Source organism: Streptomyces rishiriensis (assembly GCF_030815485.1).
Classification (GTDB): Bacteria; Actinomycetota; Actinomycetes; order Streptomycetales; family Streptomycetaceae; genus Streptomyces; species Streptomyces rishiriensis_A.
Genome location: NZ_JAUSWV010000002.1, coordinates 6885813 through 7116498, shown reverse-complemented (window position 1 = coordinate 7116498; position 230686 = coordinate 6885813). Strand labels below are relative to the sequence as shown.

The 230686-nt window shown below is 71.3% G+C and carries 180 protein-coding genes, 4 tRNA genes and 9 pseudogenes (2 of these 193 only partly in view); 87 read left to right on the top strand and 106 right to left on the bottom strand.

From position 1 onward, the window contains the following. Nucleotides 1–912 carry the 3' portion of a saccharopine dehydrogenase family protein gene (locus QF030_RS33990; protein ID WP_307166385.1) on the top strand. The gene continues 261 nt to the left of window position 1, outside the view, so the window shows 912 of its 1173 coding nt (coding positions 262–1173); its start codon lies beyond the left edge, outside the window; its stop codon occupies nucleotides 910–912. A gap of 25 nt (nucleotides 913–937) precedes the next feature. Here the strand turns inward: QF030_RS33990 and mmpA are convergent, their stop codons facing one another. The 4 genes from mmpA to QF030_RS33970 form a co-directional block, all read right to left on the bottom strand. Next, entirely contained in the window at nucleotides 938–1084 is a 147-nt protein-coding gene (gene mmpA / locus QF030_RS33985) for a morphogenic membrane protein MmpA (protein WP_307166384.1), read from the bottom strand. Nucleotides 1085–1280: 196 nt separating this feature from the next. Beyond that, complete coding sequence (locus QF030_RS33980; protein WP_307166383.1) at nucleotides 1281–1976, bottom strand: endonuclease V; 696 nt, start codon at nucleotides 1974–1976, stop codon at nucleotides 1281–1283. 61 nt (nucleotides 1977–2037) lie between these two features. Continuing rightward, nucleotides 2038–2367, bottom strand: a complete 330-nt coding sequence (locus QF030_RS33975) for a plasmid stabilization protein (RefSeq protein ID WP_307166382.1) — start codon at nucleotides 2365–2367, stop codon at nucleotides 2038–2040. A 50-nt stretch (nucleotides 2368–2417) separates the two neighbouring features. After that, nucleotides 2418–3527 carry a WD40/YVTN/BNR-like repeat-containing protein gene (locus tag QF030_RS33970; RefSeq protein WP_307166381.1) on the bottom strand — a complete coding sequence of 370 codons (1110 nt, stop codon included), beginning with the start codon at nucleotides 3525–3527 and terminating at the stop codon, nucleotides 2418–2420. A gap of 224 nt (nucleotides 3528–3751) precedes the next feature. Here QF030_RS33970 and QF030_RS33965 point away from each other — a divergent pair, with 224 nt between their 5' ends. The 4 genes from QF030_RS33965 (at nucleotide 3752) to QF030_RS33950 (ending at nucleotide 8368) form a co-directional block, all read left to right on the top strand. Then, a complete protein-coding gene (locus QF030_RS33965) occupies nucleotides 3752–4168 on the top strand; it encodes an SsgA family sporulation/cell division regulator (protein WP_307166380.1) in 417 nt (138 codons plus the stop codon). Between the two features lie 266 nt (nucleotides 4169–4434). Further along, the gene (locus tag QF030_RS33960) at nucleotides 4435–6057 is read left to right on the top strand and encodes an ABC-F family ATP-binding cassette domain-containing protein (RefSeq protein ID WP_307166379.1); all 1623 of its coding nucleotides are present in this window, start codon (nucleotides 4435–4437) and stop codon (nucleotides 6055–6057) included. A gap of 343 nt (nucleotides 6058–6400) precedes the next feature. Next, the gene (gene ddaH / locus QF030_RS33955; RefSeq protein WP_307166378.1) at nucleotides 6401–7177 is read left to right on the top strand and encodes a dimethylargininase; all 777 of its coding nucleotides are present in this window, start codon (nucleotides 6401–6403) and stop codon (nucleotides 7175–7177) included. 216 nt (nucleotides 7178–7393) lie between these two features. Continuing rightward, a complete protein-coding gene (locus QF030_RS33950; RefSeq protein WP_307166377.1) occupies nucleotides 7394–8368 on the top strand; it encodes an acyl-ACP desaturase in 975 nt (324 codons plus the stop codon). 297 nt (nucleotides 8369–8665) lie between these two features. Here QF030_RS33950 and QF030_RS33945 read toward each other — a convergent pair. The 6 genes from QF030_RS33945 to QF030_RS33920 all read right to left on the bottom strand — a co-directional run bounded on the left by QF030_RS33945 (nucleotide 8666) and on the right by QF030_RS33920 (nucleotide 12056). Beyond that, nucleotides 8666–8741: transfer RNA gene (locus tag QF030_RS33945), tRNA-Trp, on the bottom strand. Nucleotides 8742–8974: 233 nt separating this feature from the next. After that, nucleotides 8975–10180 (bottom strand): ribonuclease inhibitor, encoded by a 1206-nt coding sequence (locus QF030_RS33940; protein ID WP_307166376.1) that lies wholly within the window; start codon nucleotides 10178–10180, stop codon nucleotides 8975–8977. Beyond that, the gene (locus QF030_RS33935; protein ID WP_307166375.1) at nucleotides 10177–11541 is read right to left on the bottom strand and encodes an SDR family NAD(P)-dependent oxidoreductase; all 1365 of its coding nucleotides are present in this window, start codon (nucleotides 11539–11541) and stop codon (nucleotides 10177–10179) included. The genes QF030_RS33940 and QF030_RS33935 overlap by 4 nt, the downstream gene beginning before the upstream one ends. 44 nt (nucleotides 11542–11585) lie before the next feature. Next, nucleotides 11586–11657, bottom strand: a tRNA-Glu gene (locus QF030_RS33930). Between the two features lie 9 nt (nucleotides 11658–11666). After that, nucleotides 11667–11739 (bottom strand) — tRNA-Ser (locus QF030_RS33925). A gap of 71 nt (nucleotides 11740–11810) precedes the next feature. Then, on the bottom strand, nucleotides 11811–12056 hold the full coding sequence (locus tag QF030_RS33920) for a WhiB family transcriptional regulator (RefSeq protein WP_373428934.1): 246 nt from the start codon (nucleotides 12054–12056) through the stop codon (nucleotides 11811–11813). A 308-nt stretch (nucleotides 12057–12364) separates the two neighbouring features. On the opposite strand from QF030_RS33920, the gene QF030_RS33915 reads away from it, so the two are divergent. Beyond that, a complete protein-coding gene (locus QF030_RS33915; RefSeq protein ID WP_307166374.1) occupies nucleotides 12365–13156 on the top strand; it encodes a VOC family protein in 792 nt (263 codons plus the stop codon). An 80-nt stretch (nucleotides 13157–13236) separates the two neighbouring features. On the opposite strand, the gene QF030_RS33910 is transcribed toward QF030_RS33915, so the two are convergent. Then, on the bottom strand, nucleotides 13237–14262 hold the full coding sequence (locus QF030_RS33910; protein WP_307166373.1) for a LacI family DNA-binding transcriptional regulator: 1026 nt from the start codon (nucleotides 14260–14262) through the stop codon (nucleotides 13237–13239). Between the two features lie 83 nt (nucleotides 14263–14345). Continuing rightward, nucleotides 14346–15371: a multicopper oxidase domain-containing protein gene (locus QF030_RS33905; RefSeq protein ID WP_307166372.1), complete on the bottom strand. Its 1026-nt coding sequence runs from the start codon at nucleotides 15369–15371 to the stop codon at nucleotides 14346–14348. Nucleotides 15372–15570: 199 nt separating this feature from the next. On the opposite strand from QF030_RS33905, the gene QF030_RS33900 reads away from it, so the two are divergent. Together QF030_RS33900 and QF030_RS33895 are read left to right on the top strand one after the other, a co-directional pair. Continuing rightward, nucleotides 15571–18048: a ThuA domain-containing protein gene (locus QF030_RS33900; RefSeq protein ID WP_307166371.1), complete on the top strand. Its 2478-nt coding sequence runs from the start codon at nucleotides 15571–15573 to the stop codon at nucleotides 18046–18048. Nucleotides 18049–18182: 134 nt separating this feature from the next. Next, on the top strand, nucleotides 18183–20330 hold the full coding sequence (locus QF030_RS33895; RefSeq protein ID WP_307167786.1) for an OmpL47-type beta-barrel domain-containing protein: 2148 nt from the start codon (nucleotides 18183–18185) through the stop codon (nucleotides 20328–20330). A 52-nt stretch (nucleotides 20331–20382) separates the two neighbouring features. Here the strand turns inward: QF030_RS33895 and ligD are convergent, their stop codons facing one another. Continuing rightward, a complete protein-coding gene (gene ligD, locus QF030_RS33890; RefSeq protein WP_307166370.1) occupies nucleotides 20383–21420 on the bottom strand; it encodes a non-homologous end-joining DNA ligase in 1038 nt (345 codons plus the stop codon). Between the two features lie 176 nt (nucleotides 21421–21596). On the opposite strand from ligD, the gene QF030_RS33885 reads away from it, so the two are divergent. Next, nucleotides 21597–22685: an ATP-dependent DNA ligase gene (locus QF030_RS33885; protein ID WP_307166369.1), complete on the top strand. Its 1089-nt coding sequence runs from the start codon at nucleotides 21597–21599 to the stop codon at nucleotides 22683–22685. A gap of 496 nt (nucleotides 22686–23181) precedes the next feature. Here the strand turns inward: QF030_RS33885 and QF030_RS33880 are convergent, their stop codons facing one another. Beyond that, nucleotides 23182–24372: a zinc-dependent alcohol dehydrogenase gene (locus QF030_RS33880; RefSeq protein ID WP_307166368.1), complete on the bottom strand. Its 1191-nt coding sequence runs from the start codon at nucleotides 24370–24372 to the stop codon at nucleotides 23182–23184. A gap of 503 nt (nucleotides 24373–24875) precedes the next feature. Here QF030_RS33880 and QF030_RS33875 point away from each other — a divergent pair. Continuing rightward, on the top strand, nucleotides 24876–25850 hold the full coding sequence (locus tag QF030_RS33875; protein ID WP_307166367.1) for a DUF3048 domain-containing protein: 975 nt from the start codon (nucleotides 24876–24878) through the stop codon (nucleotides 25848–25850). A gap of 160 nt (nucleotides 25851–26010) precedes the next feature. Here QF030_RS33875 and QF030_RS33870 read toward each other — a convergent pair whose 3' ends face one another. Then, nucleotides 26011–26475 carry a MarR family winged helix-turn-helix transcriptional regulator gene (locus QF030_RS33870; RefSeq protein ID WP_307166366.1) on the bottom strand — a complete coding sequence of 155 codons (465 nt, stop codon included), beginning with the start codon at nucleotides 26473–26475 and terminating at the stop codon, nucleotides 26011–26013. Between the two features lie 214 nt (nucleotides 26476–26689). On the opposite strand from QF030_RS33870, the gene QF030_RS33865 reads away from it, so the two are divergent. The 7 genes from QF030_RS33865 to pcaDC are packed head-to-tail and all read left to right on the top strand — an operon-like array spanning nucleotide 26690 to nucleotide 33182. After that, complete coding sequence (locus QF030_RS33865; protein WP_307166365.1) at nucleotides 26690–27472, top strand: CoA transferase subunit A; 783 nt, start codon at nucleotides 26690–26692, stop codon at nucleotides 27470–27472. Then, the gene (locus QF030_RS33860; RefSeq protein ID WP_307166364.1) at nucleotides 27472–28119 is read left to right on the top strand and encodes a CoA transferase subunit B; all 648 of its coding nucleotides are present in this window, start codon (nucleotides 27472–27474) and stop codon (nucleotides 28117–28119) included. The genes QF030_RS33865 and QF030_RS33860 overlap by 1 nt, the downstream gene beginning before the upstream one ends. Further along, nucleotides 28116–29330 carry a thiolase family protein gene (locus QF030_RS33855; RefSeq protein ID WP_307166363.1) on the top strand — a complete coding sequence of 405 codons (1215 nt, stop codon included), beginning with the start codon at nucleotides 28116–28118 and terminating at the stop codon, nucleotides 29328–29330. Before QF030_RS33860 ends, QF030_RS33855 begins: the two co-directional genes overlap by 4 nt. Before the next feature lie 17 nt (nucleotides 29331–29347). After that, nucleotides 29348–30121, top strand: a complete 774-nt coding sequence (gene pcaH / locus QF030_RS33850) for a protocatechuate 3,4-dioxygenase subunit beta (protein WP_307166362.1) — start codon at nucleotides 29348–29350, stop codon at nucleotides 30119–30121. A 6-nt stretch (nucleotides 30122–30127) separates the two neighbouring features. After that, entirely contained in the window at nucleotides 30128–30733 is a 606-nt protein-coding gene (gene pcaG, locus QF030_RS33845; RefSeq protein WP_307166361.1) for a protocatechuate 3,4-dioxygenase subunit alpha, read from the top strand. Continuing rightward, complete coding sequence (pcaB, locus tag QF030_RS33840) at nucleotides 30730–32061, top strand: 3-carboxy-cis,cis-muconate cycloisomerase (protein WP_307166360.1); 1332 nt, start codon at nucleotides 30730–30732, stop codon at nucleotides 32059–32061. The genes pcaG and pcaB overlap by 4 nt, the downstream gene beginning before the upstream one ends. Next, nucleotides 32058–33182 (top strand): bifunctional 3-oxoadipate enol-lactonase/4-carboxymuconolactone decarboxylase PcaDC, encoded by a 1125-nt coding sequence (gene pcaDC / locus QF030_RS33835; RefSeq protein WP_307166359.1) that lies wholly within the window; start codon nucleotides 32058–32060, stop codon nucleotides 33180–33182. The genes pcaB and pcaDC overlap by 4 nt, the downstream gene beginning before the upstream one ends. A 113-nt stretch (nucleotides 33183–33295) precedes the next feature. On the opposite strand, the gene QF030_RS33830 is transcribed toward pcaDC, so the two are convergent. Then, nucleotides 33296–36010, bottom strand: a complete 2715-nt coding sequence (locus tag QF030_RS33830) for an ATP-binding protein (protein ID WP_307166358.1) — start codon at nucleotides 36008–36010, stop codon at nucleotides 33296–33298. Between the two features lie 287 nt (nucleotides 36011–36297). Between QF030_RS33830 and QF030_RS33825 the strand changes: the two genes are divergently transcribed. Then, complete coding sequence (locus tag QF030_RS33825) at nucleotides 36298–37329, top strand: DUF2510 domain-containing protein (RefSeq protein ID WP_307166357.1); 1032 nt, start codon at nucleotides 36298–36300, stop codon at nucleotides 37327–37329. Nucleotides 37330–37518: 189 nt separating this feature from the next. Here the strand turns inward: QF030_RS33825 and QF030_RS33820 are convergent, their stop codons facing one another. Further along, complete coding sequence (locus QF030_RS33820) at nucleotides 37519–38133, bottom strand: TetR/AcrR family transcriptional regulator (RefSeq protein WP_307166356.1); 615 nt, start codon at nucleotides 38131–38133, stop codon at nucleotides 37519–37521. 221 nt (nucleotides 38134–38354) lie between these two features. On the opposite strand from QF030_RS33820, the gene QF030_RS33815 reads away from it, so the two are divergent. Both QF030_RS33815 and QF030_RS33810 read left to right on the top strand, forming a co-directional pair. After that, on the top strand, nucleotides 38355–39152 hold the full coding sequence (locus QF030_RS33815) for a phosphatase PAP2 family protein (RefSeq protein WP_307166355.1): 798 nt from the start codon (nucleotides 38355–38357) through the stop codon (nucleotides 39150–39152). Beyond that, a complete protein-coding gene (locus QF030_RS33810) occupies nucleotides 39149–40096 on the top strand; it encodes a hypothetical protein (protein WP_307166354.1) in 948 nt (315 codons plus the stop codon). Before QF030_RS33815 ends, QF030_RS33810 begins: the two co-directional genes overlap by 4 nt. Nucleotides 40097–40149: 53 nt before the next feature. Here QF030_RS33810 and QF030_RS33805 read toward each other — a convergent pair whose 3' ends face one another. The 8 genes from QF030_RS33805 to QF030_RS33770 all read right to left on the bottom strand — a co-directional run bounded on the left by QF030_RS33805 (nucleotide 40150) and on the right by QF030_RS33770 (nucleotide 49495). After that, a complete protein-coding gene (locus tag QF030_RS33805) occupies nucleotides 40150–40968 on the bottom strand; it encodes a phospholipid scramblase-related protein (RefSeq protein ID WP_307166353.1) in 819 nt (272 codons plus the stop codon). 91 nt (nucleotides 40969–41059) lie between these two features. Further along, the gene (locus QF030_RS33800; protein WP_307166352.1) at nucleotides 41060–43114 is read right to left on the bottom strand and encodes a phosphocholine-specific phospholipase C; all 2055 of its coding nucleotides are present in this window, start codon (nucleotides 43112–43114) and stop codon (nucleotides 41060–41062) included. Nucleotides 43115–43423: 309 nt separating this feature from the next. Then, nucleotides 43424–43834, bottom strand: a complete 411-nt coding sequence (locus QF030_RS33795; protein WP_307166351.1) for a nuclear transport factor 2 family protein — start codon at nucleotides 43832–43834, stop codon at nucleotides 43424–43426. Nucleotides 43835–43836: 2 nt separating this feature from the next. Continuing rightward, nucleotides 43837–44643 carry an MBL fold metallo-hydrolase gene (locus QF030_RS33790; protein WP_307166350.1) on the bottom strand — a complete coding sequence of 269 codons (807 nt, stop codon included), beginning with the start codon at nucleotides 44641–44643 and terminating at the stop codon, nucleotides 43837–43839. A gap of 44 nt (nucleotides 44644–44687) precedes the next feature. Next, nucleotides 44688–45296, bottom strand: coding sequence for a DsbA family protein (locus QF030_RS33785; protein ID WP_307166349.1), 609 nt, complete (start codon nucleotides 45294–45296; stop codon nucleotides 44688–44690). Between the two features lie 156 nt (nucleotides 45297–45452). Continuing rightward, nucleotides 45453–45947: a MarR family winged helix-turn-helix transcriptional regulator gene (locus QF030_RS33780; protein ID WP_307166348.1), complete on the bottom strand. Its 495-nt coding sequence runs from the start codon at nucleotides 45945–45947 to the stop codon at nucleotides 45453–45455. Nucleotides 45948–46176: 229 nt separating this feature from the next. Beyond that, on the bottom strand, nucleotides 46177–48231 hold the full coding sequence (locus QF030_RS33775; RefSeq protein ID WP_307166347.1) for an RICIN domain-containing protein: 2055 nt from the start codon (nucleotides 48229–48231) through the stop codon (nucleotides 46177–46179). Between the two features lie 226 nt (nucleotides 48232–48457). Beyond that, complete coding sequence (locus tag QF030_RS33770) at nucleotides 48458–49495, bottom strand: LacI family DNA-binding transcriptional regulator (RefSeq protein WP_307166346.1); 1038 nt, start codon at nucleotides 49493–49495, stop codon at nucleotides 48458–48460. A gap of 544 nt (nucleotides 49496–50039) precedes the next feature. Here QF030_RS33770 and QF030_RS33765 point away from each other — a divergent pair. The 7 genes from QF030_RS33765 to QF030_RS33735 all read left to right on the top strand — a co-directional run bounded on the left by QF030_RS33765 (nucleotide 50040) and on the right by QF030_RS33735 (nucleotide 57706). Further along, nucleotides 50040–51323, top strand: a complete 1284-nt coding sequence (locus tag QF030_RS33765; protein WP_307166345.1) for an ABC transporter substrate-binding protein — start codon at nucleotides 50040–50042, stop codon at nucleotides 51321–51323. 38 nt (nucleotides 51324–51361) lie between these two features. Continuing rightward, on the top strand, nucleotides 51362–52342 hold the full coding sequence (locus tag QF030_RS33760) for a carbohydrate ABC transporter permease (RefSeq protein ID WP_307166344.1): 981 nt from the start codon (nucleotides 51362–51364) through the stop codon (nucleotides 52340–52342). Then, a complete protein-coding gene (locus QF030_RS33755; RefSeq protein ID WP_307166343.1) occupies nucleotides 52339–53223 on the top strand; it encodes a carbohydrate ABC transporter permease in 885 nt (294 codons plus the stop codon). The genes QF030_RS33760 and QF030_RS33755 overlap by 4 nt, the downstream gene beginning before the upstream one ends. A gap of 47 nt (nucleotides 53224–53270) precedes the next feature. After that, nucleotides 53271–55286 (top strand): beta-galactosidase, encoded by a 2016-nt coding sequence (locus tag QF030_RS33750; protein WP_307166342.1) that lies wholly within the window; start codon nucleotides 53271–53273, stop codon nucleotides 55284–55286. 250 nt (nucleotides 55287–55536) lie between these two features. Beyond that, a complete protein-coding gene (locus tag QF030_RS33745; protein WP_307166341.1) occupies nucleotides 55537–56604 on the top strand; it encodes an aromatic ring-hydroxylating dioxygenase subunit alpha in 1068 nt (355 codons plus the stop codon). Then, on the top strand, nucleotides 56601–56774 hold the full coding sequence (locus tag QF030_RS33740; protein ID WP_307166340.1) for a hypothetical protein: 174 nt from the start codon (nucleotides 56601–56603) through the stop codon (nucleotides 56772–56774). Before QF030_RS33745 ends, QF030_RS33740 begins: the two co-directional genes overlap by 4 nt. Next, nucleotides 56771–57706: a PDR/VanB family oxidoreductase gene (locus QF030_RS33735; RefSeq protein WP_307166339.1), complete on the top strand. Its 936-nt coding sequence runs from the start codon at nucleotides 56771–56773 to the stop codon at nucleotides 57704–57706. The genes QF030_RS33740 and QF030_RS33735 overlap by 4 nt, the downstream gene beginning before the upstream one ends. On the opposite strand, the gene QF030_RS33730 is transcribed toward QF030_RS33735, so the two are convergent. Continuing rightward, nucleotides 57621–58520: an IclR family transcriptional regulator domain-containing protein gene (locus QF030_RS33730; RefSeq protein WP_307166338.1), complete on the bottom strand. Its 900-nt coding sequence runs from the start codon at nucleotides 58518–58520 to the stop codon at nucleotides 57621–57623. The two genes, QF030_RS33735 and QF030_RS33730, sit on opposite strands and share 86 nt — an antisense overlap. 148 nt (nucleotides 58521–58668) lie before the next feature. Here QF030_RS33730 and QF030_RS33725 point away from each other — a divergent pair, with 148 nt between their 5' ends. The 4 genes from QF030_RS33725 to QF030_RS33710 are packed head-to-tail and all read left to right on the top strand — an operon-like array spanning nucleotide 58669 to nucleotide 62067. Continuing rightward, the gene (locus QF030_RS33725; RefSeq protein ID WP_307166337.1) at nucleotides 58669–59640 is read left to right on the top strand and encodes an ABC transporter substrate-binding protein; all 972 of its coding nucleotides are present in this window, start codon (nucleotides 58669–58671) and stop codon (nucleotides 59638–59640) included. Then, entirely contained in the window at nucleotides 59637–60410 is a 774-nt protein-coding gene (locus QF030_RS33720; protein WP_307166336.1) for an ABC transporter permease, read from the top strand. The genes QF030_RS33725 and QF030_RS33720 overlap by 4 nt, the downstream gene beginning before the upstream one ends. Then, nucleotides 60407–61225, top strand: a complete 819-nt coding sequence (locus QF030_RS33715; RefSeq protein WP_307166335.1) for an ABC transporter permease — start codon at nucleotides 60407–60409, stop codon at nucleotides 61223–61225. The genes QF030_RS33720 and QF030_RS33715 overlap by 4 nt, the downstream gene beginning before the upstream one ends. Before the next feature lie 20 nt (nucleotides 61226–61245). Beyond that, entirely contained in the window at nucleotides 61246–62067 is an 822-nt protein-coding gene (locus QF030_RS33710; protein ID WP_307166334.1) for an ABC transporter ATP-binding protein, read from the top strand. 57 nt (nucleotides 62068–62124) lie between these two features. Here QF030_RS33710 and QF030_RS33705 read toward each other — a convergent pair whose 3' ends face one another. Continuing rightward, on the bottom strand, nucleotides 62125–62793 hold the full coding sequence (locus tag QF030_RS33705) for an MmyB family transcriptional regulator (RefSeq protein ID WP_307166333.1): 669 nt from the start codon (nucleotides 62791–62793) through the stop codon (nucleotides 62125–62127). 291 nt (nucleotides 62794–63084) lie between these two features. Between QF030_RS33705 and QF030_RS33700 the strand changes: the two genes are divergently transcribed. Next, nucleotides 63085–63690, top strand: coding sequence for a helix-turn-helix domain-containing protein (locus tag QF030_RS33700; RefSeq protein ID WP_373428933.1), 606 nt, complete (start codon nucleotides 63085–63087; stop codon nucleotides 63688–63690). A 32-nt stretch (nucleotides 63691–63722) separates the two neighbouring features. Next, on the top strand, nucleotides 63723–64247 hold the full coding sequence (locus QF030_RS33695) for a toxin-antitoxin system, toxin component (protein ID WP_307167784.1): 525 nt from the start codon (nucleotides 63723–63725) through the stop codon (nucleotides 64245–64247). Between the two features lie 99 nt (nucleotides 64248–64346). Here the strand turns inward: QF030_RS33695 and QF030_RS33690 are convergent, their stop codons facing one another. Next, the gene (locus QF030_RS33690; protein ID WP_307166332.1) at nucleotides 64347–65378 is read right to left on the bottom strand and encodes an alpha/beta fold hydrolase; all 1032 of its coding nucleotides are present in this window, start codon (nucleotides 65376–65378) and stop codon (nucleotides 64347–64349) included. 240 nt (nucleotides 65379–65618) lie between these two features. Between QF030_RS33690 and QF030_RS33685 the strand changes: the two genes are divergently transcribed. After that, entirely contained in the window at nucleotides 65619–65879 is a 261-nt protein-coding gene (locus QF030_RS33685) for a hypothetical protein (RefSeq protein WP_307166331.1), read from the top strand. A 107-nt stretch (nucleotides 65880–65986) separates the two neighbouring features. On the opposite strand, the gene QF030_RS33680 is transcribed toward QF030_RS33685, so the two are convergent. Both QF030_RS33680 and QF030_RS33675 read right to left on the bottom strand, forming a co-directional pair. After that, nucleotides 65987–66700, bottom strand: coding sequence for a 4'-phosphopantetheinyl transferase family protein (locus tag QF030_RS33680; protein WP_307166330.1), 714 nt, complete (start codon nucleotides 66698–66700; stop codon nucleotides 65987–65989). Further along, nucleotides 66697–67557: a metallophosphoesterase family protein gene (locus tag QF030_RS33675; RefSeq protein WP_307167783.1), complete on the bottom strand. Its 861-nt coding sequence runs from the start codon at nucleotides 67555–67557 to the stop codon at nucleotides 66697–66699. Before QF030_RS33675 ends, QF030_RS33680 begins: the two co-directional genes overlap by 4 nt. A gap of 349 nt (nucleotides 67558–67906) precedes the next feature. On the opposite strand from QF030_RS33675, the gene QF030_RS33670 reads away from it, so the two are divergent. Together QF030_RS33670 and QF030_RS33665 are read left to right on the top strand one after the other, a co-directional pair. Beyond that, nucleotides 67907–69058, top strand: coding sequence for an ATP-grasp domain-containing protein (locus tag QF030_RS33670; RefSeq protein WP_307166329.1), 1152 nt, complete (start codon nucleotides 67907–67909; stop codon nucleotides 69056–69058). A 193-nt stretch (nucleotides 69059–69251) separates the two neighbouring features. Next, on the top strand, nucleotides 69252–70940 hold the full coding sequence (locus QF030_RS33665; protein WP_307166328.1) for a fibronectin type III domain-containing protein: 1689 nt from the start codon (nucleotides 69252–69254) through the stop codon (nucleotides 70938–70940). Nucleotides 70941–71400: 460 nt separating this feature from the next. Here the strand turns inward: QF030_RS33665 and QF030_RS33660 are convergent, their stop codons facing one another. The 3 genes from QF030_RS33660 to QF030_RS33650 all read right to left on the bottom strand — a co-directional run bounded on the left by QF030_RS33660 (nucleotide 71401) and on the right by QF030_RS33650 (nucleotide 76690). Further along, the gene (locus QF030_RS33660) at nucleotides 71401–74490 is read right to left on the bottom strand and encodes an alpha-mannosidase (protein ID WP_307166327.1); all 3090 of its coding nucleotides are present in this window, start codon (nucleotides 74488–74490) and stop codon (nucleotides 71401–71403) included. Nucleotides 74491–74591: 101 nt separating this feature from the next. Next, on the bottom strand, nucleotides 74592–75929 hold the full coding sequence (locus QF030_RS33655) for a 6-phospho-beta-glucosidase (protein WP_307166326.1): 1338 nt from the start codon (nucleotides 75927–75929) through the stop codon (nucleotides 74592–74594). Continuing rightward, nucleotides 75926–76690, bottom strand: coding sequence for a DeoR/GlpR family DNA-binding transcription regulator (locus QF030_RS33650; RefSeq protein WP_307166325.1), 765 nt, complete (start codon nucleotides 76688–76690; stop codon nucleotides 75926–75928). The genes QF030_RS33655 and QF030_RS33650 overlap by 4 nt, the downstream gene beginning before the upstream one ends. Before the next feature lie 159 nt (nucleotides 76691–76849). Between QF030_RS33650 and QF030_RS33645 the strand changes: the two genes are divergently transcribed. The 7 genes and pseudogenes from QF030_RS33645 to QF030_RS33615 all read left to right on the top strand — a co-directional run bounded on the left by QF030_RS33645 (nucleotide 76850) and on the right by QF030_RS33615 (nucleotide 87597). Further along, nucleotides 76850–77869, top strand: a complete 1020-nt coding sequence (locus tag QF030_RS33645) for a carbohydrate kinase family protein (RefSeq protein ID WP_307167782.1) — start codon at nucleotides 76850–76852, stop codon at nucleotides 77867–77869. 92 nt (nucleotides 77870–77961) lie between these two features. Beyond that, nucleotides 77962–79248 (top strand): ABC transporter substrate-binding protein, encoded by a 1287-nt coding sequence (locus QF030_RS33640; protein ID WP_307166324.1) that lies wholly within the window; start codon nucleotides 77962–77964, stop codon nucleotides 79246–79248. Next, nucleotides 79248–80209 (top strand): annotated as a pseudogene (locus QF030_RS33635) (carbohydrate ABC transporter permease). The gene QF030_RS33640 and the pseudogene QF030_RS33635 overlap by 1 nt, the downstream one beginning before the upstream one ends. A gap of 13 nt (nucleotides 80210–80222) precedes the next feature. Next, nucleotides 80223–81086, top strand: a complete 864-nt coding sequence (locus QF030_RS33630; protein ID WP_307166323.1) for a carbohydrate ABC transporter permease — start codon at nucleotides 80223–80225, stop codon at nucleotides 81084–81086. Then, nucleotides 81083–84031, top strand: coding sequence for a glycoside hydrolase family 2 TIM barrel-domain containing protein (locus QF030_RS33625; RefSeq protein WP_307166322.1), 2949 nt, complete (start codon nucleotides 81083–81085; stop codon nucleotides 84029–84031). Before QF030_RS33630 ends, QF030_RS33625 begins: the two co-directional genes overlap by 4 nt. A 39-nt stretch (nucleotides 84032–84070) precedes the next feature. Continuing rightward, nucleotides 84071–85909: a LamG-like jellyroll fold domain-containing protein gene (locus QF030_RS33620; RefSeq protein ID WP_307166321.1), complete on the top strand. Its 1839-nt coding sequence runs from the start codon at nucleotides 84071–84073 to the stop codon at nucleotides 85907–85909. Nucleotides 85910–85929: 20 nt separating this feature from the next. Continuing rightward, complete coding sequence (locus tag QF030_RS33615; RefSeq protein WP_307166320.1) at nucleotides 85930–87597, top strand: histidinol-phosphatase; 1668 nt, start codon at nucleotides 85930–85932, stop codon at nucleotides 87595–87597. A 93-nt stretch (nucleotides 87598–87690) separates the two neighbouring features. Here the strand turns inward: QF030_RS33615 and QF030_RS33610 are convergent, their stop codons facing one another. From QF030_RS33610 to QF030_RS33595, 4 genes are all read right to left on the bottom strand, one after another. Then, nucleotides 87691–88146, bottom strand: coding sequence for a MaoC family dehydratase (locus tag QF030_RS33610; RefSeq protein WP_307166319.1), 456 nt, complete (start codon nucleotides 88144–88146; stop codon nucleotides 87691–87693). Nucleotides 88147–88208: 62 nt separating this feature from the next. After that, a complete protein-coding gene (locus tag QF030_RS33605; RefSeq protein WP_307166318.1) occupies nucleotides 88209–89714 on the bottom strand; it encodes an acyl-CoA synthetase in 1506 nt (501 codons plus the stop codon). A 12-nt stretch (nucleotides 89715–89726) separates the two neighbouring features. Next, entirely contained in the window at nucleotides 89727–90602 is an 876-nt protein-coding gene (locus QF030_RS33600) for an amidohydrolase family protein (protein WP_307167781.1), read from the bottom strand. Between the two features lie 35 nt (nucleotides 90603–90637). Further along, nucleotides 90638–91555 carry an SDR family NAD(P)-dependent oxidoreductase gene (locus QF030_RS33595; protein WP_307166317.1) on the bottom strand — a complete coding sequence of 306 codons (918 nt, stop codon included), beginning with the start codon at nucleotides 91553–91555 and terminating at the stop codon, nucleotides 90638–90640. A 220-nt stretch (nucleotides 91556–91775) separates the two neighbouring features. Between QF030_RS33595 and QF030_RS33590 the strand changes: the two genes are divergently transcribed. The 4 genes and pseudogenes from QF030_RS33590 to QF030_RS33575 all read left to right on the top strand — a co-directional run bounded on the left by QF030_RS33590 (nucleotide 91776) and on the right by QF030_RS33575 (nucleotide 96230). Further along, on the top strand, nucleotides 91776–92201 hold the full coding sequence (locus QF030_RS33590) for a MarR family winged helix-turn-helix transcriptional regulator (protein ID WP_307166316.1): 426 nt from the start codon (nucleotides 91776–91778) through the stop codon (nucleotides 92199–92201). A gap of 18 nt (nucleotides 92202–92219) precedes the next feature. After that, the gene (locus QF030_RS33585) at nucleotides 92220–92999 is read left to right on the top strand and encodes an IclR family transcriptional regulator (RefSeq protein ID WP_307166315.1); all 780 of its coding nucleotides are present in this window, start codon (nucleotides 92220–92222) and stop codon (nucleotides 92997–92999) included. Nucleotides 93000–93407: 408 nt separating this feature from the next. Beyond that, a pseudogene (locus QF030_RS33580) lies at nucleotides 93408–94664 on the top strand (L,D-transpeptidase); the annotation flags it as partial. Between the two features lie 175 nt (nucleotides 94665–94839). Next, nucleotides 94840–96230 (top strand): annotated as a pseudogene (locus QF030_RS33575) (glycoside hydrolase family 16 protein). Nucleotides 96231–96334: 104 nt separating this feature from the next. On the opposite strand, the gene QF030_RS33570 reads toward QF030_RS33575, so the two are convergent. Then, complete coding sequence (locus QF030_RS33570) at nucleotides 96335–97237, bottom strand: helix-turn-helix domain-containing protein (RefSeq protein WP_307166314.1); 903 nt, start codon at nucleotides 97235–97237, stop codon at nucleotides 96335–96337. 167 nt (nucleotides 97238–97404) lie between these two features. Between QF030_RS33570 and tkt the strand changes: the two genes are divergently transcribed. The 8 genes from tkt to QF030_RS33530 are packed head-to-tail and all read left to right on the top strand — an operon-like array spanning nucleotide 97405 to nucleotide 107738. After that, entirely contained in the window at nucleotides 97405–99480 is a 2076-nt protein-coding gene (gene tkt, locus QF030_RS33565) for a transketolase (RefSeq protein WP_307166313.1), read from the top strand. Nucleotides 99481–99499: 19 nt separating this feature from the next. Continuing rightward, nucleotides 99500–100645, top strand: coding sequence for a transaldolase (gene tal, locus QF030_RS33560; protein WP_307166312.1), 1146 nt, complete (start codon nucleotides 99500–99502; stop codon nucleotides 100643–100645). Next, nucleotides 100642–102186 (top strand): glucose-6-phosphate dehydrogenase, encoded by a 1545-nt coding sequence (gene zwf / locus QF030_RS33555; RefSeq protein ID WP_307166311.1) that lies wholly within the window; start codon nucleotides 100642–100644, stop codon nucleotides 102184–102186. Before tal ends, zwf begins: the two co-directional genes overlap by 4 nt. Next, nucleotides 102183–103118 carry a glucose-6-phosphate dehydrogenase assembly protein OpcA gene (gene opcA / locus QF030_RS33550; protein ID WP_307166310.1) on the top strand — a complete coding sequence of 312 codons (936 nt, stop codon included), beginning with the start codon at nucleotides 102183–102185 and terminating at the stop codon, nucleotides 103116–103118. The genes zwf and opcA overlap by 4 nt, the downstream gene beginning before the upstream one ends. Beyond that, nucleotides 103111–104751, top strand: coding sequence for a glucose-6-phosphate isomerase (gene pgi, locus QF030_RS33545; RefSeq protein ID WP_307166309.1), 1641 nt, complete (start codon nucleotides 103111–103113; stop codon nucleotides 104749–104751). Before opcA ends, pgi begins: the two co-directional genes overlap by 8 nt. Nucleotides 104752–104769: 18 nt before the next feature. Further along, nucleotides 104770–105651, top strand: coding sequence for a phosphogluconate dehydrogenase (NAD(+)-dependent, decarboxylating) (gene gnd / locus QF030_RS33540; protein ID WP_307167780.1), 882 nt, complete (start codon nucleotides 104770–104772; stop codon nucleotides 105649–105651). 8 nt (nucleotides 105652–105659) lie between these two features. After that, nucleotides 105660–106253 carry a histidine phosphatase family protein gene (locus tag QF030_RS33535; protein ID WP_307166308.1) on the top strand — a complete coding sequence of 198 codons (594 nt, stop codon included), beginning with the start codon at nucleotides 105660–105662 and terminating at the stop codon, nucleotides 106251–106253. 42 nt (nucleotides 106254–106295) lie between these two features. Further along, nucleotides 106296–107738: a membrane-associated oxidoreductase gene (locus tag QF030_RS33530; RefSeq protein ID WP_307166307.1), complete on the top strand. Its 1443-nt coding sequence runs from the start codon at nucleotides 106296–106298 to the stop codon at nucleotides 107736–107738. A gap of 1 nt (nucleotide 107739) precedes the next feature. Here the strand turns inward: QF030_RS33530 and QF030_RS33525 are convergent, their stop codons facing one another. After that, nucleotides 107740–109566: a bifunctional sugar phosphate isomerase/epimerase/4-hydroxyphenylpyruvate dioxygenase family protein gene (locus QF030_RS33525; protein WP_307166306.1), complete on the bottom strand. Its 1827-nt coding sequence runs from the start codon at nucleotides 109564–109566 to the stop codon at nucleotides 107740–107742. A 262-nt stretch (nucleotides 109567–109828) separates the two neighbouring features. Next, the gene (locus tag QF030_RS33520; protein ID WP_307166305.1) at nucleotides 109829–110725 is read right to left on the bottom strand and encodes a shikimate dehydrogenase; all 897 of its coding nucleotides are present in this window, start codon (nucleotides 110723–110725) and stop codon (nucleotides 109829–109831) included. A gap of 150 nt (nucleotides 110726–110875) precedes the next feature. Between QF030_RS33520 and QF030_RS33515 the strand changes: the two genes are divergently transcribed. Together QF030_RS33515 and QF030_RS33510 are read left to right on the top strand one after the other, a co-directional pair. Then, nucleotides 110876–111547 carry a TetR/AcrR family transcriptional regulator gene (locus QF030_RS33515; RefSeq protein ID WP_307166304.1) on the top strand — a complete coding sequence of 224 codons (672 nt, stop codon included), beginning with the start codon at nucleotides 110876–110878 and terminating at the stop codon, nucleotides 111545–111547. 485 nt (nucleotides 111548–112032) lie between these two features. Further along, nucleotides 112033–113373 (top strand): MFS transporter, encoded by a 1341-nt coding sequence (locus QF030_RS33510; protein WP_307166303.1) that lies wholly within the window; start codon nucleotides 112033–112035, stop codon nucleotides 113371–113373. Between the two features lie 63 nt (nucleotides 113374–113436). On the opposite strand, the gene QF030_RS33505 is transcribed toward QF030_RS33510, so the two are convergent. Further along, complete coding sequence (locus QF030_RS33505) at nucleotides 113437–114051, bottom strand: TetR/AcrR family transcriptional regulator (protein WP_307166302.1); 615 nt, start codon at nucleotides 114049–114051, stop codon at nucleotides 113437–113439. Between QF030_RS33505 and QF030_RS33500 the strand changes: the two genes are divergently transcribed. Continuing rightward, nucleotides 113944–115119 (top strand): NAD(P)-dependent oxidoreductase, encoded by a 1176-nt coding sequence (locus tag QF030_RS33500; protein ID WP_307166301.1) that lies wholly within the window; start codon nucleotides 113944–113946, stop codon nucleotides 115117–115119. The genes QF030_RS33505 and QF030_RS33500 overlap by 108 nt on opposite strands. On the opposite strand, the gene QF030_RS33495 is transcribed toward QF030_RS33500, so the two are convergent. Continuing rightward, the gene (locus tag QF030_RS33495) at nucleotides 115116–115565 is read right to left on the bottom strand and encodes a TIGR03618 family F420-dependent PPOX class oxidoreductase (RefSeq protein ID WP_307166300.1); all 450 of its coding nucleotides are present in this window, start codon (nucleotides 115563–115565) and stop codon (nucleotides 115116–115118) included. The two genes, QF030_RS33500 and QF030_RS33495, sit on opposite strands and share 4 nt — an antisense overlap. A gap of 110 nt (nucleotides 115566–115675) precedes the next feature. On the opposite strand from QF030_RS33495, the gene QF030_RS33490 reads away from it, so the two are divergent. Genes QF030_RS33490 through QF030_RS33480 form a run of 3 tightly spaced genes read left to right on the top strand, consistent with a single transcriptional unit; the run spans nucleotide 115676 to nucleotide 119039 of the window. Continuing rightward, nucleotides 115676–116311 (top strand): TetR/AcrR family transcriptional regulator, encoded by a 636-nt coding sequence (locus tag QF030_RS33490; RefSeq protein WP_307166299.1) that lies wholly within the window; start codon nucleotides 115676–115678, stop codon nucleotides 116309–116311. A 47-nt stretch (nucleotides 116312–116358) separates the two neighbouring features. Continuing rightward, nucleotides 116359–117750 carry an MFS transporter gene (locus QF030_RS33485; protein WP_307167779.1) on the top strand — a complete coding sequence of 464 codons (1392 nt, stop codon included), beginning with the start codon at nucleotides 116359–116361 and terminating at the stop codon, nucleotides 117748–117750. Nucleotides 117751–117809: 59 nt separating this feature from the next. Next, a complete protein-coding gene (locus tag QF030_RS33480) occupies nucleotides 117810–119039 on the top strand; it encodes a serine hydrolase domain-containing protein (RefSeq protein WP_307166298.1) in 1230 nt (409 codons plus the stop codon). A 7-nt stretch (nucleotides 119040–119046) separates the two neighbouring features. Here QF030_RS33480 and QF030_RS33475 read toward each other — a convergent pair whose 3' ends face one another. The 4 genes from QF030_RS33475 to ribA all read right to left on the bottom strand — a co-directional run bounded on the left by QF030_RS33475 (nucleotide 119047) and on the right by ribA (nucleotide 123219). Beyond that, nucleotides 119047–120255, bottom strand: coding sequence for a saccharopine dehydrogenase family protein (locus QF030_RS33475; protein WP_307166297.1), 1209 nt, complete (start codon nucleotides 120253–120255; stop codon nucleotides 119047–119049). Then, entirely contained in the window at nucleotides 120248–121309 is a 1062-nt protein-coding gene (locus QF030_RS33470; protein ID WP_307166296.1) for a saccharopine dehydrogenase, read from the bottom strand. Before QF030_RS33470 ends, QF030_RS33475 begins: the two co-directional genes overlap by 8 nt. Continuing rightward, entirely contained in the window at nucleotides 121306–122451 is a 1146-nt protein-coding gene (locus QF030_RS33465) for an NAD(P)/FAD-dependent oxidoreductase (RefSeq protein ID WP_307166295.1), read from the bottom strand. The genes QF030_RS33470 and QF030_RS33465 overlap by 4 nt, the downstream gene beginning before the upstream one ends. A 108-nt stretch (nucleotides 122452–122559) precedes the next feature. Further along, a complete protein-coding gene (ribA, locus tag QF030_RS33460) occupies nucleotides 122560–123219 on the bottom strand; it encodes a GTP cyclohydrolase II (RefSeq protein WP_307166294.1) in 660 nt (219 codons plus the stop codon). 38 nt (nucleotides 123220–123257) lie between these two features. Here ribA and QF030_RS33455 point away from each other — a divergent pair, with 38 nt between their 5' ends. Then, nucleotides 123258–124103: a creatininase family protein gene (locus tag QF030_RS33455; RefSeq protein WP_307166293.1), complete on the top strand. Its 846-nt coding sequence runs from the start codon at nucleotides 123258–123260 to the stop codon at nucleotides 124101–124103. A gap of 143 nt (nucleotides 124104–124246) precedes the next feature. Here the strand turns inward: QF030_RS33455 and QF030_RS33450 are convergent. The 5 genes and pseudogenes from QF030_RS33450 to QF030_RS33430 all read right to left on the bottom strand — a co-directional run. Next, nucleotides 124247–125263: pseudogene (locus tag QF030_RS33450) on the bottom strand (lysylphosphatidylglycerol synthase transmembrane domain-containing protein); the annotation flags it as partial. Beyond that, nucleotides 125263–126522: a trans-aconitate methyltransferase gene (locus QF030_RS33445; protein ID WP_307166292.1), complete on the bottom strand. Its 1260-nt coding sequence runs from the start codon at nucleotides 126520–126522 to the stop codon at nucleotides 125263–125265. The pseudogene QF030_RS33450 and the gene QF030_RS33445, both read right to left, overlap by 1 nt. Then, the gene (locus QF030_RS33440) at nucleotides 126519–127715 is read right to left on the bottom strand and encodes a glycosyltransferase family 4 protein (RefSeq protein WP_307166291.1); all 1197 of its coding nucleotides are present in this window, start codon (nucleotides 127713–127715) and stop codon (nucleotides 126519–126521) included. The genes QF030_RS33445 and QF030_RS33440 overlap by 4 nt, the downstream gene beginning before the upstream one ends. Next, nucleotides 127712–128110 (bottom strand): 6-pyruvoyl trahydropterin synthase family protein, encoded by a 399-nt coding sequence (locus QF030_RS33435; protein WP_020125703.1) that lies wholly within the window; start codon nucleotides 128108–128110, stop codon nucleotides 127712–127714. Before QF030_RS33435 ends, QF030_RS33440 begins: the two co-directional genes overlap by 4 nt. Before the next feature lie 113 nt (nucleotides 128111–128223). After that, nucleotides 128224–129213, bottom strand: a complete 990-nt coding sequence (locus tag QF030_RS33430; protein WP_307166290.1) for a zinc-dependent alcohol dehydrogenase — start codon at nucleotides 129211–129213, stop codon at nucleotides 128224–128226. Between the two features lie 108 nt (nucleotides 129214–129321). Here QF030_RS33430 and QF030_RS33425 point away from each other — a divergent pair, with 108 nt between their 5' ends. Beyond that, entirely contained in the window at nucleotides 129322–130077 is a 756-nt protein-coding gene (locus QF030_RS33425; protein WP_307166289.1) for a CDP-alcohol phosphatidyltransferase family protein, read from the top strand. A gap of 359 nt (nucleotides 130078–130436) precedes the next feature. Here QF030_RS33425 and QF030_RS33420 read toward each other — a convergent pair whose 3' ends face one another. From QF030_RS33420 to QF030_RS33405, 4 genes are all read right to left on the bottom strand, one after another. After that, complete coding sequence (locus tag QF030_RS33420; protein WP_307166288.1) at nucleotides 130437–131681, bottom strand: MFS transporter; 1245 nt, start codon at nucleotides 131679–131681, stop codon at nucleotides 130437–130439. Next, complete coding sequence (locus QF030_RS33415) at nucleotides 131678–133471, bottom strand: ABC transporter permease subunit (RefSeq protein ID WP_307166287.1); 1794 nt, start codon at nucleotides 133469–133471, stop codon at nucleotides 131678–131680. The genes QF030_RS33420 and QF030_RS33415 overlap by 4 nt, the downstream gene beginning before the upstream one ends. 4 nt (nucleotides 133472–133475) lie before the next feature. Next, nucleotides 133476–134996 carry an ABC transporter substrate-binding protein gene (locus QF030_RS33410; RefSeq protein ID WP_307166286.1) on the bottom strand — a complete coding sequence of 507 codons (1521 nt, stop codon included), beginning with the start codon at nucleotides 134994–134996 and terminating at the stop codon, nucleotides 133476–133478. A gap of 127 nt (nucleotides 134997–135123) precedes the next feature. After that, nucleotides 135124–135669 (bottom strand): GNAT family N-acetyltransferase, encoded by a 546-nt coding sequence (locus tag QF030_RS33405; protein ID WP_307166285.1) that lies wholly within the window; start codon nucleotides 135667–135669, stop codon nucleotides 135124–135126. Between the two features lie 126 nt (nucleotides 135670–135795). Here QF030_RS33405 and QF030_RS33400 point away from each other — a divergent pair, with 126 nt between their 5' ends. After that, on the top strand, nucleotides 135796–136749 hold the full coding sequence (locus QF030_RS33400) for an ATP-binding protein (protein ID WP_307166284.1): 954 nt from the start codon (nucleotides 135796–135798) through the stop codon (nucleotides 136747–136749). Between the two features lie 38 nt (nucleotides 136750–136787). On the opposite strand, the gene QF030_RS33395 is transcribed toward QF030_RS33400, so the two are convergent. Beyond that, nucleotides 136788–137645 carry an alpha/beta fold hydrolase gene (locus tag QF030_RS33395; protein ID WP_307166283.1) on the bottom strand — a complete coding sequence of 286 codons (858 nt, stop codon included), beginning with the start codon at nucleotides 137643–137645 and terminating at the stop codon, nucleotides 136788–136790. 95 nt (nucleotides 137646–137740) lie between these two features. Between QF030_RS33395 and QF030_RS33390 the strand changes: the two genes are divergently transcribed. Further along, nucleotides 137741–138082, top strand: coding sequence for a hypothetical protein (locus QF030_RS33390; protein WP_307166282.1), 342 nt, complete (start codon nucleotides 137741–137743; stop codon nucleotides 138080–138082). A 56-nt stretch (nucleotides 138083–138138) separates the two neighbouring features. Here QF030_RS33390 and QF030_RS33385 read toward each other — a convergent pair whose 3' ends face one another. The 5 genes from QF030_RS33385 to QF030_RS33365 form a co-directional block, all read right to left on the bottom strand. Next, nucleotides 138139–140028 (bottom strand): discoidin domain-containing protein, encoded by a 1890-nt coding sequence (locus QF030_RS33385; protein ID WP_307166281.1) that lies wholly within the window; start codon nucleotides 140026–140028, stop codon nucleotides 138139–138141. Between the two features lie 117 nt (nucleotides 140029–140145). After that, nucleotides 140146–141504, bottom strand: a complete 1359-nt coding sequence (locus tag QF030_RS33380) for a GH1 family beta-glucosidase (RefSeq protein ID WP_307166280.1) — start codon at nucleotides 141502–141504, stop codon at nucleotides 140146–140148. Between the two features lie 29 nt (nucleotides 141505–141533). Further along, entirely contained in the window at nucleotides 141534–142373 is an 840-nt protein-coding gene (locus tag QF030_RS33375; protein WP_307167778.1) for a carbohydrate ABC transporter permease, read from the bottom strand. A 7-nt stretch (nucleotides 142374–142380) separates the two neighbouring features. Then, a complete protein-coding gene (locus tag QF030_RS33370) occupies nucleotides 142381–143367 on the bottom strand; it encodes a carbohydrate ABC transporter permease (RefSeq protein WP_307166279.1) in 987 nt (328 codons plus the stop codon). A 5-nt stretch (nucleotides 143368–143372) separates the two neighbouring features. After that, nucleotides 143373–144692: an ABC transporter substrate-binding protein gene (locus QF030_RS33365; RefSeq protein ID WP_307166278.1), complete on the bottom strand. Its 1320-nt coding sequence runs from the start codon at nucleotides 144690–144692 to the stop codon at nucleotides 143373–143375. 232 nt (nucleotides 144693–144924) lie between these two features. Between QF030_RS33365 and QF030_RS33360 the strand changes: the two genes are divergently transcribed. Beyond that, a complete protein-coding gene (locus QF030_RS33360; protein WP_307166277.1) occupies nucleotides 144925–146718 on the top strand; it encodes a coagulation factor 5/8 type domain-containing protein in 1794 nt (597 codons plus the stop codon). 207 nt (nucleotides 146719–146925) lie between these two features. Here QF030_RS33360 and fusA read toward each other — a convergent pair whose 3' ends face one another. After that, nucleotides 146926–149070, bottom strand: a complete 2145-nt coding sequence (gene fusA, locus QF030_RS33355; protein ID WP_307166276.1) for an elongation factor G — start codon at nucleotides 149068–149070, stop codon at nucleotides 146926–146928. A gap of 421 nt (nucleotides 149071–149491) precedes the next feature. Beyond that, nucleotides 149492–150196, bottom strand: a complete 705-nt coding sequence (locus QF030_RS33350) for a nucleotidyltransferase domain-containing protein (RefSeq protein ID WP_307166275.1) — start codon at nucleotides 150194–150196, stop codon at nucleotides 149492–149494. A 461-nt stretch (nucleotides 150197–150657) separates the two neighbouring features. On the opposite strand from QF030_RS33350, the gene QF030_RS33345 reads away from it, so the two are divergent. The 3 genes and pseudogenes from QF030_RS33345 (at nucleotide 150658) to QF030_RS33335 (ending at nucleotide 153289) form a co-directional block, all read left to right on the top strand. After that, nucleotides 150658–151455: a hypothetical protein gene (locus QF030_RS33345; protein ID WP_307167777.1), complete on the top strand. Its 798-nt coding sequence runs from the start codon at nucleotides 150658–150660 to the stop codon at nucleotides 151453–151455. A gap of 56 nt (nucleotides 151456–151511) precedes the next feature. Next, nucleotides 151512–151802 (top strand): annotated as a pseudogene (locus QF030_RS33340) (FCD domain-containing protein); the annotation flags it as partial. Nucleotides 151803–152002: 200 nt separating this feature from the next. Beyond that, nucleotides 152003–153289, top strand: a complete 1287-nt coding sequence (locus QF030_RS33335) for a flavin-containing monooxygenase (protein WP_307167776.1) — start codon at nucleotides 152003–152005, stop codon at nucleotides 153287–153289. A 288-nt stretch (nucleotides 153290–153577) separates the two neighbouring features. Here the strand turns inward: QF030_RS33335 and QF030_RS33330 are convergent, their stop codons facing one another. The 11 genes from QF030_RS33330 to sucC all read right to left on the bottom strand — a co-directional run bounded on the left by QF030_RS33330 (nucleotide 153578) and on the right by sucC (nucleotide 164046). Further along, entirely contained in the window at nucleotides 153578–154915 is a 1338-nt protein-coding gene (locus QF030_RS33330) for a tryptophan dimethylallyltransferase family protein (RefSeq protein WP_307166274.1), read from the bottom strand. Nucleotides 154916–155137: 222 nt separating this feature from the next. Next, nucleotides 155138–156481 carry a cytochrome P450 gene (locus QF030_RS33325; protein ID WP_307166273.1) on the bottom strand — a complete coding sequence of 448 codons (1344 nt, stop codon included), beginning with the start codon at nucleotides 156479–156481 and terminating at the stop codon, nucleotides 155138–155140. Nucleotides 156482–156488: 7 nt separating this feature from the next. Then, nucleotides 156489–157082, bottom strand: a complete 594-nt coding sequence (locus tag QF030_RS33320) for a GTP-binding protein (protein ID WP_307166272.1) — start codon at nucleotides 157080–157082, stop codon at nucleotides 156489–156491. After that, entirely contained in the window at nucleotides 157057–157434 is a 378-nt protein-coding gene (locus QF030_RS33315; protein ID WP_307166271.1) for a DUF742 domain-containing protein, read from the bottom strand. The genes QF030_RS33320 and QF030_RS33315 overlap by 26 nt, the downstream gene beginning before the upstream one ends. Continuing rightward, nucleotides 157431–157832 (bottom strand): roadblock/LC7 domain-containing protein, encoded by a 402-nt coding sequence (locus QF030_RS33310; protein ID WP_062644100.1) that lies wholly within the window; start codon nucleotides 157830–157832, stop codon nucleotides 157431–157433. The genes QF030_RS33315 and QF030_RS33310 overlap by 4 nt, the downstream gene beginning before the upstream one ends. After that, complete coding sequence (locus tag QF030_RS33305) at nucleotides 157829–158992, bottom strand: ATP-binding protein (RefSeq protein WP_307167775.1); 1164 nt, start codon at nucleotides 158990–158992, stop codon at nucleotides 157829–157831. Before QF030_RS33305 ends, QF030_RS33310 begins: the two co-directional genes overlap by 4 nt. Nucleotides 158993–159435: 443 nt before the next feature. Further along, a tRNA-Leu gene (locus QF030_RS33300) sits at nucleotides 159436–159520 on the bottom strand. A gap of 143 nt (nucleotides 159521–159663) precedes the next feature. Continuing rightward, a complete protein-coding gene (locus QF030_RS33295) occupies nucleotides 159664–159972 on the bottom strand; it encodes a MarR family winged helix-turn-helix transcriptional regulator (RefSeq protein ID WP_307166270.1) in 309 nt (102 codons plus the stop codon). A 353-nt stretch (nucleotides 159973–160325) separates the two neighbouring features. Next, a complete protein-coding gene (locus QF030_RS33290; RefSeq protein WP_307166269.1) occupies nucleotides 160326–161867 on the bottom strand; it encodes an aldehyde dehydrogenase family protein in 1542 nt (513 codons plus the stop codon). Nucleotides 161868–161985: 118 nt separating this feature from the next. Further along, on the bottom strand, nucleotides 161986–162903 hold the full coding sequence (gene sucD, locus QF030_RS33285) for a succinate--CoA ligase subunit alpha (protein ID WP_307166268.1): 918 nt from the start codon (nucleotides 162901–162903) through the stop codon (nucleotides 161986–161988). A gap of 12 nt (nucleotides 162904–162915) precedes the next feature. Then, nucleotides 162916–164046, bottom strand: coding sequence for an ADP-forming succinate--CoA ligase subunit beta (gene sucC / locus QF030_RS33280; protein ID WP_307166267.1), 1131 nt, complete (start codon nucleotides 164044–164046; stop codon nucleotides 162916–162918). Between the two features lie 199 nt (nucleotides 164047–164245). On the opposite strand from sucC, the pseudogene QF030_RS33275 reads away from it, so the two are divergent. The 4 genes and pseudogenes from QF030_RS33275 (at nucleotide 164246) to QF030_RS33260 (ending at nucleotide 170848) form a co-directional block, all read left to right on the top strand. Then, a pseudogene (locus tag QF030_RS33275) lies at nucleotides 164246–165929 on the top strand (thiamine pyrophosphate-binding protein). Between the two features lie 14 nt (nucleotides 165930–165943). Continuing rightward, nucleotides 165944–167185, top strand: a complete 1242-nt coding sequence (gene frc / locus QF030_RS33270) for a formyl-CoA transferase (protein ID WP_307166266.1) — start codon at nucleotides 165944–165946, stop codon at nucleotides 167183–167185. 4 nt (nucleotides 167186–167189) lie between these two features. After that, nucleotides 167190–169334: an acetate--CoA ligase family protein gene (locus tag QF030_RS33265; protein ID WP_307166265.1), complete on the top strand. Its 2145-nt coding sequence runs from the start codon at nucleotides 167190–167192 to the stop codon at nucleotides 169332–169334. Between the two features lie 122 nt (nucleotides 169335–169456). Then, nucleotides 169457–170848, top strand: a complete 1392-nt coding sequence (locus QF030_RS33260; RefSeq protein ID WP_307166264.1) for an OFA family MFS transporter — start codon at nucleotides 169457–169459, stop codon at nucleotides 170846–170848. Nucleotides 170849–171038: 190 nt separating this feature from the next. Here the strand turns inward: QF030_RS33260 and QF030_RS33255 are convergent, their stop codons facing one another. The 20 genes and pseudogenes from QF030_RS33255 to QF030_RS33160 all read right to left on the bottom strand — a co-directional run bounded on the left by QF030_RS33255 (nucleotide 171039) and on the right by QF030_RS33160 (nucleotide 196227). Continuing rightward, nucleotides 171039–172085, bottom strand: a complete 1047-nt coding sequence (locus QF030_RS33255; RefSeq protein ID WP_307166263.1) for a sugar phosphate isomerase/epimerase family protein — start codon at nucleotides 172083–172085, stop codon at nucleotides 171039–171041. 71 nt (nucleotides 172086–172156) lie between these two features. Beyond that, entirely contained in the window at nucleotides 172157–173605 is a 1449-nt protein-coding gene (locus tag QF030_RS33250) for a nucleotide pyrophosphatase/phosphodiesterase family protein (protein ID WP_307166262.1), read from the bottom strand. Beyond that, nucleotides 173602–174771, bottom strand: coding sequence for a metabolite traffic protein EboE (gene eboE, locus QF030_RS33245; RefSeq protein WP_307166261.1), 1170 nt, complete (start codon nucleotides 174769–174771; stop codon nucleotides 173602–173604). The genes QF030_RS33250 and eboE overlap by 4 nt, the downstream gene beginning before the upstream one ends. Before the next feature lie 3 nt (nucleotides 174772–174774). Next, nucleotides 174775–175623, bottom strand: coding sequence for a TatD family hydrolase (locus QF030_RS33240; RefSeq protein ID WP_307166260.1), 849 nt, complete (start codon nucleotides 175621–175623; stop codon nucleotides 174775–174777). After that, nucleotides 175623–176399: an EboA domain-containing protein gene (locus tag QF030_RS33235; RefSeq protein WP_307166259.1), complete on the bottom strand. Its 777-nt coding sequence runs from the start codon at nucleotides 176397–176399 to the stop codon at nucleotides 175623–175625. The genes QF030_RS33240 and QF030_RS33235 overlap by 1 nt, the downstream gene beginning before the upstream one ends. Before the next feature lie 293 nt (nucleotides 176400–176692). Then, nucleotides 176693–177583: pseudogene (locus QF030_RS33230) on the bottom strand (sugar phosphate isomerase/epimerase family protein); the annotation flags it as partial. 122 nt (nucleotides 177584–177705) lie between these two features. After that, nucleotides 177706–178683 carry an SCO3242 family prenyltransferase gene (locus tag QF030_RS33225; protein WP_307166258.1) on the bottom strand — a complete coding sequence of 326 codons (978 nt, stop codon included), beginning with the start codon at nucleotides 178681–178683 and terminating at the stop codon, nucleotides 177706–177708. Between the two features lie 347 nt (nucleotides 178684–179030). After that, nucleotides 179031–180236 carry an inositol-3-phosphate synthase gene (locus tag QF030_RS33220; protein ID WP_307166257.1) on the bottom strand — a complete coding sequence of 402 codons (1206 nt, stop codon included), beginning with the start codon at nucleotides 180234–180236 and terminating at the stop codon, nucleotides 179031–179033. Nucleotides 180237–180388: 152 nt separating this feature from the next. Then, nucleotides 180389–181861 carry a ThuA domain-containing protein gene (locus QF030_RS33215; RefSeq protein ID WP_307167774.1) on the bottom strand — a complete coding sequence of 491 codons (1473 nt, stop codon included), beginning with the start codon at nucleotides 181859–181861 and terminating at the stop codon, nucleotides 180389–180391. A gap of 14 nt (nucleotides 181862–181875) precedes the next feature. Beyond that, the gene (locus QF030_RS33210) at nucleotides 181876–184371 is read right to left on the bottom strand and encodes a carbohydrate-binding protein (RefSeq protein ID WP_307166256.1); all 2496 of its coding nucleotides are present in this window, start codon (nucleotides 184369–184371) and stop codon (nucleotides 181876–181878) included. Between the two features lie 304 nt (nucleotides 184372–184675). Continuing rightward, nucleotides 184676–185683 carry a sugar phosphate isomerase/epimerase family protein gene (locus tag QF030_RS33205; RefSeq protein ID WP_307166255.1) on the bottom strand — a complete coding sequence of 336 codons (1008 nt, stop codon included), beginning with the start codon at nucleotides 185681–185683 and terminating at the stop codon, nucleotides 184676–184678. Between the two features lie 21 nt (nucleotides 185684–185704). Further along, the gene (locus QF030_RS33200) at nucleotides 185705–186913 is read right to left on the bottom strand and encodes a Gfo/Idh/MocA family protein (protein WP_307166254.1); all 1209 of its coding nucleotides are present in this window, start codon (nucleotides 186911–186913) and stop codon (nucleotides 185705–185707) included. A 651-nt stretch (nucleotides 186914–187564) separates the two neighbouring features. Beyond that, nucleotides 187565–188626, bottom strand: coding sequence for a substrate-binding domain-containing protein (locus QF030_RS33195; protein WP_307166253.1), 1062 nt, complete (start codon nucleotides 188624–188626; stop codon nucleotides 187565–187567). 17 nt (nucleotides 188627–188643) lie between these two features. Beyond that, a complete protein-coding gene (locus tag QF030_RS33190) occupies nucleotides 188644–189660 on the bottom strand; it encodes an ABC transporter permease (RefSeq protein ID WP_307166252.1) in 1017 nt (338 codons plus the stop codon). Beyond that, nucleotides 189657–191222 carry a sugar ABC transporter ATP-binding protein gene (locus QF030_RS33185; protein ID WP_307166251.1) on the bottom strand — a complete coding sequence of 522 codons (1566 nt, stop codon included), beginning with the start codon at nucleotides 191220–191222 and terminating at the stop codon, nucleotides 189657–189659. Before QF030_RS33185 ends, QF030_RS33190 begins: the two co-directional genes overlap by 4 nt. A 143-nt stretch (nucleotides 191223–191365) precedes the next feature. Further along, a complete protein-coding gene (locus QF030_RS33180) occupies nucleotides 191366–192547 on the bottom strand; it encodes an ROK family transcriptional regulator (protein WP_307167773.1) in 1182 nt (393 codons plus the stop codon). 195 nt (nucleotides 192548–192742) lie between these two features. Then, nucleotides 192743–193420, bottom strand: a complete 678-nt coding sequence (locus QF030_RS33175; RefSeq protein ID WP_307166250.1) for a GntR family transcriptional regulator — start codon at nucleotides 193418–193420, stop codon at nucleotides 192743–192745. A gap of 228 nt (nucleotides 193421–193648) precedes the next feature. Next, nucleotides 193649–194596, bottom strand: coding sequence for a beta-ketoacyl-ACP synthase III (locus QF030_RS33170; protein WP_307166249.1), 948 nt, complete (start codon nucleotides 194594–194596; stop codon nucleotides 193649–193651). Between the two features lie 190 nt (nucleotides 194597–194786). Next, nucleotides 194787–194924, bottom strand: coding sequence for an MFS transporter small subunit (locus QF030_RS33165; protein ID WP_307166248.1), 138 nt, complete (start codon nucleotides 194922–194924; stop codon nucleotides 194787–194789). Then, on the bottom strand, nucleotides 194890–196227 hold the full coding sequence (locus QF030_RS33160; protein WP_307166247.1) for an OFA family MFS transporter: 1338 nt from the start codon (nucleotides 196225–196227) through the stop codon (nucleotides 194890–194892). Before QF030_RS33160 ends, QF030_RS33165 begins: the two co-directional genes overlap by 35 nt. Nucleotides 196228–196551: 324 nt before the next feature. Between QF030_RS33160 and QF030_RS33155 the strand changes: the two are divergent. The 5 genes and pseudogenes from QF030_RS33155 to fdhD all read left to right on the top strand — a co-directional run bounded on the left by QF030_RS33155 (nucleotide 196552) and on the right by fdhD (nucleotide 203049). Then, a pseudogene (locus QF030_RS33155) lies at nucleotides 196552–197531 on the top strand (2-dehydropantoate 2-reductase). A gap of 16 nt (nucleotides 197532–197547) precedes the next feature. Further along, nucleotides 197548–199473, top strand: coding sequence for a molybdopterin oxidoreductase family protein (locus QF030_RS33150; RefSeq protein ID WP_307166246.1), 1926 nt, complete (start codon nucleotides 197548–197550; stop codon nucleotides 199471–199473). 4 nt (nucleotides 199474–199477) lie between these two features. Beyond that, nucleotides 199478–201301 carry an NAD(P)H-dependent oxidoreductase subunit E gene (locus QF030_RS33145; RefSeq protein WP_307166245.1) on the top strand — a complete coding sequence of 608 codons (1824 nt, stop codon included), beginning with the start codon at nucleotides 199478–199480 and terminating at the stop codon, nucleotides 201299–201301. A 28-nt stretch (nucleotides 201302–201329) separates the two neighbouring features. Next, the gene (locus QF030_RS33140; protein WP_307166244.1) at nucleotides 201330–202190 is read left to right on the top strand and encodes a 2Fe-2S iron-sulfur cluster-binding protein; all 861 of its coding nucleotides are present in this window, start codon (nucleotides 201330–201332) and stop codon (nucleotides 202188–202190) included. Nucleotides 202191–202197: 7 nt separating this feature from the next. Continuing rightward, a complete protein-coding gene (gene fdhD / locus QF030_RS33135; RefSeq protein WP_307166243.1) occupies nucleotides 202198–203049 on the top strand; it encodes a formate dehydrogenase accessory sulfurtransferase FdhD in 852 nt (283 codons plus the stop codon). 72 nt (nucleotides 203050–203121) lie between these two features. Here the strand turns inward: fdhD and QF030_RS33130 are convergent, their stop codons facing one another. Further along, nucleotides 203122–203649, bottom strand: a complete 528-nt coding sequence (locus tag QF030_RS33130; protein ID WP_307166242.1) for an isochorismatase family protein — start codon at nucleotides 203647–203649, stop codon at nucleotides 203122–203124. A gap of 230 nt (nucleotides 203650–203879) precedes the next feature. Continuing rightward, entirely contained in the window at nucleotides 203880–204869 is a 990-nt protein-coding gene (locus tag QF030_RS33125; protein WP_307167772.1) for a bile acid:sodium symporter family protein, read from the bottom strand. Nucleotides 204870–205049: 180 nt separating this feature from the next. Between QF030_RS33125 and QF030_RS33120 the strand changes: the two genes are divergently transcribed. Beyond that, entirely contained in the window at nucleotides 205050–205961 is a 912-nt protein-coding gene (locus QF030_RS33120; protein ID WP_307166241.1) for a LysR substrate-binding domain-containing protein, read from the top strand. Nucleotides 205962–206092: 131 nt separating this feature from the next. Here the strand turns inward: QF030_RS33120 and QF030_RS33115 are convergent, their stop codons facing one another. Then, nucleotides 206093–207082 (bottom strand): Lrp/AsnC family transcriptional regulator, encoded by a 990-nt coding sequence (locus QF030_RS33115; RefSeq protein WP_307167771.1) that lies wholly within the window; start codon nucleotides 207080–207082, stop codon nucleotides 206093–206095. Between the two features lie 125 nt (nucleotides 207083–207207). Here QF030_RS33115 and QF030_RS33110 point away from each other — a divergent pair, with 125 nt between their 5' ends. From QF030_RS33110 to QF030_RS33100, 3 genes are all read left to right on the top strand, one after another. Continuing rightward, nucleotides 207208–208707 carry an MFS transporter gene (locus tag QF030_RS33110; protein WP_307166240.1) on the top strand — a complete coding sequence of 500 codons (1500 nt, stop codon included), beginning with the start codon at nucleotides 207208–207210 and terminating at the stop codon, nucleotides 208705–208707. Nucleotides 208708–208994: 287 nt separating this feature from the next. Continuing rightward, a complete protein-coding gene (locus QF030_RS33105) occupies nucleotides 208995–210821 on the top strand; it encodes an AMP-dependent synthetase/ligase (protein WP_307166239.1) in 1827 nt (608 codons plus the stop codon). A 193-nt stretch (nucleotides 210822–211014) separates the two neighbouring features. Further along, entirely contained in the window at nucleotides 211015–211851 is an 837-nt protein-coding gene (locus QF030_RS33100) for an aldo/keto reductase (protein WP_307166238.1), read from the top strand. Nucleotides 211852–211917: 66 nt separating this feature from the next. Here the strand turns inward: QF030_RS33100 and QF030_RS33095 are convergent, their stop codons facing one another. The 4 genes from QF030_RS33095 to QF030_RS33080 form a co-directional block, all read right to left on the bottom strand. Next, nucleotides 211918–212637: an SDR family oxidoreductase gene (locus QF030_RS33095; protein WP_307166237.1), complete on the bottom strand. Its 720-nt coding sequence runs from the start codon at nucleotides 212635–212637 to the stop codon at nucleotides 211918–211920. Nucleotides 212638–212790: 153 nt separating this feature from the next. After that, nucleotides 212791–213750 carry a class I SAM-dependent methyltransferase gene (locus QF030_RS33090; RefSeq protein ID WP_307166236.1) on the bottom strand — a complete coding sequence of 320 codons (960 nt, stop codon included), beginning with the start codon at nucleotides 213748–213750 and terminating at the stop codon, nucleotides 212791–212793. Nucleotides 213751–214059: 309 nt separating this feature from the next. Continuing rightward, a complete protein-coding gene (locus tag QF030_RS33085; protein ID WP_307166235.1) occupies nucleotides 214060–215796 on the bottom strand; it encodes a glycoside hydrolase family 6 protein in 1737 nt (578 codons plus the stop codon). Nucleotides 215797–215988: 192 nt separating this feature from the next. Continuing rightward, on the bottom strand, nucleotides 215989–217482 hold the full coding sequence (locus tag QF030_RS33080) for a cellulase family glycosylhydrolase (protein ID WP_307166234.1): 1494 nt from the start codon (nucleotides 217480–217482) through the stop codon (nucleotides 215989–215991). Between the two features lie 265 nt (nucleotides 217483–217747). Here QF030_RS33080 and QF030_RS33075 point away from each other — a divergent pair, with 265 nt between their 5' ends. Continuing rightward, nucleotides 217748–220663 (top strand): glycoside hydrolase family 48 protein, encoded by a 2916-nt coding sequence (locus QF030_RS33075; protein WP_307166233.1) that lies wholly within the window; start codon nucleotides 217748–217750, stop codon nucleotides 220661–220663. 278 nt (nucleotides 220664–220941) lie between these two features. Further along, complete coding sequence (locus QF030_RS33070; protein WP_307166232.1) at nucleotides 220942–223614, top strand: cellulose binding domain-containing protein; 2673 nt, start codon at nucleotides 220942–220944, stop codon at nucleotides 223612–223614. Between the two features lie 51 nt (nucleotides 223615–223665). Here the strand turns inward: QF030_RS33070 and QF030_RS33065 are convergent, their stop codons facing one another. Both QF030_RS33065 and QF030_RS33060 read right to left on the bottom strand, forming a co-directional pair. After that, nucleotides 223666–225591, bottom strand: coding sequence for a rhamnogalacturonan lyase (locus QF030_RS33065; protein WP_307166231.1), 1926 nt, complete (start codon nucleotides 225589–225591; stop codon nucleotides 223666–223668). A gap of 39 nt (nucleotides 225592–225630) precedes the next feature. After that, entirely contained in the window at nucleotides 225631–226770 is a 1140-nt protein-coding gene (locus QF030_RS33060; protein ID WP_307166230.1) for a helix-turn-helix transcriptional regulator, read from the bottom strand. 40 nt (nucleotides 226771–226810) lie between these two features. Here QF030_RS33060 and QF030_RS33055 point away from each other — a divergent pair, with 40 nt between their 5' ends. Together QF030_RS33055 and QF030_RS33050 are read left to right on the top strand one after the other, a co-directional pair. Beyond that, nucleotides 226811–227395, top strand: a complete 585-nt coding sequence (locus QF030_RS33055) for a hypothetical protein (RefSeq protein ID WP_307166229.1) — start codon at nucleotides 226811–226813, stop codon at nucleotides 227393–227395. Further along, the gene (locus tag QF030_RS33050) at nucleotides 227392–227916 is read left to right on the top strand and encodes a hypothetical protein (RefSeq protein ID WP_307166228.1); all 525 of its coding nucleotides are present in this window, start codon (nucleotides 227392–227394) and stop codon (nucleotides 227914–227916) included. Before QF030_RS33055 ends, QF030_RS33050 begins: the two co-directional genes overlap by 4 nt. Here the strand turns inward: QF030_RS33050 and QF030_RS33045 are convergent. The 3 genes and pseudogenes from QF030_RS33045 to QF030_RS33035 form a co-directional block, all read right to left on the bottom strand. Further along, the gene (locus QF030_RS33045; protein WP_307166227.1) at nucleotides 227864–228628 is read right to left on the bottom strand and encodes a class I SAM-dependent methyltransferase; all 765 of its coding nucleotides are present in this window, start codon (nucleotides 228626–228628) and stop codon (nucleotides 227864–227866) included. The genes QF030_RS33050 and QF030_RS33045 overlap by 53 nt on opposite strands. A 109-nt stretch (nucleotides 228629–228737) precedes the next feature. Further along, nucleotides 228738–229043 carry a 4a-hydroxytetrahydrobiopterin dehydratase gene (locus QF030_RS33040; protein WP_307166226.1) on the bottom strand — a complete coding sequence of 102 codons (306 nt, stop codon included), beginning with the start codon at nucleotides 229041–229043 and terminating at the stop codon, nucleotides 228738–228740. Between the two features lie 87 nt (nucleotides 229044–229130). After that, a pseudogene (locus tag QF030_RS33035) lies at nucleotides 229131–230202 on the bottom strand (ADP-ribosylglycohydrolase family protein). Between the two features lie 29 nt (nucleotides 230203–230231). Between QF030_RS33035 and QF030_RS33030 the strand changes: the two are divergent. After that, nucleotides 230232–230686 carry the 5' portion of a helix-turn-helix domain-containing protein gene (locus QF030_RS33030; RefSeq protein ID WP_307166225.1) on the top strand. It continues 394 nt past the right edge of the window, so the window shows 455 of its 849 coding nt (coding positions 1–455); the start codon lies at nucleotides 230232–230234; its stop codon lies off the right edge, out of view.

The following is a 230686-nucleotide window of genomic DNA, read 5'->3' as shown; positions in this document are numbered from 1 at the left end:
GTTGGTCCGTACGTGTCGTACGGCGAGGAACTGGTGGCGGCCTGCGCGGACACCGGCGCCGACTATCTCGACCTCACCGGCGAGCCGGAGTTCGTGGACCTGATGTACGTACGGCACGACGCACGCGCGCGTGAGACGGGCGCCCGGCTGCTCCACGCCTGCGGCTTCGACTCCGTCCCGCACGACCTCGGCGCGTACTTCACCGTCCGGCAGCTTCCGGAGGGCGTGCCCCTGACCGTCGACGGCTTCGTGTCGGTGGACGCGGCCTTCTCGGGCGGCACCTTCGCCTCCGCGCTGGGACAGTTCGCGCGCGGACGGCAGTTGCTGGCCGCCGCACGGGAGCGCGGCCGCCACGAACCCCGCTTGGTGGGCCGCCGGGCCGCCGCGCCGGTGGGCGCGCCCCGCTTCGCCCCGGAGGTCGGCGCCTGGGCGCTGCCGCTGCCGACCATCGACCCGCAGATCGTGCTGCGGTCGGCGAGGGCGCTGCCGCGCTACGGGCCGGACTTCCGCTACCGGCACTACGCGGCCGTACGGCGGCTGCCCGTCGCCGTGGGCGGGGTCGCGGCGGTCGGCACGCTCGCCGCGGCGGCCCAGTTTCCCCCGGCCCGGCGCTGGCTGTCCGACCGGCTCAGGCCCGGGGAGGGACCCAGCGCGCAGAAGCGGGCGCGAAGCTGGTTCTCGGTGCGGTTCGTCGGCGAGGGCGGCGGCCGGCGGGTGTACACCGAGGTGGCGGGCGGCGACCCCGGCTACGACGAGACGGCGAAGATGTTCGCCGAGGCGGCGCTGGCGCTGGCCTGCGACGACCTCCCGCCCACCGCCGGGCAGGTGACGACGGCGGTGGCGATGGGCGAGGCACTGACCGGGCGGTTGACCCGGGCGGGTGTCCGCTTCCGCGTCGCGGCCCGCCGCTGACCGCTGCCCTGTCCTCTCTCCGGCCTCAGACCGGCCACCGCACCAGCGTGTAGATCATGCCGACGATCCAGCCGACACCCGCCAGGGCGCCGAGGATCAGCGCGGCGTTCACGGCACGCTCGACGGGCCGGTCGGGGTCGGCGAGGGGCTTCGGGGCACGGTGCGTGGTCATGGGCCCAGCCTGCCGAGCGACGGCGGGACGCACATCCGTACGAGTACTCAGTCGACGTACTCAGTCGACGTACTCAGCAGGCGTACTCGGGCGACCTGCTCGGGCGCACCGCCGAGCCCCGGCTCGGGCGACCCGCGCGGGCTGGTCGCCGGCAACAGGCGGCGACCAGCGCTTCCGCCGCCTGCCAGGAGGCCGGTCAGTGGCAGGCGGTCGCCTCCTGGAGGGCGCGCCGGCACAGTGAGTCCGCCCTCCGGGTCGTTTCCGGAAGGCGGAAGCGAGGGGTGAGGGCGAGCGTGTGGGCGCAGGCGTCGTCCAGGGTGACACGGTGGCCGACGGACACGAAGACCGGCTTCACCCCGGCCCGGGTGCGCAGCGCCCGCCCCACCTCCTCGTCCCCCGCCAGCAGCGGGGACGCCGAGCCACGCGGGGCGTCGGGGTCGTCGTAGGCGAAGGTGAACGGGTTCTTGGCGACGCCGATCGTGGGCAGGCCCGTGAGGACGCCCAGGTGGCTGGCGAGACCGAACCGACGCGGGTGGGCCAGCCCGTAGCCGTCGCAGACGACGAGGCCGGGCGGCCGGGACAGCGCGTCCAGGGCGGCGAGCACGGTGGGGATCTCGCGGAAGGCGAGCAGCCCGGGCACGTACGGGAAGGAGATCCGCCCCACGGCGGTGGCCTCGGCGACGACTTCCAGGCTCGCCGCGTCCAGCACGACGGCCGCCGCCGCGACCACGTCCCGCTCGTCGTCGTAGGCGACGTCGACGCCCGTCACGCAGCCCGTCCCGGGCGGCGGCCCCACCTGGTCGGTCACCACCCGGACCCGCAGCTCGTCCTGGACGGCGCGGGCCGCTTCCTCGGTCGCGGGCCAGCCCGCCGGAATGTCTACGGTCGTCATGGTGGGGACGAGCGTACGACTGCCGGGGACCGGCCCGCGATCGTGTTCCTCCGCCTACGCGTCAGCTCTTGCCGCCGAGCGCACGCTGGAGCTGGCTCTTGTTCATGTCCGAACGGCCCTTGACGCCCCGCCGCTTGGCCTCCTCGTAGAGCTGGTCGTACGTGGGCCCCTGCGAGCCCTTGCCGGAGCGCTGGCCGCCCCGTTTGCCGGACGACATGTCCTGGGTGGAGGTGCGGCTGGCGGTCTTGGACTCGCCGGACCGGGCGCGTTCCTTGTTGACCGTACGGGCGGCGATCTCCTTCGCGCGTCCGGCGCTCTCACCCCGGTCCTGCGCGCTCTCCTTGATGTGCTCGTACTGGCGCTCCCGCTTGGGGCTGGAACCGCGTGGCATGGGCGCTCACTCCTTTCACGTTCGCGCCCATCGGGTACCCCGAAACCGGCTCAGCTCTCCAGGCGTGCCACCCGCCCTTGTTCGCCGGCGGCCCAGCAGCCGAGGTCGGGGGTGCAGTCCACGGTGTCGTAGGAGCCCGTGTCGAGGGTGCGCCAGGTGCGGCCCGCGTCGGTGGTCAGGTCGGTGCCGGTGGGGCCGACGGCGAGGGCGGCGGAGCGGCTGTGCGGGAGCCAGGCGACGCCGGAGCGGTAGGCGGGCGGCGGCGTGGCGGCCGGCCGCCAGGTGCGGCCCGCGTCGCCGGTCGCGGCGGCCGCACGCGGGGAGGGCTTGTCGGCGCGGTAGTCGCCGCCGACGGCGAGGCCGTGGGTGCGATCGCGGAAGGCCACGGCGAAGACCCCGCGCGCGGGGTCCCCCGCGGGAACAGGGGTGTCGGCGGCCGTCCACGTCAGTCCGCGGTCGGAGGAGTGCAGCACACGCGCGCGTGCCGCTCCGCCGGTGGCCAGCCAGACGTCCTTCGCCCCGGAGGCGACCAGGCACTGCCCACTGGCCGCGAAGCCCGCCTCGCCGTCCAGGGCGGCCGGCATGCCGTCGTTCGGCAGCACCTTCCAGGAGCGGCCGCCGTCAGCGGTCGACAGGATGCGGAACCTGCCGTCCACCGGGTCGCTCATGGCGAGGCCGTGACGGCGGTCGAAGAAGGTCAGGCAGTCGTAGAAGGCGTGCGTGTCGGTGTTGCGGAAGGACTCCGTCCAGGTCGTGCCGCCGTCCTCGGTGCGGTACACGCGGGAGGCCTCGCCCTCGCCGATGGCGAGCACCACGGCGCGGCGCGCGTCGAACGCCTCGATGTCCCGGAACTGGAGGTCGGCGGCGCCGGGCGGCGAGACGTCCCGCCAGCTCTCGCCGCCGTCGGTGGTGCGCAGGACGGTGCCCTCGGTGCCGGACACCCAGGCGGTGTGCCGGTCGACCGCGGCGAGGCCCCGGAACCGTACGGCGGTCGTGCCGGTGTCCTTGAGGTCCCAGTGCGGCGCCCCGGGCCCCCGGCCGTGCGCCTCGGCGGGCAGAGCGGTCAGCAGGGCCAGCGCCGCCCCGCAGGCCGCCGCCACCACCCGGCCGCTCGCGCGTGCTGTCCGGACCGTGCGTCGCGTCTTCCCCAAGCGCCTCATGGCGGGCGAAGCTAGCCCACGGCTTTCGGTGGCGTCCAGATGCCGGCGATCACCTCAACCGCCCTACGAAGCACGGCAGGAGAGGTGAGTCACTCGCGTGCATGAAAGACGGTGACCGAGGTCACTCGGAAAGGGTGTGCACGGATCGGCCGGTTCCGGCGTCTCTTCCAGTGTCCGGACGCACCGCCCGGAAGATCGTCCCGCCGTCACGAGGGAGCAAGGCGTTGTCCACCGTCATAGAGCAGCCCGTAGAGGCACGTCTGGTCGCCGCCGCGCCCCGGATGCAGAACATCCCCGCCACCTTGTCCTACGACCGGCAGGACCCCTTCGCGGTCCGCATGACCTTCCCGGCTCCGGCCACCCTGGAGGGCGTCGAGGTCTGCTGGACCTTCGCCCGCGACCTGCTCTCCGCCGGCCTGCGCGACGCCGAGGGCCACGGCGACGTCCGGGTGCGGCCCTACGGGTACGGCCGCACGGTGCTGGAGTTCCACGCACCCGAGGGCACCGCCGTCGTGCACGTCCACACGGAGGAGATCCTCGGCTTCCTGCGGGCCACGAGCGAACTGGTGCCCGTCGGCACGGAGTGCCGGCAGCTCGACCTCGACCACGAACTGGCGGAGCTGATGCGGGACGCCTGTTAATGCGTTGACAGCCCTTCCGGGCCTTCCTACCGTGGAGAACGGTTCTGTTGCCGTCGATCGGAGAAGGACGTTGCTCGTCTGAGGTCTTGAGACACCGCGCCACACCTCCGGGGTGTGTGCGCCGCGTGCGACCTCGGCCTTGAGCCGTCCTGGCGGAGCAGTGCCTGCTGCATGTCTCCGCGCTCCCCCGCTGTCGCGGTGGTCGCCGCCTTCCGGTGTCTCGACACGTGTCGCCCCTTTCCGCACACGCACCCACGAGGCCCGCTGTGACTCACTCCATCACCTGTACCTCCCTCGCCTTCTCCTGGCCCGACGGCACCCCCGTCTTCGACGGGCTCGACGTCTCCTTCGGCCCCGGCCGGACCGGACTGGTCGGCGTCAACGGCTCCGGCAAGTCGACCCTGCTGAAGCTCATCGCCGGAGAACTCGCCCCCGCCGACGGCGCGGTGCGCCTCGCCGGCGAGGTCGGACACCTCCCGCAGAACGTCACCCTCGACACCACGCTGAAGGTCGACGCGGCGCTCGGCATCGCCGCGCAGCGGGCCGCACTGCACGCCATCGAGGCCGGCGACCCCTCCGAGCGGCACTTCGAGACCGTCGGCGACGACTGGGACGTCGAGGAGCGCGCGCTGGCCACCCTCGGCGAGCTCGGGCTCGGCCACATCGACCTCGACCGCGCCATCGGCGAGGTGTCGGGCGGCGAGTCGGTCCTGCTGCGGCTGGCGGCGCTGCTGCTGCGCCGACCGGACGTCCTGCTGCTCGACGAGCCGACCAACAACCTCGACCTGTACGCCCGGCGACGGCTGTACGCGGCGGTCACGTCCTGGCCGGGCGTCCTGGTCGTGGTCAGCCACGACCGGGAACTGCTCGACCTCGTCGACCAGATCGCCGACCTGCGCGCCGGGGAGGTCACCTGGTACGGCGGCAACTTCTCCGCCTACGAGGAGGCCCTGGCCACCGAGCAGGAGGCCGCCGAGCGCATGGTGCGCGTCGCGGAGGCCGATCTGCGCAAGCAGAAGCGCGAGCTGACCGACGCCCAGGTGAAACTGGCCCGCCGCAAGCGGTACGGGCAGAAGATGTGGGACAGCAAACGCGAGCCGAAGATCGTCATGGGCGCGCGCAAGCGCGCGGCGCAGGAGTCGGCGGGCAAGCACCGGATCATGCACGAGGAGAAGCTCGCCGAGGCCAAGGACCGGCTCGACGACGCGGTGGAGGCCGTACGCGACGACGACGAGATCCGCGTCGATCTGCCGCACACGGCCGTGCCACCGGGGCGGGAGGTGCTGCTGCTGCAGGACCTCCGGCTCGCGTACGGCGCGCGCGTGGACGGTGGTCTCGACCTGCGCGGTCCCGAGCGGGTCGCCCTCGTCGGCCGCAACGGCTCGGGCAAGACGACGCTGCTGCGCACCATCGCGGGTGAGCTGACGCCGGAGGCGGGCGAGGCGCACGCGCACGTGCCGCTGCGTTTCCTGCCCCAGCGCCTCGACATCCTCGACGGCGAGCGCACGGTCGCCGAGAACGTGGCCCGGTTCGCGCCCGGCGCCACCAACAACCGGATCCGGGCCCGGCTGGCCCGGTTCCTCTTCCGCGGCGGCCGTGCCGACCAGAAGGCCTCGACGCTGTCCGGCGGGGAACGCTTCCGGGCGAGCCTGGCGGCGCTGATGCTGGCCGAGCCGGCCCCCCAGCTGCTCATGCTGGACGAGCCGACCAACAACCTCGACATGGCGAGCGTGCGCCAGCTGACCACCGCCCTGGAGTCCTACGAGGGCGCGCTGATCGTGGCCAGCCACGACCTGCCGTTCCTGGAGTCCATCGGCATCACCCGGTGGCTGCTGCTGGACGGGCGGCTGCGCGAGACGACGGCGGAGGAACTGGCGGATCCGGCGTAGCCGCCGTGCCCGCGAGGTGCCGCGGGCTGCCCGAGGGCGGCGGCCGCGGCGGCCTTGCGGCTCATCGCACGGCGCAGGGGCGCCCGCCCACCGAGCTGCAGGAGGGGGCGGTCCCTACGACGCGGCCGGGGCACCTACCCGGGGAGGAAAGGGCGCGCCGGGCGCCGCCGGGCGGGCGGGGCGGGACCCCGCGGACCCGGTCCGGCGCGGCGGGTCGTCGCATGGTCTCAGGAGGGGCACATTGTTACCGAGGGGTTTTGTCCTGGTGGCCGGGCCCTGCATGATGACTGACCGGCGCCGCGTTCGAGGCGCCGGTTGCGCCACCCGATTCGGAGACCTGGACGTGCCCAGCAAGAAGGCCCTCATCCGCCGCCCCAGCCCGCGCCTCGCCGAAGGCCTGGTGACGCACGTCGAGCGGGAGAAGGTCGACGTGGAGCTCGCCCTGGAGCAGTGGGAGGCGTACGCCGAGGCCCTGCGGGCGCACGGCTGGGAGACCGTCGAGGTCGACCCGGCCGACGACTGCCCCGACTCCGTGTTCGTCGAGGACACGGTGGTGATGTACAAGAACGTCGCCCTGATCGCGCGCTCCGGCGCCGAGTCCCGGCGCGACGAGACCCTGGGCGTCGAGGAGGCCGTGGCCCGCCTGGGCTGCTCGGTGAACTGGATCTGGGAGCCGGGCACCCTGGACGGCGGTGACGTGCTCAAGGTCGGCGACACGATCTACGTCGGCCGGGGCGGCCGTACCAACGCGGTCGGCGTCCAGCAGGTGCGCGCCGCCTTCGAACCGCTGGGCGCGCGGGTCGTGGCCGTGCCGGTGAGCAAGGTGCTGCACCTGAAGTCGGCCGTCACGGCGCTGCCCGACGGCACGGTGATCGGTCACATCCCCAAGGTGGACCGGCCGTCGCTGTTCCCGCGCTTCCTGTCGGTGCCCGAGGAGGCCGGCTCGCACGTGGTGCTGCTCGGCGGCCCGAAGGTGCTCCTCTCGGCCGCCGCGCCGCAGACGGCGGACCTGCTCGCCGATCTCGGTCACGAACCCGTCGTCGTGGACATCGGCGAATTCGAGAAACTCGAGGGATGTGTGACATGCCTCTCGGTGCGACTGCGTGAGTTGTACGCCTGAGCGGCGGATCCTCTCACCCGTTCAGCCCTGGGACCTGCGGTTCCCGGGGCCGTTCGACATGCCCGGAACGACCCTGCGCAACACGCCTGATCAGCGATCTTTACACGGTCCTTAACCTACGACTTCGTAACCTACGGATACGTAGCCTACGATCCCGTAAGTTCCGGCTTCGCGCGCCGGATTGTTCCACTCCGTTTCACGTCCCCTGGAGTATTCGTGTCGATCACCACCCCTCACCTCGGCAGCCCCGCCGTCTGGACCGACGCCAAGCTGCTGTACGCGCTCGAGGAAGTGGTCGAGCAGGAACTCAACCGGCACCTGAAGGTGACCAAGGACTGGATGCCCCACGAGTACGTGCCGTGGAGCGACGGCCGCAACTTCCCCGGCCTCTTCGAGGACGGCGAGGCCTGGGAGAAGGGCCAGTCCAAGGTCACCGAGATCGGCCGGATCGCGCTCGTCGTGAACCTGCTCACCGAGGACAACCTGCCCAGCTACCACCACGAGATCGCCTCGCTCTTCGGCCGGGACGGCGCCTGGGGCACCTGGGTGCACCGCTGGACGGCCGAGGAGGGCCGGCACGGCATCGTGATGCGCGACTACCTGCTCGCCTCGCGCGCGGTGGACCCGGACAAGCTGGAGCAGTTCCGGATGGCCCACATGAGCGAGGGCTTCGAGTCGGACAACCGGCATTCGATGCTGCACTCGGTCGCCTACGTCGCCTTCCAGGAGCTGGCGACCCGCGTCTCGCACCGCAACACCGGCCACCAGTCCGGCGACCCGGTCTGCGACCGCATGCTGGCGCGCATCGCGACCGACGAGAACCTCCACATGGTCTTCTACCGCAACCTCCTGAAGGCCGCCTTCGAGCTGGCCCCCGACCTCACCATGCAGGCCGTGCGGGACGTCCTCGTCAACTTCCGCATGCCCGGCCACGGCATGCCCGGCTTCGAGCGCTTCGCCGCGCAGATGGCGATCGGCGAGGTCTACAACCTGCGCATCCACCACGACGACGTCATCCAGCCCGTGCTGCGCTTCCTGAAGGTCATGGAGGTCGACGGCCTCGGCCCCGAGGGCCAGAAGGCGCAGGAGGAGATCGGCCTGTACATGGGCGGCCTCGACTCGGAGGCCTCGAAGTTCGACGAGAAGCTGGCGACGCGCAAGGCCCGGATGGCGGCGCGGGCGGCCGGCTGACCTGCCCCCGCCTCTCGCTTCGACGGCTCGCACGGGGAATCGATCTCCCGGTGCGGGCCGTTCGCGCCTGCGGCCATGCCGCCACGGCTGACGGCGACACGGTCCGGCAGGCGGTCGGCATCCTGGTCGGTCCGGCCGACGAGGACACCGCCGACCGGGCCCGGGCGCGGATCGCACTGCACCCGGCGTCCGACGGGACCGCGGCCACGCTCCGGCGCAGGCCGAACCGCGCGGGAACCCGGCCCGCCCTGCCGCCTCGGTGGGGCGATGCAGCCCGGGGCGCCGGGTGTCGAAGGGGGCGGGGCGGCTGGATTCGAACCAGCGTGATCCGGTTTTGGAGACCGGTGCGACTGCCTCTGCGCTACGACCCCGCCCTGCCCGAGAGCGTAATGCCTTGGCCCGTGGTCGGTGGGGCCCGGTACCGATGCCGGACAGGGACCGAGCACGGCAGCCAAGGGCGCGGGGGCTCGGCCGCCGGAACCACCACCCGTACGTCGAGGACCTGACGGCGCACGGGCTGGAGCCGGTGCGGCAGCGGAAGTTGTGGACGTCGGTGCTCAAGGGACCGCGGCGCAGAGCGGACGGGGGCGGGCGGGCGCAGGGGCGTCAGTCCTCCGCGGACGCCTCCGGGGCCGCCGTGCGGTGCACGCTGCGTACGGCCGCCACGTCGGGCGGCACGGCCGGGGCCGGGACCTGGGCGCTGAGGGCCGCCAGGCGGCGTCTGACGGTGGCGGCGACACCCTGCCCGAGGACGAAGCGGGTGGCGCTGGCCGCGCGGGGCGCGTGATCGAGGATGCGGTGGGCCTCGCGGCTGCGCAGGCCCGTGTGGCGCAGGACGAGGTGGGCGAGGCGGTGCTCACCGGCCGCCAGCGTCCGCCCGATGGTCTCGGCGGCCGTCAGGTCCAGCCGGTTGTCCGCCGCTCCGAGCACGGCCGCCGCCCGGACCCGGCCGAGGTCCAGCAGGGTGACACCGGCGACGGTGGCCGCGCCGACCAGGCGGGCGGCCGGGGAGGGTCCGACGCCGTTGCTGGCCACCGACAGCCGGGTGAGCCGTCCGTACGGCGCCCGTTCGAGGGCGCCGGCGAGCCGGAGCGTGCCGACGTCACCCAACCGGGCGGCGGAGACGTAGAGTTCGCCGATCGCCCCGGCGGCGACCACGGCCGCGAGCGCCTCCGCGCCCGCCTCCCCCAGCGGGTTGCCGCCGACGAACAGCCGCTCGACCCGCCGCCCGTCGTCGGCGGCGGCCAGCAGCGCGTCGGCGAGTACGGTGACGCCCGCCGCGTCGAGTCCGGTCTGCACCAGGTCGAGGGTGCGCAACGCCCGGGCGGATTCGACGAGTTCGGCTCCCGCCCGGCCTCCGCCGCGGCCCAGCGGGTTGCGTTTGAGCCACACCCCCGTGACCACCTGGGGCGAGGCGCGCAGCTGGTCGGCGATACGGCAGGCGCCGCCCGCGGTGATGCCGTTGCAGCCGAGGTAGAGCGTCTCGACCGGAGCATCCGTACCGGCGACGGTCGCGGCGCCTTCGTCTCCGAGGGCGTCGGTGCCGAGGAGCAGATGCCGTACGGGCGAGGGCCCGGCGGCCAGCGCCTCGGCGACCAGGGCCGCGCCCTCGGCCCCCAGGCCCTGCTTGCACAGGTCGAGCCGTCCGTCGGGCAGCGCGGTGCCCGACGCGAAGTCCAGCCGCTCGCCCGCCGGACGTCCGGCCCGCAGCCAGTCGAGCAGCGGGGCGAGATCGGCGAGGGGGCGGGGCGCCACGTGGGGCACTCCGGCGAACCCGGCCGGTCCCGGTCCCGCCGCGGTCTCCTCACTCACCACTGGGCCTCCCGGTAGTCCTTGAGGAACACTCCGGACACCGGGTGGCCGGCCTCGCCGCGCACGATCGGGTCGTACACGCGGGCCGCGCCGTCCACGATGTCCAGCGGGGTGCGGAAGCCCGCGCCCGCCATCCGGGCCTTCTTCGGCGCCGGGTTCTCGTCGGTGATCCAGCCCGTGTCGACGGCGCACATGTGCACGCCCTGCTCGGCGAGCGCGGCCGCGCTGGTGCGGGTGAGCATGTTGAGGGCGGCCTTGGCCATGTTGGTGTGCGGATGCCCGGGCATCTTGTTGCGCACCGCGAACCGGCCCTCGACGGCCGTCACGTTGACGACGTACCGGCGCGGATGCGGGGAGGCCAGCAGCAGCGGCAGCAGCCGGTCGCACAGCAACGCCGGCGCGAGGGCGTTGACGAGCTGGGTCTCGAGGACCTCTGCCGGGTCGAGCGCGCCGAGCCGGGCCGACCAGGAGTTCTCCGGGGAGGGATCCGGCAGCAGTCCGGCCTCGTCGGCCTCGCGCAGGGCGGCGGGCAGCGCGGAGAGCGAGCCGCCGAGGCCCCGCAGCATCCGCATCGGGGTGAACCCGGGCGCCGGGCGGGTCCCTTCGGGCAGCGCGTCGTGCTCTCCTGCGGCCAGCAGGGCGTAGGACTGCGGCGGGCGGCGCACGGTCTGCGCCGCGTTGTTGACGAGGACGTCGAGCGGGCGGCCCTCCCGGCGCAGTTCCTCGCACAGCCCCAGCACCTGGCGCGGGTCGCGCAGATCGACGGCGACGACGGTGAGGCGGTCCAGCCACTGCGCACTGCCGGGCGCGGCACGGAAACGGCGCAGGGTGTCATGCGGGAAACGGGAGGTGACGACGGTCTCGGCGCCGTCCCGCAGCATCATCAGCGCCAGCTGGAAGCCGATCTTCACCCGGCCGCCGGTGAGCAGGACGCGGCGCCCGCTCAGGTCGGTGCCGAGCGAGCGGCGGGCCGCGTTGTCGGCGGCGCAGACGGGACAGAGCCGGTGGTAGAAGGTGTCGACCTCTCGATAGGCCGACTTGCAGACGTAGCAGGTGCGCGGCCGGTGGAAGCGTCCGCCCCGGCCCGCGTCCCGCAGCGGCGCGTCCTCGCGCCGGTCCAGCGCGCCGGTCGCTGTCGCGGCCATCGTCGCCGCGTCGGCGGCCGCCACTTCGGCGCCCCGCTCCTTGCGCCGCCGGAGCCGTCCGTCACGCGCGAAGGACGCGGCGACCTGCTCGGCCCGCAGCCGTACGGGATCGTCGACGGGCAGTGCCCGCAGCCTGCCCACGACGTCATGGAAGGCGGTCAGCTCCGCCTCGGTCACCGGCGGGCCGAAGGCCGCCCCCTCGCTGTCCTGGCCCATGCGCCGCCGCCCCGCCCCGTCCCCGCTCCGCGCTCGCCGTACCGTGGTCCCGACCGGATTCGAACCGGCGTATCCACCCTGAGAAGGTGGCGAGTCTGCCTCTGCTCTACGGGACCGCGCACGCATCCGGACGACCGGATTCCAACCGGCGTCATGCGCCGGAGCAAGGCGAGGCGCCTGCCTCCGCGCCACGTCCGGACACGCCCCGGATCCTAACCGCACCCCCGCGACGCGGTCACTCGGATTCGGGGTCGCCGCGACGGTGCGGCTCAGTGCGCCGTGCGCCGGAGGATCAGGCGCTCCTTCTCGGACATGCCACCCCAGACGCCGAAGCGCTCATCGTTGTCCAGGGCGTACTCGAGGCAGGCGGAACGCATCTCGCACATGCCGCAGATGCGCTTGGCCTCCCGCACCGAGCTGCCGGGCTCGGGAAAGAAGAACTCCGCGCCGGTCTGTGCGCACAGCGCCTCACGCTGCCAGCCGAGGTCGGGTGTCGGAATCGTGTCGGTGTACATGGCCAGAATCGTGCCCGGCGGCGAAAAACGTTCGATCAACGCCGGATATACGCGGCGCCCGAGGGCCCCCGGCCGCCCGATGATGCTCCCGCCGGACACCGCCGCGCACGGCGGCGCGCGGTGCACCGGGCAGACTCCCGGAACGCCGAGCGAGGTTCCGACATCTCACCATGACAGTGGGTGACCGTCGCCCGCCTTCCAGGGGCAGCCCCGGAGCCGGGCCGGTGGTCGCACTCCGGCAGCGATTGTCAGTGGGCGGTGCGAGACTCGGCAGTGCAGAGGACGGGACCCCTTCGAGGAGGGCAACGATGCTCACCACCCGCTTCGTCAACGGCGCTCCGAACTGGATCGACGTCGGCACGTCCGACATCGACGGCGCCACCTCCTTCTACGGCGCTCTCTTCGACTGGCGCTTCCGGTCGGCGGGACCCGACGCCGGCGGCTACGGCTTCTTCCAACTGGACGGGAAGACCGCGGCGGGCGGCATGCAGACCACGTCCGCGCAGGGCCCGCCGTCGTGGACGGTCTACTTCCGCACATCGGACGCGCAGGCCACGGCGCAGGCCGCCGAGCGGAAGCACGGTGCGGTCCTCCTCGCGCCGATGGACGTGATGGGGCAGGGCACGATGGCCGTCCTCGCCGACCAGGCGGGCGTGCCGTTCGGACTCTGGCAGCCCGGACAGACCGAGGGCGTGGACGTGGCGAACGAACCCGGCGCACTGTGCTGGGTAGAGCTGTACACGCCGGACGTCGCCGCGGCCGCCGCCTTCTACAACGCGACGCTGGGTCTGGAGACCTCGGCCGCGCCGTTCCCCGGCGGCACCTACACCTGCGTCAACCCGGCCGGCGCCGGGGAGGAGGCGATGTTCGGCGGGATCGTACCGCTGGCCGACGACCCGACGGAGGCCGGCTCCGGCGCGTACTGGCTGCCGTACTTCGAGGTCGCCGACGCGGACACGGTCGTGGCCGAGGCGGAGAAGCTGGGCGGCAGGGTGCGGATGCCCGCCACGGACGTCGAGGGCGTCGGCCGTGTCGCCAAGCTCGCCGACCCCTACGGGGCACGCTTCGCCGTGATCAAGAGCGTGCCACAGGAGATGTGAGGCGGTACGGGACGGCACGGGAGCGGGCCGATCCGGTGGCGGGCGGGGCGGGACCGGTGCGACTGCCGCGGCCGCCCCGGTCAGGCCGAAGCGCGGCGCACCAGGGTGGTGGGCAGGACCACGCCGCCCGGCGCCTCGTCGGCGACGCTTCGGTCGAGGCGGCGCAGCAGCAGACGGGCCATGATCCGGCCCATCTCCTCGATGTCCTGACGGACGGTCGTCAGCGGCGGATCGCTCTGTTCGGCGACGGGCAGCATGTCGTCGAAGCCGACCACGGCGACGTCCTCGGGTACCCGCCGCCCGCGTTCACGCAGGACGCGCAGGGCGCCCGAGGCGGCGAGGTCGTTCGCGGCGAACACGGCGTCCAGGTCGGGGCAGCGGTCGAGGAGTTCACGCATGGCCCGCTCGGCGTCGCCGGGGGTGAAGTCGCTCTCGACGACGAGCCGTGGCTCGTTCACGCCCATGACCTCGCGGTATCCGTCGAGCCGGTCCGCCGCGGAGGTCTGGTCGAGAGGGCCGGTGATGTGCGCGATGCGGGTGCGGCCGAGCCCGGCCAGCAGGCGTACGGCCTCGCGGGCACCCCCGCGGTTGTCGCTGTCGACATAGACCACGTCCCGCGTGCCGTCGCTCCAGCCCGGACGGCCGCCGAACACGGTCGGGACGCCGGCGCCCTGGATCAGCCCGGGGAGGGGGTCGTCGAGGTGCAGCGAGAAGACCAGGGCCCCGTCGACGTGGCCGCCGGCGAGGTAGCGCGCGACCCGGGCGTGGTCGTCGCGGCCCTCGGTGAGCAGCAACACCAACTGGTTGTCGTGAGCCGTCAGTTCCTTGCTGATACCACGGAGCTGAAGGGCGAAGAAGGGGTCGGCGAAGACACGGGTCTCCGGTTCGGCGATGACCACGGCGACCGCGTCGTGCCGCTTCGTCACCAGGCTGCGGGCCGCCTGGTTGGGGACGTACCCGAGTTCCTCCACGGCCTGCCGGACCCGTTCGACGAGCGGCTCGCGGACGCCGTCCCCGCCGTTGACGACGCGCGACACGGTCGCCCGGGAGACTCCGGCCCGCGCGGCCACGGCCTCCAGCGTGGGACGCGACGCTGTCTCGGTCACTTCGGGGCTCCTCCTGGCCGGGTGCGGCTCAGGATAGCTCCGGGGGGACGGCCGAGGTGAGAGCGCTCTCCGAACGCCGCCCGTCAGTGCTCGTGCGCCTCGCCGGTTCCGTCCGGCACCACAGGCTCCTGCGACCGGTGCGACTCCTGCGGCTCGTGCGACTGGTGCGGCTCGTATCCGGGGATCGTGCCGTCGGGCTTCCTCACCAGGAACAGTCCGACCATGCCCATGTCGGAGTGGCTCTGTACATGGCAGTGGTACATCCACGCGCCGGCGCCCACCCCCTCCCCCGCGATCACCTGGAAGCCGAAGGAGTCGGCCGGACCCACGATCTTGTTGTCGACGACCTGGCTCGGGTCGTCGGGGCCGCTGAGCAGGCCGGTGCGGTTGTCGGCCCAGCGATGACCGTGCATATGGAAGGTGTGGTAGTACTCGCCGTGCGTGATCATGACGAACTCGACCCGGTCGCCCACCGTCGCCTCGACGTCGGGGCCCTGATGGCCCGCATGGACGGGTCTGTTGTTGATCGTCATGTCGTTGAAGACGATCGTGTGGGTGGCGTCGGGCAGGATGTCGCCCTTGCGCCGGACGATCACCGGTCCGTACAGGCCCTTGCGGATGCCGCCGGTGCCGTGTTCGGTTCCCACGACGTGGTCGTGGTAGTGCCAGTAGCCCGCGCTGCCCGCCCGCCAGGTGCCGTCGGGGCGGCGACCGGGGGCGTGGGTGCGCCAGGTGTAGGTGCGCGTACCGCCTGGCTCGATATCGCTCCCGTTCAACTTCGTCCCGTCGCTGGACACTTCGTAGTCCAGGCCGTGAACGTGCAGACTCGCGGCCACGTCCAGGGTGTTCTCCACCTCGATGTGGACGGTGTCGCCCTCGTCGAGTTCGATCAGCGGCCCGGGGATGGTGGCCTTCCCCTTCTCGAAGCCGTAGCCGAGCTGTCCGTCGGCGAGCTTCTCCGCGTACAGCTTGAGGTGTTTGACCACTCCCCCCGCCGGCGCGGTCCTCACCGGCCTGTCGGCGCTCACCGCCCTCGGCGCCAAGGACAACGATGTCGCGGCGGCCGCACCGCCCAGCAGCACCCTGCGGTTGAACCCGCGTCTGTCCATGCCGAACTCCCCACGCTGGTACGGAATTTGGGACGACGAAGAAGACGAGCCTGTGATGAACCTGTGAGACGGTACCGGTCGTTCCGCCGTTTCTCCACACTCAGGACAAAGTTCGTGCCATTGCGGTCATAGCTCTTGGCGAGTCATGCAAACGGGGTCTAGCTTCCTTGGCGCTGCCGCTGTGACCGAGGAGGTGCCCATGCACTTACGAGGGTTGAGTACGAGAGGACGAATCCGGGTGACCGCCGTGGCGTGCGCCACGCTGGTCGCCGGACTGCTGACCGCGCCGGCCGCGGAAGCACGTCCGGCCCCCGAGCCACCCCTGACAACGATGTCCATCACGTCGCCCCCGGGCGGCCCGAAGGTACGGGTGCTGATCTTCCACGGGTCGGCCGCGGCCGGGGAGGAGTCACCGGTCGTCAACGCCGGTATCGAGGCCATCGAGCGGATCGGCCTGTCCGGACCGGCGGACGAGCGGTTCGAGGTCGAGGCCACGGACGACGCCTCGGTCTTCACCAGCGGGTCCGAGCTGAGCGGTTACAACGCGGTCGTGTTCCTGACCGGGGGCGGTGACGTCCTCGATCCGGAGCAGGAAGCCGGCCTGGAGGCCTACATGGAGGCCGGCGGCGGGTTCGTCGGTGTCCATGACGCCGCCAGGGCGGAGCCCTACTCGGCCTGGTTCACCGGCCTGATCGGCGCCCGTCCGGCCGCGTCGAGCCCGACCGCCGTGCAGCGGGCCACCGTGGAGGTCGGCGACCGGCGGCATCCCGCCACCGGGGCGCTGCCGCTGGAGTGGAAGCGCCCGGACCTGTGGCCGAACTGGGTGAAGAACCCGTCCGGCGAGGTGCACACCGTCGCCCGGGTGCGCGAGTCGACGTACCAGCCGGGCGCGAGCGCCAACGGCGTCGACCATCCGGTGAGCTGGTGCCGTGACTACGACGGCGGCCGCTCCTTCTACACCGGCATGGGCGGCACGGTCGCGTCGTACGACGAGACGGACTTCCGTACGCATCTGCGCGGCGCCCTGCTCTGGACCTCACGGCTCGTACAGGCCGACTGCAAGGCGACCATCACCGCCAACTACAAGGCCGAGCGCCTGACCCCGGCCAACCAGCCCGGCCTGAACGACCAGATCGGCGAGCCGCACGGCCTGGTCACCGCGCCGGACGGCCGTGTTCTCTACATCGGGCGGGGCGGCGCCGACTCCTCCCGGCCGGTGATCACCGACTGGAACAACCCGGACGTGGGCAAGGGCAAGGGACAGATCCACGTCTACGACCCGGCGACCAGGAAGGTGACGTCGGCCGGGGAACTGACGGTCTTCGGCAACAAGGGCGGCGGCGACGAACTCGTCAAGGTCGAGGAGGGGCTCCTCGGCATCGAGCTCGACCCGCGCTTCGAACAGAACGGCTGGGTGTACCTGCACTACACGCCCCACTCCGGGGTCGACCGTGACACACGGACGGCCGAGCGGCGCGTCTCCCGCTTCACGCTCGACCTCGCCACCAACCGACTCGACCTCGGCAGCGAGAAGGTGCTGCTCAAGTGGCCTGTCCAGGTGCACAGTTGCTGTCACGCGGGCGGTGGGCTGGCCTGGGACTCGAAGGGCAACCTGTACATCGCCACCGGTGACAACAACTCCAGTGGTTTCAGCGGCGGTTACTCCGGCAACAACCCGCAGCCGAACTTCAAGGGCCTCTCCTTCGCCGACGCGCGCCGTACGGCCGGAAACACCCACAACCTCAACGGCAAGATCCTTCGCATCCATCCGGAACCCGACGGAACGTACACGCTGCCGGCGGGAAACCTGTTCACGGGCCGGGAGACCGACGAAGGCGGTGGCAAGACGCGCGGCGAGATCTATGTGATGGGCGTCCGCAACCCGGCGCGCATCTTCGTCGACCGCACCACCGACATCCTGTACGCGGGCTGGGTCGGCCCGGACGCGGGCGAGCCGTCGTCCACCTGGGGACCGGCGAAGTACGACACGTTCGCCGTCATCACCCAGGCGGGCAACCGGGGTTGGCCGTACTGCATGGGCAACAAGCAGCCCTACCGGGACCGCAACCTGCCGGATCCGTCACAACCGCTGGGCTGGTACGACTGCGACCACCCGAAGAACGAGTCGCCGAACAACGACGGCCTGGTCGACCTGCCGCCGGTCACCGGCAACAACATCTGGTACTCGCCCCAGGGCGGCGCACCCGACTACCCGCGCGACGTCGACGGCGTCCCCTCCTACCGGCAGGACCAGGCGACGTACCGTCTGCCGTGGCTCAAGGGCGGCGGCCAGGCGGCGATGAACGGGCCGGTCTACCGCTACGACGCCGCCGGTCCGAGCGCGGTCAGGTGGCCCGCGTACTGGGACGGCAAGTGGTTCGTCGGCGACTTCTACGATGCCGATCAGCCGCGCAACGCGGTGGTCATGGACCCGAGGACGCAGGGGTCGGGCGGTCTGCCGGTCCATTCGGAGTCACTGAAGAAGATCGTGCCGGTCGGCAACGACGGCATCAAGAACCTCATGGACTGGAAGTTCGGCCCGGACGGCGCCCTGTACGTCCTCGACTACGGCCGCGGCTTCTTCACCTCGGACGCCAAGTCGGCGCTGTGGAGAGTCACTTACCAGGGCGGCGGCCCGACACCGGCCGCCGACCGGCTGGCGAGGGGGACACGGTGACACCACAGACGCAACGAACACCGCGAACGCGACGAACACCGCACACGCCGCTGATACCGCGAACCCGGCGGACACGGCAGACACGGCGGGCACGGCAACGAAGCGTCTGGACGGCCCTGCTGGCCGCCGTGCTGATGACGCTCGGACTTCAGGCGGCGCCCACCGCGCCACAGGTCGAGCCGACGGCCGCCGCCGCCCAGGTGCTCACCTGGACCGCCGGCGACGACATCACCGCGTACGGTTCGGCGCCGACGACCGCGGTGGCGGGTCAGGCGACGATCGTCTTCGAGAACAGCGCGGCGACCGGCAACACCATGGGCATGCCGCACACGTTGACGTTCGCCACCAGCGACCCCGAGTTCAACGACGACGTCACGCTGAACATTCTGGCCAACCCGAACGACGACACGGGCGGCCGGCACACCGCCGAGGTCACCCTGACCCCGGGGCGCTACTTCTACCACTGCACGATCCCCGGCCACGGGCAGATGCAGGGCATCCTGGTGGTCACCGAGGGCGGCGGCCAGGACACGACCCCGCCCGCGACGGCGGCGCAGGTCACCGGCGCGCAGAACGCGCAGGGCGAGTACGTCGGCTCGGCGAGTGTCGTGATCGCGGCGACCGACGACGGCGGCTCGGGGGTCGACGGCATCCAGTATGCGGTCGGCACGGCGGGGGACTGGATCCCGTACACCGCACCGGTCGTCGTCGACGAGGTCGGCAGCCACCGGATCCGCTACCGGGCGTTCGACAAGGCCGGCAACGTCTCCGCCGAGAAGACCGTCACGTTCACCGTCGTCGCCCCGCCCTCCGACGACACATCCGCCCCGGACACCTCGGCGACGGTGACCGGCGAGCGGAACCCCGACGGCGCCTACATCGACATGGCGACCGTCACCGTGTCGGCGTCCGACACCGGATCCGGCGTCAACAGCATCGAGTACGCCGTCGGCTCCGGGGCCTGGCAGCCGTACACCGCGCCCGTGATGGTCCATCAGCTCGGCAGCCACACCGTGCGGTACCGAGCCACCGACAAGGCGGGCAACGCGGCCGCCGAGAAGAGCGTCCTGTTCACCGTGGTCGCGGCGGCTCCGCAGGACACCACACCTCCGGTGACCGGAGTGACCGTCGAGGGCACGAAGAACTCCGGCGGCGCCTACGTGGGCCATGCCAGGGTGACCGTGAGCGCGACCGACGAGCACGGGTCGGGTGTCGACAGGATCGAGTATTCAGTGGACGGTGGACCGTACATCGCCTACACCGTCCCGGTGGTGGTCGACCGTGCGGGCCCGCACACCCTCGCCTACCGCGCCACCGACAAGGTGGGCAACACCTCCGCCGCACGCTCAGTGACCTTCACGGTGGTCTCCAGCCAAGTCCCGGCCCCCAACTGCCCGGAGTACGACGAGCGGTCGACGGTGATCGTCGGCACCGTCGACTCGGGCGTGCCGAACCGGCTGACCGACAAGCGGTGCCGGATCAACGAACTGATCGAGGACGAGAAGGAGTGGACGTCCCACGCGCTGTTCCTCAAGCACGTGAAGACGGTCCTCGACGGGCTGTTCGCCGAGGGGATCGTGGACCGGCGTGAGTACGACGCCGTCCGGGAAGCGGCACGCCTGTCGGGGATCGGCAAGCCCGGCCAGACGGAGGGCTACCGCACGATCCTCGACGGCAGCGCGGACTCGTTCGCGAAGTGGCAGCAGGTGGGCGGCGGATCGTTCGCACGGAACCCCGACGGATCGATCACCAGCGGAACCACCCGAGAGGGCCTGGGCATGCTGTGGTTCCCCGAGCGGAAGTACGGCGACTTCTCCCTGAAGCTCCAGTGGCGCGACGATGCTCCGGGCACGGGCAACGCCAACTCCGGTGTGTTCGTGCGCTTCCCCTGGGTCCACGACCACGCCGAGGAGCCGCGACCGGAGTGGGTCGCCATCAAGTACGGGCACGAGGTGCAGGTACTCGACCGGCCGGACGGCGACATGTACAAGACCGGGTCGGTGTACGGCTTCGACCGGGTCGGGCTCGCCGGCGCCGGCGTCACGCAGAAGGGGACCTGGAACGACTACGAGATCCGGGTGGTCGACCAGCACTACTCGGTCTACCGCAACGGTGTGCTGATCAACGAGTTCGACAACACCGGCGGCCAGGAGTTCTCCCCGCCGCGCTCGGACGACCCGGGCACCGACGGACGGCGTTTCGCCTCCGGTTACATCGGGCTCCAGGTGCACGGCACGACGGACGTCGTCTCGTACCGGGACATCCGCGTCAAGGAGTTGTGACCGCACCGGCCGGTCCGCGGCCGCACGGTCGCCTAGGACGCCGCACGGTCGCCTAGGACGCCCCGGGCCCGCCCGGGGCGTCCTCGTGCCGTGCCCGGCTCGGCTGCACCCGCTTCGGCTCTCCGGGCATCTTCGGGTACTCCGGTGGATACGGCAGGTCGCCCAGGCCGTGGTCGTGTTCGTCGCGGCGGGCCAGTTCCAGGAGGGCCTCCAGGGAGAACGCGTGATCGTCCATGTCGGCGTGCACATCGCCGAGTTCGGCGTAACGGGCCGGCATGGTCGCGAGGTCGAAGTCGCCTGGGTGCGCGTCACCGACCTCCTCCCAGCGCAGCGGAGCCGAGACGGGCGCGTGCGGACGGGGACGCACGGAGTAGGCGGAGGCGATGGTGCGGTCGCGGGCGGTCTGGTTGTAGTCGAGGAAGATGCGCTCGCCCCGCTCCTCCTTCCACCACTTGATCGTCACCCGCTCCGGCAGTCGCCGTTCCATCTCCCGGCCGACGGCGATGGCGGCCCGCCGGACCTGGGTGAAGGTCCACCGCGGCTCGATCGGCACGAAGACGTGCAGACCACGGCCGCCGGAGGTCTTGGGCCAACCGCGCAGGCCGCCGAACTCCTCGAGCACCGCCCGCAGTTCATGCGCGGCGTGGACCGCGTCGTCGTAGTCGGTGCCGGGCTGCGGGTCGAGGTCGATGCGCAGCTCGTCGGGGTGGTCGACGTCGTCACGGCGCACGGGCCAGGGATGAAAGGTGAGCGTGCCGTACTGGGCGGCCCACAGGACGGCCGCCTCCTCGGTCGGGCACATCTCGTCGGCGCTGCGTCCGCTGGGGAAGGTGATGTGGGCGGTCGGGATCCAGTCGGGCATGTTCTTCGGCGCCCGTTTCTGGAAGAAGGATTCGCCGGTGACGCCGTCCGGGTAGCGCTCCAGAGTGGTGGGACGGTTGCGCAGGGCGCGCAGAATGCCGGGGGCGACCGCCTGGTAGTAGCGAGCGAGGTCCAGCTTGGTGAAGCCGCGCTCCGGAAAGAACACCTTGTCCGGGCTGGACAGCCGTACCGTCCGGCCGGCCACTTCCAGTTCCACCGCATCGCCCATGCGAGCCACGGTAGACACAGCTCCGCCGGCTCGCATCAGCTCGTATCCGCTACGGGCGGTCCGTACCCGGACGGCCGCACACCTGCGGTCCGTACCGGACGGCCGCCACCTGCGACCCGTACACCGGACGGTCCGCACACCGGGCGGTCCCCGCTGTCCTCGCGCAGACTCGGAGCATGGATCTGCCGGTGATGCCGCCCGTGAAGCCGATGCTCGCCAAGTCGGTGGCTGCGATTCCGCCGGGCATGCAGTACGAGGCGAAGTGGGACGGTTTCCGGGCGATCGTGTTCCGGGACGGCGCCGAGATCGAGTTGGGCAGCCGCACCGGAAAGCCGTTGACCAGGTATTTTCCGGAGCTGGTGGAAGCGTTGCGGGAGCGGTTGCCGCAGCGTTGTGTGCTGGACGGCGAGATCGTGATCGCCCGTGAGGGACGGCTCGACTTCGATGCCCTCACGGAGCGCATCCACCCGGCGGAGTCCCGGGTGCGCACCCTCGCCGAACGGACCCCGGCGTCGTTCGTCGCCTTCGACCTGCTGGCGCTCGACGACCGGTCGCTCCTGGAAGTTCCGCTGAACGACCGGCGTGAGCTGCTGACCGGGGCGCTCGGCGGCGTGACGGCGCCCGTGCACCTGGCGCCGGCGACGACCGACGCCGAGGTGGCGCGGCGCTGGTTCGAGGAGTTCGAAGGGGCGGGCCTGGACGGCGTGATCGCCAAACCGCTCACCCTGCGCTACCGCCCGGACGAGCGCGCCATGTTCAAGATCAAGCACGAGCGCACCGCGGACGTCGTCGTGGCCGGATACCGCTTCCACAAAAGCGGGCCGGTGGTGGGCTCACTGCTGCTCGGCCTGTACGACGACCAGGGCGTCCTCCAGCACGTCGGCGTCTCGGCCGCCTTCACCATGAAACGCCGGGCGGAACTCATCGAGGAGCTGGAGCCGCTGCGCATGGAGGACGCGGCGGGCCACCCGTGGGCGGCCTGGTCGCAGGAAGCCGCTCACGAGACCGCACGGCTCCCGGGGGCGCCGAGCCGCTGGTCGGGCAAGAAGGACCTGTCCTGGGTGCCGCTGCGGCCCGAACGGGTGGTCGAGGTGGCGTACGACCACATGGAGAACGGGGCACGGTTCCGGCACACCGCCCGCTTCCGCCGCTGGCGCCCCGACCGCACCCCGGACAGTTGCACCTACGCGCAGCTGGAGGAACCGGTGCGTTACGACCTCGCACAGATCCTCGGGGCGCCGCCCGCGACCCCGCCCGCGACGTGATCTGACAAGCGGTGGACGTGATCTGACTAGCGGTGAAGCGGTCTGCAAGCGGTGCCGAAAGGGTGGTAATCGGCAATCGGTTACGACGCTGAACTGATTCGTAACCGGTTTCGGCGCCGCCCGGGTTGCGCAAGCGGTTTCCGGCGCAACCCGATCAGCAACCGGTTCCCGGCCCAACCGGCGCTGCTTGCTTCATCGTCGGTTCCCCGCGGTTTCACGCCGGCAACCGATCACAACCGGTTTCACGCACACCTCACCCCGCACACGTCAGCCCACCCCACCCCGGCCCTCGACCGCGTACGGCCGGCCCTCAACCGCGACCGCGTACCGATCGCAGACCGCGAAACGCAGACCGGCAGACCGACAGACCGACGGACGGGAGAGGCGAGACCGGCAGACCGGCAGACCGGTAGACCGGTAGACCGGCAGACCGACGGACGGGAGAGGCGAGACCGGCAGACCGGCAGACCGGTAGACCGCAGACCGCAGACCGCGTTCACGGTGTCATCAGGACCTTCACCGCGCCGTCCTGCTTGTGCTGGAACATCTCGTAAGCGTGCGGGGCGTCGGACAGCGGCACGCGGTGGGTGGCGAAGTCGTCGACGCCGAGCGGGTCCTCGTCGGTGAGGTACGGCATGATCTCGTCGCTCCACCGGCGCACGTTGGCCTGACCCATCCGGATCTGGAGCTGCTTGTCGAACATGGTGAGCATGGGCAGCGGATCCGCCATGCCGCCGTAGACGCCGACGAGCGAGAGGGTGCCGCCGCGGCGCACCAGCTCGATGGCGGTGTTCAGAGCGGCGAGGCGGTCGATGCTGAAACGCTCCGAGAGCGGACCGCTCAGCTTGCGGGGCAGCAGGGCGGAGGCGTTCTGGATCATGCGGGCGGCCGCGCTGCCGTGCGCCTCGGTGCCGACGGCGTCGATCACGGCGTCCGGGCCGCGCCCGTCGGTCTCGTCGCGGATCGCGGCGACGAGTTCCTTCTCGCTGTCGAAGCTGCGGAGATCGTAGGTCTCCACGCCTCGCGCACGGGCCCGGCGTAGCCGGTCGCCGACCAGGTCCACTCCGAACACCCGGCCCGCGCCGCGCACCTGGGCGACACGGCAGGCCATGTCGCCGATCGGGCCGAGGCCGAGCACCGCGACGCTGCCGCCCTCGGGGATGTCGGCGTAGGCGACCGCCTGCCAGGCGGTGGGCAGGACGTCGGAGAGGTACACGAAGCGGTCGTCCGGGGGCCCCTCCGGCACCTTGATGGGGCCGAACTGGGCCTGCGGCACCCGCAGATACTCGGCCTGGGCGCCGGGCACCGCCCCGTACAGGCGGGTGTAGCCGAACAGTGCGGCGCCCATTCCCTCGCCGGTGACCTGGGTCGTCTCGCACTGGGTGGGCAGTGAGTTCAGGCACATCCAGCAGTTGCCGCAGGCGATCTGGAAGGGCACCACGACCCGGTCGCCGGCCTTGAGGTCGGGTACCGCGGCGCCGACCTCCTCGACGATGCCCATGGGCTCGTGGCCGAGGATGTCGCCCGGGGTCATGAACGGGGTGAGCACCTCGTACAGGTGTAGGTCGGAACCGCACAGCCCGCTGGACGTGATGCGGATGACGGCGTCCGTCGGTTCCTCGATCGTCGGGTCGGGAACGGTGTCCACCCGTACGTCCCGCTTGCCCTGCCAGGTCACTGCCTTCATCTCGCCGCGCTCCCTCCGCCTACCGGTCCGTCCCGGCTGGTCCGGGGGTACCGGGTCCTGGCTGCCGCCCGGGTACCCGACCACCCGACCGCGAACCGCGACGCCCGCAGCCGGAACCCGCACAGCCCGCACGCCCACATCCGCCCGGTGATCCGCACAGCCCGCGTGCCCACGGCCCCCAGTAGTCCCCCCAGCCCCACGCCCGCACGCCCGCACGCCCGCATCCGCTTGGTAACCGGCACAGCCCGCACGCCCGCATCCGCTTGGTAACCGGCACAGCCGGCACGCCCGCATCCCCCGGTGGCCCGGACAGCACGCGGCCGCGGCCACGCATAGCCACTCTCGAACGGACGAGCGCACAATCGAGACACGAAACGGGGGTGGCCATGACAGGCACGAGTCCTTCGAGACGTCCGGGACGCCGAACACGTCACCAGGAAGACCCGCGGCACCCGGCACATCGGTCACGCCCGGCGCACCCGCTGCGCGCCGGGCCCCCGGCCGTGACCGCGGTGGCCGCGGCGCTGCTGGGCGCCGTGCTGGCGATCGCCCTCGCGGCGGGATGCACGACGACCCGTGAGCCGTCGAAGAACGACGACGGCCGGAGCGCGTCGCAGCTGCCGCGTCCGAGCGGTAGCACCAGCCCCACCGCCGTCGCCGGCTCGCTGCTCGCCGTGAAGATCGACAACGCCCCCGCCGCCCGGCCGCAGACCGGCCTCGATGCGGCGGACGTCGTCTACGTCGAGCCGGTCGAGGGCGGCCTGAGCCGGCTGATGGCCCTGTACGCGACCACGATGCCGAAGGCCGTCGGTCCGGTGCGCAGCGCCCGGGAGTCCGATCTGGAGCTGCTGCGCCAGTTCGAGCGGCCGATGCTGGCGTTCTCCGGGGCGCAGGGCAGGCTGCTGCCGTTGATCGACCGGGCGCCGCTGGACGCCGTCACGCCCGAGGACGCGGCCGGCGCCAAGGCCTACTACCGGGGCGCCGGCAAAGCCGCGCCGCACAACCTCTATGTGCGCCCGGGGCGGCTGCTGCCCTCCGCGCCGGGCGCCGCCGCGCTGACCACCGGGTTCCGCTACGGCGCGGCGCCCGCCGGCGGTACGGCGACGCCCTCGCTCACCGTGCGCTACCCGGCGGCGCGCTTCACGTTCACCTGGTCGGCGAGCCGGGACCGCTGGCTGGTGTCGACGGACGGAGCGCCGGCGGTGACGACCGACGGCCGGCAGGTGGCCCCGGCCACGGTGGTGGTGCAGTACGTGAAGATGCGGGCGTCGGGTTTCCACGACTTCCTCGGCAACAACACGCCGTACACCGAGACGGTGGGCTCGGGCAAGGCACGGGTGCTGCGCGACGGACGCGTTCACGACGTGAACTGGGAGCGGGCGACCGCCACGGACGGCACGGACTTCACGACCGCCGACGGCACCCCGGTCGCCTTCGCCGAGGGCCAGGTCTGGGTGGTGTTCGCCCAGGCACCCTGACGCCGCCCGGGCCACCGTGTGCCGCCAAGCACCCGCATGCGGCCCAGGCACCCTCATTCCCAGGCACCCGCACGCCGCCCAGCCACCCTCATTCCCAGGCACCCTGATTCGCCCAGGCACCTCACTGCGCGCGCTGTCCCGTTTCGCTCAGGGGCGCTGGTCAGGAGGGCGCGGCCAAGGGTTCTCCCGGGTTGCGCAGGCCCTCCGCCGCGTCCGAGACGCGCTGGATGAGCTCGAGGAACAGGGTCTGTTCCGCGGCCGAGAGCGGTGACAGGAAGACCTGGTTCATCCGGGCCGTGCGCACGGTCAGCCTGCGGTGGGTACGCAGTCCTTCGTCGGTGAGCCCCAGCAGGAAGCGACGACCGTCCTGCGGGTCGCGGACCTTGTCGAGCAGGCCTCGGCGGATGAGCCTGCTGATCACCTCGGCGATGGTGGAGCGGTCGAGCCCCACCCGCTCCCCCACCGTCCGCTGATCGAGGCCCGGCTCGGCGACGAGCGCGTTGAGGACCGCGAACTGCGGCGAGGTGATCTCCTCGGAGACCATCGTGTTCCACAGCAGGTAGTGCGCCTGCTGGAGCCGCCGGGCCAGGTGCCCGGGGTGGCTGGTGAGATCCACCGCGGCCATGTGCGCTCCTCAGCGTGGGAGATTCATCGGTGCACTGAACGATACCGCGTGTTGTCGGCCTGGGCTCGTTGGCGAGCGGGGTCGGCCAGACCACTGGCCTGGGGTCTTGACGGCTCCATCTCGCGGTGGCAGCGTGTGGGAAACCTCGGAGAAATAATCAGTGCCCTGATTAATTGATGACCGGGGGCGCCGTGCGAGAGATGGGGCTTCACGGATGGACAAGGTGGTCGCCACGGCTCTGGAGGCGGTGGCCGACGTGCCGGACGGCGCGTCTCTGGCGGTGGGTGGGTTCGGGCTGAGCGGCGTGCCGAACGTGCTCATCCAGGCTCTGTACGAGCGGGGCGTCGCCGGACTGTCGGTCGTCTCCAACAACTGCGGCGCGATGGAGTCCGGCCTCGCGGTGCTGCTCGCCGCCGGGCGGATCGCCCGGGTAACCGGTTCCTACATCGGCGCGAACAAGGAGTTCGCCCGCCAGTACCTGTCCGGCGAGCTGGAGGTCGAGATGATCCCGCAGGGCACGCTGGCCGAGCGGCTGCGGGCCGGCGGCGCCGGGATCCCCGCCTTCTACACCCCCGCGGGCGTGGGCACCCAGGTGGCCGAGGGCGGACTGCCGTGGCGCTACGACGGCGAGGGCGGTGTCGCCCTGGCCTCGCCGCCGAAGGAGGTCCGGCAGTTCGACGGCGTCGAGTACGTGCTGGAGCACGGTATCCGTACCGACTTCGCGCTGGTCAGGGCGGCGAAGGGGGACCGGCACGGCAACCTGGTGTTCAACAAGTCCGCCCGCAACTTCAACCCGCTGTCCGCGATGGCCGGACGGATCACGATCGCCGAGGTCGAGGAGCTCGTCGAACCCGGTGCGATCGACCCGGACGCGGTCCACCTGCCGGGCATCTTCGTGCAGCGCGTGATCGCGCTGACCCCGGAGCAGGCGGCGGACAAGAGGATCGAGCAGCGGACGGTCTCCGCGCCCGTGGCAGAGGGAACGGTGAGCGCGTGATGGCCTGGACACGTGAGGAGATGGCCGCCCGCGCCGCGCGCGAGCTGCGGGACGGCCAGTACGTCAATCTCGGCATCGGCCTGCCGACCCTCATCCCCAACTACCTCCCGGCGGACGTCGAGGTGGTGCTGGAGAGCGAGAACGGCATCCTGGGCACCGGCCCCTACCCGGCCGACGACGCCGTCGACCCCGACCTGATCAACGCCGGCAAGGAGACCGTGACGGTCCTGCCGGGCGCGTCCTTCTTCGACTCGGCACTGTCCTTCGGCATGATCCGCGGCGGCCACATCGACGTCGCCGTGCTGGGCGCGATGCAGGTGTCCGAGCGCGGCGACCTGGCGAACTGGGCGATCCCCGGCAAGCTGATCACCGGGATCGGAGGGGCGATGGACCTGGTGCACGGCGCCCGTACGGTCATCGTCGTCATGACCCACACCGCCAAGGACGGCAGCCCCAAGATCCTCACGGACTGCGCGCTGCCGCTGACCGGGAAGGGTTGCGTGAACCGGATCATCACCGACCTGGGTGTCCTGGACGTCACCGAGAAGGGTCTGGTGCTGGTGGAGACCGCGCCGGGTGTCACCACCGAGGAGATCGTGACGAAGACGGCCGCCGAGGTCCGTCTCGCCGAGGAGGTCCAGTCATGAGCAACAGTTCCAGAACCGTTTACATCGTCGACGCGGTGCGTACGCCGATCGGCCGCTACAACGGCGCGCTCGCCTCGGTGCGCCCGGACGACCTCGCCGCGCACGTCATCCGTGAACTGCTCGCCCGTACACCGGCGTTGGACCCCTCCCGCATCGAGGACGTGTACTTCGGCAACGCCAACGGGGCCGGCGAGGAGAACCGCAACGTCGGCCGTATGGGCGCGCTGCTCGCGGGCCTGCCCACCTCCGTGCCGGGTGTCACCGTCAACCGGCTGTGCGCCTCCGGGCTCGAGGCGGTCATCCAGGCGGCCCGCGCGATCGCGGTCGGCGACGCCTCCGTCGCCGTCGCCGGCGGTGTGGAGTCGATGACCCGCGCGCCGTACGTGCTGCCGAAGTCGGACCGGGCGTTCCCCGCCGGCCACACCGAGTTGTACTCCACGACGCTGGGCTGGCGGATGGTCAATCCGCGCATGGACCCGCAGTGGACGGTCCCGCTGGGCGAGTCGGCCGAACTGATCGCCGACAAGCACAAGATCGGCCGCGAGCAGCAGGACGAGTTCGCTCTCGCCAGCCACCGCAAGGCCGCCGCGGCCCAGGAGGCGGGTCTGTTCGACGCCGAACTCGCGCCCGTGTCGATCCCGCGCCGCAAGGGCGACCCGGTGGTGTTCGGCGCCGACGAGTGCGTACGGGCGGACGCCTCGCTGGAGGCGATGGCGAAGCTCGGGCCGTCGTTCCGGTCCGAGGACGGGACGGTGACGGCGGGCAACGCCTCGCCGCTGAACGACGGCGCCGCGGCCCTGCTGCTGGTGGACGAGGAGGGGTTGCGGGCGACCGGACGTGAGCCGCTGGCCCGCGTCGGATCCACCGGGGTGTCCGCGATCGACCCGCAGTACTTCGGACTCGCCCCCGTCGAGGCGGTCAACCGCGCGCTCCGCAAAGCGGGCAAGGGCTTCGCCGACCTGTCGGTGCTCGAACTGAACGAGGCCTTCGCGGCCCAGGTGCTCGGCTGCGTGGCCGAGTGGCCCGAGTTCGACCCGGCGGTCCTCAACCCGCGGGGCGGCGCGATCGCCCTCGGTCATCCGCTCGGCGCCTCCGGTGCCCGCCTGGCCGGTACGGTCGCCCACCAGCTCGCCCGTCGGGGCGGCGGAACCGGCGTCGCCACCCTCTGCATCGGCGTGGGGCAGGGCCTCGCCCTCGTCCTCGAACGTTAAGAAACCCGGGAACTCCCATGACTCTCACGCAAGCCGACATCGACCAGGAGATCGCGGCCGAGCACGCCGCGTACGAGAAGCGGCTCGCCGACGGCGCGCCCGTCGAGCACCAGCCGCGCCGCGACTACGCGCCGTACCGCTCCTCCGTACTGCGCCACCCGAAACAGCCGCCGGTCGCCATCGACGTCAGCAAGGACCCGGAGCTGGTGGAGCTGGTCTCCCCCGCTTTCGGCGAGCGGGACATCACCGAGATCGACAACGACCTCACCCGGCAGCACAACGGCGAGCCGATCGGTGAGCGGATCACGGTTTCCGGCCGGTTGCTGGACCGCGACGGGCGTCCGGTCCGCGGTCAGCTGGTGGAGATCTGGCAGGCCAACTCGGCGGGCCGCTACGCCCATCAGCGCGAGCAGCACGACGCCCCGCTGGATCCCAACTTCACGGGCGTCGGCCGTACCCTCACGGACGACAGCGGTTTCTACCGTTTCACCACCGTGCAGCCGGGCCCCTATCCGTGGCGTCAGCACGTCAACGCCTGGCGGCCGGCCCACATCCACTTCTCGCTCTTCGGCTCGGCGTTCACGCAGCGGCTGGTGACGCAGATGTACTTCCCGAGCGACCCGTTGTTCCCCTACGACCCGATCATCCAGTCGGTGACGGACGACGCGGCCCGGCAGCGGCTGGTCGCCACGTACGACCACAGCCTGTCGGTGCCGGAGTTCTCGATGGGCTACCACTGGGACATCGTGCTCGACGGGCCGCACGCCACCTGGATCGAAGAAGGGCGCTGAGCTGCCATGACGAAGATCGACACAAGCCGACCCGAGACCGTGCTCCCCACGCCCTCGCACACGGTCGGCCCGTTCTACGGCCATGCCCTGCCGTTCCCCGGCGGCGGTGACATCGCCCCCCTCGGCCACCCGGACACGATCGCGCTCCAGGGCTATGTGTACGACGGGGAGGGCAACCCCTTGCCGGACGCCTTCCTGGAGCTGTGGGGCGCGGACCCCGAGGGCAATCTGCCGCAGGTGGACGGCTCGATGCGGCGGGATCCGTCGAGCGGCGGTTTCCTCGGCCGCAACGGCGTGGAGTTCACCGGCTGGGGCCGTGTCCAGACGGACGCCAACGGCCACTGGTCGGCGCGGACGCTGCGGCCCGGCGCGCGCGGGCGGAGCGCCCCGTACGTGAGTGTCTGTGTGTTCGCTCGCGGGCTGCTGGTGCATCTGTTCACCCGGATCTACCTGCCGGACGACGAGGCCGCGCTGACCGCCGACCCGCTGCTGACGCGGGTGGACCCGGCGCGGCGCGACACGCTGATCGCCACGCGGGGCGAGCTGGGGACCTACCGTTTCGACATCCGCCTTCAGGGCGAAGGCGAGACGGTCTTCCTGGAGTTCCAGTGACAACTGCTCACCACGACGCCGGCCTGCTCGCCCCCGGGTGGGCCGGCTCCCCCGCCGCCGTCGCGACCGGCGACGGCGCCTGGCTGCGGGCGCTGGTCGACGCGGAGGCGGCGCTGACCCGCGCCCAGGAGGCGCTGGGGCTGGCCCCGCAGGGCGCCGGAGCGGCGGTCACCTCGGCCGCCGACGACGGCGGGTTCGACGTGCGCTCCCTCGCCGAGCGTGCCCGGAGCGGCGGAAACCCGGTGATCCCGCTGGTCGCGGATCTGACGAGGGCGGTCGGTGAGGAGTACGGCCCGTACGTGCACCGGGGCGCGACCAGCCAGGACATCATGGACACGGCGACGATGCTGGTCGCGTGGCGCACCCTCGCCCTCGTGCTGACCGACCTCGACCGCGTCCAGCGAGCGCTGGCCCGACTGGCCGCCGAGCACCGCGACACGCCGATGCCGGGGCGTACCCTCACCCAGCACGCCGTGCCGACGACCTTCGGGCTGAAGGCGGCGGGCTGGCGGGCGCTGGCGCTGGACGCACGGGACCGGGTGACGGCGGTACGCGACTCGCTGCCCGCCCAACTCGGCGGCGCGGCCGGGACGCTGGCCGCCTTCACGGCGTACGGCGCCACCGACGCGACCGCTCTGCCCGCCGCCTTCGCCCGTGAACTCGGCCTGCGCGAACCGCTGTTGCCGTGGCACACGCTGCGCACGCCGATCGCCGACCTGGCCGGCTGCCTGGCGCTCACGGCGGGCGCGCTGGGGAAGATCGCGGCGGATGTCCTGATCCTCTCCCGGACCGAGATCGCGGAGGTGGCGGAGGGCAGCGGCGGCGGTTCCTCGGCCATGCCGCACAAGGCCAACCCGGTGCGGTCCACGCTGATCGCGGCCGCCGCCCGGCGCGCCCCGCAGCTCGCGGCCACGCTGTACGGGTCCCTGGCGGCGGAGGACGAGCGGCCGGCCGGGGCGTGGCACGCCGAGTGGGAGCCGCTCAGGGATCTGCTCCGACTGGCCGGCGGGGCCGCCCGGGACGCGGCCGAGCTGACCGAGGGTCTGCGGGTGCACGCGGACGCGATGCGCGCGCACCTCGGCCTCACCCACGGGCTGATCGTCTCCGAGCGGCTGTCCGCCGCCCTGTCGGCCGTGCTCGGCCGCGCCCGGGCCAGGGAACTGCTCACCCAGCTCGCCCGGCGCACCTACACCGAGGACCGTCCCTTGCGCGAACTCCTCGCCCTGGAGCCAGACTTGAAGGACGTCGACCTCGACGACCTGACCGACCCCGCCCGTTACACCGGCTCCGCCGGAAGCCTCACCGACCGTGCGCTGGAGCGACGTTGACCGACAAGCTGCTGAACCACCGCGCCGAGGGCCCTGCTTCGGCTCCCCCGCTGCTGCTCGGCCCCTCCCTCGGCACCTCGTACGCCCTGTGGGACAAGGTCGCGCCGGAGCTGTCCGTGACGCACCGGGTGATCCGCTGGGACCTGCCGGGGCACGGGGGCTCGGCGGCGGATCTGATCGGCCCCGGAGCCACCGTGGATGACCTCGCCGGCCTGGTGCTGGCGCTGGCCGACTCGCTCGGCCTGGAGCGGTTCGCGTACGCGGGCGTGTCCCTGGGCGGCGCGGTCGGTCTGCAGCTGGCGCTGCATCACCCGGAGCGGGTGTCGGCACTGGCGGTCATCTGCTCGTCGGCGCACTTCAACGGGCCCGGACCGTGGGAGGAGCGGGCCGCGCTGGTGCGCCGCGAGGGGCTGGCGCGACTCGCCGAGGGCGCGAACTCGCGTTGGTTCACGCCGGGGTTCACCGTGCCCGGGCTGGTCGCCGACCACCGCGCCGCCGACCCGGAGGCCTACGCGGCGTGCTGTGACGCGCTGGCCGCTTTCGATCTGCGGGAGCGGCTGCCGGAGATCGCCGTACGGACGCTGCTGATCGCCGGGCGGGAGGATCCGGCGACGCCGCCGGCGCATCTGCGGGAGATCGCGGACGCGGTGCCGGGAGCCGCGCTGGTCGAGCTCCCGGGCGCCTCGCACCTCGCGCCCGCCGAGTGCCCCGAGGCCGTGCTGACCGTGCTGCGCGCCCATCTCGACGGCGTGGCCGAGCGGGGCATGGAGGTGCGCCGGGAGGTGCTCGGGGACGCGCACGTGGACCGGGCGCAGGCCCGGCAGACCGCCTTCACCGCCCGCTACCAGGACTTCATCTCCCGCTACGCCTGGGGGGAGATCTGGACCGACCCGACGCTGAGCCGCCGCGAGCGCAGCATGATCACGCTGACCGCGCTGGTGGCGCACGGTCACTACGACGAGCTGGCCATGCATGTGCGGGCGGCCCGGCGCAACGGGCTCACCCCGCAGGAGATCGGGGCCGTACTGCTCCAGACGGCCGTGTACTGCGGGGTTCCGGCGGCGAACTCGGCGTTCGCGACGGCCCAGCGAGTGCTGGCGGAGGAGGACGGCACCGGCTGAGGAGGACGCGGGGCCACGGGCTGAGGCGCGCACCGCGGAGGCCGTGCACGGCCCGGCGGCGAGTGCTGCCGCGGGAGGCCGCCGGTGTCACCTCCACCGGCGGCCTCCCGCGGCTACCTCCGGGTCTGTCCGGGCACCAGGCCGACCTGCGGCGCGCCCATCCCGCGCAGCGCCTGCTGGGCCTGGTCCACCAGGCCGTCCGCGCCGCAGGAGCGCGCCAGGGACAGGCCCCGGCCGAGCTCGGTCACCGAGCGGGAGAGGAGACCGTACTCGACCCGGGCGGCGGCGTGTTCGTACTGGCAGGGCGAGGACTCCAGGAAGGTGACCGCCTGTTGGGCCAGCCGGACCGCGCGCTGGCCGGTCTCCAGGGCGGCGGCGCAGCGCAGCGCCTCGCCGATCGCGGTGTCGGTGCCGAAGCGTTCGGCCTGCCTGCGGGCCTCGGAGACGAGCCGGTTCGCCCGGGCCGGATCCTCGGTGGCCAGCGCCCGGGCGAGTTCGACGGCCCAGGGGACCATCACCGGGTTGAGGTGGCCGCGGACGGCGGCCGCCTTCTCGGCCGCCTCCAGCTCGTTGATGCCGTCCTTGGTGCGCCCGACGGCCAGCAGGAGCCGGCCGCGCACCGATCGGGGGTCGGGAAGCACGATCGTCGACGGGTACGGCGGGGCGAAACCGTACTGTTCGGCGGTCTCCCAGGCCTCGGCGACATGACCGCGGGCCAGCAGCGTGTCGATGAGGTTGCAGGTGGCCGACCAGTACAGGGGCAGGCCGCGGCCGACGCGTTCGGCGACCCGCAGGGATTCCCTGAGGGACTCCTCCGCCTCCTTCAGACGTCCCCGGCGGCGCAGGCCCAGTCCGAGGTAGGCATGGGCCAGGGCGAGATGGCCGCCGCTCCAGCCGGCGGACGTGTAGGCGCGCAGGGCCTCGTTGAAGAGGGCGTCGGCGCGGTCGAGCCGGTCGGTGTAGGCGTAGGAGCTGGCCAGCATCATCAGCAGTTCGATGCCCCACTCCTGGTCGGTCCAGCCGAGTCCGGGGGCGAGACCGCCGTTGACGAGGGCGCGGTCGCAGAACTCGGCGACCTCCTCGGCGTTCTCGCCGTGGGTCATGGCGTCGAAGCCGCGCAGGATGAGCAGGGCGCGCTCGGCGTTGTCCCGGCCGGTACAGGTCGCGGCGAGCTCGGCGAGTCGCTCGGAGCGGCGCGGTGTGGTCGCCTCCCCGGCGTGTACGCCCTCCCACATGAACTGCACGGCCTGGAGCCGCAGCCGCGCGGGTCCGGGGGCGTGCCGGGCGGCCTCCGCCTCGACCGTGCGGACGGCCTCCTCCAGCTGGTCGTTGTGCAGGAGGGCCTGGGAGAGGCGGTAGACGGCGTCGACCCGTTCGGGGCCGTCGAGGCCCGGCATGCCGAGTGCGGTGCGCAGGTGCTCGATGGTCCTGGCGGGGGCGGTGAGGAGGGTGGCGCAGCCCAGTTCGTAGAGCACGTGCGCGTGGACCTCGGGGGCGGGCGGTTCGCTCAGGGCCCGTTCGAGACAGCGGCGGGCCGCGTCGGGGGCGCCGACGGCGAGGTGTTCGCGGGCCGCCTCGCGCAGTTGCTCGACGAGTTCCTCGTCCCCTTCCGCGTGTACCTGGAGCAGGTGCCGGGAGGCGGCCGCGAGGCCCTTGCCGGCGTCGGTGACGACCTGGGCGGCGATGCCGTGCATCGCGGTGCGCAGGCCTCCCGGGATGGAGTCGTAGACGGCGGAGGCGATCAGCGGGTGGACGAACTCCAGATCGCCGTCGCCGGCCGGGACGGCCCCGGGGACGGACCCGGTCAGGATGCGGGCGTTGCGCAGCAGCTCGGCGCAGCGCGCCGCGTCGTCGCGGCCGAGCCCGGCGAGCAGGGCGGCCTGGTCGACGGAGATGTCGGCGCCGAGGATCGCGGCTGCCATGGCGAACTTGGTGGCGTCGACGCCGAGTTTCTCCAGGCGGTCGACGAGGCCGCCGCCGCGGGCGGCGCGGTTCAGGGCGCGCAGTTCGCCCGCCGAGGACTCGCTCGCCTCCAGTTCGCTGTCGCGGACCTTGGCGAGGAGTTCGACGGTCTCGTAGGGGTTGCCGTCGGTGACGGCCCAGACCTCGCGGCAGAACGCGGCGTCGGCGTGCGGGCCCAGGGTGGCCCGGGTGAGACCGGCGACCGCGGGCGGGGTCAGGGCGCTGAGGCTGGTGACGGCGCGGCCCGCGGCCAGGCCGATGGCGTCGAGGTGGCGGGCCGCGTCGCCCTTGACCTCACCGGGCCTGCGGGCCACGACGACGAGGACGGAGAGTTCGTCGAGGCGTTCGACGAACGCGACGAGCCAGCGCAGGGTCTCCTGGTCGGCCCAGTGCGCGTCGTCGATCAGCAGGACGAGCGGGTAGTCGCGCCGGGCCAGCCGGGTCACGGCGGCGACGAGGCCGTCGCACACGCCCTGCGGGTCGGCGTGGCCCTCGCCGGGTTCCAATATGCCGAGGGCGGGACCGGCGATGTCGTACCAGTCGCCGAGGTACTCGCGGGCCTCCTCGGGGTGCAGGGACAGCAGGGCGGGCTGAAGCAACTGCCGTACCACGTTGAAGGGGACGGACCTCAGTGTCTCGCCGCCGCGGGCCGACCAGACCGCGCAGCCGCGGCTCTCGGCGATACGGCGTGTCTCGGCCAACAACGCGGTCTTGCCGAATCCGGCCTCGCCCCGGAGCACCAGCAGGTGACCCGACGAGGAACGGTCTGCGCAGAGCGTCTCCACCGCTTCGGCGATGGCGGCGACCTCCCGCTCGCGCTCCCACAGGGAAGCCGAGGCGGCCGCCGCCGGCCTGACCTTCGTCATCCCGCTACCTCCCCAAGTCGCCCGAACGACGTACCGACGTCGAGCGTAGCCTTCCGGCGGCTCGCGCGGAGGGCGGTCCGGGCAGGTCCCGCCTTCACGGGTGACACGGGACGGTCCGGGCCGCCCCGGCGGGCCTGCGGAAGTGGTCACCTGACGTCAACGGCGAGTGACGGGCACCGAATTGACGTCGAATTCGCGCCAGCCGGGCGGCGGGGCCCCCGGAAGGTATTTCCACGGAGTGCCCTCCCTCTCATCCGGCTTTCACCGACGCCTCATACGGTGGGGGCATGACGCAGGTGACTCCTCCCGGGTGGTATCCCGATCCGGGGCAGACAAGTGACGGTCCCGCCACCGAACGCTGGTGGGACGGCAAGGCATGGACGGATCAGACCCGCGCCGCGGGCTCGGCCGCCGTATGGGGTCCGCCGGCGCAGACCCCGGCGGACGGGTCGTACCCGGCGTATCCCGGTTATCCGGGGTATCAGGGCTACCCGGCGACGCCGACGGGCCCGGGCCGGCGGCGCGGGCTGCGGACGGGCACAGCCGTCGCCGCGGCCGTGGCGGTCCTCGCCGGCATCGGGGTCGGCGTGTGGTCGCTGGCCAAGGACGACGGCTCGGGCGGCGGCAGCGGCACGGCCCAGGGACCGGGCGGCCAGGGCGGGCCGGGCGGCACGGGCGGCCAGGACGGCGGCGGGCAGGGCGGGCCCTTCGGCGACTCCGGGGGTTCGGGCGGCTCCGGGGGTTCGGGCGGGGCCTCTCCCTCGCCGGAGGAGTCGGAGGCGCCGAAGATCAAGAGCGGTGCGGTGACCGACGCGCTCAACGGGATCAGCATCCCCATCCCGAAGGGCTGGACCGGTCAGGAGCTGAGCGTCGGCGCGCAGCTGACCTCCGACTCCTCCTACAAGTGCCCCGGCGACACCTCCAAGACCTGCACGAAGGGGGGCGTGTACTCGGCGCCCGTCGAGGTGCTGGAGACCAAGGGCGAGACCGCCGAGGCCGTCGCCAAGGCGGACATCTCGGCCAACGCCGAGGAGTCCTACGGAGGCACGACGTACGGCGCGATCACCTCTCACCAGGTGCTCGCCTCCAAGGCGGTGACGGTGGCCGGACAGAAGGGCTACCTGGTGCGCTGGAAGGCAGTCACGAGCAAGGGCGCGGACGGCTACGTCGAGTCGCTGGCCTTCCCGGCGCCCGCGGACCCCGAGCGGCTGGTGGTTCTCCGCTTCGGGGTCGACGCCGATCAGAGCGTGTCGGTCATCGACACGATCACCTCGGGCATCAAGGTGTCGACGGGCGGCGGCAGCGGCCAGGACGTCTGAGTCCGACCCCGTGGGCCGCACCCGTGGCCCGCAACACGGTCGGCCGGGTGGGGCGCCCTCCGCTCAAGGGGCCCCACCCGGCCGGGTGGTGCGCGCCGCCCCCGTCCCCACGGTGCGGCGCGAGACAGGTCACCGTCCAGTCATCCCGTGGACGGCGGCCTGAGTCATGGGCTGATCTGCGGGTGTCCGCTACGTGAGGCCGAGCGCCGGCAGCACGGCGGCCTCCACGAAGCGGACCAGGTACTCCTCGTCGGCGTACTCCCCGTCGACGACGGGACGCGCGCGGATCACGCCGAACATCTGCGCCGGGATGTACTCCAGCGCCGGGTGGTCGCAGGCGATCTCGCCGCGTTCCACCCCGCGCCGCAGGATGTCCCGCAGCGCCTCGATCTCCGGAGTGACGATCGCCTCCCGCAGCGCCAGCGCGAGGTCCTGGTCACCGGTGACGGCGTGGCCGAGGGCCTGCAACAGCTTGGTGTCGTTCGTGGACCAGCGGCCGGTGGCACGCGCGGCCTCGCGCAGGTCCTCGGCGAGCGAGCCGGTGTCGATGCCGGTGAGCCGGGCCTGACGGCGGGAGCGCAGGGCGGCGACGACGAACTGGGGCTTGGTCTTCCACTGCCGGTAGAGCGTGGACTTGCTGCACCGGGTGCTGGCGGCGATGCCCTCCATGGTGACGGCTTCGTACCCGCATTCACGGACCTGGTCGAGGACGGCGTCGAAGAACTCCTGCTCACGCTCGGGCGTGAGCTTGGAGCGGCTCGTGGCGGCGACCGACTCGGATCCGTCCGCTGCCTGCGACATCATCTGCCGTCCCTCGCCTCTCTACCGTCTCTCCGGCGTGCCTCGAGGCCCGCGCGAGAGCCTCTGTCCAGTGTGGCGCACATCAATCGATACGTCAGTGTACCGGTACGCGCGCGTATCGGTACACTGACGTATCGGTACGGCATCGTATCGATGGTGCATGCACGAGTCACGAGCACGGCAGCACCACCCACACGCACCACCGTCAGTGAAGGGGCCGGGGGATGAATGCCCGCACCGAGCCTGGGGAAGCGGAGCCGGTCACGCCGGCGCGGCCGCCCATAGTCCGAGAGCTGCTGCTGGTCGCAGGGCTCTTCCTCGTCTACAAGCTCGGCCGGCAGCTGGCCGCCGGCCACACCGGCGAGGCTCTTCGCAACGCACACGACGTGTGGCACGTCGAGCGCCTGCTCCGGCTGCCCGGGGAAGGCTCCGTCCAGGCCCTGCTGCTGCACGGTGACACCCTGGTCGAGGTCGCGAACACCTACTACGCGACCGTGCACTTCCCCGCCACCCTGGCGTTCCTGGTCTGGCTCTACCTGCGGCGCCCGGCCCACTACGTGTGGGCCCGCCGGGTGCTGGCCGCGGTCACCGGCGCCGCCCTGGTGCTCCACCTCCTCGTTCCGCTCGCCCCGCCGCGGATGCTGGCGGCGACCGGACTCGTCGACACTGCGCGCGTGTACGGGCCTTCCGTGTACGGGCCGCCGCAGACCGACCATCTGTCGAACCAGTTCGCGGCGATGCCCTCGCTGCACTTCGCCTGGGCCCTGATGGTCGCGATCGGCCTCGTCGTCGCCACCCGGTCGCGGTGGCGGTGGCTGTGGCTGCTCCATCCCCTGCTGACCCTGCTGGTGATCGTGGGCACGGCGAACCACTACTGGCTCGACGCGATCGTGGCGGGCGCGCTGCTCGCCCTCGCGCTCACCCTGGTCCACATCCCCCGGCGCACGGCCACGTCGGCGGCGCCCGGTCCGCGCGCCCTGGTCCCGGCCGAGGGGCCGGTCCTCGTGGGAGCGGGCCGATGAACGCCACCCTGGTCGCCGTCGTCCTGTCCCTCTTCTCGGCCGTCGCCTACGCGGCCGCCGCCGTCGCCCAGGAACGGCTGGCCTCCCGGCACCCCGGTACGGGCCTGCTGCGCCTGCTCGGCAACGGCTCCTGGTGGTGTTCGGTCGGACTGAACGCCGCGGCCGCGCTGCTGCACGTGGTCGCCCTCAAGTACGGCCCGCTCACCGTCGTGCAGCCGCTCGGCGCACTCACTCTGGTCGCGGCGGTGCCGATGGGCGCGCGGGTCGCGGGGCGCAGGGTCAGTGCCGCCGAGTGGCGGGGCACCGCCTTCACCCTGGCCGGCCTGGCCGCGATCCTGGTCACCGCGTCGGGCCCGGCTCCGGAGGACGTCCTGAGCGTGCCGGAAGCGGTGGCGGTGGCGGGGGCGACCGCGGCGCTCATCGGGCTGCTGGCCCGGCGCGGCGCCAAGCCGGGACTGCGGCACGCGACCGCGTCCGGCTTCGCCTCGGGGGTCGCCTCGGCGCTCACCCAGACCGTGACGGTGGCCGCGACGGACCGTTCGGGATCCCTGCTCAGCGTGCAGGTGGTCGGCGTGGCGCTGCTGGTCGCGGCCTTCGCGACGGCCGGGCTGCTGCTGTCGCAGACCGCCTACCGCGGGGGTCTCGGCGCGCCGCTGGCGATGGTGACCCTGGCGAACCCGGTGGCCGCCGCGGCGATCGGCCTCGCGCTCCTGGGCGAACGCCTGCAGGGCGGGGCGGCGGGGGTGCTCCTGGCGCTGGCGGGAGCGGGGACCGCGGGCTGGGGTGTGGTGCTGCTGTCCCGGGCCGCGCCGGAACCCGGTGCCGTCGAGGACGAGGACCATCCGGTGGCGGCGGTGCTGGCGCTGAGGCCGGAGACGGCGTCGGCCGAACCGGCGTTGCTGCCCCGGCCGACGACCGGGCCGGAGCACCTCACCTCGCTCTAGGCCCGGTGCGGGCAGGTGACACCCCGTGGGGCGTCACCTGCCCGCGGCGGGTGTCAGCCCAGACCGCGCGAGTCCTGCTTGAGCGCGGTGTCCACCGTGAGTGCCGTGGCGACGACCAGGCTCAGCAGCGGCTCGGGCAGCTGGTAGTGGATCTGGAGGACGTAGTTGTCCGCCGTGGTGAACATCGTCTTGGCGAGGCCTTCCCAGGTCTTGGTGATCCGGGCGACCTCGTTGTCGGCGTGGTCGACGATCGCGAAGTTCCAGGCCCGCCAGTTCTCCGCCTTGATCGCGCCGACCTGCCGGCCGTCCGCGTTGATGGCGAAGTTGATCTTCCCGAAGACGTTCTGCTGGACGATCTCACCGACCGGCTGCCCGTCGGGGCGCGTCACGACCACCCGGGACTTGAGGAACTTCGCCGGACGCGTCAGCAGCAGCACCGGCTGCCCGTGGGCGTCGCGGATCTCCAGCTTGTGCGTCAGGTACTGGTCGATGCTGACGACGAAGCGCAGGATCTTGCGCAGCGCGCTCTGGCCGACCTGGACGACCGAGCCGAGCTGACCGCCCTGCTGGTCCATGACCCTGTACTCGTTGGTCAGCTCGATCAGCTTGGCCTTCTGGTTCACCACCAGCACCGGCTCGCTGAAGAGCGTGCCGCCGCCGGGGCCGCCCGCCGCGACCCCGGCCTGCTGCTGCACCTGGCGCTGGACGCGCTCGTCCGGCCCCGTCTGGTGCGGCACCTGCGGCGCGGCCTGGCCCTTGCCGTCCGCGTGCGTGTGCTCGGTCCACTGGGCGCCGTCCCAGTAACGCAAGGTCTGGGCCGCCCCGTGCGGGTCCGGGTACCAGCCTGAAGGTGTGTTCGAATGCGTGGTCACCGGGGCACATTACCCCGAGCCCGCCGGAACCCGACCAGCTCCTACGATGCGGTACCGGCCGCGCGTTCGCCGCGGCGGCGGCCCGGGCCGGTCACTGCGTGACGATCGCCGGGTCGCTCACGCCGGGGCGGCCGTTCTCGACGTGTCCGGCGAACCGCCTGAGGAACGCCGGGTCGGTGCCGGACGTGACGGTGAGGTCGTACCACCGGCGGCTCGCCCGCAGGTCCAGGGTGCGCCTGAGCGACTGGCCGGGCCGCAGCCCGACGGTCGTGGGACGGCCGCCGTAGCCGTCGGTCACCCGCAGTTGCACCGTGCCGTGACCCCGGTGGCTGAAGGTCAGCTCGATCCCCTCGCCGACGTGCCGGGCGCTCACCTCGGCGCCGGCCGCCTTCCCCGCCCCCTTGAAGGCGCGCAGGAATCCGTTCGGGCCGTGCACGGTCAGGTCGTACGAGCCGCCCGGGTACGCGGAGTTCCAGGTGTCGGAGACGGTCTCGCCGGCCCCGGTGGTGTAACTCCAGGGCCCGTCGGCGCGGTTGCCGGAGGTGACCAGGAAGGCGGCGCCCGCCTTGGCCCCGGAGGTGAAGGTGAGAGTGAGAGCCCCCGAGGCCGGGTCCACCGAACCGTGCACGGCGGGCGCGTACCCGAGCGGGCGGGTGGGCCGTGAGCCGCGCTCCTGCTTCGGCAGGACGGGGACGGCCGGCGGGGTGGGCACATAGTCGGGGTGGCGGTTCCTGTCCGGCGGCTCGTAGCCGTCGGTGTCCGGCAGGACGACCGGCCGGGTGTCCGGGCGGGAGAAGTCGAACGCGGAGGTCAGATCGCCGCACACCGCGCGCCGCCACGGCGAGATGTTCGGCTCGTGGACGCCGAAACGGCGCTCCATGAACCGGATGACCGAGGTGTGGTCGAGGGTCTCGGAGCAGACGTAACCGCCCTTGCTCCAGGGGGAGACGACGAGCATGGGCACCCGCTGTCCGAGGCCGTAGGGGCCGGCGGTGCGGCTGCTGTCGCCCGGGAAGACATCGAGGCCCACGTCGACCGTCGAGCGGCCCTGCGCGGCGGAGGCCGGCGGGAACGGCGGGACCAGGTGGTCGAAGAAGCCGTCGTTCTCGTCGTAGGTGACGAACAGGGCCGTCCTGGCCCACACCTGCGGGTCCGAGGTCAGCGCGTCGAGGACCTGGGCGACGTACCAGGCGCCGTAGTTCGCGGGCCAGTTGGGGTGCTCGGTGAAGGCCTCGGGGGCGACGATCCAGGAGATCTGGGGCAGCTTGCCGCCCTTGACGTCCGCCTTCAGCTGCTCGAAGTACCCCTCGCCCGTGCGGGCGTCGGTACCGGTGCGCGCCTTGTCGTACAGCGCGTCGCCGGGCGCGGCGTTCTGGTACTGCCTGAAGTAGAGCAGCGAGTTGTCGCCGTAGTTGCCGCGGTAGGCGTCCTGGATCCAGCCCCAGCTGCCCTTCGCGTCCAGGCCGTCGCCGACGTCCTGGTAGATCTTCCAGGAGACCCCGGCCCGCTCGAGGCGTTCGGGGTACGTCGTCCAGCCGTAGCCGGCCTCCTCGTTGCCGAGGACCGGGCCGCCGCCCTTGCCGTCGTTGCCGGTGTGCCCGGTCCACAGGTAGTAGCGGTTGGGGTCGGTGGAGCCGATGAAGGAGCAGTGGTAGGCGTCGCAGACGGTAAAGGTGTCGGCGAGCGCGTAGTGGAAGGGGATGTCCTCGCGGTTCAGGTACGCCATCGTCGTGGCGCTCTTGGCGGGCACCCACTTGTCGTACCTGCCGCCGTCGAAGGCGGCGTGACCGTCGTTCCAGCCGTGCGGGAGGTCCTGGAGGAAGGCGAGCCCCAGGTCGTCGGCGTCGGGACGGAACGGGAGGACGTCCTTGCCCGCGCCGTCCGCCTGGTGCCAGACCGACTTGCCGTTCGGGAGCGTGACCGGGCGCGGGTCGCCGAAGCCTCTGACGCCGCGCAGCGTGCCGAAGTAGTGGTCGAAGGAGCGGTTCTCCTGCATCAGGACGACGATGTGCTCGACGTCCTCGATCGACCCCGTGCGATGGTTCGCGGGCAGCGCGGCGGCACGTTCGATGCTGCCGGAAAGAGCGGTGAACGCCGTGGTGGCGCCCGCGAGTTGGAGGAATCGGCGGCGGTTGGCTTCGGGCATGGGTGAGGCACCTCTCGTGCGGAAGCGCTGCGCCTGCCGGTTCGTGACGCAACGCGCGCGCAAGGAGTGTTCCAAGACCACCGAACGTCAGGGAAGGGCCTGATGACGCCGGAGTGAAGGTCGCCGGTACGAGCGGTGTGCGACGGGCCAGGAAGTCCCCTAGCCGTTCCGCCACGCAGGCTCCGCCCGGCACTTCGGAGCCTGCGCGGGGTCGTACGGGACCGCGCACGTCATCCGGTGGTCGGGCGGCACCGGCGTGCTCCTCGGCCCGCGGCCGGCCCCCCCCGCCTTGTGCCGGCACGCCACCCGTCAGGCGGTCATGGCCTCGCGCACCAGCGCCGTGTCGACGAACTGTTCGAAGCGCACGATGAGTCCGCCGCGGACGACGAAGTGGTGGGCGACGCGGACGTCGACCGGCTTGCCGGTGGCCTTGTTGGCCGCGGTGTAGCGGGCGAGGACGACGACGTTCTCGCCCTCGACGACGTAGGTGTCGTCATGGGCGGTCCAGCCCTCCCAGTCCTGGCCGAGCCTCTCCATCACGTTCGACGTGACGCCGTCGGGGGTGCGGTAGGTGCCGGCGAGGGGGAAGCCGGCCATCTCGGTCCACTCCACGTCGGGTGCGAGAGTGGCGCGCAGGGCCTCCAGGTCGCCTGCGCAGGAGGCCAGGTACTGGCGGCGGACGACGTCGGCGGGGGCCGTGGAAGTGACGAACTCGCTCATGGTCAGCCCCACTTCATCTCACCCTTGGCGACCTTCGCACCGATCTGCGCGGCGATCAGCATGCCGTTGTCCGGATGGCGCCGGACGAGCGCCTCGGTCAGCGCGGCGCCGTCGGCCGCCTTGCCGAGCTCCTCCTCGAAGGCGACGAGATAGTCGCGGGTGGCCCTGATGGCGGAGGCGTCTGCGGCGGTCCCGGGCAGGCGGTGGCCGGGGACGACGAGCTGCGGGTCGAGGGCGGCCATCTCGTCCAGCAGCTTGATCCAGGCGGCGCGGGACTCGGGGGTGGCGGTGTCGGCCACCCAGACGTGCTCCTGCTGGAAGAGCAGGACACCGCCGAGCACGGCGCGGGACTCGGGCTGCCAGAGGTAGTGCCGGTCGGACAGCTCCTCGGAGCCGCCCCTCAGCTCGAAGCGGTGGCCCTCCAGGGTGAGATCGCCGGTCAGCGGCTCCAGCTCGACGAGGCGGGTGGGGAGGTTCGGTCCGAGCGCCGCCCAGGCCTTGAGCTTGCCCTCGTAGGAGTGCCGGATGTGCTCGACGACGATCGGGGTGGCGACGAACTTCGCCTCGGGGAACGCGTCCGCGAGGACCTCGGCGCCGAAGTAGAAGTCCGGGTCGCCGTGGGAGACGAAGACGGTGGTGAGCTTCCTGCCGGAGTCGAGGATCTCGGCGGCCAGGCGGTGGCCGTCGGCGCGGGTGAAGCCGGCGTCGACCAGCAGCGCCTCGTTCTCACCGGTGACGAGGGTGGCGGTCTTGTTCTTGCTTCCGGCCGGGAAGTCCAGGTCGAGGACCTTGAAGTCGAGGGTGTTCATGCCAGACGCTCCATTTCGCGAGGGACGGGTCGGGACGGGGTGGCTCAGTGCGCGGCGAGGCGTTCGTCGACCTCGTCGGCGGTGGCGTGGCCGTGGGCGAGCGGGGTGACGGAGTCGCCGTCGACGGCCGGCAGAGTGGGGAACCCGGTGACCCCGAACCGGGCCGCGCGGCGGAAGTCGGCGTGGGCGGCAGTCTGCGCCTCGGGCGCTTCGAAGGCGGCGACGACGGCATCCGCGTCGAGCCCGGCCGCCCGGGCGACCGTCCGGTACGTGGCCGTCTCCGACAGGCTCAGGCCGTCGACGTAGAAGGCGCGCTGCAAGGCCGCGGCCAGCTCCACCGCGCGGTCGGGGGCCGCCTGGCGCACGGCTGCGACGCCACGGGCGGCGGCCTCGGAGTCCATCACGAACGAACCGTCGGCGATCAACTCCTCGTACGCCTGGCCGAACTCGGCACCGGTCAGCTCGGCGATCGCGGCGTTGGCGCCCTGGACGTGACCGAACTCCCGGATCGGCACCCGACCCGGCCCGGTGAACAGACCGCCGGAGACGACCTCGACCGGCAGCTCCGGGTGGCGCGAGGTGATCTCGCGCAGGGTCGCGGTGAATCCGTGCGACCAGCCGCAATAGGCGTCGAAGACGTAGACGAGCTTCATCGAAGACCTCGGCAGAGAGGGGCGCCCGCCGACTGCGAGCGATTCACCTGACCAAACAGTAGCTGACTCGTCAGATATTTCTCGGCTCGTGTGATCCGTGCCACACGGGCGTGGCCCCTGTCCGTGAGACCGCCCCGCCGCCCTGGCGCAGGTCGGTCAGGGAAGCCGAGGCAGGACATCCCGGGCCGTGTGGCTGAGGATGCGCAGATCCTGCGCGAACCGCTCGCGGTCCCCTGCGGGGAGGGGCTCCACGAAGTACCGCTTGATGTTCTCCAGGTGGACCAGCGCAGCGCGTACGGCCGTCTCCTCGCCCAGCGGGGTCAGCCGCACCAGCTTCCCGCGCCGGTCGTCGGGTGACTCCGCGCGCGTCACCAGACCGGCCGTCTCCATGCGGTCCACCAGCCGGGTGGCGCCGCCGGTGGTCAGGACCTGCTCCTGGGCGATGGCCCGCATGGACAACCCGGGCTCGCTCGCCCGCCCGAGGATCAGCAGCACCTCGAAGACCAGGTGGCTGATGCCGCACTCCACCTCGAGGGCCCGGCCGAGGAGGTACTCCAGCCGGTTCGCCGCCCCCTGCAGTCGCCCGAAGGCGAGGATGAGCTCATGGTCGGCGGCCTCCTTCGCCGTCCTGATCTCCGGTTCCTCACCCATGGCCGCGCCGCCCCTTCCGTCGTCCCGGCACCACCGTACCGATCACGGACGTGTCGCCTCACCCTTGATGGCTCCGGTGAGCATGCTCCTGGCGAAGTGCTTCCGCGCAACGCGGAAGGCCCTCCTGCCGGATGCGGAGAGCGGGCGTGCCGGGGAACGCCGCCGGGGCCTCCTGACGCCCGGTTCGCCTCGCGGTCCCGCGCCGGCAGGAGGCCCTTCGTCAAGTCGTTCAGTTGATGCGGACGATCCTCCAGAACTGGTCGTCGATGTTCAGGTCGTTCCACTGCACGACCGCTGCGCCGTCGCTGGTGGAGGACTGGGCGACGGCGGCGTTGAAGCCGCTGCCCACGTTCTTGAGTTCGTAGAACCCGTTGCCCGCGTCGGTGAGGGTCCACTTCTGCGAGTTCGCGGTGGACGCCGTGTTCTGGACGACGGCGGCTCCGGCGGTGGTGGAGCCGTTACGGATGTCCAGGTTCAGGTTGCTGTTGACGTTCCTGATGGTCCAGGCTCCGCCGCCGGCGGACCGGAAGGTGAACAGCTGGCAGAAACAGGCCGAGTTCTGCCACTGCTGGGTGGCCGTACCGGTGGCGGTCGAGCCCTGCGGGATGTCCAGGTACTTCCCGCTGTTCTTGTTGACGAGGACGTACTGCCCGGTGCCCAGCGGCGGTGGAGCGGTCTGGGTGACGTTCCAGCGCTGGCAGGCGCAACCGGTGGCGCTCCACTGATCGGCGACGGTGCCGGTGGGGGTGGAGGCGTTCGGGATCTCCAGGTACTTGCCGGTCACACGGTTGATGAGGTGGTAGCCGCCGGCCGGGCTCGGGGCGACGGCCCACTCGTGGTCCAGGGTGCCGTTGTCGTCCCACTGGAGGATCCTGGCTCCGTCGGCGGTGGACTGGTTCTCCACGCCGAGGACCTTGCCGCTGGCGACGTTGAGGATCTTGAAGTAGCCGGAGGTCTGCTGCACGAAGCGCCACTGCTGGTCGGTGGCGTTGTCGGCGTTCTGCTGGGTGGCGTCGGCGCCGTTGGCGGTGGAGCCGCCCGCGATGCTCAGCATGAGGTTGCCGCCCGCGTTCGACACGGTGTAGGTGGCGCCGTCCGAGATGCCGCCGCCCAGGTCGATGGTGCTGTAGGTGACGGGGTTGGAGAGGTTGCTGCCTCCGCTGCCGCCACTGAGCACGAGCAGGCTGTGGCCGTCGGGCAGGGGCACCATGCCGCGGCTGTAGCCACCGGCGACGCCGGAGCTGATGCGCGTCCAGGTGTTCGCGGCGCCGTTCTGGGTGTTGAGGAACAGGTCGCTGGTGCTGTAGGCGCCGACGACGAGCGTGCCGTTCGGACCGCCGGTGGGCAGCCACGTGATGTACGGGGTGCTGGTGGGGACCACGCCGTCCGTCGACCGCAGGGGGATGCCCGTGACGGAGTCGAAGGCCTCCGGATCGGCGGAGATCTTGTAGTAGACGGCGAAGTTGCCCGAGGGGGAGCCGCCGTACTCGTACGTCATGACGTAGGTGCCGTTGGGCAGTTTCGCGACGGTGGGCATACCCGGGCGCTGGCTGTAGGTGGGCATCGCCACGTCGTCCACGACCGGGCCCCAGGTGCGGAGGTCCGTGGTCACCTGGTGCACGACCTTCTGGCCGTGGCCGGGGTCGCGCTGGTCGGAGTAGTAGACGATCAGCTTGCCGTTGGCGTAGAGGAAGAACGGCTCCCATACGGGGGTGTTGCCGTTCGTGTCGAACGCCGGGCCTCCGGTGGCGATGTTGCTGACGAAGGTCCAGGTCTGTCCGCGGTCGGTGCTGGCGTAGACATCGATCTTGATGGCCGAGCGGTCGGAGGGGACCGAGGCGCCGGCGGCCAGGATGGTGCCGGCCGGGAAGCCGCCCACCGCCGTGGGCAGCTCGAACAGCTCGGGCTCCCAGCGCATGCCCCAGCCGTTCTGGGTGTCGGCGACCTCGGAGATCTTCGACCAGGAATTGCCGTTGTCCGTGCTGCGGTAGATCGGCAGGACCGGCGTGCCGGAGGTGTACTGCTCGAAGGTCGCGAGGAGGGTGCCGTTGGCGGAGCCGTTGTGCTGCATCCGCACCGCCCTCGGGTAGAGCGACCCGGGCGAGGGCGCACCCGACGGCGGGGTGTACATCGTCTGCGAGGGACGGGCCAGGGCGTCCGCCCGGCCGGCGGGCATGACCATGGCCATGGCCGCGACGAGCAGGATGAACGCCAGGGACAGGAAGGGGACGGGACGGGAACGCGGAGCGGCGCCGGGTCTGGCGCCTGTCTGCGCAGGGGACATTGCGACTCCCAGGGGAAGGTGTGTTTCGGTGTCCGCCGGCGCGGAACGGCTCGGAGTGACGCGGCGGAGTTCGTTGGGCGTGGCCCGGGGGAACAGCCGGGCGACACTGCCGGGCGCGGCTCGCGAGCGCGGAGGGGGCGGGACGCGACAGGCGCGGAACGGTGAAGGTGGAGTGCCCCGGCGGGTGGGTGCGCCGGAGCAGTGGGACGGGGCGGGGCGGGGTGGGTCAGAGGGAGGACGGAGGCGCGGTGGAACCGCGGACGATCAGTTCGACGGGTGGCTCGTTCACCGGCGGCAGTTCGGTGTCAGGCCTCTCCATGGCGTGGAGGAGAAGCCGGATTCCTTCGCTCGCCGCCGCCTCGAAGGGCTGACGGACCGTGGTCAGGGGCGGGGAGACGTAGGCGAAGACGGGGTTGCCGTCGAAACCGACGACACTGACGTCTTCCGGCACGCGGCGCCCGCTCTCCCGCAGGCCGTGGATCAGTCCGATGGCCATCTCGTCGCCCGCGGCGAACACGGCGGTCACCGAGCGGTCCGAGGCCAGCCCGAGGCCCGCGGCGTACCCGGAGGCCGCCGACCAGTCGCCGTTCAGCACGGGCGGTTCATGCGCGCCCCGGGCCGCCAGCGCCGCCCGCCACCCCTCGATGCGGTCCTTGGTGGCGTACCACCGGCGAGGACCGGCGAGGTGATGGACGGTCGCGTGTCCCAGGTCCAGCAGGTGTTCGGTGACCGCGCGGGCCAGCTGATGGGCGCCCACGCCGACGGTCAGTGTCCGGGCGGCGGTGAAGGCGGGCGGCGCACCTATGAAGAGGACCGGCACGTCGACGCCGAGCGGGACTTCGCCCTCGACGATGGGTACCGAGACGACGATGCCGTCCACGCCCTGCTCCAGAAGTGATTCCAGCGCGCCGGCGATGCTTTGCGGGTCGCCGTCCGGGGTGTTGACCACGCGCAGCGCGTAACCGGCGTCCCGTACGGCCTGTTCGATGCCCACGAGCAGGGAGGCGGTTCCATATCCGGCGGTGCCCAGGGCAACCACACCGATCGACCGGGTACGGCCGGAGGCCAGTGATCTGGCCGCGTGGTTCAGCCGGTAGCCGAGTTCCTCGGCAGCCGCGAGGACACGTCGGCGGGACTCGTCGGAGACGTACGGCTCGTTGTTGAGGACCCGGGAGACGGTCTTGCGGGAGACGCCGGCCAGCCTGGCCACGTCCTCACTGCGCGGCGCGGAGGAGCTCGCACTGCGCTCCAGCCCTGCTGTCATGGAGGCTCCTCATGGCCGTGTGTTCTTCATCGAACGGGTCAGTCACCTGACCGCGCGGTCTGACCGCGCGGTCAATGTGTACGCATCCGCCGAGCGCGCGTCAAGAGTTCACACAAAGCCGCTTGTCTCCGGCGCCACCGACGCTGGGACCCACGGCCTGACGGAGCGGGGCGTCGCAGGCTTCCCAGGAAACCCGCCAGGCAGGCGTTTCTGCAGCTCAAGCGCCGTTCAGCAGGATCGGGGTGATCCGGTGGCCGGCTATGTCAGCCCCATCCGTCCGCGGTGATCGAGGCTTCCGGCCGAACCGGGCGCATCGTGGATTCCCGGACGGAAAGTCTTGACAGCGAGTCCACGGAGCGTTCACGCTTCCTGGCGTCCGACGATCGTGTTTGTTTGGTCGTGTTGGATTCTGGTTCTCGACTGACCCTCAGGTGGTCCCTCGACAACCCACTCCTCGCCACACCCCCGTCCGGCTGACGTGCCACATCTGGGCACCGCCAGCCCAGTAGGAGCCGAAATGCACCGTTTCTTCCCCGGTCAGTCCATGCCTGGAACCACCCGCCGCACCGTGCTCCGCGGACTCGGCGGAGCCGCGGTACTGGGCGCCGGCATCCCTCTCCTGAGTGCCTGCGCCGGCAACTCCGCCTCGTCGGACACCAAGACCGTCACCGTCGGCTCCAACGCCTCCGACGCCGTACCGAAGAAGGCGTACGGCGACGTCTACGCGGCCTTCACGAAGCAATCGGGGATCGAGGTCACCCTCAACACCAAGGACCACAACACCTTCCAGGAACAGATCAACTCCTACCTGCAGGGAACGCCGGACGACGTGTTCCAGTGGTTCGCCGGCTACCGGATGCAGTTCTTCGCGGAAAAGGGTCTGGCCACCCCGATCGACGACGTCTGGAAGACGATCGGCGGCAACTTCCCGCCGGCGATGCACGATCTGAGCAAGGGCCAGGACGGCAAGTACTACCTGGTGCCGCTGACGACGTCGCCGTGGGCGGTCTTCTACCGCAAGAGCGTCTTTGAGAAGCACGGTTACGAGGTCCCCACCACGTGGGACGCGTACGTCGCCCTGTGCAGGCGGATGAAGAAGGACGGCCTCGTCCCGATCGCGTACGGCGACAAGGACGCCTGGCCGGCGATGGGCTCCTTCGACCAGATCAACTTCCGTCTCAACGGCTACGACTTCCATGTCGAGCTGATGGCGGGCAAGGCCTCGTGGACCGACGCGAAGGTCCGCAAGGTCTTCGACACCTGGGCCGAGACCCTCCCCTACCATCAGGAGGGCGCGGTCGGCCGTACCTGGCAGGACGCCGCCCAGACGCTGGTGGCGAAGAAGGCCGGCATGTACATGCTCGGCATGTTCGTGGCCCAGCAGTTCACGGACAAGGCGGACCTGGACGACCTGGACTTCTTCGCCTTCCCGGAGATCGACCCGGCGTACGGACAGGACACCGTCGAGGCGCCGACCGACGGCATCATGCTCAGCAAGAAGCCCAGAAACCACGCCGGTTCCGTCAAGCTGCTCGAATTCCTCGGCACCCCGCAGGCCGAGGAGACCTACCTGAAGGCCGACCCGAGCCTCATCGCCGCCTCCTCGAAGGCTGACACCTCCGCGTACAGCGCCCTCCAGAAGAAGGCGTACGCGATGATCAGCGGCGCGAAGCACCTCACGCAGTTCATGGACCGTGACAGCCGCCCGGACTTCACCTCCACGGTGATGCAGCCCGCGCTCCAGAAGTTCGTCCGCGACCCCAAGGGGATCGACGGCCTGCTCTCCTCGATCGAGCGCCAGAAGAAGACGATCTTCGCGTCCGGCTGACACCGACTCCCCCTCCGAAGCGGATGAACACCGACACCATGAGCTCCGAAACGACCACGACGATCCCGCAGGCGGCCGCCGAGCCGCCTTCGGGCCCCGCGACCCCGAAGAAGCGCGCTCCGCAGGGCCACCGGCGCCTGCTGACCCGCCGTGACCGCATCACGCTAGGCCTGATGGCCGGCGTGCCCACCGTTCTGCACGTGGCCCTGGTCTGGGTCACCGCGCTGGCCTCGATCGCCCTGGCCTTCACCAGCTGGGACGGCATCGGCTTCGGCTCCATCACGTGGGTGGGGCTCGACAACTTCAAGCAGTTGTTCTCCGACAACCCGCAGTTCTGGCCCGCCGTCCAGCACAACGTCATCTGGTTCGTCGTGCTCATCCTGATCCCGACGCCGTTCGGGCTCTTCCTCGCGGTCCAGCTCGACAAGAGGATCCGGTTCAGCCGGGTCTACCAGACCGCCTTCTTCCTGCCGGTCGTGGTCTCGCTGGCCGTGACGGGCTTCGTCTGGCAGCTGGTCTACAACCCGGACACGGGCCTGATCAACAGCCTCGTCGGGGCCAACGAGCCGGGCCACTACATCGACTGGATCGGCGACCCCGACCTCAACCTCTGGGCCGTCCTCGTCGCCGCCTCCTGGCGGCACGCCGGCTACATGATGATCCTCTACCTGGCCGGCCTGAAGAGCGTCGACCCGGCCCTGCGGGAGGCTTCGGCGCTGGACGGCGCGAACGAGTGGCAGACGTTCAGGAACGTCGTCTTCCCGACCCTGCGCCCCACCAACACCGTCGTCCTGGTCGTCACGATCATCGAGGCGCTGCGCGCCTTCGACCTGGTCTTCGTCTTCAACAAGGGCGCCCAGGGGACCGAGCTGCTCTCGATCCTGGTCACCAACAACATCATCGGCGAGTCCAGCCGCATCGGATACGGATCGGCCATCGCCGTCGTCCTGCTGGTCATCTCCCTGGCCGTGATCGTCCCGTACCTGATCGCGACCTTCCGGAAGGAGCGGCGAGCATGAGCGCGACCCTCGCGGCCAAGCAGCGCACCCCCGTCCGTCCCGCCCGGGTCCTGCTGCACACGTTCCTCGTCGTGACGTCCCTGGCCTGGCTGGCACCTCTCCTGTGGGCTGCCTTCTCAGCGCTGAGGCCCTACTCCGAGACCAGCGAGAAGGGCTACGTGTCCTGGCCCGACAAGCTGAGCCTCGACAACTTCACCCACGCGTTCGAGCAGTCCGACATGCTGCACTACTTCGGGAACACCCTGCTGATCGCGGTCCCGGCCGTGCTGGTGACCCTGCTGCTGTCCTCGATGGTCGCCTTCTGTGTCAGCCGCTTCGACTTCCGGCTCAACCTCGCGCTGCTGCTGGTCTTCACGGCGGGCAACCTGCTGCCGCAGCAGGTGATCATCACCCCGCTGTACCGCCTGTATCTGCTGGTCGACCTGCCTGGCATCACCGTCAGCGGCAAGCTCTACGACTCCGCGCTCGGCCTGGTCCTGATCCACGTGGCGTTCCAGTCCGGCTTCTGCGCCTTCGTACTCGCCAACTACATGCGCTCGCTGCCGCACGAGCTGACCGAGGCCGCGCTGGTGGACGGCGCGTCCGTCTGGCGGCTGTACTGGCAGATCGTGCTGCCGTTGTGCAAGCCCGCGATGGCCGCCCTGGCGACCCTGCTGTCCATCTGGATCTACAACGACTTCTTCTGGGCGATCGTGCTGATCTCCACCGGCGACAACATGCCGATCACCTCGGCCCTCAACAACCTGTCCGGCCAGTACTTCACCGACCCCAACCTGGTCGCCGCCGGCGCCCTGCTCACCGCGATCCCCACCCTGATCGTCTACTTCGCGCTCCAGCGCCAGTTCGTCAGCGGTCTCACGCTCGGCGCCAACAAGGGCTGACCCACCCGCACTTCTCCCTCCCCTACACCCCTCCCGGAGCACCACCAGTGAGTACCGCACGCCGTCTCCGCATTCCTGGAATCGCCTACGGCGGTGACTACAACCCCGAGCAGTGGCCCGAGGAGGTCTGGGCCGAGGACATGCGCCTGATGCGCGAGGCCGGGGTGAGCATGGTCAGCGTCGGCATCTTCTCCTGGGCCCAGCTCGAACCGGCCGAGGGCGTCTACGACTTCGCCCGCATGGACAAGGTCCTCGACCTGCTCCGGGAGAACGGCATCGCCGCCGACCTGGCGACACCGACGGCGGCCCCGCCGGCCTGGTTCTTCCACGAGCACCCGGAAGCGCTGCCGGTCGACCGGGACGGCCGCGGACTGTCGTACGGCAGCCGCCAGACGTTCTGCCCGAGCAGCCCCGCCTACCGCCGAGCGGCGCTGCGCATCGCCGGAGCGCTGGCCGAGCGCTACGCCGACCACCCGGCCGTCGCCATGTGGCACGTGCACAACGAGTACGGCTGCCACAACGACGCCTGCTACTGCGACACCAGCGCCGCCGCCTTCCGCACCTGGCTGCGCGCCCGCTACGACGACGACCTGGACGCCCTCAACCACGCCTGGGGCACCACGTTCTGGAGCCAGTGGTACCACTCGTGGGATCTGATCCTGCCGCCCCGCACCACATCGGCTCCCCCGAACCCCACCCACCAGCTCGACTGGCGCCGTTTCTGCTCCGACGAACTGCTCGCCTTGTGCACCGCCGAACGCGAGGTCCTGCGCCGGGCCGCTCCGGACACCCCCGCGACCACCAACTTCCTGGTGCTGCGCACCATCGACGCCCTCGACTACTGGCGCTGGGCGCCGGAGCTGGACATCCTCTCCAACGACCACTACCTGCTGTCCGACGACCCGGAGGCCGAGGTCGACATCGCCCTCCACGGCGACCTGATGAGGTCGCTCGCGGGCGGCCCGTGGTTCCTCATGGAGCACTCGACCGGCGCCGTCAACTGGCAGCCCGTCAACCGAGCCAAGCGGCCCGGGGAGATGCGCCGCAACGCGCTCGCGCACGTCGCCCACGGTGCCGACGGCATCGCCTTCTTCCAGTGGCGGGCGGCGAAGGCGGGCGCCGAGCAGTGGCACTCGGCGATGCTGCCGCACGCCGGCACCGACAGCCAGATCTGGCGGGACGTCGTCCAACTGGGCGCGGATCTCGCGGCGTTGGGCGACGTGCGGGACTCCACCAGCACGGCGCAGGTGGCGATCGTATGGGACTGGGACGCCCGCTGGGCACTGGAACTGCCCTCCCAGCCCAGCGGCGAACTGCGTTACCAGGACCTGGTCCGGGACTGGTACAGCCCCCTGTGGCGGGCCGGGGTCGCCGTCGACTTCGTGCGCCCCGACGACCCCCGACTCGACCGCTACCGGCTCGTCCTGGCACCCTCGCTGTACCTGGTCACGCAGGCGGCCTCGGCCAACCTCGCCCGGTTCGCCGCACGCGGGGGAACGCTGGCCGTCGGCTTCCACAGCGGCATGGTCGACGAGAACGCCCATGTGTACCTGGGCGGCTACCCCGGCGCGTTCCGCGATGTCCTCGGCGTGGTCACCGACGAGCTCTTCCCCCTGCTGCCGGGCGAGACGACCGGTCTGACCGGCGACGTGGCGCCGGGCGCCACGGCCGACCTCTGGTCGGAACGCATCCGGCTCACCGGCGCGCGGGCCGTCGCCTCCCACGCCGACGGACCACTGGCCGGCCACCCCGCCGTCACCCGTCACCGGCACGGCAACGGCACCGCCTGGTATCTGGGCACCCACCCCGACCGGGACACCCTCGCCGCCCTGCTCCACCGCATCCGTCAGGAGGCCGGCGTCACACCGGAGCATGACGCACCCGCCGGGATCGAGGCAGTCCGGCGCCGCGGCGCGCAGGCCGACTACCTGTTCCTCATCGACCACACCGGCAAGGGCGCCGAAGTACCCGCCGACGGCGTCGAACTCCTCACCGGCACACCGGTCACCGCAACCGTCACCGTCCCACCGGGAGGAGTCGCCGTGGTCCGCGAACCCCGCTGACCCGTCCGGCGACGTGAGCGGACCGCGGCACCGGGCCAGGCGCGCGGCCCGGTTCCTTCCGCTGCGCCGGAGCCGCCGAGCAGGGTGCAGAAGTCGCCGGCTGAGCCCACCCCTGATGTCACTCCGCGGACGAGCACCCGCCCCGAACAGCCGGTTGCCCCCGCCTCTTCCGTGAGGCGGAAGAGGTGTTGCGGCCCCGTGACGTCGTTCCGGACGATGTCGCCATCACCCAACGACGGGAGCCGCAACGATGCCGCACACGACCGCGTTCGCCAGGAACCAGTGGTACGTCGCCGCCTACAGCACCGAGGTGGGCCGGGAGGAGTTGCTCGGCCGGACGATTCTCGGTGAGCCGCTCGTCTTCTACCGGACCGAGGAGGACGGAAGGCCCGTCGCGTTGCACGACCGCTGCGTGCACCGCCGCTTCCCCCTGTCGGAGAGCCGGCTGGAAGGCGACCGCATCGTGTGCGGCTACCACGGCTTCACATACGACACGACCGGCGCCTGTGTCTACGTGCCGGGTCAGAAACGCGTCCCGCGCACCGCCCGGGTCACCGCCTACCCGGTCGTCGAGCAGGACTCCCTGGTGTGGGTGTGGATCGGCGACCCGGCACTCGCCGACCCACGGACGATCCCGCGCGCCCGGCACCTCGACTCCCCCGGCTGGACGACCGTCCAGGGCATGGAGCCCATCGACGCGGACTACGGGCTGCTCGTCGACAACCTCCTCGACCTCTCCCACGAGACGTATCTGCACGGCGGTTACATCGGCACCCCCGAGGTCGCCGAGACGCCGATCACCACCGAGGTCGACGAAGGCGCGGGGATCGTGCGGGTGAGCCGGCACATGGACGACGCCGAGTGCCCGCCGTTCTACGCCCGGTCGACCGGCATCGAGGGCCGGATCACCCGCTGGCAGGACATCGAGTACCACGCGCCCTGTCTTTACCTGCTGCACAGCCGTATCGCGCCGGTGGGTGTGCTGCCCGAGGCGGACGGCAGCGACCCGAACGGCTTCCACACCGAGATCACCTACGCGATCACGCCCTCCGCCGACGGCAAGGTGTACGACTTCTGGATGGTCTCGCGGGACTGGGCCACGGACGACGACGAGGTCACCGCGTTCCTGCGGGACAACAACCACACGGTGGTCATGCAGGACGTCGACGCGCTCAACCTCCTTCAGCGCACCCTCGGTTCGGAACGGACCGGGTACCAGGAGCTGAGCATCAACATCGACACCGGCGGGCTGGCCGCGCGCCGGATCCTCGCCCGGCTGGTGGAGGAGGGCGACAAGCCCGTGGAGAGGGCGCTGTGAGCACCGGTCCCACCGGCGAGATCTACCGCGTCGACTGGCTGCCGGGCACCGACGTGCTGCACGGTACCTGTCACTGCGGCGCCGAGCACACCTCGCAGGACCCGATCGAGATGTGGGAGTGGATGCTCGGCCACCCCGAAGGACACCGGCCGCGAGGGAACGAGTCATGAGCGGTGACGAAGCGGAACTGGTCGTCGAGCGGCGCGAGTTCGCGGCCGACGGGGTGCTCGCCCTCACCCTGCGCCATCCGCTGGGCGAGCCGCTCCCGGCCTGGGAGCCGGGAGCCCATGTGGATCTCGTCCTCGGCCCGGGGCTGGAGCGCCAGTACTCGCTGTGCGGCGATCCGGCCGACCGTCGCACGTGGCGGATCGCGGTACTGCGCGAGCCGGCCGGACGGGGTGGATCCGCCCATGTGCACGAGCGGTTGCAGCCGGGCGACAAGGTACGGGTGCGGGGCCCGCGCAACCATTTCGCGCTGCGCCCGGCCGAGCGCTACCGCTTCGTCGCGGGCGGCATCGGGATCACCCCCGTCCTGCCGATGCTGGCGGCGGCCGAGGCGGCGGGCGCCGAGTGGAGCCTGCTCTACGGTGGCCGTACCCGCGCGTCCATGGCCTTCGTCGGGGAGCTGGCACGGTACGGCGACCGGGTGACCATCGCCCCGCAGGACGAGACCGGTCTGCTCGACCTCGGCGCCGTGCTCGACGCGCTGCCCGAGGGCACCCTCGTCTACTGCTGCGGCCCCGGTCCGCTGCTGGACGCCGTGGAGGAGCGCTGCCCGGTCGGCGCGCTCCGGGTCGAACGGTTCCAGGCCAAGGAGCAACCGGTCGAGGAGGGCGGCGAGTTCGAGGTCGAGCTCGCGCGGAGCGGCCGGACGCTGACCGTCGCGGCGGGGGTGTCCGTGCTGGACACCGTGCGGGCGGCCGGCGTCGAGGTCCTCTACTCGTGCACGGAGGGCACCTGCGGCACCTGCGAGACCGACGTGCTGGAGGGCACTCCGGAGCACCGGGACTCCGTCCTCAGTCCGCAGGAGCGGGAGGCCGGGGAGACGATGATGATCTGCGTGTCCCGGTGCCGGGGGCGGAAGCTCGTCCTGGACCTGTGACCGGATCCGTGGCCCGAGGTGCGGCGGCGCCGCCCGCCGGGTCGGTGATCCGCAGGTCGGCCTCGATCCGTGCCACGGCGGCCAGCAGCGGTGGCAGCAGATCTCGGCGGACCGCGGCCACCGAGGTGCGGCCGGCGTGGACGGCTATGTTCACGCCGGCCACCACCGTTCCGTCCCGGCCGCGCACCGGGGCGCCCACCGACCGCAACCCCTCCTCCAGTTCCTGGTCGACCAGGGCGTACCCCTGTCGCCGTACCCGTGCCAGTTCCGCCCGCAGATCCTCCGGCGAGACCAGCGTCCGCCCGGTGAGCGGGCGCAGCCGCGCCCGGCCGAGGCGGAGTTCGAGCTCGTCGTCCGTCAGGGCGGCGAGCATCACCCGGCCCACCGAGGTGACGTGCGCCGGGAAGCGGGTGCCGACGGTGATGACGGCCGACATGATGCGGGTGGTCGGCACCCGGGCGACGTAGACGATGTCGTCGCCGTCCAGGACGCACAGCGAGGAGGATTCCTTCACCTGTGCGACGAGATGCTCCAGATGCGGCTCGGCGACCTGCGGGAGCGTGAGGCCGGCCAGGTAGGCGTAGCCGAGTTCCAGCACCCGCGGGGTGAGCCGGAAGAGCCGTCCGTCGCTGTGGACGTATCCGAGATCCGCGAGGGTGAGCAGCAGGCGCCGGGCGGCCGCCCGGGTCAGCCCGCAGGCGCGGGCGACGTCGCTGAGGGTGCGCGCGGGGTGCTCGGCGTCGAAGGAGCGGATCACCGCGAGGCCCCGCTCGAAGGACCTCACGAAATGCGGTGCTCGGGCCACGGCGGTCATGCCGGCCTCCCAACTGTCAACAATTTCGTCAGCTAAAAGCATTGACCCCGTCGGACGGCGGGCTCTACGTTCCCTGCACGCCAATTGAGCACTACTGTGCGGTGTGCGCACAGCCTGTCGGAACACCGTTGTCTGCACAGGAGGAGCCTTGCGTCGTCTGTTCGCCGGTCTCGCGGCCGGCACCTTCCTGCTCGCCACGGCGGCCTGTGGCTCGTCCGACGACTCCGGTACGTCCACCGGGAGTTCGTCGTCCACAGGCACCACGACCGTCGAACTCGGACTCATCCCCATCGTCGACGTGGCGCCCGTCTATCTGGGGGTGAAACAGGGTTTCTACGAGAAGCACGGCCTGAAGCTGTCGATCACCACCGCGCAGGGCGGCGCGGCGATCGTGCCCGGAGTCGTCAGCGGCCAGTTCCAGTTCGGCTTCAGCAACATGACCTCTTTGATGGTCGCGCAGTCCAACAGCGTCCCCGTGCAGGCCGTTTCGAACGGCATCGCCTCAACGGGCGTGCAGGGCAAGGACTTCGGGGCGATCACGGTGAAGAAGGGAAGCGCTCTCAGGTCCGCGAAGGACCTCGAGGGCAAGAAGGTCGCCATCAACACCCTCAAGAACATCAACGAGACCGCCGTGCGCGAGTCGGTGCGCAAGGCGGGCGGCGACCCGGACCGGGTGAAGTTCGTCGAGCTGGCCTTCGATCAGATGCCCGCCGCCCTGGACGGCGGGCAGATCGACGCGGCCATGGTCGTCGAACCGGCCCTGGCGACCGTCAAGAGCCAGGGCGGTGTGGAGATCGCCTCGCCGCTGGTGGACGTGGCCCCGGACCTCACCGTCGCCATGTACTTCACCTCGACGCAGTACGCGCAGAAGAACCCTGAGGTGGTGAGGAAGTTCCAGGAGGCCACCGCGGAGTCCCTCGCCTACGCCGACGCGCATCCGGACGAGGTCCGCGAGGTCGTCACCACCTACACCAAGATCCCGGCGTCGGTGCTGGCGCGGGTGACGTTGCCCAAGTGGCCCGCCGAGGCGAACCGTTCGTCGATCGAGGCACTGGAGAAGCTGGGCGAGCAGGACGAGCTCTTCACGTCGCCCCCGGACCTGGAGAAGCTGCTGCCGTGAGAGGCACGAACCTCGCCCTCGGCGCCGCCGGGCTCGCGGCCTTCCTCGCCCTGGGCGAGGCGGTGCCGCGGCTCGGGCTGGTCAAGGAGGCCTACTTCCCGCCGACCAGCCGCATCGCCGGCGCGCTGGGCGACGAGCTCGCCGACTCCGCCTTCTGGACGGCGCTCGGCGACACCCTCACCGGCTGGGCCCTGGGGCTGGCGATCGCGGTGGGCGCCGGGATCGTGGCCGGCGTGGTCGTCTCGGTCGTCCCGTACCTCCGCGAGGCCACGGCCTCGACCGTCGAGTTCCTGCGCCCGATCCCGTCCGTGGCCCTGATCCCCCTCGCCGTGCTGCTGTACGGCACCGAACTGCGCTCGGTCCTGCTGCTGGTCGTCTACGCCTCCTTCTGGCAGATCCTGATCCAGGTCCTGTACGGCGTCCAGGACGTCGACCCGGTCGCCGAGGAGACCGCCCGCTCCTACGGACTCGGCACCTGGGCGCGGATCCGGCATGTCCTGTGGCCGACCGCGCTGCCGTACGTCATGACCGGGGTGCGGCTCGCCGCGGCCGTCGCGCTGATCCTCGTCATCACCGCCGAACTGGTCATCGGGGCGCCGGGGCTGGGCGCGCGGATCGCCGTCGCGCAGACCTCGCAGGCGGTGCCGGAGATGTACGCCCTGATCGTCGTCACCGGCGTGCTGGGCCTGCTGATCAACGTAGGGGCCCGGACGGTGGAGCGGCACGCGCTGGCCTGGCACCAGTCGGTGCGCGGGGAGGTGGCGGTGTGAGCGGGACCTCCCCTTTCCGGGCGGGTGCCGGAGCCTGGCGGCGCGTCCTGCTGCGGTTGCTCCTCACGCTCGCCCTGCCGGCCGTGCTGCTCACCGCGTGGTGGGTGGCGTCCGACGGCAGTACGAACGTGTACTGGCCGCCGCTGCGGACGATCGTCAAGGCCTTCCCCGACGTGTGGACGGCGGAGCGGCTGCGCACCGACGTGCGGCCGAGCGTGCTGCGACTGCTCGGCGGGTACGCGACGGCGGCCGTCGTCGGGGTGGCGCTGGGCACGGTCATCGGCTCCTACCGGCGGGTGCGGGCGGTGTGCGAGCCGGTCCTGGAGTTCCTGCGGGCGGTGCCGCCGCCCGTCCTGGTTCCGGTCATCATGCTGTTCGCGGGCATCGGCGACACCATGAAGGTCGTCGTCATCGCGAGCGGCTGCGTGTGGCCGGTCCTGCTCAACACGGTCGAGGGCGTACGGGCGGTGGACCCGGTGATGGCGGAGACGGCGCGGTCGTACGGCATCACGGGGCTCGCCCGGTTGCGCGGCGTGGTGCTGCCCTCGGCGAGCCCGCAGATCTTCGCGGGACTGCGTCAGGCGCTGTCGATCGGCATCATCCTGATGGTCATCAGCGAGATGTTCGCCGCGAGCAACGGGCTCGGCTTCACGATCGTGCAGTTCCAGCGCGGTTTCGCCATCCCCGACATGTGGACCGGAATCCTGGTGCTCGGCCTCCTCGGCTTCGTCCTGTCGGTGCTCTTCCAGGTCGTCGAGCGTCGCGTGCTCGGTTGGTACCACGGTCTGCGCGCATCCACCCGGCGGTCCCCGTGACCCTCGCGAAAGGGCCTTCCATGCACCCGCGTCTTGCAGTGTCCGGCCTGCGGAAGGTCTACGAGGGGTCCGGGCGCCGGGTCGAGGCGGTGCGCGACCTCACCTTCACCGTCGAGGCGGGCGAACTCGTCTGCCTCGTCGGCCCGTCGGGCTGCGGCAAGACGACCCTGCTGAAGTGCATGGCCGGACTGCTGACGCCGACCTCCGGCGAAGTGCTCCTGGAGGGGCGGAGGGTGACGGGGCCGCCACCGGACATGGCGTTCGTCTTCCAGGAGTACGGACGGAGCCTCTTCCCGTGGATGCGGGTCGGCGAGAACGTCGAACTGCCGTTGAGGCAGAAGCGGTTGTCCAAGGGCCGACGGCGCGAGCTGGTCGCGGACGCCCTTCGTTCGGTCGGCCTGGAGGACGCGCACTCCGCGTACCCGTGGCAGTTGTCGGGCGGGATGCAGCAGCGGGTGGCGATCGCCCGGGCGCTCGCCTACGAGCCCCGGGTCCTGCTGATGGACGAGCCGTTCGCCGCCGTGGACGCGCAGACCCGCGCCGACCTGGAGGATCTGGTCCGGGGGCTCTGGCGGGAGCGCGGGATCACCATCCTGTTCGTCACGCACGACATCGACGAGGCCGTCTACCTCGGTGAGCGGGTCGTCGTCCTGTCCGCTTCCCCGACGGTCGTCCGCGAGCAGCTGAAGGTCGATCTCCCGCCGGAGCGCGACCAGTTGCACACGCGGGTGGCCCCGCGCTTCGCGGAACTGCGGACCCACGTGTACGAGCAGATCCAGGCGGCGAAGCGAGGGACTCCGGTGGACCGCCTCACGAAGTCGGACGCCCCTCCGTCGCACTGAGCGTGCGCGCGGTGCCGACCAGGCGCCGTCGGCGACCTGAACGCCGACGGTGCCCGGTCAGGCCTCGGGGGCCGGGACCACGCTGAGGTGGCTCGCCGTACGGCGCGCGGCGCGCGTCCTTCGGGGCACGGGGGCGGGGCGGCTGGTGCGCAGCACCATCGTCAGCCGGGTGTACCCCATGTCGTGCAGGGTCCTCGGGGTGTCGTCGACGATGCGGCACTCCGTGGCGCCCCAGCGCGGATCGGGGTGCAGCAGGGACCGGACCGCCCCGTCGTGCTCGACGGCCTCCTCGCCGACCGCTCGGATCCAGTGCGGCAGCCCGTGGCGGTAGGCGGCCTCCATGATCGGATCCTGGGCGATCTCGCGGCGGATCGCCTGGAGCCCGTGGTCGTGACCGTGCCGCTCCACGGCCGCGGCGAAGCGGGCGAGCATCGGCAGGCACCAGCCGGCCTCGTGGTCCCCGAGGACCGAGGGGGCGTCCGGATGGAAGAGGACGAAACGCAGGAAGTTGTCGCCGGGCAGGGCCGTCGGATGCGGGCCCACCTCCCGGAAAAGTGACGCGAAAGCGTCGTTGGAGAGAACGACGTCCCAGCGGTGGTCGAGGACGACGGACGGGAAGGGGACGGCCTCCAGGTATGCGGCGTAGTCGTGCAGGTACGCCTGGGCCTCGAGACTCTCGGGGACGGGCCGCGGTACGGACCGCTGCCCTCCTGCCTGATGTGCCATCGGGAGGTCACCCCTCTTGCCTATGCGGCCTTCACGCGGCGCCCCGATCCTGCTGCCCCGACGCGAGCGGTGTCAACTATCGTGGCATTCCGTGCTGGTTGACGGCTGAAATTGGCCACAGTTGTGGCGAGACCTGGATGTGAGTTCGAAAGACCGGTTACTCTCCACGCAGTTCACGGCGACCGTCTGTTTTGGTGATCGTGTGCCTGTGAGAGGGACGTGAGAGACCTAGGAGACCTGTCGGTGTCGGGAGATGGCTTCGAGGTTCCGGGCGCCGCGGCGACGGTGCTGATGTCGGCCGTCGTCGCCCGTGTCGCCGCGCTCGCCGACCGGCTCGGCGTGCCGCACGCGGAGGTCTTCGGCACCGGTCGGCTGTCCGTCGCCTCCGGTGTGCCGGAGTCGGTGGTCAAGGCCCTGCTGAGCGGCCGGCCCGCCGGTGAGCCCGATGTGCAGGCCCGCTTCCTGCAACGCCTGGACCTGCTGCGCCGTACCCGGCTGAAGCCGAACGGCCGCAAGTACACCCAGCAGGAGATCGCCGACGGCGCCGGCATGTCGCGCCAGCAGGCGGGCGCCCTCATCAACGGCGACCGGCGGCCCACCATGGAGCACTGCGACGCCCTCCAGCGCTTCTTCCGGGTGCACGCCGGCTTTCTCACGGCCGAGGACCCCGAGGCGCTCGCGGGGGCCCTCCAGCACATCGAGCAGGAGCTGCTGCAGAAGCTCGCCGCACGGGAGGCGGCCGCGACCGCCGAGGACCCGCTGGAGCGGCTGCTGCAGGACCACGGCGTGCGCGGAATCGCCTGGCGGGCCGCCCAGCTGCCCACCGACCAGCACCGCGACAAGGTCGCCGAGTGGCTGGACATGCTCCTGGAGAGCGTGAAGCGGCCCGAGTCGTGATCCGGGGGAGAACTGTGAGCATCGCCAGGGAAATGCGCCGTCTCAGCGGCGAGTTGGTCGCGGAACTGACCCTGCCGGCCCCCGCCGTGCCGGCCGACCTGTACACCGCCCTGTGCGACGGGATGAGCAGACGGCGGGGCCGCCCCGTGCACTTCCGCATGGCCCCCTTCCCGGCCGACACCGCCAGCGGGCTGTGGCTCGACATGGCCGACCAGGACCTCGTCGTCATCGAGGAACGCACCGCTCCGGAGCACCAGCTGGTGATCCTGGGCCACGAGCTGTGGCACATGAAGGCGGGCCACTGCGGCCATCACGTCGAGGGCGCCGCGGTCGCGGCCCGTTTACTCAGCGACGGCGCGGATCTCCGGGCGACGGTGCGCAGCGTCGCCGCGCGCACCCGTTTCGACCTGACGGACGAGAGGGAGGCCGAGAGCTTCGGCCTGCTGCTGGCCAGCAAGTGCCGTACCTGGCTCCCGGGTTCGTCACCGCGGGAGCGGGGCCAGCGGGACCACCTGGCCGGCCGCATCGAGGCCTCGCTGGGCTATCTGGGGCCGTAACACCGCCCCTTCCGGCCGCCCGGACGTCGACCGGCCTCCCCGGTACGGCCGTCACTACGGTCGTCGCGTACGGCCGTCACGTCGCGTCGCCCACGGTCGTCAGGTCGCGCTGCGCTCGCTCGCCTCCCGCAGGTCCCGTTCCGTGCCGTCCGGCGCACCCGTCGTCCCCGTCTTGGGCCTGCCCTCGCGCAGGAGCCCGCGCCAGTGGTCGCGGTTCCAGTGAGCCGGGGCCGTGGAGCGGGTGAACTCCTCGACGAGGGCGCGGAACCGGGCGGGGTCGCTGTGGAACGGGAAGTGGCCGGCCCCCTCGAAGATCTCCAGCCGGCTGCCCGGCATCGCCTCGTGGGCCTCGTACGCGTGCCGCACCGGCACCACGCTGTCCCGGTCGCCCCACAGCAGCATCGTCGGCATGCCGGCCGTCAGATAGCAGCGGTCGAGCATGGTCACGACCTGGCCGCGCCAGTCGACGACCGCGCGCAGGGTGCGGACGAAGGCGTTGCGCGCGGTCTCGTCCGGCAGGGCGTCGACGAGGTGGAGCAGGTCGGGGGCGTCCTGGCCGAGACCGGTGTCCAGCAGTCTCATCAGGGAGACGGCGAGACCGACGTGGAACCGCGCCCCCGGCAACCGGAGGGCGGACAGCGCGAGATGGGCGCCCGGCAGCGAGACCAGCCGCAGCGCGGGGTTGACCTCCCGGCCGACTCCGCCCGCGCTGACCAGGATCAGCCGTTCGGTGCGTTCGGGGAACTGGTAGGCGAACTGCATCGCCACTCCCCCGCCCAGCGAGTGCCCGACCAGGGTCGCCGACTCGATGCCGAGCGTGCTGAGCAGATCGCGCAGGCCGTTGGCGTACGCGGCCACCGAGTAGTCGGCCCGGGGCTTGTCGGAGGCGCCGTGGCCGAGGAGGTCGGGGGCGATGACGGTGTGGGTGCGGGCCAGGTCGGGGATCAGTTCCGCCCAGGTCCGCGAGGAGTCGCCGATGCCGTGGACGAGGACCAGCGCCGGGCCCTCGCCGGCCATGCGGAAGGCACGCCGGTATCCGTGCACGACCCGGTGCCGCAGCTCCGGTTGCGCTTCGCCCACCGGGCGCGGCCGGGTGACGCGCGCCGGGCGCCACCGCGGGACATCGACCACCTGCTCGCCTCCTGCACGCCTGGCCGCCGGCGGTCCGCCGAAAGCTCTTCATCTCAGCGTAGAACCCCTTCCCGCCAGGGGATTTCAAGGAGGTTTCACCTCCGCTAAGCGGGCGAACCGAGGCCGGGTCAGGCCGGATTGTCAGTGGTGGGCGGCAAGCTGGGGGGTGCGCCAGCCGCATGGGGGCGTACGCGCCGTCGGGCGCGGGGGACACGACGCCGACACGGGGAGAGCCGACCGATGCCCACTGCCGTACTGACCGACCGCGAGCGCACCGCCGTACAGGCCTACCTACGGCTGCTGCACACCGTACGGGCCGCCTTCGGCGACGAGGGGGACGGCGAGAGGGCCGGCGCCCAGGATCCGCCGGAGGACCGGCTGCCCCCGGTGGTCCCGCCCGCCGTCCTGGCCGAGGCGGAGCAGGCCCTGGCCGCCGCGGGACTTGCGGGCAACGAGGAGGAGTTCTTCCGGCTGCTGCACAACTGGTGCCCGGGCCGGTGACCGCCGGGGGCGGACCTCGCCCCGGTCGTGGTGCACGGTGACCCGCCGGGGGCGGACCTCCCTCGCCTCAGTCGTGGTGCACGGTGACCGCCGGGGCGGACCTCGCCTCAGTCGTGGTGCACGGTGACCGCCGTGGCCACCAGCCCCCGCCGGACGCTCCAGCGGCCGTCGAAGTGCCCGAGCCGGTGGCCGCCGACCACCGGCCCGGGGACGAGCAGCCGGGCGCGGAAGACGCCGTGCGAGCCCCCGGCAGCCCCGGTCGCGGAGGCCGGGGCGGGGGCCGGGGCGAGATCGATGTCCGCCTCACTGAAGTCCAGCCACTTGCGGGTGAGCGGGAACCACGCCTTGTAGACGGACTCCTTGGCGCTGAACAGCAGCCGGTCCCAGTGCACCTCGGGGAACTCGGCAGCCTGCCTTCCCAGCCGCTCCGCCTCGGCGGGCAGGGCGACGGCGGACAGGACGCCGTCGGGCAGCGGCTCGTGGGGTTCGGCGTCGATGCCGAGGGAGGCCAGGTCGGCGGCGCGGACCAGGGCGGCCGCGCAGTAGTCCGCGCAGTGGGTCATGCTGCCCGTCAGGCCGTCCGGCCACTGCGGGGCGCCGCGCTCGCCCGGCAGCACGGGCTGCGCGGGCACGCCGAGCTTCTCCATGGCGCGCCGGGCGCAGGAACGCACGATGGTGAACTCGCGGCGGCGCTTGGCGACCGCCCGCGCCACCAGTGCCTCCTCCTGCGGGTACAGGGGCGCGTTCCCGAACTCGCGGACGCCCTCCTCGCCGAAGGCCTCGACCGCCACGACCGACTCGGGCAACAGATCCCCGATCACTCGGCTCCCGCCTCCCCGGGCAGGATGCGGCGCAGCCGGCCGGGCGGCTGCGCCCGCTTGCGCCATTCGCGGGGATAGCCGACCGACACCTCCTCGAAGCGGACGCCCTCGTGCCAGGTGGTCCGTGGGATGTGCAGGTGGCCGTAGACCATGGTCTCGATCCGGAACCTGCGGTGCCAGTCCGCCGTCAGAGCGGTGCCGCACCACATGGCGAACTCGGGGTGCCACAGCACGTCCATCGGGTGCCGGTGCAGCGGATAGTGGTTGACGGGGACGACGGGCACGCCGTCGGGGATCTCGGCGAGCCGCCGTTCGGTCTCGGCGACGCGCGCCCGGCACCAGGCCTCACGGCTGGGATACGGATCGGGGTGCAGCAGGTACTCGTCGTTGCAGACGATGCCGGTGCCCTTCGCGTAGGCCAGCCCCTCCTCCTTGGTGGCGCAGCCGGCCGGGAGGAACGAGTAGTCGTACAGCAGGAACAGCGGCGCGACCGCCACCGGACCGCCGGGGCCCTCCCAGAGCGGGTAGGGGTCCTCCGGCGTGGTGACGCCCAGGTCGCGGCAGACCTCGACGAGGTACTCGTAACGGGCGACTCCGCGCAGGGTGACCGGGTCCGTGGGAGGGGTCCACAGCTCGTGGTTGCCGGGCGCCCAGACGACCCTGCGGAAACGGCCGGCGAGGGTCTTCAGTGCCCACCGGATGTCGGCGACGTTCTCCGAGACGTCACCTGCGACCAGCAGCCAGTCCTCGTCCGACTCCGGGGCCATGGCCTCGACCAGCGCGCGGTTCTCCGGATAGCCGATGTGCAGATCACTGATGGCCAGCAGCCGCCCGGCGCCACCGGCCGTCGACGTCACCTTCCGCCCCCGCTCACGAGCCCACTCCCCCGCATCCTCACGCATACACCTGGGCCACCACGAGAACACATTCGCGCGCGCGGTACAAGGACGGTCCGGGTCCTCCGCCGGACCCGGACACGGCTCCACCTGCGCCGTGGCGCCCCCTACCCGAACACGCGCCCCACGTGAACAAGATCGGAAAATCCGTAACACGGGCGTTGCACGCCGCACCCCCGGGAAGCCGTATGATCGCCCCAACACCACCGCCATGGACGACCCTTCCACAGGGCGGTTTGGTGACCCTCCAATCCCCCTGCCCGGGCCGGGCCCGCTTTGCCCTGCCCGCGAACCGTGAAAGGCGGCCTGCATGGTCTCTCGCGTACGCGTCTGGCTCAACCGCACGTACGCGGAGAACGTGTTCTTCACGGATCAGCTGCGACGAAATCCCAGTGACCGCGCGGTCGAGATCCACGCCACGCACGGTGACGCCGACTCCCCCGTCCTGGCCGCCGCCGACACCGCCGAACTGGAGCCGGAGGGCCTCTCCCCGGCCGCGTACGTCGAGTACGCCCTCGCGCAGTGCAGGCGCCGCAGTATCGACGTGTTCGTGCCCCGGCTGCACCAGGCGGCCGTCGTGGCGCACCGGGCCGACTTCGACGCGGTCGGCACGGCCCTGCTGGCGCCGCCGCCGGAGGCCGTCGCCGTCTTCCACGACAAGGTGATCGCGTACGAGGCCGTGCAGGCGATCGGCGTGCCCGTGCCGCCATGGTTCCGGGTCCGGACGGCGGAGGAACTCGTCGCCGCTGTAGGGGAGTTGGAGGAGGCGGGGCACCGGGCGTGCTTCAAGCCGGCGTCCGGTGCGGGCGGGGTGGGTTTCCGCATGATCACCCGCACCCCCTTCTCGCTGACGCACCTCAGCGGCTTCCCGAGCCCGTACGTCCAGCTCGACATGGTGGTCGAGGCGCTGAAGCGGGCGGAGGACCAGGGTGAGGAGCAGATCGACTGGCTGGTCATGCCGCGCCTGGAGCAGCCGGAGGTGTCCGTGGACTGCCTCACCGGTCCGGACAACATCCTGCGGATGGCCATCGGCCGGACGAAGAACGGCCGCCGCCGGGGCTTCACCCTGCACGAGCAGTGGCTGGAGCCGGCGCGTCTCATCGCGGAGGGCTTCGGCCTGCACTACCTGTCCAACATCCAGTTCCGGATGTTCGGCGACCGGCCGGTCCTGATGGACGTCAACACCCGCCCGGCCGGCGGGCTCCACCAGCTGTCGCTGTGCGGTGTCAACGCCCCTTGGGCAGCTGTGCAGTTGGCGCTCGGCGAGGACCCGGGCGAGATCGTGCCGCGGTTCCTGGGGCAGGACTACACGGTGGTGTCGGGGCCGCGTCCGCTGCGCGCGGTCACGCTGCCGCACCAGCGGGTGGAGGAGACCGCCGAGCCGCTGCTGCCGGCCGTGCCCGCACCCGCGGACTCCGTCGAGGTGACCACGGCGGGCGCCGCGCAGGCACTGCCGCTCTAGAGAAGACGGCTCCCGGAGAGCTCGAGCTGCGGGAAGACCGGGCCCGGAAAGAACAAGTAGGACATTCCACCCACCGGTATGGACCAATTCCGTCTTCCGCCTTGACAGGCGGATTGGTCCATACCAACTTTGTTGCGCACCCCCTTGCACTCCCCTGCACTCCCGAACACCCCCATTCCTTCAGGGAGAACGCGTGCGCACCAGACCCTTCGGACGCCCATGGCGTCGCTTCCTCGCCCTGCTCGGCACCGCCGGTCTCGCCCTCGCCGGGGCCGTCGCGCTGCCGGGCACCGCCCAGGCGGCCAACATCCTCACCAACCCCGGTCTCGAGTCGGGGGCCCTCTCGCCCTGGTCCTGCACCGGCAACCTCGGCTCCGTCGTCTCCTCACCCACGCACGGCGGCTCCAAGGCCCTTGCCGGGGCGGTGAGTTCGAGCGACATCGCCAAGTGCAGCCAGACCGTCCCGGTCCAGCCGGGCACCACGTACGCGCTCACCGGCTGGGTGCGCGGCTCCTACGTCTACCTCGGTGTCGACGGCGGCGCCTCCACGTGGACGTCGTCACCGTCGGCGTACAGCCTGCTGTCGGTGTCCTTCACCACCGGGGCCTCGCAGACCAGCGCCACCATCTACACGCACGGCTGGTACGCCCAGGGCACCTACTACGCCGACGACGTCAGCCTGGACGGACCGGGCGGCGGAGGCGGGTCGGACACCCAGGCGCCGACCGCGCCGGGCGCTCTGACCTCGACCGGCAAGACGTCCTCCAGCGTGTCGCTGTCCTGGAACGCCTCCAGCGACAACGTCGGCGTCACGGGATACGACGTGTACAGCGGGTCCGCCAGGGTCCTCACCGTCTCGGGTACCTCCGCCACGGTCAGCGGACTGTCCGCGAGCACCGGGTACACGTTCACGGTGAAGGCACGCGACGCGGCCGGCAACACCTCCGGGGCATCCAACTCCGTGAGTGTGACGACGAACGCGGGCGGCGGTGGCGGGACCGGCTTCAAGCAGGCCGCGCCCTATCTGTTCGAGGGCTGGGGCGACCCGCCGAGCGTGTCCACGGTGATGAGCTCGACCGGCATCAAGTGGTTCACGATGGCGTTCATGCTGGACGGCGGCGGGTGCAACCCGATGTGGGACAGCAACCGGCCGCTGACCGGCGGGGTCGACCAGAGCGTCATCAACCAGGTCCGCTCGGCGGGCGGCGACATCGTCCCCTCGTTCGGCGGCTGGCAGGGCAGCAAGCTCGGCGCCAACTGCTCCTCGGCGAGCGCGCTGGCGGCCGCGCTCCAGAAGGTGATCGACGCCTACTCCCTCAAGGCGATCGACATGGACATCGAGAACACGGACGAGTTCGAGAACGAGGCCGTGCAGGCGCGGATCCTCACCGCGCTGAAGACGGTCAAGGCCAACAACCCCGGTCTGAAGACCATCGTCACCTTCGGGACGTCCACGACCGGGCCGACCTACTACGGCAACCGTCTCATCGAGCAGGCCAAGTCGCTCGGCGCCGACATCGACGTCTTCACCATCATGCCGTTCGACTTCGGCGGCGGTGCGGACATGTACGGCAACACCGTGAACGCCACGGAGGGGTTGAAGAACAAGCTCAAGTCGACCTTCGGCTGGGACGACGCGACCGCCTACGCCCACATCGGCATCTCCGGCATGAACGGCCTGTCGGACCAGCAGGAGAACACCACCCCGGCGATCTGGACCCAGATCCGTGACTGGGCCAACTCCCACCACATCGCCCGGCTCGCCTACTGGGCCGTCAACCGCGACCGGCCCTGCCCGGGCGGTGGCGTGGTGAGCAACTGCTCCGGCATCAGCCAGAGCACCTGGCAGTTCACCTCGATCACGGCCGGCTTCACCGGCTGAGCGTCCCGGACGCGCGCGGAAGTCCCCCGGACCACCGTCCGGGGGACTTTTTCGGCTCAGGGTGTATCAGGATCCGGGGGGCTCGCTCTTAAGAGTGAAGGGCCCCACGGGGGAGCAACCGGGGAAGCACGGGGCTCCAGGGGGAAGCACAGGGATCCACGGGGGAAGTCCGGGAATCGACGGGGGGTTCCCGGCGGTACGGGGGATCGGGTCGGTTGGCCGCTGTCACGGGGAGCGGCCGACCGGCCCGAACAGCTGTGCCCCGCCGGCGCTGTGCCCCGCCGGCGCTGTGCCCCGCCGGCGCTGTGCCCCGCCGGCACTGTGCCCCGCCGGTCGTATCGCCGACCCGGCAGCCCCACGCGATCCCGGCCCGGCCCGGCCGGACCCGGTGCCGTGCCGGTGCAACCCTGGTTCACCGACCGGGGCGGGCGCGCACGGGATCGCGCCCGCCCCGGGGCCGTCACCGACGGCCGTCGGCGGCGCGCTCCAGACGGAGTGTCAGGATCTGGAACGGCCGCAGTACGACGGCGATCGTGCCGTCCTCGCCGACGGCCGCGGGCTCCAGCGGCCGTTCCAGCAGGTCGGTCACCTGGGCGGCGGCCAACGGGAAGCCGGTACGCAGGGTGCCGGTCGAACGGCCGCCGCGCGACTCGTAGAGCCGGACGACGACATCCCCGGACTCGTCGTCGGCGAGCTTCACCGCCTCGACGGTGACCCCGGCGCCGTCCACCGACACGACGGGTTCGGGGGTGGTGTCCGGCGCGTCGGCCACGCGCAGCGGGAGGTTGAGGGAATAGCCCTCGGCGACCGCGTCCTCGATGCTCGCGCCGGGGAGCAGCGCGTAGCTGAAACGGTGCCTGCCCTGGTCGGCCTCGGGGTCCGGGATCCGCGGCGCGCGGACCAGGCTGAGGCGGACGGTGGTGGTCGTGCCGCCGTCCTCGCGGACCGTGCGGGAGACGTCGTGGCCGTAGGTGGAGTCGTTGATGACCGCGACGCCGTAACCGGGCTCGCCGATGTGCACCCAGCGGTGACCGGAGACCTCGAAGCGGGCCGCCTCCCAGCTGGTGTTGGTGTGGGTGGGGCGCTGGATGTGGCCGAACTGGATCTCGGCGGAGGAGTGCGGGGCCCGGATGTCCACCGGGAAGGCCGCCTTGAGGATCTTCTCGGCCTCGTGCCAGTCGATGTCGGTCTCGAAGTCGACGCGGGGGCTGCCGGCGCGGAGCGTGATGGTCTGGGTGATCGTCGAGCCCTTGCCGAAGGAGCGCGTGACGCGGATCGCGCCGACGAGCGGGTCCTCCTCGACGACGGTCACCTCGTCCGGCTCCAGCAGGTCGGTGTACCGGTTCCGGTAGTGCTTGTCGATGTCCCAGGCGTCCCAGCAGTTCGGGAGGTCGGTGTGCAGACGCAGCAGGTTGCCCTGGCCGGCGAGGACTTCGCGGTCGGCCCTCAGGTCGTACACGGACGACAGTGTGCCGTCCTGCGCGACCTGCACGCGGACCAGCCCGTTGTCGAGGACCCGCCCGGAGACCGTCACCGGCCGCGGGGGTTCCGCGCCGGTCAGCGGCGCGCTGCCGCTCGCGGGCACCTCCACGTAGGCCGGCGCGCCCTCGGGCGTGCGGACCACCTCGGCCCGGCCGCAGGGACTGGTGTTGAACACCCGGAGCGAGCCGTCCCGCCGTCCGCCGTCCCGCCGTCCGCCGCCCAGCGCGGCGACCGCCTCGGCCGTCAGCGCCTCCAGCTCCTCGGCGACCCGCGCGTACTCGGCCTCCGCCTCGCGGTGCACCCAGGCGATCGAGGAACCCGGCAGGATGTCGTGGAACTGGTGCAGCAGCACCGTCTTCCAGAGCCGGTCGAGCTTCGCGTACGGGTAGGCGTAGCCCGGCGCGTGCAGGGCGGCCGTCGTCGCCCACAACTCCGCCTCGCGCAGCCTGTGTTCGCTGCGCCGGTTGCCCTGCTTGGTGCGGGCCTGGGTGGTGTAGGTGGCCCGGTGCAGCTCCAGGTAGAGCTCGCCGACCCAGACGGGCGCGTCCTGGTACTCCGCTCGGGCCTTGGCGAAGAAGTCGTCGGGGTGCTCGACGACGACCTTCGGCGAGCCCTCCAGGTCGGCGAGCCGGCGCGCCCGTTCCATGATCTCGCGGGTGGGGCCGCCGCCGCCGTCGCCCCAGCCGAAGGGGGCGAGGGAGCGCGTACCGCCGCCCTTCTCCGCGTAGTTGCGCACGGCGCGGTCCATCTCCTCGCCGCTGAACCGCGCGTTGTAGGTGTCGACGGGCGGGAAGTGCGTGAAGATGCGGGTGCCGTCGATGCCCTCCCACCAGAAGGTGTGGTGGGGGAACTTGTTCGTCTGGTTCCAGGAGATCTTCTGGGTGAGGAACCAGTCGTTCCCGGCGAGCTTGGCCAGCTGCGGGTAGGCGGCGTTGTAGCCGAAGGAGTCCGGCAGCCAGACGCCCTTGGTCTCGATGCCGAAGTGCTCGATGAAGAACCGCTTGCCGTGGACCAGCTGGCGGGCGATCGCCTCGCCGCCGGGCAGGTTGCCGTCGGACTCGACCCACATGCCGCCGACCGGGGCCCACTGCCCCTTCTTCACCGACTCCTGGATGCGCGCCCACACCTGCGGGTAGTTGTCGCGCACCCACTCGTACTGCTGGGCCTGCGAGCAGGCGAAGATGAAGTCGTCGTACTCCTCGGCGAGCGAGGTGACGTTGGAGAAGGTGCGGGAGGTCTTGCGCTTCGTCTCGCGGATCGGCCACAGCCAGGCCGAGTCGATGTGCGCGTGACCGACGCCGGAGATGGTGTGGGCGCTGGCGTGTGCGGGGCTGGCCAGCACCGGCGCGAGGACCTCGCGGACCGCCGCGGCGCTGCCGGAGACGTCGTCCAGGTCGAGGGCGTCCATGGCCCGGTCCAGGGCGTGCATGATCTCGTGCCGGCGCGGCTCGTGCTCGCCGAGGTGGACCATGAGTTCGCGCAGCACCTGGAGGTCCAGGTCGAGGTGCCAGACGTCCTCGTCGAGAACGGCGATGTCGGCACGGCGGAAGGTGTACAGCGGCCGGTCGCCCGCCGTCAGGACGTCGCCCAGCAGGGTCGGGCCCGCGAAGTCGTTCGCCAGGATGTCCGGGTTGGAGGCCGCCTCGACCAGGTAGTCGATGCTCTCCCCGCCCGTCGCCGGGTTGCCGATGGGCACGTACTGGTTGAGCGGGTTGACCGCCTTCAGCGGCGTTCCGTCGGCGAGGTGGACGAGGGCCTCGGCCTGGTTGCCGGGCCAGTCGCCCACGAAACCGAGGTCGATGACGGCCTCGACGCGCTTGCCGGCCCACTCGGCGGGCACCTGCCCGCGCATCCGGAACCAGGTGGTGCCCCAGGGCGGGCCCCACGGGGTGTCCATCGTGAAGGGCTCGTAGGCGGCGGCCGCGGCCTCCGCGAAGGGGACGGGCTCCCCCGGCGCCTGCCAGGCCTGGACATCGAAGGGCACGCGGGCCGCGTAGATCGCGGGCTTGACGCGCTGGTTGTGGACGCGCTCGACGCGCTCCTCGATGCGGCGGCGTTCGTCATGCATGGCACATCTCCAGACAGGGACCACGAGGGGCGGGGAGGCCCTGGGGGGCCGGGGGGCGAGCTGGTCAGGGGGAAAGCGGGGAAAGCGCTTTCCCCCTGGGCTCACCTAAGGTACGCCAGCCCTGGATGGACGTCGGTGTAGCCCTCGACCAGCTTGCGGGCGACGTTCACCGAGTCCACCAGCGGATGCAGCGCGAACGCCTTGACGGCCGTCGCGCGGGACCCGGACGCGGCGGCGGCCAGCACCTCGCGCTCGACGCCCTTCACCGCGCAGACCAGCCCGGTGGCGTGGTCGGGCAGCGGGGCCACGGCCACCGGATGGGCGCCGTTGGCGTCCACGAGGCAGGGCACCTCGATGACGGCGTCCGCGTCGAGCACCGCGAGGGTGCCCTGGTTGCGGACGTTGAGGATCAAGGTGGTGCGCTCGTCCCGGGCGATGGCCCGCATCAGGGCGAGGGCCACCTTCTCGTAGCCGCCGGAGAGGTCGTCGGCGTCGCGCTCGCCGGCGCCGGCCGTCTCCCGGTTCTCGGCCATGTAGGTGGCCTCGCGTTCGGCGCGGGTGCGGTCCCAGGCGGTCAGGGCCGCGGCGTCGGGGCGCTTCATCTCCTCGTAGAAGCGGGCCTGCTGGTCGGCCAGGAAGGCGCCGCGGGTCTTCTCGACCTGCTGGTAGGCCCGTACGGCCTCCCGGTTGAAGTAGTAGTAGTGCAGGTACTCGTTGGGGATCGCGCCGAGGGACTGGAGCCAGTCGACGCCGAACAGCTTGCCCTCCTCGAAGGAACCGAGCAGGCCGGGGTCGGCGAGCAGCCGCGGGAGTTCGTCGCGACCGGCGACCCGCAGCCCGCGGACCCAGCCGAGGTGGTTGAGACCGACGTAGTCGATCCACGCCTCTTTCGGGTCGGCGCCGAGCACGCGGGCGATCCGGCGGCCGAGCCCGACCGGAGAGTCGCAGATGCCGATCACCCGGTCGCCGAGGTGCCGGGACATCGCCTCGGTGACCAGGCCCGCCGGGTTGGTGAAGTTGATGACCCAGGCGTCGGGGGCCAGCCGGGCCACCCGCCGGGCGATGTCGACGGCGACGGGGACCGTCCGCAGACCGTAGGCGATCCCTCCCGCGCCGACCGTCTCCTGACCGAGGACGCCCTCGGCCAGGGCCACCCGCTCGTCGTTCGCGCGGCCTTCGAGGCCGCCGACCCTGATCGCGGAGAAGACGAAGTCGGCGCCGCGCAGGGCCTCGTCGAGGTCGGTGGTGGCGGTCACCCGGGGCGCGTCCGGGACGACGGCCGCCTGCTCGTCCAGTACACGGGCGACCGCATACAGCCGGCTGTCGTCCAGATCGTGCAGAACGACTTCCGTGACCCGGCCCTCGGCGCGGTCCGTCAGGAGCGCCCCGTACACGAGCGGCACCCGGAATCCGCCGCCGCCCAGAATCGTCAGTTTCACGCTTGCACCTTTCCTGCCACGACCACCTCGACGCCCGCCTCCTCGAAGGAGGACCGGGTCGCCGGATCGACCGGCGTGTCCGTCACCACCACGTCCAGGTCCTCGGGACCGCAGACCTTCGCCATGCCGGTACCCGGGAACTTCGCCGAGTCGGCGAGGAGGACGACCTTGTCACCGGCCTTGATCATGGCCCGCTTCACCGGCACCTCGACGACCGTCGTGTCCATCACCTGTCCGCCCGGCCGCACTCCACTGGTCCCGAGGAAGACCCAGTCGGCATGCAGCTGCCGCAGGTTGTCCTCGGTGAGGAAACCGACCAGTGAGCGGTACTCGCGGCGGACCATGCCACCGAGCAGGACCAGCTCGATTCCCTCGTCGTCGGCGAGCTCCTCGTAGACCACGAGGTTGCTGGTGACGACCGTCAGCCGGCGGCCGTGCAGCTGCCGGGCCAGGCGGTAGGCGGTGGTGCCGATGTCGAGGAGGATCGACTGGCCGTCGGCGACCATGGCCGCCGCGTGGGCGGCTATGGCGTCCTTCTCACCCACCCGTACCTCGGCGACCTCGGCGAAGGGCTGGTCGCCCTCCTCCGCGACGGCGCCGCCGTGCACCCGGGTGAGCAGGCCGTCCTCCTCCAGTTTCACCAGGTCGCGCCGGATGGTGGCAGGGCTCACACCCAGCTGTTCGGAGAGATCGGTCACGGCCGCGGGACCACCCGAGCGCAGGGCCCGCAGGATGAGTTGATGTCGTCGTTCTGCCAGCACGACGTGAACACTACTCGTCATCTTCAATCAAATCCATGCTCACTTCTGCTGAGGTATTGACCAATGCCGCCGAGGGGCGCACGATTCCGGTCACCGAATTGAAGAGGTATGACGAGCTCCCCCGACAGGACGAGCTCCCCCGACGAGGGAGGATGTGTGGTGGACGACGACCGGCCCGAGGTACTGCTCACCGGGCTGCTCTTCTACGACCTCGTCCTCACGGGGCTCGGCAGGCCGCCGACGCCGGGCGAGGAGATCTGGACGGCCGGCATGGGCTGCGGCCCCGGCGGCATCGCCAACCTCGCGGTGGCCGCGTCGCGCCTCGGCCTCAGGACCTCGCTGGCCACGGTCTTCGGCGACGACTTCTACGGCGCGCACTGCCGCCAGGTCCTGGCCGGCCAGGAGGGCGTCGACCTCACCCTGTCCCGGGTGGCGGACGGCTGGCACACGCCGGTCACCGTCGCCCTCGCGCACGGCCACGACCGGGCCCTCGTCACCCACGGCCAGGAGCCGCCGTACTCGCAGGACGTGCTGATGGGCAACCCGCCCGAGGCGTGCACGGCCCTCGTCCACCTGGAGGCCGAACCGCGCGCCTGGCTCGCCGAGGCGGCCGCGAACGGCACCCGGATCTACGCCGACGTCGGCTGGGACCCCACCCGGCGGTGGTCCACCGACCTGCTCGACCAGCTCGCCCTGTGCCACGCCTTCCTGCCCAACGAGGCCGAGGCGATGGCGTACACCCGCACCGACAGCGCGCTCGCCGCGCTCGGCACCCTCGCGGAACTGGTGCCGGTGGCCGTGGTCACCCGGGGGGCCGACGGAGCGATCGCGGTCGATCAGGCGACCGGGGAGTATGCCGAGGTCCCGGCTCTTGACATCGATGTCCTGGACGCGACGGGCGCCGGTGACGTGTTCGGCGCGAGCTTCGTGGCGGCCTCGCTCGGCGGCTGGCCGCTGGCGGAACGCCTGCGGTTCGCCGTCCTCGCCGCCGGGCTCTCGGTGCAACACCACGGCGGGGCGCTGGCGGCCCCCGGCTGGTACGGCGTCGACCGCTGGTGGCGCTCGCTGCGGGATCCCGGACTCAAACGGGAGTACGCCTTCCTCGCCGACCGCATCCCGGCGGACGTGGGCCCACCCGTGCGGCACGCGCCGGTCACCCCGCCCGCCCCGCGGCCCTGACCGCGCCCGCATCCAGAAGACAACCCCCGCATGCCCCTCGAATGGCACCCCGTCTGCGAAGACGCGAACAGATCCGAAAGGCGGTGGGAGCTGTGCGGCTCTCACGTAGAGGCCTGCTCCGTGCGGGCCTGGCCGGTTCGGCCGCCACGGCGCTCGGCGGCCTGGCGTCCGGCTGTGCCGTTCCGACCGGTTCGACCGGCCGGAACATGGTCCTGTGGTACTGGGACGGAGGCCTGGGCGACACGGTCGTCAAGAACGCCAGGGCCCGCTACGACAGCTCGGTCGACCTCCAGGCCATCAAGATCGGCGGCTACTACCGGTCGAAGCTGATCACCACGATGGCCGGGCGCGCCCACGTCCCCGACATCGCGGGGCTGAAGGGCGAGGACATGGCGTCCTACCTGCCCAACGCCGACCAGTTCGTGGATCTGCGCACCCTCGGCGCGCAGAAGTACGAGTCGCGGTACCTGCCCTGGAAGTGGGAGCAGGGCATCGCGGACGACGGCAGGATGGTCGGCTTCCCGATCGACTGCGGGCCGGTGGCGCACTTCTACCAGTACGCGGTCTTCCAGAAGGCGGGCCTGCCCTACGAGCCCGCCGACGTGTCCGCCGAACTGGACACCTGGGAGAAGTTCTTCGCGGCGGGCGAGCGGCTGCGGCAGCGGATTCCGGGGACCTTCCTGCTCACCGACGTCAACAGTGTCTTCGAGAACGTGGTCCAGCAGGGCAGCGAGCGGTACGTCGACAAGGACCGCCACTTCATCGGCGACCGGGAGCACGTGCGCGGCGCCTGGGCGCTCGCCGTGGAGGCCACACAGCGCAAGATCGTGTCCAACCTGGTCAACGGCACCCCGGACCAGCTGTCGGCCGTCGAGGACGGCAAGCTGCCGAGCCAGCTGGGCGCCTCCTGGGCCACCAGCGACCTCAAGAACGGCGTGCCGAAGACCAAGGGCCGGTGGCGGGTGGCCGACATGCCCGTGCGGCCCTCCAACAACGGCGGCTCCTTCCTGTCCATCACCAAGGCGTGCCGCGAACCCGAGCGGGCGTTCCGGATCATCAGCTGGATGCTCGACGCGGGGAACCAGGCGCAGGGGTTCGTGGACGCGGGGCTCTTCCCGTCCACCCCGGCCTCGTACGACCTGAAGCAGGTGCGCGAGCCGGACGAGTTCTTCGGCGGGCAGGTCACGATGGACGTCTTCGGCCCGGCCGCGCAGAAGATCGTGGTCGCCTACAACAGCCCGTTCGACGTCGCACTCGGGCAGCCCATCAAGGACGAGATCAAGAACGTCGGCGTCCTCGGCAAGGACCCGAAGCAGGCCTGGAGTGACGCCATGAGCAAATGCCGGCGCATCGCGAAGCACCTGGGGGTGAGCTACTGATGGCCACCCTCCCCGCGCTGGAGACGCCCCCGGCGGTCGTGGCGGACGTCCCCGTCACCCGGCCCCGGACGGGCTTGCGGAAGTACTGGCACCTGTACGCCGCGATCTCCCCCTTCTACCTGCTCTTCCTCTGCTTCGGCCTGATCCCCGTCGGCTTCTCGCTCTACCTGTCCTTCCACCGGTGGGACGGCCTCGGCACGATGGAGTGGGCGGGGCTGTCGCAGTACCGGTACCTGGTGAGCGACTCAGAGTTCTGGAGCTCGATCGGGACCACGCTCGTCATCTGGGCCCTGGCCACCTTCCCCATGATCTTCCTGGCGATGGTGACGGCCGTGATGCTCAACTCGGCGGTCCGTTTCAAGAACCTCTACCGCGTGGCGTACTTCCTGCCGAACGTCACCTCGGTCGTGGCGATCGCGATCATCTTCGGTTCGGTCTTCTCGACCAACTTCGGCCTCGCGAACGCGTTCCTCCAGGCGATCGGTCTCGACCAGATCGCCTGGCTGAACACCCCGTGGGGCATCAAGATCGCCATCGCGACGCTGATGACCTGGCAGTGGACCGGTTACAACGCGATCATCTTCCTCGCCGGCCTGCAGACCGTCCCGGGCGAGCTGTACGAGGCGGCGCGCATGGACGGCGCGGGGCCGGTGCAGACCTTCTTCCGGATCACGTTGCCGATGATGCGGCCGGTGCTGCTGTTCGTGCTCGTCGTGTCCACGGTCACCGGTCTGCAGAGTTTCTCCGAACCCCAGGTGCTGCTCCAGAACACCTCGAACGACTCGACGTTCTCGGGCGGTCCGGGTCACGCCGGCCGGACGATGGTCCTCTACTTCTTCCAGCAGACCTTCGACAACAACGACTTCGGCTACGGCGCCGCCGTGGCGTGGGGCATCTTCCTCGTCGTCGTCCTCTTCTCGATCATCACTGGCGGCTGGTGCAGCGCCGGGGCGAAGAATAGGGAGGCCCGCACCATGGCATCCACCCGAGAAACCCGGCGCGCCAGGAGGATCGACGGGTCCCGCCGCAGAGGGATCGGACTGCACGCCGCCCTCGTCGTCGGCGTCCTGCTCTCGGCCTTCCCGTTCTACTGGGCCGTGATCATGTCGACGCACGCGTCGTCGGAGATCTTCTCCTACCCGCCCGAACTGCTGCCGGGAACGCACTTCCTGGAGAACGTCCGCAGTCTTTTCGACACCATCGACTTCTTCGGCTCGATGTTCAACTCCCTGCTGGTGGCGGGATCGGTGACCTTCCTGGTCCTGTTCTTCGACTCGCTCGCCGCCTTCGTCTTCGCCAAGTTCGCCTTTCCGGGCAAGCGGTTGCTGTTCGTCCTGCTGATGTTCATCTTCATGGTCCCGGCGCAGCTCCAGGCGATTCCCCAGTTCGTCATCATGGCGAAGCTCGGCTGGATCGGCTCGATGACGGCGCTGATCGTGCCGGCGGCCGCCAACGCCTTCGGCATCTTCTGGATGCGCCAGTACATGAAGGGCGCGATCCACGACGAACTCCTCGACGCCTCCCGCATCGACGGGGCGAACTTCCTCCGCCAGTACTGGCACGTGGCCCTCCCGGTGGTCCGGCCCGGCCTGGCCTTCCTCGGCATCTTCACCTTCATGGGCCAGTGGAACGACTACGCCTGGCCCCTGATCGCCCTCACCAACCCGGACAACGTGACCCTCCAGGTCGCGCTGTCCCAGCTCAACGGCACTCACGGAACCACGGACTACGGAATGGTCATGACCGGCGCACTGCTCGCCCTCGTCCCCCTGCTGATCGTGTTCGCGATCGGCGCCCGTCAGATGATCGGCGACCTCGCGAAGGGAGCGATCAAGTGACGGATCCGCTGCTGACACTCCGCCCCTGGGAGGCGCCCGAGGTGACCTCGTGGGGACGGCTGCCCATGAACGCCGTCGACCGGCGCTCCGGAGCGAACTCCCTGGACGGCGACTGGCGGTTCCGGTTGCTGTCCGCTCCGGACGCGCCGGTCGTCGGTCCCTGGTCGACGGCGGTCGTGCCCGGCGTATGGACCATGCAGGACACGGACGACCTCCCGCAGTATCTGAACATCCGTATGCCGTATGCGGAATTCCCCCCACTGTCGCCCGCCGACAATCCGACGGGTGTGTACGAGCGGGAGATCGACGTCCCCGCCGAGTGGGCCGGGCGCCGCGTCGTGCTCCAGGTCGGGGCCGCCGAGAGCGTGCTGCTGGTGCATGTGGACGGACGGCCCGTCGGCATCTCCAAGGACTCCCATCTGGCGGCCGAATTCGATCTGTCGGGCGTGGTGCGTCCGGGCGGCCGGTCCGTGGTGCGGCTGACGGTCGTCAAGTGGTCGGACGCCTCGCACATCGAGGACCAGGACCACTGGTGGCACGCCGGGATCACCCGCTCGGTGCTGCTCTACGCCACCGACCCGCTGCGGCTGGCCGACGTGAGCGTGCGGGCGTCGCGGGACGGCGAACTGCGGGTCGACTGCCAGGTGCGGGACTCGGGCGGGGCGCTGCCCGCGGGCTGGTACGTCAGCGGGGAGCTGGACGGGCTGCCGCTGGCACGGGACGCCGGGTTCGACCTGGCCAACGCGGAGGAGGAACGGGTGTCCGCCTTCCTCGGCGAGGCACGGCTGCGCGCGCGGGTGCCCGAGGTGCGCACCTGGACGGCCGAGACACCCGAGCTGTACGGCCTGACGGTCCGGCTGCACCGCGCCGACGGCACCGTCGCCGACACCTCCCGCCACCGGGTCGGCTTCCGCGACGTGGCGATCGTCGGCCGGGACCTGCTGGTCAACGGCGAGCGGGTCTTCATCCGCGGGGTCAACCGGCACGACTTCCACCCCCTGACGGGCCGGACGGTGTCGTACGACGACATGCGCGCGGACCTGGTCCTGCTGAAGCGGTTCGGCTTCAACGCGATCCGCACCGCGCACTACCCGAACGACCCCACGCTGTACGACCTCGCCGACGAGCTCGGCTTCTACGTCGTCGACGAGGCGGACATCGAGTCCCACGACCACGCCCACGAGATCGCCGACGACCCGCGCTATCTGAACGCCTTCGTGGACCGGGTGTCGCGGATGGTGCTGCGGGACAAGAACCACCCCTCGGTCATCATCTGGTCGCTGGGCAACGAGTCGGACTACGGCGCCAACCACGACGCCGCCGCGGGCTGGGTGCGCCGGCACGACCCGACGCGGCCCGTGCAGTACGAGGGGGCCGCCAAGCGCGGCTGGGCCGATCCCGAGGTCGCCTCCGACATCGCCTGCCCGATGTACGCGCCCCTGGAGGACTGCGTGGCGCACGCGCTGTCCGGACAGCAGACCAAGCCGCTCATCCAGTGCGAGTACTCCCACGCGATGGGCAACAGCAACGGCACGCTGGCCGACCACTGGGCCGCCATCGAGACCACCCCGGGTCTTCAGGGCGGGTTCATCTGGGAGTTCTGGGACCACGGCATTCTCCAGCGTGTGAACGACGGAAGACCGGTCGGGCGTGGGGGCGCCGGGCTCTATGACAACGCTGTCGCCGCGCCCGGTCACCGCTGGGCGTACGGCGGCGACTTCGGCGAGAAGGACCACGACGGCGCGTTCATCGCGGACGGCGTCGTCTTCCCGGACCGCACCCCGAAACCGGTGCTGTACGAGCACCGGGAACTCTCCGCACCGGTGCGGCTCCAGGGCGCCGGGCCGGAGGGGGTGACGGTCTCCAACCACCAGCACTTCCGGGGCCTGGAGTGGCTCGCGGGCGAGTGGGAGCTGTCGCTCGCCGACGGCGCGACGCTCACCGCGCCGGCCGAGCTGCCCGACCTGCGACCGGGCGGGACGGCCGTGGTGCCGCTGCCGTTCGCGTTGCCGGACGACGACGGCGAGGCGTGGCTGACCCTGCGGGTGACGACGGCACAGGATCTGCCGTGGGCTCCGCGCGGCACCCGGGTCTGCACACCTCAGGTGCGGCTGCGGGCGCCGGTGCCGGTGCCGGTGCCGGTGCCGGTGCCGGTGCCGGTCGAGGAGCCGGCGGGTCCCGGCCACGTCGAGATCGACGCCGACGGACTTCTCGTCCACCCGCTGCTGACCTCGGCGCCCGCGCTGTCGCTGTGGCGGGCACCCACCGACAACGACGAGCTGGGCGGCATGGCGGGGCGCTGGCGGGCCTGGGGCCTGGACGCCCTCGTGCGCAGGCTGGTGTCCGTGCGCCAGGAGGGCGACGGGGTGAGCGTGCTCTCCGAGTACGCCGGCACCACGGGCGTCGTCCGGTACCGGCAGGTCTTCACGCCGGTCACGGGCGGCATCCGGATCGACGAACAGGCCGAGCTGCCCGCGGAGTTCGACGATGTGGCGCGCGTCGGCTCGGTCTTCGAGACGGTGGCGGGACCGGACCGGCTGGAATGGTTCGGACAGGGTCCGTGGGAGTCGTATCCGGACCGCAGCGCGGGCGCGCCGGTGGGCCATCACCGCGCCCGGGTCGACGACTTGTTCACCCCGTACCTGCGTCCGCAGGAGAGCGGCGGCCGGCACGGTGTGCGGCGCTTCACGCTCTCCGCGCCGGACGCCACGGGCCTCTCCGTCACGCTGGACGAGCCGCGCCAGGTCTCCGTCACGCGCTACCGGGCCGAGGACCTGACGGCCGTCGCGCATCACGACGAACTCGTCCCGCGCGACGGCTGCGTGGTCCACCTCGACGCGGCGCACCGCGGCCTCGGCACGGCGTCGTGCGGTCCCGACACCTTCCCCTCCTACCTCGTCGCACCGGGCGTCCACCGCTGGAGCTGGACCCTGCGCGTCCTGTGAACCCCCGTTCTCCGCAACGGACCTACCTACGGAGCACACGTGTGTACTTCGCATGCCCACGAACAGGGCGAGGCCGCGCGGGCCGGTGCCGGAAGACGCGGTTTCCTCCGGGCCACCGCGCTGCTCGGCGCGGCCGCCACGGCCGGGCTCGCGCTGCCGGCCACCGCCGAGGCGACCTCCGCCACGTGGCGACCGGACCCCGAGAGCCGCCGTTTCACTCTGGCCGTCATGCCCGACACGCAGTACCTCTTCGACGGCCCGAGCATCGACAGGGCACCGGTCGAGGCGTCCCTGCGCCACCTCCTCGACCAGGGCGCGCACGACAACCTCGTGTTCCTGTCCCACCTCGGCGACCTCACCCAGAACGGGGCGAAGGACGAAGTCGGCGCGATCAGCGAGGCGTTCGGGCTGCTCGACCGGCGCGGGATCGGCTACAGCGTGCTGGCCGGCAACCACGACGTGAGAGCGTCGACGACCGACCAGCGCGGCGCGACCCCGTACCTGGACGCCTTCGGCCCGCAGCGCTTCCAGGGCAGGCCGACCTTCGGCGGGGCCTCACCCGACGGCTACAACACCTTCCACCTGTTCCGGGCCGGCGGCCGGGAGTGGATGGTGCTCGCGCTGGACTGGCGGCTGTCGGAGAAGGGGTACGCCTGGGCTGCCGACGTCCTGGCCCGGCACCCGAGGACACCGGTCGTCCTGACCACGCACGAACTGGTCGTCGGGGACGACTCCCTGTCGGCGTACGGGCAGCAGCTGTGGGACCGGCTGATCGAGGACCACGACCAGATCTTCCTCACCCTCAACGGTCACTACTGGCCCGCCGGCCGGGCCACGCGCGAGAACGCGGCCGGGCATGAGGTCCACCTGCACCTGACGAACTATCAGAACCGGTACTTCGGCGGCGCGGCGATGATCCGCCTCTACCGCTTCGACCTCGACCGGAACGTCATCGACGTGGAGACGGTCTCCCCGTGGATCCTCGGCCGGGCCGCGAAGGGGCTCAACGAGCTGGAGCGGCAGGAGAGCGAACTGAGCGGCGACGCCGACCGGTTCACGGTCGGCATCGACTTCGCCGAGCGCTTCGCGGGGTTCGACCCGGCGCCCGCGCGTGCTGCCCGTCCCGCGTCGGGGATGCTGGTGCGCGACACGGTCGCCTACTGGCGGTTCGACGGCCACGACGACGGTACGGCGGTCGGCGGCACCGTCCGCGACCTGTCCGGACGCGGCAACGACCTCGCTCTCGTCACGGTGGGCGGGGGTGTCCTGACCTGGTCCTCCGACCACCACCCCGACCAGCCCGGCCACGGCAGCCTGGAGTTCCAGGGGTACAAGTCCCCGCTGAAGGGCGCCTACCTGCGCACGGTCGACGGCGCCCCGCTCAACTCGGCCACCTTCGGGACCGGTTACACCATCGAGGCGTTCTACCGGCTCCCCGCCGACTGGGACCCCTCGCACCATGCCTGGTCGGGACTGGTGGGCCGGACCGGAACGGGCGGCGCCGCGGGCAGGACCGGCGACGATCCCGACGAGCCGCTCGCCACCCTCTCCCTGTCGGACGACCGGGAGCCGCAGTGGGCGATGCGTCCGCTGAACCAGGAGGGCATCGCCACCAACTGGGGCCAGGAGACCCCGCTGGAGACCTGGTGGCACCTCGCGGTCGTCAACGACGGCAGGCGCACCACGCTGTACGTCGAGGGCTGCCCCGTGGTGCGCAACCCGACGGCGGCGGCCGTCGGCATCACCTCCGTCGGGCTGCCGTGGCTGCTCGGCGGCTACGAGTACGGCGGACGGATCGACCAGATCCTGCACGGCCGCCTCGGCGATGTCCGGATCGTCTCGCGGGCGCTGCCCGTCAGCTCCTTCATGAACCACTGACTCCCTCGACGAGGATCACCGTGACCGAGCAGCAGCTGCCCTCCTGGGCCGATCCGTCCGTCCCGCCCGCCGCTCTCGACGCCCAGGGCGTGTCGCGGCGTGGACTCCTGCGCCGTGCCGGCCTCTTCGGCGCCACGTTCGCTCTCGGCGGTGCGGCCACTCCGGCCGTCGCCGCCGGCGGCCGGGGCCACGGCGGCGAGGACCCGCGTCTCGCCTATCTGGTGGGCGACCACCACGTGCACTCCGTCTACAGCCACGACGCGAAGTACACGTTCTCCCAGCAGGCCGGGGCCGCCGCCCGGTACGGCCTCGACTGGATGGTGTTCAACGAGCACTCCAACTTCGGGCACGCCTCGCACGGTGCCGCGCTGGAGCACCAGGAGATCCTGAAGGCCCGCGCCGCGAACCCGCGCCAGCTGATCTTCCAGGGCCTGGAGTGGTACATCCCGGCCGCCGAGCACTGCACGGTGTTCGCCGCCCCCGGCCCGCACGAGGCCGAGCTGCTCACGCGGTTCGAGCTCACCTACGACGGCAAGCTACTCGGCTACACCGAGGGCGCCGCGGGCGCGGCCGACACCGCCCGCAACGAGGCGCACGCCGTCAAGGCCGTCCGATGGCTGGCCGAGCAGCGCCGCAGCGGCTACGTCGACGACGTCCTCGTCCTCGCCAACCACCCGTTGCGCCTCGGTATCGACTCCCCGCACGAACTGCGCGACTGGCGCGACGCGGCGCCCGAGATCATGGTCGGCATGGAAGGCGCGCCGGGCGCCCAGGGCGCGGCGATCCCCGGCCTGCGCGGTGCCGCGTCCATCCGCGGCGAGTACGAGAACAAGCCGTCCGCGCAGTCCTGGGCGGGCTATCCGGCCGACGCCTTTGTCACCTACGGCGGCTTCGACTGGGCCACGGCGACCGTGGGCGGCCTGTGGGACTCGATGCTGGCCGAGGGCCGGCTCTTCTCGGTCACCACCAACTCCGACAACCACCGGACCGTCTTCGACACCTGGAAGAACGGCGACTGGCCCGCCGGAGCGAACTTCGACGACACCGGCAGGCTGCCGGACCCGGTGAACACCGACACCCCGCAGCCCGGCAGCGACTTCTGGCCGGGGCAGTTCAGCCGGACCCACGTCGGAGTGACCCGCTACGGCTACCGCGCGGTGATGACGGGGCTGCGGGAGGGCCGGGTCTGGCTGGACCACGGGCATCTGCTCGACGGCCTGGAGGTCAGGCTGCGGCGGGAGCACGGCGACGGCCGGGGCGTCACGCTCGGCGGCCGGCTCCGGGTGCGCAAGGGCGAGAAGCTCATGCTGGAGATCACCGTCACCAGCGCGTCGCGCCCCAATCCCCAGGGGATCCTGCCGCGGTTGGCACACGTGGACGTGATCCGTGGCGCGGTGCGCGGGGCGGTGTCCGACCGCGACACCTGGCGGGCGCCCGACACGAAGGTCGTCCGCACGACGGACGTGAGCGGCCGCAGAGGGACCTACACCCTGCGCGTCCCGGTCGCGGTGGGCGACGAGTCCTGCTACCTCCGCCTGCGCGGCAGCGACGGCAACCGGAACGGAACCGGTTACCTGGGCGCTTCCGTGGATCCGCACGGCCCTGTCCCGCACGAGCCGGGCAACGGTGATCCGTGGGCCGACACCTGGTTCTACTCCAACCCCGTCTTCGTGGACGTCGTGAGCTGAGACGCCCCGAGGGCGTAGGGAACCGCGGGACCGGTCGCCACCGGCCCGCGGTTCCCCGTGACGTCGAGCCCTACGGCGTTCCGGGGAACACGCTCACGCGTAGAAGCGCGACAGGCTCTGCAGCACGGCCGCGGGCTTCGCGGCGCCCTCGATCTCGATCGCCCCGTCGACGGTGATCTGCACCCCGCCCGGCACCTCCTCGACCTCGGTCAGCCCGGCGACCAGGCGGATCCGCGAACCGACCTTCACCGGCGAGGGGAACCTCACCTTGTTCAGCCCGTAGTTGACCTTCGTCGTGACGCCCTGGACGTCCAGCAGCCCGGTGAAGAGCGGGATGAACAGGGAGAGTGTCAGGTACCCGTGGGCGATCGGCGCTCCGAAGGGCCCGGCGGCCGCCCGCTCCGGATCCACGTGGATCCACTGGTGGTCCCCGGTGGCGTCCGCGAACGTGTCGATGCGCTGCTGGGCGACCTCGATCCACTCGCTGGTGCCCAGGTCGCTCCCGGCCAGCTTCTTCAGCTCGTCGAGACCGTTGACGGTGATGCTCATATGCCGTTCCTCACAGGTGATGTGGCGGGAGACGTTCACAGGGTGTCGCTCACGGGAGTCGCTCAGGAGCCGGTGCCGAACCGGGAGCGCACCCGCGACTTCAGAAGCTTTCCGGAGGCGGTGCGCGGGAGTTCGTCCGCCACCACCACCGACTTGGGGATCTTGTACTTGGCGAGCCGCCCGGACAGCGAGGCGAGCACCTCGTCGGGGTCAAGCGAAGCGCCCTCGCGCGGCACGACGACCGCGCGCGGCACCTCGCCCCACTTGTCGTCGGACACGCCGATGACCGCGCACTCCACGATGTCGGGGTGGCCCAGGAGCAGGTCCTCGATCTCGGCGGGGTAGATGTTCTCCCCGCCCGAGATGATCATGTCCTTGATGCGGTCGACGATGTGCACGTACCCGTCCTCGTCGACCCGGGCCGCGTCCCCGCTGCGGAACCAGCCGTCGGCGAAGGAGGCGGCCGTCTCCTCGGGCAGCCCCCAGTAGCCGGGCATCACGTGCGGACCGCGGACGACGACCTCTCCGGTCTCGCCGACCTCGACGGGTGTGAGGTCGGGTCGCAGGACGCGTACGTCGCTGAAGAAGTGCGGGACTCCGGCCGAACCCGCCTTGCTGACGGAGTGCTCGGCGTCCAGGAACAGCGTGCCGGGGGACGCCTCGGTCATGCCGTAGCCCTGGAGGAAGGTGAGCCCGCGTTCCTGGTAGGCGGCGATCAGCGGCGTCGGCACCGGGGAACCGCCGCAGGTCAGGATCCGCAGACTGGACAGATCGGCGTCCGCCCAGCGCGGGTGCCTGGCCACCTGCTCGAACATCGTCGGCACGCCGAACATGAAGGTGATCCGGTGCCGCTCGATCAGGGCGAAGGTGGCCTCCGGGTCGAAGGCCTCGACCAGGACGCAGCAGCCGCCCTTGAGGAGCACCGGCAGCGTCAGCATGTTCAGGCCGGCCGTGTGGAACAACGGCGCGGAGACCAGGGCGCGTTCGTCGGCGGTCAGATCGGTGTCGACGAGGACGTTGACCGCGTTCCAGGTGAGGTTGCCGTGCGTGAGCATGGCGCCCTTGGGGCGGCCGGTCGTGCCCGAGGTGTACATGATGATGCAGGTGTCGTCGGGGGTGACCGGCGTGTCGATCGGCTCCTCGGAGGCGGCGGCGAGCTCCCCCTCGTACTCGGGGCCGACCTCGAGGTACGTCCGGACGTCCGTGTTTCCGGGCAGTCCGGCGACCGGTCCCGCGTGCGAGGGACCGTAGACGAGCGCCTTGGCGCCGGAGTCGGCGAGCTGGTAGGCGATCTCGGGCCCGGCGAGACGGGTGTTGAGGGGGACGAACACCGCGCCGAGGGCGCCGGCGGCGAACAGGGTCTCGAGGTAGGAGGGGTGGTTGGGGCCGAGGTAGGCGATGCGGTCACCGCGCCGCACGCCACGGGAGCGCAGGGCGTGGGCCAGGCGCATGGTGCGTGTATGCAGTGTGCGATAGTCCGTCGACTGCTCACCGTGGACCAGGGCCGTGCGGTGCGGGGTCTTGCGGGCCCGGCGTGCGGGCCACGACCCCAGTCCCTCGTTGCGCATCTTCCACGCCCCTTACGGTGTCGTCAGCCCGAGCAGACGGGCGGCGTTCTCCTTGAGGATCTTCGGCTTCACCTCGTCCTTGATCGTCAGCTTGTCGAAGTCGGCGAGCCAGCGGTCGGGGGTGAGGACGGGGAAGTCGGAGCCGAAGAGGACCTTGTCCTTCAGCAGCGTGTTGGCGTACTGGACGAGCTGCGGCGGGAAGTACTTCGGCGACCAGCCGGACAGGTCGATGTGCACGCCCGGCTTGTGCGTGGCGACGGCGAGTGCCTCGTCCTGCCAGGGAAAGGACGGATGCGCCAGGATGATCTTGAGGTGCGGGAAGTCGGCCGCCACGTCGTCCACGTGCAGCGGGTTGGAGTACTTGAGCCTGATCCCGCCGCCGCCCGGCACTCCGGCGCCGATGCCCGTCTGACCGGTGTGGAACAGGGCGATGGTGCCCGTCTCCTCGATCACCTCGTACAGGTCGTACGCCACCGAGCGGTCGTTGGGGAAGAAGCCCTGGATGCTGGGGTGGAACTTGAAGCCCTTCACCCCGTACTCCTCGACCAGGCGCCGGGCCTGCTTCACGCCCGCCCTCCCCCGGAAGGGGTCGATGGAGGCGAAGGGGATGAGGACGTCGGCGTTCGCGGCGGCGGCCTCGGCGACCTCCTCGTTCGGGACCGGCGCCGTGCCGGTGGCGGACTCGGCGTCCACCGTGAAGATCACCGCGGCCATCCTCCGCTCACGGTAGTAGCGGGCCGTCTCCTCCAGGGTGGGCTTCCGTTCGCCCTCGACCCCGAAGTAGGCGGAGGAGGCGGCGTGCAGGTCGTCGTCGAGCGAGGAGTGACCCCTGGAGGACACCTCGGCGTGGGTGTGGACGTCGATGGCGACCAGTTCCTCGACCTTCATGGAGGGGGCCGCGGCGGGGGTCGTGGCGGGGCTCATCACGCCTCCGGGAACGTGGGGGCCGGGATGCCGACCGTCTGGAGTTCGGCACCGACCGAGGTGGGGAAGGCGTCGGCCAGGGTCTCGGGCGTCCAGCCGCCGTCGGCGTAGGCCGCGCGGATCTCCTGCGGATGCGACCAGAGTGCCACCTTGTCGCCGCCGATGCCGATGGCCTGGCCGGTGATCCCCCGGGCGGCCTCGGACGCCAGGAAGGGCACCAGGGCCGCGCAGTCCTCGGGGGTGCCGAAGCCCTCGCCCTTGCGCAGGAAGTCCGGGAACGGCTCGCCGTTCTTCAGCGCCTCGACGTACGGCGCGAAGGCGGGGATCGTCTCGGTCATCGCGGTCGCGGCGACCGGGACGATCGCGTTGACGGTGATGCCCGCGCGGCCCAGCTCCATGGACCAGGTACGGGCGAAGGCGGCGATGCCGGCCTTGGCGGCCGCGTAGTTCGTCTGGCCGAAGTTGCCCCGCTGACCGGCCGGTGAGCCGACGAGGATCAGCGTGCCGCCCTCGCCCTGCTCGCGCATCCTTACGGCGGCGGCCCGGGCGCAGGTGAAGGTGCCCTTGAGGTGGGTGGCGATCACCGCGTCGAAGTCGTCGTCGGTCATCTTCCACAGCACCCTGTCGCGCAGGATGCCCGCGTTGGTGACCAGGACGTCGAGCCGGCCGAACTCCTGCACGGCACGGTTCACCAGCCGGTCGGCGGCCGCCGTCGTGCCGACCGGGACCACCTCGGCGACCGCCGTGCCCCCGGCCGCGACGATTGACTTCACGGCCTGCTCGGCCACGGCCTCGTCGACGTCGTTGACGACCACGGACGCGCCGCGGGCGGCCAGGGCATGGGCGTAGGCGAGGCCGAGGCCCCGGCCGCTGCCGGTGACGACGGCGACCTTGCCGGTGAGATCGATGCTGGGCACGACGGTGTCCCTTCACATGGGGTGCGCGGGGTGCTGACTACGAGATCGAAGCTAAGAGCAATAATTGTTGTCGTCAATAGTTGTTGTCGTCCTACGGGTGCGTCATGCTGGAATCTGTACGGAGAACCACCCCCGGAAGGGGACCTAGCCCAGGGAGCCCGCCATCGCCCGCCAGGACAACGCCAGTAGCACCGCCCCGATCGACGCGGACGAGCCGTGGATGCGCGGGCTGCACGCGGACACGGGTTACCTGCTGTACCGCCTGGGACTGCGCTCGGGTCAGTTGTTCAACACGTTTCTCCAGGAGTCCGGGGTACGGCTGCGCCACTACGCCGTGCTGCGCTTCCTGGCCACCGCGGAGGGCGCCCTGCAGCGGGAGCTGAGCGCACGGCTCGGCTACGACCCGAGCGCGATCGTCGGCCTCGTCGACGACCTGGAGAAGCTGGGCTTCGCCGAGCGCCGGCCGGCACCCGACGACCGCCGCAGCCGGATCGTCGCCCTCACCCGGGACGGCCGCGCGTTCCTGCGCGGCACCGAGGAGGCCGGCCTGCGGGTGACGGACGACCTGCTGGCGCCCCTCGACCCGGCCGAACGCGAGACGCTGCACACCCTGCTTCGGCGGATCGCCGAGGACGGACTCACCTGACGCCGTGAGGAGTACCGGATGGACCAGGGCGCCCTCGGCGTGACCGCCCGCTCCGCGCCCGGCCGGCTGCTGGCCGTGCTCGCCGCGTTCGACCACACGCACCCCGCGCTCTCCCTGACCGACATCAGCCGCCGCGCCGGCCTGACCCTCACCACCGCGCACCGGCTGGTCAGCGCTCTGACCGAGTGGGGCGCCCTGGAGCGGGACCCGTCCGGCGCGTATCACGTGGGGCTGCGGCTGTGGGAGGTCGCGGCGCTGGCGCCGCGCGGTCTGGCGCTGCGGCAGGTGGCGCTGCCGTTCCTGGAGGACCTCTACGAAGCCACGCACGAGAACGTCCAGTTGGCGGTGCGGGACGGCTCCGAGGTCGTCTACACCGAGTGGCTGTCCGGGCGTTCGGCCGTCGGTGTGCACATCCGGGTGGGCGCCCGCTGGCCGCTGCACGTCACCGGCGTGGGGCTCGCGCTGCTGGCGCACGGCGACATCGGACTCCAAGAGGCCTACTGCTCGGCGCCGTTGGCCTCCTACACCGCCCACACCATCACCGATGCGGTGCGGTTGCGCCGGGTGCTGGCCGAAGTCCGTCGCTGCGGGGTCGCGGTGAGCAGTCGTCAGGTGACCGAGGACGCCCTGTCGGTGGCCGCCCCGGTGCGCGGACCGGGCGGTGCGGTGACCGCCGCGGTGTCGGTCGTCGTCCCGTACGCCGACGCGCAGGTACCGGTGCTGGCACCGGCCGTACGCCTCGCTGCGCGCGGCATCTCCCGGGCCCTGGGCTGGCAGCCGGAGGGCCGCCCCGGGTGACTTCCCGCACCACGCGGTCGCCGGCTCGCGAGGCCGTAGCGGCCGTGCGCCCGGCGAGTCGGAACCTGCGGACGGGTGCGGACGCGGACGGCGATCCGCGCGCGGCACCCGGCGGGCGACCCGGGGAGCCCACCGGGTGGACTGCGTCTTCGTGACGGAGACCGGTCCACCGGTCCACTGGACGGTGCCGACGCCGATCCCCCGCCGACGAGCCCGCGCGCTGTTTCCTGCGGCGATCCGGTGCCGCCACCGACGCACGGGGCCGGGAGACGCCGCCCCGGCGGACGGCGGCGGCACTCAGGTCGTCCTCACAGGAATCTCAGGTTGTCACCCGGTGATTCACAGGATCGCCCCATGTACGAGGCGCAGGATGCACGCGCAAAGGTGGACAACTCAGGAAGGCGTGCCGTGGGCGTGTCGCACATATCGAACCGGTCGGAACAGCAGCCGGAGGGCTGGTCCCGGCGCGGGATCCTGGGCGTGCTCGGGGCCGTCCCTGCGGTCGCGCTGACCGGGTGCAGCTCCGGGTCGGCGGACGCCTCGGAGAACACGACGGCCAGGACCGCAACGTCGGGTCCCGCGTCCACGAACGCCTCACCGGCCGCCAAGCAGCCGGTGATCTCGGTCACCCCCGCCGACGGCACCAGGAAGGCGGCCTTCACCAGCCCTGTCGAGGTCACCGTGACCGACGGCACTCTCGCCTCCGTGAAGGTGACGGGCAACGACGGCTCGACGCTCGCGGGCTCCCTCGACGACGCCGGGACCACCTGGACGTCCACGGCCGACCCGTACTCCGGGACGAAGTACACGGTCACCGCCCGGGCGGAGGGCGCCGCCGCACAGACGGCCACGTTCACCACCAGGTCCCCGGGCGAGACCTTCGTCGGCTACTTCACCCCCGAGGCCGGCTCCACCTCCGGCGTGGGCATGCCGGTCTCGATCAACTTCTCGCACGCCGTGTCCGACAAGGCCGCCGTCGAGAAGGCGATCACGGTGACCGCCGATCCCGCAGTGGAGGTCGTCGGACACTGGTTCAGCGACACCCGGCTGGACTTCCGGCCGAAGACGTACTGGGCGGCCGGGACGACGATCACCCTCGGTCTGCGGTTGAAGGACGTCGAGGGATCGAAGGGTGTCTACGGTGTGCAGTCGAAGGACGTCACGTTCCACATCGGCCGCGCGCAGATCAGCACCGTGGACCTGTCCGGCAAGAAGATGACGGTCGAGCGGGACGGGGCGACCCTCGCCACCTATCCCGTCTCCGGCGGCGACTCCGACCACACCACCTGGTCCGGGATCATGGTGATCAGCGAGCGGTTCAAGCAGACCCGGATGGAGTCCTCCACCGTCGGCCTCGGCGACGAGTACGACATCTCCGACGTCCCGCACGCCCAGCGCCTGACCACCTCCGGCACCTTCATCCACGGCAACTACTGGGCCTCGACGTCGATATTCGGCAACCAGAACACCAGCCACGGCTGCGTCGGCCTGCACGACGCCAAGGGCGCGAACGACAGCTCCGTCGCGGGCTACGAGTTCTACGCGAGTTCGATGCTCGGCGACGTGGTGGTCGTCGAGAACTCGGGCGAGCGGACCGTCGACGCGGCGAACGGCCTCAACGGCTGGAACCTCTCCTGGAGCGACTGGAAGTCGGGCAGCGCGCTTTTAGCACGTTTGCGTGGTTCAAGCCGTGAACTTCCCTGCCCTGGAAGGAGTTTCCTTGCTTTAAGTCTTGACGGCCTCCGGGTCGGAGAGCACATTGGGCCCACTTTGAGAGCGCTCTCAAAGGCTTTCGAAGACACCCGCGCCCATCACTCCGTACCCGAGAGGCACCCCTCCCATGAGCGCAACCTCCGGCATACCCAGACGGCGACGCGCGCTCGTCGCCGTGCTCAGCACCCTCGGCCTGGCGGCCGCCGCCGCGGCGGCCGTCACCCTGCCCGCGAACGCCTCGGCGCCCACGCCCCCGAGCGGCTGGACGCAGGTCTTCCTCGACGACTTCACCGGCGCCGCGGGCACCGGGGTGAACACCTCCAACTGGCAGTACAGCACCGGTACTTCCTACCCCGGCGGGCCCGCCAACTGGGGCACCGGCGAGGTCGAGACGATGACCAACAGCACCAGCAACGTCTCACTCGACGGCAACGGCAATCTGCGCATCACCCCGCTGCGCAACTCGGCGGGCGCCTGGACCTCGGGCCGCATCGAGACCACCCGCACCGACTTCCAGCCGCCGTCCGGCGGCAAGTTGAGGGTCGAGGCCCGGATCCAGATGCCGAACGTGACCGGCACCGCGGCCGAGGGCTACTGGCCCGCGTTCTGGGCGCTCGGCTCGCCCTACCGGGGCAACTACCAGAACTGGCCCGGGGTCGGCGAGCTGGACATCATGGAGAACGTCCAGGGCTGAACAAGGTCTGGTCGACGATGCACTGCGGCACCAACCCGGGCGGCCCGTGCAACGAGACCACCGGCATCGGCAACTCCGTCGCGTGTCCCAACACGACCTGCCAGTCCGGCTTCCACACGTACTCGATGGAATGGGACCGCTCGGTGTCCCCCGAGGCGATCCGGTTCTACGTCGACGGCGTCAACTACCACACCGTCACCGCCGGCCAGGTGGACGCGACGACCTGGACCAACGCCACCAACCACGGCTACTTCGTGATCCTGAACGTCGCGATGGGCGGCGGTTTCCCGGACGCCTTCGGCGGCGGGCTGGACGGCGACACCGAGCCGGGCCACCCGATGGTGGTGGACTACGTGCAGGTGCTCCAGGCCGCGGGCGGTGGGAGCGGTACCACGCCCCCGCCGTCCGGCAGCCGTGACGCCTACGGCACGATCCAGGCCGAGTCGTACGACAGCCAATCCGGCACGATCACCGAGACGACCACGGACACGGGCGGCGGCCAGAACATCGGCGCGCTCGCGAACGGCGACTACGCGCTCTACAAGGGCGTCACCTTCGGTTCGACGGCGGCGACCCAGTTCCGCGCACGGGTCGCGAGCGGGGCGGCCGGCGGAGTCAGCGGACTGGTCGAGGTGCGCCTGGACAGCCGTACCGCCACACCTGTCGGCAGCTTCGCGCTGGCCAACACCGGCGGCTGGCAGTCGTGGCGGACGGTCCCGGCGAACATCAGCGCCGTCACCGGCACCCACGACGTCTATCTGACCTTCACCAGCGGCCAGCCGGCGGACTTCGTGAACGTCAACTGGATCTCCTTCGGCCACTGATCGACGGCCACGCGGCGCCGGGCGGCCGACCTCCGTGTACGGGTCGGCTCCCGGCGCCGCGTGCGCGACCCGTTCCCCGCCGGTCGGAGCGCACCCCGGTCGCCTCAGCGCAGTTCCGCGCGGAAGGCCACCGGGGTGTTCCCCGTGTGCAGTTGGAAGTACCTGGAGAAGTTCGCCGGGTCGGGAAAGCCCACCGCCGCCCCCACCCGGCCGATCGGCAGGTCCGTATGGGCCAGGAGCCGCTTCGCCTCCAGGACGACCCGCTTGTCGATGAAGCCCTTCGGCGTCTCGCCGGTGGCGGCGCGGACCGCGCGCACCAGGGTGCGGCGGGAGTAGCCGAGCGCGTCGGCGTAGGCGCTGACGCTGTGGTTGGTGGCGAAGTCCCGCTCCACGGCGTCCCGGAAGAGCGTGAACGTGGTGTCGGCCTGGCCGCGTGCCGCCTCCGCGCTGCTCGCCGCCAGGTGCGCCAGCCGCAGCAGGAACGCGGTGAGGGAGTGCCGCAGCACCGCCGTGTGCAGACTCAGGGGCAGCGTGCCGCCGGCGCCCCCGTCGTCGTACTCCCCCCGCAGATACGCCAGCGCCGCGCGCAGGCCCGCGAGCTGCGGCGCGTCCGGGTGCAGCAGCGGCGGCAGGTCGTAGCGGTACAGCCCCGCGGCCTCGACGGTGGCGCGCGGCAGAAAGCCGGGCTGCATGGTCAGGACCGTTCCGCGGTACTCGCTCGACTTCGAGAAACGGTGGACCTGGCCCGGGCGGATCCACAGCACGTCGCCGGCCGCCGCCTCGTGTTCGGCGAAGTCGATCATGTGGCGGACGGGGCCGTCGTCGAAGAGCATCACCACGTGGAAGTCGATGCGGTGCACCCGGTCCAGCGGCGCGTCGGTGCGCCAGGGGCGGCCCGCGCCCATCGGGCCCACCTGCATGCCGACGCCGCCGACGCTGAGTTCGACGGGAAAGGGGAAGGTCGTGATGCCCTCACCGGCGCCGTCTTGGGTACGTGTGTCCACCATGTCCGTCTCATGCCGCCCAGTTGCCGCCCGGCGGGCTCATGTGTCGCCCGCGGGTGTCCCACTTTCACCACAGGCTGACACAGGAAGACCTTCCCCCTTAAAAGTCAGACTTTTAGGTTTGAACACATCAGGCAGCCGACCCCGCTCCTATCGAGGACTTCTTGAAGATGAGCATGCAGACGCCGAACGGCTTCGAGTGGACCGAACGTGACCGGCGTGCCGTCGACACCGCGCGTCTCCTGGCGGCGGATGCCGTACAGCAGGTGGGCAACGGCCACCCCGGAACCGCCATGAGCTTGGCGCCCGTCGCGTACACGATCTTTCAGAAGGTGATGCGACACGACCCGGCGGACCCCGAGTGGACGGGTCGTGACCGCTTCGTCCTGTCCCCCGGCCACACCTCACTGACGCTGTACACCCAGCTCTTCCTCGCCGGCTACGAGCTGGAGCTGGACGACGTCAAGCGCTTCCGTACGCACGGCTCGAAGACGCCCGGTCATCCCGAGTACGGCCACACCGCCGGGGTCGAGACCACCACCGGACCGCTCGGCCAGGGCGTCGCCAACGCCGTCGGCATGGCGATGGCGGCCCGCTACGAGCGCGGCCTGTTCGACCCCGACGCCCCGCAGGGCGAGTCGCCGTTCGACCACACCGTCTGGGGCATCGTCTCCGACGGCGACCTGGAGGAGGGCGTCTCCGCCGAGGCCTCCTCCCTCGCCGGCCACCAGAAGCTCGGCAACCTCGTCTTCGTCTACGACGACAACCACATCTCCATCGAGGGCGACACCGCCACCGCCTTCTCCGAGGACGTGCTGAAGCGGTACGAGGCCTACGGCTGGCACACCCAGCGCGTCGAGCCGACCGAGGACGGCGACGTCGACGTCCCCGCCCTGTACGCGGCCCTGAAGGCGGCGCAGGCCGAGACCGGGCGCCCCTCGATCATCTCGCTGCGCACGATCATCGCCTGGCCCGCGCCGAACGCCCGCAACACCGAGGCCTCCCACGGCTCGGCTCTCGGCGCGGAGGAGATCGCCGCCACCAAGCGTCTCCTCGGCTTCGACCCGGAGCGCGGCTTCGAGGTCTCCGACGAGGTCCTCGCGCACACCCGCGCCGCCCTCGACCGGGGCGCCGAGGCCCACGCGGCCTGGGACCGGGAGCTGGCGAAGTGGCGCGACGCCGACCCCGGGCGCGCCCAGCTGTTCGACCGGGTCCTCGCGGGCCAGCTGCCCGAGGGCTGGGAGGACGCGCTGCCGGTGTTCGAGCCCGGCAAGGCGGTCGCGACCCGGGCCGCCTCCGGCAAGGTGCTCCAGGCGCTCGGGGCGGTCCTGCCCGAGCTGTGGGGCGGCTCCGCCGACCTCGCGGGTTCCAACAACACGACGATCGACAAGACCTCCTCGTTCCTCCCCGAGGGCAACCCGCTGCCCGAGGCGAGCCCGTACGGCCGTACCGTCCACTTCGGTATCCGCGAGTTCTCGATGGCCGCCGAGATGAACGGCATCGCGCTGCACGGCAACACCCGCATCTACGGCGGCACCTTCCTGGTGTTCTCCGACTACATGCGCAACGCCGTGCGGATGTCGGCGCTGATGCAGCTGCCGGTGACGTACGTGTGGACGCACGACTCCATCGGCCTCGGCGAGGACGGCCCCACCCACCAGCCGGTGGAGCACCTGGCCTCGCTGCGCGCGATCCCGGGCCTGAACGTCGTACGGCCGGCCGACGCCAACGAGACGGCGATCGCCTGGGCCGAGATCCTCAAGCGGCACGCCACCCGGCCGGCCCCGCACGGTCTGGTGCTCACCCGGCAGGGCGTGCCGACGTACACGCCGGACCCGGACGCCGCGAAGGGCGGGTACGTCCTGGTGGAGTCCTCGACCGCCACTCCCGAGGTCGTCCTCCTCGCCACCGGCTCCGAGGTGCAGCTGGCCGTGGCCGCGCGCGAGGCGCTCGAGGCCGAGGGAACCGGCGTCCGGGTGGTGTCGATGCCGTCCGTGGAGTGGTTCGAGGAGCAGCCGCGCGAGTACCGCGACCGCGTCCTGCCGCCGTCGGTGAAGGCCCGCGTCGCGGTGGAGGCGGGCATCGGCCTCACCTGGCACCGGTTCGTCGGGGACGCCGGACGCATCGTCTCCCTCGAGCACTTCGGCGCCTCCGCCGACGCGCAGACCCTGTTCACCGCATACGGCTTCACCGCCGAGAACGTGGCCGCAGCGGCCCGGGAATCACTCTCCGCCGCGCGCGGTTGATCCGACCGCCAGAAAGAAGATGATCGAAGTGACCGAAGCAACCGCGACCGCGGGAGCACTGGAGCGCCTGTCGAACGAGGGCGTCTCCGTCTGGCTGGACGACCTGTCACGCAAGCGGATCGCCTCCGGCAACCTCGCCGAGCTCGTCGCGACGAAGCACGTCGTCGGCGTCACCACCAACCCGTCCATCTTCCAGGCGGCGATCGGCTCCGGGGAAGGGTACGAGGAGCAGCTCGCCGACCTGGCGGTGCGCGGCGTCACGGTCGACGAGGCCGTCCGGATGATGACGACCGCGGATGTGCGGGCCGCAGCCGATATCCTGCATTCCGTATACACCGCGACGGGCGGTCGGGACGGCCGGGTCTCCATCGAGGTCGACCCCCGGCTGGCCCATCACACGGCCGCCACCATCGCCGAGGCCAAGCAGCTCGCCTGGCTGGTCGACCGCCCCAACGTCATGATCAAGATCCCGGCGACGCGGGCCGGTCTCCCGGCGATCACCGAGGTCATCGGCCTCGGGATCAGTGTCAACGTCACGCTGATCTTCTCGCTGGAGCGCTACCGCGAGGTCGTCGACGCCTACCTGGCGGGCCTGGAGAAGGCCGCGGCCAGGGGCCTGGACCTCTCCACGATCCACTCGGTGGCCTCGTTCTTCGTCTCCCGGGTGGACTCCGAGATCGACAAGCGGCTGACCGTGCTCGGCACCGACACGGCCCGCACGCTGAAGGGGAGGGCGGCGCTCGCCAACGCCCGGCTGGCCTACCAGGCGTACGAGGAGATCTTCGCGGGTGACCGCTGGACCGCGCTCGCCGCGGCCGGGGCGAACAGGCAGCGTCCGCTGTGGGCATCCACCGGTGTGAAGGATCCTGCCTACAAGGACACGCTGTATGTGGACGATCTGGTCGCACCGGGCACGGTCAACACCATGCCCGAGGCCACGCTGAACGCCACCGCCGACCACGGTGACATCACCGGTGACACGGTCACCGGCGGCTACGCCCGGGCGCGAGCCGACCTCGACGCCATCGAGGCGCTCGGCATCTCTTACGACGAGGTGGTCACCCGTTTGGAGGACGAGGGTGTCGCCAAGTTCGCGGTGGCGTGGCAGGACCTTCTGGACGCGGTCACGAAGTCGTTGATGAGCAAGGGAGTTGACGCGGAATGAGCACCAGCAGTCTCGGCGCGGCCTGGGAGAATCCCCTGAGGGACGCCCGTGACCGGCGCCTGCCCCGTATCGCGGGCCCTTCCGGCCTCGTCATCTTCGGCGTGACCGGAGACCTGTCCCGCAAGAAGCTCATGCCGGCGGTCTACGACCTCGCCAACCGCGGTCTGCTCCCGCCGGGCTTCTCGCTCGTGGGCTTCGCCCGCCGCGACTGGGAGGACCAGGACTTCGCGCAGGTCGTCCACGACGCCGTGCGTGAGCACTCGCGGACCCCGTTCCGCGAGGAGGTCTGGCAGCAGCTGGCCGAGGGCATGCGGTTCGTCCCCGGCGACTTCGACGACGACACGGCGTTCAAGCAGCTGCGGGACGCCGTCGAGGAGCTGGACTCCTCCCGCGGCACGGGCGGCAACTTCGCCTTCTACCTCTCCGTACCGCCGAAGTTCTTCCCCAAGGTCGTCGAGCAGCTCAAGAAGCACGGGCTGGCGAAGGGGCCGGAGGGCTCCTGGCGGCGGGCCGTCATCGAGAAGCCGTTCGGGCACGACCTGGCCAGCGCGCGGGAACTGAACACGGTCGTGCACGACGTGTTCGAGCCGGACCAGGTCTTCCGCATCGACCACTACCTGGGCAAGGAGACCGTCCAGAACATCCTGGCGCTGCGCTTCGCCAACACCATGTTCGAGCCGATCTGGAACCGGTCGTACGTCGACCACGTGCAGATCACCATGGCCGAGGACATCGGCATCGGCGGCCGGGCCGGCTACTACGACGGCATCGGCGCCGCCCGTGACGTCATCCAGAACCATCTGCTCCAGCTCATGGCCCTCACCGCGATGGAGGAGCCCGCCGCCTTCGACGCGAACGCGCTGCTCACCGAGAAGCTCAAGGTGCTCAGGGCGGTGAAGCTGCCCGACGAGCTGGGCAAGCACACGGTGCGGGGGCAGTACGCGGGCGCCTGGCAGGGCGGTGCGAGGGTGAGCGGCTACCTGGAGGAGGACGGCATCGACCCGGCCTCCACGACGGACACGTACGCCGCCGTGAAGCTGAACGTCGACAACCGCCGCTGGGCGGGCGTGCCGTTCTACCTGCGCACCGGCAAGCGGCTCGGCCGCCGGGTCACCGAGATCGCGGTGGTCTTCCAGCGCGCTCCCCACTCCCCCTTCGACTCCACCGCGACCGAGGAGCTCGGCCAGAACGCCATCGTCATCCGCGTCCAGCCGGACGAGGGCATCACGGTGCGGTTCGGCTCCAAGGTGCCGGGCACCTCGATGGAGATCCGGGACGTCACGATGGACTTCGCCTACGGCGAGTCCTTCACGGAGTCCAGCCCGGAGGCGTACGAGCGCCTCATCCTGGACGTGCTGCTCGGGGACGCCAACCTGTTCCCCCGCCACCAGGAAGTGGAAGAGTCCTGGAAGATCCTCGACCCGATCGAGGAGTACTGGGCGCGGCACGGCAGGCCGGCGCAGTACGCCTCGGGAAGCTGGGGACCCGAGGAAGCCGACGAGATGCTCGCACGAGACGGACGGAGCTGGCGCAGGCCATGAAGATCGACCTGACCGACACCACGGCAAGCAAGATCAACAAGGCGTTGGTGCGGGGTCGCCGCGCCATCGGCACACCGGCCGTGGGCATGGTCCTGACGATGGTCATCGTCACGGACGAGGAGAACGCCTACGACTCGATCAAGGCGGCCGAGGAGGCCTCGCACGAGCACCCCTCGCGCACCCTGGTCGTCATCAAGCGGCACGCCCGCAGCCCGCGCGACCGCACCAACGCCCGTCTCGACGCCGAGGTACGCGTGGGCGCCGACGCGGGCACCGGCGAGACGGTCATCCTGCGGACGTACGGCGAGGTGTCCGAGCACGCCGACTCCGTCGTCCTGCCGCTGCTGCTGCCGGACGCGCCGGTCGTCGTGTGGTGGCCGGTGGACGCGCCGGTGCACCCCGCCAAGGACCCGCTGGGCGCCCTCGCGCAGCGCAGGATCACCGACATGTACGCCGTCGAGCGGCCCCTGACGGCCCTGGCGGCGCGCGTGAAGTCGTACGCGCCCGGCGACACCGACCTCTCCTGGACCCGGCTCACCCCGTGGCGCTCGATGCTCGCGGCGGCCCTGGACCAGGCCCAGGTGCCGATCATCTCGGCGGCCGTCGAGAGCGAGGCCGACAACCCCAGCGCCGAGCTGCTCGCGCGCTGGCTGGAGGCCCGGCTGCACGTCACGGTCGACCGGGTCGTCACCGCGGGCCCCGTCGTCACGGCCGTCCGGCTCGGCACCGCGAACGGCGAGATCGTCATCGACCGCCCCGAGGGCCCGCTCGCCACGCTCACGCTGCCCGGCCAGCCCTCGCGCACTCTCGCGCTGAAGGTCCGCGCCACCTCCGAACTGATCGCCGAGGAGCTCAGGCGCCTCGACGCGGACGAGATGTACGCCGTCGCCCTGCGGGGCGAGGGCACCAAGGAGACTCCCGCCCATGTCTGACACCCCCCGGCTCGACCAGCGGCCCGAGTGGACCGCACTGAAGGACCACCGCGCCCGGTGGCAGAAGCACCTGCGGGAGCTGTTCGCGGCGGACCCGCAGCGCGCGGAGCGGTACGTCGTGCGCGTCGGCGACCTGCGCATCGACTACTCCAAGAACCTGGTCACCGACGAGACCCTCGCCCTGCTGCGCGAACTCGCCGCGGCCACCGACGTGTTCGGGCTGCGCGACGCCATGTTCCGCGGCGAGAGGATCAACATCACCGAGGGCCGCGCGGTCCTGCACACCGCGCTGCGGGCCCCCGCGGACGCCGTCGTCGAGGTCGACGGCGAGAACGTCGTCCCCCAGGTCCACGCCGTGCTGGGCAGGATGAGCGGTTTCGCCGAGCGGGTGCGCTCCGGTGAGTGGACCGGTCACACGGGCCGCCGTATCCGCAATGTCGTCAACATCGGCATCGGCGGCTCCGACCTGGGGCCCGCGATGGCCTACGAGGCGCTGCGGGCGTACACGGACCGCTCGCTGACCTTCCGGTTCGTCTCCAACGTCGACGGCGCCGACCTCCACGAGGCGGTCCACGGCCTGGACCCCGCCGAGACGCTGTTCATCGTCGCCTCCAAGACCTTCACCACGATCGAGACGATCACCAACGCCACCTCGGCCCGCACCTGGCTCCTGAAGGGGCTGGACGGCGACGAGAAGGCGGTCGCGAAGCACTTCGTCGCGCTGTCCACGAACGCCGAGAAGGTCGCGGACTTCGGCATCGACACGGCCAACATGTTCGAGTTCTGGGACTGGGTCGGCGGACGCTACTCCTTCGACTCGGCGATCGGGCTGTCGCTGATGATCGCCATCGGCCCGGAGCGGTTCCGTGAGCTGCTCGACGGGTTCAGGATCGTCGACGACCACTTCCGCACCGCGCCCGCCGAGTCCAACGCGCCGCTGATCCTGGGCCTGTTGGGCATCTGGTACGGCAACTTCTTCGACGCGCAGTCGCACGCCGTGCTCCCCTACAGCCACTACCTGTCCAAGTTCACCGCCTACCTCCAGCAGCTCGACATGGAGTCCAACGGCAAGTCGGTGGACCGCGCGGGACGGCCCGTGCAGTGGCAGACCGGGCCGGTGGTGTGGGGCACTCCCGGCACCAACGGACAGCACGCCTACTACCAGTTGATCCATCAGGGCACCAGGCTGATCCCCGCCGACCTGATCGGCTTCGCCCGTCCGCTCGACGAGCTGAGCGGCGAACTCGCCTCCCAGCACGACCTGCTGATGGCGAACCTGTTCGCGCAGGGGCAGGCCCTCGCCTTCGGCAAGACCGCCGAGGAGGTCCGCTCGGAGGGCGTGCCCGAGGAGCAGGTGGCGCCCCGCACCTTCCAGGGCAACCACCCCACCACCACGATCCTCAGCCCCGAGCTGACCCCCTCGGTCCTGGGTCAGCTCATCGCCCTCTACGAGCACAAGGTGTTCGTGCAGGGCGCCGTGTGGGACATCGACTCCTTCGACCAGTGGGGCGTGGAGCTCGGCAAGGTGCTCGCCAAGCGCGTCGAACCCGCCCTCACCGAGGGTGCCGAGGTGCCCGGCCTCGATCCCTCCACCGCCGCTCTCGTCGCCGCCTACCGCGAACTCAGGAAGTAGTGAACTGACATGACATCGATGCAGCTGGGCCTGATCGGTCTGGGCAAGATGGGCGGCAACATGCGCGAGCGCATCCGCCGCGCGGGCCACACCGTCATCGGCTACGACCGCAATCCCGAGGTCTCCGACGTCAGCGGTCTGGCCGAACTCGTCGACAAGCTCGAAGCGCCGCGCACCGTCTGGGTGATGGTCCCGGCCGGCCCCGCCACCCAGTCCGTCATCGACGAGCTCGGCGGCCTGCTCCAGCCCGGCGACACGGTCGTCGACGGAGGCAACTCCCGCTGGACGGACGACGAGAAGCACGCCGCGGAACTCGGCGCCAAGGGCATCGGCTTCGTCGACGCCGGTGTGTCCGGCGGCGTCTGGGGTCTCCAGAACGGCTACGCCCTGATGGTCGGCGGCGAGGCCGAGCACGTCGCCAAGGTGCAGCCGATCTTCGACGCGCTCAAGCCGGAGGGCCCGTACGGCTACGTCCACGCGGGCAAGGTCGGCGCCGGCCACTTCTCGAAGATGGTCCACAACGGCATCGAGTACGCCATGATGCAGGCGTACGCGGAGGGCTGGGAGCTCCTCGAGAAGGTGGACTCGGTGGAGAACGTGCGCGAGGTCTTCCGGTCCTGGCAGGAGGGGACCGTCATCCGGTCCTGGCTGCTCGACCTGGCCGTCAACGCCCTCGACGAGGACGTGCACCTCGACAAGCTGCGCGGCTACGCGGAGGACTCCGGCGAGGGCCGGTGGACGGTCGAGGCCGCCATCGACAACGCCGTGCCGCTGCCCGCCATCACCGCGTCCCTCTTCGCCCGCTTCGCCTCCCGCCAGGAGGACTCGCCGCAGATGAAGATGATCGCGGCGCTGCGCAACCAGTTCGGCGGCCACGCCGTCGAGTCGGCGAAGAAGTAGGCGCGGCCGTGGGGGATCTGCTGCTGGTCCGTCACGGGGAGACGGAGTGGAGCGCGTCGGGACAGCACACCAGCTTCACCGACCTGCCGCTCACCGAACTCGGCGAGCGGCAGGCCAAGTCGCTCGCTCCGCTCCTCTCCGGCCGGAGCTTCTGCCTGGCCCTGACCAGCCCGCTGCAGCGCGCGGTGCGCACCGCCGCACTCGCGGGCGTCACCGGGGCCGTACCCGAACCCGACCTGCACGAGTGGGACTACGGGGCCTACGAGGGCATCACCACCGTCGAGATACACCGGACCCGTCCCGACTGGGACCTGTGGACCGACGGCGTGCCGCCCGGCCGGGACGGTCGTCCCGGCGAGTCGCCCGAGGAGATCGGCCGGCGCGCCGACCGGGTGCTGGCGCGGGTGGACGCGGCCCTCCAGAACCGCGGCGGTGACGCCGTACTGGTCGCGCACGGCCACTTCCTGCGCGTCCTGACCGCCCGTCGGCTCGGGCTCCCGGCCGCACAGGGCCGGTTGTTCCAGCTGGCGACGGGCACGGTCAGCCGTCTGTCGACGGAACACGGGCGGCCCGTGATCGCCGAATGGAACGTACGGGCATAGTCGGTTGACACCGCTCGGCGAGGCCCGCCAGAGTCGCGGCTGATGGAGATCGACGATCTGACACCGGCCGAAGAGCGACTCCGGCGGGCCTTCGCCACCGGGGCGACCGTGGACTTCCGGGGCGAGGGCGAGCCGAACGGCCCCGAACGCACCGTACGGGCCGCGGTGTTGCGGGCGCTGCTCCTCAACGGCCCCCGTGAGGCGGGCGAGATAGCCGCCCTCAAGGCCGTCGGCGCGCGCGTCACCGGCGTCCTCGACCTGCGGAACGCGGTCGTCGACAGCATGGTCCGCCTGATCCACTGCCGTTTCGACGAGGCGCCGCGACTGGTCGGCGCCCAGCTCGCCTACGTCAGCCTGCGCGACTGCGAGCTGCCCGGTCTGGACGCGTCGCACGCCCGCGTCGACGGAGGGCTGCGGCTGACCCGCTGCCGGATCGGCGGCCCGGTGCACCTCAGCAGAGTGCGGATCTCGGGGGCGTTGTACCTCGACGGCGCGGAGGTCACCGCGGCGGATCCCGCACAGCCCGTCCTCCAGCTCAACCAGGCGTTCATCGACAACGACCTCTGCGCCCGCGGCCTGCGCACCCAGGGCCTGATCCGGCTCGACGGGGCCTCCGTCACCGGCTCGATCGACCTGGAGGACGCCGAACTGAACAACCCCGGCGCGCAGGTGCTGACCGCGGAGTCCCTCGACGTGGGGGCCAACCTGCTGGGGCGGCGGCTGCGCGCGCACGGCCGGATCGATCTGCGCGGCTCCCGCATCCCCGGCCGGGTGGATCTGCTGCATGCCTCCCTGTCCAACCCGGGCGGCACCGCGCTGCGGGCCAGCAGCTGTGTCATCGGGGAGCTCTGGCTGCGCGAGGGCGCCCCGATCGAAGGCCGGCTCAATCTGCGGCGCGCCGAGGTGGGCCGGCTCCAGCTGGAACCGGAGATGCTGCCCGACCAGGTGCGGCTGCTCGATCTCACCTACACCTTCCTGACCCCGCACGAGCCCGCCGAGCGCCGGTTGCCGATGCTGGAACGCGACGACGGCGCGTTCGACCCGCACGCCTATGAGCAGCTGACCGCCGCCTACCGCCGTATCGGCGACGACCGGGCGGCCCGGGCGGTGCAACTGGCCAAGCAGCGCCGGCATCGCGGCACCCTGCCCTGGTACGGGCGGGCGTGGGGCCACCTCCAGGACGCGGCCGTCGGCTACGGGTTCCGCCCGCTGCGCGCGGCCGTCTGGCTGCTGTCCCTGCTGGCCGTCGGCTCGATCACGTACGCCGGACACCATCCGGCGCCGCTCAAGGCGGGTGAGGCGCCCGACTTCAACCCGGTCTTCTACACCCTCGACCTGCTGCTGCCCGTGATCTCCTTCGGGCAGGAGAGCGCGTTCGCGCCGCGGGACGGGTATCAGACGCTGTCGTACGTCCTCATCGTGACCGGCTGGATCCTCGCCACGACGGTCGTCGCCGGCGTGACCAGGACGGTCAGCCGGCAGTAGGTCAGCGCGCGGCGCGCTGGGCGGCCAGCCGCACCGGCGCGTTGGCGGCGCCGTACCCCTGGTAGCCGCCGTCGCGCTGGACGAGTTCGAAGAAGACCCGGCCGACGGTGTGCGTGTAGCAGTGCCGGAAGACACCGTGCGCGTCCCGGTCGTAGAGGATGCCGAGGTCCCGGTAGATCTCCAGCTCGCCTTCGGCGAACTCGAAGCGGGCCGCGAGGTCGTCGTAGTAGTTCGCCGGGATGGGCAGCAGCCGTCCGCCGGCCCCGGTGAAGCGGCGGGCCGCGGCGACCACGTCCCCGACGGCCAGCGCGATGTGCCGGGCGTGCGCGGTGTCGTCACCGGGGGCCGCGCCCACGGTGAGCGGGAACCGGACGCTGCCGTCGGCGTTGGCGACGGCCCGACTGCGCAGCAGCCCGTAGGGGTCGGCGACGTCGACGCTCTCCTGGGCGCCGAGACCGAGGACACCGCGGTGGAAGAGGACCGCCTCGTCGAAGTGGTGCCAGGGCTGGGTGAGCGCCACATGGTCGATACGGACGGCGCCCGAGGCGGCCGGGGCGTGCGGCACGTCCGCGAAGTCGGCACGCCAGTCGGGCAGTTCGGGCCGGTTCGTGGCGCACAGGAAGAGCTCCGTGCCGTCGGGGGCGGCGACGGCGTCGAGCGGGGCGTCCTCGGCGCCGCGACGGCGGGGCAGGACGGGGGCGAGCAGCGCCTCGGCGCGGCGGGCGGCCGCCGCCGGGTCCGGTGACTCCAGGCCGATCGCGGTGAGGACGGTGCCGTCGACGGGAGTCCCCGCGCGCGAGCGGAGCCGAGAGGGGGAAAGCGCTGCCGGACCGGTGTTGACGAGGACGCGGGCCGCGCCCTGCTCCCACAGCTCGACCGGCTTGCCGCGGTGCCGGGCGGTACGGGCGAAGCCGAGGCCGGACAGGAGGGCGGTGACGGGTTCGGCGTCCGGGGTGAGCAGTTCGGCGAAGGCGACCCCGGTGGGCGCGGCGGGCGCGGGCAGGGCCCGGATGCCGGTCTCCTCCTGGAGGATCAGCAGGGAGCGGCGGGCGTCCACGGCCGTCGGACCGGCCTCGGCCTGGCGGAAGACGTCGTTGAAGACCTCGAGCGAGAGCGGTCCGTCGTAACCGGTGCGCAGCACGTGCTTCACCAGCCCTGCGACGTCGAAGCCACCCTGACCGGGGAAGCAGCGGTGGTGGCGACTCCACTGGAGGACGTCCATGCCGAGCAGCGGGGCGTCGGCCAGCTGGAGGAAGAAGATCTTCTCGCCGGGGATGGCCCCGATGCCTTCGAGGTCCTTCGGACCGGAGCTCCGGGACAGGATGTGGAAGCTGTCCAGGCAGGTGCCGAGCGCGGGGTGGCCCGCCGCCTCGACGATGCGCCAGGCGTGGTCGTAGGTGCTGACGTGCCGACCCCAGGCGAGCGCCTCGTAGGCGACGCGGATGCCGAAGTCCTGTGCCAGGTCGGCGAGTTCGCTCAGCTGCCCGGCGGCGAGCGCGTCGTCGTCCGCCGCGAGCGGGGAGACGCTGGAACAGACCAGCACGGTCTCCGCGCCGAGCCTGTCCATCACCTCGAACTTGTGCCGTGCGCGGCGCAGGTTGCGGGCGAACTCCTCGGCCGGCACCGCCTCGATGTCCCGCATCGGCTGGTAGAGATCGACGGTGAGACCGAGATCGGCGCAGCGGGCGCGGATCTCCTCCGGGGCGAGGGGGCTCGTGAGCAGGTCGTTCTCGAAGATCTCGACGCCGTCGAACCCGGCCCGGGCGGCGGCCGTGAGCTTCTCGGTGAGGGACCCGCTGAGCGAGACGGTGGCTATGGACGTACGCACGGTCGTACTCCTTCGGAAGCTGTGGCGCGCCCCGTAAGAGGCGCTGGGCGTGACATCCCGAGGCTGCGCCGGGTGGGCGCGACCGGCCGCGGCCGGCTCGGGACCGTCGCAGTACGTGCCGCGACTGTCATACGGCGTGGTGGTCCGGGTTGTCATCCGGCGTGACCCCGGCTGTCATACGGCGTGACCCGGGTTGCCGTACGGCGCGATCCGGGCCGTCAGACTGTGTGACCTGGGCTGCCGTACGGCGCGATCCGGGTGGTCACAGGGCGCGGCCGGCCGAGTGTTCCGCGCCACGGGCCATCTCCGCGAAGTCGGCCAGCATGCCGACGCTGTCCGGCTCGCGGCCGGTGAACAGACGGAAGGCGTCCACGGCCTGGAAGACGGCCATGCCGCCCCCGTCCAGAGTGGCGCAGCCGACCGCGCGCGCGGAGCGCAGCAGCTCGGTCTCCAGTGGACGGTAGACGACCTCGGCGACCCACAGATCGGGACGCAGCAACCCGGCCGGGAAGGGCAGGCCGGGATGGGCGGCCATGCCCGTGGGGGTGGCGTGCACGACGCCGTCGGTCCGCGCCAGCAGATCGGCCAGCCGGTCCGGACCCGCGGGGGCGGCCCGGCCGGGACCGAAGTGCCGGCTGAGGGAACCGGCGAGATCCGCGGCCCGGTCGGCCAGCGCGTCCACGACGGTGACCTGCCCGGCGCCCAACGTGAGGGTGGCGTGCGCGACGGCCGCGCCCGCGCCTCCGGCGCCCAGCTGCACCACACGCTCCAGCGGGACGTCGGGCAGGCCCCGCGCGAAGGAGGCGGCGAAACCGGTTACGTCGGTGTTGTGGCCGACGGCCCGGCCGTCCTCGAAGACCACGGTGTTGACCGCCCCGAGCGCCTCGGCCCCGGGGGCGAGCGCGTCGAGGTGCGGGATGACCAGTCGCTTGCACGGATGCGTGATGTTGAGCCCGTCGAAGCCGAGATCACGGGCCGCGCGCAGCAGGTCGCCCACCGCCTCGGGTCCGACGCCCAGCACGTCGATGTCGATGAGCCGGTACACGTACCGCAGACCCTGCCGGGCGGCCTCCCGCTCGTGCAGCGCCGGGCTGAGGGACGGACCGATACCGGAGCCGATCAGTCCGACGAGATACGAGTCCTTGGAGACGACGGCCACGGCGGACCTCCTGATCGGCTGGCTAATGTACGAACTGGTGAGTTAGTCATAGCATCAGGGCCGACCCTGGGGGAAGCCCTCTCACGTCACGGGTCGGGGGCGGGCTTCTAGAATCGCGGCACTGCACCCACGCCGCCCGAAGGAACCCGGATGACCAGCGTCGACGAACCGGCACGACCTCACGGCAACGGGCGCTTGCGCGACGCCGCCCGCACCCGGGCCGAGATCCTCGACGTGGCGACGCTGGAGTTCGCCCGGGTCGGCTACGCCGGGGCCCGGGTCGACGACATCGCCGCCCGCACCAGCACCACGAAGCGGATGATCTACTACTACTTCGGCGGCAAGGAACAGCTGTTCACCGCCGTCCTGGAGCGGGCGTACGGCGTCATCCGCGAGGCCGAGCAGCAGCTCGACGTGGAGCATCTCGACCCGGTCGCGGCCATCCGCCGACTGGCCGAGCTGACCTTCGACCATCACGAGCAGCACCCCGACTTCATCCGACTGGTGAGCATCGAGAACATCCACGAGGCCGAGCACATCGCCGGCTCGGAGAAGCTCGGGCGGATCGGCTCCCCCGCGCTCGACGTGATCGGCCGCATCCTGGCCTCCGGGCGGGAGTCCGGCCTCTTCACGGCCGAGGTGGACGCCGTCGACCTGCACGCCATGATCAGCTCGTTCTGCTTCTTCCGGGTGGCCAACCGGCACACGTTCGGCGCCCTGTTCGGCCGCGACCTGGTCGACCCGGCACAGCGGGAGCACTACCGCGCCATGCTCGGCGACATGGTGATCGCCTACCTGACGGCGGAGCGAACGGCGGACTGACCCGGCGGACCGGTGCGGCCGACCGGCCGCTCCGGTCTGCCGACGGCCGTCCGGTGCGCCGACCCGGCGGGCCGGTGCGATCGGCGGGCCGCTGCGGCCGGAGGACCGACCCCGCCGGAGGACCGACCCCGCCGGAGGACCGACCCGGCGGGCCAGTGCGGTCGACCGGCCGGTGCGGTCGGCCGACGGCCGTCCGGTGCGCCGACCCCGCGGGCCGAGCCGGAGGCCGAGCGGGTGGGCCGAGCGGGGCCTCACGGCGGGCCGGCCTCCGTGGACGGCGCGGCGCCTCCGGGGAAGTCCCTACGCCGCCCCCTATTGACAGCGGAGAAACATCGGCGCAACATCCCTAGCCATCCGCTACTAACTACCCAGTGGGTTAATTAGCCGGTCACGCACCCGGCGCAGCCGCCCCGCACCCCAGGGAACCGGCCCTACTCCCCTTGCCTCACTCCACGTACGTTGGAGTTCCCTCGAAGGAGCACGCCGTGTCCGTCCCCGCAGCACCTGCCGGCCAGCCGAAGAAAGCCGCCGCGGCGGCCTGGATCGGCAGCGCTCTGGAGTACTACGACTTCTTCATCTACGGCAGCGCGGCAGCACTGATCTTCCCCGAGGTCTTCTTCGACGCGTCCGACCCGGCCACCGCGACCCTGCTGTCGCTGGCCACCTTCGGCGTCGCCTACGCAGCCCGGCCCGTCGGCGCCCTTTTCCTCGGCCACTTCGGCGACCGGGTGGGCCGCAAGAAGATCATGGTCTTCACGCTCGTCCTGATGGGCGTCTCGACGTTCCTCATCGGCTGCCTGCCCACTCGCGCGCAGGTCGGCACGCTCGCGCCGGTCCTGCTGGTGCTGTGCCGCGTCCTCCAGGGCATCTCCGCCGCCGGGGAGCAGGCCAGCGCCAACTCCATGACGCTGGAACACGCGCCGTCGCAACGCCGGGGTTTCTTCACCAGCTTCACCCTCAGCGGCACCCAGGGCGGGCAGCTCCTCGCCACGCTGGTCTTCATCCCGATCGCGGCGCTCCCCGAGGAGCAGTTGCTGTCCTGGGGCTGGCGGGTCCCGTTCTGGCTGAGCATCGCGGTCGCCGTCGTCGGCTACGTCATCCGCCGCAAGCTGGAGGAGACCCCGGCCTTCGCCGCCCAGCAGGCCACCGGTGAGGTCGTCAGGCTGCCGCTGGCGGTACTGCTGCGCGACCACTGGGCGGACGTCCTGCGGGTGGTCGCCGGCGCGCTCGTCGCCTCGGTCAGCACCATCTTCACCGTGTGGGCGCTGGCGTACGCGACCAGCGACGCGGTCGGGATGAGCCGCACCTCCATGCTGTGGGTGGGCGCGCTGGCCAACGTGGTCGCCCTGGCCGCCATCCCGGCCTGGGCCACGCTCTCCGACCGCGTCGGCCGCCGTCCGGTCTATCTGATCGGCGCGGCCGGCAGCGCGGTGATGATGTTCGCCTACCTGTGGGCGATCTCGACCGGCTCCTACCCGCTGATCCTGCTGCTGGGGATCGCCACCTTCGGCGTGGTCTACAGCGCCGCGAACGGCGTGTGGCCCTCCTTCTACGGTGAGATGTTCTCGACCCGTGTCCGCCTGTCCGGCATGGCGATCGGCACCCAGATCGGCTTCGCCGTGGCCGGTTTCGCGGTCACCTTCGCCGCGCGGATCGCGGGTCCGGACGGCGACGGCTGGTCCTCGGTGGCCCTCTTCACGGCGGCACTGTGCGTCCCGCCGGTGATCGCGGTCCTGTCGGCGCGGGAGACCGCGAAGATCCCGACGGAGGAGCTGGGCGAGCGGGGCGCGCGCAAGGCCCCGCAGCCGGAAACGGTTACCGCCTGATCCCGTGTCCACCCCGGGAGCCCACCCCGGTACCCGGTGACTGCGCGACCGGGCGGGACGCCCCTACCGCTGGGCAGCGCCGCTTGCGACGGCCGCGTCCAGCAGGGGCGCAAGTTCCGTCGCGACGGTCGTCAGCGCCCGGACGTCCCGTTCCGCCCGGGCGATCAGGATCGCCCCTTCCAGGGCGCTGATCATGAGGGTGGCGAGTGAGCCGGCCCGGGCCGCCGGGACGCCCAGGCCGGTCAGAGCCTCGGCGACCAGGCCGGTCCAGGTGGCGAACGCGGCGGCCGCGGCCTCCCGGGTGGCGTCGCCGGAGGCCGCGCAGTCGACGGTCGCGGCGGCGACGGGGCAGCCCGCGGCGAACCCTGACGCCGCGTACTCGTCCGTCCACTGGCGCACCATCGCGGCGAAGAGCCCGGCGGGAGTGGGCTCGCCGGCCTTCGCCGACTCGTCCAGGAAACGGGCGACGCGTCTGCCGGCGTAGCGGCCCGCCCATTCCACGGCCTCGTTGACGAGTTGCTGCTTGCCGCCGGGAAAGTAGTGCTGGAGCGATCCCCGGGGCGCACCGGCGTGGGCGGCGACCTCCCGCATGCCCGTCGCGCCGACTCCGTCACGGCGGATGAGCTGGGCCGCGCTGAAGACCATCCGCTCCCGGGGTCCCCGTTCGGGCGCCGGCATGGTGGGCCTCCTCCGAGCTGTGACACGCGCGAATCCTCTGTCCGAGAATCCTATGACCGGCGTCATAGCACTCGCTACTATGACCAGTGTCATAGAGCTGCCTGGGGCTGTCATGGAGCCGTCGTGCAGCCGTCGCGGAGCGCAGGGAAGGTGGCCGCCGTGCAGGTCGGATTCATCGGTCTGGGTGTGATGGGCCGCCCCATGGCGCTACGACTGGTCGGCGCCGGGACGCCCCTGGTGGTGTGGAACCGTACGGCGGCTCCCGCCGAGGCTCTGCGCGTGGCAGGCGCCGAGGTCGCGGCCGGCCCCGCCGAGGTGTTCGCGCGCGCCGACGTCGTGTTCCTCATGCTGGCCGACGGGACCGCCGTCGACGCCGTGCTCGGCCGCGGCACCCCCGACTTCGGCCCGCGGGTGACCGGGCGGGTGGTCGTCACCATGGGCACGACCTCGCCCGGGTACTCGCGGGCACTGGAGGGGGACGTGCGCGCGGCGGGCGGCCGGTACGTCGAGGCGCCCGTGTCCGGTTCGCGGGTCCCGGCCGAGCAGGGCCGCCTGGTGGCGATGGTGGCGGGCGAGGAGGCGGCCGTGGACTCCGTACGGCCGCTGCTCGCCCCGATGTGCCACGAGGCGTTCCGCTGCGGCCCGGCGCCCGGCGCGCTGCTGATGAAGCTGGCGGTGAACCTGTTCCTGATCACACAGGTGACCGGCTTCACCGAGGCCTTCCACTTCGCGGAGCGGCAGGGGCTCGACCGTCGGTTGTTCCTGGACGTCGTGGCCGCCGGCCCCCTGGCGAGCGGGGTTTCCCGGATGAAGGCTCCCAAGCTGCTGACGGGCGACTTCGCGGTGCAGGCCGCCGCACTGGACGTCCTGAAGAACAACCGCCTCATCGCCGACGCCGCCCGCGCGTCCGGTCTGGCCTCCCCCCTCCTCGACACCTGCCATGCCCTGTTCGAGGAGACGGTGGCCCTGGGTCACGCGGGCGCGGACATGGTCGCCGTCCTGCACGCCCTGGAAGCCCGCAGCGACGCGGGTGACGCCGACGCGGCCGACGACGGGGCCGCCGCTTAGGCGTCGCCGGCGCCCTTGGGAATGCCGTACGCGCGCTCCACTCGCAGGCGCAGCACCAGGCGGCGGTCGCGGACCATGGCGGCGCGGAAGTCGTCCCAGTCGGGATGCTCGCCCAGGACGTCGCGGTAGAGACGGACGAGTTCCTCGACGGTGGCGTCGTAGGGATCCTTCGCGACCGGCGAGAGGTCTGCGGTGGCCTCGGCGACCGTGTAGGCGCGGCGGTCGGCGGCGGTGACGTGGTACGAGGCCCGGGGGTCGCGCCGCAGGTTGCGGGTCTTGGCGCGGTCGTCCGTGACGGAGATCCGGATGACGTGCTCGTCCGGGTAGTAGCGGTGGGTGACGTTCGACAGCTGGGGGCGGCCGTCGCGCTTGAGGGTGACCAGTACCCCACCGCGGCCCTCGGAGAGCAGTGCGAGCAGTGCGTTCTGTGTCGTGTCCTGAGTCATGTCGGCACAACCGGCGCCGCCCCGGGCCGCATTCCCCGCAGGCCACGCTCCCCGCCTCGATCCACGCTCCAGAGTAGACACTGTCTATTCGTACCTGGTAGACAGTGTCTATGAGTGGCTCGGAGAAGACGGACCCGGAAAAGACGGACCCCCCCGAGGCGGACTCCGGGAAGCCGGACGCCGAACTGCGGACCCGCCTCGTCGACGTGGGCGTGGACCTGGTCTCCCGGGAGGGCGCCGGAGCGCTCACCCTGCGGGAGATCGCGCGCCGGGCCGGCGTCTCGCACGGCGCGCCGCGCCGCTACTTCCCCACCCATCTGGAGCTGCTGTCGGCCATCGCCCACCGCGGCTTCGCCCAGCTGGGCACGCGTGTGACGACCGTCCTCGGCGACGACACCGCCGGCCCTCGCGCCCAGCTCACCGAACTGGCGCACACCTACCTGGACTTCGCACTCGGCAACCCAGGCATGTACGAGCTGATGTTCCGTCACGACCTGTTGGAGAGCGGCCACTTGCGGCTGCGGGACACCAGCCTGCCCCTGTTCGGCGTCCTGGTGGACCTGGTCGGCCGGGTCCGGCCCGGCAGCGACGCCCGGTCGGTCGCGGGCGCACTGTGGGCGAACCTGCACGGCATCGCCCAGCTCTGGCGCTGGGGAAGCCTCCCCCTCGCCACCGGCGCCGACGACGTCGTACCCCTGATGCGAACCGCTCTGGACGCGCATCTCGGTCCGGAGGCCGACCGGTGAGACCTTCCCGTCCCTTTCTCACGCTGGCGAGCAGCGTGGCCGGTGCCATGGTGGTCGCCCTGGACGGCACCGTGCTCACCGTCGCGCAGCCCACCCTGCGCCGTGACCTGGACGCCTCCCTCACCCAGGTCCAGTGGACCAGTACCGGGTATCTCGTCGCGGTGGCGAGCCTGCTGGTCCTCGCCGGGCGGCTCGGGGACCGATACGGACACCGGCGCACCTTCGCGCCGGGCATGCTCGGCTTCGGCGCCGCCTCGGCGGGCATCGCGCTGGCGCCGGACATCGGCTGGGTGATCGGGCTGCGGATCGTGCAGGGGGTCTTCGGAGCGCTGTTGCAGCCGGCCACGCTGGGGATGCTGCGGGCCGCGTATCCGCCCGAGCGGCTGCGGACCCCGATCGCCGTGCGCACCGCGTCCATCGGGGTGGCCGCGGCGGCCGGACCGGTGGTGGGCGGTGCGCTGGCCACCGAGTTCGGCTGGCGGGCCGTGTTCCTCCTCAACATCGTGCCCGCCCTGGGGTTCGGCCTGCTCGCCCTCGCCTCCCGGGAGCGCCGGGACGGTCGGGACGTGACGGAGCGTCCGCCGCCGGTCGCCGGCGCCCCGCTCGACCTGCCCGGTGCCCTGCTGCTCGCCGTGACCCTGGCCTGTCTGGTGCACACGCTCGTCGGCCTGCCTGGCGTGACGTGGTCGGCGCCGGTCGCCCTCCTCGCCGGCGCCGCCTTCGTACGGCACGAGCGCCGGTCGAGCTCTCCGCTGCTGCCGCCGGAGGTCGTGGGCTCGCCAGCCGTGGGCGCGGCGCTCGGCGTGCTCGTCATCGCGTCGGCGGTCCTCAACGGCGGGCTGCTGACCTGCGTCTACGTACTCCAGGACGACCTGGGGACGACCCCGCTGCGCAGCGCACTGCTCAGCCTCCCGCTGGCCGTGCTGCTGGTGGCCGCCGCTGCGGCGTCCGCCGTCCTGCTGCGCCGGTCCGGCGCGCGCGCCACGGTCGCCGCAGGGATGGTCGTCCTCGCCGCCGGGCTCCTCGTCCTCGCCGGGGCCTCGGCGCCGGTCCCTCTCTGCGCCGGGTTCGCGCTGGTGGGCGCCGGGTTCGGGACCGTGATGGTGGCGGCGACCCATGTCGTCGTACGCCAGGCCCCCGCGGCGTCGGCCGGGGTGGCCGGCGCACTGCAGCAGACCGCCATGAACGTCGGGCCGGTGGCGGGGGTGGCTGCGGCGACCGTGCTCATGGACCTCGGCGCGGCGCGCTCGCCCCTGGTCGTGCTGGCGTTCACGGCCGCCGCGGCGCTGCCGGTCTGCCGGGCGCTGCCTACCGGTCCGCGCCCCGCCCCGGTCACCCCCGCTTCGGGTACCTCGGCTGGTCCGAGCGACGCAACGCACACCGATCATGGCGCCGAAAGGGGTCCGGACACGCGTTCCCTGCGCGACCATGGGGTCTGAGGTCGTCCGGGCGGGGTAGGCCGGGACCGCACCTTGAACGAGCGCACCGGAGGAAAACCATGGCACTGCTGCGGCAAGAGGTCGACCCGAGCGGGGTCGGGCTGGACGCGAAGGCGCTGGACCGGCTCGACCAGCACCTCGCCCACCTCGTCGACGAGGGGCGCCTGCCCGGGTTCCTCGTGGCCGTCTCCCGCGGCGGCCGGGTCGCCCACCTCACCGCGCACGGCCACCGCGACATCGCCGCCGGGCTGCCCGTCGAGGCCGACACCCTCTACCGGATCTACTCGATGACCAAGCCGGTCACCTCGGTCGCCGCGCTGATACTGGTCGAGGAGGGCCGGCTGCGCCTCGACGATCCGGTCGCCGACCACCTCCCGGCCTTCGCGGACCAGCGGGTGTACGCGGGCGGTTCGGGCGCCGACCTCACCACCCGCCCGGTCGGGCAGCCCCTGCTCGTGAAGCACCTGATGACCCACACCGCGGGCCTGACCTTCGCCTTCTACCACTGCCACCCGGTCGACGCCCTGTACCGCGAGGCCGGTCTGGAGTCGGCGGTGCTGCCGGGCTCGGACCTGGCCGGGACGGTGGAGGCGTACGCGCGGCTGCCGCTCCAGTTCGAGCCCGGCACCCAGTGGAACTACTCGGTGGCCACCAACGTCCTGGGCCGGATCATCGAGGTCGTCTCCGGTAGGCCGCTGGACGAGTTCGTCGCCGAGCGGATCCTCCGCCCGCTCGGCATGCCGGACGCCGGCTTCCAGGTCACGGACGAACAGGCCGGCCGGCTGGCGGAGCTGTACGGCGACGCCGACGACGGCGGGATCGAGCGGATCCCGGGCCTTCCGCTGTCCGGCCGTCCCCGGTTCCTGTCGGGCAGCGGCGGTATGGTGGCGACCGCATACGACATCCACCGCTTCAGTGAGCTGCTGCGCCGCCGCGGCGAGCTCGACGGCGTACGTCTGCTCGAACCCGAGACCGTCGACCTGATGACCCGCAACCATCTCCCCGGCGGCGCCGACCTGCGCGCCTTCGGCAGTCGCCCCGCCCACGACGAACCCGGCAACGACGGTGTCGGCTTCGGTCTCGGGGTCTCCGTGGTGACCGACCCGAGCCGCACCCAGGCGCCCTCCGGGCTCGGCACGTACGGCTGGAGCGGCGTCGCCACCACGACGTTCTGGGTCGACCCGAGCCACGATCTGAGCGTCCAGTTCCTGACCCAGCTGAGGCCCAAGAGGTCCCTGAAGCTCTACCCCGACCTCAAGCGGCTGGTCCACGAGGCGATCACCGGCTGACCGCCCGTCAGCCCTCGGTCCGCAGCGTGAACACGAGTCCCTCGTCGCCGAGTTCACGAAGCCATTCCTCCGAGCGCGGTGCCGTCTCGGCCGCCCGGCTCAGCCCGGGTGCCAGGGAGCCGTCCAGGATGTGCCGGACGCCCAGGGCGAGCGGCCGGGAGACGCATCGCGCCATCGCGCTCTCCTTCTCGTCGCCCTCCAGGTCCAGGAGGTAACTCCCGGACCACGTCGTTCCGTTGTCGACGCCCTCGGCCCGATCGCCCGTGTCTGCGGTGTCACCCGTGCCCCTTCCCGACGCCCGCACGTCCAGTGACACGGCGAGGACCACCCGGTCGCGGTCGGTGTCCGTGGTCGGGTAGGCGGCCGCCAGTTCCCGGGCCAGCGCGGCGATCGCGGCGTCGTCGCCCGTCCTCAGCTGCTCGAAGACCGTCTCCCAGGCCCGCAGCCAGCCGTCGAGGCGCAGGGTGCCGCGTACGAAGGTGAGCGGCTTCCAGGCCCGCGGCAGCCCGTACTGCTCGATGAACGGAACGCTGTCTCGGTTGGGGTAGACCTCGAAGGTCTCACCGTGGACGAGATGCTCGCGCGTGGCCTCCCAGGGCCGGCCGACCACCGTCTCGGCGCCGTTCTCGACGTAACGCGCGGGCGAGCGCAGGGCGTTGAGGACGCCGAGCGGCGCCCAGCTGAAGCGGTACCTGAAGTCGTTGGGGACGGCCGGGACGCCTCCGCAGTACGAGGTGAGGCGGTACGAGGCCGCCGTGTGGTCGCCGATCGCCCGTCGGGCACGCGCCACGAGGCTGTGCGCGAAGAGGTGGTCGACGCCCGGGTCGAGCCCGGCCTCGGCGAGGACGACGAGCCCGGCCCCCGTGGCCGCGGGTACCTGCTCCAGCACCGCGTCGGAGACATAGCTGGAGCACGCGAAGTGGGCCCGTCGGGTCACGCACGCCGCCAGCAGCGCCGCGTGCTCGGACGCGGGCAGCATCGACACCACGACGTCCCCGGGCGCCAGTCGGTCCATCAGCGCGCCGAGGGTGTAGGCGAGCGGCTCGGCGCGTCCGGTCAGCCCCAGCCGGTCGAGGGTCTCGGCGGCCCGCTCCGCCGTACGGTGCCACAGCCGTACTGCGTCGGTGTGCTCGCACAGGGCGGCCAGGCCGCTGCCCGTGGAGAGGCCGGCGCCCACCCAGTGGACGGTGCCGGTCGCCGGAACCAGGTCAGCCACGGCCGAACTCCTGCTCGTCCGGACCGAGTTCGCGGCAGGCCCGGTGGAAGCGGTCCAGGGAACGGCCCCACGGCCCGGCGGTGCCGAAGTCCATCAGCAGGGGCGTCAGCTCCGCCGAGAAGTCGACGCTGGCCTCGCGCGGCAGCAGGGACGGCAGGTTGTCGATGGCGATCAGGTCGAGCGGGGGCTCCTTGCGCAGCCGGCGCACCGGGTCCGCCCACTCGGTGGTGCGGTCGTAGACCGGCAGGACGTTGAGGGGCGAGCCCACGTCGCAGGTGACGTCGGAGAGGGTGCGCAGCCGGCGGGCCGGGTCGTCGAGGTCCTCCTCGCGGACGAACGGCGGCACCGGGGTCGTGGCGAGAACGCAGTTGACCATCACGTCGTGGGCCAGCAGGGCGGCGCGGTCCAGGTCGCCCGTCTCCGCCAGGTCCCAGCAGGTGGGTCCGACGCCGGCCGTGGCGAACGCGGCCCGGGCACCCCGGCCGCTGCGGCCCAGCGCGCCGACGACGAGGGCGGTGAACTCCTCGTCACCGGGTGCCGGACGCAGCGCCTCGTCCAACTCGTCCTTGCCGGTGGGACGCAGGGGGGCCGTCAGCCGGCCCCGGTGCTGGAGGACCGCCAGGGCCGCGCCCAGGTAGCCCGCCCAGAAACCGAAGGCGGCGAGGCGGCGGCCGTCGTCGTCGACCAGGTACTCCAGGTCCAGGAGCGCCCCTCCCCCGGCGGCGAACCGGCGCAACAGGTCTACCGCACCCGGCTGTTGTTTGTAGGCGTGCCCGAAGAAGACATGACGGTGCCTCAGTTGAGCCGGCCGGTCCGGCAGTTCCTTCAGGCCGAGGACGACCGCCTCGGACGGCGCGGACACCCAGGAGCCCGCGGGGGCGATCCGGGCGCCGACGGTCTCGTACTCCCGCGTCGGGAAGACGCGCTGCGGGGAGTCCTCGACGGTCAGCTCCACGCCGGCCTCGACGAGGCGGCGGGCGTCGTCGGGGACGACCGGGGTGCGCCGTTCGGTGGTGCGGACCTCGTGCCGCAGCCACAGGTGCAGTTCGGTCATACGCGGTTGACCTCCGGACGCGGGGCGTCGGCCGCGAAACGGTCGGCGCTCAGGGGGGTGACGTCCACGAAGGGTACGCGGCCGAGAATCAGGTCGCGGACGACCTCGCCGACGGCCGGACCCTGGAGGAAGCCATGACCGGAGAAACCCGTCGCATACAGAAAACGGGATACCGAAGACGCCTCGCCGATCAGTGCGTTGTGGTCCGGGGTGACCTCGTACAGCCCTGCCCAGCCACCCGTGCGGCGCAGGTCGAGCAGGGCGGGGGCGCGGCGTTCCATGGCCGCGGCGAGGCGGGGGATCCACCGGTCGTGGGTGTCGGTGGCGAAGCCCGGCCGTTCGTCGGGGTCGGACATGCCGACGAGCAGACCGGGGCCCTCGCCGTGGAAGTAGAGGCTGCTGGTGAAGTCGATGGTCATGGGAAGGTCGGGCGGCAGGCCGGGGACCGGTTCGGTGACCGCGATCTGGCGGCGCAGCGGCTGCACCGGGAGCTCCACGCCGGCCATCGCGCCGACGGCCCTGGACCAGGCGCCGGCCGCGCAGACGACGGTGTCGGTGGTGATGCGGCCGAGGGTGGTCCGCACGGCGGTGATCGTGTCGCCCCGCCGTTCGATGCCGGTGACCGCGGTGTGCCGCAGGATGCGTGCCCCGTGCCGGCGGGCGGCGGCCGCGTACCCGTGGACGACGGCCTCCGGGGTGCAGTGCCCGTCGTCCGGCGAGAACGCGGCCGCGAGTAACCCGTCGGTGCGGATCAGCGGGGAGAGGCGCCGCGCCTCGGCCGGATCGATCATGCGGCTGGGCACCCCGAGCGCGTTCTGGAGCCGCACGCCCGCCTCGAAGGAGGCCACCTCCTCGGGCGTGGACAGCAGGAAGAGGTAGCCGACGCGCCGCAGCCCGATGTCGTAGCCGGTCTCCTCCTCGAACCGCCCGAAGCTCTCCAGACTGCGGGCCCCGAGCCGGATGTTCAGCTCGTCGGAGAACTGGGCGCGCACCCCGCCGGCGGCTTTGGAGGTCGAGCCCGCGGCGAGTTCGTCGCGCTCCACCAGCAGGACGTCACGGACGCCGGCGGCGGCGAGGTGACAGGCGATGCTCGTGCCCATCACCCCGCCGCCGATGACGACCACCGAAGCATGCGTGTTCACCGAGCGGCTCCTTGTCACGGCGGCACCGGCCCGTACGCCGGGGCCGGGGCTGTCGTACGCCATGGCCGCCGTGATCCCTACCCACGGGGGCGGCGGTGCCGAACCCGATCAGGACCAGTGGGCCACCGCGTCCAGGTGGGGCAGCCGGTGGTCCAGGCGCTCCCGCTTGGTGCGCAGATAGGTGATGTTGTTCTCGCACGGCTCGATCAGCAGCGGAACCTCTTCGGCGACCCTGATGCCGTTGTCCACCAGCGCCTCGCGCTTGCGCGGGTTGTTCGACATCAGGCGGACGGATTCGACGCCCAGGTCGCGCAGGATGTCGGCGGCCACCTTGTAGTCGCGGGCGTCGACCGGGAAGCCCAGCGCGACGTTCGCCTCGACGGTGTCCAGTCCCTCCGCCTGCAGCGCCATCGCCCGCAGCTTCCCGAGCAGCCCGATGCCCCGGCCCTCGTGCCCGCGCAGATAGACGACTATGCCGCGGCCCTCGGCGACGACCGCCCGCAGCGCGGACGCCAGCTGGTCGCCGCACTCGCAGTGCTGGGAGCCGAACGCGTCGCCGGTCAGGCACTCCGAGTGCAGCCGGGTCAGCACGTTCTCGGTGCCGATCTCGCCGTAGACCAGAGCCACTTGCTCGTCACCGCGGTCGTGGTCCATGTAACCGACCGCCTGGAATTTCCCGTACACGGTGGGCAGGGGCGCATTCACCACGCGTTCCACACCGGTGCGCTGCGGGGTCTTCGTGCCGAGTACGCCAATTTTTTCTGTCATGATCTGGTTCCTAAGCAGAGACGAAGGGCCGGGAAGAAATGAGTGGTTCGGAAATACGGTCGGCGGCGTACGGAACGGTGCCGACGGACACGTCCGAAGACGTACGCACCCGGGGCGCCGGCGTCGCGACGCAGGTGGCGGTCCTGCCCGTCGGAAGCTTTGAACAGCACGGACCGTACCTGCCGTTGGCCACCGACACACTGGTCGCCTGTGCCATCGCCCGGGAGATCGCCGGGGCGTACCCGGTACACCTCCTCCCGCCGGTGACCATCGCCTGCTCGCACGAGCACGCCGCCTGGCCGGGAACCGTCAGCATCTCCTCCGTGACCCTTCACGCGGTGGTACGGGACATAGCGGCGTCGCTGCGCCGCTCGGGCGTCGAGGCCTTGGTGCTGGTCAACGGACACGGCGGGAACTACGTCCTGGGCAACGTCGTCCAGGAGTCCTCCGCCGCAGGTGAGCGGATGGCGCTCTTCCCGTCCGCGGAGGACTGGGAGGCGGCGCTGGAGCGGTCCGGGGTGTCGACCTCGCTGCTCACCGACATGCACGCCGGGGAGATCGAGACCTCGATCCTGCTGCATGCCCACCCCGAAGTCGTCCGGCCCGGTTACGAGTCGGCCGATTTCGTCGCGGACGACCGCCGTCATCTGCTCACGCTGGGAATGTCCGCCTATACCGATTCGGGCGTCATCGGCCGTCCTTCCCTGGGGTCCGCGGAAAAGGGGAAGGAACTCCTGGCGAGCCTTGCGGATTCCTTCGGCGCGTATTTCTCCTTGCTGTCCGCGGGTTCTCCGGCGGCTTCGGGAACCGAATCCCGTATCGCCGCGACGGGTGAGTCCGACGCCGCTGACGACTTCGGAGCGGGTGCCCCGACGTCGTCGTGACACCGCTCGTCGACCCCGGGGCCCGTCTTTCCGGCGGCCCCGGCCCGCAGCCCCGCGTACCAGCGGACGACCAGCACGACCGCCCCCGGCAGCGCCGCCACGAAGCTGAGCACGCCGTACACGACGGCGACCGCGAGACCGGTGCTCGCACCGAGCCCGGCGGCGCCGAACGCCCAGGCGGTGACGCCCTCGCGGGGGCCCCAGCCGCCGACGTTCAGCGGCAGGCCCATGGCGAGCAGGGCGAGGAAGGCGATCGGCAGCAGCTCGAGGACGGAGGCGCCGGAGCCGGCGACTCGCGCGGCCACGACGAACATCGCGAGGTGCCCGGCCAGGACGACCGCCGACGACACGGCGACGCCGGGCCCGTTGCGCCGCGACAGCAGTCCCTCGCGTGCCTCGGCCAGTCCCGCCCGCAGCCGGCCGCCGCGCCGAGGAGCCGAGGAGTTCATCCGCACGGCGAGGACGACGGCGAGTGCGCCCACGCCGACCAGCAGGACCGGCGGGACCACGTGCCGTACGTCCTGCATGACCGGGGAGGGCAGGGTCAGCAGGACCGTTACGCCTGCGACGGCCAGCACGAGCTGTCCCGCGGTGCGCTCCAGCACCACGGCCCGCACGCCGCGTGCGACGTCACCGGCGCTCTGCCCGTGCCGTACCGCACGGTGCACGTCACCGAGGACGCCGCCGGGCAGGGCAGCGTTGAGGAACAGGGCCCGGTAGTAGTCGGTGACGGCCGGCAGAAGCGGCAGGCGGATGCGCAGCCCGCGGGCCACCAGCGCCCACCGCCAGGCGCTGAACACCGTGGTGACCGCGCCGATCCCGAGCCCCACCAGCAGCGTCGGCGCGTCGATCCGGCGCAGGCCGTCCAGGAAGACGCCGGTGCCCAGCCGCCACAGCAACACGCTGAGGATGACGACTGCGGCGACCGTCCCGAAGTGCGTGCGGACGGCTCGGTTTCCGAGCAGGGCGCGCAGCGGGGAGGACTTCCCCGCCCGCGGCTCCGTCACGACGACACCGATACGGGCCTCGGACACGGCGGCGCCGGTGCGGGCCGGCGCGGGGCTGCTCGGGGGCCGGTGCGCGACCGCCCTGGCCGCTCCCTCCGCCCACACGGCCGGCGGCGCGGGCGTCACCCGGGGGCTCACCGTCTCCGCGCTCATCAGGCCGCCCCGCCCGTCGGCCTGGCCAGTGCCAGCAGGTCGCTGTGGTGGACGGTGACCTGCAGTTCACCCGCGGCGCAGGCGGCGAGCCGGGCGGCCAGATAGGCCTCGGCGCGTTCGGCCAGCGCGGGGCGCTCCTCCACGGCCGCGCCGACCCAGCCGCGCAGCCACTGGGCGGTCAGACCCACGTTCTCGGGGCCGAGCCGCCACGGGCTCGGGTGCACCTTGACGGTCGCGCCGTGGGCGGCGAACGCCTCGCAGGCCACGGTCACCGAGTCGGGACCGAGGAGGCCGCCGCGCCGCTGGTGGTCGTTGAAGGCCGCGGCGATCTCGTCGTCCAGCGGGTCGGGCACGCTGAGTTCGATGCGTCCGGCGACCGACAGTGTCAGCAGCGCAGGGCAGCCCGCGCCCGCGCAGGCCGCGGCGAGCGTCTCGACCTCCTCGCGGGTGAGGACGTCCAGCAGCGCGGACGCGGTGACCAGCGAGGCGCCGAGCAGGGCGTCCGGGGTGAGCCGGGCGACGTCGCCGCGCCGTGTCTCGACGGTGACCCGGCTGCCGTCGGCGGCCGCCCGGGGAGAGGCGACGGCCGCGAAGTGCAGGAGGTAGGGGTCACGGTCGTGCAGGATCCAGTGCTGGGCGCCGTCCAGGCGCGGGGCCAGCCAGCGGCCCATCGAGCCGGTGCCGCACCCCAGGTCGTGGATGGCGAGACCGCCGCGCCCCGGCAGGTTGGCGAGCCGGATCCGCAGCGGGTCCAGCAGCTCCATCGACCGGGCGGCGGCGTCGGCGGGCTCGCGCAGCTCCAGCCACTCGGGGGCGTAACGGGGCTGCTCGTCAGGACCGACGTCCCGCAGCCGCACGGTGGGCCGTTCGCCGGTCCCGCTCACCGGCCCGGCGCCGGCGATGACACCGCCCGCCGCAGCGTCGGCACCGGAAGCCACCGGCTCCACCGGGGACTCCGCACCGCCGGCCACGGGCTGCGGTACCGGACCGGAAGCCGGGCCCGTACCGGAGGTCGCTGCCTGCGCCGCGGATTGCGCGTCCGCGACACGCGCCCCGAAGCCGGAACCGTTACCAGTACCGGTACCGGAACTCACCGTCCGCGTCACGGACTCCGGGCCCGGCGCCACCGCACGTGCCGCCGAACCGCCGTCGGGGATCAGGGAGTCCACCACGGAACCAGCCTCCTTCCGGACCGGCTGCGCCGGAATGCCGCCCACGCGTCGTGCCAGATCGGCCGGGGTCGCCGTCGTCTTCCTCATGCCGCCCTCCGGGGGTCGCCGGGAAGCCGGCCGAGGACACCGGCCAGGCTCTGGGCGGTGGTCGCCCAGCCGTTCAGGGCCGCCCGGCGGCCCCGCGCGGCGGCCTTGAGACGACGTCGTACGTCTGCCTCGCCGAACCAGCCGCGCAGCTCGACCGCGAGGGCGGCCGGGTCCTCCGGCGGGACGAGAATGCCGGGGACACCGCCGTCGGGGGCGCGGCCGACCGCCTCCGGCAGCCCGCCGACGTCCGTCGCGAGGACGGGGATGCCGCGGGCGAGCGCCTCGGTGACGGCCATGCCGTACGTCTCCGCGTAGGAGGTGAGGACCATCAGGTCGGCGGAGGCATAGGCGGCGTCGAGGTCGGCGCCGGTCTTCGGTCCCGCCAGCTCCAGCCGGTCCTGTAGGCCGTACTCGGCGATCAGGCCGCGCAGATGGGCGACGTACTCCGGGTCCTGCCCGAGTCCGCCCACGCACACGCAGCTCCACGGCAGGTCCCTCGCCGCGGCCAGCGCCTCCACCAGCCGGTGCTGGCCCTTGCGCGGGGTGACGGCTGCCACGCACAGCAGGCGCGAGACGCCGTCGGTGCCGGAGGCGAGGGGGGCGATGTCCGCGCCGGGGGCGGCGACATGGACCCGGTCGGGGGCGAGCCCGTGGTGGGAGACGAGACGGCGGACCGCCCAGTCGCTGGTGGCGATCACCGCGGGGACGGCCCGCAGCACCTCCCGCTCCTTGGCGTCGAGCTCGGCCGCCACCTCGGGCGCGAGACCCCGCTCGTCGCCCAGCGGGAGGTGGACGAGGACGGCGAGCCGCAGCCGCTCCGCCTCGGGGGCGATGATCTCCGGCACCCCGCAGGCCACGATTCCGTCGAGGAGGACGACCGTGCCGTCGGGGAACTCACGCAGCGTCCGCGCCAGTTCCGCGCGGGCGGCCGCCTCCGGGCGGGGCCAGGACCCGGACACCCGGTGCTTGTGCACCTGCCAGCCGAAGCCGGGCAGATCCAGGCACAGGCGCCGGTCGTAAGCATTGCCGCCGCTCGGGTTCGCCGGGTCGTCGACACCGCCCGGCATCACGAACTGCACGGAACGCAGGGACATGGGGATGATCCCGCCGATCTTGGGAAGCGTGGCCTGCGCGGGCACGTACGCCAGCGGGGCCTTGGCCACGGCGGCCTTCTCCATGGTCACGTCGGTCACAGCGCACGCTCGTAACTCGCCCAGGCGACGTGCGACTCGTGCAGGCTGACGGCGATGGCGGCGATGCCCCGGGCGCCCTCGCCGAGCGCGCCCTTGTGGATCCGCTCCGCGAGCCGGTCCGCGACGACCTTCGCCAGGAACTCGGTCGAGGTGTTGACCCCGGCGAAGTCGGGCTCGTTGTCGAGGTTGCGGTAGTTCAGCTCGCTGACCACGGCGCCGAGCTCCTGCGTGGCCAGCCCGATGTCGACGACGATGTTGTCGTCGTCCAGCTGCTCGCGGCGGAAAGTGGCGTCCACGAGGAACGTCGCTCCGTGCAGGCGCTGCGCGGGTCCGAAGACCTCGCCGCGGAAGCTGTGGGCGATCATGATGTGATCGCGGACGGTGACACTGAACAACGGACGACCCTCCAGGTGCGGCGCCTCTGCTCCCCCCGGCCGTTGGCCGCCCGGGGGATGCCGTGTAGTACGGACCTTCACTTCCCCTTGTTCAGCCCGATCTCACTCTTTTCTCAGGTCAGGCGCTCCGGCTCGTACCTGACGCGGTGACACAGGGCCGGAATCTCGCCCGACGCGAGCTTCGGCATCACCTCCGGCAGCTCCTCGAATGCGCTGTCTCCGGTGACGAGGGCGTCGAGCGCCGGGTCGGCCAGCAGCTCCAGGGCGAGCGCCAGCCGGTCGGCGTACGTCCGGCTGGCGCGGCGGGCCGGGGAGACGGTGCCGACCTGGCTGCTGCGGATGACCAGCCGCCGGGAGTGGAAGTCCTCGCCGAGCGGGAGGGAGACCTTCCGGTCGCCGTACCAGCTCAGTTCGAGGACGGTGCCCTCGGCGGACAGCAGCTCCAGGGAACGCGCGAGCCCCTGCTCGGTGGCGCTGGCGTGCACGACGAGGTCCAGACCGTCGCGCGCGTCCTCGGGAGCGGCGAAGTCGACACCGAGGGCCTCGGCGACCTTGGCCCGCGCCGGGTCGGCGTCCACCAGTTGCACGCGGACGCCGGGGAAGCGGGCGAGCAGCGCGGCCACCGAGCAGCCGACCATGCCCCCGCCGACCACCGCGATCCGGTCGCCGACCAGCGGCGCCGCGTCCCAGAGCGCGTTGACGGCCGTCTCGACGGTGCCGGCGAGGACGGCCCGCGGTGCGGGCACCGAGTCCGGTACGACGGTCACCGCCGCCGCCGGGACGACGAACCGCGTCTGGTGCGGGTAGAGGCAGAAGACCGTGCGCCCGACCAGCGCCGCCGGTCCCCTCTCCACCACTCCGACGTTGAGGTAGCCGTACTTCACGGGCGCCGGGAAGTCGCCCTCCTGGAACGGCGCGCGCATCGCCGCACGCTGACTCTCGGGCACCCCGCCGCGGAACACGAGGGTCTCCGTGCCACGGCTGACGCCGGACCACGACGAGCGCACCAGCACCTCGTCCTCGGCGGGGTCGGGGACGACGACCTCGCGGATCTCCCCCTCGCCCGGAGAGCTGACCCAGAACGCACGAGCGGTGACGGACATCGGCATTCTCCTGAACGATCGGCAACCGGCCCACGTACCGAGGTGTGCACAGTCCGCGCACAGTACGCGGCACTGATCATCTTTGTCATCTGGCCGGAGGAATGTGCGGTGGCCCTGAACAACACTTACGACGCGAGGCTGGTTCAGCAGGAGACCGCTGTGGGAGCGGGCGTTCAGATCCTGTTGCTGGCTCTGCTCGGCTCGGCGATCGGCCTGGGGCCGGCGGGCTGGGTGACCGGCCTCGTCTTCGCCATCGCCACCTGGGGGGTGCTCTCCCGGGCGCTGCACCGCTCCAGTCTGCGCTCGTTCGGCCCTGCCAACCGGGTCACGCTCGGCCGGGCGACCCTGGTCGGCGGGGTGACCGCGCTGGTCGCGGACTCCTTCGAGAGCACGCCTCCGGTGACGCTGCTGGTCGGTCTGACGGCCGTGGCCCTGATCCTCGACGGCGTCGACGGCAAGGTCGCCCGCCGCACCGGCACCTCGACGGCCCTGGGCGCGCGCTTCGACATGGAGGTCGACGCGTTCCTGATCCTGGTGCTCAGCGTGTACGTCTCGATGGCACTGGGCCCGTGGGTCCTTCTCATCGGCGGCATGCGCTACGTGTTCGTCGCGGCGGCCCGCGTCGCCCCCTGGCTCAACGCCCCGCTCCCGCCGAGCACCGCGCGCAAGACGGTCGCCGCGCTCCAGGGTGTCCTGCTGCTGCTGGCGGGCGCGGACCTGCTGCCGTTCGCGGCCAACTTCGCCGTCGTCCTGCTGGCGCTGGGCTCGCTGGTGTGGTCCTTCGGCCGGGACGTGCTGTGGCTGTGGCGGACCTCGCGGATCGCCGCGCAGACGCCGGCGCCGAAGCTGCTGGAACTCGTGTAGCTCCTCTCTCCCATGGGGCAGGGCCCGGACCGGTTTCACGGTCCGGGCCCTGCCCCATGGGCTTTCCCGCGTTCTACGACCGTGCCGCTCCGCGTCCGTACGACGGCGAAGGCGGCAGCCGCGAGGCCCAGCACGCCGACGACGCACTCATGGTGACGGGTCCTCCCACGTCCGACCGATACGGCGGCCGGCGCTCCCGCGTTCACGTTCTTCCGCTCTCACGTCCTCCCACCGGTACGCCCCATCGCGGACAGGCGCTGCCGCGTGCACGTTCCTCCGCGTACACGCGTCCCACCGGTAGGGGCTGTCGCGTCCCTGCGCCGCCCCGTTCAGCGCTGCCCCGTTCAGCGCTGCCCCGTTCAGCGCTGCCGCGGTCGCGGCCGCCGGGGAAGGAGCGCGACGGCCGCGGCCGGTACGGCGGCCAGGAGGAGCCAGGGGACGGCCGGGGGCAGCCCCGCGTCCAGGAGAGTGCCGGTGGCAGCGCTGCCGAGCAGCACGATCAGCCCGGAGACGGAGGACAGCGCCCCGGTGTACAGGCCGAGCCGGCCCTCCTCGGCGAGGTCGGGCACCCAGGCGCGGGCGGCGGGGACGACGAGCATCTGACCGAGCGTGAGCAGCAGGACGAAGCCCGTCGCGGGCAGCAGCCCGGCCGTGCCGGTCCTTCCGGCGGGCAGGGCGGCGGCCACGACCGCGAACCCCGCGGCGATGAGCGCGAGCCCGGCCGCCATGGAGCGGCGCAGGCCGATCCGCTCCCCCGCCCACCGCGTGACGGGCAGCTGGGCGGTCACGACCAGCAGCGACGACAGGGCGAACAGCCAGGCCAGCGGCGCCTGCGAGGCGGCCGCCCGCTCCACCTCGGCGGGCAGGGCGAGGTAGAGCTGGTTGTAGGCGAGGAGATAGGCGCCGTACGCGCAGCACAGGGCCAGGAAGCCGCGGTTGCGGAGCAACGGGCCGACACCGCCGCGTACCTGGATCCGGGAGCGGCCGGGGATGTGCTGCGGCAGCAGCCACGCGTGACCGGCGAGGACGAGGACGAAGACACCGGCTCCGGCCAGACACACCGTGCGGAAGTCGACGGCGAGGAGCAGCGCGCCGAGCAACGGCCCGACGAACGCCCCGGCCTGCCCGGCGACGGTGAACAGGGCCAGCACCCGGGTCCGCGGCCCACCGCCCGCTTCCTCGTGGACGACGGCCTGCCGCGCCACCTCGGACTCGACTGCGGGGGAGAACAGCGCGGCCGCCAACCCGATCAGCAGCACCGCCCCGACGACCGTCCAGGTCCGCTCGGCGTGACCGAGCCAGCCGAACCCGGCGATGCGCAGCGCGCACCCGGCGAGCACGACGGGACGGACGCCGTACCGGTCGGCGAGCGCCCCGCCGACCACGAACAGCCCCTGCTGGCTGAAGGTCCGCAGCCCCAGCACGAACCCGACCAGCCAGCCCGCCATGCCGATCGCGTCGCCGAGATGCTCGGCGAGGAAGGGCAGGACGGCGAAGAAGCCGACGTTGAAAGCGAGTTGGGTGAGGATCAGCAGACGTAGAAGGGGAGAGAGCGGGGGCGCCCCCTTCGCGACGCGGCGCGGGAAGAGGTGTGTCACCGTCATGCGGTCACCGTCGACTCGGCTGAACGGGACGGCTGTTCGTCGGCGACCGGGTCTGCCGTACGGGTGGGCCGTGGCCTCGGTCGTCGCAGTCCGCCGGCCGCGGTCACCGCAAGTGCGCCGAGAAGGGCGAGGACGGCGGCGGGGGCGAGCACGGCCCAGGGGGCGCGTTCGGCGTAGGGCTGGTTCTCGGCGAGGAGCAGGCCCCACTCCGGGGACGGCGGCTGGGCGCCGAGGCCGAGGAAGCCGAGCGAGGCCAGGGCGAGGGCGATGCCGGGCAGCCGCAGAAGGGCGTGCCGGGCGACGGGCGGGAGGACGGCGGGCAGCAGCTCGTTCCTGAGCAGGTACCCGGGACCGGCGCCGAGGGCGCGGGTGGCGGTCAGGTGGAGGGTGGCCCGTTCCTGCCGCAGCAGCGCGGACGTGTGCGCGGCGAGCGGCGCCCAGGCCACGACGGCCACGGCGAGAACGGGCGTCGTGGGTCCGCTGCCCCACACCGCGGCGACGAGCAGCGCGGCCAGCACCGGCGGTACGGCGTTCACGGTGTCGACCAGCGGCCCGGACAACCGGGGCAGCAGCCCGAGCAGGACTCCGGCCGTCAGGCCGATCGCGCTGATGGCGAGGGCGAGCAGGAGGGTGTCGAGGGCGCCGTGCGCGACCCGGGCGAGGACGTCGCGGCCGAGCGCGTCGGTGCCGAACGGATGGGCGGCGGAGGGCGATCGGAGGCGGGCCGCGGTGTCGAGGGCGAGCGGATCGCGGGGCAGCCCGAGGAGGATGACGACGGACAGTGCGAGACCGTAGGCGACCGGCAGGATCCTGCGGACCGGCGGCGACGGCCGGTGGAGCGTGTGCAGCGCGCCGTCGCGCAGCGCGGGACCGATGAGCAGCCGGGCGGCGAGGCGGGCGCCGACGGTGGTGGCGGCCGCGAGGGCGACGAGGACGAGGGTGCCGGCCTGGAGGACGGGCAGATCCTGCGCGATCGCGGCCTGGAGGGTGGTCCGGCCGAGGCCGGGGATGTCGAAGATCTGTTCCACGGCGACCGACCCGCCGGTCAGGCCCACGACGAACAGCCCGAGGTTGGGCAGCAGTCCTGGCACACAGCGGCGCAGCGCCTTGCGGGCGATGCTGCGGCCGGTCGTTCCGCGCGCGGCGGCGGCCGACGCCCAGGGCTCTGCGAAGGCCGCCGGCAGCTGGTCGTCGAGCAGGCGGCCGAGGACGGCGCCCGCGGGCAGCCCCAGGGCGAGCGCGGGCAGCACCGTCCACTGCGGGCCGTACCAGCCGACGGCGGGCAGCCATCCCCACTGCACACCGACGACGGTGGCGAGCACGGAAGCGGTCAGGAACTCGGGCAGTGCGGCGAGCACGGCGGACCCGGAACCGCCGCCGGGCCGGCCCGCCAGGCGCCGCCGCGCTCCGAGGCACAGCGTGCGGGCGCACACACCGGCGGCGGTGACCAGGGCGACCGCCGACGCGACGAGCATCAGCAGCAGGGACGCGCCGAGAGCCTCCAGGACGCCGGGCAGGACGTCGGCACCGGAGATCCACGACCGTCCGGCGTCCCCGCGCGGCAACCCCGCGAGCCACTGCCCGAGAAGGCGCAACGGGCCTTCGTCCACACCGAGTCGGGCGCGGATGTCGGCGAGCACCTCGGGCGTCGCGTCACGGTCGGCGGACCGCGCCTTCAGTACGGTCAGCGCCGGGTCGGTGTGCGACAGCCAGGGCAGCAGCCCGATGCCGCACACCAGCAGGGCGGCCAGCACGGCACGCCACAGCAGCGCGCCCAGCCTGCTCCTCATGCCGTCAGCGCCGGGTCCCGGCGCCGACGAGGGTGCGCTCGTAGGGATCGAGCAGCGCACCGCCGACCCCGGCGCCGACCCCCGTGATGACGCGCTGATGGACGAGCGGGACGACGGCGTCGGTGCCGAGGATCGCTGCCTCGGCCGCCATGGCGGCGTCCTGGCGCTCGCCGGTGTCGGAGACCGTCTGCGCCTCGGCGACCGCCCGGTCGACGCCCTTGTCGCACAGCAGGGCGAGGTTGTAGCCGCCGTCGCAGGCGAAGTCACTGGCCGGCAGGGAGACGGGGTCGCCGGTGTCGAGGAGGCTGTTGCGGGCGCCGACGAAGGCGTCGAACTTCCCGGCGAGCGCGTCGCTCTCCAGCCTCGAGTACTCACGCACCTCCAGTTTCACCCGGAAGCCGGCCTTCTCCAGTTGCTGCTTCAACACCTGTGCCACTTCCGGGAGTTCGGGTCGGTTGTCGTAGGTGGCGAGGGTGAGCGAAGCACCGTCGGGGCTACCGGCCCTCACGCGCCCGACGGGCCGGACGCGCTTGCTCTCGGCCCAGGTGACGGCGGGGCCGTACAGGCCGGCGCCGGCGTCCGCGTGACCCTCGTAGACGCCCTCGGCGAGGGCGGCGGTGTCGACGGCCGCGCGCGCGGCGGCCCGCAAGGCCGGATCCTTGAAGACGCCGGACTTCACGTTGAGAAGCAGGCTGGTGGTGCGGGTCGTGGCGGTCTCGCGGCGGGTGTCCGCGTCGAGGGTGGCGGCCTGGGCGACGGGTATCGCCTCGGCGAGGTCCACCTGCCCGGTGCGCAGGGCGTTGGCGCGGGCGGTTCCGTCGGCGATGAAGCGCACGTCGACGCCGGAGGCCTGGGCCCGGCCGCCCCAGTAGTCGTCGAAGCGGTCGAGAGCGGCGGCGGTGGCGCCGGTGACTTCGGTGAGTTCGAAGGGTCCGGTGGCGGTGCCGACCGGGTCGACGGCTCCCTTCGCGCCGTAGGCCTTCGGGGCGAGGACGGCAAGGCCGGGGCTGGACAGGCGCAGGGGCAGGACCGGGTCGGGGGCGGCGGTGGTGACCCGTACGCCGGTACTGCCCTCCGCTGTCGCCGTGAGGGTGATGCCGGACAGGGCGGCCGGGGGCGGCTCCGCCTCGGTGGCATGCGTGAGGGAAGCGGCGACGGCGGCCGGCGTGACGTCCGTGCCGTCCTGGAAAGCGGCCTCGCGCAGGGTGAACAGCCAATTGCGCTCGTCCTCACGGCGCCAGGAGGCGGCGAGCGCGGGGGCGGCGGCGCCGTTGGCGTCAAGGGTGGTCAGCCCCTCGGTGACCCCGAGACGACTGAGGATCGTCGCGTCGGCGCCGTGGGGAGAGAGGTTCTCGGCGGGCGGGAAAGCCAGGGCGACGCGCAACCGGGAGCCGTTGTCGGCGCCGGATCCCGCGCCGCCGTCACCGTCTGAGGAGGCGAAGCAGCCGGCGAGCAGCGGGGTGAGGAGGAAGGCGGCGAGGAGCCGGGGAGGACGGGCATGGCGGGGACGACGGGGGAAGCGCATGAAGTTACCGGCCTGTGGGACGAGAGCGGGAGGAAGGAGGGGCGGAAAGGGAGGGAGTGGTGGGGAGCGGGACGCCGAGGGGGACGCCGGGAGAAACACCGGAACAGACGTCGCAACAGACGTCGGATCAGATGTCGAGAGGGACGTCGAAGTGCACGATGCGCTGGCCGCCGGTCAGTTCCTCCCGCTCGTCGTGCACGACGGTGCCGAGCGACCGCCAGAACCCCTCCGCTCCCTCCACGGCCGGGTCCGTGTGCAGGTAGACGGACCGATAGCCGCCGTCCGCGGCCGCGAAGGCGAGGAGTTCGGCGACCAGCCGCCGCGCGATGCCACGCCGCCGGTGCTCCCGGCGGACGTAGACGCGACGCAGTTGCGCGGTCGTGCCGGAGGGGTAGCGCTCGGCGACACGGCGTGGGTTGGGCGGATGCGCGGGACCACGGGAGTCCAGGGCCGCCGTGGCGACGACCTCGCCGTCCTCGCCGTCCTCGCCGTCGAGCGCGACCAGCAGGACGTGGCGGGCCGGGACGAGGTAGGCGGCGACGGGGTCGATGATGTCGCCGTGCCAGCGGGGCACGTAACCGGTTCCGAAATCGCGGTAGACGGTGTCGAGCATGACGGCTCGGGCGCCGTCGAGGTCCTCGGGGCCCGCGGGCCTGATGCAATAGTCACGCACTTGCACATTATATGCATTAAGCGAGCAAAGTTGATCACTTGACCATCACTCCCGGATTTGACAGAGGTCGCGGCGCGCCCCTAAATCTAGCCACATGACATTCATTTTCAACAAGGGGGTGCTGTGATGCGCGTCGCGTTCGTGGGGAAGGGCGGAAGTGGCAAGACGACGCTGTCCGCTCTGTTCGCCCGGCAGTTGGCGCGATCCGGGGCACCGGTGCTGGCCGTGGACGGGGACATCAACCAGCATCTGGCCGAGGCGCTGGACCCCGCGGCGGACACGGCGCCCTTCGAGGCGCCGCCCCTCGCCGCGCATCTGAGTGACCTCAAGGACCTGCTGCGCGGTACCAACGCCCGGATCGCCTCCCGCGAGGCGATGGTCAAGACGACCCCGCCGGGCCGCGGCTCCCGGCTGCTGCGCCTGCTGGGCGACGACGAACTGCACACGCGGCACGTCCAGCGGGTCGGTGGCGTGCCGCTGATGGTGACGGGCGAGTTCGACGAGAGCGACCTGGGGGTCGCCTGCTACCACTCCAAACTCGGCGCGGTGGAGCTCTATCTGAGCCATCTGGTGGACGGCCCGGGCGAGTACCTGGTGATGGACATGACGGCCGGCGCCGACGCCTTCGCCTCCGGTCTCTTCACTCGCTTCGACATGACGTTCCTGGTGGCCGAACCCACCCGCAAGGGCGTCTCCGTCTACCGCCAGTACCGCGACAACGCACGCGAGTTCGGCATCCCGCTCGCCGTGGTCGGCAACAAGGTGACCGGCGAGGACGACCTGCTCTTCCTCAAGGAGGAAGTGGGCGACGACCTCCTCACCCACCTCGTCGTCTCCCCCTGGGTCCGCTCGGCCGAACGGGGTCGCCCACAGGGCGAGTTGGAGGAACCCAACCGTCACGCCCTCAGGCTGCTGCGCGAGACGGTCGACGCCCGCGAGAAGAACTGGCCGGCAATGCACCGCCACGCCGTGGAGTTCCACCTCCGCAACGCCCGCGCCTGGGCGGACGCTGCGACGGGCCAGGACCTGGCCGCCCAGGTGGACCCGGAGTTCGTCCCGGGCCCGGCATCACTTCACTGACCTGAGTGCCAGTCCCTCGCCGCTCAGGCGGGGTCGGATCACACCGGAACGGCGGCACCGCCCGTGAACGCCTTCACGTTCGCCACGAACCGCACGGCATCGTCCCGCCAGGGAAAGTGGCTCGCTCCCGGCTGCACGATGAGTTCCGCGTTCGGGAACAGTTGCGCGAACTCCCTCATCACCGGTGGCGGAGCCGCCGGGTCCGTCTCCCCCGCCAGGAGCAGGACCGGCGACGAGAAGGCCGTCAGCGCCTCACGGGTGGCAGCCGGGGAGAAGGCGCCCTGGGCCATGTGCGCGGGAGCAGCCTCGTGGTTCTTCGCCCGGTCTCCTGCCTCGTCGAAGGCGCGGGCCGCCTCGTCCCAGCGGGCGTGCCAGAAGGGGGCGACGGCGGCCCAGGAGTCGGCCGTGGCGCGCCCGGCGGTAACCGCTTCCAGCGCCGCGTACGCAGCGGCGAACCACGGTTCGTCCCGACGCAGACGGGCCGTGGCGAGACGGTCCTCGGCGGTGATCTGGAGACCGACGGCGTAGACGCTCGGGGTGATCAGCAGGAGTCGGGCGACGCGATCGGGGTGGCGGGCGGCGTAGAGCACCGCGAGGTTGGCTCCGGCGGAGTGCGCGAGGAGATCCATCCGGTCGAGGCCGAGATGCCCACGCAGGGCCTCGACGTCGTCGACCAGGCGATCGCACCGGTACGACGCCGTGTCCCGCGGAGTCGCCGACTCCCCCGTGCCCCGCGGATCCAGCCCGATGAGCCGGTGATGCGACGTGAGCCCGCCCAGGTCGCCCAGGTAACCGGCGGACTGCAAGGGCCCGCCGGGCAGACAGACCAGGGGCGGCCCGTCTCCCGACTCGTGGCAGGCGAGGCGGGTTCCGTCGGGGGCGGTGAAGGTGGACATGCGCCCGAGGGTCGCAGGACCGCGGGGGCGGATCAAGCGGATTCGGCTGCCCGAAGCCCGGATCCGCCCCTCGCGCCCGTGCACGCTACTGGCTGATGATCACGTCCTGTCCGGTGGCTCTCGCGAGCACCGTGGAAGTCCTTCGTCCGTGGATCCCCGCCGCCGACGGCGGACGCCCGGCCCGATGCCGTCCCAGGACGGGCCCCCAGCCGTTCGGGGTGTTCCTCGGTCCGGCCGCCACCGGCATGTTCGCGGCCCCGGACGCCTCGGTGACCGTGGTCGCCCGGGTCACCTCGGGCGTCGCCACGGTCCTGCTGCCGGCCGGCACCGGCCTGCAGCAGACGAGTAGGCGGTACGGCGGCGTCCCGGCGGCACACACGACAGCGTCGCCGCCGGGACACAGTGGCTCGGGCCTCCGCCACGAACGCACGCATTGACGAACACACGAACCCGCGGATCCGGTCCGCCTCCCCTCGACCGGGATCGCCCGCGGCTATCCCTTCTGCTCCACCCGCACCCAGTCCACCTCCGCCTGCACTCCCCCGCCGGCGATCCGGTCCACGCTCGACTGCGGCAGGCCCCAGTAAGGGCTGGTCACCTGGTTCCAGCCCGCCGGGTACGCGCCGCCGAGGGCGAGGTTGAGGATCACGTACTGGTTGTGGCCGAAGACCCACTGGCCACGGGTGGACTCCAGCTTGTTGCGGGTCGTCTCCTGGACGAGGCGGTCGTCGACGGAGAAGCGCATGCCGGTCGGCGTCCACTCGACCGCGTACGTGTGCCAGGCGTCGGCGCGGCCGCCGCTCGGGTAGGTCTGGCGGGCGCCGATGTTGCCGTCCGCCGAGTAGCCGGGGCCGTGCAGGGCGGAGCTGGTCCAGTCGGCGTAGCCGATGTTCTCCATGATGTCGGTCTCGCCGGAGGCCGGCCAGGACACGGAAGGGTCGTCGACATCGCTGCCCAGCAGCCAGAAGGCGGGCCAGAAGCCGTCGCCGACGGGCAGCTTCATCCGGGCGCTGACCCGTCCGTAGGTGAAGTCGAACCTGGTGTGGGTGTCCACGCGGCCGGAGGTGAAGTCGTAGGTGCCACCTGCCTGGGTGCAGCCCTTGCAGTACTTGGCCCGCAGGACGAGGGCGCCGTTCTCGGTGCGGACGTTCTCGGTGGAGTCGACGTACGCCTGTGCCTCACCGTTGACGGAGCCCATTTCCGTTCCGGTGCGTACCACCCGCCACTTGGAGCGGTCGAGGGAGGCGGTGGTGAAGTCGTCGAAGAACGCCGTCCGGTACGTGCCCTGTTGCTCGCCGGAGAGGGCGGGGTAGGCGGCGGAGGCGCTTCCGCCGGTGCCCCAGACCTCGAACTCGTAGAGGGAGTAGCCGAACTGGGCGGTGGCGGGTGCCGGGTTGTAGAAGGAGCGGCGCTCCTTGCCCAGCATGCGGACGTAACGGCCGGTGGCGGGCTGGGAGAGTCTTACGCTGTCGCGCAGACCCACCGCCTCCGACGGGGACTTGACGTTCGCGCGGCGGGCGGCGACCTCCGCCGCCGACGGCTGGTACACCGTGCGCCAGGTGCGGTTGTCGTCGGAGACCTGGAGTTGGTAGTCGACGGCGTAGGCCGCCTCCCAGTAGAGCTCGACGGTGTCGATCGTCGACGTCGCGCCGAGATCGACGGCGACCCAGCGGTCCGCGTTCCAGTCGCTCGACCAGCGGGTGGCGTCGTCCTTCAGGTTGGCCGGGTGGCCACCGTCCGTGACGAACGCCGGTGAACCGCCCGCGTGTTGGTAGTAGTTCGTGTAGGCCGGGTGGTTCAGGGCGAGGTTGGAACGCGACGTGGAGGCGGGGGCCGGTTCGCCGCCGAAGACCTTGAGGGAGTAGAGCGAGTAGCCGTACGGCGTGGCGCGTTCCAGGCCGCGCAGACGCAGGTAGCGGCCTGTCGCCTCCTGGGGATACGTGTGCGCGGTGACCGTTCCCCCGGTGCCGGCGGTCTCCGTGTAGAAGGGCGTCCAGTCGGTGCCGTTCTTCGACACCTCCAGGACGTAACGCTTGCCGTAGGCGGCCTCCCAGTCCAGGACGACGCGGTCGACGCGGATCGTGGTACCGAGGTCGAGCCGGATCCAGGCGTCGTCGGCGAAGTTGCTGGACCAGCGGGTGGCGGCGTTGCCGTCGAAGGCGAGTCCGGGGGCGGTGCCGCCGTTCTCGCTGCCGGAGGCGGTGACGGCAGCCGCGCTCGCGGCGTACGCGGCCGCGGCGCGGTCGGCGTCCCAGGCGGGTGCCTCTGCGGCGGGCGCCGCGGCCGCGCCCGGTGCGACGAGGGCCGGACCCGCGCTCAGCAGCGCCAGGGCGGCCACGGCGGTCAGGACGGTACGGGGAGTGCGAGCGGTGCGTGGTGACATGCGGCTCTCCTCGGTGGAAACAGATGATACCGATGTGTGATGTCGTGCTCATGACATTCATGGGGATGGGGCGCGGCGGGCGCGCGCTCCCGCACCCGCACCCGCCGCGCCCTGCCCTCAGGCGGCTTTCGCCACCCCTTCCCGGTGCCGGCGGATGATCTCCGCATAGTGGCGACCGGTGCCCTTGATCGTGCGGGCCTGCGTCCGGTAGTCGACGTGGACGAGGCCGAAACGCTTGTCGTAGCCGTACGCCCACTCGAAGTTGTCCAGCAGGGACCAGGCGAAGTAGCCGGCCAGGGGGGCGCCCTTGCGTGCGGCGGAGGCGCAGGCGGCGAGGTGGCCGGTCAGGTAGGCCTGACGCTCGGGGTCGTCGACGGTGCCGTCGGGGCGGACGATGTCCGGATACGCGGAACCGTTTTCCGTGACGTACAGCCGACGCGCTCCGTACTCCTCGGTCAGACGCAGCAGCAGTGTCTCGATGCCGCTCGGGTCGACCTCCCAGTCCATGCCGGTGCGCGGGACACCGTCCCGGCGGACGGAACGGGCGTGCGGGGCGGGCCCGTCGGGGTCGTCGCTCACCGTGGCCGGGAAGTAGTAGTTGAGACCCAGCCAGTCCAGCGGTGCGGCGATCGTCGCCAGGTCGCCCGGCTGTTCCGGGAGTTCCACGCCGTACACCTCGCGCATGTCGGCCGGGAAGCCCCGACCGTGTACCGGGTCGAGCCACCAGCGGTTGGTGTGGCCGTCCATGCGGCGGGCGGCGGCCACGTCCTCGGGCCGGTCGGTGGCGGGGTGGACGGTGGAGAGGTTGTTGACGATGCCCACCTCGGCGCGCGGGACCGCCGCCCGGATGGCCTGGACGGCGAGTCCGTGGCCGAGGAGCAGGTGGTAGGAGGCGCGGACCGCCGCCGTCAGGTCCGTGAAGCCGGGTGCCATCTTGCCTTCGAGGTGGCCGATCCAGGCCGAGCACAGGGGTTCGTTCAGGGTCGCCCAGTGGGTGACGCGGTCGCCCAGCCGTTCGGCGACGACCGACGCGTACGCGGCGAAGTGCTCGGCGGTGTCCCGCTCGGGCCAGCCGCCGCGGTCCTGGAGCGCCTGAGGAAGGTCCCAGTGGTAGAGGGTGACGGACGGGGTGATGTCCGCCTCCAGCAGACCGTCGATCAACTTGTCGTAGAAGTCGAGGCCCCTGAGGTTCACCGGACCGTCGCCGCCGGGCACCACACGGGGCCATGCGATCGACAACCGATAGGCGTTGGCACCCAGTTGGCGCATCAGGCCGATGTCCTCGCGCCAGCGGTGGTAGTGGTCGCAGGCGACATCACCGTGGTCGTCGCCCGCGATCTTTCCGGGTGTGTGCGAGAAGGTGTCCCAGATCGACGGCGAGCGGCCGTCCTCCGCCACGGCTCCCTCGATCTGGTACGCCGAGGTGGCGGTTCCCCACAGGAAGTCCTGGGGCAGGGCGGCGAAGTCGATGCTCACTGAGGTCCTCTCGGAAACGGGGTGGTTGCTCACTTCACGGCTCCGGCCGTCAGTCCGGCGACGAGATACCGCTGGAGCAGCAGGAAGCCGGCCACCACCGGCACGCTGACGACCAGCGAGGCGGCCATGATCTGGTTCCAGTAGACGTCGTTGAGGGTGGAGTAGCCCTGGAGTCCGACGGCGAGCGTGCGGGTGGTGTCGTTGGTCATGACGGAGGCGAACAGCACCTCGCCCCAGGCGGTCATGAAGGCGTAGACGGCGACCGCCACGATGCCGGGGATCGCGGCCGGTACGACGATCCGGAAGAGCGCGCCGAGCGGACCGCAGCCGTCGACCAGAGCCGCCTCGTCGAGATCGCGCGGCACCGAGTCGAAGTATCCGATCAGCATCCAGATGGAGAACGGGAGGGAGAAGGTCAGATATGTCAGGATCAGGCCGCCGCGCGAGCCGAACAGCGCGATGCCGGTGGCGTTGCCGATGTTGACGTACAGCAGGAACAGCGGGAGGAGGAAGAGGATGCCGGGAAACATCTGCGTCGACAGCACGGTGACCGTGAAGGCCCGTTTCCCACGGAAGTCGTAACGGCTTACCGCATAGGCGCTGAACACGGCGATCACCACGGAGCAGACCGTCGCCGCGCCCGCCACGACCAGCGAGTTCACGAAATACCTGGCGAGCGGGACCGTCGACCAGATGTCGATGTACGGGCGGATCGTCAGACCGCTGGGCAGCCAGCGGAACTCGCCGGTGACGTCGGCAAGCGGTTTCAGCGAGCTGGAAACCATCACGTACACCGGCAACAGCACGAAGCCGGTGAGCAGGGTGAGGAAGACCCGCCGGGACCAGAGGAACGAACGCGGTGGTGCCATGGGGGAGTCAGCGGGCATGCGAGGCCCTCCGTCCGCGCGAGGTGACGGCCAGGTAGACGCCCGTCACGGCCAGCAGGAAGAGCAGCAGCAGGACCGACATCGCCGAACCCGTGCCGAAGTTCCAGGTCACGAAGGACGCTTGGTAGATGTGGACCGAGATGAGATCCGCGGCTTCCGGAGCTGCCCTGCCGAACAGCACGAACGGCGTGTTGAAGTCGTTGAACGTCCAGAGGAACAGAACCAGGACCAGGACCTGGTTGACCGCGCCCAGGGACGGAAGGGTGATGCGGCGGATCTGCTGCCACATGCCCGCACCGTCCAGGGCGGCCGCCTCGTAGAGCTCGCCGGGGATGTTCTGCAGGCCGGCCATCACGATGAGGAAGGCGAACGGCCAGCCCTTCCACACCGAGACGGTGAGCAACGCGTAGAAACTGTTGTCGCCGATCAGCCAGAAGGAGGGCTTGTCGGTGAGGTGCAGCTGATCGTGCAGGACGTGGTTCACCAGGCCGTTGTCATGCTGGAACATGAACACCCAGGTGATCACGGCCGCGTAGACCGGCAGGGCGTACGGCACCAGGAAGAGCGCCCTCAGCAGCCCCCGGCCGCGGAAGGTGTCCTGCATGAAGATCGCCGCCGCGGTGCCGATCAGCCAGCACAGCCCCACCGAGAGCAGGGTGAAGCCGACGGTGACGAGGAACGAGTGCAGCAGGGCCTCGCCGACGGGAGCGTCGAAGTCCACCGACACCCGGTAGTTGTCGAGGCCGGACCAGGGGGCCGTGCCCCAGTCGCGGATGTAGAACTGGGTGAGCTCCTTGAAGCTCATCACGATGCCGATCACCATCGGCACCAGGTGAACGAGGAGTTCGAGGATCAGGGCGGGCAGGAGCAGCAGGTAGGGCAGTCCGATACGGCGGATCCGGCCGGGGCGCGGGCGCGGGGCCCGGCCGGTGCCAGGACGTGCCGGAGGCTTTTCGACCTCGGTGGTGATGGTCATCTGGCTCACTTCGTCGGCATCTGCTGCTGAGCCTTGGCGAGCTTGGCCTTCACCGACTCGGCGGTCACCGCACGGCCGGCGGCCGCGTCGGCGAACAGTTCCTTGACGGCCGTACCGATCACTGTCTCGAACTGGGACTCGTCGGCGACCTGCGGGAGCGCGGCGGCGCTCTTGGCGAGCGTGTCCTTCAGAACGGCGTTCGCCGGGGAGTTGAACCCGGGGTCCGACTGGGCGGAGGCGACGGGCGGGATGGTGCTGTAGGCCTTGTTGAGGATCTTCTGCTCCTCGTCGCCGGTCATGAACTTCACGAACTGGGTGGCGCCGCCGAGGTTGTCGGTGTTCTTGAAGACCGCCAGGTTGATGCCCGCGACCATCGAGTTGACCTGGGCGCCGGTACCGGGGGTGCCGGATTGCACGGGCACCGGGGCGATGCCGTACTTGTCCTCGCTCATGCCCTGGGACTTGAGGTTGGCGGACGCGGTCTGCCACAGCAGCATCGCGGTCTTCCCCTTGGCGAAGTCGCTCACCGACTGGTTCTGCGCGTACTCGGCGTTGCCCGGCGGGATGGCCTTGTCCTTCGCCATCAGGTCGACGTACTGCTTGACCGCAGAGACGGCGCCGTCGGAGGTGAAGTCGGGCTTTCCGTCGGCGGTGAAGAAGTCGGCGCCGTGCTGCTTCGCGAAGACGAAGACGTGATGGACGTTTTCCGAGACGTTCGCGCCCTCGGCGCCCAGGACCTGCTTGCCCTTCGCCTGGATCTTCTTCCCGTCGGCCACCAACTCGGCCCAGGTGACGGGCGGTTGAGCTATGCCGGCGTCGGCGAAGATCTGCTTGTTGTAGTAGAGGGCGTACGCCATCGAGTACAGCGGCACCGCGGCCGGGTCCTTGCCCTGCGCTCCGGTCGAGCCGAGCGCGGAGTCGACGAAACGGTTTCTGCCGCCGATCTTCGCGAAGTTCGCCTCGTCCCAGGGCAGCAGCGCACCTGTGGCCTGGAGCGAGGCCGACCAGGTGTTGCCGATGTTGAGGACGTCGGGACCCTGGCCGGATGTGGTCGCCGTGAGGATCCGGTTCAGCAGGTCCGACCAGGGGACGACCTCCAGCTTCACCTTGATCCCGGTCTGCTTCTCGAACTTGTCGAGTTCCGGCTGGAGGACCTTCTTGTCGACCTCGATGCTCGCGCCCTGGTTCGAGGCCCAGTAGGTCAGGGTCTTCGGCGACTTGTTGGAGCCTTCGCCGTCCGTCGAGGTGCCGCCTCCGCAGGCCGTGGCCGCGAGGGCGAGTGACATGACGACGGCGCCTGTGGCCGCGGCTCGTATGGTGCGCATGGGTCGGCTCCCGGTGTGTCATCAGGACTTAATTTAGGACGTGAGTTAAACCCCGGAAGAGGGCCGCGTCAAGTCTTCCGGCACAGTCCGGGGAACTCGGCTCCCCCTACTTGACGCGCACGTTCGGACAGTTGAAGCATTCAACGCCGAGAGAGCGCTCTCAGCTCAGCGATCGTTCACTTCCTTAAATCAGCCGCTCACTGCGAGCGGCCTGGACCGAGGAGAGCCGCCCATGCCCCACACTCCGTCGTCGGAGACGCCCGCCGTGCGCCGCAGAGCAGTCCTCGCCGCAGCCACCGCCGCGGCAGTTCCCGCCGTCGCCGGACTCACCGCCGCCCCGGCCTCCGCCTCCTCGCGTGGAAAGCGTTTGCGCGCTCTTCCCGGCGGTGGCGACCTCGGCCCGAACGTCCTTGTCTTCGACCCGTCCACCCCGGACATCCAGTCCCGGCTGGACGCGGTGTTCCGGCAACAGGAAGCGGCCCAGTTCGGCACCGGACGCTACGCGTTGCTGTTCCGGCCCGGCACCTACCACGGCCTCAACGCCCAACTCGGCTTCTACACCTCGATCGCCGGCCTCGGCCTCTCCCCCGACGACACGACCATCAACGGGGACGTGACCGTCGACGCGGGCTGGTTCGGCGGCAACGCCACGCAGAACTTCTGGCGTTCGGCGGAGAACCTCGCGCTCGTCCCGGTCAGCGGCACCAACCGATGGGCGGTCGCCCAGGCGGCGCCGTTCCGCCGGATGCACATACGCGGCGGCCTCAACCTGGCCCCGTCCGGCTACGGCTGGGCCAGCGGCGGCTACATCGCCGACAGCCGTGTGGACGGCGAGATCGGCCCGTACTCGCAACAGCAGTGGTACACCCGGGACAGCGCGATCGGCAGCTGGCTCAACGGCGTGTGGAACATGGTGTTCTCGGGTGTGGAGGGCGCACCCGCCCAGAGCTTCCCCGACCCTCCGTACACCACGCTGCACACGACCCCGGTCTCACGGGAGAAGCCGTTCCTGTACGTCGACGGCGCCGGCGCCTTCCGGGTCTTCCTGCCCGCCAGACGCACCGACGCGCGTGGGGTCACCTGGGGCAACGGCACGCCCCGCGGCAGCTCGCTGCCCCTGTCGCGGTTCTACGTCGCGAAGCCGGGCGTCTCCGCCGCCACGCTCAACCAGGCGCTCGCGCAGGGCCTGAACCTGCTGCTGACGCCGGGCATCTACCACCTCGACCGGCCGATCCAGGTGAACCGCGCCGACACCGTCGTGCTGGGCCTGGGCTACGCCACCCTGATCCCGGACAACGGCGTCACCGCGCTGAAGGTGGCCGACGTCGACGGAGTCCGGCTGGCGGGCTTCCTCGTGGACGCCGGACCGGTCAACTCCCCGGTCCTGCTGGAGGTCGGTCCGGCCGGCGCGTCGCGCGACCACTCCGCCAACCCCACCACCGTCCAGGACGTGTTCGTCCGGATCGGCGGGGCGGGCGCCGGAAAGGCCACCACCAGCATGGTGATCAACAACCGGCACACGATCGTCGACCACACCTGGGTCTGGCGCGCCGACCACGGCGAGGGCGTCGGCTGGGAGACCAACCGGGCCGACTACGGCGTCGTCGTCAACGGCCACGACGTACTGGCCACCGGGCTGTTCGTGGAGCACTTCAACAAGTACGACGTGTTGTGGAACGGCCAGCGCGGTCGCACGATCTTCTTCCAGAACGAGAAGGCGTACGACGCGCCGAACCAGGCGGCGATCCAGAACGGCTCGGTGAAGGGTTACGCCGCCTACAAGGTCGGCGCCCACGTCACCGCGCACGAGGGCTGGGGTCTGGGCAGCTACTGCTACTACAACGTCGACCCGACGATCGTCCAGCACCACGGCTTCGCCGCCCCCAACGTTCCGGGTGTGAAGTTCCACGACCTGCTGGTGGTCTCCCTGGGCGGCCAAGGCCAGTACGAGCACGTCATCAACGACCTCGGGGCGCCGACTTCCGGCACCTCGACGGTGCCGTCGACCGTGGTGTCGTATCCCTGATCCACCCGCTGTCCGCGATCCGGCCCTGAGGGAACGGCCCTGAGGAACGCGGCCCGCGCGGCACGCGCCGGAGGGGTGACGCGCGGCCCGCGCCGCACGCGCCGGAGGGGCGGCATGAGCCTTCGGTCCGTGCCACGGACACCAGGTGTTCGTGGCACGGACCGACGAGGTGGCGTGCGGTCCACTGCCTCGCGGTGAGGCCCGGGCCTACCGTGCCGTCGCCGGCGCGGGCGCCGAGGAGGGCGCCGGGGCGTACCCCGTCGGCCGGGCCGAGAAGGTGCCCCGGCCCTGGGTGCGGCTGCGCAGCCGGGTCGCGTAGCCGAACAGTTCGGCCAGCGGCACGGTGGCGGTGACGACCGCCGAACCGCCGCGCACAGTGGAGTCGGTGACCCGCCCGCGCCGTGCGGCCAGATCGCCGAGGACCCCGCCGACGGCGTCCTCGGGAACGGTGACCGTGACCTCGACAACCGGTTCCAGCACGACCATCGCACAGCCGCGCAGGGCTTCCCGGAGCCCGAACCGGCCGGCCGTCCGGAAGGCCGTTTCGGAGGAGTCCTTCACATGGGTCGCCCCGTCGGTCAGGGTGACCCGCAGCCCGGTGACCGGGTGTCCGCCCACCGGACCCTCGGCGAGGGCGTCCCGGCAGCCTGCCTCGACCGCGCGGACGTACTCCTGCGGCACCCGTCCACCGACCACGGTCGATCGGAACGCGAAACCGGTTTCTGCCGCACCTCCCGTCTCATCGGCGCGGAGCGGCTCGACATCGAGCACGATCTGCGCGAACTGCCCGGCGCCCCCGTCCTGCTTGACATGCCGGAAGACCAGACCGGACACGCCGCGGGCGACCGTCTCGCGATACGTCACCCTCGGACGCCCCACGGTGACCTCCAGGCCGAGGCTGCGGCGGATCTTCTCCACCGCCACCTCCAGGTGCAGTTCACCCATGCCCGACAGCACGGTCTGCCCGGTCTCCGGATCGGTCCGGACGACCAGCGAGGGGTCCTCCTCGGCCAGCCGGGCAAGAGCGGAAGCCAGCCGGTCGGCGTCGGCGCTCGTGCGCGCCTCGACCGCCACGGAGACGACCGGATCGGTGACCCCGGGCGGTTCCAGGACGACCGGCGCACCCGGCGCGCTCAGCGTCGATCCCGCACGGGCCGACTTCAGCCCGATCACGGCCACGATGTCCCCGGCGACCGCGCGTTCCAGCTGGGCATGCCGGTCGGCCTGCACCCGCAGGATCCGGCCGATCCGCTCGGTGCGCCGTGCGCCCGACTCCCATACCGCGTCTCCCTTCCGGATCGTGCCCGAGTACACCCGCAGATAGGTGAGCCGGCCCGTGGGGGTCGCGACGACCTTGAACGCGAGCGCCGCGAACGGTGCGGCGGGGTCGGCGGCCCGTCGCTCGCCGGTCTGCGGCATACCGTCGACGCCCTCGCGCATACCGCTCTCGGCATTTCGCATACCGTCGCCACCGCCAGGCACACCGCATACAGGCGGCACGTCCAACGGCGACGGCAGATAGGCGACGACGGCGTCGAGCAGCGGTTCGATCCCGCGGTTGCGGTAGGCCGAGCCGCACAGCACGACCACTCCGTCGCCCGTGCGGGTCAGGTCGCGCAGCGCACCGGAGAGGGTCTCGGCGGAGAGCGTCTCCCGGTCGCAGAACTCCTCCAGGGCGGCCGGGTGCCGCTCCGCCACGGCCTCCTCCAGCAGCCGACGCCTGCGCAGCGCTTCCTCGCGAAGATCCTCCGGCACGTCGTCCTCGACGGCCGTCTCGGCGCCGTCGCTCCAGGTCAGCGCCCGCATGCGCAGCAGGTCGACGACGCCGGTGAAGCCGTCCTCCGTGCCGATCGGCAGGTGCACGACCAGCGGGACCGGATGGAGCCGTTCCCGGATCGACGCCACCGCGGTGTCGAGGTCGGCCCCCACCCGGTCCAGCTTGTTGACGAACGCGATCCTCGGTACACCGTGCCGGTCGGCCTGGCGCCACACGGACTCGCTCTGCGGTTCCACGCCCGCCACGGCGTCGAACACCGCCACCGCACCGTCGAGCACCCGCAGGGATCGTTCCACCTCGTCGGCGAAGTCGACGTGGCCCGGGGTGTCGATCAGGTTGATGTGGTGACCGTCCCAGTCGCAGCTGACGGCCGCGGCGAAGATGGTGATGCCACGGTCGCGCTCCTGGGGGTCGAAGTCGGTGACGGTCGTGCCCTCGTGGACCTCGCCGCGCTTGTGCGTGGTCCCGGTGGCGTACAGGATCCGCTCCGTGACGGTGGTCTTGCCGGCGTCGACGTGGGCGAGTATGCCCAGGTTGCGCACGGCGGAGAGCTGACGGTCGAGGTGGTTGCGCACGGCCCTTGGCCTTTCGGGGTGTTTCCGAGAAACGGGCGGCGCGATTTTCCGGACGAACACCGAGACACGTCGGTCGACGTGCGAGTGTGCCGACGCTCCGTAAGTTATCGGCGCATCGGCGGGGGCAACGCGGTGATCAGGCGGTCGTCAGGACATCCGGTGCCGGCCGCGCAGCGAGCACCGGACGGACGGAGACACGAGGATCACCTCGTAGCGGGATCGGGGAGCGACGGCAGCGGTGTGGTCACGCATGGCCGGGCCCCCCTCGTTCGTCTCGGTACCGCGCTGCCCGTGTCGTGGGCGGCGCTCGGTTCTGGCGAGTGTAGGGGCGACGAACTCCCGCCGCACGGGATTATTCGCACCGTCCCGCCGACCGGGCCGGCGCCCGCCTGTCCTCCGGCCCGGCGGGAGCGTCCGTCGGTCACGCGGGAGCGGCCTGCTCCGCCGGGTAGAACTGCCTGCGCACCCGCCGCAGCCACGCGTCGGCGGCCGTTTCGTCGGGCTGTTCGGGCAGCGCGCTGCGCGTCGCGGCGAACGCCTCCTCGAAGCCGCGCAGCAGCGGCAGGGCGGCTTCGGGATCGGCGGCGACCCGTTCACCGAACGCGTGGTAGCTCTCGGGGTCGTCGACACGGATCGTCAACCGCCCTGTGGCGTACAGCTCGTAACCCTGGGTGCACAGCCGCTTGAGGTGACGCGCGTGCTTGGCGGTCCGCTTGCGGGTGTCCGCGGCGAGGGGCCCTTCGCTGCGGTTCCGCAGTCTGCGGAACTGCTGCGTGGCGTAGCCGAGATAGGCGTCCCGGACCCGGCGGGCGCTGAGCAACGTCCCGCGCAGGGCTATGAGTTCGTCGCCGAGCGGGGACCGCACCTCGTACAACTCGTCAGGCAGCCAGACGAGTTCCATCACCGTCGGGTTGCCGCCCAGGGCGAGCCGGCACCACTTCGCGGCCTCGTGCAGGGTCCGGTCGGGCGCCGTGCTGACGTGCGACTCCGTCGGCCGGTGCAGGCCGTGCAGATCCTCGGTGGGGGCGGCGAACATGCCGAGACGGTCCACGTCGGAGCCTTCGCGGGCGAGCCCGTAGGCGGTCGAGCCGACGATTCCCGACAGCAGGATGTTGGTGACGGTCACAGGTGCCCCCGGTCGTTCCCCGATGGTGATCCCCCGCCCCCGTGGACGGGCGGCAGAACCGCCATGATGCCCCGGCCCCGACCCGGACCACCTCGCATTTTCCGGCCCGACGGGCCGCTCCACCGGCGCCCGGTCGCTCGCTCCGCCCCTCCCGCCGTGTCACCCGTACGGATCAGTGCGCTGGTAGAGCGGCCCGGCCGGTGGTGCCGTGTAGGGGCAGAGGCAGCACCAGCAGAGCCCACGGGGTGCCCGGCAAGCACCCAGGTCGACGAGAGGAATCCCTCGGGAACCCGCCCGGGGCGCGCCCACGCGGGGACCGGCCCCGTCCCGCCCCGTCCCCGAACCGTCCTCAGGAGGTATTCGTGACCAGCCCTCGCCTGTCGTCCCGCCCGTCCACCCCGCCGCGTCCCGCCGGGCCGTCCGGTCCGGCCGGCCCGACGCGTCCGGGCCGTCCGACCCGGCTGCTGGCCGTCGCCCTGACTGTCGGAACGCTGCTCGCCACGGCCGCCTGCTCCGACGACGGGGACGGCAGCGCGTCGAGCGACCCGAGCACCACCGCGACCCCGTCCGCCGGCCGACGGACCGCCACCGCGTCCCCCACCATCACGCCGCTCACCTCGGCCGGCGCGCAGACGGCGCTGATCACCGCGGGGGACCTCGAGGACAACTGGACGCAGGTGAAGACCGCGGCCGGCTGGCGGAACCGGCTGCTCATCGGCACGGTCGACGCCGCCCAGTTCCTCACCGGCAAGACGCAGGCGGCGGACTGCCAGCGCCTCCTCGACGGGCTCTACGACGAGGACCTCCTGGGTGCCCCGCCCGGCCCGTCGGCGCTCACCGGCTTCACCGAGGGAGACTCCCGGCTGCTCTACCAGGTCGCCGCCTACCGGTCGACCGCCCTGGACCAGTCGTTCGACTGGCTGAAGACGCTGCCGACCGCGTGCGACCAGTTCAACGCGGTCGGCTCCGACGGCTCCACCCGCACCGTGCAGGTCGTCGAGGCCTCCCTGCCCGAGGTGGGCGACACCCGGCAGGGCCTGACGGTGACGGTCGCGGGCCCCTCCGGCGGCACCCCGGTCACCCTCACCATGGACGTCGCCGTCGTACGGGTGGGGGACGACGCGATCACGGTCACCAACGGCGGTTCCGACGGAGCGGACCACGACAGCACCGAGGACGCGGTCAGCCACGGCACGACGCGACTCAAGGACGTACGGGAAGGGCGCACACCGGCGCCCGAGCCCAGCGAGTTCGACTGAGCGGCGGCCGGTTGCCACCTCTCTCCGGCCTTCTTCCGCCGCCTGGCACCAGGTACACCGCGGCGGTGGCGGGCGACCTCATCGCCTACGTGGAGGCCTACACCCGGTTCCACCTGGGCCTTCCCGCGCCGGCCGGCAACGCCCATCTCGCCGAGGTCGTCCGCGAGCTGCGCGGCCGGGCTCGCCCGTACGGCCTGACCGCGCTCACTCTCCGCCTCGGGCCGCCTGCTGGCCTCCGCCGAGGAGCAGGTGGAGCTGCTGGACGCCCTGCTGTCCCGTGACGAACAGGCCGTGCGTGCGCGGTGATGACCCGACACCTCGGCCATGTGCGGGGGCTGTGGGCCGCCGCCCGCGAGTGGCGACTCGTCCCGGAGTGGGCGGCTCGCCCCGTGACGTCCCCACTACCCGTCCCCTTTCCCCCTGCCACCTCGGGCCTCGGATCCCGCCTGTGATCCTTGTCGCGGGTGTGCGACGCGTGGGGAGAGTGCCGCACGGGCATTCAACTGCGCGTGTGCGTAAGGATGGTGTCGATTCCGTGGGGGAACGTGTGAGCCTGTGTCTGATCGGTGCGGGTCTGTCCGGGCTGGCCACGGCACACGCCCTGAAGTCCGAGGGCCTCGACTTCGTCTGCCTCGAGAAGGCGTCGGACGTGGGCGGCCTCTGGCGGCAGCCTGGGGCCGGCGAGCGCGGTCCGGGCTATCTGTCGCTCCACCTCAACACCAACAAGCAGCTCACCGGTTACGCCGACCGTCCGATGCCGGCCGGGTATCCGGTCTACCCCTCCCACAGCCAACTCGCCGCGTATCTGCGCTCCTTCGCCGAGTGGGCCGGCCTGCTCGACCACATCGAGCTGGAGACGACCGTCGAGTCGGTGCGCCGGGCGGCCGACGGGTCCTGGACGGTCGTCAGCCGGGATGCGCACGGTACGCGCACCACGCGGGACTTCAGCCAGGTGATCGTCGCCTCCGGACACAACACCGAGCCGGTCCTTCCTGTCCCCGCACCCGGTTCCGAGACCTTCAAAGGAACGATTCTCCATGCGCTGGACTACCGCGACGGCAGCGACTACGCGGGACAGCGTGTCGTCGTCGTGGGACTCGGGGCCTCGGCGGTGGACATCGCCGCCGACCTCTCCAGATACGCCGCCCAGACCGTCCTCTCGGTACGCCGGGGCCTGCACATCCTGCCCAAGCAGCTCTTCGGCATACCCCTGGACGACGTCGCCGAGGCTCCCTGGTGGACGACCATGTCCCTGGCGGAGCAGCGCCGGTTCATCGAGCAGGCCCTGCTCGTCGCACGCGGCAGGCTCTCGGACTACGGCCTGCCCGAGCCGGACCACCCGGTCTTCGCCTCGGCCGTGACGATCTCCGACGAGATCCTCACCCGCATACGCCACGGCGGGGTCGTCCCCAAGCCCGCGATCGACCTCGTCGACGGCGGCCGGGTCGTGTTCACCGACGGCACCTCCGTGCCCGCCGACGCGATCGTCCACTGCACCGGCTACCGCATGGCCCATCCCTTCCTGCCACCGGACTGCCCGATCGGTCCGCAGGGCTCGGTCGAGCTGTACAAGCGGGTCGTCGCGCCCGGCCACCCCGGGCTGCACTTCATCGGCCTGGTGCGCCCGCACGGTTCCGTCACCCGGCTCGTGGAGGCCCAGGCCCGCTGGGTCGCCCGGCTCCTCGTCGGCAAGGCGACGCTGCCGGAGCCGGAGGTCATGCGCAAGGAGATCGACGCGTACCTGGGGGGCGTCGCGGGCCAGTACGGCCGGACCCAGGGCGCGTCGATCCAGGTCGATGTGGCGCCCTACCTGGAGGAACTGCGCAACGAGTGACGGCCCGTCGCTGACGCGAGCCGGCCGCCGGATCGGCCGCGGATCGCCGCCGCGCGTCGAGAGGCCGCCCGGGCGGTCTGGGCGGCTGCGTGCGCGCTGCTCGTGGGACGAGGGGAGCGGTTCGACGACGTCGGCGTACGGCTCCCCCCGAGGTTCTGTTCCGCGGGGTGCGGTGGTACCGCTGCTGCTACGGGTGGCGCTGTTCTACGGGTGGCCGTGTTCTACGGGTCGCGCCGTTCCATGGGTGACCGTGTCTACGGGTGGCGCTGTTCCACGAGATCCGCGGTTTCATGAAGTCCGATGTTCCACCGAAGCCGCCGTACGGGTCCCGGCGGTCCGCGGACGGTGCTGGTCCATCGGTCGTGCGGACGGCTGTCGCCCGGTCACCGCCGCGGCCGACAGGGAGACGGTGGGCGGCGCCGGGGTGGACAGGGCAGCGGCGGGCACGGCGGCCGTCGGCGGCCGCACCTCGTACGCCTCCGAGGAGAGGTAGGTGAGGATCCGCGGCGGACGGCCCTGCTGATGGGCCAGGCCCAGATAGGCGACCAGCCCCACACCGTCCTCCGGCCGCCGCGAGGTGACGGCGGCGGCGGCGCGCAGCACCGGTGCGGGGTCGATGCCGTAGTGACCGAGCAGCGCCGTCGCCCGGTCCAGGGCCTCGCCGTCGTGCCGGGCGTAGTCCCGCACCGGGATGTAGAGGGTGAACCCGCTCGGCACACCGGTCCCCGTGTCGGTCAGGGCGTGGCAGGTCTGGACGGGCCGGCGCGCGAGCCGCGGCTCCCCTCCTCCCCCGGCCCCCTTCCCGGCTCCCTGTACGGCTCCGGCGCCCACTCCCCCTCGGAGGCCGTCGGCATCGGCGCCGGGCCCGGACCCGGCCACGATACGGAAGAACTCCTCGACCTCCGCACGGCCGGGGCCGCCGTCCATGCGGGACAGGGTGCACGCCTGCGCGGCCGAAAGGTCGTGATGCGCGAGGTAGACCTTGACCCGCGGCTCCGTCCAGTCGCCCAGGTCCAGGGCGAAGAACACGTGACGGTCCCCTTCGGGGAGCGCGTCGAACGCCTCCCGGTGCCCCAGTCGCTTCAGCGCCTTCCGTACGGTCTTGGCGGCACGCTTCTCGCCGGATGCCGCGGGATTCAGATAGACCTTGACCTTGGGGACGCCACCGGGACGCAGCTCCAGCGCGCACCACAGCGCCAAGGGGCCTTCGGGTGCGGACGGGAAGAAGAGGTCCGCCAGGTCGTCGAGCCGATCGGTGGCGAAGCCCCAGCGCCGCCCCATCTCGCGCACCACGGCGAGGCCGGTGCGGCCGTCCTCGGCCAGGTCGGCGGCGCCGGCGCCCGGCTCCAGCAGGACCCGCAGGGTCGGTGCGGCCCCCGGTTCGCAGGAGAGGGAGAACTCCACCGGGGTGTGGTCGTCGGAGAGAAAGCTGTGGCCGGGCGGCGGCAGATCCAGGGACCGCTGCGCCACGGGCCCCAACGCCTCGACGAGGGTCCGCGCGTAGAGCGTGGAGTCGGCTCCGGACAGGCCCGCGACCTCGGCCAGTCGCAGCAGCTGACGGGCCGCGTGACCGCCGAGGGTCTCCCGGCCCGCAGTGCCCGGAGCCTCGGCACCGGTGGCGGTCATCGGGCCTCTCCCCGGGGGGCGGGGCGGGCAAGAAGATACCCGCCTGGTGAGGCGGGTATCTGGGGGTGCACGACGGTCGGATGTTGTCTGAAATCGGCGTCGGTGGATATGTGGTCCACGACACCTCCTCTGGTGTGTGAGCAACACGGAATGCCGCGTTCCTCACTACCCGCGAGGTTGAAATGTCATGCAGTGGTGAAGAGTTGACGGGTGTTGCGTGAATCACCTCGTCAGCCAGTTGAGGAACTGGCTCCACACACCCGCGCGTTCACCCCTGCCACCCGTCGTGGTCGGTGCCTGACGCACGGGTGCCTCGGTGCGCGTCGGGGCGGACCTGTGCGCGATCTGCACCGGCGTGAATTTGGCGGGCAGCACGGTGAGTCCGCGGTTGAAGGGGCCCGGCCGCCAGGTCAGGCTCTCCGTCGGGACGGCGAGTTCGACGTCCGGAAGCTTGTTGAGCAGGTTCTCGATGGCCGTCACGGTGATCTGCCGGGCCGGCTCCTTGGACGGGCAGGCGTGCGGGCCCGCGCTCCACGCCAGATGGGCGCGGTTGCTGCCCGCCTGCCGGGCCGCCGTCAGTGCCGGGCCGGTGTTGGCCGCGGCGAAGCTGACCAGCAGCAGGTCGCCGGCGTGCACCTTCTGGCCGGCGAACTCCATGTCCCCCGCGGGGTAGTGCGGTGCGAGATTCTGCATCGGCGGGTTCTCCCACAGCGTGTCGTCGATCGCCTCGTCGATCAGACCACCCTGGTGGGCGTACGTGTCGTGGGTGAGCAGCCGGTGCAGGGTGTTGCCTATGAGGTTGCGCAGCGGCTCGTTGCCGGCCACGAGCAGAAGAGCGATCTGGTGGACCAACTCCTCGTCGGTGAGCTTGGCCGGGTGTTCGATCAGCCAGGAGGGGACGTCGTCGCCCGGCTTGGCCCGCTTGAGAGCCACCAGCTCGCCGATCGCGCCGAACATGACCCCGACCGCCTGCTCGGCGTTCACACCGTCGAACATGCCGGTGATGCCGAACACGACGCGGTCACCGATGTCGGCGGTGCAGCCGAAGAGTTCGTTGAACACGAACAGCGGCAGCTGCTTGGCGTAGTCGCCGAGGAGGTCGGCCGAGCCACGCGGACCGAACTGCGATATCAGGTAGTTGGAGACCTGCTCGGTGGTCCGGCTCAGCTTGCGCGTGTCGACGCGCGCCATGCTGTCCGTGATCGCCTGACGGAGCCTCAGGTGCTCCGCGCCGTCGCTGAACATGGCGTTGGGCCGGTACGACAGCAGGGGCGCGACCGGGCTGTCCGGGGGCACCCGCCCTTCGTTCAGGTCGCGCCAGCGGCGCGCGTCCTTGCGGAACGCCCCGGAGTCCTGAAGCAGTTGGAGTGCGACGGCGTAATCCGTGATGAGGGTCGCCTCGACTCCAGGAGCGAGTTCGACCGGCGCGGTCGGCCCGAAGTGACGCAGGTAGGTGTAGTAGGCCTGCGGGTCGGCGGCGAACTCCGTGCCGTACAGAGGCACTCTGCCGCCGGCCTGGTGCGCCGGGCACCCGGGCGGGGGCACGGGTGCGGTGGGTCGGTCCATGTCTCTCCTAGTGTGCACGGTCCTGGAGGTGGCGGACGAGGGTGATCAGCGCATCGGCCGACGACCGCTCGTCTCGCGCGTCGCAGGTGACGACGGGGGTGTCGTCGAGCAGGTCCAGTGCGTCGCGCAGAGCCATCTCGTCCCGCAGGGGGGTGCCGTCGAAGTGGTTGACGGCGATGGCGTAGTCGAGTCCGTACTGCTCGATCAGGTCGATGACGGCGAAGGAGTCCGCGAGCCGCTCGGGGTCCACGAGCACCAGCGCGCCGAGGGCGCCGCGCGCCATGTCCTCCCACATCTGGACGAAGCGCTGCTGCCCCGGCGTTCCGAACAGGTACAGCACGACACGGTCGCTGATGGTCAGACGTCCGAAGTCCATGGCGACCGTGGTGGTGGTCTTGCCCTGGACCCCCTTGAGGTCGTCGACCGACTCGGCTGCCCGCGTCATCGTCTCCTCGGTGGTCAGCGGCTCGATCTCGGAGATCGCCCCGATGAACGTGGTCTTGCCGACCGCGAAGTGACCCACGACGAGGATCTTGACCGCCGTCTGGGTGGCCCCGTCGCGGACGTAGGCCTGCTCATCCAAACTTGGCCCTGAGACCATTCAGTACCTCCTCCAGGATGTCCCGGTCGGCGAGGGGAGCCCGCTGCACCGGTGGGCGGGTGATGAGATAGCCGCCTTCGGTGAGGGCGGCGAGGAGGATCTTCACCACGCCCAGGGGCAGTTGGGTGTGCCCGGCGATCTCGGCGACCGACAGGTAGCCCGCCGAGCACAGGTCGAGCAGGTTCTGTTCCTCGGGGGACAGCCGCGTCGGCCGCTGCTCGCGATCGGCGGCCGCCGTGACCAGGGTGATGAGGGAGAGCTGTCCTTCGTCGGGCAGCCCACGGCCCTTGGTGATGACGTACGGACGCACTAACTCCGGCGTGTGCGGCTCGAGTTCGTCGAAGCCGTTCATGAGCGCGCGCCGAGGTTCTCGCGCGGCGGCGTCGTCAGGGCCTTGCCGAGCTGACCGACGAGCTGCTGCATCCGGAAGCTGATGTCCGCCATGTCGACGTCCGGCGAGGCGGAGACGCCGAGGTAGGCGCCTTCGCCGGCGGAGATCAGGAAGACCCATCCTCCGTCGAACTCGACCAGCGTCTGCCGCCACCGCATCTGCGGGTCCTCACAGAAGAACGCGAGCGAGCGGCTGAGCGACTGCACCCCGCTCATCGCGGCGGCGACCCGGTCCGCGTCGTCCTTGTCGAAGTCCTGCGTCCGCGCCATCAGCAGGCCGTCCGCGGAGATGAGGACTGCATGCAGGGCCCCAGGTATCTCCAAGGCGCTGTCAAGCATCCATGACAGATCGTCGTTCACGAGATCTCATGCCCTTCGCTGCCAGCACCACGGGTGCTGCTCGACTTTTCCGCGGGACTCGCAGGCGTGGCCCGGCCCGACTGGGTGCCCCGCTGGAAGGCGCCCATGATCGCCGCCGTCTCGGCGCCCGAGCGGGCGGGAGTGGACGCGGACGCGCTGCCGGGCACGATGGCCATGGGCCGCTTGCGACGCCGTTTCGGCAGGCCGTCGGCGGTGGTGCCGGTGGAGAGCCCGCCCTCGGGGCCGCTGCGGGCCGTGGCGGCGGCGGGAACGACCGGCACCGGATCCTTCTGCTCGGGCGCGTTGGTGAGCAGGTCGTGCGGCAGGAGGAGGACCGCCCGGACGCCTCCGTAGGGGGAGGTGGAGTCCACCGACACCTCGAAGCCGAAGCGCTCGCTGAGCACACCGATCACCGCGAAGCCGAACTGCGGCGGGTTCCCGAGCGCGGATACACCCGAGACCCGCTGACTCGACAGGAGTTTGTCGGCACGGGCGCGCTCTTCGTCGTTCATGCCGACACCGGCGTCGTCGACGACGATGCAAATACCCTTGGGCACCGTACGAATGTTGATTTCGACGACGGTGTCCGGGCTGGAATAGCTCGTCGCGTTGTCGAGCAGTTCGGCGAGGGCCAGTGCGACCGGTTCGACCGCCCGGCTCGTGATGCCGAAGTCGACCTGCGACAGAATTTCCACCCGCCGGTAATGACGGACCCTGCCCTGTGCGCTGCGTACCACGTCGTACACGGACGCGACATCTCGGGCGCGCCCCAGCCAGCCGTCGCAGAGAACGGCGATGGACTGGGCCCGACGGCCGAACTGCGAGTTCGTGTGGTCGATCTCCAGAAGGTCCTGGAGAATAACCGACTCGCCATATTTGTTCTGCAGCCGGGAGACAATCAACTGCTGTTCCGCGGCAAGGCCCTGCAGGGTCCGCATCGCGGACTTGAGGACCGTTTTCGTGGCCTCTTCGGCCTGTTCCTGAGCTGCCTCGACGGATTGCGCGTACTCGTTTTCCAACGCGGAGTAGTGAGACCTGAGCCCCGCGATCTCCTGCCTCAAGGCACGCGCCGCCCTGCGCTGGCGAACAATGAGGGCGACGGCGACGAGTACGGCCACGAGGAGAGCCCAGAGTACCGGGTTCTGTATGTAATGCGTCATAAGACTCTCTTCAGGCGACTGACGGCCAGTTGCTGAATTCCCGTCAACGCGGGTGGACCGGCGGACCGCCCGCATCGACGGGTGACCGCCCGGACTGTCCCCGTAGTCGGAGATGTCGTCTTGCACCCATCCGCCCGCTCTACAAGCGAGCGTGATCGTATCACCACAAGATGGGGCCACAGACCGTCAATATGGTTACGGAGATGAACATTGACGGATCGTCAGTGGTCCCGGCGGCGGCTTCGGCAGGCGACGACGGAGTGACCGGTAAGTGCCGCCTCGAACGGAATGCCGGACATCCCGACAGGACAACCGATAAACGGGCTTCCGCGACATTCCGGAGACAATGGATACGGAAACAACAAAACCCGCATCCGGCGAAAGCCGAATGCGGGCAATTGACCGATCACCGAGCGGAATCCGCTCGATACGGAGGGTGAGAGTGTCCGAGGGGGGACTTGAACCCCCACGCCCGATAAAGGGCACTAGCACCTCAAGCTAGCGCGTCTGCCATTCCGCCACCCGGACCAGGTGTTGCCGCTGCGCGAGATCTCCCCGCGGCGACAGGCACAACAATACCAAGCTTTCGCAGTGCGTCTCACCTGCATATCCGCTGGCCGAGCGGGTGCGGGCCGGCCGCACGGGACGCCTCACAGCGGGTGACCGGGCGGTCACTTCGCCGCCGGCTCCTCGGCGACGAGCAACCGCAGGGCCCGCAGCAACGCGGCCGCCGCCTGCTCGTCCAGCGGGGCGAGGAAGCGGCGCTCCGCGGCCCGGCGCGCCGCCTCGGCCCGCTCCAGGCAGACCAGGCCCGCGTCCGTGAGCCGGACGATGTTCCGGCGGCGGTCCCTGGGGCTTCGTCGCCGTTCCACCGGGCCGTGGTCCTCCAGTCCGTCGACGAGCGCCGCCGCCGTGGTGCGATCGACGCCGAGCCGCCGCGCCGCCTCGGCCTGCGACAACGTTTCTTCATCGGCGAGCACGACCAGGACCGCCAGTCACGCCCGTCCACTCCGTACGGGACGAGCGCCTCCGCGGATCACCTGGCCAGTCTGGCCTGCGCGTGCCGGAGGAGGTGGCCGAGCCGGTACTCGAGGGGCCCCGACTGCACTGCTCGGTCACTCCCCATACGCCGAGCGTATCGATGCGTACCCACCGCTGAGCTCCTGCCGTCCGGCGCCTTGTACGTTCATCCGGTCATCCCGTCATCCGGTTCCGGTCATCCGGTCATCCGGTCATTCGGTCGTCGGACCGTCCTCTCGTCCGCTCTCCGCCCGTGTGCGTCCCGCCGGCCGAGACTCGGTCGCCGCCTCGGTCGGCGGTCCGTCCGGCGTGGTCAGGGCATCAGCTGGTAGTCCGGGAAGTTTCCGGGCAGCCTCTCCCCCGTCGGCCCCAGCGTCACCGCGCGCACCAGCAGCTCCCCGCCGACGAACGCGCCGCGCCACGACGCGCCGAATCCGCCGAAGAGCTCGTCGCGGTCGCCGCGGGAGCGGGCTGTGCCGTGGCCGACCTTGAACGCGCGGATCTGCGGGGCCAGTCGGTCGTAGGTGCTCCGTTCGTCCGTGGACAGCGTGGCGACGAGCGCACCGTTGGACGCGTTCATGGCGGCCAGAAGCTCCGCCTCGGTGTCGACCAGGACGATGGTGTCGACCGGGCCGAACGGCTCCGCGTGGTACAGCGGAGAGGACGGCGGCGGTCCGAGGAGCGTGACGGGCTGGACGTACGCCGAGGTGTCCTGGCCGGGCAGGAAGCGGGCGTCGGCCGGCCTGCCGCGGTGCAGCGGGACCGCGCCCCGGTCGATGGCCTCGGCGATCTGGTCGTGCAGTTCCTTGGCCTTGGCCGCGTTGATCACCGGCCCGAAGTCCAGCCCGGGACAGGGATCGTCACGCTGCTCCACGGCCAGCGGGTGCCCGACGGTCAGCGTGCGCACCGCTGGGAGGTAGGCCGCGAGGAACTCGTCGAACAGCGCGCGCTGGACGACGAACCGCGGGTACGCGGTGCACCGTTGTTTGCCGTAGTCGAAGAGCTTGGGCACGACGGCGGAGAGTGTGTCCCAGTCCGAGTAGTTCCAGATTCCCCAGGTATTGAGTCCTTCCTGCTCGAGTACGTGCCGCTTGCCGAGGTCGGCGACGGCCGTGGCCACCGCGGCGCCGGTGTCGCGGCCGCCGACGAAGGAGACGCAGCCGATCTCGGGCGCCCGGACCAGCGCCGGGGACAGCTCGCCCCCGCTGCCGCTGACGAGGGTGATCGGGACGCCCTCGCGGGCGGCGAGCGCGCAGGCCAGCGTCAGACAGGCGACACCGCCGTCGGTCGGGGTCTTGGCGATGACCGCGTTGCCTGCCAGAGCCTGTACCAGCAATGCGTGGACGAGCACGCTCATCGGGTAGTTCCAGCTCGCGATGTTGGACACCGGTCCGTCCAGCGGCGCCCGCCCGTCCAGCATGGGTTCGATGCCGTCGACGTACCAGCGCACGCCGTCGACCGCCCGGTCGACGTCGGCCTGCGCGAGCCGCCAGGGCTTGCCGATCTCCCAGACGAGGAGGAGGGCGAGGAGTTCGCGGTGTTCGGCGAGGGCGTCGAGCGTGGCGGATATGCGGGCGCGGCGCTCCTCGATCGGAACGTGCCGCCAGGCGCGGTGCTGGTCGAGGCCGGCGCGCACGGCTCGGTGGGCGGTGACTCCGTCCAGCCGGGGCGGGCCGGCGATCGGGCTGCCGTCCACCGGGCTGACGGCCGGCAGCGTCCGGCCGTCGGCCTGCCAGGAGGCGTCCCAGAGGTTGAGGACGTGGTCGTCGCGGAAGGCCTCGGGGGCGACCGCGAGGCAGCGTCGCCAGGCATCGGGCCAGGACGTGCCGGATTTGAGGGTGAGGGTGGTTGCCATCAGGGCTGCTCCGCTCTCGGTGCACAGTCGGGGGCGGCGGGGTGGTGCGTGGGACTCGGAGGTCGCCGACGAGTCACGACGGCCTTGCCGAGTGACGGATCGTCACTCTCCGGCAGAATCAGGAGTTTTCGTCCAGTACGGCGAGTGCGAGACGCGCGGTCTCGGTCGGCGTGGCTCCCACCCGCACCCCCGCCGCTTCCAGCGCCTCCTTCTTCGCCCTTGCGGTCCCCGAGGAACCCGAGACGATCGCGCCCGCGTGTCCCATGGTCTTGCCCTCGGGCGCGGTGAAGCCGGCGAGGTAGCCGACGACGGGTTTGGTGACGTGCTCGCGGATGTGGTCGGCCGCGCGCTCCTCCGCGTCACCGCCGATCTCGCCGATGAGGACGATGAGATCGGTGTCGGGGTCCTCTTCGAAGGCGGCCAGACAGTCGATGTGGCTGGTGCCGACGACCGGGTCGCCGCCGATGCCCACGCAGGTGGAGAAGCCGATGTCACGCAGCTCGTACATGAGTTGGTAGGTGAGCGTGCCGGACTTGGAGACCAGCCCGATGCGGCCCGGCTTGGTGATGTCGGCCGGGACGATGCCCGCGTTGGACTGGCCGGGGGTGATCAGTCCGGGGCAGTTGGGGCCGATGACGCGCGTTCCGCGTGCCGCGGCGTGGGTGGTGAAGGCGACGGAGTCATGGACCGGGACGCCTTCGGTGATGACGACGGTAAGGCCGATGCCGGCGTCGGCCGCCTCGATGACGGCGGCCTTGGCGAAGGCGGGCGGCACGAAGACGACGGTGACGTCCGCGCCGGTCGCCCGGACGCCGTCGACCACCGAGCCGAAGACGGGCACCCTCGCCGGGGCGCCTCCCGGGCCGTTCACGCACTGGGGGACGTCGAAGCCGACGGTCCGGCCCGCCTTGCGCGGATTGACGCCGCCGACGATGTTCGTGCCGGCCGCGAGCATGCGACGGGTGTGCTTCATGCCCTCGGCGCCGGTCATGCCCTGGACGAGGACCCTGCTCTCCTTGGTGAGGTAAATGGCCATGGCGTCGTCTCCTCAGACTGCGGTGGCGAGTTCGGCGGCGCGACGGGCGGCGCCGTCCATGGTGGTGGCCTGCTGGACCAGCGGGTGCCGGCGGGCGTCGAGGATCGCCCGCCCGCGGACCGCGTTGTTCCCGTCGAGCCGGACGACGAGCGGCTTGGTGAGCCGTACGGTGTCCAGGGCGCGCACGATGCCTTCGGCCACCGCGTCGCACGCGGTGATGCCGCCGAAGACGTTGACGAGGACCGACTTCACGGCGGGATCGGAGAGGACGACCGACAGTCCGTCCGCCATGACCTCGGCGGACGCGCCGCCCCCGATGTCGAGGAAGTTGGCCGGGCGGGCGCCGCAGCCCGCGACGACGTCGAGGGTCGACATGACGAGCCCGGCGCCGTTGCCGATGACGCCGACCTCGCCCTCCAGTTTCACGTAGTTGAGGCCCTTGGCCGCGGCCGCCGCCTCCAGCGGGTCGCCGTGTTCCGCGGCGTCGGCGCTCCGACGTGACTGGCGGAAGGCCGCGTTGTCGTCGAGGGTGACCTTGCCGTCGAGGGCGAGGATCTGCCCCTGGCGGGTACGGACCAGCGGGTTGACCTCGACGAGGAGGGCGTCCTCCCGGACCAGCACCTGCCACAGCCGGACGAGTGTGTCCGCGGTCTGCGCGGGCAGACCGGCCGCGGCGGCGATTTCGCCCGCCTTCGCCGGGGTGACGCCCTCCGCCGGGTCGACGGGGATGCGGGCGACCGCTGCGGGCCGGGTGGCGGCGACCTCCTCGATCTCCGTCCCCCCTTCGGCGGAGGCGATCGCGAGGAAGCGGCCGGCCGCGCGGTCCAGCACATAGGAGACGTAGAACTCCGCCTCGATGTCCACGGGTTGGGCCAGCATCACCGTGCCGACCGTGTGTCCCTTGATGGTCATACCGAGGATCTGCCGTGCCGTCAGTTCGGCCGCGGCGGGATCGGCGGCGAGCCTGACGCCGCCCGCCTTGCCCCGGCCACCCGTTTTGACCTGGGCCTTCACCACCACTCGCCCACCGAGCCGACGAGCGATCCCGCGGGCTTCCTTGGGCGAGTCGGTCACCTCGGCCCGGGGGACCGGGATGCCGTGTTCCGCGAAGAGTTCCCTTGCCTGGTGTTCGTACAGGTCCATCCCGGCTCCCGTCTGTGAAGTCGAACCCGGAGTCCGCCGAGCCGTCGAAGAGGCCGATCTCCGCTGACCGAAAGTGCGGCACACCCCCTGGACACCACCCACCGGATGCGGGATAACAAGTCTTCATACAGTATTCGTCGACTGTATGCAATGTACCGCGACAGCCTTCCACCCCCCTACGAAGGGACGGGACTTCGCCATGCCCGACGGCACCCAGGACGTGATTTCCGGTGGTCATCTCGTTGCCAAGGCACTCAAGGCAGAGGGGGTCGACCGCATCTACACCTTGTGCGGCGGCCACATCATCGACATCTACGACGGCTGCGTCGACGAGGGCATAGAAGTCGTCGACGTACGCCACGAACAGGTCGCCGCCCACGCCGCCGACGGCTACGCGCGCATCACCGGCAAGCCCGGCTGCGCGGTCGTCACGGCGGGCCCCGGAACCACCGACGCCGTCACCGGTGTCGCCAACGCCTTCCGCGCGGAGTCCCCGATGCTGCTGATCGGCGGCCAGGGGGCGCTCACCCAGCACAAGATGGGGTCGCTCCAGGACCTGCCGCACGTCGACATGATGACGCCGATCACCAAGTTCGCCGCGGCCGTACCGGACACGGCGCGCGGTGGCGGACATGGTGTCGATGGCGTTCCGCGAGTGCTACCACGGCGCGCCCGGCCCCGCCTTCCTGGAGATCCCGCGCGACGTCCTCGACGCCAAGGTGCCGACGGCGAAGGCCCGGGTGCCGCTGCCCGGCGCCTATCGCGCCTCGACCCGCTCGGCCGGCGACCCCGCGGCGGTCGAGAAGCTCGCCGACCTGCTCGTGCACGCCGAGAAGCCCGCGATCCTGCTGGGCAGCCAGGTGTGGACGACCCGGGGTACCGCGGCCGCCGTCGAGCTGGTGCGCGCCTTGAACATCCCCGCCTACATGAACGGCGCCGGCCGCGGCACCCTGCCCCCGGGCGACCCCCACCACTTCCAGCTGTCGCGCCGCTACGCCTTCTCCCACGCCGACGTCATCGTGATCGTCGGCACGCCCTTCGACTTCCGCATGGGGTACGGCAAGCGGCTGTCGCCGGACGCCACGGTCGTCCAGATCGACCTCGACTACCGCACCGTCGGCAAGAACCGCGACATCGACCTCGGGATCGTCGGTGACGCCGGGCTGGTGCTGAAGTCGGTGGCCGACGCCGCGACCGGGCGGGTCGACGGAGGTGCCTCCCGGCGCAAGGAGTGGCTCGACGAGCTGCGCGCGGCCGAGCAGAGCGCCCTCGACAAGCGGCTGCCGCACCTGCGGTCGGACGCCTCCCCCATCCACCCCTACCGCCTGGTCAGCGAGATCAACGACTTCCTCACCGAGGACTCGATCTACATCGGCGACGGGGGCGACATCGTCACCTTCTCCGGCCAGGTCGTGCAGCCCAAGGCGCCGGGCCACTGGATGGACCCCGGTCCGCTGGGCACCTTGGGCGTCGGCGTCCCCTTCGTGCTGGCGGCCAAGCAGGCACGGCCCGACAAGGAGGTCGTCGCCCTCTTCGGCGACGGCGCGTTCTCGCTCACCGGCTGGGACTTCGAGACCCTCGTGCGCTACGACCTCCCCTTCGTCGGCATCGTCGGCAACAACTCCTCCATGAACCAGATCCGTTACGGCCAGGCCGCCAAGTACGGCCCGGAGCGCGAACGGGTCGGCAACACCCTCGGCGACGTCCACTACGACAAGTTCGCCCAGCTGCTCGGCGGCCACGGCGAGGAGGTGCGCGACCCCGCCGACATCGGACCCGCGCTGCGGCGCGCCCGCGAGTCCGGGAAGCCGTCGCTGATCAACGTCTGGGTCGACCCCGACGCCTACGCCCCCGGAACGATGAACCAGACGATGTACAAGTGAGTGAGGTGCCCCCGATGACAGGAACTGCCGGCAAGGCTCTCGAAGGCATCCGCGTCCTCGACATGACGCACGTCCAGTCGGGCCCGTCCGCCACCCAGCTGCTCGCCTGGCTCGGCGCGGACGTCGTCAAGCTGGAGGCGCCCTCGGGTGACATCACGCGCAAGCAGTTGCGCGACCTACCGGACGTCGACTCCCTCTACTTCACGATGCTCAACTGCAACAAGCGGAGCATCACCCTCAACACCAAGACCGAACGCGGCAAGGAGATCCTCACCGAGCTGATCCGGCGCTCCGACGTCATGGTCGAGAACTTCGGTCCGGGCGCGGTCGACCGCATGGGGTTCACCTGGGACCGCGTCAAGGAGATCAATCCGCGGATCGTCTATGCCTCCATCAAGGGGTTCGGGGACGGCCCGTACACCGACTTCAAGGCGTACGAGGTCGTCGCGCAGGCCATGGGCGGGTCGATGTCGACCACCGGTTTCGAGGACGGGCCGCCGCTGGCGACGGGGGCCCAGATCGGGGACTCGGGGACGGGGGTGCACGCCGTGGCGGGGATCCTCGCGGCGCTGTTCCAGCGGGAGCACACCGGGCGCGGGCAGCGGGTCAACGTGGCCATGCAGCACGCCGTACTCAACCTGTGCCGGGTGAAACTGCGGGACCAGCAACGCCTGGCACACGGACCGCTCGCCGAATATCCCAACGACGACTTCGGCGACGAGGTTCCCCGGTCCGGAAACGCGTCCGGCGGCGGCCAGCCCGGCTGGGCGGTCAGGTGCGCGCCGGGCGGCCCCAACGACTACGTGTACGTCATCGTGCAGCCCGTCGGCTGGCAGCCGCTCACCGAGCTGATCGGCCGGCCCGAACTGGCCGCCGACCCCGAGTGGGCGACGCCCGAGGCCCGGCTGCCCAAGCTCGGCAAGATGTTCCAGCTGATCGAGGAGTGGTCCTCGACACTGGCCAAGTGGGAGGTGCTGGAGCGGCTCAACGCCCACAACATCCCGTGCGGGCCGATCCTGTCCACCAAGGAGATTATCGAGGACGAGTCGCTGGTCGCCAACGAGATGGTGGTCCGCGTACCGCATCCGCGGCGCGGTGAGTTCGTGACCGTGGGCAGCCCCCTCAAGCTCTCCGACTCCCCCGTCGAGGTGACCGGCTCACCGCTGCTCGGCGAGCACAACGAAGAGGTGTACGTCGGCGAACTCGGCCTCGGTGACGAGGAGCTGCGCCTGCTCAAGTCGAACGGGGTGATCTGAGGTGATGGCCGAGGACCGGATGCTCAGGGTGCGGGCGCTGCTCGACGCGGTGCGGGCCGACGGACGGACCGCGCTGACCGCGCCCGAGGGCAAGGTGGTCGCCGACGCGTACGGCATCGCCGTGCCGGGCGAGGAGCTGGCGAGGGACGTGGAGGAGGCCGTCTCGTACGCGGCGCGCTTCGGGGGCCCCGTGGTGATGAAGATCGTCTCGCCGGACATCCTGCACAAGACCGACGCCGGCGGAGTGATCGTCGGGGTGGAGGGCGCGTCGGACGTACGGGCGGCGTTCCACCGGATCGTCGAGAACGCGCGTGCGTACGACGCCGGGGCCCGCGTCGAGGGCGTACAGATCCAGGAACTGCTGCCGAAGGGGCAGGAGGTCATCGTCGGTGCGGTCACCGATCCGACGTTCGGCAAGGTCGTGGCGTTCGGGCTCGGCGGGGTGCTCGTCGAGGTGCTCAAGGACATCACCTTCCGGCTGGCTCCGGTGGACGCCGACGAGGCGCTGTCCATGCTCGACTCGATCCGTGCGGCGGAGATCCTGCGCGGCGTGCGCGGACAGGCCGGGGTGGACCGGTGGGCGGTCGCGGAGCAGATCCGCAGGGTGTCCCGGCTGGTCGCGGACTTCCCCGAGATCGCCGAGGTGGACCTCAACCCGGTGATCGCCACGGCCGAGGGCGCGATGGCCGCGGACATCCGCGTGATCCTTTCCGACACACCGGTCAAGGAGCGTCGACGCTACACGCGGGCGGAGATCCTCTCCTCGATGCGCCGTCTGATGCAGCCGCGCTCCGTCGCCGTGATCGGCGCCTCCAACGAGTCGGGCAAGATCGGCAATTCGGTGATGCGCAACCTCGTCGACGGCGGTTTCGCCGGGGACATCCACCCGGTGAACCCCCGGGCCGATGACATCTTGGGCCGCAAGGCGTACAAGAGTGTCACCGACGTTCCCGGAGAGGTGGATGTGGCGGTCTTCGCGATCCCCGCCAAGTTCGTGGCCTCTGCCCTGGAGGAGGTGGGACGCAAGAACATCCCGAACGCCGTGCTCATCCCCTCCGGGTTCGCGGAGACCGGGGAACACGCGCTCCAGGACGAGATCGTGGCGATCGGCGAGCGGTACGGCGTGCGGCTGCTCGGGCCGAACATCTACGGGTACTACTCGACCTGGCACGACCTGTGCGCCACGTTCTGCACGCCGTACGACGTCAAGGGCGGGGTCGCGCTGACCTCCCAGTCCGGTGGCATCGGGATGGCCATCCTGGGCTTCGCGCGGACCACGAAGACCGGCGTTTCGGCGATCGTCGGGCTCGGCAACAAGTCGGACCTGGACGAGGACGACCTGCTGACCTGGTTCGGCGAGGACCCGCACACCGACTGCATCGCGATGCATCTGGAGGACCTCAAGGACGGCCGCGCCTTCGTCGAGGCCGCGCGGGCGACCGTACCGAGGAAGCCGGTCGTGGTCCTCAAGGCGGGCCGCACGGCGGCGGGCGCGAAGGCAGCCGGCTCGCACACCGGGGCGCTCGCGGGCGACGACGCCGTCTACGACGACATCCTGCGGCAGGCGGGCGTCATCAGGGCGCCGGGGCTGAACGACATGCTGGAGTACGCGCGCGCGTTGCCGGTGCTGCCCACCCCCAAGGGCGACAACATAGTGATCATCACGGGCGCGGGCGGCAGCGGGGTGCTGCTGTCGGACGCCGTGACCGACAACGGCCTCACCCTGATGGACATCCCGCCGGACCTGGACGCGGCGTTCCGCGCGTTCATCCCGCCCTTCGGGGCGGCGGGCAACCCGATCGACATCACCGGGGGCGAGCCGCCGTCGACGTACGAGGCGACGATCCGGCTGGGGCTCGAGGACCCGCGCATCCACGCGCTGGTGCTCGGCTACTGGCACACGATCGTCACTCCCCCGATGGTCTTCGCGGAGCTCACCGCGCGCGTGGTGGGCGAGTTCCGCGAACGCGGCGTGGAGAAGCCCGTCGTGGCGTCGCTCGCGGGTGACGTGGAGGTCGAGGAGGCCTGCCAGTACCTCTACGAACGAGGCGTCGTGGCCTACCCGTACACGACCGAACAGCCGGTGGCGGTGCTCGGCGCCAAGTACCGGTGGGCGCGTGCGGCGGGACTGTTGGGGGGCGGTTCATGACGTGACCCAGGCACGGGGCCGGCCGACGGTGCGCGTCGGCCGGCCCGGGTCCCGAGCGCACACGAAAGGCATTGGACAGGGGGCGCTGGCCAGAACTTTCGACGCAAGGGGTGCTGAGCGACATGACAACCACCGACTACTCGACGACCCTCCCCTACCGGGAGGTGACCGACCGCAACGGCCGTGTGTACCGGATCGGCGAGAGCGACCGGGACATCATGGGGCGACCACGCTGGACCATGGTGCTCTTCCCCTGGATGGGCATGCTGGGCATCAGCTCCTCGGAGTACGCGTTCACATCCGCCGAGGACACACTGCACGACGCCCACCTGTGGAGCAGTGGGCACATCTTCTGGCTGATGGGCGTCTGGGTGTTCTTCCAGGCGGCCGTGGCCTTCCCGGCCGGGCAGCTGCGGGAGAGCGGCAGGCTGCCCGCGCGGTACGCGATGATGCTCGGCGCGCTGGGCACGCTCCTCGGCTATCTGTCCCTCGCGTACGCGCCGCATGTCACCGTCGCCTATCTCGGCTTCGGCATGTGCAGCGGCATCGGCGCCGGCCTCGTCTACGCGACCTGCGTGAACATGGTCGGCAAGTGGTACCCGGAACGCAAGGGCGGCAAGACCGGCATGGTCAACGGCGGTTTCGCCTACGGCTCGGTGCCCTTCGTGTTCCTGTTCACGTCGTACATGGACCTGAGCAACTACAAGGGCGTACTGGTCACGGTGGGCCTCGTCTGCTGCGCCGTCGTGGCGTTCGCGGGGTGGTTCTTCAAGGACCCGCCGAAGAACTGGTGGCCTGCGCACGTCGATCCGCTCAGGCTCACCGACGACCCGAAGATCCGCCGGGCGCTCCAGAAGAACCCGCCGGCGGTGAAGCAGTACACCCCCAAGGAGGCAGCGCGTACCCCCGTCCTGTGGATGATGTGGTTCTGTCTGCTGTGCACGGCCGGGATCAACATCTTCGGTATCGCCTTCCAGGTGCCGTTCGGCAAGGACATGGGCTTCGCCGGGGGGATCGTGGCCACGGCCATGTCCCTGAAGGCGATCGTCAACGGCACCGGGCGCGGCATCATCGGCTGGATCTCCGACCGTTACGGCCGCCGCCACACCCTGATCATCGTCTGCCTCGTGCTGGGCACCGCGCAGTTCGGTGTGCTGGTCTCCGGCCAGATGGGCAGCATGCCGTTCTTCCTGTTCTGCTCCATGGTCTCCGGTTTCGGCGGCGGGGCGATCTTCCCGCTGTTCGCCGCGATGACCGCGGACTACTTCGGGGAGAACAACAACGCCAGCAACTACGGCATGGTCTACAGCTCCAAGCTCGTCTCGGGCCTCGTGGGCTCCGGGGTCGGCTCGATCGTGGTCGGCGTGTGGGACTACGAGGGCGCGTTCGTCCTGGCGGGCTGCATCGGTCTCGCCTCGGCGGTACTTGCGATCTTCCTGAAGGCTCCCGGCAGGCCGACGGCCGGTCGTCGGATCGTCCCCAACCCGCAGCCGCTCGGCGAGGAAACGGCCTGACATGACGGCGAAGAGCGACTTCGGCCCGCTGGTGGCGTCGGCGTCGGCACGGGTCACGACGGTCACCGACGGCATCGGCCGCGGTGCCGTGGGCTGACGACGTACGCGCGCGTGGAGGCCCACCCCGTCATCTGCCGGGGTGGGCCTCCACGCGCGCGTGCGCCCGCTCAGCGCATGGTGCGCCGGGTACTCAGCACTTCTCGCGCAACGAGTGCAGGTGCGCGCTCGACTTCCGTGCGAAGGCGAAGGACTCGACCGGGTTGTCGTGCTCGGCCTGCCAGTGGTGGGCCAGGCGCTCACCGCGCAGCCGGGTGACGGCGGAGAGGAACCGCTGGTAGTCGATGTCGCCGTCCCCGACGTCGGTCATCCGGTATCCGAACTCGTTGGAGGGGTCGCTGACTCCGTCCTTCACATGGAAGAGCGGATAGCGATGCGGCTGCCGCAGCACGTAGTCCAGCGGCTCGAAGGGCGCGGGCGTGCCGTCGGCCCGCCTCGAGAACCGGAACCGGCCGGCGTACGCCCAGAAGATGTCCATCTCCAAGAACACCAGGTCGGGGTCGGTCTCGGCGAGCAGCACGTCGTAGAGACGGACCTTGGGATTGTCGGTCGCGAAGCCGAACTCGTCGGAGTGATTGTGCTGGTAGAACTTCATGCCGCGGGCCCTTGCGGCCGCTCCGTACGTGTTGAACTCCTCGGCCGCGCGCTTCCACGCGTCGACGGTCGAGCCGTAGCGGAACGGACCGGAGGCGGTGCCGATGTGTGGGAGACCGAGGGCCTGCGCGTCGTCGAGGACCTTGGTGAGGTTCTGGGCGAACGTGTAGGCGTTCGGGTCGCTGGAGTAGTAACCGACGTGGCTGCCGATCGGCGTCAGACCGTGCCGGCGCGCCAGCCGCTTGAGCTGGGCGAGGGTGATGGGGCCCGCGGAGCCCTGGGTGTAACCGGCGAACTCCACCTCGTCGTACCCGTACTTGCTCAACTCGGCGAAGACGGGGGCGAAGCCCAGCGTCGAGACCTTGTCGCGCAGGCTGTAGAGCTGGATCCCGAGACGGCCGGGGGGCAGGACGGGACGGCCGCGGCCGGTCGCGGAGGCATCGGTGCCGGTGGCGGGTGCCGCGCCGGCCGGCGCGGCGGCGGCCCCCAGCAGCGCGGCCGCGGTGGCGCCCGCGGCGACGCCGAGCATGCCTCGTCTGGTCAGCCGGTGGGTGAGTTCGGGGTCGATGTCGGAGATGCGGCTCATGTCTGGAACCTCTCGGGATCACGGGGCGTTGTCAGTGGTGAGTGCTTCACTGATGACCGGTCGGCAATCCGTCAGGAAAGACCGGCCAGTCGGAGCAGCAGTGCTTTCACGTCGGTGGCCGCGACGCGGTCGCCGAGCGAACGGGGGGTGGAGCAGATGAGGAGCGGACCGTCGTCGTCGCTCGCGGGAAGGCGGCCGTGGCTGCCGCGCACCGGGGAGGGATCGAGGGGCACCACCGCCATGCGGTAACGCATGCCGAGCTTCTTGCGGGCCAGGGCGGTGGCCGCCTTCACCTTCACGTAGGGGTCCAGGGGATCCATGAACAGCTCGGCCGGGTCGTAGCCGGGCTTGCGGTGGATCTCCACCAGCTGCGCGAAGTCGGGTGCGCGGGCGTCGTCGAGCCAGTAGTAGTACGTGAACCAGGCGTCCGGCTCCGCCACGGCGACGAGTTCGCCGGAGCGCGGGTGGTCGAGGCCGTGCCTCTTCTTGCCGCCGTCGCCCAGGACTTCGTCGACACCGGGCAGTTCCTCCAGCACCTCCCGCACGCGGGGCAGGTCCTCGGGACGGCGCACGTAGACATGGGCGAGCTGGTGATCCGCGACCGCGAAGGCACGGGACGCCATCGGGTCGAGGTACTCCATGCCGTCCTGCGTGTGCACTTCGAGCAGGCCGGCCCGGCGCAGGGCGCGGTTCACGTCGACGGGCCTGCTCACCCGGGTGATGCCGTACTCGGACAGGGCGACGACGGTACGGCCCTGTGTCCGGGCGTCGGCCAGGAGGGGAGCCATGGCCGCATCCAAGGCGGCGGCCGCCCGGAGGGAGCGGGGGTCGTCGGGACCGAAACGCTGGAGGTCGTAGTCGAGGTGAGGGAGGTAGCACAGGGCCAGGTCGGGGCTGCGGGTGCGCAGGATGTGGCGGGTCGCGCCGATGATCCACCGGCTGGAGACCAGGTCCGCGCCCGGTCCCCAGAAGTGGAAGAGGGGGAAGGTGCCGAGCTTGTCGGTGAGTTCGTCGTGCAGGGCCGCGGGACGGGTGTAGCAGTCGGGCTCCTTGCGGCCGTCGGCGTAGTAGACCGGACGAGGAGTGACGGTGTAGTCGGTGTCGGCGCCCATGGCGTACCACCAGCAGATGTTGGCGACCGTGTAACCGGGATGGGCCCGCCGCGCGGCGTCCCACACCTTGTCACCGGCCACGAGGCCGTTGTGCTGGCGCCACAGCAGTACGTCGCCGAGCCCGCGGAAGTACCAGCCGTTGCCGACGATGCCGTGCTCCGCGGGGAGCGTGCCGGTGAGGAAGGTGGACTGCGCGGCACAGGTGACGGCCGGCAGGACGGTCTCCAGCGGGGCCAGGTAGCCCGCCTGGGCGAGGGTCTTGAGATGGGGCATGTGGTCGAGCAGACGGGGGGTGAGACCGACGACGTCGAGGACGAGCAGGGGCACGGGTGCCGTGCGGGCAGGGAGGGGGGCGCCGGGTCCGGACCGGTCGTGCGGCCCGGGGTCGCCGGAGGCCGGGCTGCTCATGGGAGCTCCTTGAGTCCGAGATCGGTCAAGAGGTCGCGTGCCAGGACGAGTTCGGCGGCGATGCCGTCGGCAAGCTGGGCGCGGACACGGGGCCGCAGCTCGGGCGGGAGGGCCTGCCAGGTGTAGGTCTCGACCTCCAGGTGCCGGGTCAGCGGGTGCGGACCACCGACCAGGCGGGTCAGCGCGGCTTTCAGCACGGGAAGGGTGGAGGTGAGGGGCGCGGCGGGGGCCGCGTGCAGCGGGACGTGGAAGTGGGCGCGCCAGGGCCCGGTGTCGGGCAGAGCCGAGCCGGTGAGCGCCTCGTCGAGGTCGTCGGTGCCGTGCAGGCCGCTGGCGGTGAGGGTGCGGGTCTGGTGCAGGAAGCGGGGTTCGTCGAACGCGGAGAGGGCTTCGCGGACGGCGGCCAGACGGGGGTGTTCGGCGTGCAGGGCGACCGACAGCTGGGATTTGACGACGGGGACACGTGCTTCGGCGAGTGCGTCCAGGGCAGAGTCCGGGTCTTCGAAGGAGGTGGCGAGATGGCAGGTGTCGACACAGACACCGATACGGGGGTGGCCGACGGCCGCGAGCGGCGCGAGGGCGTCGGCGGTGGTCTCGACGATGCAGCCGGGCTCCGGTTCCAGTCCGACTCGGATGGAGCGCCCGGTCAGTTCCTCCAGCGCGTCCAGGCGCTCGGCGAGCGTGCGCAGGGCGGAGTGGGCCGTCGCGGCGCGCGCCTCGTTCCAAGCGGTGCGCCAGCCCAGCGGAAGGGTGGAGATGCTGCCTTCGGTGACATCGTCGGGCAGCAGTCCGGCAAGGACACGGGCCAGCGCGGTGGTGAACGCGAGGCGTTCCCCGTCGGCCCAATCGGGCTTGTAGACGCGGTACTTGACCTCGTCGGCGCCGAATCCCTCGTACGGGAAGCCGTTCAGGGTGACGACCTCGAGACCGCGCCGGTCGAGTGCGGCGCGCAGGCCGCGCAGGGCCGACGGGTCGGTGTCGAGGGCGCGGGCGGCCTCCCCGGCGAGCCACAGGCCGATGCCGAGCCGGTCGCGGCCGAGGCGGCGCCGGACGGGTTCGCAGTGGTCGCGCAGTTGCGCGAGGACTCCGTCGAGGGTTTCGGCGGGGTGGACGTTGGTGCAGTAGGCGAGGTGAACGGTGGTGCCGTCGGGGTGACGGAAGCGCATCGCTCACTCCCCGCCGCGCAGGATGGAATTGCCCTCGTGGGTGGGGTCGGGGACCCTCGTCTCGAGGGCGAGGCGGCCGCTGAGACCGTAGAAGGCGACGGGGTTGCGCCACAGGACGAGATCGACCTCGTCCTCGGCGAAGCCCTCCGCGAGCATCAGGTCGGCGACCCGCCGGGTCTTGAGCGGGTCGCTCCTGCCCCAGTCCGCCGCGGAGTTCACGAGGACGTTCTCCGGCCCGTACAGGCGGAGGATCCCGATCATGCGCGTCTCGTCCATCTTGGTGTCGGGATAGACGGAGAAGCCCAGCCAGACGCCGGCGTCCTTCGCCTCCTTCACGGTGGTCTCGTTGAGATGGTCGAGCAGCACCCGGTCCGGCGGCAGGGCGGATTCACGGACGACGTCGAGGGTGCGGCGCAGCCCGGCGAGCTTGTCGCGGTGCGGGGTGTGCACCAGGGCCGGCAGGGCGTGGTCGGCGGCCAGCTGGAGCTGTGCGGCCAGGGCGGTGTCCTCGGCCGGGGTCATCGAGTCGTAGCCGATCTCGCCGACGGCCACGACGTGGTCCTTGACGAGATAGCGCGGCAACTCCTCCAGGACGGGGGTGCAGCGCGGGTCGTTGGCCTCCTTGGGGTTCAGGGCGAGCGCGCAGTGGTGGGCGATGCCGTATTGCGCGGCCCGGAAGGGTTCCCAGCCGAGAAGGGAGTCGAAGTAGTCGAGGAAGGAGGCGGTCGAGGTACGCGGCTGCCCCAGCCAGAAGGACGGCTCGACGACGGCGCGGACGCCGGCCTCGCGCATCGCCTCGTAATCGTCGGTCGTGCGCGAGGTCATGTGGATGTGGGGGTCGAAGATGCGCATCAGGACTCCTTGCCGTGGGGGCGGGCCGGGCGGCGGTGGGAGCTGCCCGGGCCGGAAAGGTCCGTGCGGTGGCGATCCGGGGCGGCTGCGCCCGGATCCGTCGAGGGCGGAGCCGTCGGATCGGCCAGAATCTGCACGCGTCGCAGATCGCCGGGTACGGGGCGGCCGGCGGAGGTGCGTTCGGCGGCGTAGTCGCCGAGCATGCGGGCCAGTTCGGCGTCGGCGCGGGCGCGCTGCTCGAGGCCCGCCACCTCGGCGACGGGCACTCCGGTGAAAAGGCACTTCAGGACGGCGTGACGCCAGGCATGCGCGTCGAGATGGCGAGCGGCATAAGGGCCGACGGCGGCCGCGAGGAGCCGGGTGTCATGGGTGCGCAGGGCGTCCTCGACCAGCGGGAGGGCCTCGGGGCCGGACACGAGGTGGGGCAACGCGTGCAGGACCGCGCGACGTTCCTCGGCCGTGCCCTGGAAGTACACGCGGGCCAGGGACTCCGGGTCTGCGCGGGCCGCGTGGAGGATGAGCACGCGGGCGGCGTCGGCGTAACGGCTGCCGCAACGGCGCCCGGCTTCGGCGAGGCGCAGCTCCCACACCGAGATGGGGCCATGAGTACCGGGGTGGGCCGCGGCCTCGGCGAGAGCCCGGTGGAACCAGACGCGCGCGGTCGCCTCCAGGTGCGTGTCGAGATGGCTGCGCAGGACGTCGAGGGGAGCGCGGGCCGGGGTGGTGCCCGCGCGTTCCGCTTCCGGGGTCACCGGTGCGACGTCGCGGTGGGTCATGGGGTGCTCCCTTCCGGGGTGGCGGAGGGCTCGCCGGGTGGCACGACGGGCAGGTTCGCCGCCCTGGACGGGCGGCAAGGGAGGGAAGTGACGGCAGGGTCCAGCTGTCGGTCGGGAGGACCGACGGCAAGGTCGGCGGGCGGGGCGGCGGGCGGGGCGGCGGGCGCGCGGACGGTCGGGCCGACGGCGTGGCGAGCGGTCAGGACCGGGGAGGAGGGCGACTTCGACATGACGTGGTCAGAGCCGGTGCGGGTGCGGGTGTCGGCGCGCATGCGGGGGCCGGTGTCGGTACGGGGGCCGGCGAGTTGAGCGGATGCCGCCGCACGGCGGAGGAACGGGAGGGAGGCTTCGGCGTAGTGGGGGCCCGCGTGGGAGTGGCGGGGCAGTTCGACCACTGCCAGCCCCCGGTAGCCGGTGTCGGCGAGAGCGGCGAGAACAGGTGGGAAGTCGATCTCGCCGTCCCCGAAGGGAAGGTGTTCGTGGACGTCTCGGCGCATGTCCTCGATCTGGACGTGACGCAGCCAGGGGGCCGCGGCGCGTACGCAGTCGGCGGGCGGGAGCGGCTCGAGACACTGGCAGTGGCCGATGTCGAGAGTGAGGCCGAGCGGCGCCGGGTCGTCCAGGGCGCGGCGGAGCCGGTGGAAGTCGGCGAGGGTCGCCAGGAGGTGACCGGGTTCGGGTTCGATGGCGAGGGGGATCCCGGCGGACGCGGCGGCGTCCAGGACAGGGGCGAGAGTCTCGGCGAGGCGCTGCCAACCGGTCTCCGGCGCAGTGCCGGGCGGGAGCGTTCCACTGAAGCAGTGGACGGCGTGCGCCCCGAGGTCAGCGGCGATCCGGACGGCGCGCAGCAGCAGGTCGACGCGGCGGGCGCGGCCGTCGGGCTCCGGATCCAGGAGGGAGGGCCCGTGCTTGCGGCGCGGGTCCAGGACGTAGCGGGCTCCGGTCTCGATCGTGACGTCCAGCCCGAGGGCGTCCAGTCGCCGCGCTATGTGTCGGACACGGACGGCGAGATCCGGGGCGAACGGGTCGAGGTGCATGTGGTCGAGCGTCAGTCCGACGCCGTCGTAGCCGAGGTCGGCGAGCAGGGCGAGGGCGTCGTCCAGGCGGAGATCGGCGAGGCCGTTCGTGCCGTAGCCGAAGCGGAACGAGGGCGAGGGCAGGGGTGGAGGGAAGCCTGGCCGCAACGACGGCCGTCGCCCTGCGGTGATCGCGAGCGGGGTCTCCTCGTCGGACCCGTCAGACCGTACGGACCCGTCTGGCCGGTCGGGCTCGTCAGAGCCGTGGCCGTGGCTCGTGCGTCCGAGGTTCATGTGATGCTCACCCGCCTGGCGAGTCTCCGGGCGACCGGTGCCAGAGCGGCGGTGAGCAGCGCGGTGGCGGTGGCGGCGGGCGCTCCGGAACGGGCGATGAGAGCGGCCTGGAGGGGAACGGTGCCGCGGATGCCGGCGCCGACGGCTTGTTGGGTGAGAGGAGGGGACGGGTTGAGCGAAGCGCGCAGGTAGGAACGGGCCGTGGTGGTGGCGTAGGCGGAGGCGAGCGCTGCGGTCAGCGACGCGGACAAGCGGAGCGCGGCACCTGATCCTGCCCGTGGCCCTGATCCTGCCCGTGGCCCTGGCCCTGGCCTCCCACGATGAGCGGGTAACCGGCCGTCAGGTGACCGTCGGTCCGGTGGTGGAGCGGACGTCGGCCGGCGCTGCAGCCACCAGGTCAGCGCACCTGTCGTGGCCAGCGCTGCCAGGGCCGCCGTCGGCGTGCCCTCGCGGGTCTCCTGGCGGGACAGGTTGGTGACCGCGAGCGTGTGCGTGGCCAGGAGCGCAGCGGAGGGAACGGCCGCACGTGTACGTCCCGCGGTGGCCGCGGCGCCGAGGAGCAGGTCCAGGCCACGGGCGGCGGCCATCGCGAACGGTCCCGCGGGCGTGTGCTTCAGGGCCAGGTCGTAGGACCAGACGGTGGCCGCGAGCGGAGCAGCGACCGCCAGGGCCGGGCGGCCCGCCCGGTTCGCCAGGACGAGACCGGCGGCGGTGAAGGCGCAGGCCGCGGTGAAGGCGGCGGCGGGGGCCACTCGGCCGGAGGGAAGGGGACGGTGGGGGCGTTCGGCGGCGTCCTCCGTGCGGTCCGCCCAGTCGTTGAGGACCATGCCGGCCTCGTACAGACAGAGGGAGGAATCGATGGCGAGCAGGGTGCGGCGGTCGGGGCGCGCGGAGAGGGCGGCGGCGCCCGCCAGCGCGTCGCCGGGGACGGTGAAGAGGGCGGGCAACCGCAGCAGTTCGGCCCAGGCCCGCAAGCGAGGGCGGTTCCTCTCCGAGGCGGCGCCCGCCGCACCCGCCGACCCGTCCGCCGCAGCCCACCCGTCCAACGTACGCAACTCCGCAGCCACTCCTCGGCTCGACGTACCGGCCTCCGCAGTCGGTGCCGTCCGGGCCGACGTATCCGTCTCCGCGGCCGCTACCGTCCGGGGTGATGTACAGGCCTCCGCGGCCGCTACCGTCCGGGGTGATGTACGGGCCTCCGCGGTCGCTACCGTCCGATCCGACGCACCGGCCCGCGAAGTCGTCCACCCGCTCGGCGTGGTGGGTGTGGTGGGCGCAGCGGTCGCTCGTCCCTCCGGTCCACGCACCACATCGCCCCCGCTCATCGCGTTTCCTCGCCTGGGTTCGTCGCGAGATCGCCCGGCGCCCCGGGGGTGGCCCGTTCGCCGGCGCAGCCCGTCGCGCCACCACCGCCGCTCAGCCGGCGGGCGAGCCGCCCCAGTTGCGCGTGCTGCTCCGCCAAGGCCGACGGCGCGTCGCCCACGGGGTCCTTGAAGAAGAAGGCGAGTTCACTCAGCGGGCCGGACAGGCCGACCTCGTGGGCCCGGGCGGTGAGGCGGGCCAGGTCGAGGACGAGGGGCGCCGCGAGCGCGGAGTCGCAGCCCTGCCAGATGGTCTGGAGGATCATGCGGGCGCCCAGGAAGCCGTCGAAGGCCACGTGGTCCCAGGCGGTCTTCCAGTCCCCCAGTGCCGGGACGTCGTCGATATGGACCTGGCCCTCGGGAGTGCCGCCGAGGGTGTCGGCGAGAACCCGTTCCTTGCCCGCGTTCTTCGCCTCGGCGGCCGCCGGGTCGGCCAGGGCGGCTCCGTCACCGCCGCCCAGAAGATTGGTACCGGACCAGGCCCGCACGGCGAGTGCCCGCTGGGTGAACATCGGCCCCAGGACGGAACGCAGCAGGGTCTGCCCCGTCTTGCCGTCACGGCCGGCGTACGGCAGCCCGCTCGACTCCGCCACGGCCGCCAGCGCGGGGTGGTGCAACCCCGTGGACGGGGTGAAGTTCACGTACGGGCAGCCTGCCCGCAGGGCCGCGGCCGCGTAGAGGGAGCTCGGCGGCAGCGCGGAACCGGTCGCCGCCGGTTCGGTCGAGGCCACGTTCACCACCACCGCCCGCGCGAGCCCGCACCGGCGTACGAAGTCGCTGATGTCGGCGGCGAACTCACTGATCAACCGCTCGTCGCTACGGGTGTCTCCCGGACCAGGGCCTCCGGGCCTGATCTCCCGCTCGGCGGCGTCCAGTTCGGCCTCGATCGCCGAGGGGAGGCCCGCCGGGAGGACTCCGCCGGCCGCGAGTTGCTCGGCGCGTTTGGGCAGCGGGCAGCCGGTCGTGTCGTGTCCGCCGAAGACGAGAGCGGACAGGGAGGGCAAGCCGCAGTCGGCGAACGCGGGCGTCTCGGTGACCAGGCCCGTCGGCGGGTGCAGACCGGCCGTGACGGCGGCGCATCCCGCGACCACGGTGGTGGCCACGGAACCGCGGGCCCCGATCAGCCAGACGCCGACGCTCGGGGGATGGGAAAGGAACGCGGACATGGGCAGCCTCCTTGTCGTGCGCAGACCCCGGAGAACGAGGCGGGAAGAAAGGAGAGGACGAACGGCCTCACCCGGCGAGATGAAGTCGGGCGCGGCGACAGGTCGGGGTGGTGACGGCGGGCGGGGGTCCGGCGTCCCCCGCCCGCCGCCGTTCAGTCGCCCAGGACGGGCAGTTCCTTGATCCGGACGTCGCGGAAGGACACCTGGTCGTCGGTTCCGTGGTTCTGCAGGCCGAGGTGTCCGTCGCGCAGACTCCGCGCCGGGTCGGTGTTGGTGAAGTCGTTGATCTTCACGCCGTTGAGCCAGACGCGCAGGCGTTCACCCTCCACCCGGATCTCGTACGTGTTCCATTCCCCCGGCGGATTCAGCGCGCGGTCCCGCTTCTTCAGGTCGGCGGACCGGAAGCCGTAGACCGAGCCGGTGGTCTTCTCGGGGACGTCGGTGGCGTCGATCTGGATCTCGTAGCCGTTGTCCACGGCGGACCACGGGTCGTCCGACGGCGGGAAGCCCACGAACACACCCGAGTTGTCGTCGCCGGGGTCGCTCGGCCCGGCTGCTGTGGTCCTCCAGTCGAGCTTCAGGGAGTACGCCCCGAAGCTGCTGCCGGCATACCAGAGCAGACCCATCCCGCCCGTCGACGTCAGCGTGCCGTCGTCGGAGAGGGTGAAGGAGCCGGGTCCCGCCTGTTGCCAGCCGTCCAGAGACGTGCCGTCGAAGAGCGGACGGTATCCGTTCTCCGGTCGACAGTCGGCCTGCACATCGCCGGCCGCATACAGGATCCCGCCCAACAGGTGTGTACGGAACGCGGGATCCGCGTAGGACTCCTCGGTGTGTCCACCGCCGGTGTAGAAGGCGCGGCCGCCCCGGTAGTCCTGGCACCAGGCGATCGGGTGGTCGCCGTTCATGGTGCCGCCCGTGTACGACCGCTCGTCGAGCGAGGCCAGGACATGGGCCCGCTCGCGCGGGTCGGAGCGGTAGTTGTACCACTCGTCGGTGCGGTTCCAGGTGCGGGCGAGTCCCGAGGTCGCCGGGTGCGCCCGGTCCTCGACGTCGATCGTCGCCGGCTGGATCGCCGGGTGCGACCGGAACCAGGCGCCGGCGAGGCCACCGTAGAACTCCCAGTCGTACTCGGTGTCTGCCGCCGCGTGGACCCCGACATAGCCGCCGCCGTGCCGGATGTAGCCCTCGAAGGCGGACTGCTGGGCGGCGTCCAGGACATCGCCGGTCGTCGACAGGAAGACGACGGCGTCGTAGCGCCGCAGGTTCCCCGGCGTGAACGCGCCCGCGTCCTCGGTGGCGTCGACTCCGAAACCGCCCGCCGTGCCGAGCTCCCGTACCGCCGCGACGCCGTCCGGGATCGAGTCGTGCCGGAAGCCAGCCGTCTTGGAAAAGACCAGCACCCGTTTACCGCTGTTTCCCTTACCGCTGTTTCCCTTACCGCTGTTTCCCTTACCGCTGTTTCCCTTACCGCTGTTTCCCTTCTCGCTGTCTCCTCTTTCGGTGTTTCCCTTCCCGTTGCCCGTCCTTCCGCTGTCCGCGGACTGCGATGCGGCCGGGCCCGAGACACTGCCGAGGAGCAGCGTCGCGCCCACGACGATGGTGGCCAGTCGGCGGGTTGCGTGCATCACGTGCTCTCCTCTCAGCCGGTGGTGAAGGTGAAGTCGTCCACGTCGAAGAGAGCGCCGGAACCGCCCTTGAAGACGAGGTGGAGCGTGGTGGTGCCGCGCGGGGCGCGGGACAGGTCGGCGTTGACGTCCTGGAAGCTCTCCCAGCCTCCGGTCACCGGGACGGTGGCCTTGCCGAGCAGGGTGCCGGTCGGTGAGCCGGCGCGGATCTCCAGCGTCCCGCCGGCTCCGCCCGAGGAGACACGTGCCGTGATTCTCTCGGCGTTGCCGAGGACGTACGGCGTGAAGGAGATCCAGTCGCCGTTGTCGATGTCGCCGACCGTCCTGCCGCCGTGGGCGACGTCCTTGGTGATGACCGTGACGCCGGACGAGTCGCCGAAGTGCTCGGCCTGTCGATGGCGGGGCTGCAGGACGTTCTGGTCGTGCGAGGTGAGCGCGGCCTGGCCGCCGCCTCCGCCGTCGGTGTACGCGGCGTCGAGGACTCCGAAAATGTTGGCGTCCTCGTCGTGGCCGCCGTCGGCGCTCGTATGGAGGGTGCCGGTGCAACCGTTTGCCGAGGTTACCGGGTGACCGTGGCTGTCGTGGCCGAGGACGAAGGTGACCTCGACCTTGGAGCAGTCGATCGCCTTGCCGTCCTCCGGGTCGGTGACCTTCACCCTGAACGGGATCGCGTCACCGAAACTGAACAACTGGCCGTCCTTCGGTGATTCCAGCACCACCTTCGGCGCCGTGTTCCCCACCACGACCTGGACGCTCGCGCTGCCGGTACGGCCGGAGGGGTCCTCGGCGGTCAGGGTCGCCGTGTACGTGCCGTTCCTCTTGTACCTGTGCGTGGGATCGGCCGCCGTCGACGTGCCGCCGTCACCGAAGTCCCAGGCGTAGGTGAGCGCGTCGCCGTCCTGGTCGGTCGTTCCGGCGGAGGAGAAGCGCACCCTCAAGGGGGCCTGTCCCGAGGTGCGATCGGCCGTGGCCTGGGCGACCGGGGAGTGGCCGTCGGTGGCGTTCTCGATGCGGTAGAGACCGGAGTGCTCGTCACCGCCGAACCACGCGGTGCCGTAGTCGAGCACGTACAACGCGCCGTCGGGTCCGAATGCCATGTCCATCACCTGGGTGCCGGTCCACGGGACGTCGTCGATCGACTGCACGGCGCCGTTCGCGTCGCCGGCGATGCGCTTGATCCAGCGTCGGCCGAACTCACCGGCGAAGAAGTTCCCGTCGTACGCCTGCGGGAACTTCACCGGCGAGTCGAGCGAGGCGTCGTAGTGGTAGACGGGGCCGCCCATCGGCGATTCGGATCCGTCCCCGAACTCGGGTACCGACGGGCCGTCGTACGGGATCCAGGCGGGCTGGGCCGGGGGGAGGTCGGTGAGGCCGGTGTTGTGCGGCGAGGTGTTCTCGGGGGCGGCGCAGTCGAAGGGGGCGCCGGACGCACCGGACGCGAAATCGTAGGCGACATACGGATCGTTGTCGCCCGTGCAGAACGGCCACCCGAAGTTGCCCGGACCGGTGACACGTGCGAACTCCACCTGACCGGCGGGTCCCCGCGCCGGATCGGCCGCACCGGCATCGGGGCCGTAGTCGCCGACGTAGAGGATGCCGGTGGCCTTGTCGACGCTGAAGCGGAACGGGTTGCGGAAACCCATCGCGTAGATCTCGGGCCGTGTCCTGTCCGTACCGGGGGCGAACAGGTTGCCGTCCGGGACGGCGTAGGAGCCGTCGGTGTTCACCTTGATGCGCAGGATCTTGCCGCGCAGGTCGTTGGTGTTTCCGGATGAACGCCGGGCGTCGAAGGCGGGGTTGCGGTTGTCGCGCCCGTCGATGGGAGTGAAGCCGTCCGACTGGAAGGGGTTGCTGTCGTCGCCGGTGGACAGATACAGGTTCCCGGCGGCGTCGAAGTCGATGTCACCGCCGACGTGGCAGCACAGGCCGCGGGAGGCAGGTACGTCGAGGATCTTCGTCTCGCTGGAGACGTCGAGCGTCCCGTCCGTCCCGAGCACGAAGCGGGAGAGACGGTTGACCCCGTCGAAGGACGCGAAGTCGGCCGCCGTTCCGGTCTCGGGGGCGTCGCCCGCCGGCGTGTCCAACGGCGGCGCGTAGTAGAGGTAGATGAACCGGTTGGCCGCGAACTCCGGGTCCACCCCGATGCCTTGGAGGCCTTCCTCGTCATGGGAGTAGACGTCGAGCTTTCCGGCCAGTCGTGTGTTGCCGGCCGCGTCGGTGAGCCGGAGCTCGCCGTCGCGTGAGGTGTGCAGGACGGAGCGGTCGGGCAGCACCGCGAGCGACATGGGCTCGCCGACCTCGGCCTCGCCCTTGGCGAGGGTGACCTGCTGGAAGTCCTCGGCCGCGGCCACCGGGTCGGCGACGGCTGCGCCGACCTGGGGTGCGGCGAGGGTGAGCGACGCGCCGGCCAGCAGGGCGCCGCTCAGGAGGGCGACGGCTCTGCGCAGCGAAGGACGTCGTCTGCGGGTCTCGGCTCTGCGGGTGCCGGTGGTGGGGTCGTTCCCGTGCACGGATGCCTCCAGAGTGGGGCTGGTTGTACGGGCGGGTGCGAATGCCGGGATGCGCCGTCATCCCGGTGCGGATGAACAGTCGGATGAGCCTGTGGGGTGGCTCGGTCGCCTCGGTTGCCTGGTCGCCGGTCGCCTGGTCGCCGCGGTTCGCTCGGTCGGCTCCGCGGGCTCAGTCGACTCCGTCGGCTCAGTCGGCTCCGCGGGCTCGGTCGGCTCAGTCGGCTCAGTCGGCTCCGCGGGCTCAGTCGGCTCCTTGGCCTCAGTCGGCTCCGTGGGCGCGGTGGGCTCAGTCGGCTTGGTGGGCTCAGTCGGCTCCGTTGCCGAACGCCGCGTCGAAGGACGCGGACGGCGGGTCGAAGTCGTAGGCCCGAAGGCGGGTCAGGGCCTCGGGGGCGCCCTGTAGCCGGTCCATCCCGGCGTCCTCCCACTCGACGGAGATCGGGCCCCGGTAGTCGATGGAGCGCAGCATGCGGAACACGTCCTCCCAGGGGACGTCACCATGGCCGGCGGAGACGAAGTCCCAGCCACGTCGCGGGTCGCCCCAGGGCAGATGGGAGCCGAGGCGTCCGTTGCGGCCGTCCAGACGCTTGCGGGCCTCCTTGCAGTCCACGTGGTAGATGCGCTCGCGGAAGTCCCACAGGAAGCCGACCGGGTCGAGGTCCTGCCACACGAAATGGCTCGGGTCGAAGTTGAGACCGAAAGCCGGTCGACGGTCGACCGCATCCAGTGTGCGCACGGTCGTCCAGTAGTCATATGCGATCTCGCTGGGGTGGACCTCGTGGGCGAACCGCACACCCTGCGCGTCGAAGACGTCGAGGATGGGGTTCCAGCGCTCGGCGAAGTCCTCGTAGCCCCGCTCGATCATCGACTCGGGCGCGGGCGGGAACATGGCGACCAGATGCCAGATGGCGGAGCCGGTGAAGCCGATCACCGTGTCGACGCCGAAGGCGGCCGCGGCCCTGGCGGTGTCGGCGATCTCGGCGGCGGCCCGCCGCCGGACGCCCTCCGGTTCGCCGTCGCCCCAGATGCGGCCGGGCAGAATCGCCTGATGGCGTTCGTCGATGATGGCGTCGCAGACCGCCTGCCCTACCAGGTGGTTGGAGATGGCCCAGCACTTCAGCCCGTACTTGTCGAGGAGTTGATGACGGGACTCCACGTATCCGGGATCCGCGAGTGCCTTGTCGACCTCGAAGTGGTCACCCCAGCAGGCGAGTTCCAGCCCGTCGTAACCGAAGTCGCGCGCGAGACGGCAGACCTCCTCCAGGGGGAGGTCGGCCCACTGGCCGGTGAAGAGTGTGAACGTACGCGGCATGCTCCAGGCCCTCCTTGGTCCTCAGTCCGCTATCGGGGTGTAGACGGAGTTCTTCTCGGCGCTCTCCTCGACCGCCGCCAGGACGCGCTGCACCTGCAGTCCGTCGGCGAAGGAGGGTTCGGGGCGGCTGCCCTCGGCGACGGCGTGCACCAGGTCGCGGACCTGGTGGACGAACGTGTGCTCGTAGCCGAGTCCATGGCCCGGTGGCCACCAGGCGTTCAGGTAGGGGTGATCGGGTTCGGTGACGAGGATGCGGCGGAAGCCGGCGTGCGTGCCGGGTTCGGTGGCGTCGTGGAACCAGAGTTCGTTGAGGCGTTCCAGATCGAAGGCCAGCGAGCCGCGCTCACCGTTGAGTTCGAGGCGCAGTGCGTTCTTGCGTCCGGTGGCGTACCGGGTCGCCTCGAAGGAGGCGAGCGCGCCGGAGGCGAAGCGACCCGTGAACAGGGCGGCGTCGTCGACGGTGACCGTGCCGGTGCCGTCGGCGGAGGCCGCGCTCAGGCCGCTCGTCGGACCACCGGGCAACGGACGCTCCCGCACGAAGGTCTCGGTGATCGCGGAGACTCCCGCGAGCCGCTCCCCCGTCAGGTGTTGTGCGAGGTCGACGATGTGCGCGCCCAGGTCGCCGAGCGAGCCGGAACCGGCCAGTTCCTTGCGCAGTCGCCAGGTCAGCGGGAAATCGCGGTCCACCAGCCAGTCCTGTAGGTACGTCACCCGGACGTGCCGCAGCGTGCCCAGCCGGCCCTCGGCGACCATCCGCCGGGCCAGCGCGGTGGCCGGGACGCGACGGTAGTTGAAGCCGACCATCGCCAACTGTCCCCGCGAGTAAGCGGCTTCGGCGGCGCGGGCCATGGTCTCGGCCTCTTCGACGGTGTTCGCGAGGGGCTTCTCGCACAGGACGTGTTTGCCGGCGGCCAGCGCCGCCACAGCGATCTCGGCGTGGGAGTCGCCGGGGGTGCAGATGTCGATGAGGTCGACGTCGTCCCGGGCGATCAGGGCACGCCAGTCGGTCTCGGTCGCCGCCCAGCCGTGCCGGTCCGCGGCCGCCCGCACGGCGGAGGGGTCCCGTCCGCAGATCACGGCGAGGACCGGCCGGTGGGGAAGATCGAAGACCCGGCCCGCGGTGCGCCAGCCCTGGGAGTGGGCGGCGCCCATGAACGCGTAACCGACCATCCCCACCCGGAGCGGCTGCTTGCCGGCCTCCGGACCCGCTGACTGCTGCGGCTGTTCCATACGGTTGTCCTCCTCGTCGTCGTGGCACGGTGGGGGTGGGACGCCGTCGGGCACGAGGACCCGGGCCGTCCGGCGGATTCCCAGGGGGAGCTGGTGCCGCCGGACGGCGCTGGTCCCGTCCTGCGGGCGGGCTCGTCCAGGTCGAGGCTTGTGCGGACGCGGCAGGCTGTCGGGTCCCGCGTTCCTCGGCCGGTGCGGTGGACGCAAGGCGATGCGGTCGACTCCGGCGACGCGGTGGACGCCGGCGATGTGACGGGTGGGACCCACGCCCGAGCACCGACCCCTCACCGGCGGCCTTTCGCAGGGAGAGCCGACGACTGCGACAGCGCCGTGCGGGACGGGGCGGACGCGACGGGATCGGTGGCTCCGGCGTCACTCCTGTCCTTCAGGCCGCTCGGCCGAAGTGCCTGGTGCACGGGGCCTGGGGAAGCCGGCTCGTCGCGGCCGTGTCCCGTCCTTCGTGGCCCGTACGCCGGATTCCGTACACCGGATTCCGCACGTCGCATCCCGTACGTCGCATCCCGTACACCGACTTCCGCATTCCGCATTCCGCATTCCGCATTCCGCACGTCGTATCCCGTAGCCGCAGCCCGTGAGCAGCGGCCGAACCGAACCGGTGGCATGCGACCGTCCCCCCGGGCGGAGCACGCCCTACTTGAAGCCGGTGGGCATGTACTGGTCGACGTTGGTCTTGTCGACGACCGCCGAGTAGAGGGTGATCGAGGCGGGGATCTCGTACTCGGCGAGACCGCCGACGCCCTTGCCCTGGCCGAGTGCGCGGGCGAGATCGATGGCGGAGGCGGCCATGGTCGGTGGGTAGAGAACGGTTGCCTTCAGGACACCGTTGTCCTGCTTGATCGCCTGGAAGGCGGCCAGGGCGCCCGCGCCGCCGACCATCAGGAAGCCGTCGCGTCCGGCCTGCTCGATGGCGCGCAGCGCACCCACACCCTGGTCGTCGTCGTGGTTCCACAGGGCATCGAACCTGGGTTGCGCTTGCAGGAGTTGAGCCATCTTGGCCTGGCCGGACTCGACCGTGAACTCGGCGGCCTGCCGGGCGACCTTCTTGACGTTGGGGTAGTTCTTCAGCGCGTCGTCGAAGCCCTGAGTGCGCTGCTTGGTGAGTTCCAGGTTGTCCAGTCCGGCCAGTTCGATCACGCGGGCGTCGGACTTTCCCTTGAGTTTCTCCCCGATGTAGTGCCCGGCGTTGAGACCCATTCCGTAGTTGTCGCCGCCGACCCAGCACCGGTACGCCTGGGGCGTGTTGAATATCCGGTCGAGGTTGACCACGGGGATGCCCGCGCGCATCGCCTTCAGGCCGACCTGGGTGAGGGCCTTGCCGTCGGCGGGCAGCACCACCAGGACGTCGACCTTCTTGTTGATGAGGGTCTCGATCTGGCCGATCTGCTGGGCGGTGTCGTTCGACCCCTCGGTGATCTCCAGCGTCACGTCGGAGTACTTCTTCGCGCGGCTCTCCGCGTTGTCGTTGATGGCGTTGAGCCAGCCGTGGTCCGCCTGCGGTCCGGCGAAGCCGATGGTGACCTGCTTGCCGGGCTTGTCATCGGCGGCCGGCTGGTCGTTCGCGGCCGGTTCCTCGTCCTTGGAATCATTGCTGGTGCAACCCACGAGGAGGGTCCCGGCCGAGACGGCGGCGGCTCCGAAGAGCATTCCTCTGCGACTGGTGAAGCGGTTCGTGAACGGTGTCGGCTCTGGCATGACGGTGAACCCTTTCCTCAGGTCGTGCTCGCGGTACGGCGCTGGACCAGCACGGCGGCGACGATGATCGCGCCCTTGGCGATCTGCTGGACGTCGCTCTGCAGGTTGTTCAGGGCGAAGATGTTGGTGATCGTGGTGAAGATCAGTACGCCGAGCACGGAGCCGGTGATGGTGCCGCGCCCCCCGGTGAGCAGCGTGCCGCCGATGATCGCGGCGGCGATGGCGTCGAGTTCGTAGAGGTTGCCGTTGGTGTTCTGTCCCGAGCCGGACAGGATGATCAGCAGGAAGGCGGCGATACCGCAGCACAGCCCGGACAGCAGGTAGAGATACAGCCGCTGGCGGCGTACGTCGATGCCGGCGAGCCTGGCGGCCTCCGCGTTGCCGCCGACGGCCACCGTGCGGCGACCGAACGTGGTGCGGTTCAGCACCAACCAGCCGATCACCGTCACGATCGCGAAGACGATCACGAGCGGCGGCACGCCGAGCACATAGGCGTCACGCTCGCCCAGATCGAGGACGCCGTCCACGGTCACGATCTGCGTCCGGCCGTCCGTGAGCTGGAGGGCCAGTCCGCGTGCGGAGGCCAGCATGGCGAGTGTCGCGATGAACGGCACCATGCCGCCGTACGCGATGAGCAGGCCGTTGACCAGGCCGCAGCCCACTCCGACGATCATCGCCGTGAAGAGAATGCCCGCGAAACCGTATTCCTGGGTGGCGACGGTGGTCGCCCACACCGATGCCAGCGCGACGATCGCGCCGACCGAGAGGTCGATGCCCCCGGAGGTGATGACGAAGGTCATGCCGACGGTGACGACGCCGATCACGGACGCCTGGGTGAGGACGAGTTGGAGGTTGCGGGTGTCGAGGAACTCGTCGGGTTTGGTGATCCCCCCGATCACGATGAGCGCGGTGAGCACACCGAGCAGCGAGAGGGTGCGGAGGTCGGCGCGGACCATCACGGTGCGCCAGGCGGGGAGCGGGATCTGCGGCACCTTGTCGGTGCTGTCCCGCGGTGGGGAGACGGGCTGCGTCATGACGCCGGGCTTCCTTCCATGACGAGATCGAGTACGCGGTGTTCGTCCAGTTCACGGGCCGGGGCCGTGTGGACGACGCGGCCTTCGCGGAGCACCAGCACACGGTCGGCGAGGCCGAGGACCTCGGGCACCTCACTGGAGACCAGCAGCACGGCGAGGCCTTCGTCGGCCAGTCGACGGACGACTGCGTACAGTTCGGCGCGGGCACCGACGTCGACGCCGCGCGTCGGCTCGTCGAGGAGCAGGACCCGGCAGCCGCGCAGCAGCCAGCGGGCCAGGACCGCCTTCTGCTGGTTGCCGCCGGAGAGCGTGCGCACGGGGGCGGACGGATCGTCGGGGCGCAGTGACAGCTCGCGCGTCGCGGCCCGGGCCGCCCCCCGTTCCGCTCGCCGGTCGATCCAACCCCCGCGCGAGAAGCGGGACATCGAGGCGACGGAGACATTGCGGGTGACGGACTCCAGCATCAGCAGGGCCTGTGCCTTGCGTTCCTCGGGAGCGAGCCCCAGTCCGGCCCGTACGGCCGCACGCACGCTGCCGGGACGCAAGGGCCGTCCTCCGACGAGGACGTGACCGCCGCTCGGCCTCCGGGCTCCGTAGATCGTCTCCAGGATCTCCGAGCGCCCCGAGCCGACCAGTCCGGCAAGGCCGACGATCTCTCCGGGCCGCACGCTCAGGTCGAGGGGGGCGAACTCACCGTCCCTGGCGAGTCCTCGCACCTCCAGCAGCGGCGTCCCGCCCGCGGACCCGCCGCCGGCCACGTCCCCGGCACCGTCCGTCGCCCCGGTCACGCCGCCCGACGGCCGCTCGGGGAAGGCGTACTCGACGTTGCGCCCCGTCATCAACGCGACGACCTCGCGGGTCGGCGTCGTCTTCGCCGGAAGCCCACCGGCCACCGCACGGCCGTCCTTGAGCACGGTCACGCGGTCCCCGATGCGGCGGATCTCCTCCAGCCGGTGCGAGATGTAGACGACGGCCACTCCGTCGGCGGTCAGGTCGCCGACGATCCGGAACAGGTTGTCGACCTCGTCGGGGTCGAGCGCGGCGGACGGTTCGTCCATCACGATGAGCCGTACATCGTGGGAGAGCGCCCGCGCCATGGACACGATCTGTTGCTGAGCCGCCGACAACTCCCCCACCAGCCGGGTCGGTTCGATCTCGGCGTGCCCGAGCCGTTTCAGCAACGCCGCCGTAGAGGCGCGTGCCGCCTTGCCCCGTACGACGAATCCGGCGGCCGTGGGTTCATGTCCCAAGTGGACGTTCTCCGCCACCGACAGATGCTCCACCAGGTCGAGTTCCTGGTAGATGGTGGCGATGCCGAGGCGCATGGCGGCGATCGGGGAGCGCAGGGTGACGGGCCCGCCCTGCCAGCGGATGACGCCGTCGTCGGGCTGGTGCGCACCGGCCAGAACCTTGATGAGGGTGGACTTGCCGGCGCCGTTCTGGCCGAGCAGGCAGTGCACCTCACCGGCCTGGACGGCGAGGTCGACGCCGTCCAACGCCCGTACTCCGGGGAAGGACTTGGTGATGCCGGACATGCTGAGCAGGGGTGGTTCCGTTGCCATGTGGGTTCCCCTCGGCGGACGTGCGGGCCGGAGTCAGGGCAGAACAAGTCGTTGTTCTCAGGCAGAGCAGGGCGGAGCGGTGCGGGACGGAGCGGGCAGGGCGGAGCGACACGCTGTGCTGGTGTGACCGTGCCGGGTAGCGGTTACGCGGGCGAGAACAGATGGTCGCTGATCAGCCGGGCCGCGCCGATGACACCGGCGGTGGGGCCCAACTCTCCCAGGACAATGGGGAGGTTGCCGGTCGCCAGGGGCAGCGACTGGCGGTACACCTGAGTGCGGATCGCGGCGAGCAGGGTGTGACCGAGACCGGTCACCCCACCGCCGATCACCACCAGGCCGGGGTTGAAGAACGAGACGAGTGACGCGATGACCTGGCCGACACGGTTGCCGCCCTCCCGGATCATCTCCAGGGAGGTGGCGTCTCCCGCGGCCGCCGCGGCGGCGACATCGAGGGCGGTGAGGCCGCCGTGCGACGCCAGCCGGGCCGCGAGTTCCGCCGAAAGGCCCTGCTGGGCCGCTTCCAGCGCGTCCCGGGCCAGCGCCGCGCCGCTGAAGTGGGCCTCCAGACACCCCCGGTTGCCGCAGGCGCACGGACGGCCGTCGGGCACGGCCTGGATGTGCCCGATGTCGCCCGCGCTGCCGGTCGTACCGCGGTAGACCTGGCCGCCGACGACGATGCCGCAGCCGATCCCGGTGCCGATCTTGACGCAGAGGAAGTCGGCGACGGTGCGGGCGACGCCCGCGTGCTGCTCCCCCATCGCCATGAGGTTCACGTCGTTGTCGACCATCACCGGGCAGCCGAGCTCCTGGCTGAGCGCCTCCCGCACGGGGAAGCCGTCCCAGCCGGGCATGATCGGCGGCGCCACCGGCACGCCTTCGGGGAAACGAACCGGCCCGGGTACACCGATGCCGGCGCCGTCGAAGCCCTCGGCCAGTCCCGTCGCCCTCAACTTGGCGGCCATCGCCAGGACTTGCTCGAAGACCGCGACCGGACCCTCACGTACGTCGAGGGGCTGGTTGAGGTGTCCGAGAGTCTCCAGTTCGGCGTTGGTGACGGCGACGTCGACCGAGGTCGCGCCGATGTCGACGCCGAGGAAGCGCAGCCCGGGGTTGAGCCGGACGTTGTGGGAGCGGCGGCCGCCTCGCGAGGCGGCGAGTCCGTCGGCCACGACCAGCCCCGTGTCCAGGAGCCGGTCCACCTCCACGGCCAGCTTGGACCGCGACAGGTCGATCCGGTCACCCAGTTGGGCACGGGAGTTGGGGCCGCCGTCCCGGAGCAACTTGAGCAGACGGGCCTGATGAGCGTTCGCGGGTCGTGCCGTCATACGTCTCACGAGCCCCTCCCCGCCTCAGTTCGGCCACCAGTGTCGGGCTTTCGAAGGGAACGTAGCAGCGCCTGCCGAAGCTGGGAAGAAGCTGTGCACGGATTGCCGTCAACTTTCTCCACTCACAGGACAAAGGACGGAACCGACGCACCCGAAACCGGTAGAGGCCCGGTGAAGCCGCGGATCTCGGAGAGCTCAGGACGCGGGGCGGTCGTGGTACGAGCGCCGGGTGTGCTCGGTGTGTTCACGCATCAGCCGGGTGGCCGTCTGTTCGTTGTGGGCGGCGATCGCCGCGATCAGGTCGCGGTGCTCGATCCAGGACTGGCTGCCCCGCTGCCGGGCGATCGGGGTGTAGTACCAGCGCACCCGCCGGTCCACCTGGGCCGCAAGTTCGGCGAGCACCGCGTTGCCCGCGAGCTCGATGACCTTGGCGTGGAAGCGGGCGTTCAGGGCGACCGCGGAGTCCACGTCGTCACTCGCCACGGCGTGCATGCCCTGGGCCAGGATCTCGTCCAGGGCCTCGATGCCGGCCTTGTCCGCGCGCGCCGCGGCGAGCCGCGCGGCTTCCGCCTCCAGCAGTGTGCGGACGGTCAGGAGTTGATCCGCCTCGTCCTCGGTCGGCTCGTGCACGAACGCGCCCTGGGCGGGCCTGAGGTCCACCCAGCCCTCGGTGTTGAGCCGCTGGAGCGCCTCGCGCACCGGCTGCCGTGAGACGCCGAGGTGCGTGGCGAGTTCGCTCTCGACGAGGTGCTGGCCGGGCTGGAGGGCGCGGGTGGTGATGAGTTCGAGCAGGGCCTCGTAGACGCGGTCGCGCAGTGGGCCGGGGCGTTCGAGCCTGGGCACCGTGCCCTGCGGCAGTCCTGTCGACAACATCGGTCGGTCCCCCTCCTGGGCAACACCGGGCAACTGCAACCGGAAAGCCACCTGTCGATTGACGTACTCGGCTGTCCGCAGCCGGTCGACTGTCCACAGCCGAGTATCGATTGTCTTTCGTCTACAGTCTACGGCGCACAGTAGCCAGAGCCGGGCACAGTCGATCGCGTCACACTACGCCGCGCCCCACCCGCGGAAATCCGTCCGCGACGGCGTTCCGCCCCTCGCTCACGGGCAGCGCACGACCTGCCCCGCGTACGACAGGTTGCCGCCGAAGCCGAACAGCAGTACCGGGTCCCCCGCGGAGACCGCGCCCTGCTCGACGAGCTTGGAGAAGGCGAGCGGGATGCTGGCGGCGGAGGTGTTACCCGATTCGGTGACGTCACGCGCGACCACCGCGTTGACGGCGCCGATCTTCTGCGCGAGGGGTTCGATGATGCGCAGGTTCGCCTGGTGCAGGACGACGGCGGCGAGGTCCGCGGGGGTGAGGCCCGCCCGTTCGCAGGCCTGTCGCGCCAGCGGCGGCAGCTGGGTGGTGGCCCAGCGGTAGACGCTCTGCCCCTCCTGCGCGAACCGGGCCGGCTGCCCCTCGATGCGCACCGCGTGTCCCATCTCGGGCAGCGAGCCCCACAGCACCGGCGAGATGCCGGGCTCCACGCCGTCGGGACAGGCCTCGACCACGGCGGCGCCCGCTCCGTCGCCCACGAGCACGCAGGTGGTGCGGTCGCTCCAGTCGGTCACCTCGGACATCTTGTCGGCGCCGATGACCAGGGCACGCGTCGCGGCTCCCGCGCGGACGGTGTGGTCGGCGGTGGCCAGCGCGTGGGTGAAACCGGCGCAGACGACGTTGACGTCCATCGCGGCGGGCCGCGGGATGCCGAGGCGGGCGGCGACCCGGGCTGCCATGTTCGGCGAGCGGTCGACGGCCGTGGAGGTCGCGACCAGCACCAGGTCGATGTCGCCCGGCGCGAGGCCGGCCGCCGCGAGCGCCTTGGCGGCGGCGTGCGCGGCCAGCTCGTCCACCGGCTCGTCGGGGCCTGCGATGTGGCGCGTACGGATGCCCACCCGGCTCCTGATCCACTCGTCACTGGTGTCGACCAGGCCCGCCAGATCCTCGTTGGTGAGCACCTTGGCGGGCTGGTAGTGGCCGACGGCGGCGATGCGCGAGCCGTTCATTGGGGGGTCCCCTCGTTGCCTTGGGTAGCGGGATCCACCAGTCTGATCAGTGACTCACGGGTACGAGGGCGCGTGAAGCGACAGGAAACCGGTTCCCGGGTTGTCGGCTTCCCCATAGCCCTCGGACGCCCGAGCAGCCGCCGAACGCCTACCGCCGGACACCGGCCCCCCGGAACACACCGCTACCCGGTTACCCGGTGAACAGCTGCGTCGCCTTCCGTACCAGCTCGTACAGCCCGTAGACGAGCGGTGCCCCCACCCACAGCCAGGCGAAGGCGATCAGCGGCCGCCGGTCAGGCTGCGGACTCGGGCTGTTGTCGTTCGACATCGGCGGCCTCCCTCTGGGCGGGCACGTGGTGGTGGCGGGCGTGAACGGGCCGGACGAGCTCATTGGCGACGAAGCCGAGGGCCAGCAGCCCGATCATGATGAACAGTGACAGTGTGTACAGGGACGAGCCGTGCTTTCCGGCGTCCTCCTGCCGGTCGGCGATCCAGTTCACGATCAGCGGACCGAGCACGCCGGCGGTGGACCAGGCGGTGAGCAGCCGTCCGTGGATCGCGCCGACCTGGTAGGCGCCGAACAGGTCCTTGAGGTAGGCGGGGATCGTCGCGAAGCCGCCGCCGTAGAAGGAGAGGATGACCAGGGCGCACAGCACGAACAGCGGTTTCGACGAGTCACCGATCAGCGCGATGAGGGCGTACATCAGGGCGCCGACGCCCAGGTACACCCGGTAGACGTTCTTGCGTCCGATCAGGTCGGAGGTCGACGACCAACCGATCCGGCCCGCCATGTTCGCCGCGGACAGCAGAGCGACGAAGCCCGCGGCCGCCGACACCGAGACCGGGGTGGCGGTGTCGGCGAAGAAGTCCCTGATCATCGGGGCGGCCTTCTCCAGGATGCCGATGCCCGCGGTCACGTTCATGCAGAGCACGACCCACAGGCACCAGAACTGCGGAGTGCGCACCGCCCTGCTCGCCGAGACCTGCACGCCCTCGACGGCGCCGGGCGCGCCCGCGACCGGACGCGCGCCGCGCGGTACCCGCACCAGCAGGACGCCCAGCGTCATGAATACGGCATACGACAGCCCGTGCACGAGGAACGCGAGGGCTATCCCGGAACTGTCGGAACCGAACGACTCCAGCATCTGCGCCGACCAGGGCGAAGCGATGAGCGCGCCGCCGCCGAAGCCCATGATGGCGATGCCGGTGGCCATTCCGGGCCGGTCCGGGAACCACTTGATCAAGGTGGAGACGGGCGAGATGTAACCGATACCGAGACCGATTCCACCGACGAAACCGTAGCCGAGCACGATCAGCCAAAACTGTTCGGTGGCGGCTCCGAGTGCGGAGATCAGGAAGCCGGACGAGAAGCAGACCAGGGCGACGGTCATCGCCCAGCGCGGCCCGTTGCGCTCGACCAGTGTGCCGCCGAAGGCCGCGGACAGGCCGAGCATGACGATGGCGAGCTGGAACGGCAGCGCGCTCTGGGTTCCGCTGAGCCCGAGCGCGGATTCGAGCGGCGGCTTGAACACGGACCACGCGTAGGCCTGGCCGATGGAGAGATGGACCGAGAGGGCGGCCGGGGGGACGAGCCAGCGGCTCCAGCCGGCCGGTGCGACGGGGGGACTCATGAGTCCTGAACGGTAGGAACCGGCGCGGGCCTTGGAAAGGCGGCGCGTCGCCGGTATGCGGTGAACGGTATCCAGGCTGCGCCGAACGGTCGGACCGACCGGTTTTGGTAACCGCTTCCGCGTCCGCTCCGGACCAGGCCGGTTCACGTACCTCTGGGCCGCGGCGCGCCGCGTCCCTCTGGGACCGGCCGGGACGCGGATCGCCGAGAACGTCCCGGACGCTGCGCGAACCCTTGCCGCCCCAACTTCCATACTGTAGACAATATTTCGTCGACAGGATTCGACAGTTCCTCGGTACCCCCGACCGAACGGAGCTCCCTCGCAATGAAAGTCGCAGTTCTCGGCGCCGGTGCGATCGGCGCCTACGTCGGTGCGGCGCTTCACCGCGCCGGCGCCGACGTGCATCTCGTCGCCCGTGGACCGCATCTCACGGCCATGAGGAAAAAAGGCGGGACGGGGTGCGGGTGCTCAGTCAGCGCGGCGACTTCACCGCCCGCGCCCACGCCACCGACGACCCGGGCGAGATCGGCCCGGTCGACTTCGTCTTCCTGGGTCTCAAGGCGAACTCGTACGCGGCGTGCGGGCCGCTGATCGCGCCTCTGCTGCACGACTCCACCGCGGTGGTCGCCGCACAGAACGGCATCCCCTGGTGGTACTTCCACCGCCACGGCGGCCCGTACGACGGACTGCGCGTCGAGAGCGTGGACCCGGACGGCGCGGTCAGCGCGGTACTCGCGCCCGAACGGGCCGTCGGCTGTGTGGTCTACGCGGCCACCGAGCTCGAAGCGCCGGGCGTCGTACGTCACCTGGAAGGAACCAGGTTCTCCGTCGGCGAGCCCGACCGCAGCGTCTCGGCCCGCTGCCTGGCCATCAGCGAGGCCATGCAGGCCGGGGGACTGAAGTGCCCCGTGGAACCGGGGCTGCGCAACGACATCTGGCTCAAGCTGCTGGGCAACATCTCGTTCAATCCGATCAGCGCGCTGGCCCGCGCCACCATGCGGCAGATGTGTCTGCACGGCGGTACCCGCCGGGTCATCGAGATGATGATGCGCGAGACGCTCGCGGTCGCCGAGGCCCTGGGCTGCGAGGTGGGCGTCTCCATCGAACGTCGGCTCGCGGGCGCGGAGAAGGTCGGCGACCACCGCACCTCCACGCTCCAGGACCTGGAGCGCGGCAAGCCGCTCGAACTCGACGTCCTCCTGGCGGCCGTCGTCGAGTTGGCGGAGATCACCGGCGTGGACGTGCCCACCCTGCGCACCGTGTACGCCATCTCGGACCTGCTCGCACTGAGGAGCGCCGCATGATCGCTGGAGAGCACGCATGAGGAAACGCGACCGGACCCCGAAGACCTACACCCGGCTCACCCGACCGCTCATCAGGGACTCGCGCAACGAGCCTTTCCGAGAGACGAGTTGGGAGGAGGCCCTGGAGCGCACCGCGCGGGGCCTGCGGCGCAACCGCGGCGCGTTCGGCCTGTTCTCCTGCGCCCGCGCCACCAACGAGATGAACTACGTGGCGCAGAAGTTCGCCCGGGTCGTCATGGGCACCAACAACGTCGACTCGTGCAACCGGACCTGCCACGCCCCGAGCGTCGCCGGCCTGACGGCGGCCTTCGGCTCCGGCGGCGGGACGTCGTCGTACGAGGAGATCGAGCACACCGACGTCATCGTGATGTGGGGGTCCAACGCGCGTTTCGCGCATCCGATCTTCTTCCAGCACGTGCTGAAGGGGATCAGGAACGGCGCCCGGATGTACGCCGTCGACCCGCGCCGGACGTCCACCGCCGAGTGGGCGGACGGCTGGCTCGGCCTCAACGTCGGCACGGACATCCCGATGGCCCACGCGATCGGCCGCGAGATCATCCACGCCGGTCTCGCCAACGAGGCCTTCGTGAAACGCGCGACCGGCGACTTCGAGGCGTACAGGGCACTCGTGGAGCCCTGGACACTGTCCCTCGCGGAGAAGGTGACGGGCGTACCGGCTGCCGCCATCAAGGAGCTGGCGCACGCCTACGCCCGTGCCGAACGTGCCCAGCTGTGCTGGACGCTCGGCATCACCGAGCACCACAACGGCACGGACAACGTACGGGCGCTCATCAACCTCTCGTTGCTCACCGGGCACGTGGGCCGCTACGGCTCCGGCCTTCAGCCCCTGCGCGGGCAGAACAACGTGCAGGGGGGCGGTGACATGGGCGCGATCCCCAACCGGCTCCCCGGGTTCCAGGACATCCTCGACCCCGCTGCCCGGCTGAGGTTCGAGTCGGCCTGGGACACGGTCGTCCAGCCGCACTACGGACTGAACCTCACGGAGATGTTCGAGGCGATGGAGGAGGGCTCGCTGAAGGCGGTCTACTGCATCGGCGAGAACCCCGCCCAGTCCGAGGCGGACGGCGAGCAGGCCGTACGTCGGATGCGCTCCCTCGACTTCCTCGTGGTACAGGACATCTTCCTGACGAAGACCGCCGAGTTGGCGGACGTGGTGCTGCCCGCCACGGCCGGCTGGGCGGAGACCGACGGCACGACCACCAACAGCGAAAGGCGGGTGCAGCGGGTGCGGCGGGCCGTGACGCCGCCGGGCGAGGCGCGCGAGGACATCGACATCCTCTGCGACCTGGCGACGCGGCTCGGCCACGAGTGGAAGTACGCCGACGCCGAGGCCGTCTGGAACGAGCTCAGGTCGGTGTCCCCGGACCACTACGGAATGACGTACGACCGGCTGGAGAGGCATCAGGGCATCCAGTGGCCGTGTCCGAGCACTGACGGACTCGAACCCGCTTACCTGCACGGCCGGTTGTGGGAGGCGGAGCCTGAACGGCGTGGCAGGCTCGCCCCGTTCGGGATCGTCCAGCACGACCCGCCGGTCGACCTGACGGACGAGGAGTACCCGATCCGGCTGACGACCGGGCGGCGACTCGACTCCTACAACACCGGTGTGCAGAGCGGGAGTTTCGCCTCGCCGCTGCGGCGCGGGGAGTACGTCGAACTGTGCCCGGAGGACGCCGAGCACCACGGGGTCGTCGTCGGCGAGGAGGTCCGGGTGAGTTCGCGGCGCGGATCCGTGGTCGCGCCGGTGTGGATCGACACCGCCCTGCGGCCCGGGCTCGCCTTCATGACCATGCACTTTCCCGACGAGGTGGACACCAACCAGCTGACGATCGAGGCGAACTGCCCGATCGCGGGGACGGCGGAGTTCAAGGCGTCGGCGATCCGGATCGAGAAGCTTCCGGCCCCGACCTACGTGAGGTGATGTCGTGGACCTGCACTTCGGCGACAGCAAACCGACGGACGACGAACGGGCGGCCGTGGACGCCCTGTTCGGCCCACCCGAGTCCTCGTGGGAGGGCGCCGACCGTTGCGACGCGGACCTGCGGTGGGCGCGCGGCGGACGCGAGGCCCGGAACCGCCGCGACCTGCTGCTGCCGGGGCTGCACGCGATCAACGACCGGATCGGCTGGATCAGCGAGGGCGCACTCGGCTATCTGTGCCGTCGGCTGACCGTGCCTCCTGCGGAGGCGTACGGCGTCGCCACCTTCTACGCGATGTTCTCGGTCGAGCCGCGGCCGGCCACCGTGCTCCAGGTGTGCACGGACCTCGCCTGCGCCGCCGCGGGCGCCGCCGGACTGTGTGCCGGGATCGCGTCACGCCTGGGCTCGGACAGCGGGGTGTCCGTCGAGCGCAGTCCCTGCCTCGGCCTGTGCGAGCGGGCCCCGGCGGTGCTCGCGGTCAGGGCCGGAGATCCGGTGCGTACGGCGTTGTCGGCGCCGGCGGACGTGGAGACGGCCGTACTCGCCGCGAGCGCTCCCGGCTCGGCGCCCGAGGAGCGGCCTGCGGCGGGGGCGGTGCCTCAGGCAGGTGACGCGTCGCTGATCCTGCTGCGCCGCATCGGCGTGGTGGATCCGTCGTCGCTCGACGACTACCGCGCTCACGGCGGCTACACGGCCCTGCGCCGTGCCTTCGCTCTCGGTCCCTCCGAGGTGATCCGCGAGGTGACCGACTCCGGCCTGCTCGGTCGCGGCGGCGCCGCCTTCCCCACCGGCCGCAAGTGGCGGGCCACGGCGTCCCAGCCGGACGGTCCGCACTACCTGGTGTGCAACGCCGACGAGTCCGAGCCCGGCACCTTCAAGGACCGGGTGCTCATGGAGGGCGACCCGTACGCGCTGGTCGAGGCGATGACGGTCGCGGCGTACGCGGTCGGCGCGCACAAGGGGTACCTGTACGTGCGCGGCGAGTATCCGCGCGCCCTGCGCCGTATGCGACATGCCGTCGACTGCGCACGCGCTCGCGGTCTGCTCGGCGACGACGTCCTCGGCCAGGGCTACGCCTTCGACATCGAGATCCGACGGGGCGCCGGCGCCTACATCTGCGGCGAGGAGACGGCCCTGTTCAACTCCATCGAGGGATACCGGGGCGAGCCCCGCTCGAAACCGCCGTTCCCCGTGGAGAAGGGCCTGTTCGGCAGGCCGACGGTCGAGAACAACGTGGAGACGCTCGTCAACGTCCTGCCGATCCTCACCATGGGCGCCCCGGCCTACGCGGCGATCGGCACGCCCGGGTCCACCGGCCCCAAGCTGTTCTGCGTGTCGGGCACGGTCGAGCGCCCCGGCGTGTACGAACTGCCCTTCGGTGCGACGCTGGGCGAACTCCTCACCCTCGCCGGGCTCCGCGAGAACCTGCGTGCCGTGCTGCTCGGCGGCGCGGCCGGCGGCTTCGTACGGCCGGACGAACTGGACGTCCCGCTGACTTTCGAGGGCACCCGGGAGGCGGGCACGACGCTCGGTTCGGGGGTCGTGATGGCCTTCGACGACACCGTCCCGATGCCCCGACTCCTGGTGCGCATCGCCGAGTTCTTCCGGGACGAGTCGTGCGGGCAGTGCGTGCCCTGCCGGGTCGGGACCGTGCGGCAGGAGGAGGCGCTGCATCGGATCGTGGAGCGGACCGGCACCGACGCCGCCGACGACATCGCCCTCCTGCGCGAGGTCGGCCGCGCGATGCGCGACGCCTCGATCTGCGGTCTGGGCCAGACCGCCTGGAACGCCGTGGAATCCGCCATCGACCGTCTGGGGGCGTACGAATGACCGCGACCGTCCGCACAGGAGCCGCCGTATGACCGCGATCCCGCTGGGCGTGCCGCGTCGGCTCGTGGAGTTCACGATCGACGGGCAGGAGGCGAGGGTCCCCGAGGGGTCGACGATCCTGGACGCCTGCCGGGCCGCCGGGAAGGACGTCCCGACCCTGTGCGAGGGCGACACGCTCACCCCGAAGAACGCCTGCCGGGTCTGCGTCGTGGAGGTCGAGGGCTCCCGGACGCTGGTGCCGGCGTGCTCCCGCCGGGCGGAGGCCGGCATGGAGGTCCGCACCGGCACCGAGCGCGCCCGGCACAGCCGGAAGATCGTTCTCGAGCTGCTCGCGTCCTCGGTCGACCTGTCCACGACACCGATGGTCGCGGAATGGATCAAGGAGTACGACGCGAAACCCGATCGCTTCGGCCCCGACGCGGCCCGGCTGAACGAGGAACCGAAGATCGACAACGAGCTGTACGTACGTGATTACGACAAGTGCATCCTCTGCTACAAGTGCGTGGACGCCTGCGGTGACCAGTGGCAGAACACCTTCGCGATCTCCGTCTCGGGGCGTGGTTTCGACGCCCGGATCGCCGTCGAGCACGACGCTCCGCTGACCGACTCGGCCTGCGTGTACTGCGGAAACTGCATCGAGGTGTGCCCGACGGGAGCGTTGTCGTTCAAGTCCGAGTTCGACCGGCGAGCGGCCGGGGAATGGGACGAATCGGCACAGACGCGCACCACCACCGTATGCGCCTACTGCGGAGTTGGCTGCAACCTCACGCTCCATGTGCAGGACAATGACATCGTGAAGGTGACCTCACCGCACGACAATCCCGTGACCCACGGGAACCTTTGCATCAAGGGCCGCTTCGGCTACCAGCACGTACAGAACCGGGGCTGATCACGACATGGGACGAGTCACCGAACGACGCAAGGTGGTCCGCATCAGGGACGGGGTGGTCTCCGCCCGGCCGGACACCCTGGTCGCCGAGGAGCCACTGGAGATCCGGCTCAACGGCAAGCCGCTGGCCATCACCATGCGCACACCCGGTGACGACTTCCCGCTGGCGGCCGGCTTCCTGGTCAGCGAAGGCGTACTGGCCGCCGCATCCGATCTGCTGAACATCGTCTACTGCGCGGGCGCGACGGGCGAGGGAGGATCCAACACCTACAACGTGGTGGACGTCCGGACGGCCCCCGGCGTGACGATGCCCGACATCACCCTCGAGCGGAACGTCTACACCACCTCGTCCTGTGGCCTGTGCGGCAAGGCGAGCCTGGACGCGGTCCGCACGACGGCCCGCTGGCCCATCGCCGACACTCCCCCGCTGCGGATCGAACCGGAACTGCTCGCGAGCCTGCCCGACCGGCTTCGCGCGGCCCAGCGGGTCTTCGACCGGACCGGGGGGCTCCACGCGGCGGCCCTGTTCTCCGAGGACGGCGAGCTGCTCGACGTGCGGGAGGACGTGGGGCGGCACAACGCGGTCGACAAGCTGGTCGGACGCGCCCTGCAGAACGGGGAGCTGCCCCTGTCCCGGACGATCCTGCTGGTGTCGGGCCGGGCCTCCTTCGAGCTGGCGCAGAAGGCCGTGATGGCGGGCATCCCGGTGCTCGCGGCGGTGTCGGCGCCCTCCTCCCTGGCCGTGGACCTGGCCGCGGAGTCCGGGCTGACGCTGGTGGGCTTCCTGCGGGGCAGCTCCATGAACGTGTACGCGGGTGAGGACCGCATCACCCTGCGGACCGCGGCCGCCCAGGGCTGACCCGGTTCCCCGCGGCACGGCGGCGGGGCCCCGACCGGCGGGGAGCGCCCCCTGCGCCGCAGGGGCCCCGCCTCAGCCGCTCGTGAACCGGACGTCGGCCGCGCGCACCACGGTGCCCAGTCGGGGGAAGTCCAGCCTGACCGACGCCTCGTGTTCGGCCCTGGTGAGAGCGGACATCGCGTCCTCGACGAAGACCAGGTCGTAACCCAGGTCGCCGCCGGCACGGGCGGTGGACTCCACACCGAGGTTGGTGGCGATGCCGCCGAACACGAGGGTGGTCACGCCGTATTCGCGCAGCCGGTCGTCCAGGGCGGTACCGTGGAAGGCGCCGATCGTCCGCTTGACGATCTCCAAGTCGCCGTCATGGCGCAGCCCTTGGACCAGCCCGCTGCCGGGCGGCTGCTCGGCGACGCCGGGACGTTCGACGCGGACGAGGACGACGAGCGCGCCGACCGAGCGGAACACCGCCGCCAACTCCTCGGCGGCGGACAGTACGTCGGTTCCCTTGCGGGGTTCCAGGGGCAGGGAGACGATGCGGTCCATCAGGTCGACGAGGACGAGGGCGCTGCGCGCGGGGACGAGTGGAAGAGCTGCGGTCATGACAGAACGTTATCCGCCGTCAGCCCTCCGTACCGGAAATCCGGATCAACCTGCCCATGAAGTGGTCGCACATCGCATACTGTCGCCCAGCGACCGCTCGGTGTCGCCGCCCGACTGGCTACGGGCTACGGGCTACGGGCTACGGGCTACGACCGACTGTTTACGGCGGACCGTCGACTGTCTACCGGCGACGCCGACTGTCTACGCCGGACGGCCGACCGGCGACCGTCTCACGCCGTAGCCGACGCCCTCTCGTCCGCGGATTCCCGTGACGGCTCCAGCGGGTCCCGCGCCCGGCGCTTGGCGATGACCGCGCACACCATCAACTGCATCTGATGGAAGAGCATCAGCGGCAGCACCGCCAGCGAGGCGTGCGCGCCGAAGAGGACGCTCGCCATCGGCAGCCCGGAGGCGAGGGACTTCTTGGAGCCGGCGAACTGGATGGCGATGCGATCCTCGCGATGGAACCGCAGCGCCTTGGCGCCGTACCAGGTCAGGGCGAGCATCACCGCGAGCAGAACGGCTTCGACGACGAGCAGTCCACCCAGCCGTACGGCGCTGACCTGGTGCCAGATGCCCTGGACCATGCCCTCGCTGAACGCCGTGTAGACGACCAGGAGGATCGAGCCTCGGTCGACGAGCCCGAGCACCTTCTTGTGCCGGGTGACGAACCCGCCGATCCAACGGCGCAACAGCTGTCCCGCGACGAACGGTACGAGCAGTTGCACCACGATCTCGACCAGTGCGTCCGGCGAGAAACCGCCGCCGCTGCTGCCGAGCAGGGCCGCCGCGAGCAGCGGGGTGACGACGATGCCGACGAGAGACGAGAAGGAACCGGCGCAGATCGCGGCCGGCACGTTGCCCCGGGCGATGGAGGTGAAGGCGATCGACGACTGGACGGTCGACGGCACGAGGGTGAGGAAGAGGAGCCCCTGGTAGAGCGGTTGGGTGAGAAACACCGGGACAAGGCCGCGTGCGGCCAGCCCCAGCAGCGGGAAGACCAGGAACGTGCAGGCCAGGACGGTTGCATGGAGGCGCCAGTGCTTCAGCCCGTCCAGCGCCTCACGAGTGGAGAGCCGGGCGCCGTACAGGAAGAAGAGGAAGGCGATCGCGGCCGTGGAAGCACCCGAGGCCACGTCGGCGGCGGCGCCGCGCGCCGGGAGCAGCGCCGCGAACCCGACGGTGCCGAGCAACAGCAGGATGTAGGGGTCGACCGGCATCCAACTCGGCCAGTGCAGGCGTTTCACGGTGCTCCACGTGCGGTTCGACGGGCGTGCCTCCGGGCTCGGAGAGCCCCTCCCCATCGTCCTCCTCGGCGCCGTGATCGGGAATCCGGCATACCGCTCTCACTGTCATCGCGAACTGCGATAACCGCGCGGGGAAGGGCTACTGTGGCGGACGTGTACGAGCCCTCCCATCTGCGTACTTTCCTCGCCGTGGCGCAGACCCTCAGCTTCACGCAGGCCGCGCGAAGGCTCGGGCTGCGTCAGTCCACGGTCAGCCAGCACGTGCGACGCCTCGAGGACGCGACCGGGCGCGCGCTGTTCACCCGCGACACGCACTCCGTGGAGCTGACAGAGGACGGCGAGGCGATGCTCGGGTTCGCGCGCCGGATCCTGGACGTCCACGAGCAGGCCTCGGCCTTCTTCACCGGCAGCCGACCGCGCGGCCGGCTGCGCTTCGGCGCCTCGGAGGACTTCGTGCTGACCCGGCTGCCGGAGATCCTGGAGGGCTTCCGGTACGACCATCCCGAGGTCGACCTCGAACTGACCGTGGAACTGTCGGGCACGCTGCACGAACGACTCGCCGCCGGGAAGCTGGACCTCGTCCTGGCCAAGAGACGCCCCGAGGACCCCTTGGGCGAGTTGGTGTGGCACGACGGGCTGGTGTGGATCGGCGCGGAGCGGCTGCGTCTGGACGCCGACCGCCCGGTCCCGCTCATCGTGTTCCCGCCTCCGGGCATCACCCGCGCCCTGGCCCTGGAGGCGCTGGAGCGGCAGGGGCGGGCCTGGCGGATCGTCTGCACCAGCGGCAGCCTCAACGGCCTCATCGCGGCGGCCCGGGCCGGCCTCGGCGTGATGGCCCACTCGCGAGGCCTGATCCCACCCGGCCTGGCGCGGATCCCGGAACGGGCCGGGCTGCCGGAACTGGGGCAGGTCGACTTCGTGCTCGTACACGGACGCGGACGTCCTTCCGCCCAGGGCGCGGCGGACGCGCTGGCCGCGGCGATCCTGGCGGGCGGCGACCGACTCCACCGACGGTCGGCGGGACCCGGCCGACGTCTCGACCCGCCGGGGCGCGCCCCCGGCTGAAGGGCCCGCGCCGCATCCCGCATCCGTCGCGTATCCCGTATCCCGTATCCGAGATCCTGCCTACCGCCTACCGCCTACCGTCGACTTGCCGACCGCCGGCCGGGCACCGCCCACCGCCTACCGCCTACCGCCTACCGCCCGGCGTGCTGGTACGTCAGCTGCTTCACCCGTCGCATGAACGGCGTCGCCTCCACGTGCTGGACGCCCTCCAGGCGCCCCAGAGGCCCGCTCAGGTAGGCGTAGAGACCGGCCGTGTCCCGCACCACCGAGGTGACGACGATGTGGGAGGGGCCCGCCGTGGCCGAGGCGAAGGCGATCTCGTCGTGGGTGGCCAGCGCCTGGCCGACCGCGTGCAGGGCGGCGGGCGCCGTGGTGATCCACAGGACGGAGGCGAGGGGGTAGCCGAGGCACTCCGAGTGGTACTCGACGTCGATGTAGACGGCGCCCGAGGCGAGCAGCGCGGCGAGGCGGCGTTTGACGGCGGACTCGGAGCGCCCGGTGGCGCGTTGGAGTTCGGGATAGGTGGCTCGGCCGTCGCGTTCGAGGACGGCCAGCAGGGGTTCGTCCTCGGGCTCGATACGGGCCGGTCCCGCCGTCGGGTCCGCTTCATGGCGCGGCGCGAGGAAGGCGATCTGCTCCTCGTCCAGCGCGCCGAACTTCCGCAGCCAGCCGGTCGGACCCCCGTAGAAGCGGTGGAGGAGCTGCTGCGCGCGGATCTCCACGACACTCGGGGTGCGCGGAAGCTTGCCGAGCAGGAGGTCGTCGTGGTCTCCGGGATGCCGGGGGCGGGTCATGCAGACGATCTCGGTACCGCCGGAGCCCAGGCCGATCCAGTAGGTGTCGGGGCGTTTGGCCAGCGCGTCGGCGATGACCGTGGCGCTGTCGGGGGCGCAGCGCAGGCGCAGCATCCACTGGTCCTGGCCGAGGCGTTCCGCGTCCCGGACGGCGACGACCCGCAGGCCTGCCTCGGCGCTGAGCCGGCGGAAGCGGCGCGCGACCGTCTGGTCGGAGACGCCCAGGACCGCGCCGATCCTGCTGAAGGAGGCCCGCCCGTCCACCTCCAGCGCCGACAGCAATCGGAGATCCAGTCCGTCCAGCCCGCCACGGGCGTGGAATTCCATCTCCACGCACCCCTCCCCGTCGGATTCCGTCGGCTCAACACCCGATTCCATGGTGATCGGCCGCCACTCGGTCATCGTACGGACCACTACGCATCCGTCACAGAGGAAAGACCGAGGAGTGGGACATGCGCACATGGGGGCCGCTGACAGCGGTGTGCCTGGGCACGTTCATGTTGTTGCTGGACGTCACGATCGTGATCGTGGCGCTGCCGGACATGGCGAGGGCGTTGCACGCCTCGTTGAGCGATCTGCAGTGGGTCGTCGACGGGTACGCGCTCGCGCTGGCCGCGCTGCTGCTGGGGGCCGGGGCCACGGCCGACGTCCTGGGGCGCCGCCGGGTGCACGTGGCCGGCGTGGTGGTGTTCGCGACGGCCTCGCTGCTGTGCGGGCTCGCGAGCGGGCCGGACACCCTCGTCGCCGCCCGGGCCCTTCAGGGGGTGGGAGCGGCCGCCATGCTGGCGACGACGCTGCCGCTGCTGGGATCGGTCTACCAGGGCCGGCAGCGGTCGGCCGCGCTCGGCGTCTGGGGCGCGGTGAGCGGCGCGGCCGCGGCGGTCGGGCCGGTGCTGGGCGGACTGCTGACCGAGGGGCCCGGCTGGCGATGGATCTTCTACGTCAACCTGCCGGTGAGCGTGGCCGCGGTGTGGCTGACGCTGAGGGCGGTGCCCGAGTCCAGGGGGACGCGCGGGATGCGGGTCGACTGGGCGGGTACGGCGACCTTCGCGGTCTTCGCGGGCGGCACGGCGTACGCCGTCGTGCGGGCCGGGGAGGACGGCTGGACGGCGTCGGCGACGCTCGTCTCGTTCGGGCTCGCCGCGCTCGCGCTCGTGTGCTTCGTGCTGGCGGAACGGCGGGCGGCGCATCCGCTGCTCGACCTGTCGCTGCTGCGCAGGCCCGCGTTCGTGGGGGTGATGGTGGCCGCGCTCGCGTTCAACGGCGTGGCCTTCGGGGTGACGCCGTACCTGTCCATCTGGATGCAGACGCTGCTGGGGATGAGCCCGGTGCGCGGGGGGCTCACGCTGCTGCCGATGACGGTGGCGGCCATGGTGACGGCGGTCGTGGTGGGTAAGCGGTTCCACGGTGTTTCTGCCCGGCTGACGATCGGCGGTGGACTCCTGCTGATCGGCGCGGGCTGTTTCTGCCAGGCCGTGCTCGGCGCAGGCTCGGACTGGACGGCGCTGGTGCCCGGGTTCGTGCTGGTGGGCATAGGAACCGGTTTCGTCGCGCCCACCGTCGCGGGGGCGGCGCTGGCGGCGGTGGAACCGGCGCGGGCCGGGATGGCGGGCGGAGCCGTGAACACGGTACGGCAGCTCGGATACGCGCTCGGCGTCGCGGTCTTCGGCACCGTGGTGACCTCCCGGATGACCGACACCCTGCCGCACGACGCCGCCCACGCGCTGGCGGGCGGCGGCGCCGGTGGGCTGCGGGGCACGTTCTCCGAGCACACCCTGCGGTCGGCGTTCGCCTCCGGGCTCGACGCGGCGCTGGTGACGGCGGGCTGCGCGGGCATGGTCGCCGCGGTACTCGTCCTCGTCCTCGTCCGGCCGCCGCGTGCGGCCGTGGAAAAAACGGCGGAAACGGATCCGACCGCGCTGTCGACGCCCGGGGCGCTCCCCCGGCCCTGACGGCGCCCCCGCCCCGGGCCCCGGGAGCAGGGGGCGAGCGGGGCGGGCCGTGGCGGGTCTCGGAAGGGCGGGCAGAGTAAGCGGTACGGGCAGATTCGGTGGAGATTACGGTGCCGAAACTTACTCTTCCGTCAGTTTTTCTGTCCGACCCTTCCCCATGTGAGCCCATTTTCCGGCACTGACCAGCGCGGACGAGCGGGCCGCTCGTTTCCCTCCCCCCTCCCCTCCCGCCGTCGGGTGGGGTAGCTTTCACGGCGCTGTGCGGCCATGAGAAGCGGGGTGCGGGTTTGCGCGAGTTCACCAACCCTCCGTTGGCGTTGGCACCGCCGGTGGGCGGTCTGGCCGACGTCGTCTTCCGGCACGCCCAGGAGGACCCGCACTACGTGGCTCTCGGCCGCAAGGACGAGGCGGGCGAGTGGCGGGACGTCACCGCCGGCGAGTTCCGCGACGAGGTCCTCGCGCTTGCCAAGGGTCTCCTGGCGCGGGGCATCCGCTTCGGCGACCGCGTCGCGATCATGTCCCGCACCCGCTACGAGTGGACGCTCTTCGACTTCGCCCTGTGGACGATCGGCGCCCAGGTGGTACCGGTCTACTCGACCTCCTCGGCCGAACAGTGCTTCTGGATGCTCTACGACGCCGAGTGCACGGCCGCGATCGTCGAACACGAGGACCACGCGATGACGATCGCCACCGTCATCGACCGCCTGCCCCGGCTGCGGCAGCTGTGGCAGCTGGACTCGGGCTGCGTGCAGGAGCTGTACGACGCCGGCGCGGCCATCGAGGACGACATGGTGCACCGGCACCGGGAAGCGGTCACCCCCGACTCGACCGCGACGATCATCTACACCTCGGGTACCACCGGCCGGCCCAAGGGCTGCGTCATCTCGCACGGCAACTTCATGTTCGAGGCGGACACCGTCATCGAGCGCTGGGAGCCGGTGTTCCACTCCAAGAAGGGCGACGAGGCGGCGACGCTGCTGTTCCTGCCGCTCGCGCACGTCTTCGGGCGGATGGTGCAGATCGCCGCGATCCGCGGCAAGGTCCGCTTCGGCCACCAGCCCCAGCTGCACGCGGCCGCCCTGCTCCCCGACCTGGCCGCTTTCAGACCTTCGTTCTTCCTGGCCGTGCCGTACATCTTCGAGAAGGTCTTCAACGCGGCCCGCCGCAAGGCGGAGCGGGAGGGCAGGGCGGGACCGTTCGAGAAGGCCGTCGACGTGGCCGTGAACTACGCCGAGGCGATCGAGGCGAAGGCGTGGGGCACCGGGCCGGGCCCTTCGGCGGGACTGCGTATGCAGCACCAGTTCTTCGACAAGCTCGTCTACTCCAAGGTGCGCGCGGCGATGGGCGGCCGGGTGCGGCACGCCATGTCCGGCGGCTCGGCCATGGACCGCAGGCTCGGCCTGTTCTTCGCCGGCGCGGGCGTGCAGATCTACGAGGGCTACGGCCTGACCGAGACGACGGCGGCCGCGACGGCCAACCCGCCCGGACGCACCAGGTACGGCACGGTCGGCCAGGCGATCCCCGGTATGACCGTGCACATCGCGGACGACGGCGAGATCTGGCTGCGCGGCGCGAACGTGTTCCAGGGCTATCTCAACAATCCCAAGGCCACCGACGAGACCCTGCACGACGGCTGGCTGGCCACCGGTGACCTGGGATCACTCGACGAAGACGGTTACCTCACCATTACCGGCCGCAAGAAGGAGATCCTGGTGACCTCCGGCGGCAAGAGCGTCTCGCCGGGGCTGCTGGAGGAGCGGGTACGTGATCATCCGCTGGTCAACCAGTGCATCGTCGTCGGCAACGACCGGCCGTTCGTCGCCGCCCTGGTCACCCTGGACCAGGAGGCCGTCGAGCACTGGCTCCAGATGCGCGGCAAGCCGCAGCTGACGCCGGTCGAGCTGGTGAGCGACCCGGATCTGGAGGCGGAGGTGCGCCGATCCGTCGTAGCGGCCAACACGCTGGTCTCGAAGGCCGAGTCGATCCGCACCTTCCGCATCCTCGCGCAGCCCTTCACCGAGGAGCACGGGCTGCTGACCCCGTCGCTGAAACTGAAGCGCAAGGCCATCGAAAACGCTTACGCGAACGAGGTCGACGCGCTGTACCGGTCATGAACGCTCATGAGGTTTCCGGAGTTTTCCGGCGGCGGCTCGAGGAACACGTTTCCCCAGAGCCCCGCGGCGGGCCCCGATGCGGACTCCCCGGGCAGACTTCCGGGACGAATTCCGGGGTCAGGAATGCATCACTCGCCGTGATCGTTGACGATGGGAGTACCACTTTGACGGACAACCGAAGGATCAAGAGCTCGTGAGCAGCAAGGTCCCCCCGATCATCCTCAACAACGGCGTGGAGATGCCCCAGCTGGGCTTCGGTGTCTGGCAGGTGCCGGACGACGAGGCGGAGCAGGCGGTCTCCACCGCGCTGGAGGCCGGGTACCGCAGCATCGACACAGCGGCGATCTACGGCAACGAGGAGGGCACCGGCAAGGCCATCACCTCCTCCGGCGTGCCCCGCAGCGACATCTTCGTCACCACCAAGCTCTGGAACAGCGACCAGGGATACGACTCGACGCTCCGCGCGTTCGACACCTCGCTGGAGAAGCTCGGTCTGGACTACCTGGACCTGTACCTCATCCACTGGCCGCTGCCCTCCCGCGACGGTTACGTGGACACGTACAAGGCGTTCGAGAAGCTCCTGGCGGACGGCCGGGTGCGGGCCATCGGCGTGTCCAACTTCCTGCCGGAGCACCTGGAGCGGCTGACCGGCGAGACGTCGGTCGTCCCGGCCGTCAACCAGATCGAGCTGCACCCGCACCTGCAGCAGCACGCCTCGCGCGAGTTCCACGCCGAGCACGGCATCGCCACCGAGGCCTGGTCGCCGCTCGGCCAGGGCAAGGGCCTCCTCGAGGTCCCGGCGATCGTGGCCATCGCCCGGAAGCACGAACGCACCCCGGCACAGGTCGTACTGCGCTGGCACCTCCAGCTCGGCAACGTCGTGATCCCCAAGTCCGTGACGCCGTCGCGGATCAAGGAGAACATCGACGTGTTCGACTTCGATCTGGACACCGAGGACCTGGCGGCGATCAGCGCCCTCAACGAGGACCGGCGCATCGGTCCGGACCCGGCGACGTTCGACGTCGGCTGAGCTTTTCTCGCACGCGTCGAGGGCGCCCCCCGAGCGGGGGGCGCCCTCGACGCGTCGGCGGGCTCGTCAGTTGGGCTGCCCGATCGGCCGTACGACGACGGTGTTGATGTCGACGCCGGCCGGCTGCCCGATGGCCCACACGACGGAGTCGGCGATCTGGCCGGCGGTCAGCAGATGCCCGGGCGGCAGGCTTCCGTAGCTGTCCCAGAACGGGGTCTCCACCCGGCCGGGAGCGATCAGCGTCACGCCGACACCCCACTCGGTGACCTGGCGGCGGGTGTTCTCCGCGAGCCCGGTCACCGCCCACTTCGTCGCCCCGTAGACGTTGCCCGGGGTGGGCACGAAGCCGGCGACACTGCCGACCAGCACGATCCGGCCACGGGTCTCCCTGAGCGCCTCGATCGACGCCCGGACGAGAAGCGCGGGACCGAGCACGTTCGTGAGGACCATGTCGGTCCACCCGGCCGGGTCGCCCTCGGCGACCGAGTCGTGGGTGGCGCTCCCCGCATTGGCGACGACGGTGTCCAGTCGACCGTATGCCTCGAGCGTACGGTCGACCGCCGACCGCACGCTGTCGTAGTCGGCCGCGTTCCCGACCACTGTCAGCAGCCCCTCGGGCTCGCCGAGTTCCGCGGCGAAGGCGCGCAGCCGCTCCTCGCCGCGACCGGTGACCGTGACCCGGTGGCCGGCGTCCAGCAGCTGCCGCGCGACAGCGGCGCCGATGCCGCTGCCGCCGCCGGTGATCAGTGCGACCGGGGATCGCGAACTGCCCGGTACGTTGCTCATGTTGTGCCCCCCATGCGTCGGCCGCGCGCGTCGGCCGCGCAACGCCGACTGCGTTGCTCGCTGCTCGACGTGCGTGACGCGCGGCCCGCAGTCCATCACTTGGAGCGCTCTCCAAGTCAAGCCCGAGCGGGGTGACTCGGCAGGCCGGTCCGTCTACCGGATCGGCTTCACCGCCGTGTGCACGGTGTGCGCCGCGAGGACGAACACGTCCGCCCTGCGGTGCACGCCCGCCTCGTCCCCCGGGTCGAGCAGCCGGTCGAGCGTCGCCCGGTCGTCGGCGTCGAGGGTGTCGCCGAAGACCTCCCGCAGCCGCGACAGGAACGCGGCGACATAGGCGCGGGCCCGGTCGGAGGCGGGCGCGGGCAGATCGAGCAGGAAGCTGCGGGATCGGGCGCGCTGCAGACCGGCCGCGCCGAGCAGTGCCGCCCAGTCCTCGGCCTCCTCGACGGAGCCGGGCAGGTCGGCCCTCATCCGCGCGAACCACTCCTCCTGCAGCGCGTCGAGCCGTGCCTCCAGGCCGGGCCGGCCGAAGCCGAGGTCTCGCGGCAGGAACCGGGCGGGCAGACCGCCCTCCATGACCGCCAGCGTGCCGCCGGGCGCGAGGCAGTCCGCGAAGGCGGCCAGGGCCGCCCGCTGGTCACCCAGGTGGTGCAGACTGCGGCCGGCCCACAGCAGATCGGCCGGGTATTCCAACTCGTCCAGGACGTCGGGGAGTTCACCGGCCAGGATGTCGAAACGATCGCCGTACCCGAGCCGGTCGGCCCGCCGCCGGGCCCGCTCCAGCAGCGGAGCCGAACCGTCGACCGCCGTGACCCGCGCACCGGGGAAGGTCTCGGCGAGCAGACAGGAGACGACCCCGGGACCACTGCCCACGTCCACGATCAGCCCGGGCTCGGTCACCTCCTTCCCCAGCCAGGACAGGGCGCGCTCGTACAGGGGCGTGAACAGTTCCGCCTGGGCTTCGAGGTGCGGGGCCATCTCGGCCCAGTCGATGTCGGTGTCGGTGCCGTGACCATGCCCATGCCCGAGCCCGTGCCCCTGCGCAGGGCCGGGGACGTGGCTCCGGCCCGGGGCCTGCTGGTCGCCGTGCGATGCGTGCGGGTGGTGCGCCATGGTGTCAGCCTCTCGTCCGGTGTGCCGTCAGCGTGCGCCGACGCTCCGGTCCGGGGCCACCTTTGTTGCCGGTGCGGCAAAAGGCGGCATGCCGACGGCAAGCCGGATCGCGCCTGTCCGGTCGCTCCCGACGTGCTGGAGCGACCGGACAGGAACTGCTCACCGGTGGGGTCCGCGGCCGTCGGGGCCGGTCCGCCCCGGAAGGCCGACCACCGACCCCGACGGCTCAGCGGCGTCTCACCTCACTTGCCCGCGGACCGACCGGCGGCCGGCCCACGGGTCACCGGCCTGCCGCGCCGGCCCCCCGCCCTACAGCGGCGGGTACGCGTTCTGCATCAGCTGCTGGAACTGGGCCGAGAACCAGTGCCCGGACAGCGGCGCGTTCGGCAGGGCGCCCGACAGGTTGTTGTTGTTGCGGGGGTTGCCCGTGTACGTCGGGTCGCACATCCGGTCGAAGCCCTTGCCCTCGTCGTTCGCGATGGCGGAGCTGGAGCCGTCGGACTCACCCGGCGGCTTCATCCACACGTACGCGTCGATCCCGGCGGCCGGAGCCGCCTGCGGGCGCTCGCCGAGGCCGGCGCCGGACTGGTTGCACCAGTTGCCGGTGTTGAAGCGGCGGTCGTAGCGGCCGCCGTCGACGTAGGTGTCCACGCTGGTCGTGGCACCCGGTCCGGTGGGCCGGGCGGCGCCGCCCCAGCCGTTGCGGGAGGTGTCGATCAGCATGCCGATGTTCGACCGGAAGCCCGCCGTCACCAGCTGGTTACGGAAGGCCTGGGCGTACGACTGCTCGTCGACGTACCGGTTCCAGTCCACCCACTTGGACTCGCGGACCGACTTGCCGGCCACGGAGTCGTTGATGGTGAAGTTGTTCTCCTTCAGAGCGCTGTAGTTCGCCGTGTTGGTGATGAAGCCGTGGACGTCGTCGACGGTCGCGCCCTCGGCGGTGGCCGCCTGGTAGAAGAGCTGGGCGGAGGGGGCGAAGTTGTCGTCCCAGCCGAGCCAGCCGTGGTGACCGGCGTCGATGTAGTTGTAGACGTTGGGGATGGCGCCGAGCTTGTTCAGCGCGTAGCCGACGCCCTTCACGTAGTTGCCGTTGGCCTTCATGGTGTCGCAGGCCGGGGTGGCGGTGGCCCGGCTGCCGGTGTTGGTGACCAGGTTGGGCAGCGAGTCGATCTCGATGGTGGTGACGATCCGCAGGCCGGCGTACTTGCTGTCGGCGAGGATCGTCGCGATCGGGTCGATGAACTGCGTCTTGTACTTGTCGATCTCCGTCGGGCCGAGCTCGCCGTTGGAGGCGAGTGCCGCGCAGTCACGTCCGGGGAGGTCGTAGACGACCAGCTGGACGACTTCCTCACCGCTGCCCTTCTGGGCGAGAGCCGCGTCCAGGTGGGCGCGCAGGCCCATGCCGCCGTTCACTCCGTTGATGGCGGCGATGCGGTCCAGCCAGACGCCGGTGGGCTGGTTGGAGATGCGGCTGCCGCCCGTCTCGGCGGCGGCCTTCGCCGACCATTCGGGGTTCACGTACACCTTGGCGCCGGAGTAGGGGTTGTCGACCTTGGTGGACGGGGTGCCGGGGTCCGTCGGGCCGGGGTCGGTCGGACCGGGATCGGTGGGGCCGCCGGTCCCGCTGTCGACGTTGCAGGTCACGCCGTCAAGGGTGAACGTCGCGGGAACGGCGTTGGTGCCGCTGTAGGTGCCCTGGAAACCGAAGCTGACCGAACCGCCGGTCGCCAGCGTTCCGTTGTAGGTCTCGTTGCCGGCGGTGACGGCCGTACCGGACTGGGTGATCTTCGCGTTCCACCCGTTGGTGACCTTCTGGCTGCCGGCGTACGCCCACTTCACCGCCCAACTCGACTTGGCGGCGGAGTTGTTGGTGACGGTGACGGCGGCGGTGAAGCCGCTGCCCCAGTCGTTCTGCACTTTGTAGTCGACGCTGCACGGGATGGCGGCGATGCCCGGATCACCGGGCACGACGGCGAGCGCCGTCCCGGAGGCGCCGGCGACCAGCGCCAGCGCGGCGAGTACCGCTGTTCTGCTACGGCTCATGAGTGCGGGTTCCTTCTCGGTTGCGGGTGGTGTCCGTTTCCTCGGTGGTTCTGTCGGACCGTCGGTGGTGGTCGAACGGCCCGGGTCGGTGCCCCGCCGATCGGGCCGGTGGATCGATCGGGCTGATCGGTCGGACGGATCGGTCGGGCGAATCGGTCGGGCGAGTCGGTCGGGCGAACGGTGCGGTGGCGCCTATCCGTCGAGTGCGCGCAGATGGTCGCGCAGGCCGACGCCGTACGCCGTCGGCGTCCCGTCGTAACCGGAGATCAGGGACGGACCGGTGGAGCAGTCCCAGGTGTTCCAGGTCCAGCCCAGGTACGACAGACCGCGGTCGTCGAACCACTTCATGACCTGATCGACGAAACCGTGCGAGCAGGTGTTCTCCCCGATCTCCCCGGCCACCAGCGGAACCTGGGCCGCCACGGGGGCGAGGGTGGAGTTCCAGCAGCTCTCGTTCGCGCAGGTGTTGAAGTTGTAGACGTGGTACGCGGCGGCGAGATTGCCGGTGGGGTCGTTGGGCCGGTACGTCAGCCACTGGCTCAGGTCGTTGGAGTACGCGAGCCCGCCGGCCAGGATCACGTTCCTGGCGCCGGTCGCCCGTACGGAGTCGACGAGATCCTGCATACCGGCGACCTCGTACCCGATGCCGGGACACGTGCCGCCGTCCCGCCAGCACTGCCAGGCCTGGGTGGCCGTGGAGGTGGCGCGGTCCGGGTAGGGCTCGTTGAACAGGTCGAAGACGACGGCCTGGTCGTTCTTGAAGGTGTTGGCCACCGAGGTCCAGAACGACGGGGTGTACTGCATGTCGGGCATCGGCTTCTGGCAGCTGGCGTGCACATCCGAGCAGCCCGCCGAATTGCCCGTGTACTGACCGTAGGTCCAGTGCAGTTCGACGATCGGCGTCATGCCGTGCGCCTCGACGCGGGCCACCAGGTCCTTGACGGCGTTGACGTAGTTGCTGCCGCCGTAGGCGGATTGGATGTTCGAAAGGCCCAGCCAGCACTCCTCGTTGAGCGGGATGCGTACGGTGTCGACGCTCCAGTCGGCGATCGCCCGGACGGCGGCGTCGTCGACCGGCCCGTCCCAGATGCCGCGCCCCTGTACACACATGAACTCGCCACCGGAGCGGTTCACGCCGAGCAGCCGGCGGGTGTCTCCGTCGGCGTCCACGAGCTTGTTGCCCAGCACGTGCAGCGCGGGCGGCTCGTCACCGGTGTCCGGCGGGTCCGTCGTGGGTGGTGTCGTGGGGGTGGGCGTGGGGGTCGGTTCGGTGTCGACGTTGCAGGTCGTGCCGTTGAGCTTGAACGTGGTCGGCGCGGCGTTCGTCCTCGAGCTGGAGGCGATGAAGCCCGCGCTCGTGCTTGCGCCGGTGCCCAGGGAGCCGTTCCAGCTCTCGTTCGCGGCGGTGACGGTGGTGCCGGACTGGGACCACTTGGCGCTCCAGCCCTGGGTGACCTTCTGGCCGTCCGCGAAGTCGAAGGTGAGGCTCCAACTGCTCAGGGCCGTCGCATTGTTGGTGATCTTCACGGCGCCCTGGAAGCCGGCGTCCCACTGACCGGTGACCGAGTACTCGACCGTGCACGCGGGCACGGCTCCCTGCGCCGTGACGACCGGCAACAGGGCACCCGCAACGAGGGCGACCGTGCCGGCGACGGCTAAAAGTACTGAACGCGGGGGGTGTCGCATGAGCGACTCCTTGCAGCTCAGGCGCGTCGTGAACGGACGCGTCGACTGATGGAACCGCTCCCACTGGTGTCTCGAAGCTAGCGCCAAGTCCCGGCAAAGAACAGAGGCGTCACTGACTTTCCCTCAACATCCGTCGTCGAATCTTTTCGACTCTTCAAGCACCTTGACCGCTCCCACCCCCATCCCCACTATGGGAGCGCTCCCACTGGTTCAAGGCTTGTTGCTCCTCCCCCACTTCTCCGAGCCGCAAGGAGGAACCAGCACCATGGATCCCTCACGCAGACGCCGCGGGGCGCGGCGCCTGTGGACCGCCGCCCTGGCGGCCCTCGCGCTCCCCTTCGCCATGCTGAGCACAAGTGCGACTCCCGCCCAGGCGGCCGCACTTCAGTGCAGCGTGGACTACAAGACCAATGACTGGGGTTCAGGGTTCACCGCAGACCTGACCCTCACCAACCGGGGCACCGACCCGATCAGCGGCTGGGCCCTGACGTATTCCTACGCGGGCAACCAGAAACTGACGAACGGATGGAACGGCAGCTGGTCGCAGTCGGGTCAGCAGATCACGGTGAACAACGCCTCGTACAACGCGACGATCGCCGCCGGCGCCGCGGTCGGCACGGGCGCGCAGTTCACCTACAGCGGGACGAACGCCGCTCCCGCGAGCTTCGCGGTCAACGGCACCACCTGCGCCGGCGCGCACCAGCCGCCGGTCACCGTGCTGACCAGCCCGGCCGCGGGCGCGGTCTACACCCAGGGGAACGCGGTGCCGCTCGCGGCGACCGCCGCGGCCGCCGACGGTGCGACCATCAGCAAGATCGAGTTCTATGACGACACGACCCTGCTGGGGACGGACACGAGCTCGCCGTACACCCTGTCCGCCACCGGATTGTCCGTGGGCAGTCACTCCCTGGTGGCCAAGGCGTACGACAGCCTGGGCGCGTCGGCGTCGTCGACCCCGGTGGGCATCACCGTCGCCTCGGGACCGGCCGTGGTCGCCTCCACCAACCAACTCGCCGTGCAGCAGGGCAAGACGGGCAGCTACGCGCTGAAGCTGTCCACCCAGCCGTCGGCCAGTGTGACCGTCACGACCGCCCGCACCACCGGCAACACGGGCCTGACGGTGACGGGTGGTGCGAGCCTCACCTTCACCCCCTCCAACTGGAGCGTCGCCCAGAACGTGACGATCACGGCCAACGCCTCCGGCACGGGCGCCGCGACCTTCGAGTCGACGGCCACCGGGCACGCGAAGGCGTCGGTCACGGCCACCGAGATCGCGGGCACCAAGGCGTACGACGCCCGGTTCCTCGACCTCTACGGCAAGATCACCAACCCGGCAAACGGTTACTTCTCGCCCGAGGGCATCCCGTACCACTCGGTGGAGACGCTGATCGTCGAGGCCCCGGACCAGGGGCACGAGACCACCTCCGAGGCCTACAGCTATCTTCTCTGGCTCCAGGCGATGTACGGGAAGATCACCGGCGACTGGACCAAGTTCAACGGCGCGTGGGACATCATGGAGAAGTACATGATCCCCACCCACACCGACCAGCCGACCAACTCGTTCTACAACGCCTCGAAGCCGGCGACGTACGCGCCCGAGCTGGACACTCCGAACGAGTATCCGGCGAAGCTGGACACCGGTGTGTCCGTGGGATCGGATCCCATCGCCGGTGAACTGAAGACCGCATACGGCACGGACGACGTCTACGGCATGCACTGGCTCCAGGACGTGGACAACACCTACGGCTACGGCAACGCGCCCGGCAAGTGCGAGGCCGGCCCGACCGACACCGGCCCGTCGTACATCAACACCTTCCAGCGCGGCGCTCAGGAGTCGGTGTGGGAGACGGTGCCGCAGCCGACCTGCGACGCCTTCAAGTACGGCGGCACGAACGGGTATCTGGACCTGTTCACCGGAGACGCCTCCTACGCGAAGCAGTGGAAGTTCACCAACGCCCCCGACGCCGACGCGCGGGCCGTGCAGGCCGCCTACTGGGCGGACGTCTGGGCCGAGGCGCAGGGCAAGGGCAGTGAGGTCTCCGCGACCGTCGGCAAGGCCGCGAAGATGGGTGACTACCTGCGCTACTCGATGTACGACAAGTACTTCAAGAAGGTCGGCAACTGCGTCGGACCGACCGCCTGCGCGGCCGGCACCGGCAAGGACGCCTCGCACTACCTGATGTCCTGGTACTACGCCTGGGGCGGCGCCACGGACACCAGCGCGGGCTGGGCCTGGCGCATCGGGTCCAGTCACACCCACGGCGGCTACCAGAACCCGCTCGCCGCCTACGCGCTCAGCAGCTACGCCGACCTGAAGCCCAAGTCGGCGACGGGCCAGGCGGACTGGGCGAAGTCCTTGGGCCGGCAGCTGGAGTTCTACCGCTGGCTGCAGTCCAGCGAGGGCGGCATCGCGGGCGGGGCGACGAACAGCTGGGCGGGCCGCTACGCGACTCCCCCGACCGGCACGTCGACCTTCTACGGCATGTACTACGACGCGGCTCCCGTCTACCACGACCCGCCGTCCAACCAGTGGTTCGGCTTCCAGGCGTGGTCGATGGAGCGGGTCGCCGAGTACTACCAGCAGACCGGGAACGCGAGCGCCAAGGCGGTTCTCGACAAGTGGGTCGACTGGGCGCTGTCCAAGACCACGATCAACCCGGACGGCAGCTTCCTGATCCCCTCCACGCTCCAGTGGTCGGGCCAGCCCGACACCTGGAACGCCTCGAGTCCCGGCGCCAACACGGGACTTCACGTCACCGTCGCCGACTACACCAACGACGTCGGTGTGGCCGCCGCGTACGCCAAGACCCTGACGTACTACGCCGCCAGGTCCGGTGACACAGAGGCGAAGACGACCGCGAAGGCACTCCTGGACGGTATGTGGGCCAACAACCAGGACGCCCTCGGCATCGCGGTCCCGGAGACCCGCGCCGACTACAGCCGCTTCGACGACGGCGTGTACGTCCCGAGCACCTTCAGCGGCAAGATGCCGAACGGCGACCCGATCAACTCCTCCTCGACCTTCGCCTCGCTGCGGTCCTTCTACAAGAACGACCCGGCCTGGTCGAAGATCGAGAGCTATCTCGCGGGCGGAGCCGCGCCCGTGTTCACGTACCACCGCTTCTGGGCCCAGGCGGACATCGCCCTGGCCATGGGTTCGTACGCGGAGCTTCTCGAATAGGCCCCCGCTGAGCGCTCCGCGGGCAGGACGGGGTTCGGCTGCGGGCCTGATGTGACTGGTCCGCAGTTCCCCGCTCTCCTGGTCACCCCTCCGGTGCTCGGGGGAGCGGGGTGGCCCCCGCCCCTCGCCGGAGTGGCTCGAAGGTTCCGCGTACGTGGCCCCGTCACCTGACGGCGGGGCCCCGGGCCGGGCGGCCCCCAACCGCACCAGGGGGCCGCCCGGCCGTCGCACGTCCCGTATCCCCCCGCACACATGGCTCAGCGAGGAAGGACCCCACCGTGCGAAGAACCCGTATCCTCATGGCCGTGTCGGCGCTCGCCGCCGGCCTGATCGCGGGCAGTCCGCCCGTACTGGCCGCGGACGGCGGCCCGCAGACGACCTTGGCCGCGGAGTCGTACACCTGGAAGAACGCCCGGATCGACGGCGGCGGCTTCGTGCCCGGCATCGTCTTCAACCGCAAGGAGAAGAACCTCGCCTACGCGCGCACCGACATCGGCGGCGCGTACCGCTGGCAGGAGTCGGGCAAGACCTGGACGCCGCTGCTGGACTCGGTCGGCTGGGCCGACTGGGGGCACACGGGCGTGGTGAGCCTGGCCTCCGACTCCGTCGACCCGAACAAGGTGTACGCGGCGGTCGGCACGTACACCAACAGCTGGGACCCGGGCAACGGAGCCGTGCTGCGCTCCGCCGACCGGGGCGCGAGCTGGCAGAAGACGGACCTGCCCTACAAGCTGGGCGGCAACATGCCGGGCCGTGGCATGGGCGAACGGCTGGCGGTCGACCCGAACAGGAACAGCGTGCTGTACCTGGGCGCGCCGAGCGGCAAGGGCCTGTGGCGTTCGACGGACTCGGGCGTCACCTGGTCGCAGGTGACGAACTTCCCCAACGTCGGCAACTACCAGCAGGATCCCACCGACACCAGCGGGTACGCCTCCGACAACCAGGGCATCGTCTGGGTCACCTTCGACGAGTCCACCGGGACCTCCGGCGCCGCGACGAAGACGATCTACGTCGGCGTCGCGGACAAGGACAACGCGGTGTACCGGTCGACGGACGCGGGCGCGACCTGGACGCGGCTGGCCGGGCAGCCGACGGGGTACCTGGCGCACAAAGGTGTACTGGACACCGTCAACGGCTATCTGTACATCGCCTACAGCGACAAGGGCGGCCCCTACGACGGCGGCAAGGGCCGGCTGTGGCGGTACGCGACGACGACCGGGACCTGGACGGACATCAGCCCGGTGGCGGAGGCCGACACGTACTACGGGTTCAGCGGGCTGACGATCGACCGCCAGAAGCCCGGCACCGTCATGGCCACCGCCTACAGTTCCTGGTGGCCCGACACCCAGATCTTCCGCTCGACGGACAGCGGCGGCACCTGGACGAAGGCATGGGACTACACGTCGTACCCCACCCGTGCGAACCGGTACACGATGGATGTCTCGTCGTCGCCATGGCTGACCTGGGGCGCCAACCCGTCGCCACCCGAGCAGACGCCCAAACTCGGCTGGATGACCGAGGCGTTGGAGATCGACCCGTTCAACTCCGGCCGCATGATGTACGGCACGGGCGCGACCGTGTACGGAACGGAGAACCTGACCGCCTGGGACAGCGGGGGCCAGTTCACCATCAAGCCGATGGTGCAGGGGCTGGAGGAGACGGCGGTGCTGGACATCGCCTCCCCGCCGTCCGGCGCTCCGCTGCTCAGCGCGCTGGGCGACATCGGCGGCTTCCGGCACACGGACCTGACGAAGGTGCCGTCGATGATGTTCACCTCCCCGAACTTCACGTCGACGACGAGCCTGGACTACGCCGAGACGAACCCGAACACCGTGGTCCGCGTCGGCAACCTGGACTCGGGGCCGCATGTGGCGTTCTCGACGGACAACGGCGCCAACTGGTTCGCGGGGACGGACCCTTCGGGGGTCAGCGGGGGCGGAACGGTCGCCGCGGCGGCGGACGGCAGCCGCTTCGTATGGAGCCCGGCGGGCGCCGGAGTGCAGTACACCACGGGTTTCGGCACCTCGTGGCAGGCGTCGAGCGGCATCCCTGCCGACGCGATCGTGGAGTCCGACCGGGTCGACGCCAGGACTTTCTACGGGTTCAAGTCCGGAAAGTTCTACGTCAGTTCGGACGGCGGCGCGACCTTCACCGCGTCCGCCGCGACCGGTCTGCCCAGTGGGGACAGCGTGCGTTTCAAGGCGCTGCCGGGCACGAAGGGCGACGTCTGGCTGGCGGGCGGGGCGAGCGACGGAGCGTACGGGCTGTGGCACTCCACGGACTCCGGCGCGACCTTCACCAAGCTGTCGGGGGTCGAGCAGGCCGACACGATCGGGTTCGGCAAGGCGGCGGCGGGCGCGTCGTACCAGACCCTCTACACCAGCGCGAAGATCGCCGGGGTCCGGGGCATCTTCCGGTCGACGGACAGGGGCGCGACCTGGACCCGTGTCAACGACGATGTCCATCAGTGGGGTTGGACGGGCGCGGCCATCACGGGTGACCCCAGGGTGTACGGACGGGTCTACGTCTCGACCAACGGCAGAGGTGTCGTCTACGGCGACACCTCCGACACCGGCGGCGGAGGTACGGATCCCACGGACCCGACAGATCCCACGGATCCGACGCCCACCGGCGCCTGCGCGGTGACCTACACCATCACCAACCAGTGGTCGGGCGGCTTCCAGGCGGACGTCAAGCTCGCCAACACGGGCACGAGCGCCTGGTCCGGCTGGAACCTCGGCTGGACGTTCCCGAACGGCCAGACCGTCTCCCAGCTGTGGAACGCCGACTACACCCAGTCGGGTTCGACGGTGACGGCGAAGAACGTGGGCTGGAACGCCAACGTGGCGGCCGGTTCGTCCGTGAGTTTCGGCTTCACGGGCGGCTGGTCGGGGTCGAACGCGAAACCGGCGGTGTTCAAGCTCGGTGAACAGAGCTGCACGGTGAGCTGATGACCGTGGGTGCGCGCCCCTGGGGGACCGGGACGCGCACCCTTCGCTCGCTCAGGGCGTGTAGACCGCCGGCCGGGGTGCTGTGGGCATTCCGTTGCCGAGGAAGTAACTCGGGTGCGGGGGCTGGTTGTAGGCGGTGTTCTGCCACGCCAGGCCCGTGCGGTACATCGTGTCGTGGAGCAGGGTCGTGATGCGTGTCGTCGTCTCGTACGGCGTCGAGTAGATACGCAGGGCCGTGTTGTCGCCGGTCGGCCAGACGACCTCCTCGCGCCAGTCGCCGAAGATGTCGCCGGACAGCGACGGGGTGGCCTTGGTGCTGTTGTTGGAGTGGACGCCCGAGCCGGTCAGGAGGCGGGTGTCCGAGGACGTGCCGTACTTGTCGATGTGGGTGCCGTCGAGGAGTTCACGGACGGGGTCGGCGTCCCACCACGAGAGGAAGTTGACGGAGGACGGTTCCCGGCCCTTCGTCGCGCCCGCCTCGTCGCGGATCGAGGTGTCGGAGGCCGACCAGACCTCGGCGCCGTCGTTGCCCGCCCAGATGTCACCGGCGACTCCGCGGCCGTTGTCGCAGCAGGCGGCCAGCTTCCAGTCGACGGTGCCGTTCGCCGGGTCGATGTACAGCTCGGCGGGTTGACCGGTCGACTCCGAGACCTTGAAGTACTCCAGACCGGCGTGCGAGGGGTCGAGGTCGCCGAGGTGCTGGGCGTCGCCGTGTCCCGTCCTGGTGGTCCACAGGCCGTTCCCGTTGTCGTCGACCGCCATCGCGCCGTAGACGATCTCGTCCTTGCCGTCTCCGTCGACGTCGCCGACGGAGAGGCTGTGCGAGCCCTGGCCGTCGTAGCCCTTGCCGGTGTTGGTGGAGGAGCTGGTGTCGAAGGTCCAGCGGCGGGTGAAGGCGCCGCCCCGCCAGTCCCAGGCGGCGATCACGGTACGCGTGTAGTAACCGCGTGCCATGATCAGCGAGGGGCGGGAACCATCCAGGTAAGCGGTTCCCGCGAGGAAGCGGTCGACGCGGTTGCCGTACGAGTCGCCCCAGGACGAGACCGTGCCGCGGGCCGGGACGTAGTCGACGGACTGCATCGCCCTGCCGCTCTGACCGTTGAACATGGTCAGGTACTCGGGGCCGGACAGTACGTAGCCGCTGGAGTTGCGGTAGTCGGCGGAGGAACTGCCGATGACCGTGCCCGCGCCGTCCACCGTGCCGTCGGCCGTCTTCATGGCGATCTCGGCCTTGCCGTCGCCGTCGTAGTCGTAGACCTGGAACTGTGTGTAGTGGGCGCCGGAGCGGATGTTACGGCCGAGGTCGACGCGCCACAGGCGGGTGCCGTCGAGCTTGACGCCGTCGACGATCGTGTTGCCGGTGTAGCCCGACTGGGAGTTGTCCTTCGCGTTGGTCGGCTGCCACTTCAGGACGATGTCCAGGGCACCGTCGCCGTCCAGGTCGCCGACGGAGGCGTCGTTGGCCTCGTAGGTGTAGGCGACGCCGTCGGGGGTCGTGCCGCCGGCCGGCGGGGTGATGGGAACGTCCTTGTACCCGGTGCGGAACTGGATCGCGTGGACGGAGTCGGCCTGTTCGACGCCGTTCACGATCGCGCGGACCGTGTAGTCGGCCTGGGCCGGGCCGCCGGAGTGGAAGTAGTTCGTGGAGCCGGTGACCGGGGCCGGGTTCACCTTGGTGCCGGCCCGGTAGACGTTGAAGGAGACGCCGTCGGGGTCGGTGCCGAGCCAGCGCCAGCTGACCAGGTTGCCGCTGTCGGTGTGCACGCTGACGACGCCCCGGTCGAGAGCCTCCACCTGACGGGCCGTGGCGGCCTGGGCGGTACCGGCGCCGAGCGTGGTCAGGCCTGCGCCGACCAGGGCCGTGGTGGCCGCCAGTGCCAAGAGGACGACCCTCAGTCTGCGGCGCCTGTGCGGAGGGGGGTCCGCGTGCGGAAGGGGGTGCGGGTGCGAACGGGGGTGCGGGTGCGGGTGCTGCACGAGACGTACCTCCTCGGAGGGACGGATGGGTTCCGCCTCTCAGTCGCCGCCGGGGACAGCCGAGTTGCCGTACAGCGCGGCCAGTTCTGTCACCGTCCGGGCGATCCGCTCGCGCAGTTCCGGTGGCCGGAGCACCTCGATGTCCGCGCCGAGCCGCAGGAAGTCGGCGTGGGCGTGCTCGACGGACTCGATGGGCACCCTGACCACCGTCCAGCCGTCGGCCCCGTCGGTTCCGTCCGTCCCGTCGGTTCCGCCGGGTCCGCTGGGCTTGGCGAGTCCACCCGGGCTGCCGGATCCACCGGGCCCTCCGGGCTCACCAGGTCCACCGGGTCCGGCGGGTTCACCGGGTCCGGCGGGTTCACCAGGTCCACCGGGTTCACCAGGTCCGGCGGATCCACCGGGTCCGGCGAGTCGCACCGCACGGGCGAGTGTCACCCCCGGGGCCAGTCGTACCACCGCCTCCGCCCTGTCCTTGTACAGGCGCTCGTGGAAACCCTGCTGATACGCCGTCCAGTGGGCGGCCAGGTCGAAGCCGTCCGGCCGGGTGAACACCTCGTCGCACGGCGTGAGTTCGAGGATCTGGTCGACCCGGAAGGTGCGCGGGCCGGGGCCGGCGACGACGTACCAGCGTCCCGCCTTCAGGACCAGGCCGTAGGGCTCGAGCCGGCGTTCGACGTCGGTGGGCTCGCGCCATCGGCGGTATACGACATGCAGGATCCTGTTGTTCCACACCGCGTCGGCGACCTCCGCCAGATACGGCGTCCCGTCCGCCCCCGCGTCCGTGTACCAGCCGGGCGCGTCCAGGTGGAAGCGGCCGCTGATCCGGTCGGCGTGGGTCCGTAGTTCCGGCGGCAGCGCGGCGCGGACCTTCAACTGCGCGGCGGCCAGGACCGGACCGAGGCCCAGCTGGGCGGCGGGGCCGGGGACGCCGGCCAGGAAGAGGGCCTCGGCCTCGTCGGCGGTCAGCCCCGTCAGGCGGGTGCGGTAACCGTCCAGCAGGCGGTAGCCGCCGGCATGACCGGCATCGCCGTACAGCGGGACACCCGCCGCGCCCAGCGCCTCCACATCCCGGTAGACGGTACGCACCGACACCTCCAGCTCCTCGGCGAGCTGGGCGGCGGTCATCCGGCCCCGGGTCTGGAGCAGCAGCAGGATGGACACGAGTCGGCTGGACTTCACTGACACAGGATGTCAGTGAAGCAGGCCTAGCGTCCTGCCCATGACCTCTGTTTCCCACGATCCGCCGACCTCTGTTTCTGAGGATCCGCCGACCTCCGTTCCGCGGGATCCGCGTCCTTCCGCCCCCTCCCCCACGCTCCCCTTCGCGGAGAAGCTGCTCACGGTGCCCCCGCCGATCGAGGTGGCGGGACGGTGGATCAAGCGTTACCACGTCACTTCCGACCCGGCGGGCATCGCGCCCGAGGTGGAGGAGGCGGCGTACGCGATCCTTCCCGGGCTGCTGCCGCCGCCGGACGGGACACCGCCCGCCACCTTCGTGGTGCTCCACCGGGGCGGCGACGACGGCGCCTACCTGAACGCCTACAGCTGGGTGTGGGACAACGTCCTGCACTTTCGGGGCGCGGCCGCGGGGCAGCCGGTGCTCGGTTGCCCGGACGACGACCCGAGCCATTTCGTCACGACCGACCGGCCCTGGATCGGCTGTGTCTGGGAGCTGCCGCCGATCCTGCACGAACGGGACGCCTGGGTACGTCACGTACTGACCCGCCGCGCCCCCGAAGTCCCGTCTCTCGACGCCTACTTGACCGATTCCCTGCCCGCGGGGACGACGGGGGACCGCTCATGAGCGGCCCGCACGACTTCGACTTCCTCCACGGCGAGTGGGAGGTCCGCCACCGTCGGCGCACCGATTTCCTCGACCCCGACAGCGCGTGGGAGGAGTTTCCGTCCACGGCCCGCTGCCGGCCGCTGTTCGACGGGGCCGCCAACATCGACGAGATCGACATGCCGCACCTCGGTGCGAAGGGGCTCACGCTGAGACTGTTCGACCCGGGAAGCGGCCAGTGGTCGCTGAACTGGGCGTCCAGCCGGAGCGGCAGGCTGTTCCCACCGGTGATCGGCGGCTTCGGCGAGAGCGACGGGAACCGCGGCGGCCGCCCCGGCCGTGGTGAGTTCCACGGCGACGACACGCACGACGGCAAGAACGTGCGGGCGCGGTTCGTCTGGTCCGCGGTGTGCGACGCCGCCGCCCGCTGGGAGCAGGCCTTCTCACTGGACGGCGGGGAGACCTGGCTGACCAACTGGGTCATGGACTTCACTCGTCCGGAAGCGGGCCGGGAACCGGTTTCCGAAACGCGCTCAGCCTGAACACCGGGTCCGGGCGGGGCCGGTCCTGGTCGGGCAGGGCCGCGAGGCGGGCGGCGAACTCGTCGGCCAGGGGGTGACGCGGCGGCAGGGTGACGAACCAGCCGCGCCGCAGGTCCGTGATGGCCCGGCGCGGGCTGCGGCCCTGTCCCCGTCCGGCGAAGCCGGCCTGCCCGGCCGGGAGCAGGCCGGCCTCGGCGGCGTACGAGGCCACCAGCGCCGCGGTGTCGGACGCCGGCCGGTGCGGGCGCGTGGACAGCACGACATCGATGTCGCTGCCCACGTTGTGGGAGGCGCCCTTGTCGACGGTGGTGATCCACACGCCGCCGGGCCGGAGCACCCGGGCGCACTCGGCGACGATCCGCCGCGCGTCCGTGGCGTCCTCGACGAGGTGCAGCAGCCACACACTGCTGACGGCGTCGAACTCCTCGTCCCGGAAGGGGAGTCGGCGTCCGTCGGCGCGGACGACCGCTCCGGGCAACCGGGCGGCGGCGTGTCCGACCATGGCCGGCGCCCGGTCCAGACCCGTCACCCGCAGGCCGGGCCGCCCGGCCGCGAGGCGCCGGGTGACGATGCCCGTGCCGCAGGCCACGTCCAGCAGGCCGCACGCCCCGGCCGGCACGAGACCGAGGACGGCCTCCGCGGCGGCCGCCGCCCTGGGCTCGCCGCCGCGCCAGGCGTCGTAGCGTTCGGCTTCCTCGTCGTAGTCCAGCACCCGCGCCCCCGTCCCGTCACCGCCGCACCGCTGCTCGTCCGGTCCCCTACCGCTCGCACCACCCCGCACCGCCCGCGTCCGCCCGTCGTACGGGTCGGGTCGGCGCGGCTCAGCGTGCTCCGTGCGCGGGGGCCACGGCCTCGACCCGGCGGGCGAGTTCGACGTCGAGGTCGGTGACGGAGCCGCCTGCGCTGTGGGTGTTCACGGCGAGGGACACCGTGCGGTAGCCGAGGGTGAGCTCCGAGTGGTGATCGAGCTCGTCCTGGATCCTCGCGACGTGGACGGCCAGGGAGGCCGCGGCGAAATGGGAGTCGAGACGGTAGGCCCGGGTGAGGCGGTCGCCGTCCAGGGACCAGCCGGGCAGCTCGGACAGACGCTCCCCGATCTCCTTCGGCGACAGCGGTTCGACGGCCATGGCACGGCTCCCTTCCTGATGTCGCGTACCTGTCCAGCGTGCCACAGGAAGGCCGTGACGGCCCTGGTCACCAGGTCGGCTGTCGGCTCAGTCGCGCAGGCATTCGGCCGCCAGGTCGTCCGCCAGCGCGGCGATCACGGCCCGGCCCTCCACCTGCTCCAGCCACTCGTGCGGCAGCGCGCCGTCGCCGTACCGCGCGCCCAGGATGTTGCCGCAGATCGACCCCGTGGAGTCACTGTCTCCGGAGTGGTTCACGGACAGGAGCAGGGCGTCCTCCACCCGGTGCGTGACCAGCGCCGCGTAGACCCCGATGGCGAGGGCCTCCTCGGCGACCCAGCCGGCGCCGAGCCGCTCCACCTTCTCGGGGGTCGGATCGCCCGCGGCGGCCAGGTCGAGGGCCTGGTTCAGGGCGGCCGACGTCTCCTCGTGGCCGGGGTGGCGGCCGAGCAGCCGCAGGGCGCGCAGGGTGGCGCCCTCGACGGACTCCCCCCTCGTCAGGTACGCCACGATCGCGGCCAGCGCTCCGGCCGCGTAGTAGCCGGTGGGGTGGCCGTGGGTCGTCTGGGCGCAGCGGGCGGCCATGCCGAAGGCGTGGTCGGCCGAGGAGTGGGCGAGACCGAAGGGTGCCGAGCGGCATCACGGTGCCGCAGCCCTTGGAGCCGGGGTTGACCGGTCCGGGCGCGCCGCTCAGCTCGGCCCACGGGTCGGGCACGTGGCTCCGGGCGAGCCCGGACAGACAGGCGTTGCCGGGGGCGCGGCGCGCGTACAGCCAGCGTTCGGCGAGGAGGCCGCCCGTGACCCCGTCGGCCGGCCCGGGCCGCTGCTGGGTCTCGAGCCAGTGTCCGTACGCCTGGCGCACCAGGGCGGTCTCCGCTCCGCCGATGCCCTTGAGCCGGGCTCTCCTGGCCGCCGTACGGAGTCCCTCGACGGTGAACAGGGTCATCTGGGTGTCGTCGCTGATCCGGCCGACCACGCCCTCGGCGTCGGGCACGAGCCGGGTCAGGCCCCTGGGTCCGTGGGCCGCGCGGATCCGGTCGAGGGAGGTGAACTCGATCGCGTAGCCGAGGGCGTCACCGAGCGCCCCGCCGAGCAGGCAGCCCCGCACCCGCGCGCGGTACACCGCCGTCGACTCCAGGGAAGACCTCCGCCGGTCGTTCATCCAAGCGCTCCTCAACTACGGTCGTACGTATGACCATTGTCCCGACCGGTACGCACGCCGCTTCCGCCGCCCCCGCCGACCGGGGCGTCGGTCCGCTGCTGCGGGGCTGGCGGGAGCGGCGGCGGATGAGTCAGCTGGAGCTGGCCCTGCGCGCCGACTCCTCGGCCCGGCACATCAGCTTCGTCGAGACGGGTCGCTCCCGGCCCAGCGAGGAGATGGTGCTGCGGCTCGCCGAGCACCTCGAGGTGCCGGTAAGGGAGCGCAACGCGCTGCTGCTGGCGGCCGGTTACGCCCCGCACTACCCGCAGACCCCGCTGGACGACCCGGCGCTGGACGCGCTGCGCGCGGGTCTGGAGCGGCTGCTCCAGGGCTACGAGCCGTATCCGGCGCTGGTGATGGACGGGCGGTACGACGTGGTGGCGGCCAACCGGGGGATCACGATGCTGTTGGAGGGCGTCCCGGAGTCCCTGCTCGCACCCCCGCT

Bases quoted from the DNA above. Each gene is read 5' to 3' on its own strand.
- QF030_RS33470 (WP_307166296.1), bottom strand. From the start codon at position 121,309: ATGACCGAACTGCACCTGTGGCTGCGGCACGAGGTCCGCACCACCGAA.
- sucD (WP_307166268.1), bottom strand. From the start codon at position 162,903: ATGGCCATTTACCTCACCAAGGAGAGCAGGGTCCTCGTCCAGGGCATG.
- QF030_RS33200 (WP_307166254.1), bottom strand. From the start codon at position 186,913: ATGGAACAGCCGCAGCAGTCAGCGGGTCCGGAGGCCGGCAAGCAGCCG.
- QF030_RS33125 (WP_307167772.1), bottom strand. From the start codon at position 204,869: ATGCCGGTCGACCCCTACATCCTGCTGTTGCTCGGCACCGTCGGGTTC.
- zwf (WP_307166311.1), top strand. From the start codon at position 100,642: ATGAGCACCAGCAGTCTCGGCGCGGCCTGGGAGAATCCCCTGAGGGAC.
- QF030_RS33870 (WP_307166366.1), bottom strand. From the start codon at position 26,475: ATGGCCGCGGTGGATCTCACCAGCCACCCCGGGCACCTGGCCCGGCGG.
- QF030_RS33490 (WP_307166299.1), top strand. From the start codon at position 115,676: ATGAGTGGCTCGGAGAAGACGGACCCGGAAAAGACGGACCCCCCCGAG.
- QF030_RS33260 (WP_307166264.1), top strand. From the start codon at position 169,457: ATGACAACCACCGACTACTCGACGACCCTCCCCTACCGGGAGGTGACC.
- QF030_RS33370 (WP_307166279.1), bottom strand. From the start codon at position 143,367: ATGACCATCACCACCGAGGTCGAAAAGCCTCCGGCACGTCCTGGCACC.
- QF030_RS33330 (WP_307166274.1), bottom strand. From the start codon at position 154,915: ATGACCGCCACCGGTGCCGAGGCTCCGGGCACTGCGGGCCGGGAGACC.
- QF030_RS33315 (WP_307166271.1), bottom strand. From the start codon at position 157,434: ATGAACGGCTTCGACGAACTCGAGCCGCACACGCCGGAGTTAGTGCGT.
- QF030_RS33685 (WP_307166331.1), top strand. From the start codon at position 65,619: ATGCCCACTGCCGTACTGACCGACCGCGAGCGCACCGCCGTACAGGCC.
- pcaH (WP_307166362.1), top strand. From the start codon at position 29,348: ATGACTCTCACGCAAGCCGACATCGACCAGGAGATCGCGGCCGAGCAC.
- QF030_RS33860 (WP_307166364.1), top strand. From the start codon at position 27,472: ATGGCCTGGACACGTGAGGAGATGGCCGCCCGCGCCGCGCGCGAGCTG.
- QF030_RS33080 (WP_307166234.1), bottom strand. From the start codon at position 217,482: ATGCGACACCCCCCGCGTTCAGTACTTTTAGCCGTCGCCGGCACGGTC.
- QF030_RS33735 (WP_307166339.1), top strand. From the start codon at position 56,771: ATGAGCGGTGACGAAGCGGAACTGGTCGTCGAGCGGCGCGAGTTCGCG.
- QF030_RS33695 (WP_307167784.1), top strand. From the start codon at position 63,723: ATGCGCCGTCTCAGCGGCGAGTTGGTCGCGGAACTGACCCTGCCGGCC.
- QF030_RS33365 (WP_307166278.1), bottom strand. From the start codon at position 144,692: ATGCGCACCATACGAGCCGCGGCCACAGGCGCCGTCGTCATGTCACTC.
- QF030_RS33395 (WP_307166283.1), bottom strand. From the start codon at position 137,645: ATGTCCACCTTCACCGCCCCCGACGGAACCCGCCTCGCCTGCCACGAG.
- QF030_RS33220 (WP_307166257.1), bottom strand. From the start codon at position 180,236: ATGTCCGCGTTCCTTTCCCATCCCCCGAGCGTCGGCGTCTGGCTGATC.
- QF030_RS33775 (WP_307166347.1), bottom strand. From the start codon at position 48,231: ATGTCCCCTGCGCAGACAGGCGCCAGACCCGGCGCCGCTCCGCGTTCC.
- QF030_RS33600 (WP_307167781.1), bottom strand. From the start codon at position 90,602: ATGAAGGTCGAGGAACTGGTCGCCATCGACGTCCACACCCACGCCGAG.
- QF030_RS33150 (WP_307166246.1), top strand. From the start codon at position 197,548: ATGAGGAAACGCGACCGGACCCCGAAGACCTACACCCGGCTCACCCGA.
- QF030_RS33915 (WP_307166374.1), top strand. From the start codon at position 12,365: ATGCTCACCACCCGCTTCGTCAACGGCGCTCCGAACTGGATCGACGTC.
- QF030_RS33130 (WP_307166242.1), bottom strand. From the start codon at position 203,649: ATGACCGCAGCTCTTCCACTCGTCCCCGCGCGCAGCGCCCTCGTCCTC.
- QF030_RS33360 (WP_307166277.1), top strand. From the start codon at position 144,925: ATGCCCCACACTCCGTCGTCGGAGACGCCCGCCGTGCGCCGCAGAGCA.
- ribA (WP_307166294.1), bottom strand. From the start codon at position 123,219: ATGACAGAAAAAATTGGCGTACTCGGCACGAAGACCCCGCAGCGCACC.
- QF030_RS33385 (WP_307166281.1), bottom strand. From the start codon at position 140,028: ATGTCACCACGCACCGCTCGCACTCCCCGTACCGTCCTGACCGCCGTG.
- QF030_RS33190 (WP_307166252.1), bottom strand. From the start codon at position 189,660: ATGACGCAGCCCGTCTCCCCACCGCGGGACAGCACCGACAAGGTGCCG.
- QF030_RS33760 (WP_307166344.1), top strand. From the start codon at position 51,362: ATGAGCTCCGAAACGACCACGACGATCCCGCAGGCGGCCGCCGAGCCG.
- QF030_RS33185 (WP_307166251.1), bottom strand. From the start codon at position 191,222: ATGGCAACGGAACCACCCCTGCTCAGCATGTCCGGCATCACCAAGTCC.
- QF030_RS33610 (WP_307166319.1), bottom strand. From the start codon at position 88,146: ATGAGCATCACCGTCAACGGTCTCGACGAGCTGAAGAAGCTGGCCGGG.
- QF030_RS33590 (WP_307166316.1), top strand. From the start codon at position 91,776: ATGCGCGGGCTGCACGCGGACACGGGTTACCTGCTGTACCGCCTGGGA.
- frc (WP_307166266.1), top strand. From the start codon at position 165,944: ATGACAGGAACTGCCGGCAAGGCTCTCGAAGGCATCCGCGTCCTCGAC.
- QF030_RS33160 (WP_307166247.1), bottom strand. From the start codon at position 196,227: ATGAGTCCCCCCGTCGCACCGGCCGGCTGGAGCCGCTGGCTCGTCCCC.
- QF030_RS33410 (WP_307166286.1), bottom strand. From the start codon at position 134,996: ATGCGCTTCCCCCGTCGTCCCCGCCATGCCCGTCCTCCCCGGCTCCTC.
- QF030_RS33495 (WP_307166300.1), bottom strand. From the start codon at position 115,565: ATGACTCAGGACACGACACAGAACGCACTGCTCGCACTGCTCTCCGAG.
- QF030_RS33390 (WP_307166282.1), top strand. From the start codon at position 137,741: ATGATCACGTCCTGTCCGGTGGCTCTCGCGAGCACCGTGGAAGTCCTT.
- QF030_RS33770 (WP_307166346.1), bottom strand. From the start codon at position 49,495: ATGACAGCAGGGCTGGAGCGCAGTGCGAGCTCCTCCGCGCCGCGCAGT.
- gnd (WP_307167780.1), top strand. From the start codon at position 104,770: ATGCAGCTGGGCCTGATCGGTCTGGGCAAGATGGGCGGCAACATGCGC.
- QF030_RS33710 (WP_307166334.1), top strand. From the start codon at position 61,246: ATGCACCCGCGTCTTGCAGTGTCCGGCCTGCGGAAGGTCTACGAGGGG.
- QF030_RS33515 (WP_307166304.1), top strand. From the start codon at position 110,876: ATGACCAGCGTCGACGAACCGGCACGACCTCACGGCAACGGGCGCTTG.
- QF030_RS33400 (WP_307166284.1), top strand. From the start codon at position 135,796: ATGCGCGTCGCGTTCGTGGGGAAGGGCGGAAGTGGCAAGACGACGCTG.
- QF030_RS33895 (WP_307167786.1), top strand. From the start codon at position 18,183: ATGACGCTCGGACTTCAGGCGGCGCCCACCGCGCCACAGGTCGAGCCG.
- QF030_RS33920 (WP_373428934.1), bottom strand. From the start codon at position 12,056: ATGTACACCGACACGATTCCGACACCCGACCTCGGCTGGCAGCGTGAG.
- QF030_RS33885 (WP_307166369.1), top strand. From the start codon at position 21,597: ATGGATCTGCCGGTGATGCCGCCCGTGAAGCCGATGCTCGCCAAGTCG.
- QF030_RS33320 (WP_307166272.1), bottom strand. From the start codon at position 157,082: ATGGTCTCAGGGCCAAGTTTGGATGAGCAGGCCTACGTCCGCGACGGG.
- QF030_RS33585 (WP_307166315.1), top strand. From the start codon at position 92,220: ATGGACCAGGGCGCCCTCGGCGTGACCGCCCGCTCCGCGCCCGGCCGG.
- QF030_RS33755 (WP_307166343.1), top strand. From the start codon at position 52,339: ATGAGCGCGACCCTCGCGGCCAAGCAGCGCACCCCCGTCCGTCCCGCC.
- QF030_RS33790 (WP_307166350.1), bottom strand. From the start codon at position 44,643: ATGAACACCCTCGACTTCAAGGTCCTCGACCTGGACTTCCCGGCCGGA.
- QF030_RS33810 (WP_307166354.1), top strand. From the start codon at position 39,149: ATGAACGCCACCCTGGTCGCCGTCGTCCTGTCCCTCTTCTCGGCCGTC.
- pcaG (WP_307166361.1), top strand. From the start codon at position 30,128: ATGACGAAGATCGACACAAGCCGACCCGAGACCGTGCTCCCCACGCCC.
- QF030_RS33815 (WP_307166355.1), top strand. From the start codon at position 38,355: ATGAATGCCCGCACCGAGCCTGGGGAAGCGGAGCCGGTCACGCCGGCG.
- QF030_RS33455 (WP_307166293.1), top strand. From the start codon at position 123,258: ATGAGTGGTTCGGAAATACGGTCGGCGGCGTACGGAACGGTGCCGACG.
- QF030_RS33485 (WP_307167779.1), top strand. From the start codon at position 116,359: ATGGTGGTCGCCCTGGACGGCACCGTGCTCACCGTCGCGCAGCCCACC.
- QF030_RS33975 (WP_307166382.1), bottom strand. From the start codon at position 2,367: ATGCCACGCGGTTCCAGCCCCAAGCGGGAGCGCCAGTACGAGCACATC.
- QF030_RS33780 (WP_307166348.1), bottom strand. From the start codon at position 45,947: ATGGGTGAGGAACCGGAGATCAGGACGGCGAAGGAGGCCGCCGACCAT.
- QF030_RS33375 (WP_307167778.1), bottom strand. From the start codon at position 142,373: ATGGCACCACCGCGTTCGTTCCTCTGGTCCCGGCGGGTCTTCCTCACC.
- QF030_RS33265 (WP_307166265.1), top strand. From the start codon at position 167,190: ATGGCCGAGGACCGGATGCTCAGGGTGCGGGCGCTGCTCGACGCGGTG.
- sucC (WP_307166267.1), bottom strand. From the start codon at position 164,046: ATGGACCTGTACGAACACCAGGCAAGGGAACTCTTCGCGGAACACGGC.
- QF030_RS33700 (WP_373428933.1), top strand. From the start codon at position 63,085: ATGTCGGCCGTCGTCGCCCGTGTCGCCGCGCTCGCCGACCGGCTCGGC.
- QF030_RS33660 (WP_307166327.1), bottom strand. From the start codon at position 74,490: ATGCATGACGAACGCCGCCGCATCGAGGAGCGCGTCGAGCGCGTCCAC.
- QF030_RS33605 (WP_307166318.1), bottom strand. From the start codon at position 89,714: ATGCGCAACGAGGGACTGGGGTCGTGGCCCGCACGCCGGGCCCGCAAG.
- QF030_RS33240 (WP_307166260.1), bottom strand. From the start codon at position 175,623: ATGCGCATCTTCGACCCCCACATCCACATGACCTCGCGCACGACCGAC.
- QF030_RS33900 (WP_307166371.1), top strand. From the start codon at position 15,571: ATGCACTTACGAGGGTTGAGTACGAGAGGACGAATCCGGGTGACCGCC.
- fdhD (WP_307166243.1), top strand. From the start codon at position 202,198: ATGGGACGAGTCACCGAACGACGCAAGGTGGTCCGCATCAGGGACGGG.
- QF030_RS33055 (WP_307166229.1), top strand. From the start codon at position 226,811: ATGACCTCTGTTTCCCACGATCCGCCGACCTCTGTTTCTGAGGATCCG.
- QF030_RS33165 (WP_307166248.1), bottom strand. From the start codon at position 194,924: ATGTCGAACGACAACAGCCCGAGTCCGCAGCCTGACCGGCGGCCGCTG.
- QF030_RS33180 (WP_307167773.1), bottom strand. From the start codon at position 192,547: ATGACGGCACGACCCGCGAACGCTCATCAGGCCCGTCTGCTCAAGTTG.
- QF030_RS33785 (WP_307166349.1), bottom strand. From the start codon at position 45,296: ATGAAGCTCGTCTACGTCTTCGACGCCTATTGCGGCTGGTCGCACGGA.
- opcA (WP_307166310.1), top strand. From the start codon at position 102,183: ATGAAGATCGACCTGACCGACACCACGGCAAGCAAGATCAACAAGGCG.
- QF030_RS33830 (WP_307166358.1), bottom strand. From the start codon at position 36,010: ATGACGAAGGTCAGGCCGGCGGCGGCCGCCTCGGCTTCCCTGTGGGAG.
- QF030_RS33530 (WP_307166307.1), top strand. From the start codon at position 106,296: ATGGAGATCGACGATCTGACACCGGCCGAAGAGCGACTCCGGCGGGCC.
- QF030_RS33140 (WP_307166244.1), top strand. From the start codon at position 201,330: ATGACCGCGATCCCGCTGGGCGTGCCGCGTCGGCTCGTGGAGTTCACG.
- QF030_RS33205 (WP_307166255.1), bottom strand. From the start codon at position 185,683: ATGCCGCGTACGTTCACACTCTTCACCGGCCAGTGGGCCGACCTCCCC.
- QF030_RS33175 (WP_307166250.1), bottom strand. From the start codon at position 193,420: ATGTTGTCGACAGGACTGCCGCAGGGCACGGTGCCCAGGCTCGAACGC.
- QF030_RS33800 (WP_307166352.1), bottom strand. From the start codon at position 43,114: ATGCCCGAAGCCAACCGCCGCCGATTCCTCCAACTCGCGGGCGCCACC.
- QF030_RS33325 (WP_307166273.1), bottom strand. From the start codon at position 156,481: ATGGACCGACCCACCGCACCCGTGCCCCCGCCCGGGTGCCCGGCGCAC.
- QF030_RS33905 (WP_307166372.1), bottom strand. From the start codon at position 15,371: ATGGACAGACGCGGGTTCAACCGCAGGGTGCTGCTGGGCGGTGCGGCC.
- ligD (WP_307166370.1), bottom strand. From the start codon at position 21,420: ATGGGCGATGCGGTGGAACTGGAAGTGGCCGGCCGGACGGTACGGCTG.
- QF030_RS33215 (WP_307167774.1), bottom strand. From the start codon at position 181,861: ATGCACGCAACCCGCCGACTGGCCACCATCGTCGTGGGCGCGACGCTG.
- QF030_RS33765 (WP_307166345.1), top strand. From the start codon at position 50,040: ATGCCTGGAACCACCCGCCGCACCGTGCTCCGCGGACTCGGCGGAGCC.
- QF030_RS33090 (WP_307166236.1), bottom strand. From the start codon at position 213,750: ATGGCGCACCACCCGCACGCATCGCACGGCGACCAGCAGGCCCCGGGC.
- QF030_RS33235 (WP_307166259.1), bottom strand. From the start codon at position 176,399: ATGACCCACCGCGACGTCGCACCGGTGACCCCGGAAGCGGAACGCGCG.
- QF030_RS33970 (WP_307166381.1), bottom strand. From the start codon at position 3,527: ATGAGGCGCTTGGGGAAGACGCGACGCACGGTCCGGACAGCACGCGCG.
- QF030_RS33305 (WP_307167775.1), bottom strand. From the start codon at position 158,992: ATGACGCATTACATACAGAACCCGGTACTCTGGGCTCTCCTCGTGGCC.
- QF030_RS33170 (WP_307166249.1), bottom strand. From the start codon at position 194,596: ATGAACGGCTCGCGCATCGCCGCCGTCGGCCACTACCAGCCCGCCAAG.
- QF030_RS33820 (WP_307166356.1), bottom strand. From the start codon at position 38,133: ATGATGTCGCAGGCAGCGGACGGATCCGAGTCGGTCGCCGCCACGAGC.
- QF030_RS33855 (WP_307166363.1), top strand. From the start codon at position 28,116: ATGAGCAACAGTTCCAGAACCGTTTACATCGTCGACGCGGTGCGTACG.
- QF030_RS33290 (WP_307166269.1), bottom strand. From the start codon at position 161,867: ATGGCAACCACCCTCACCCTCAAATCCGGCACGTCCTGGCCCGATGCC.
- QF030_RS33730 (WP_307166338.1), bottom strand. From the start codon at position 58,520: ATGACCGCCGTGGCCCGAGCACCGCATTTCGTGAGGTCCTTCGAGCGG.
- tal (WP_307166312.1), top strand. From the start codon at position 99,500: ATGATCGAAGTGACCGAAGCAACCGCGACCGCGGGAGCACTGGAGCGC.
- QF030_RS33040 (WP_307166226.1), bottom strand. From the start codon at position 229,043: ATGGCCGTCGAACCGCTGTCGCCGAAGGAGATCGGGGAGCGTCTGTCC.
- QF030_RS33255 (WP_307166263.1), bottom strand. From the start codon at position 172,085: ATGAGCCGCATCTCCGACATCGACCCCGAACTCACCCACCGGCTGACC.
- QF030_RS33865 (WP_307166365.1), top strand. From the start codon at position 26,690: ATGGACAAGGTGGTCGCCACGGCTCTGGAGGCGGTGGCCGACGTGCCG.
- QF030_RS33505 (WP_307166302.1), bottom strand. From the start codon at position 114,051: ATGCCGGCGCCCGAACGGGGACCCCGGGAGCGGATGGTCTTCAGCGCG.
- QF030_RS33670 (WP_307166329.1), top strand. From the start codon at position 67,907: ATGGTCTCTCGCGTACGCGTCTGGCTCAACCGCACGTACGCGGAGAAC.
- QF030_RS33705 (WP_307166333.1), bottom strand. From the start codon at position 62,793: ATGGCACATCAGGCAGGAGGGCAGCGGTCCGTACCGCGGCCCGTCCCC.
- QF030_RS33630 (WP_307166323.1), top strand. From the start codon at position 80,223: ATGGCATCCACCCGAGAAACCCGGCGCGCCAGGAGGATCGACGGGTCC.
- QF030_RS33075 (WP_307166233.1), top strand. From the start codon at position 217,748: ATGGATCCCTCACGCAGACGCCGCGGGGCGCGGCGCCTGTGGACCGCC.
- QF030_RS33745 (WP_307166341.1), top strand. From the start codon at position 55,537: ATGCCGCACACGACCGCGTTCGCCAGGAACCAGTGGTACGTCGCCGCC.
- pgi (WP_307166309.1), top strand. From the start codon at position 103,111: ATGTCTGACACCCCCCGGCTCGACCAGCGGCCCGAGTGGACCGCACTG.
- QF030_RS33445 (WP_307166292.1), bottom strand. From the start codon at position 126,522: ATGAGGAAGACGACGGCGACCCCGGCCGATCTGGCACGACGCGTGGGC.
- QF030_RS33195 (WP_307166253.1), bottom strand. From the start codon at position 188,626: ATGCCAGAGCCGACACCGTTCACGAACCGCTTCACCAGTCGCAGAGGA.
- QF030_RS33415 (WP_307166287.1), bottom strand. From the start codon at position 133,471: ATGAGGAGCAGGCTGGGCGCGCTGCTGTGGCGTGCCGTGCTGGCCGCC.
- QF030_RS33110 (WP_307166240.1), top strand. From the start codon at position 207,208: ATGCGCACATGGGGGCCGCTGACAGCGGTGTGCCTGGGCACGTTCATG.
- QF030_RS33880 (WP_307166368.1), bottom strand. From the start codon at position 24,372: ATGAAGGCAGTGACCTGGCAGGGCAAGCGGGACGTACGGGTGGACACC.
- QF030_RS33430 (WP_307166290.1), bottom strand. From the start codon at position 129,213: ATGTCCGTCACCGCTCGTGCGTTCTGGGTCAGCTCTCCGGGCGAGGGG.
- QF030_RS33980 (WP_307166383.1), bottom strand. From the start codon at position 1,976: ATGACGACCGTAGACATTCCGGCGGGCTGGCCCGCGACCGAGGAAGCG.
- QF030_RS33795 (WP_307166351.1), bottom strand. From the start codon at position 43,834: ATGAGCGAGTTCGTCACTTCCACGGCCCCCGCCGACGTCGTCCGCCGC.
- QF030_RS33480 (WP_307166298.1), top strand. From the start codon at position 117,810: ATGGCACTGCTGCGGCAAGAGGTCGACCCGAGCGGGGTCGGGCTGGAC.
- tkt (WP_307166313.1), top strand. From the start codon at position 97,405: ATGAGCATGCAGACGCCGAACGGCTTCGAGTGGACCGAACGTGACCGG.
- mmpA (WP_307166384.1), bottom strand. From the start codon at position 1,084: ATGACCACGCACCGTGCCCCGAAGCCCCTCGCCGACCCCGACCGGCCC.
- QF030_RS33570 (WP_307166314.1), bottom strand. From the start codon at position 97,237: ATGGTGGACACACGTACCCAAGACGGCGCCGGTGAGGGCATCACGACC.
- QF030_RS33050 (WP_307166228.1), top strand. From the start codon at position 227,392: ATGAGCGGCCCGCACGACTTCGACTTCCTCCACGGCGAGTGGGAGGTC.
- QF030_RS33420 (WP_307166288.1), bottom strand. From the start codon at position 131,681: ATGACGGTGACACACCTCTTCCCGCGCCGCGTCGCGAAGGGGGCGCCC.
- QF030_RS33095 (WP_307166237.1), bottom strand. From the start codon at position 212,637: ATGAGCAACGTACCGGGCAGTTCGCGATCCCCGGTCGCACTGATCACC.
- eboE (WP_307166261.1), bottom strand. From the start codon at position 174,771: ATGCGCTTCCGTCACCCCGACGGCACCACCGTTCACCTCGCCTACTGC.
- QF030_RS33115 (WP_307167771.1), bottom strand. From the start codon at position 207,082: ATGGAATTCCACGCCCGTGGCGGGCTGGACGGACTGGATCTCCGATTG.
- QF030_RS33825 (WP_307166357.1), top strand. From the start codon at position 36,298: ATGACGCAGGTGACTCCTCCCGGGTGGTATCCCGATCCGGGGCAGACA.
- QF030_RS33250 (WP_307166262.1), bottom strand. From the start codon at position 173,605: ATGAGCAGCCCGGCCTCCGGCGACCCCGGGCCGCACGACCGGTCCGGA.
- QF030_RS33085 (WP_307166235.1), bottom strand. From the start codon at position 215,796: ATGAGCCGTAGCAGAACAGCGGTACTCGCCGCGCTGGCGCTGGTCGCC.
- QF030_RS33935 (WP_307166375.1), bottom strand. From the start codon at position 11,541: ATGGGCCAGGACAGCGAGGGGGCGGCCTTCGGCCCGCCGGTGACCGAG.